At 70.5% G+C, this 179,522-nt stretch carries 162 protein-coding genes and 2 tRNA genes (1 of these 164 cut by a window edge); 68 read left to right on the top strand and 96 right to left on the bottom strand.

Annotated features, from left to right (window positions below; translation table 11 throughout):
* Positions 1–113 precede the first annotated feature (113 nt).
* On the bottom strand, positions 114–770 hold the full coding sequence (locus ACOACQ_RS14265; RefSeq protein ID WP_378604566.1) for a TrmH family RNA methyltransferase: 657 nt from the start codon (positions 768–770) through the stop codon (positions 114–116).
* A gap of 103 nt (positions 771–873) precedes the next feature.
* On the opposite strand from ACOACQ_RS14265, the gene ACOACQ_RS14260 reads away from it, so the two are divergent.
* Together ACOACQ_RS14260 and ACOACQ_RS14255 are read left to right on the top strand one after the other, a co-directional pair.
* Positions 874–1,638: a DedA family protein gene (locus ACOACQ_RS14260; protein ID WP_420288573.1), complete on the top strand. Its 765-nt coding sequence runs from the start codon at positions 874–876 to the stop codon at positions 1,636–1,638.
* Between the two features lie 58 nt (positions 1,639–1,696).
* On the top strand, positions 1,697–2,137 hold the full coding sequence (locus tag ACOACQ_RS14255; RefSeq protein WP_420288572.1) for a VOC family protein: 441 nt from the start codon (positions 1,697–1,699) through the stop codon (positions 2,135–2,137).
* Between the two features lie 34 nt (positions 2,138–2,171).
* On the opposite strand, the gene pyrE is transcribed toward ACOACQ_RS14255, so the two are convergent.
* Positions 2,172–2,717 carry an orotate phosphoribosyltransferase gene (gene pyrE / locus ACOACQ_RS14250; protein ID WP_420288571.1) on the bottom strand — a complete coding sequence of 182 codons (546 nt, stop codon included), beginning with the start codon at positions 2,715–2,717 and terminating at the stop codon, positions 2,172–2,174.
* Between the two features lie 52 nt (positions 2,718–2,769).
* On the opposite strand from pyrE, the gene ACOACQ_RS14245 reads away from it, so the two are divergent.
* Both ACOACQ_RS14245 and ACOACQ_RS14240 read left to right on the top strand, forming a co-directional pair.
* Complete coding sequence (locus ACOACQ_RS14245) at positions 2,770–3,954, top strand: pyridoxal phosphate-dependent aminotransferase (RefSeq protein ID WP_420288570.1); 1,185 nt, start codon at positions 2,770–2,772, stop codon at positions 3,952–3,954.
* A gap of 23 nt (positions 3,955–3,977) precedes the next feature.
* Positions 3,978–6,326, top strand: coding sequence for a serine/threonine-protein kinase (locus tag ACOACQ_RS14240; protein WP_420288569.1), 2,349 nt, complete (start codon positions 3,978–3,980; stop codon positions 6,324–6,326).
* Positions 6,327–6,330: 4 nt separating this feature from the next.
* On the opposite strand, the gene ACOACQ_RS14235 is transcribed toward ACOACQ_RS14240, so the two are convergent.
* Entirely contained in the window at positions 6,331–7,404 is a 1,074-nt protein-coding gene (locus tag ACOACQ_RS14235) for a hypothetical protein (protein WP_420288568.1), read from the bottom strand.
* 25 nt (positions 7,405–7,429) lie between these two features.
* The gene (gene clpB / locus ACOACQ_RS14230) at positions 7,430–10,033 is read right to left on the bottom strand and encodes an ATP-dependent chaperone ClpB (protein ID WP_378604439.1); all 2,604 of its coding nucleotides are present in this window, start codon (positions 10,031–10,033) and stop codon (positions 7,430–7,432) included.
* Between the two features lie 319 nt (positions 10,034–10,352).
* Here clpB and ACOACQ_RS14225 point away from each other — a divergent pair, with 319 nt between their 5' ends.
* Entirely contained in the window at positions 10,353–11,840 is a 1,488-nt protein-coding gene (locus ACOACQ_RS14225) for a helix-turn-helix domain-containing protein (protein WP_378604436.1), read from the top strand.
* Here the strand turns inward: ACOACQ_RS14225 and ACOACQ_RS14220 are convergent.
* From ACOACQ_RS14220 to lepB, 3 genes are all read right to left on the bottom strand, one after another.
* A complete protein-coding gene (locus ACOACQ_RS14220; RefSeq protein ID WP_420288567.1) occupies positions 11,830–12,813 on the bottom strand; it encodes an Abi-alpha family protein in 984 nt (327 codons plus the stop codon). The genes ACOACQ_RS14225 and ACOACQ_RS14220 overlap by 11 nt on opposite strands.
* Before the next feature lie 73 nt (positions 12,814–12,886).
* Positions 12,887–14,245: a hypothetical protein gene (locus tag ACOACQ_RS14215; protein ID WP_378604430.1), complete on the bottom strand. Its 1,359-nt coding sequence runs from the start codon at positions 14,243–14,245 to the stop codon at positions 12,887–12,889.
* Between the two features lie 98 nt (positions 14,246–14,343).
* The gene (lepB, locus tag ACOACQ_RS14210) at positions 14,344–14,991 is read right to left on the bottom strand and encodes a signal peptidase I (RefSeq protein ID WP_378604427.1); all 648 of its coding nucleotides are present in this window, start codon (positions 14,989–14,991) and stop codon (positions 14,344–14,346) included.
* 195 nt (positions 14,992–15,186) lie between these two features.
* Here lepB and ACOACQ_RS14205 point away from each other — a divergent pair, with 195 nt between their 5' ends.
* From ACOACQ_RS14205 to ACOACQ_RS14180, 6 genes are all read left to right on the top strand, one after another.
* Positions 15,187–15,777: a DUF6230 family protein gene (locus tag ACOACQ_RS14205; RefSeq protein ID WP_420288566.1), complete on the top strand. Its 591-nt coding sequence runs from the start codon at positions 15,187–15,189 to the stop codon at positions 15,775–15,777.
* A 146-nt stretch (positions 15,778–15,923) separates the two neighbouring features.
* Complete coding sequence (locus ACOACQ_RS14200; protein ID WP_378604421.1) at positions 15,924–16,415, top strand: DUF6114 domain-containing protein; 492 nt, start codon at positions 15,924–15,926, stop codon at positions 16,413–16,415.
* A complete protein-coding gene (locus ACOACQ_RS14195) occupies positions 16,412–17,239 on the top strand; it encodes a DUF6230 family protein (RefSeq protein WP_378604418.1) in 828 nt (275 codons plus the stop codon). The genes ACOACQ_RS14200 and ACOACQ_RS14195 overlap by 4 nt, the downstream gene beginning before the upstream one ends.
* Entirely contained in the window at positions 17,239–17,664 is a 426-nt protein-coding gene (locus ACOACQ_RS14190; protein WP_420288565.1) for a DUF6114 domain-containing protein, read from the top strand. Before ACOACQ_RS14195 ends, ACOACQ_RS14190 begins: the two co-directional genes overlap by 1 nt.
* Positions 17,651–18,598 carry a hypothetical protein gene (locus ACOACQ_RS14185; RefSeq protein ID WP_420288564.1) on the top strand — a complete coding sequence of 316 codons (948 nt, stop codon included), beginning with the start codon at positions 17,651–17,653 and terminating at the stop codon, positions 18,596–18,598. The genes ACOACQ_RS14190 and ACOACQ_RS14185 overlap by 14 nt, the downstream gene beginning before the upstream one ends.
* Entirely contained in the window at positions 18,598–19,440 is an 843-nt protein-coding gene (locus ACOACQ_RS14180; RefSeq protein ID WP_420288563.1) for a DUF6230 family protein, read from the top strand. The genes ACOACQ_RS14185 and ACOACQ_RS14180 overlap by 1 nt, the downstream gene beginning before the upstream one ends.
* Positions 19,441–19,447: 7 nt before the next feature.
* On the opposite strand, the gene ACOACQ_RS14175 is transcribed toward ACOACQ_RS14180, so the two are convergent.
* Genes ACOACQ_RS14175 through dnaK form a run of 4 tightly spaced genes read right to left on the bottom strand, consistent with a single transcriptional unit; the run spans position 19,448 to position 23,527 of the window.
* Positions 19,448–19,879 carry a heat shock protein transcriptional repressor HspR gene (locus tag ACOACQ_RS14175; RefSeq protein WP_420288577.1) on the bottom strand — a complete coding sequence of 144 codons (432 nt, stop codon included), beginning with the start codon at positions 19,877–19,879 and terminating at the stop codon, positions 19,448–19,450.
* The gene (gene dnaJ / locus ACOACQ_RS14170) at positions 19,879–21,042 is read right to left on the bottom strand and encodes a molecular chaperone DnaJ (protein ID WP_378604406.1); all 1,164 of its coding nucleotides are present in this window, start codon (positions 21,040–21,042) and stop codon (positions 19,879–19,881) included. Before dnaJ ends, ACOACQ_RS14175 begins: the two co-directional genes overlap by 1 nt.
* Positions 21,043–21,092: 50 nt before the next feature.
* Positions 21,093–21,665, bottom strand: a complete 573-nt coding sequence (grpE, locus tag ACOACQ_RS14165) for a nucleotide exchange factor GrpE (protein WP_378604403.1) — start codon at positions 21,663–21,665, stop codon at positions 21,093–21,095.
* Positions 21,662–23,527 (bottom strand): molecular chaperone DnaK, encoded by a 1,866-nt coding sequence (gene dnaK / locus ACOACQ_RS14160; RefSeq protein ID WP_420288562.1) that lies wholly within the window; start codon positions 23,525–23,527, stop codon positions 21,662–21,664. The genes grpE and dnaK overlap by 4 nt, the downstream gene beginning before the upstream one ends.
* Positions 23,528–23,732: 205 nt before the next feature.
* Here dnaK and ACOACQ_RS14155 point away from each other — a divergent pair, with 205 nt between their 5' ends.
* A complete protein-coding gene (locus tag ACOACQ_RS14155) occupies positions 23,733–25,286 on the top strand; it encodes a LuxR C-terminal-related transcriptional regulator (RefSeq protein WP_420288561.1) in 1,554 nt (517 codons plus the stop codon).
* A 106-nt stretch (positions 25,287–25,392) separates the two neighbouring features.
* Positions 25,393–25,944 (top strand): hypothetical protein, encoded by a 552-nt coding sequence (locus tag ACOACQ_RS14150; RefSeq protein WP_420288560.1) that lies wholly within the window; start codon positions 25,393–25,395, stop codon positions 25,942–25,944.
* Positions 25,945–25,961: 17 nt separating this feature from the next.
* Here the strand turns inward: ACOACQ_RS14150 and ACOACQ_RS14145 are convergent, their stop codons facing one another.
* The 4 genes from ACOACQ_RS14145 to ACOACQ_RS14130 all read right to left on the bottom strand — a co-directional run bounded on the left by ACOACQ_RS14145 (position 25,962) and on the right by ACOACQ_RS14130 (position 29,335).
* Positions 25,962–27,494 carry a helix-turn-helix transcriptional regulator gene (locus ACOACQ_RS14145; protein WP_420288559.1) on the bottom strand — a complete coding sequence of 511 codons (1,533 nt, stop codon included), beginning with the start codon at positions 27,492–27,494 and terminating at the stop codon, positions 25,962–25,964.
* A 65-nt stretch (positions 27,495–27,559) separates the two neighbouring features.
* A complete protein-coding gene (locus ACOACQ_RS14140) occupies positions 27,560–28,171 on the bottom strand; it encodes a hypothetical protein (RefSeq protein WP_378604388.1) in 612 nt (203 codons plus the stop codon).
* 214 nt (positions 28,172–28,385) lie between these two features.
* Positions 28,386–28,820: a nuclear transport factor 2 family protein gene (locus ACOACQ_RS14135; RefSeq protein ID WP_420288558.1), complete on the bottom strand. Its 435-nt coding sequence runs from the start codon at positions 28,818–28,820 to the stop codon at positions 28,386–28,388.
* Positions 28,817–29,335, bottom strand: coding sequence for a nitroreductase/quinone reductase family protein (locus ACOACQ_RS14130; protein WP_420288557.1), 519 nt, complete (start codon positions 29,333–29,335; stop codon positions 28,817–28,819). Before ACOACQ_RS14130 ends, ACOACQ_RS14135 begins: the two co-directional genes overlap by 4 nt.
* Before the next feature lie 47 nt (positions 29,336–29,382).
* Between ACOACQ_RS14130 and ACOACQ_RS14125 the strand changes: the two genes are divergently transcribed.
* The 4 genes from ACOACQ_RS14125 (at position 29,383) to ACOACQ_RS14110 (ending at position 33,539) form a co-directional block, all read left to right on the top strand.
* Positions 29,383–30,270 (top strand): TIGR03619 family F420-dependent LLM class oxidoreductase, encoded by an 888-nt coding sequence (locus ACOACQ_RS14125; protein WP_420288556.1) that lies wholly within the window; start codon positions 29,383–29,385, stop codon positions 30,268–30,270.
* Positions 30,271–31,431 carry a hypothetical protein gene (locus tag ACOACQ_RS14120; protein WP_420288555.1) on the top strand — a complete coding sequence of 387 codons (1,161 nt, stop codon included), beginning with the start codon at positions 30,271–30,273 and terminating at the stop codon, positions 31,429–31,431.
* A 151-nt stretch (positions 31,432–31,582) separates the two neighbouring features.
* Positions 31,583–32,380, top strand: a complete 798-nt coding sequence (locus tag ACOACQ_RS14115; RefSeq protein ID WP_420288554.1) for an SDR family oxidoreductase — start codon at positions 31,583–31,585, stop codon at positions 32,378–32,380.
* Positions 32,370–33,539, top strand: coding sequence for a sulfotransferase family protein (locus ACOACQ_RS14110; protein ID WP_420288553.1), 1,170 nt, complete (start codon positions 32,370–32,372; stop codon positions 33,537–33,539). Before ACOACQ_RS14115 ends, ACOACQ_RS14110 begins: the two co-directional genes overlap by 11 nt.
* A 4-nt stretch (positions 33,540–33,543) precedes the next feature.
* On the opposite strand, the gene yidC is transcribed toward ACOACQ_RS14110, so the two are convergent.
* Genes yidC through ACOACQ_RS14095 form a run of 3 tightly spaced genes read right to left on the bottom strand, consistent with a single transcriptional unit; the run spans position 33,544 to position 35,043 of the window.
* Complete coding sequence (yidC, locus tag ACOACQ_RS14105) at positions 33,544–34,338, bottom strand: membrane protein insertase YidC (RefSeq protein ID WP_420288552.1); 795 nt, start codon at positions 34,336–34,338, stop codon at positions 33,544–33,546.
* Positions 34,339–34,395: 57 nt separating this feature from the next.
* Positions 34,396–34,662 (bottom strand): hypothetical protein, encoded by a 267-nt coding sequence (locus ACOACQ_RS14100; RefSeq protein ID WP_378604364.1) that lies wholly within the window; start codon positions 34,660–34,662, stop codon positions 34,396–34,398.
* 21 nt (positions 34,663–34,683) lie between these two features.
* Positions 34,684–35,043: a VOC family protein gene (locus ACOACQ_RS14095; RefSeq protein ID WP_378604361.1), complete on the bottom strand. Its 360-nt coding sequence runs from the start codon at positions 35,041–35,043 to the stop codon at positions 34,684–34,686.
* A 114-nt stretch (positions 35,044–35,157) separates the two neighbouring features.
* Here ACOACQ_RS14095 and ACOACQ_RS14090 point away from each other — a divergent pair, with 114 nt between their 5' ends.
* Positions 35,158–35,628 carry a hypothetical protein gene (locus tag ACOACQ_RS14090; RefSeq protein WP_420288551.1) on the top strand — a complete coding sequence of 157 codons (471 nt, stop codon included), beginning with the start codon at positions 35,158–35,160 and terminating at the stop codon, positions 35,626–35,628.
* On the opposite strand, the gene ACOACQ_RS14085 is transcribed toward ACOACQ_RS14090, so the two are convergent.
* The 3 genes from ACOACQ_RS14085 to ACOACQ_RS14075 form a co-directional block, all read right to left on the bottom strand.
* Positions 35,579–36,979: a cytochrome P450 gene (locus ACOACQ_RS14085; RefSeq protein ID WP_420288550.1), complete on the bottom strand. Its 1,401-nt coding sequence runs from the start codon at positions 36,977–36,979 to the stop codon at positions 35,579–35,581. The two genes, ACOACQ_RS14090 and ACOACQ_RS14085, sit on opposite strands and share 50 nt — an antisense overlap.
* Positions 36,980–37,002: 23 nt before the next feature.
* Positions 37,003–40,053 carry a helix-turn-helix transcriptional regulator gene (locus ACOACQ_RS14080; protein ID WP_420288549.1) on the bottom strand — a complete coding sequence of 1,017 codons (3,051 nt, stop codon included), beginning with the start codon at positions 40,051–40,053 and terminating at the stop codon, positions 37,003–37,005.
* A gap of 144 nt (positions 40,054–40,197) precedes the next feature.
* Entirely contained in the window at positions 40,198–40,350 is a 153-nt protein-coding gene (locus ACOACQ_RS14075) for a hypothetical protein (protein WP_378604346.1), read from the bottom strand.
* 119 nt (positions 40,351–40,469) lie between these two features.
* Here ACOACQ_RS14075 and ACOACQ_RS14070 point away from each other — a divergent pair, with 119 nt between their 5' ends.
* Positions 40,470–41,117, top strand: a complete 648-nt coding sequence (locus ACOACQ_RS14070) for a nitroreductase family protein (protein WP_420288548.1) — start codon at positions 40,470–40,472, stop codon at positions 41,115–41,117.
* Positions 41,114–43,081, top strand: coding sequence for an ABC transporter ATP-binding protein (locus ACOACQ_RS14065; RefSeq protein WP_420288547.1), 1,968 nt, complete (start codon positions 41,114–41,116; stop codon positions 43,079–43,081). The genes ACOACQ_RS14070 and ACOACQ_RS14065 overlap by 4 nt, the downstream gene beginning before the upstream one ends.
* Positions 43,082–43,121: 40 nt before the next feature.
* Here the strand turns inward: ACOACQ_RS14065 and ACOACQ_RS14060 are convergent, their stop codons facing one another.
* Complete coding sequence (locus ACOACQ_RS14060; protein ID WP_378604337.1) at positions 43,122–44,303, bottom strand: PucR family transcriptional regulator; 1,182 nt, start codon at positions 44,301–44,303, stop codon at positions 43,122–43,124.
* 131 nt (positions 44,304–44,434) lie between these two features.
* Here ACOACQ_RS14060 and ACOACQ_RS14055 point away from each other — a divergent pair, with 131 nt between their 5' ends.
* The 5 genes from ACOACQ_RS14055 to ACOACQ_RS14035 all read left to right on the top strand — a co-directional run bounded on the left by ACOACQ_RS14055 (position 44,435) and on the right by ACOACQ_RS14035 (position 49,560).
* Positions 44,435–46,126 (top strand): PHA/PHB synthase family protein, encoded by a 1,692-nt coding sequence (locus ACOACQ_RS14055; RefSeq protein WP_420288546.1) that lies wholly within the window; start codon positions 44,435–44,437, stop codon positions 46,124–46,126.
* Between the two features lie 11 nt (positions 46,127–46,137).
* The gene (phaZ, locus tag ACOACQ_RS14050) at positions 46,138–46,944 is read left to right on the top strand and encodes a poly(3-hydroxyalkanoate) depolymerase (RefSeq protein WP_420288545.1); all 807 of its coding nucleotides are present in this window, start codon (positions 46,138–46,140) and stop codon (positions 46,942–46,944) included.
* Positions 46,945–46,993: 49 nt separating this feature from the next.
* Positions 46,994–47,524, top strand: coding sequence for a DUF1992 domain-containing protein (locus tag ACOACQ_RS14045; RefSeq protein WP_378599652.1), 531 nt, complete (start codon positions 46,994–46,996; stop codon positions 47,522–47,524).
* Positions 47,525–47,611: 87 nt separating this feature from the next.
* Positions 47,612–48,697, top strand: coding sequence for an HpcH/HpaI aldolase/citrate lyase family protein (locus tag ACOACQ_RS14040; RefSeq protein ID WP_378599649.1), 1,086 nt, complete (start codon positions 47,612–47,614; stop codon positions 48,695–48,697).
* Complete coding sequence (locus ACOACQ_RS14035) at positions 48,694–49,560, top strand: HpcH/HpaI aldolase/citrate lyase family protein (protein ID WP_420288544.1); 867 nt, start codon at positions 48,694–48,696, stop codon at positions 49,558–49,560. The genes ACOACQ_RS14040 and ACOACQ_RS14035 overlap by 4 nt, the downstream gene beginning before the upstream one ends.
* Before the next feature lie 22 nt (positions 49,561–49,582).
* Here the strand turns inward: ACOACQ_RS14035 and ACOACQ_RS14030 are convergent, their stop codons facing one another.
* The gene (locus tag ACOACQ_RS14030; protein ID WP_420288543.1) at positions 49,583–50,059 is read right to left on the bottom strand and encodes a cupin domain-containing protein; all 477 of its coding nucleotides are present in this window, start codon (positions 50,057–50,059) and stop codon (positions 49,583–49,585) included.
* A gap of 61 nt (positions 50,060–50,120) precedes the next feature.
* Between ACOACQ_RS14030 and ACOACQ_RS14025 the strand changes: the two genes are divergently transcribed.
* A complete protein-coding gene (locus ACOACQ_RS14025) occupies positions 50,121–50,723 on the top strand; it encodes a TetR/AcrR family transcriptional regulator (RefSeq protein ID WP_420288542.1) in 603 nt (200 codons plus the stop codon).
* A gap of 36 nt (positions 50,724–50,759) precedes the next feature.
* On the opposite strand, the gene ACOACQ_RS14020 is transcribed toward ACOACQ_RS14025, so the two are convergent.
* Together ACOACQ_RS14020 and ACOACQ_RS14015 are read right to left on the bottom strand one after the other, a co-directional pair.
* Positions 50,760–51,650 carry an SGNH/GDSL hydrolase family protein gene (locus ACOACQ_RS14020; protein WP_420288541.1) on the bottom strand — a complete coding sequence of 297 codons (891 nt, stop codon included), beginning with the start codon at positions 51,648–51,650 and terminating at the stop codon, positions 50,760–50,762.
* Positions 51,647–52,822 carry a PucR family transcriptional regulator gene (locus ACOACQ_RS14015; RefSeq protein WP_420288540.1) on the bottom strand — a complete coding sequence of 392 codons (1,176 nt, stop codon included), beginning with the start codon at positions 52,820–52,822 and terminating at the stop codon, positions 51,647–51,649. Before ACOACQ_RS14015 ends, ACOACQ_RS14020 begins: the two co-directional genes overlap by 4 nt.
* Positions 52,823–52,923: 101 nt before the next feature.
* Between ACOACQ_RS14015 and ACOACQ_RS14010 the strand changes: the two genes are divergently transcribed.
* The 4 genes from ACOACQ_RS14010 to ACOACQ_RS13995 all read left to right on the top strand — a co-directional run bounded on the left by ACOACQ_RS14010 (position 52,924) and on the right by ACOACQ_RS13995 (position 56,510).
* Positions 52,924–54,084, top strand: a complete 1,161-nt coding sequence (locus tag ACOACQ_RS14010) for a ferredoxin reductase (RefSeq protein WP_378599631.1) — start codon at positions 52,924–52,926, stop codon at positions 54,082–54,084.
* A complete protein-coding gene (locus ACOACQ_RS14005) occupies positions 54,081–55,331 on the top strand; it encodes a fatty acid desaturase family protein (protein ID WP_420288539.1) in 1,251 nt (416 codons plus the stop codon). The genes ACOACQ_RS14010 and ACOACQ_RS14005 overlap by 4 nt, the downstream gene beginning before the upstream one ends.
* Before the next feature lie 68 nt (positions 55,332–55,399).
* Complete coding sequence (locus ACOACQ_RS14000) at positions 55,400–56,206, top strand: crotonase/enoyl-CoA hydratase family protein (RefSeq protein ID WP_378599626.1); 807 nt, start codon at positions 55,400–55,402, stop codon at positions 56,204–56,206.
* A 151-nt stretch (positions 56,207–56,357) separates the two neighbouring features.
* Positions 56,358–56,510: a hypothetical protein gene (locus ACOACQ_RS13995; RefSeq protein ID WP_378599623.1), complete on the top strand. Its 153-nt coding sequence runs from the start codon at positions 56,358–56,360 to the stop codon at positions 56,508–56,510.
* A gap of 8 nt (positions 56,511–56,518) precedes the next feature.
* Here ACOACQ_RS13995 and ACOACQ_RS13990 read toward each other — a convergent pair whose 3' ends face one another.
* The 6 genes from ACOACQ_RS13990 to ACOACQ_RS13965 form a co-directional block, all read right to left on the bottom strand.
* Complete coding sequence (locus tag ACOACQ_RS13990) at positions 56,519–56,866, bottom strand: DivIVA domain-containing protein (protein ID WP_378599620.1); 348 nt, start codon at positions 56,864–56,866, stop codon at positions 56,519–56,521.
* Positions 56,863–58,593 (bottom strand): hypothetical protein, encoded by a 1,731-nt coding sequence (locus ACOACQ_RS13985; RefSeq protein WP_420288538.1) that lies wholly within the window; start codon positions 58,591–58,593, stop codon positions 56,863–56,865. The genes ACOACQ_RS13990 and ACOACQ_RS13985 overlap by 4 nt, the downstream gene beginning before the upstream one ends.
* Before the next feature lie 96 nt (positions 58,594–58,689).
* Entirely contained in the window at positions 58,690–59,613 is a 924-nt protein-coding gene (locus ACOACQ_RS13980) for an oxidoreductase (protein ID WP_378599614.1), read from the bottom strand.
* Between the two features lie 8 nt (positions 59,614–59,621).
* Positions 59,622–60,437: a maleylpyruvate isomerase family mycothiol-dependent enzyme gene (locus tag ACOACQ_RS13975; protein WP_378599612.1), complete on the bottom strand. Its 816-nt coding sequence runs from the start codon at positions 60,435–60,437 to the stop codon at positions 59,622–59,624.
* 18 nt (positions 60,438–60,455) lie between these two features.
* Positions 60,456–61,190, bottom strand: coding sequence for a hypothetical protein (locus ACOACQ_RS13970; RefSeq protein WP_420288537.1), 735 nt, complete (start codon positions 61,188–61,190; stop codon positions 60,456–60,458).
* A gap of 119 nt (positions 61,191–61,309) precedes the next feature.
* Complete coding sequence (locus ACOACQ_RS13965) at positions 61,310–63,184, bottom strand: acyl-CoA dehydrogenase (RefSeq protein WP_378599608.1); 1,875 nt, start codon at positions 63,182–63,184, stop codon at positions 61,310–61,312.
* Between the two features lie 184 nt (positions 63,185–63,368).
* Here ACOACQ_RS13965 and ACOACQ_RS13960 point away from each other — a divergent pair, with 184 nt between their 5' ends.
* Positions 63,369–63,827 (top strand): RrF2 family transcriptional regulator, encoded by a 459-nt coding sequence (locus ACOACQ_RS13960; protein WP_182378027.1) that lies wholly within the window; start codon positions 63,369–63,371, stop codon positions 63,825–63,827.
* A 203-nt stretch (positions 63,828–64,030) separates the two neighbouring features.
* Positions 64,031–66,637 carry a hypothetical protein gene (locus ACOACQ_RS13955; protein ID WP_420288536.1) on the top strand — a complete coding sequence of 869 codons (2,607 nt, stop codon included), beginning with the start codon at positions 64,031–64,033 and terminating at the stop codon, positions 66,635–66,637.
* Between the two features lie 18 nt (positions 66,638–66,655).
* Here ACOACQ_RS13955 and ACOACQ_RS13950 read toward each other — a convergent pair whose 3' ends face one another.
* Positions 66,656–67,333 carry a hypothetical protein gene (locus tag ACOACQ_RS13950; RefSeq protein ID WP_420288535.1) on the bottom strand — a complete coding sequence of 226 codons (678 nt, stop codon included), beginning with the start codon at positions 67,331–67,333 and terminating at the stop codon, positions 66,656–66,658.
* A 117-nt stretch (positions 67,334–67,450) separates the two neighbouring features.
* Between ACOACQ_RS13950 and ACOACQ_RS13945 the strand changes: the two genes are divergently transcribed.
* Positions 67,451–67,903 (top strand): nuclear transport factor 2 family protein, encoded by a 453-nt coding sequence (locus tag ACOACQ_RS13945; protein WP_420288534.1) that lies wholly within the window; start codon positions 67,451–67,453, stop codon positions 67,901–67,903.
* Positions 67,904–67,974: 71 nt separating this feature from the next.
* Here ACOACQ_RS13945 and ACOACQ_RS13940 read toward each other — a convergent pair whose 3' ends face one another.
* The 6 genes from ACOACQ_RS13940 to ACOACQ_RS13915 form a co-directional block, all read right to left on the bottom strand.
* Positions 67,975–68,610: a DUF2461 domain-containing protein gene (locus ACOACQ_RS13940; protein WP_378598096.1), complete on the bottom strand. Its 636-nt coding sequence runs from the start codon at positions 68,608–68,610 to the stop codon at positions 67,975–67,977.
* A 14-nt stretch (positions 68,611–68,624) separates the two neighbouring features.
* Positions 68,625–69,014, bottom strand: a complete 390-nt coding sequence (locus tag ACOACQ_RS13935; RefSeq protein WP_420288533.1) for a VOC family protein — start codon at positions 69,012–69,014, stop codon at positions 68,625–68,627.
* A 2-nt stretch (positions 69,015–69,016) separates the two neighbouring features.
* Complete coding sequence (locus ACOACQ_RS13930) at positions 69,017–69,793, bottom strand: hypothetical protein (protein ID WP_420288532.1); 777 nt, start codon at positions 69,791–69,793, stop codon at positions 69,017–69,019.
* A gap of 22 nt (positions 69,794–69,815) precedes the next feature.
* A tRNA-Gly gene (locus tag ACOACQ_RS13925) sits at positions 69,816–69,891 on the bottom strand.
* Positions 69,892–69,921: 30 nt separating this feature from the next.
* Entirely contained in the window at positions 69,922–70,695 is a 774-nt protein-coding gene (locus ACOACQ_RS13920) for an SGNH/GDSL hydrolase family protein (protein ID WP_420288531.1), read from the bottom strand.
* Positions 70,696–70,722: 27 nt separating this feature from the next.
* Positions 70,723–71,202 carry a hypothetical protein gene (locus ACOACQ_RS13915; RefSeq protein ID WP_420288530.1) on the bottom strand — a complete coding sequence of 160 codons (480 nt, stop codon included), beginning with the start codon at positions 71,200–71,202 and terminating at the stop codon, positions 70,723–70,725.
* 27 nt (positions 71,203–71,229) lie between these two features.
* Between ACOACQ_RS13915 and dcd the strand changes: the two genes are divergently transcribed.
* On the top strand, positions 71,230–71,805 hold the full coding sequence (gene dcd / locus ACOACQ_RS13910) for a dCTP deaminase (protein ID WP_378604021.1): 576 nt from the start codon (positions 71,230–71,232) through the stop codon (positions 71,803–71,805).
* 42 nt (positions 71,806–71,847) lie between these two features.
* Complete coding sequence (locus ACOACQ_RS13905) at positions 71,848–72,837, top strand: siderophore-interacting protein (protein WP_420288529.1); 990 nt, start codon at positions 71,848–71,850, stop codon at positions 72,835–72,837.
* A gap of 26 nt (positions 72,838–72,863) precedes the next feature.
* Here the strand turns inward: ACOACQ_RS13905 and ACOACQ_RS13900 are convergent, their stop codons facing one another.
* Genes ACOACQ_RS13900 through ACOACQ_RS13875 form a run of 6 tightly spaced genes read right to left on the bottom strand, consistent with a single transcriptional unit; the run spans position 72,864 to position 78,314 of the window.
* Complete coding sequence (locus tag ACOACQ_RS13900) at positions 72,864–74,777, bottom strand: CocE/NonD family hydrolase (RefSeq protein ID WP_420288528.1); 1,914 nt, start codon at positions 74,775–74,777, stop codon at positions 72,864–72,866.
* A gap of 54 nt (positions 74,778–74,831) precedes the next feature.
* Complete coding sequence (locus tag ACOACQ_RS13895) at positions 74,832–74,957, bottom strand: hypothetical protein (RefSeq protein ID WP_378604038.1); 126 nt, start codon at positions 74,955–74,957, stop codon at positions 74,832–74,834.
* A gap of 40 nt (positions 74,958–74,997) precedes the next feature.
* The gene (locus ACOACQ_RS13890) at positions 74,998–75,831 is read right to left on the bottom strand and encodes a DUF4097 family beta strand repeat-containing protein (RefSeq protein ID WP_420288527.1); all 834 of its coding nucleotides are present in this window, start codon (positions 75,829–75,831) and stop codon (positions 74,998–75,000) included.
* 38 nt (positions 75,832–75,869) lie between these two features.
* A complete protein-coding gene (locus tag ACOACQ_RS13885; protein WP_420288526.1) occupies positions 75,870–76,406 on the bottom strand; it encodes a toxin-antitoxin system HicB family antitoxin in 537 nt (178 codons plus the stop codon).
* Between the two features lie 49 nt (positions 76,407–76,455).
* The gene (locus tag ACOACQ_RS13880) at positions 76,456–77,844 is read right to left on the bottom strand and encodes a hypothetical protein (RefSeq protein ID WP_378605704.1); all 1,389 of its coding nucleotides are present in this window, start codon (positions 77,842–77,844) and stop codon (positions 76,456–76,458) included.
* Positions 77,841–78,314 (bottom strand): SigE family RNA polymerase sigma factor, encoded by a 474-nt coding sequence (locus tag ACOACQ_RS13875; protein ID WP_378605707.1) that lies wholly within the window; start codon positions 78,312–78,314, stop codon positions 77,841–77,843. The genes ACOACQ_RS13880 and ACOACQ_RS13875 overlap by 4 nt, the downstream gene beginning before the upstream one ends.
* 29 nt (positions 78,315–78,343) lie before the next feature.
* On the opposite strand from ACOACQ_RS13875, the gene ACOACQ_RS13870 reads away from it, so the two are divergent.
* Positions 78,344–79,507: a type IV toxin-antitoxin system AbiEi family antitoxin domain-containing protein gene (locus tag ACOACQ_RS13870; protein ID WP_420288525.1), complete on the top strand. Its 1,164-nt coding sequence runs from the start codon at positions 78,344–78,346 to the stop codon at positions 79,505–79,507.
* A gap of 31 nt (positions 79,508–79,538) precedes the next feature.
* Here ACOACQ_RS13870 and ACOACQ_RS13865 read toward each other — a convergent pair whose 3' ends face one another.
* The gene (locus ACOACQ_RS13865; protein WP_378605713.1) at positions 79,539–82,811 is read right to left on the bottom strand and encodes a (Fe-S)-binding protein; all 3,273 of its coding nucleotides are present in this window, start codon (positions 82,809–82,811) and stop codon (positions 79,539–79,541) included.
* A 175-nt stretch (positions 82,812–82,986) separates the two neighbouring features.
* Positions 82,987–85,572 carry a hypothetical protein gene (locus ACOACQ_RS13860; RefSeq protein WP_420288524.1) on the bottom strand — a complete coding sequence of 862 codons (2,586 nt, stop codon included), beginning with the start codon at positions 85,570–85,572 and terminating at the stop codon, positions 82,987–82,989.
* A gap of 169 nt (positions 85,573–85,741) precedes the next feature.
* On the opposite strand from ACOACQ_RS13860, the gene ACOACQ_RS13855 reads away from it, so the two are divergent.
* Positions 85,742–87,229 (top strand): M1 family metallopeptidase, encoded by a 1,488-nt coding sequence (locus ACOACQ_RS13855; RefSeq protein WP_420288523.1) that lies wholly within the window; start codon positions 85,742–85,744, stop codon positions 87,227–87,229.
* Between the two features lie 52 nt (positions 87,230–87,281).
* Entirely contained in the window at positions 87,282–88,835 is a 1,554-nt protein-coding gene (locus ACOACQ_RS13850) for a hypothetical protein (protein ID WP_378605722.1), read from the top strand.
* Between the two features lie 84 nt (positions 88,836–88,919).
* On the opposite strand, the gene ACOACQ_RS13845 is transcribed toward ACOACQ_RS13850, so the two are convergent.
* The 16 genes from ACOACQ_RS13845 to ACOACQ_RS13770 form a co-directional block, all read right to left on the bottom strand.
* A complete protein-coding gene (locus tag ACOACQ_RS13845; RefSeq protein WP_378605725.1) occupies positions 88,920–90,203 on the bottom strand; it encodes a serine/threonine-protein kinase in 1,284 nt (427 codons plus the stop codon).
* 62 nt (positions 90,204–90,265) lie between these two features.
* The gene (locus tag ACOACQ_RS13840) at positions 90,266–91,624 is read right to left on the bottom strand and encodes a dihydrolipoamide acetyltransferase family protein (RefSeq protein ID WP_420288522.1); all 1,359 of its coding nucleotides are present in this window, start codon (positions 91,622–91,624) and stop codon (positions 90,266–90,268) included.
* Positions 91,625–91,637: 13 nt separating this feature from the next.
* The gene (locus tag ACOACQ_RS13835) at positions 91,638–92,615 is read right to left on the bottom strand and encodes an alpha-ketoacid dehydrogenase subunit beta (protein ID WP_378605731.1); all 978 of its coding nucleotides are present in this window, start codon (positions 92,613–92,615) and stop codon (positions 91,638–91,640) included.
* Entirely contained in the window at positions 92,612–93,742 is a 1,131-nt protein-coding gene (gene pdhA / locus ACOACQ_RS13830; protein WP_378605734.1) for a pyruvate dehydrogenase (acetyl-transferring) E1 component subunit alpha, read from the bottom strand. Before pdhA ends, ACOACQ_RS13835 begins: the two co-directional genes overlap by 4 nt.
* A gap of 165 nt (positions 93,743–93,907) precedes the next feature.
* Positions 93,908–94,705: a hypothetical protein gene (locus ACOACQ_RS13825; protein ID WP_420288521.1), complete on the bottom strand. Its 798-nt coding sequence runs from the start codon at positions 94,703–94,705 to the stop codon at positions 93,908–93,910.
* Between the two features lie 10 nt (positions 94,706–94,715).
* Entirely contained in the window at positions 94,716–95,606 is an 891-nt protein-coding gene (locus ACOACQ_RS13820) for a hypothetical protein (RefSeq protein WP_420288520.1), read from the bottom strand.
* Between the two features lie 10 nt (positions 95,607–95,616).
* Positions 95,617–96,600 carry a DUF2510 domain-containing protein gene (locus tag ACOACQ_RS13815; RefSeq protein WP_420288519.1) on the bottom strand — a complete coding sequence of 328 codons (984 nt, stop codon included), beginning with the start codon at positions 96,598–96,600 and terminating at the stop codon, positions 95,617–95,619.
* Between the two features lie 115 nt (positions 96,601–96,715).
* Positions 96,716–97,204, bottom strand: a complete 489-nt coding sequence (locus ACOACQ_RS13810; protein ID WP_378605749.1) for a hypothetical protein — start codon at positions 97,202–97,204, stop codon at positions 96,716–96,718.
* Entirely contained in the window at positions 97,201–98,166 is a 966-nt protein-coding gene (locus ACOACQ_RS13805) for a zinc-binding metallopeptidase family protein (RefSeq protein ID WP_420288518.1), read from the bottom strand. The genes ACOACQ_RS13810 and ACOACQ_RS13805 overlap by 4 nt, the downstream gene beginning before the upstream one ends.
* The gene (locus tag ACOACQ_RS13800) at positions 98,167–98,469 is read right to left on the bottom strand and encodes a hypothetical protein (protein WP_378605755.1); all 303 of its coding nucleotides are present in this window, start codon (positions 98,467–98,469) and stop codon (positions 98,167–98,169) included.
* A 67-nt stretch (positions 98,470–98,536) separates the two neighbouring features.
* Positions 98,537–99,412 carry a transglutaminase family protein gene (locus ACOACQ_RS13795; protein WP_420288517.1) on the bottom strand — a complete coding sequence of 292 codons (876 nt, stop codon included), beginning with the start codon at positions 99,410–99,412 and terminating at the stop codon, positions 98,537–98,539.
* On the bottom strand, positions 99,409–101,904 hold the full coding sequence (locus tag ACOACQ_RS13790; protein ID WP_378605767.1) for a circularly permuted type 2 ATP-grasp protein: 2,496 nt from the start codon (positions 101,902–101,904) through the stop codon (positions 99,409–99,411). The genes ACOACQ_RS13795 and ACOACQ_RS13790 overlap by 4 nt, the downstream gene beginning before the upstream one ends.
* Positions 101,901–105,269, bottom strand: coding sequence for a DUF2126 domain-containing protein (locus tag ACOACQ_RS13785; protein WP_420288516.1), 3,369 nt, complete (start codon positions 105,267–105,269; stop codon positions 101,901–101,903). Before ACOACQ_RS13785 ends, ACOACQ_RS13790 begins: the two co-directional genes overlap by 4 nt.
* 75 nt (positions 105,270–105,344) lie before the next feature.
* Positions 105,345–106,373: a hypothetical protein gene (locus tag ACOACQ_RS13780; protein ID WP_378605776.1), complete on the bottom strand. Its 1,029-nt coding sequence runs from the start codon at positions 106,371–106,373 to the stop codon at positions 105,345–105,347.
* A complete protein-coding gene (locus tag ACOACQ_RS13775) occupies positions 106,370–106,894 on the bottom strand; it encodes a hypothetical protein (protein WP_420288515.1) in 525 nt (174 codons plus the stop codon). The genes ACOACQ_RS13780 and ACOACQ_RS13775 overlap by 4 nt, the downstream gene beginning before the upstream one ends.
* Positions 106,895–106,958: 64 nt before the next feature.
* Entirely contained in the window at positions 106,959–107,876 is a 918-nt protein-coding gene (locus ACOACQ_RS13770) for a dimethylarginine dimethylaminohydrolase family protein (protein ID WP_378605782.1), read from the bottom strand.
* Positions 107,877–108,016: 140 nt separating this feature from the next.
* On the opposite strand from ACOACQ_RS13770, the gene ACOACQ_RS13765 reads away from it, so the two are divergent.
* From ACOACQ_RS13765 to ACOACQ_RS13750, 4 genes are all read left to right on the top strand, one after another.
* On the top strand, positions 108,017–108,724 hold the full coding sequence (locus ACOACQ_RS13765) for a GntR family transcriptional regulator (RefSeq protein ID WP_378605785.1): 708 nt from the start codon (positions 108,017–108,019) through the stop codon (positions 108,722–108,724).
* Positions 108,725–108,754: 30 nt separating this feature from the next.
* Complete coding sequence (locus ACOACQ_RS13760; protein WP_378605788.1) at positions 108,755–109,150, top strand: phage holin family protein; 396 nt, start codon at positions 108,755–108,757, stop codon at positions 109,148–109,150.
* A gap of 2 nt (positions 109,151–109,152) precedes the next feature.
* Positions 109,153–109,665, top strand: coding sequence for a low molecular weight protein-tyrosine-phosphatase (locus tag ACOACQ_RS13755; RefSeq protein ID WP_378605791.1), 513 nt, complete (start codon positions 109,153–109,155; stop codon positions 109,663–109,665).
* 96 nt (positions 109,666–109,761) lie between these two features.
* Entirely contained in the window at positions 109,762–110,613 is an 852-nt protein-coding gene (locus ACOACQ_RS13750; RefSeq protein ID WP_378605794.1) for a 3-hydroxybutyryl-CoA dehydrogenase, read from the top strand.
* A 10-nt stretch (positions 110,614–110,623) separates the two neighbouring features.
* On the opposite strand, the gene ACOACQ_RS13745 is transcribed toward ACOACQ_RS13750, so the two are convergent.
* Positions 110,624–111,127 (bottom strand): MarR family winged helix-turn-helix transcriptional regulator, encoded by a 504-nt coding sequence (locus ACOACQ_RS13745; RefSeq protein WP_378605797.1) that lies wholly within the window; start codon positions 111,125–111,127, stop codon positions 110,624–110,626.
* A 103-nt stretch (positions 111,128–111,230) separates the two neighbouring features.
* Here ACOACQ_RS13745 and icmF point away from each other — a divergent pair, with 103 nt between their 5' ends.
* The 4 genes from icmF (at position 111,231) to ACOACQ_RS13725 (ending at position 116,835) form a co-directional block, all read left to right on the top strand.
* On the top strand, positions 111,231–114,473 hold the full coding sequence (gene icmF, locus ACOACQ_RS13740; RefSeq protein ID WP_378605800.1) for a fused isobutyryl-CoA mutase/GTPase IcmF: 3,243 nt from the start codon (positions 111,231–111,233) through the stop codon (positions 114,471–114,473).
* A 98-nt stretch (positions 114,474–114,571) separates the two neighbouring features.
* Complete coding sequence (locus tag ACOACQ_RS13735; RefSeq protein WP_378605803.1) at positions 114,572–114,946, top strand: YciI family protein; 375 nt, start codon at positions 114,572–114,574, stop codon at positions 114,944–114,946.
* A gap of 115 nt (positions 114,947–115,061) precedes the next feature.
* A complete protein-coding gene (locus ACOACQ_RS13730; protein WP_420288514.1) occupies positions 115,062–116,327 on the top strand; it encodes an RNA polymerase sigma factor in 1,266 nt (421 codons plus the stop codon).
* Positions 116,328–116,337: 10 nt separating this feature from the next.
* Positions 116,338–116,835: a thioesterase family protein gene (locus ACOACQ_RS13725; RefSeq protein WP_378605812.1), complete on the top strand. Its 498-nt coding sequence runs from the start codon at positions 116,338–116,340 to the stop codon at positions 116,833–116,835.
* A gap of 3 nt (positions 116,836–116,838) precedes the next feature.
* Here the strand turns inward: ACOACQ_RS13725 and ACOACQ_RS13720 are convergent, their stop codons facing one another.
* The 3 genes from ACOACQ_RS13720 to ACOACQ_RS13710 form a co-directional block, all read right to left on the bottom strand.
* The gene (locus ACOACQ_RS13720; RefSeq protein WP_378605815.1) at positions 116,839–117,186 is read right to left on the bottom strand and encodes a YrdB family protein; all 348 of its coding nucleotides are present in this window, start codon (positions 117,184–117,186) and stop codon (positions 116,839–116,841) included.
* Between the two features lie 65 nt (positions 117,187–117,251).
* Positions 117,252–118,142 (bottom strand): glycoside hydrolase family 16 protein, encoded by an 891-nt coding sequence (locus ACOACQ_RS13715; protein ID WP_420288513.1) that lies wholly within the window; start codon positions 118,140–118,142, stop codon positions 117,252–117,254.
* A gap of 146 nt (positions 118,143–118,288) precedes the next feature.
* Positions 118,289–119,200: a glycoside hydrolase family 16 protein gene (locus ACOACQ_RS13710; RefSeq protein WP_420288512.1), complete on the bottom strand. Its 912-nt coding sequence runs from the start codon at positions 119,198–119,200 to the stop codon at positions 118,289–118,291.
* 105 nt (positions 119,201–119,305) lie between these two features.
* Here ACOACQ_RS13710 and ACOACQ_RS13705 point away from each other — a divergent pair, with 105 nt between their 5' ends.
* The 3 genes from ACOACQ_RS13705 to ACOACQ_RS13695 all read left to right on the top strand — a co-directional run bounded on the left by ACOACQ_RS13705 (position 119,306) and on the right by ACOACQ_RS13695 (position 120,689).
* Positions 119,306–120,052, top strand: coding sequence for a helical backbone metal receptor (locus tag ACOACQ_RS13705; protein ID WP_420288511.1), 747 nt, complete (start codon positions 119,306–119,308; stop codon positions 120,050–120,052).
* 5 nt (positions 120,053–120,057) lie between these two features.
* Complete coding sequence (locus ACOACQ_RS13700) at positions 120,058–120,336, top strand: hypothetical protein (protein ID WP_378605827.1); 279 nt, start codon at positions 120,058–120,060, stop codon at positions 120,334–120,336.
* 110 nt (positions 120,337–120,446) lie between these two features.
* On the top strand, positions 120,447–120,689 hold the full coding sequence (locus ACOACQ_RS13695; protein WP_378605830.1) for a hypothetical protein: 243 nt from the start codon (positions 120,447–120,449) through the stop codon (positions 120,687–120,689).
* Positions 120,690–120,696: 7 nt separating this feature from the next.
* Here ACOACQ_RS13695 and ACOACQ_RS13690 read toward each other — a convergent pair whose 3' ends face one another.
* A complete protein-coding gene (locus tag ACOACQ_RS13690; RefSeq protein WP_378605833.1) occupies positions 120,697–122,358 on the bottom strand; it encodes a helicase HerA-like domain-containing protein in 1,662 nt (553 codons plus the stop codon).
* 69 nt (positions 122,359–122,427) lie between these two features.
* Here ACOACQ_RS13690 and ACOACQ_RS13685 point away from each other — a divergent pair, with 69 nt between their 5' ends.
* Positions 122,428–122,724, top strand: coding sequence for a type II toxin-antitoxin system VapB family antitoxin (locus ACOACQ_RS13685; protein WP_182378076.1), 297 nt, complete (start codon positions 122,428–122,430; stop codon positions 122,722–122,724).
* 3 nt (positions 122,725–122,727) lie between these two features.
* A complete protein-coding gene (locus tag ACOACQ_RS13680; protein ID WP_378605836.1) occupies positions 122,728–123,264 on the top strand; it encodes a LytR C-terminal domain-containing protein in 537 nt (178 codons plus the stop codon).
* Between the two features lie 4 nt (positions 123,265–123,268).
* Here the strand turns inward: ACOACQ_RS13680 and ACOACQ_RS13675 are convergent, their stop codons facing one another.
* A complete protein-coding gene (locus ACOACQ_RS13675) occupies positions 123,269–124,798 on the bottom strand; it encodes a potassium/proton antiporter (RefSeq protein WP_378605839.1) in 1,530 nt (509 codons plus the stop codon).
* 80 nt (positions 124,799–124,878) lie between these two features.
* On the opposite strand from ACOACQ_RS13675, the gene ACOACQ_RS13670 reads away from it, so the two are divergent.
* The 9 genes from ACOACQ_RS13670 (at position 124,879) to ACOACQ_RS13630 (ending at position 135,524) form a co-directional block, all read left to right on the top strand.
* Positions 124,879–126,351 (top strand): FAD-binding protein, encoded by a 1,473-nt coding sequence (locus ACOACQ_RS13670; RefSeq protein ID WP_420288510.1) that lies wholly within the window; start codon positions 124,879–124,881, stop codon positions 126,349–126,351.
* A 76-nt stretch (positions 126,352–126,427) separates the two neighbouring features.
* Positions 126,428–127,612 (top strand): pyridoxal phosphate-dependent aminotransferase, encoded by a 1,185-nt coding sequence (locus tag ACOACQ_RS13665; RefSeq protein WP_420288509.1) that lies wholly within the window; start codon positions 126,428–126,430, stop codon positions 127,610–127,612.
* Positions 127,613–127,656: 44 nt separating this feature from the next.
* Positions 127,657–128,106: a hypothetical protein gene (locus ACOACQ_RS13660; RefSeq protein WP_378605848.1), complete on the top strand. Its 450-nt coding sequence runs from the start codon at positions 127,657–127,659 to the stop codon at positions 128,104–128,106.
* A gap of 1 nt (position 128,107) precedes the next feature.
* Complete coding sequence (locus ACOACQ_RS13655; RefSeq protein WP_378605851.1) at positions 128,108–129,079, top strand: hypothetical protein; 972 nt, start codon at positions 128,108–128,110, stop codon at positions 129,077–129,079.
* Complete coding sequence (locus ACOACQ_RS13650; RefSeq protein WP_420288508.1) at positions 129,076–130,470, top strand: hypothetical protein; 1,395 nt, start codon at positions 129,076–129,078, stop codon at positions 130,468–130,470. The genes ACOACQ_RS13655 and ACOACQ_RS13650 overlap by 4 nt, the downstream gene beginning before the upstream one ends.
* Before the next feature lie 175 nt (positions 130,471–130,645).
* A complete protein-coding gene (locus ACOACQ_RS13645; RefSeq protein ID WP_378605856.1) occupies positions 130,646–131,644 on the top strand; it encodes an AurF N-oxygenase family protein in 999 nt (332 codons plus the stop codon).
* A 10-nt stretch (positions 131,645–131,654) separates the two neighbouring features.
* A complete protein-coding gene (locus ACOACQ_RS13640) occupies positions 131,655–133,337 on the top strand; it encodes an FAD-dependent oxidoreductase (RefSeq protein WP_378605859.1) in 1,683 nt (560 codons plus the stop codon).
* Between the two features lie 28 nt (positions 133,338–133,365).
* Entirely contained in the window at positions 133,366–134,079 is a 714-nt protein-coding gene (locus tag ACOACQ_RS13635; RefSeq protein WP_378605862.1) for a TetR/AcrR family transcriptional regulator, read from the top strand.
* Positions 134,076–135,524 (top strand): flavin-containing monooxygenase, encoded by a 1,449-nt coding sequence (locus ACOACQ_RS13630; protein ID WP_378605865.1) that lies wholly within the window; start codon positions 134,076–134,078, stop codon positions 135,522–135,524. Before ACOACQ_RS13635 ends, ACOACQ_RS13630 begins: the two co-directional genes overlap by 4 nt.
* 113 nt (positions 135,525–135,637) lie before the next feature.
* On the opposite strand, the gene ACOACQ_RS13625 is transcribed toward ACOACQ_RS13630, so the two are convergent.
* The 7 genes from ACOACQ_RS13625 to ACOACQ_RS13595 form a co-directional block, all read right to left on the bottom strand.
* On the bottom strand, positions 135,638–136,795 hold the full coding sequence (locus ACOACQ_RS13625; RefSeq protein ID WP_378605868.1) for an acyl-CoA dehydrogenase family protein: 1,158 nt from the start codon (positions 136,793–136,795) through the stop codon (positions 135,638–135,640).
* A 46-nt stretch (positions 136,796–136,841) separates the two neighbouring features.
* The gene (locus tag ACOACQ_RS13620) at positions 136,842–137,978 is read right to left on the bottom strand and encodes a CaiB/BaiF CoA transferase family protein (RefSeq protein WP_420288507.1); all 1,137 of its coding nucleotides are present in this window, start codon (positions 137,976–137,978) and stop codon (positions 136,842–136,844) included.
* Positions 137,975–140,203 (bottom strand): acyl-CoA dehydrogenase, encoded by a 2,229-nt coding sequence (locus ACOACQ_RS13615; RefSeq protein WP_420288506.1) that lies wholly within the window; start codon positions 140,201–140,203, stop codon positions 137,975–137,977. Before ACOACQ_RS13615 ends, ACOACQ_RS13620 begins: the two co-directional genes overlap by 4 nt.
* An 11-nt stretch (positions 140,204–140,214) precedes the next feature.
* Positions 140,215–141,081: an SDR family oxidoreductase gene (locus tag ACOACQ_RS13610; protein ID WP_378605877.1), complete on the bottom strand. Its 867-nt coding sequence runs from the start codon at positions 141,079–141,081 to the stop codon at positions 140,215–140,217.
* A gap of 61 nt (positions 141,082–141,142) precedes the next feature.
* A complete protein-coding gene (locus ACOACQ_RS13605) occupies positions 141,143–142,015 on the bottom strand; it encodes a MaoC/PaaZ C-terminal domain-containing protein (protein WP_420288505.1) in 873 nt (290 codons plus the stop codon).
* 15 nt (positions 142,016–142,030) lie between these two features.
* Complete coding sequence (locus tag ACOACQ_RS13600) at positions 142,031–142,465, bottom strand: SRPBCC family protein (protein ID WP_378605885.1); 435 nt, start codon at positions 142,463–142,465, stop codon at positions 142,031–142,033.
* Positions 142,466–142,509: 44 nt separating this feature from the next.
* The gene (locus tag ACOACQ_RS13595; RefSeq protein WP_378605888.1) at positions 142,510–143,709 is read right to left on the bottom strand and encodes a lipid-transfer protein; all 1,200 of its coding nucleotides are present in this window, start codon (positions 143,707–143,709) and stop codon (positions 142,510–142,512) included.
* Positions 143,710–143,803: 94 nt separating this feature from the next.
* Between ACOACQ_RS13595 and ACOACQ_RS13590 the strand changes: the two genes are divergently transcribed.
* A complete protein-coding gene (locus ACOACQ_RS13590; protein WP_420288504.1) occupies positions 143,804–144,508 on the top strand; it encodes a TetR/AcrR family transcriptional regulator in 705 nt (234 codons plus the stop codon).
* On the opposite strand, the gene ACOACQ_RS13585 is transcribed toward ACOACQ_RS13590, so the two are convergent.
* A complete protein-coding gene (locus ACOACQ_RS13585; protein WP_420288503.1) occupies positions 144,509–145,951 on the bottom strand; it encodes a VWA domain-containing protein in 1,443 nt (480 codons plus the stop codon). It abuts the gene before it with no gap.
* 4 nt (positions 145,952–145,955) lie between these two features.
* The gene (locus ACOACQ_RS13580) at positions 145,956–146,846 is read right to left on the bottom strand and encodes an AAA family ATPase (protein ID WP_378605900.1); all 891 of its coding nucleotides are present in this window, start codon (positions 146,844–146,846) and stop codon (positions 145,956–145,958) included.
* Between the two features lie 146 nt (positions 146,847–146,992).
* On the opposite strand from ACOACQ_RS13580, the gene ACOACQ_RS13575 reads away from it, so the two are divergent.
* Positions 146,993–147,367: a hypothetical protein gene (locus tag ACOACQ_RS13575; protein ID WP_420288502.1), complete on the top strand. Its 375-nt coding sequence runs from the start codon at positions 146,993–146,995 to the stop codon at positions 147,365–147,367.
* On the opposite strand, the gene ACOACQ_RS13570 is transcribed toward ACOACQ_RS13575, so the two are convergent.
* Together ACOACQ_RS13570 and ACOACQ_RS13565 are read right to left on the bottom strand one after the other, a co-directional pair.
* Positions 147,364–148,236, bottom strand: coding sequence for an alpha/beta hydrolase (locus tag ACOACQ_RS13570; RefSeq protein ID WP_420288501.1), 873 nt, complete (start codon positions 148,234–148,236; stop codon positions 147,364–147,366). The two genes, ACOACQ_RS13575 and ACOACQ_RS13570, sit on opposite strands and share 4 nt — an antisense overlap.
* An 80-nt stretch (positions 148,237–148,316) precedes the next feature.
* Entirely contained in the window at positions 148,317–149,618 is a 1,302-nt protein-coding gene (locus ACOACQ_RS13565) for an ABC transporter substrate-binding protein (protein ID WP_378605909.1), read from the bottom strand.
* An 85-nt stretch (positions 149,619–149,703) separates the two neighbouring features.
* Between ACOACQ_RS13565 and ACOACQ_RS13560 the strand changes: the two genes are divergently transcribed.
* Complete coding sequence (locus ACOACQ_RS13560) at positions 149,704–150,783, top strand: diguanylate cyclase domain-containing protein (protein WP_420288500.1); 1,080 nt, start codon at positions 149,704–149,706, stop codon at positions 150,781–150,783.
* 29 nt (positions 150,784–150,812) lie between these two features.
* Here ACOACQ_RS13560 and ACOACQ_RS13555 read toward each other — a convergent pair whose 3' ends face one another.
* From ACOACQ_RS13555 to ACOACQ_RS13545, 3 genes are all read right to left on the bottom strand, one after another.
* Positions 150,813–151,535, bottom strand: coding sequence for a DUF922 domain-containing protein (locus ACOACQ_RS13555; RefSeq protein ID WP_420288499.1), 723 nt, complete (start codon positions 151,533–151,535; stop codon positions 150,813–150,815).
* A 353-nt stretch (positions 151,536–151,888) separates the two neighbouring features.
* Positions 151,889–151,978 (bottom strand) — tRNA-Ser (locus ACOACQ_RS13550).
* A 63-nt stretch (positions 151,979–152,041) separates the two neighbouring features.
* Positions 152,042–152,743 (bottom strand): hypothetical protein, encoded by a 702-nt coding sequence (locus tag ACOACQ_RS13545; RefSeq protein ID WP_378605920.1) that lies wholly within the window; start codon positions 152,741–152,743, stop codon positions 152,042–152,044.
* A 233-nt stretch (positions 152,744–152,976) separates the two neighbouring features.
* Here ACOACQ_RS13545 and ACOACQ_RS13540 point away from each other — a divergent pair, with 233 nt between their 5' ends.
* The 3 genes from ACOACQ_RS13540 to ACOACQ_RS13530 all read left to right on the top strand — a co-directional run bounded on the left by ACOACQ_RS13540 (position 152,977) and on the right by ACOACQ_RS13530 (position 156,185).
* Positions 152,977–154,179 carry a GAF domain-containing protein gene (locus tag ACOACQ_RS13540; RefSeq protein ID WP_420288498.1) on the top strand — a complete coding sequence of 401 codons (1,203 nt, stop codon included), beginning with the start codon at positions 152,977–152,979 and terminating at the stop codon, positions 154,177–154,179.
* 114 nt (positions 154,180–154,293) lie between these two features.
* Entirely contained in the window at positions 154,294–155,817 is a 1,524-nt protein-coding gene (locus ACOACQ_RS13535; protein ID WP_378605926.1) for an aldehyde dehydrogenase family protein, read from the top strand.
* Positions 155,817–156,185, top strand: a complete 369-nt coding sequence (locus ACOACQ_RS13530; protein WP_420288497.1) for a DUF779 domain-containing protein — start codon at positions 155,817–155,819, stop codon at positions 156,183–156,185. Before ACOACQ_RS13535 ends, ACOACQ_RS13530 begins: the two co-directional genes overlap by 1 nt.
* Positions 156,186–156,218: 33 nt before the next feature.
* On the opposite strand, the gene ACOACQ_RS13525 is transcribed toward ACOACQ_RS13530, so the two are convergent.
* Entirely contained in the window at positions 156,219–160,613 is a 4,395-nt protein-coding gene (locus tag ACOACQ_RS13525) for a beta-L-arabinofuranosidase domain-containing protein (protein ID WP_420288496.1), read from the bottom strand.
* Between the two features lie 117 nt (positions 160,614–160,730).
* On the opposite strand from ACOACQ_RS13525, the gene ACOACQ_RS13520 reads away from it, so the two are divergent.
* Complete coding sequence (locus tag ACOACQ_RS13520) at positions 160,731–160,877, top strand: hypothetical protein (protein ID WP_420288495.1); 147 nt, start codon at positions 160,731–160,733, stop codon at positions 160,875–160,877.
* A 27-nt stretch (positions 160,878–160,904) separates the two neighbouring features.
* On the opposite strand, the gene pyk is transcribed toward ACOACQ_RS13520, so the two are convergent.
* The 9 genes from pyk to ACOACQ_RS13475 form a co-directional block, all read right to left on the bottom strand.
* Complete coding sequence (gene pyk / locus ACOACQ_RS13515) at positions 160,905–162,341, bottom strand: pyruvate kinase (RefSeq protein WP_420288494.1); 1,437 nt, start codon at positions 162,339–162,341, stop codon at positions 160,905–160,907.
* 8 nt (positions 162,342–162,349) lie between these two features.
* The gene (araA, locus tag ACOACQ_RS13510) at positions 162,350–163,873 is read right to left on the bottom strand and encodes an L-arabinose isomerase (RefSeq protein ID WP_420288493.1); all 1,524 of its coding nucleotides are present in this window, start codon (positions 163,871–163,873) and stop codon (positions 162,350–162,352) included.
* A gap of 60 nt (positions 163,874–163,933) precedes the next feature.
* Entirely contained in the window at positions 163,934–164,611 is a 678-nt protein-coding gene (locus ACOACQ_RS13505) for an L-ribulose-5-phosphate 4-epimerase (RefSeq protein ID WP_378605941.1), read from the bottom strand.
* Positions 164,608–166,290 carry a ribulokinase gene (gene araB / locus ACOACQ_RS13500; RefSeq protein WP_378606020.1) on the bottom strand — a complete coding sequence of 561 codons (1,683 nt, stop codon included), beginning with the start codon at positions 166,288–166,290 and terminating at the stop codon, positions 164,608–164,610. Before araB ends, ACOACQ_RS13505 begins: the two co-directional genes overlap by 4 nt.
* A gap of 11 nt (positions 166,291–166,301) precedes the next feature.
* Complete coding sequence (locus tag ACOACQ_RS13495; RefSeq protein WP_378605944.1) at positions 166,302–167,351, bottom strand: LacI family DNA-binding transcriptional regulator; 1,050 nt, start codon at positions 167,349–167,351, stop codon at positions 166,302–166,304.
* Positions 167,348–168,355, bottom strand: coding sequence for a galactofuranose ABC transporter, permease protein YjfF (gene yjfF, locus ACOACQ_RS13490; RefSeq protein WP_420288492.1), 1,008 nt, complete (start codon positions 168,353–168,355; stop codon positions 167,348–167,350). The genes ACOACQ_RS13495 and yjfF overlap by 4 nt, the downstream gene beginning before the upstream one ends.
* Positions 168,352–169,446 (bottom strand): ABC transporter permease, encoded by a 1,095-nt coding sequence (locus tag ACOACQ_RS13485; protein ID WP_378605950.1) that lies wholly within the window; start codon positions 169,444–169,446, stop codon positions 168,352–168,354. Before ACOACQ_RS13485 ends, yjfF begins: the two co-directional genes overlap by 4 nt.
* Positions 169,439–170,998, bottom strand: coding sequence for a sugar ABC transporter ATP-binding protein (locus ACOACQ_RS13480; RefSeq protein WP_420288491.1), 1,560 nt, complete (start codon positions 170,996–170,998; stop codon positions 169,439–169,441). Before ACOACQ_RS13480 ends, ACOACQ_RS13485 begins: the two co-directional genes overlap by 8 nt.
* 103 nt (positions 170,999–171,101) lie before the next feature.
* Complete coding sequence (locus tag ACOACQ_RS13475; RefSeq protein ID WP_378605956.1) at positions 171,102–172,091, bottom strand: ABC transporter substrate-binding protein; 990 nt, start codon at positions 172,089–172,091, stop codon at positions 171,102–171,104.
* A 189-nt stretch (positions 172,092–172,280) separates the two neighbouring features.
* Here ACOACQ_RS13475 and ACOACQ_RS13470 point away from each other — a divergent pair, with 189 nt between their 5' ends.
* Positions 172,281–173,174 carry a helix-turn-helix domain-containing protein gene (locus tag ACOACQ_RS13470; protein WP_420288490.1) on the top strand — a complete coding sequence of 298 codons (894 nt, stop codon included), beginning with the start codon at positions 172,281–172,283 and terminating at the stop codon, positions 173,172–173,174.
* Between the two features lie 17 nt (positions 173,175–173,191).
* On the opposite strand, the gene ACOACQ_RS13465 is transcribed toward ACOACQ_RS13470, so the two are convergent.
* From ACOACQ_RS13465 to ACOACQ_RS13450, 4 genes are all read right to left on the bottom strand, one after another.
* Positions 173,192–174,202, bottom strand: a complete 1,011-nt coding sequence (locus ACOACQ_RS13465; protein ID WP_420288489.1) for an aldose epimerase family protein — start codon at positions 174,200–174,202, stop codon at positions 173,192–173,194.
* 28 nt (positions 174,203–174,230) lie between these two features.
* Positions 174,231–175,268, bottom strand: a complete 1,038-nt coding sequence (locus tag ACOACQ_RS13460) for a LacI family DNA-binding transcriptional regulator (protein ID WP_420288488.1) — start codon at positions 175,266–175,268, stop codon at positions 174,231–174,233.
* 74 nt (positions 175,269–175,342) lie between these two features.
* Complete coding sequence (locus tag ACOACQ_RS13455; protein WP_420288487.1) at positions 175,343–179,038, bottom strand: immunoglobulin-like domain-containing protein; 3,696 nt, start codon at positions 179,036–179,038, stop codon at positions 175,343–175,345.
* Between the two features lie 17 nt (positions 179,039–179,055).
* Positions 179,056–179,522: the 3' portion of an alpha-L-arabinofuranosidase C-terminal domain-containing protein gene (locus tag ACOACQ_RS13450; RefSeq protein ID WP_420288486.1), read on the bottom strand. Its footprint extends 4,186 nt past the window's final position; the window shows 467 of its 4,653 coding nt (coding positions 4,187–4,653); the start codon falls outside the window, past its right edge; the stop codon is at positions 179,056–179,058.

Below are 179,522 nucleotides of genomic sequence, written 5' to 3'. Positions count from 1 at the left end.
AAGCGGTGAACTAGACAGCTCCACTTCACAACCGGGGGCCCTCACCTGTCAGCCCGACTCACCGCCGGAGGGCGGGACAACCTCCCTGGGCATCACATCTAGCCGCGCCAGGTCTAGCCGCGCCAGGCCTCGCCGCTGCCCAGGTCGGCGTGCTGAAGCACCCAGGCGTGCATCGCGATCGCGGCGGCAGCCGACGCGTTGATCGACCGGGTCGAACCGAACTGCGCGATCGAGAACGTCGCGTCGCACGCCTCGCGCGCCGCCTCCGACAGCCCCGGCCCCTCCTGCCCGAACAGGAAGCAGACCCGCTCGGGGATCTCCATCGTCTCGAGGTGGTCGGAGCCGGGCAGGTTGTCGACGCCGAACAACGGCACCCGCCCGCCGTCGTACGACGACAGGTGGGCCGCGAGGTCCTCGACCGTCGCATGGTGGTGCACGTGCTGGTAGCGGTCGGTGACCATCGCGCCGCGCCTGTTCCACCGCCGGTTGCCGACGATGTGGACCTCGGCCGCGAGGAACGCGTTCGCCGTCCGGACGATGGTGCCGATGTTGAAGTCGTGCTGCCAGTTCTCGATGGCGACGTGGAAACCGTGGCGGCGCAGGTCGAGGTCGGCACGGATCGCCTCAAGGCTCCAGTACCGGTAGCGGTCGACGACATTGCGTCGATCTCCGTCGCGCAGCAGCGCTTCGTCGTACACCTCGGAACCGGGTCCCTGGGGCCACGGACCCGCCCAGGGACCGACGCCGACCTCGGGCTGGCCGTTCGGCATCGGGTCGTACGGCGCCCGCCGCTCGTCTGCGCTGTCCGGATCCGCTGCCACGAACCGCACCCTAACGGCCACGCCGTTGGGACCCGGCCGGTACCGTGGCGCCGTGAACTCGCTGGTCGCGACCCCTTTCGTCGTGCCGATGCTGCTGGGCATCAAGTGGCTGGACCCCGAATGGCTCCAGCACCAGTACGGTGCCGCCTTCATCTGGATCGCGATCGGGATCGTGTTCGTCGAGTGCGGGTTGTTCTTCCCGTTCCTCCCCGGTGACACCCTGCTGTTCGCGCTCGGCCTCTTCATCGCCGGCAGCAACACGACCGGCTACTCCGTCGTGGGCATCGAGCACGAGCCGACCGAGCTCGTCATCGCGATGGTGCTGCTGGTCGTCGCGGCCTTCGCGGGCAATGTCGCGGGCTACGAGATCGGGCGCAAGCTCGGGCCGCCGCTCTACCACCGCGACGGCAGGATCCTGAAGAAGCAGTACTTCGACAACACCAGCGCCTTCTTCGAGAAGCACGGCAACAAGGCGCTGGTCATCGGGCGGTTCGTGCCGTTCGTCCGGACCTACATCACCGTCGTCGCCGGCGTGACGCAGATGGAGCGCCGCCGCTTCTTCGTGTGGAGCGCCATCGGTGCCGTGCTGTGGGTCGTGTCGATCACCCTGCTCGGCTACTTCCTCGGAGCGGCCATCCCGGCGCTCGGCGAGAACATCGACTACGTCACCTTCGCGATCCTGGCCTTCTCGGCGATCCCGCTGGCCTGGGAGTGGTGGCGCCACAAGCGTCCCGGGGCGAAGAGCAACAAGGCCCTCAGCACCGAGGCCGTCAGCACCGACGCCGTCACCGAGGCAGCCGTCACCGACGAGCGATGAGTATTCGCTGAGGCGACGGTCTCCCCTGCATCACCCACCTCAACACACGGGAGCAGCGATGGCCATCAACCTCAACCCCTACATCAACTGGCGCGGACAGGCCCGCGAGGCGATGGAGTTCTACCAGTCCGTCCTCGGCGGCAAGCTCGAAGTGATGACGTTCGCCGACATGGGCGGCACCGCCATGGGCGTCGCCGAGGCCGACGGCGAGCTCGACTGGGTGATGCACGCCGCCCTCTCCGTCTCCGACGCGGTGCTCCTCATGGGCGCCGACCACCCCAAGCACGTGCCCGGCGAGCCGCAGACCCAGCAGGTCAGCATCAGCGGACCGGCCGAGGACGGCGCCACCCTGCGCGCCTGGTGGGAGGGCCTCTCCGACGGTGCGACCATCTTCCAGCCGCTCGAGCAGGCGCCGTGGGGCGACAGCTTCGGCATGCTGAAGGACAAGTACGGCGTCGACTGGCTGGTCAACATCGCGGGCGAGAAGCCCGCCGAGTAACCACCCCGCTCGATGGTCCCGGGTCTATCGCAATTCAGGCCTGGGCGGCGGCCCGGGCAGCGTCGAGCTCGGCCTTGGTGAGGACCGCGCGGATCTCAAGCGCGACGTCCGCCAGCGGGTTGTCCTCGCCCGGGCTGCGGTCGATCGCACACACGACGGTCTCGACGACCGCGCCGCGCTCGCGCAGGGCGTTCGTCGCGTCGCGCACCGCGCCGCCGGTCGTGATGACGTCCTCGATCAGCACGATCCGCTTGCCCTCGACGTCAGGGCCCTCGGCGAGCTTGGCGGTGCCGTACTTCTTCGCCTCCTTGCGCACGAAGACGACCGGGATGCCGACCAGCTGGCTGACGGCGGTGGCGATCGGGATGCCGCCCATCTCCAGGCCGCCGAGCAGGTCGGCGTCACCGGGGAGCAGCTGGGCGACCTCGCGGGCCACGCGGGCGAGCAGCCCGGGGTCGGCCTCGAAGAGGTACTTGTCGAAGTACTCGTTGCTGACCTGGCCCGAGCGGAGGGTGAACTCACCCGTGAGGCGGCAGGTGGCGTCGATGTCGGCGGCGAGGGCCGTGTCCGTGGTCGTCACGGTCCAGAGCCTAGTGCCGCCATCCGGCACCCTGACGACCTAGGCTCAGGGGGTGCCCGGTCCCCCGCACTCCGCCGCCCGCCGCATCGCCGGCATGGGCGAGACGATCTTCGCCGAGATGTCCGCCCTCGCAGTCCGCACCGGGGCCGTCAACCTCGGCCAGGGCTTCCCGGACACCGACGGCCCGCCGGAGCTGATCGGGGCGGCCGTCGACGCGCTCCGCGGTGGCGCGAACCAGTACGCACCGGGCATCGGCATCCCGACCCTGCGGCAGGCGATCGCGCGCCACCAGCAGCGGCACTACGGCATCGAGCTCGACCCGAACACCCAGGTCGTCGTCACGACCGGCTGCACCGAGGCGATCGCCGGAGCCCTGCTCGGCCTGGTCGACCCCGGCGACGAGGTGATCGTCCTGGAGCCCTACTACGACTCCTACACGGCGATGATCGCCTTCGCCGGAGGGGTACGACGACCCGTCACCCTCCGCGCACCCGACTTCCGGCTGGACCCGGCCGAGCTGGAGGCCGCGGTCTCCGCGCGCACGAAGCTGATCCTGCTCAACACCCCGCACAACCCGACCGGCCGCGTCCTGGACGCCGACGAGCTGGCGGCCGTGGCCCGGGTCGCCCAGGCGCACGACCTGACCGTCGTGACCGACGAGGTCTACGAACACCTGACCTTCGACGGCCGGGTCCACGTGCCCCTCGCGACCCTGCCCGGCATGGCCGAGCTGACCCTGACCCTGTCCAGCGCCGGCAAGTCCTGGTCGGTCACCGGGTGGAAGGTCGGCTGGGCGACCGGACCTGCCCCCCTGGTCGCGGCGGTCACCGCCGCCAAGCAGTGGCTGACCTACACCTCGGGCGCACCCCTGCAGCCCGCCGTCGCCAGCGCGCTCGACAGCCCGTCGGACTTCCCGGCGCGGCTCCGGGCCGACCTGCAGGCGCGCCGCGACGAGCTCGTTGCCGGTCTGACGGCGGCCGGCCTGACGTCGTACACACCGGAGGGGACGTACTTCGCCACCACCGACGTCAGCGCCCTCGGCTGGGCCAGCGGCGGTGACTTCTGCCGCGCGCTGCCCGAGCGGGCCGGCGTGGTCGCGATCCCGTCGGAGGTCTTCTACGACGACCCCGACGCGCCCGGTGCCGGACGGCAGCTGGTCCGCTGGGCGTTCTGCAAGCGGCCCGACGTCATCGCCGAGGCCGTGGCCCGCCTGTCGGCCGCCGACCTGGCCCGCTGAGCGCTGGTCGAGGACTGACGTCGATGCAGCAGATCGGCCGCTACCCCGTCTCCCGGGTCATCGGGTCGGGGGGCTTCGGGACCGTCCACCTCGGCGTCGACCCCGGCTCCGGCGAACCCGTCGCGATCAAGGTGCTCGACTGGCCCGAACAGGGTTGGCGTCGCCGGATGTTCCGCGACGAGGCAGCCGCACTGCGCTCGGTCAACCACCCCAACGTGGTGCGGATCCGCGACGTCATCGACACCCCGGACCTGGCCGCCCTCGTCACCGACTACGTCGAAGGTGCGTCGCTGCGACGCGTCCTCGAGGAGGCCGGCCCGCTCAACGGGCCGCAGGCCCTGTCGGTGCTCACGGGCGCGTTGCAGGGCCTTGCCGCCGTCCACGCGACCGGCCTGGTCCATGCCGACCTGAAGCCCGAGAACATCCTGCTCGACACCACCGGGACATCGCGCCTGATCGACTTCGGCCTGACCGGGCCACCCCGCGCACTGGGCGGCCCCGACGCCTGGATCGGCACGCCCGCCTACCTCGCCCCCGAGGTCGTGCTCGGCCAGCACATCGACCAGCGCAGCGACCTCTACGCCACCGCGGTGATGCTCTTCGAGCTGCTCTGCGGACGACCGCCGTACGTCGGCCCGAACCCGGTGATGACCGCGCTGCTGCACGTGCAGTCGCCGATCCCCGACCTCCAGCGCCTGTACCCGGGGATCAGCGACGCCCTCGCCGGACTCTGCACGCAGGACCTCGCCAAGGACCCGACCCGACGCCACCAGAACAGCCGGGCGTTCCTGACCAGCCTCAACATCGCCGCGACCCAGGCGTACGGCGCCGAATGGGCCGCCGCGGGCGCCGCGCTCGGCACGCTCGTTGCCTCCACACTCGCCGCCCTGTCGGGCCTTTCCGCCGCACCCGCCGCACTCGGCCTGCTCGGCGCAGCGCCCGCAGCGGCGCCGCTGGCAGCCGGGCTGGCTGCCGCGGGGGCGATCGGCTCGGGCGGGGTCGCCGCAGGCCTCGGCGGTGCCGGGGCAGGCGGCGGAGTCGCGGGCGGCGCGGCCGTCGGCGCCGGGGGTGCGGGCGTCGGTGGAGTCGGCTTCGGATCCGGCCTCGGCGCAGGAGGCGCAGGAGGCGCAGGCGTCGGCGTCGGAGGAGCCGCCGCATCGGGCGCGGGCGGGGCGAGTGCGGCAGGCTCCGGAGGCGGCGTACTGGCCGCAATCGGTGGCGCCAAGGGGGCCGTCGCGGCCGCGAGCATCTTCGCTGTCGTCAGTGCCGGAGCCGGCACCGCCGTACTCCTCAACGACGACGACCCCGCCGCATCGAAACCACCGGCAGAGGTGCTGCGGGACGTCTACGCCTACACGCTCGCCGGAGCGGACCCCGACGGGGACGGGATCCCGGACACCACCGTCGTCGTCATGGACGGGGCCGACGAGGTCACCCGGCTTCCCGATGCGGGCGAACCGTCGTGGAGCGCCGACGGCCGCTACGTCGCCGTCGTCTCCGCGGGCGCGCTGACGGTGGTCGACACCGACAACGGCTCCACCACGACCACGGAGTGTCGTGACCCCGACGGATGCGGGCCGAGCGCCGTCCGCGACGACCGCGTCGTCACCCTCGACGGTTCCGGGGTCGTCAGCTACTCCCTGCCTTCCCTCGACGATCGACGGGACGAGGCGACGCAACCGGCCGGCATCACGTGGGACGCACTACTGGCGACGGGCGACAGCATCCTCGCCTTCGGGTACGACGGCTCCACCGACGGTTACCGCGGCGGGCCGGTCGCCGTGTCCCATCGCATCGATGCCGACGGAACGGTCACCCGCTTCGACGACCAGCTGCCTTCCGGCGCCTCCTTGTGGGAGGACCAGGCCTACTCGGCACAGTCGGCCTACGGCGGCCCCCGGGCTGCCGTGCTCGAAGGCGGCAGCGGCGGGGCCTGTGTCTACGGCTACACGCTGTTCATCGTGGATCCGGCCCAGCCGGGCACCTCCGTCGCCACGGACATGTCCGCGATGGTGGAGGGCGAGGCCGCCGATCAGGAGTACCAGACCATCAACGACCTCTGGTTCGACAGCGAAGGAACGCTCCGCGCCAGCAGTTCCACCAACGTCTGCGAGTTCGGAGACGACTTCACCTCGACCTCGCGCCCCGGAGTCCCACAGAGCGTCTGGCGCCTGGACGGAACGACGTGGGTGCTCGACGACAACCGGCCGCTGTTGTCCACGAACCTGCTGCCGACCGGCGCCCGGATCGACCTGACCGCGGACCCCGACGCGGGATCAGGTGGCGGTCAGGGAGCGCTGGCCCTGACGACCCCCCAGGGCATCGAACAGATCGACGACCACGTGCTGAGGGTGTTCACACCAGCGATCTGACCCGTCAGCGCTGGTACCAGCGACCCACTTCGGGTCGCAGCAGCATCCACGCTGCCGAGCCGAACACGCCGACGAGCGCGAGCAACGGCCAGGCACCGACCGACATCACGACGAGCAGCAGGGCGCCCGTCACCGCGGAGACGACGAGGGTGATCCGGGCCCAGTTCTGGCCGATGAAGGCGAGCCCGGCGAGCACGATCGCGACGACCGCCCACAGGGCGAAGCCGACGAGGACGACGTACATCCCCGCGAGGAGGGTGTTCTCGGTGAGGTCGTAGGTCTCGACCGCCTTGGGCTGGTCGCGCGAGACCTCGGCGAACAGGTCCTCGGCCTGCGACGGCAGGACGGCCATCATCACGACGATGCCGAGCAGCACGAGCGTGGAGGTGATCCAGGTCAGGGCGCAGGCTGCGGTCAGCGCCTGCGGCCGCGTCCGTCGTACGACGGCAGGCCGGCGGCCGAACGCACGCGGGTCCCCGAACGGGTGCTCGCCCGCGGCGTCACCCTTGGTCGTGCCCGGATCAGCAGGAGCAGCAGGACCCGCCGGCGAAGCAGCATCGGGCGACGCCGCCGCGGACCGCCCGGCAGGCGTTCCCGGCGGCCGCATCAGCCCGACCCGCTCGGCCCGGCGTTCCTCGTAGGCCTGCACCCACGGGCGTCCGGCGTACCAGTCACGCGTCGGCTGGAGCCACAGCAGCAGGATCGCGAAGACCAGCATCGCGGCGAAGAAGTCCGCCGCGGCCATGCCACCCACGAGGATCAGCGGCGCCAGCAGGGTCAGCGCGATCCGGGCGCTGGTCGAGCGCTTGAAGACCTGGACCCCGAGGATCGCGGCTGCCGTCGCGGCGCCGGCGCCGATCACGCAGAGCACCTGCAACATGCTGGTGTAGCCGTCGAGCGTGAGCCCGAGCCCACTCATCGGCGGCTTCCCCAGCGCCGTCTGCAGCTTCTCCTGCACCTCGAGCGTGCGCAGCGTCGAGATCCGCTCCCATGCGGACAGCACGACGATGATCGAGCCGCCGATGATCAGCGAACCCGCGATCGTCGCGTGCCCCGGTCGTGGCTGCTCCTGGCTCATGCCACCCATTCCACCAGACGGCCCCTCAGGCGTTGACGACCAGCCCGTCCTCGCCGCGGTCCACCGTCACCGCGCCGCCGTCGACGACCTGGCCGCCGATCAGCAACCGGGCGAGCGGGTCGCCGAGCGCGGACTGGATGAGCCGGCGCAGCGGGCGGGCGCCGTACGCCGGGTCGTAGCCGACATCGGCCAGCCACTCGCGCGCAGCCGGAGTGACCTCCAGCGAGATGCGCCGTCCGGCCAGCCGGTTCTCCAGCAGGCGGAGCTGCAGCTCGACGATCGTGGCCAGGTCGTCCCTGGTCAGTGCGTCGAAGGTGACGATCTCGTCGAGGCGGTTCAGGAACTCGGGCTTGAACGCCTTGCGCACCGTTGCCATCACGCCTTCGCGCTGCGCCTCGGGCTCGAGCGTCGGGTCCACGAGGTACTGCGAGCCGAGGTTGGACGTGAGGATCAGGATCGTGTTGCGGAAGTCCACGGTCCGGCCCTGGCCGTCGGTGAGCCGGCCGTCGTCGAGCACCTGCAGCAGGATGTTGAAGACCTCCGGGTGGCCCTTCTCGACCTCGTCGAGCAGCACGACCGAGTACGGCCGGCGGCGGACGGCTTCGGTGAGCTGGCCGCCTTCGTCGTACCCGACGTAGCCCGGAGGGGCACCGACGAGGCGCGACACCGAGTGCTTCTCGGAGTACTCGCTCATGTCGATCCGGACGATCGCCCGCTCGTCGTCGAACAGGAAGTCGGCCAGGGACTTGGCGAGCTCGGTCTTGCCGACGCCGGTCGGGCCCAGGAACAGGAACGAGCCGGTCGGGCGGTTGGGGTCCGAGATGCCGGCGCGCGATCGTCGTACGGCGTCGCTGACGGCACGCACGGCCTCGCGCTGGCCGATCAGCCGGGCGCCGATGACCTGCTCCATGTCGAGCAGCTTGGCGGTCTCGCCCTGCAGCAGCCGGCCGGTCGGGATGCCGGTCCACGCCTCGACCACCTCGGCGATCTGCGGGGCGCCGACCTCGTCGCCGACGAGCTTCTCCTCCTTCTCGGCGCTCGCTTCGCTCGAGCCCTCCGTGGCCTCGGCCGCGGTGATCTGGGCCTCCAGCGCGGGGATCTTGCCGTACTGGATCTCGCTGGCACCGGCCAGGTCGCCCTCGCGCAGCTTGCGCTCGGCCTCGCTCCGCAGCTGGTCGAGCTGGCGCCGCAGCTCGCCCTCACCCTCCAGGGACGCCTTCTCGCGCTCCCAGCGGGCGTCGAGGCCGCGCAGTGCTTCCTCCTTGTCGGCGAGGTCGGCGCGCAGGACCTCGAGCCGGTCGCGCGAGGCGTCGTCGGACTCCTTGGCGAGCGCGAACTCCTCCATCCGCAGCCGGTCCACCTGGCGCCGGAGCTGGTCGATCTCCTCCGGGGAGGACTCGATCTCCATGCGCAGGCGGGAAGCGGCCTCATCGATGAGGTCGATGGCCTTGTCGGGCAGCTGGCGTCCGGTGATGTAGCGGTCGGACAGCGTCGCGGCCGCCACCAGCGCGGCGTCGGTGATCCGGACGCCGTGGTGCGCCTCGTACTTCTCCTGGATGCCGCGCAGGATCTGGATGGTGTCCTCGACCGAGGGCTCGCCCACGAACACCTGCTGGAAGCGCCGCTCCAGCGCGGGGTCCTTCTCGACCCGCTCGCGGTACTCGTCGAGCGTGGTCGCGCCGATCATGTGCAGCTCGCCGCGCGCCAGCATCGGCTTGAGCATGTTGCCCGCGTCCATCGCGGAGTCGCCGCCGGCGCCCGCGCCGACGACCGTGTGGAGCTCGTCGATGAACGTGATGATCTGGCCGCCGGCGTCCTTGATCTCCTCGAGGACCGCCTTGAGCCGCTCCTCGAACTCGCCGCGGTACTTCGCGCCGGCCACCATCGCGGCGAGGTCGAGCGACAGGACGCGACGGCCCTTGAGGGAGTCGGGGACGTCGCCGTCGACCACCCGCTGGGCGAGCCCCTCGACCACGGCGGTCTTGCCGACGCCGGGCTCACCGATGAGCACCGGGTTGTTCTTGGTACGACGGGACAGCACCTGGATGACGCGACGGATCTCGGCGTCCCGGCCGATGACGGGGTCCAGCTTGCCGTCCTCGGCCGCCGCGGTGAGGTCGACGGAGTACTTCTCGAGTGCTTCGTACGTCGACTCGGCATCCTGCGACGTGACCCGACGGTTGCCCCGGACGGCCGTCAGCGAGTCCTGCAGCCCGGCGGCCGTCAGGCCGGCGTCGGTCAGCACGGTCTTCGCGGCCGACTCGACGGTCGCGAGGGCGATCAGCAGGTGCTCGGAGGCGACGTAGTCGTCCTTCATCGAGCCGGCGAGGTCGATGGCGGAGGCCAGGACCCGGGTCAGTCCTGCCGATGCCGCGGGCTGCTGGACGGTGGCGCCGCTCGCGCGGGGCAGTCCGTCCCGGACGGCCGACGCGGCGTGCACCAGGGCGGGCGCGTCGACGCCGGACTTCGCGACCAGGCTGGACGCGATGCCGTCGGCCTGCAGCAGCAGGGCGACGAGGAGATGGATCGGCTCGACACTCGTGTTGCCGGCCGTGGTGGCGGCGAGCTGGGCGGCCTCGATCGCCTCGCGACTGCGCGTCGTGAACTTGTCGGACCCGAAAGCGCTCATGAAAGGGAGTCTCCTGGAAGGTGCGTGGGAATGGATGGTGACACTCATTCCAACGCGCGCAAAGTTGAGTCTATTGCACTCAACTTTGCGGTGTGCGTCTCATTCGACGCCTCATGGTGGGTGGGCAACCCCTCGCCCACCCACCACGGATGCAGGAACCGCCCGGACCCCACGTCCCGCCAGCAACCCCACATCACTGGCAGGCAGCAGTCCCTGCGGCAAAAACGGTCCCACAGTCCGGCCCGCCACAGCCCGTTGTTTCAGGTGCGACCTCCCGCGAAACGGCCCGTACGACGGCGCTCCCTGCCAGCATGGGCCCGTGGCTCGACGGGCGGACGAGATCGACGACCGGACCCCGCTCGCGGGCGCCCGGATCGATGTCGCGGCGCGCATCGGCTGGCTGCTCCGCACCAGCCGCATGGCGGCCGGTGTCCGGATGCGCGAGTTCGGGGAGCTGGCCGGGACCGGCTCCCACCTCTCGCCCGCGACCCTGTCGCGCGTGGAGACGGCCGGCCGGCGCAGCGGCACCGTGATCGATGCCTACGAGCGGGCGCTCGACCTTCCGTACGGGCACCTCCGCGCACCCATCGACGTACTGTCGCGCACGTTCTCCTACGCCCCCGAGGACGTCGAGCCGTACACACCCGAGGCGACCCTTGCGGGCTTCTCGAGCAGCTGCGCAGCGGTACTGGACCAACCGTCCGGCGGCGACTGGTTGCGCTTCGCCGAGTACCACGCGCACACGCCCTTCGGACTTCCCGAACCCGACGTACGACCGTTGATCGAACGCCTCGCCAACGAGGTGGGACGCTCGGCCGGGACGGGCTACCAGCTGCGCTACGAGGCGCTGGCCAAGCTGCGGTGCAGCGCCTACGGCGACATCGTGGCCGAGGTCATCCGCGAAGCCGTCCTCGCTCCGGGCATGCAACGCGCGTACGACCTGATGAGCGCGGTCACCGAGCTGCCGACCCCTGCGTTGGTGCAGTGGTGCGGGGAGCTCCTCTCCCACGACTCTTGGCAGATCGCCCGGGCCAGCTGCCTCGGCATCCAGAACATGCGCAGTGTCGGCGGCCTGCGGACGCGCGACTGGTTGCCGCTGGTCGCCCCGTTCGCGGCGGCCTGCATCGCGGCGGTGGACGACTCCCGTCGCGGACCGATCCTCAGCGCGACCCTGGCCTCGTGCCCGCCCGACTTCCGGCGCGAGGTCCGTGCCGCCGTCGGCTTCGACCTCCCGCCGCCCCGCAAGGCAGCTGCCTGGACGCAGAGCCGTCGCAACCGCCACTTCGCCCACGCGGCCCGGATGGCCGCCGACATCGCAGGCAACAGTGCGGGCGAGGGGGTGCTGACCCGCCTCGTGTTCGAGGTGCTCTACGACTTCCGGGCGACCCACGTCGTCACGTCGGGCTTCCTGCTCGTCGCATCGCCCTTCTCCGACGGCGTCCGCGAGCAGCTCTGCAGTGCGGCACTCGAGGGTCCCGACGAGACCACCCGGCACGGCGCTGCCTACGCGTTCGCGAACCTGATGGTGCCCTTCGAGGTCGCCGACCCTGCCCCGTGGCTGGCCTCGCCCGACCCCGCGATCCGGGCAGCCGGGCTCTCGATCTGCGGGTTCGCGGGAGTCCCGTTGCCCGAGGCGACGCTTCGGGAGCTCGTGGGCGCCGACGACGAGCTGTGTCGCGACGCCCTCTTCGCGGCGGGCATGGCCAGCCAGCCCGAGCTCGCGCAGATCGCCACGAACCACGCGGACCCGGCGGTCCGGGACGCCGCGCGATGGTGGACCGACCACGGCGGCCGGGTCAGTCGCTGACGATCTCCGGCGGCGCCTCGTGGGCGGGCAGGGCGACGTTCGTCGCCGTCTTCTCGTCGACCAGCGCGAGCTTGCAGAACTCCTCGCCGAACGGCGTCAGGTGCACGCTGCGGCGCACGACCTTGGCGAACTTCACCGAGTGCATCGCGGCCAGCACGTCGGGCTGCGCCTCGAGCACCTGGTACTCCAGGTGGTCGTGCACGGCCTCGCGCGAGAACCAGATCAGGCCCAGGCGGAACAGGTTGTTGAGGTACGACGGCACCTGCTCGACGTAGCGCAGGCCGGCGCGCGGACCCACCATGTTCAGGCCCGGTGCGATCAGTTGGCTGCTCATCATGCCGATCGGTCCGCCGGTGCGGATGTCGACGCTGGGCTGCGGCCCGTTGCGCAGCAGCATCACCAGGATCCGTGCCTCGTCGGGCGCGAGCTCGTCGAGGATCCGGTCGAACGCCGGGTGGCGGTCGTTCTGGCCCCAGACGTCGCGGGACTTCTCCAGCAGCTCGTTGCCACGGTCGCGCAGGGACAGGGCGCGGCTCGCGACGACCTGGCCGTCGACGACCGCAGCAGGCGCGGCCTTCTCGCGCGGCCGCTCGACTCCGTTGCCCGAGCCGTTGCCCGAGCCGATGCCGTTGCCGTTGCCGCCGAGCGACTCGCCGACCCGCAGGAAGGCCGTCCCCATGGGGGTGCCGTCCGCGAGGGTGCGGGCCAGGTCACCCACCGCGCCGACGACGGAGCCGACCTCGCGAATGAGGGAGGCCGCCTCGTCCCGGTTCGTCACGGCCTTGCCGACGCGCATCCAGTTGCGGGCCGTCGTACGCATGCCCCAACCGGCGGTGTGCAGGGCGGCCGAGCCGGCCACCCGGGCCAGGCCCGGAAGGGATTCGACGACGGTGGGACTCGCGAGCGCAGGCAGCCGCGGCAGGTCCTCGCCGCCGACACCCCGGTTCTCCGAAGAACTTGATTCTCTTGCCACGGTCCCATCCTCCATCAACAACACCTCGGGCGTTCCGCGCTGCCCCCTGCTGGTCACACCCACGAGAAACGACTCACGGCGGGAAACCGGGAATCAGGCCCCAGTTGAAGATCGCCAGGTGGAGGAACCCGCCCGCAGCGCCCATCACCGCACCGTGGAGGTAGAGCATCCACTCGTCCTCCTTGATGGCCGAGCGCATCATCTCGACGAAGTCCTTCGGCGGCAGTTCCTTGGTACGACGCGCGATCAGCACGCGGATCTTCTCCGACTGCTTGCGGCTGAACTCCGCGTCACGGAACGGGGTGATCGTCCGGCCGACGGCCTCCATCGCGAAGGAGTCCTTGATCCGGTCGTACCGCTTGCCGCCCATGGCCACGTTGACGGCACCGCGCAACGGGCCGGCGGCCTTGTCGATGGCGGGCCGCATCGCGGTCGCGATCATCTGGCGGGTCCGGTCGCCGCGGGGTCCGTCCATCAGGAAGTCACCGATGCGCTCGAGCGTGACCACGTCATCGGCGATGATCCGGGCATAGACCTCGGCGCACTCGTCCTGGCGCCGCAGGAACAGCCCCTGGACCTTGATGCCGAGGACCTTCCGGGGCTCCGGCGGGTCGAAGATCAGCCACATGCCGAGCAGGTTGGTCGTCCATCCGACGAAGACGCCGAGCAGGGGCAGCAGCCACCAGATGTGCCACGTCTGGTCGACGATCGCGACCGGGATGCCCAGCAGGAAGCCGAAGATGAACCCGAAGGCCACCATCAGGTTCAGCTCCTTCTGACCCACGTCCTTGAACACCCGCACCACGAGGTCGGGGTTCTTGCGGAAGTGGTCGATGACCATGATCTTCGGGTCGAGCAGCTGGTCGATGTGCACACCGATCTCGTCGGTGATCGTCTTGACGACGGCAGGCAGCTGGGCCTGGACCCGGTCGACGACGGCGGTGCGGACCGGGCGGGGCAGGTCGCGCCACAGCTTCGGGTGCTCGCGCAGCATGACCTCTTCGACGAGCTCGGGAAGGTCGGGCCGGAACACGTTGACGATGTGCTCGGCGATCTGGTCGGGCTCGAGCTGGGCGTAGAACTCCGCGGGGGTGCCGAGCTTCGCGATCACCTTGTCGACAGCGATGCTGCCCATCTTGGCGGCGCGCGCGGGGACGATGCCCTGCCAGCCGAGGCCGCCCTCCATCCAGCCCGGGATCTCCTGCAGCTTGCGCGGCATGAGCCCGGTGACTTCCTTGAGCCCGGGGACCTTGAAGCCGTGGAACTTGATGGGAGAGAACAGCATCCACAGGCCGGACCAGTTGATCAGCCAGCCGATGATGCCGGTGAAGAACGGGATCGAGATGAACGCGAACCAGTCGACGCCGTGGCTACCCGTGAGGTCGCCGCTCGCCCAGTCCCTGAAGAAGTCCCCTATCGCGTCCACACGCACCTCTCGTCCTGTTGGGGCCCGCCGCGCCCCAGTGCCACTGACGGTCCCGACGGGCTGAGGCTAGTGCTTCTTGTGACGATTGGCACGGGGATCTCAGGTCACGGTGTCGCAGGAACCTCGTCGCGCCGTTGGAGGCGCACGTCGTTCTCCAGTTTCCCGAACTTGCTCAGCGGCTGGATCCGGAACGCGATCCTCGCCTGGACGTCGGCGGCGGCGACGAAGCCGAACGTCCGGGAGTCGTCGGAACCGCCCCAGTTGTCACCGATCACCCAGTAGTGGTCGTCGGGAACGGTCACCCAGGCGGGCTCCTGCCCCCGAGGCGACGACGTGCCGTCGTCGACGCAGCACGGCTCGGTCTTGTCACCGACCCGGCCGGACCAGGCGGGGTTGTCGACCACATAGGTGACGTCCTCGCCCTCCGGACGCACGAGCACGACGGGTGGGTCGGCGTCGGCAGTGACCTGGACCTGGTCGCCCGGCAGGCCGATGACCCGCTTCACGACGGAGATCTCGCGCCCGCCGAGGGGGCTCTCGACGATGTCGAAGCGCTGGACGTCGTCCTTGCCGAAGACGTCGACCAGGAGCCGGTCGCCGCTGGACACGGTCGGCTCCATGCTGCTTCCGGACACCTTGACCGAGAAGGCCAGGGCAGCGATGACCACGAGCATTCCCGCGAAGAACACGGCCAGCGCGCCCACTCCGAGAGCAGTCCGCAGCCAGCTGCGGTCGCGGGCTCCGTTCGTCACGGCACGAACCGTACGCGATCGGTCGCCCCGAACCGCACCTGAGAAATAACCGTGACAAATTGTCGCGTACACCACTTTTCCGTGGCAGACTCCGGGGCGCTTGGCCTTAGGCATGGGGATGCGGCCAGCGTCCACCGTCGGTTCGGGAGGGATCGGCGGATTGCCAGGAGGATTCAATTGAACAAGATTGATGGAATGGGCCGTACCCGTCTGGGACGGTTCGCAGCAGTCACCGTCCCCGCCACTCTGCTCACCGCAGGACTCGGGGTCGCCATGCTGCAGGGAATGGTCGGCGCCGTGCTTGCGTCGGCCGAGGGATTCACGCTCAACAGTGATCGCATCGAGAGCAACGGACTGAAGGCGCGCGTGGGCGCAGCCGACGTTGCTGGCGGTGATCAGGCCACGGTGTACGCCGAGACCGGCGCCATCACCACGGCCAGCGGAATCGAGGTCATCACCCCCGACGTGACGATCCCGCTGATCAACCTTCCGGCACACCTCGAGGTGTCTTCGACCGACACCACGATCTCGCTCGGTGCCGTCGGGCTCAACGCGAAGACGTTGAACACCCCCAACGGCGCCGCGCTCGGCACCACCACCATCGGTGTCGCGCAGTCCGAGGCCGGCTTCACCAACACCACCACCGACAGCGGCTACGTCGCTGACGCGTTCGCGCTGACGAGCAGCTCGGCTGACCTGCCGAACGTCAACGCGACGGCCTACGCGATCACGTTGCAGAGCCTCGAGCTCGACAACCTGTCGCTCGCGGTCGCGCTCGGTAACTGATCGACCTCCGGTCGATCACCGCGATCAGCCTCTCGGCTGACGGCTCGTCCGTCTGCCCCTGAGCGGTCGCAACTCCGCCCGTGGGGACGCGTGCGCTTCCGCGCGTCCTCACGGGCACCACCACTGTTTTCGTAGGGACACATCGCATGACTGAGATCTCCGACAACCCTGTCGTCGCACCACTCACCGCGGCCCCGCGAGCGGGCCTCGTCGCCCGCATCCGGAACCGCTTCACCCTGTACCGCCGGACCCGCCCGTTCTGGGGTGCCCTGGTCCTCGCGCTCGGGGCGTACTTCATCGCCCAGCCGCTGCTCGGCGGCAGCTTCGCCTTCTACACGACCGTCGGCGCCCGCAGCATCACCCCGCTGCTGCTCGCCGCCGGCATGCTGGCCGCGGCCGCCATCGCGCTCGTCCTGCCCGCCCAGCGCCACTTCCCCGCCATCATCGCGACCCTGCTGTCCGTCGCGTCACTGCCCCTGGCCAACCTGGGTGGCTGGCTGATCGGGATGGTGTGCGGCATCACCGGCGCCGGCCTGGTGTTCGCGTGGACGCCGTACACCGCGAAGCAGCTGGAGCGCTTCGCAGCGAAGGACAAGGCCAGGGCCGAGCGACGAGCCCTCCGCAAGGAACGTCGATGAGCCGGGTACGACGACGCGGCCCGTCGGTCGTCGCCGACCACTTCCGCGCCGCCCTGCGCGAGCGGACCGCGCAGATGACCGATGCCGCCGCCGTACGACGGGGCACCCGGGTGCGGGCCGTCGTACCGCTCGCCGGCGGCCTGTGCGCCCTGGTCTCGATGTTCCAGCTGGTGAGCAACGACGTGATGGCGGTGAACTTCACGACCGCCAACCAGGAGTTCCAGCTGTACTCCAACTACCTCCAGGGCGAGCAGGCCGCGGGCTTCCTCTCGACGAACAACACCTCGACGGGCGAGGACAACGGAGTGACCGAGCTCGGCATCCGCTCGGCGAAGCTGGCCGGGCTGTGCGCGATCGCCCACGAGGACGTGCCGGTGCTCGGCGAGGTGACCCTGATGATCATCGCCGGCGTGCCGGTGAAGAGCTCGTTCGTCAACGGCGCCAACACCACGACCGACGGCGCGGGCGCTCCGCTGGCCTTCGATGCCAACGGTCAGCTGGTCGGCGGGAACCACATCACGGCGAGCAACCTGTTCGTGAACTCCCGATCCCTGAGCGGCTTCGGGAACAAGATCAGCGGCATGAACCTCGGCCAGAGCGCCGACACCGTCGACACGACGGCCGCCATCGAATGGCCCAACGGCCAGGGCCAGCCGGACCCCGGTGACTTCGGCCTGACCGTCGACAAGCTCAACGTCGGCGGACTCGGCGGCGACACCTACGGCATCAACCTGCAGGGAGCGATCACCTTGCCGAACCTCAAGATCAAGGTCATCAAGGGCCACAAGACGCAGGCCGACTGCCCGACCCAGGCCGCCGGCTGATGCGCGCGGCATGGGCGTGGTTCCGGTCCTTCCGGCGGACGCGGCCGTTCTGGGGCGGCCTGTGGTGCATCCTCGGCGGCGCCTGGATCATCCGCTCGATGTTCTTCTCGTTCGTGCTGGCCGTGACCGGGGGCTGGAGCTTCTCGGCCGGCTACATCCTGGGTGGATCGCTGATCCTGTTCGGCGTGGTCACCTGGTGTGCCCCCCACTACCGGGGCCTGCTCGGACTGATGGCGATCCTGCTGTCCCTCGCGGCCTTCGTCGCAGCCAACCTCGGCGGCTACCTCCTCGGTTCGGTCCTGGGCATCCTCGGCGGATCGATGATGTGGGCGTGGGGCGAGAAGGCGCCGAAGAAGGAGAAGGAAGGCCGCACGTCGCGCAGTCATCGTCGAAGGGAACTCGAGGCTGCTGATGCAGCGGCCTGACGGTGTCCTTCCGGGCCAGCTGACGATCGGGCGCCAACGCCTGGTCGTGGTGCTCGCGATCCTGGCGGTTGCCGCGACGACGATCCTGGTGCCCCGCCCCGGCGACGGTGCACGCGGCCAGGCGCAGAGCAATGCCTACCAGCCCTTCGCCTGTGATCAGCCGGGTAGCAGCAACCCGCAGCAGCGGCGCCAGGAGATCCAGCTCGACAACGGCGCCGGCGACTTCAACGCCGCCGGGCGGATGTATCCGTGCCTGGCCGGGGTGCGCTGGCACCTGCAGTCGGGCAACGTCACCACGTCGAGCACGACGCCGGCCATCGGCCAGATCCGTACGGCGTACGGCCGCGAGTTCCCCGACACCGTCTACTACGCCGCTGCCGGCTCGCGCACCGACCTCTACCAGATGGCGTTCAGCGGACTGCAGTTCTGCACCGGCGACACCACGCCCATCAGTGCGTGTGCCCCGACCGGCACCAAGGACATCCAGCTGTACGCCGACACCGCCGACGCGCCCGGCCCGAAGGCAGCCACCAACTACCGGCTGACGATCACCCCCGACCAGGCGATCACCATCGGGGGCTCGGGCGTCTGGACCGAGGTCCTGGCCACGGCCAACAGCTCGTTCACCGTGCCCGTCGCCGAGCTCCCCACGGCGACGCACCTCGCGTGCGGGCTGGTGGGAGGCATCGCCCGCGGGGGCTTCCTGGGCATCGGCGGCACCTGCGAGCTCAGCGCCTCCGACTTCTCCGGCAGTCTCGCCCAGTGGCTCGGTGGCGGCGAGAACTACACGCTGCTCGGGATCAACCTCGACCTCTACTACCTGGTCACCCACCGCCAGAACCCGACGGATCCCTACACGCAGATCCCCGTCGACGGCTCGGGCAACCCACTGAACTCCATCCAGCTCCCCAACACGACGATCTCGGTGAGCTGATGGCAACCGAGACGACGGCCGACGCCGTGCGGCACGGCACCCGCTGGAAGCGCCTGGCCGGGGCGCTGACCGCGTCCCTCGGGACGCTGGCCGCCCTCGCGTCGATCACCTGGCAGAACGCCTTCGGCATCGACGCCACGATCATCATCCAGGACGGCAACGCCACCTTCTCGGCCAGCCAGATCAATGCCAACGACGCGGCCTTCGGGATGGCGCCCGTCCGGCTGGGCAACGGCAACTGGAAGAACGTGCTGCGGGCGGGCTTTGCGACCGCCACGCTCGACGGCCTGTGCATCTCGAAGACGGAGACCCTCGCCGGCCTGGTGAAGTACACGATCAAGCTGACGGCGGGGGACGGCACGGCCGCCCTCGAGAGCCGGGCCAACAACGCGACGCTCGACGTGACGACCTTGAGGGGCGCGGCGATCAGCCTGCAGGGCAGCACCCAGCTCGGGCAGGCCACGACCGACCTCACCACCATCCCGGGCACGGCGCCGTACGAAGCCAATCCCTTCGGGGTCCCGCAGACCTGGGGCGGCGGCTTCTTCGGGCCCGGTGCGGCCGGTCCCAACGCCTACTCCGAGTCGGGCAACGGCGGTCACGTCAACGGCCAGGGCTTCACCGGGATCGACGCGACCCGCGGCACCCTGACCTCGGTCTACGGCCAGCTGTGGCAGGCGCAGGTCTCGGGTGACGTCACCTTGCCGAACCTGTCGATCAAGGTGTTGCCGTTCACCGACAGCATCGGCTTCAACGCCAACGGCACGCAGAACACGACCCCCGACGGCATCGACGACCGCTCGTGCTGGACCGAGGCCCGCAAGGGCACCTACCCGAAGTGACGGCCGCTCAGGGCTTGCGGCGCCAGACCACGACGGACTGACCGATCGTGGCCTGCGGGACCGCGGGCAGGTTGCTCCGCGGGACGGCCGGACGCGTGGCCAGCGCCTGGTTGAGCGCCTCGCGGGCGGCCTCGAGCTCAGCGGCGAGCTCCGCGTTGCGCGCCCGGAGGGCGGCCGCGGCGTTCTCCAGCTCGAGAATCCGGCGCACGCCTTCGATGCCGATGCCGGCGGCTGTCAGGTGCGCGATCTCGCGGAGCCGCTCGATGTCGAGGTAGGAGTAGCGACGCCCGCCCCCGCCGGTGCGTCCGGGCGTGATCAGGCCGACGCGCTCGTAGGTGCGCAGCGTCTGCGGGTGCAGGCCGCTGAGCTGGGCGGCGACGCTGATCACGAAGACCGCATCGCCCTCGCCCGGCGGCCCCTGCGTCGACCCGGTGACCATCACGAGCCCTCCGCGAAGAGGCCTGCCCGCAGCGTCGTACCGGACGTCGCGGCAGCGAACGCCTCCAGCGCCTCCCGGGCCGCAGCGTCGAGGGTGCCCGGGACCTGGACCTCCACCGTGGCGAGCAGGTCGCCCCGGCTTCCGTCGGCCTTCAGCGCGCCCTTGTTGCGGACCCGGAAGGTCCGGCCGCTGGGCGTGCCGGCAGGGATCCGGAGCGTGACCGGGGCACCACCGAGCGTCGGGACCTTGATCTCGGCACCGAGCGCGAGCTCGGCGAACGAGACGGGGACGTCGACCGTGAGGTTCTCGCCCTTGCGGCCGAACACCCGGTGCGGGGAGACCTTGACGACGACGTAGAGGTCGCCGGCGGGACCGCCGCCCTCACCGGGCGCACCCTTGCCCCGCAGCCGGATCCGCTGGCCGTCCTTGACCCCGGCCGGGATCTTCGCCTGGATCGTCCGCGCCGACTGGCCGCGACCGGAGCCATGACAGGTCGGGCACGGGTCGTCGTAGACGAGCTGGCGACCACCGCAGGCGGGGCAGGTCTCGTTCATCGTGAACGCCCCGCCCACCGACGCGGTGATCGAGCCGCTGCCGTCGCAGGTGCTGCAGACGTGGGGACGCGTGCCGGGCTTGCCGCCCGTGCCGTTGCAGGTGCCGCAGGCGCTGTCGGAGCTGATCCGCAGCGAGACGGTGACGCCGTCGAGCGCGTCGGAGAACCCGATCGTCGCGCTGGTCTCGAGGTCGCCTCCCCGAGTCGGACGCGGCGCGCGCCGACCCTGGCCGAAGCCGCCGCCGAACAGGTCGCCGAAGAGGTCACCGAAGCCACCCCCGCCGCCGGCCCGGTCGCGGAGCAGGTCCTCGACGTTGACGCCGCCACCACCGAACCCGCCGCCCGCAGGGAAGCCTCCGCGCCGGAACATCTCCCGCGCCTCGTCGTACTTCTTGCGCTTGGCGGGCTCGCCGATGACGTCGTAGGCCTCGGCAACGGACTTGAACTTCTCGTGCTTGACCTTGTCGTCCGGGTTCGAGTCGGGGTGGTTGGCGCGCGCCAGCTTCCGATAGGCCTTCTTGATCTCGTCGGTCGACGCCGACTTCGTGACACCGAGCTCGGCGTAGAAGTCCTTCGTGGCCCAGTCGGACCGGATTCCGTCGTCACTCATCGCACACCCCTCCCTTCCTGTTCGTCATCTCACCGAGCTGGGGTTCTCGGCTATTCGACCGGGTCGACCACCAGGACCTGCGCAGCGCGCACGACCCGGTCGCCGAACTTGTAGCCGGCCTTGGCAATCAACTTGCAGGTCGTGACCGTGACCTCCGGGTCGGTCCCGATGTGCGACAGCGCCTCGTGGACCGTGGGGTCGAAGGCCTCGCCCACGGCACCGAACTTGACCAGGCCCAGCCCGGCGACGGTGCGCTCGAGCTGCTCGGCGACGGCCTTGAAGCCACCCTCGAGCGGCTCGTGCTCCCGCGCCCGGTCGATGTTGTCGAGGACCTCGACGATCGGCGCGAGCGCGGAGTACGTCGCGTTCTCGCGCAACAGCTCGCGGTCCCGGTCGACCCGGCGCTTGTAGTTGAGGTACTCGGCCTGGAGGCGCTGGAGGTCGAGCGTGCGCTCCTCCAGGGCCATCTTCGTCACCGTGAGCTCGTCGGCCTCGGGGGTCTCGACGACCTCTTCGGACCCGAGCTCCGCAGCGTCGGGGGCGACGTCACCCTCCGGGGAGGGAGCAGCCGTCTCGGGCTGCTCCCCCTCCGGCGTGGCGGGACCGGTCGGGTCCTCGGTCACTTGTTGTCGCCTTCGGCCTCGGGCTCGTCGTCGACGATCTCGGCCTCGACGACGTCGTCGTCGGCCTCGCCCGTGGCGCCCGTGCTGCCACCGGCAGCGGCGGACTCGGCCTCGGCGGCGGCGTACATCGCGGCACCCATCTTCTGGCTGGACTCGCCCAGCTTGCTGATGGCGGCGGTGAGCGTCTCGGCGTCGGCCTCGGCGTTCTCGAGGACCGCCTTCAGGGCGTCGACGTCGGCGCTGACCTCGGTCTTGACCTCGTCCGGGATCTTGTCGCCGTTGTCGGCCAGGAACTTCTCGGTCGTGTAGACGAGCTGGTCACCCTGGTTGCGGACCTCGACGGCCTCGCGACGCTTGGCGTCCTCCTCGGCGAACTGCTCGGCTTCCTTGACCATGCGGTCGATGTCGTCCTTCGACAGCGCGCTGCCGCCGGAGATGGTCATCGACTGCTCGCGACCCGACGCCTGGTCCTTCGCGGACACGTGGACGATGCCGTCGGCGTCGATGTCGAAGGTGACCTCGATCTTCGGGACGCCACGCGGGGCCGGCGGCAGGCCGGTCAGCTCGAAGTTGCCGAGCTGCTGGTTCTGCGACCAGATCGCCCGCTCACCCTGGGCGACCTTGATCTCGACCGACGGCTGGTTGTCGTCAGCGGTCGTGAAGATCTCCGAGCGCTTGGTCGGGATCGTGGTGTTGCGCTCGATGAGCGTGGTGAACACGCCGCCCTTGGTCTCGATGCCGAGGCTCAGCGGGGTCACGTCGAGCAGCAGCACGTCCTTGACCTCACCGGCGAGGACGCCGGCCTGGAGGGCGGCGCCGACGGCGACGACCTCGTCGGGGTTGACGCCCTTGTTGGGCTCCTTGCCGCCGAGCATCTCCTTGACCAGCTCGGTGACGGCCGGCATCCGGGTCGAGCCGCCGACGAGGACCACGTGGTCGATCGCGGAGATCGCGAGGCCACCGTCCTTGAGGACGTTCTCGAACGGCGCCTTGGTGCGCTCGAGCAGGCTGGCGGTCAGGCGCTGGAACTCGGAGCGGGAGAGCCGCTCCTCGAAGTGCAGCGGGCCGTTCTCGCCGTGGGTGATGTAGGGCAGGTGGATCGTGGTGTCGGCCGAGGACGACAGCTCGATCTTCGCCTTCTCCGCGGCCTCCTGGAGGCGCTGAGCGGCGATCTTGTCCTTGGACAGGTCGACGCCGTTGGCGTCCTTGAACTTCTTGACCATCCACTCGACGACCGCGTTGTCCCAGTCGTCACCACCGAGGTGGTTGTCACCGCTGGTGGCCTTCACCTCGACGACGCCTTCACCGATCTCGAGCAGGGACACGTCGAACGTGCCGCCGCCGAGGTCGTAGACGAGGATCGTCTGGTCGTCGCCCTTGTCGAGGCCGTAGGCCAGAGCGGCGGCGGTGGGCTCGTTGACGATGCGGTCGACCTTGAGGCCCGCGATCTCGCCGGCTTCCTTGGTCGCCTGGCGCTGCGCGTCGGAGAAGTACGCCGGAACGGTGATGACCGCGTTGGTGACGGTCTCGCCGAGGTAGGCCTCCGCGTCGCGCTTCAGCTTCTGCAGGATGAACGCCGAGATCTGCTGCGGCGTGAAGTCCTTGTCGACCGGGTCGCCGACGTGCTGGGTCCAGTCGGTACCCATGTGGCGCTTGACCGACCGGATGGTGCGGTCGACGTTGGTGACGGCCTGGCGCTTCGCGACCTCGCCGACGAGCACCTCGCCGCTCTTCGCGAAGGCGACGACGGACGGCGTCGTACGGGCGCCCTCTGCGTTCGCGATGACCGTGGGCTCGCCGCCCTCGAGGACTGCGACGACGCTGTTCGTCGTTCCGAGGTCGATGCCGACAGCTCGTGCCATGGTGTGGTTCCTCCGTAGTGATTCAGGGTTCAGGCGTCAGGTTAGTTGAGCCGAATGGACTCAAGTCTGACACAGGGCACAACGACCGGGGAACCGGGGTTGTTCCCGGCCGCCCAGTCCTCCTTTCCGAGCCTTTCCCGGAGGCACGTGCGCGCCTAGCCTGAGAGGACGAGGGACCTCCGCGGCCCCTCGGCTGGGGGCGGCCATGGAGCCGGAAGCAACCTCTCGGAGCGCCACGATGTGGGACCGGATCAGCCGCGGCGAGCTCAACGCCGCGGCTGCCGACGCGCAGCTGATGCTCGAGCACTGCAGCGAACCGGCAGCCCAGGCAGAGGCACACGCTGCCCTCGGCCTCCTGCTGCAGCGCGTCGGGCGCATCGCCGAGTCCCGCGACCGGTTCACCCGGGCTGCCGATCTCACGCGCTCCACTCCCCGCATCCACGCCTCGTACGTCGCCGACGAGGCCGCGTCGCGGTTCCTGCTCGGCGACCTGACCGGCGCCGCCGGCGCGGCCGAGCGCGCCCGGAGGCTCGGCGACCTGCACGCCAACCCGTTCGCATCCTGCGAGGCGCTCAACACCCTCGCGGCGGTGGCGCTCGGCGAGGGCCGGACCTCTGACGCGCTGCGCCTGACCAGGGAGGCGATCTCCTTCACCGCCGCCGGTGACGGCCGCAACGGCGGCGCTCCCATGGCCCACCTCCACCACGGGATCGTCCTGATCGAGCTGGACCGGTTCGCCGAGGCGGAGTCGGCGTTCAGCGAAGGGCTGCGGCGCTCGGCCGGGGCCGGTGCGGTCGGCCAGCTGACCTGGTACCACTGCATGCGCGGGCTGTGCCGCTTCCTCTCCGGCCACTGGGACGCCGCGATCGAGGATGCGCGGACCGCGCTCGACGCCGCCGAGAGCACGGGCACCCTGATCGCCCGCCCGCTGGCCCGCGGCGTTATCGGCCTGGTGCAGGCGATCCGGGGAAACGTCGCCGCCGCGACCGAGAGCGTCGCTTCGCACGAAGGCACGTTGACCGCCGTCGGCCTCCCCGGCGAGGACTGGCTCGCCATGGCCCGCGCGGCCATGGCTCCCCATCCCGCGGCGGCCCACGCAGCGCTGCTCGAGGGCTGGCTGCACACCCGGCGGACGCCGTACCTCCTGAGCTGGCGCGCCCTGGCGCCGGCCGTGGTCCACCAGTCGATGCGGCAGGGCGAGCACGAGCTGGCCGTCGAGGTCGCCGAGCAGGCCCGCATCGGGGCGGGACGTGCTGGCCACGTCGCGTCCGCAACCGGAGCAGCCCTGCGCTGCCAGGCGATCGCGGAGGCCGATCCAGAGGTCGCACTCGCTGCGGTGGCGGTGCTCGAGGGCTCCGGACGACCCTTCGCCTTTGCTTCCGCCTGCCTGGACGCAGCCCTGCTGCTCCATGCGGCCGGCCACGACGACCGCTCCCGCAAGGTCCTGCGCACCGCGGTGGACGCCTTCCACGGCCTTCGCGCCAATCCCTGGCTGGCCTACAGCGGTCAGCGGTTGATGCATCTGGCCGCCCCAGCGGACGTGGTCGAGCGCTGCCAGCCGGACTGGAGCCTGCTGACCCCGACCGAGGACAGGATCGCCCGCCTGGTGGCCAGCGGGCTGTCCAACCCGCAGGTGGGTGCCGAGCTCTTCATCTCGCCCCGGACGGTGCAGACCCACACGTCGCACATCTACGCCAAGTTGCAGATCACCTCACGCGTCCAGCTCTCGGCGCTGCTGCGCCAGCGCGGCCCCCACTGACCCGCACGAACGTGTCCGCGATATCCGCCAGTCGGCGGATGCCGAGCCCCACCGGGGGCGGCAGTCTCCGGTTCATTGGCAAACCACCATTCACCAGGAGCTCCAGATGAAGCACACGTTCACCATTGCCGGACAGTCCGAGACCCAGCAGCGCTGGCAGCAGGTCCACCGCCGCCACGCCGTCCTGCGCAGGGTCATCACCTCGGGCCGCGTCGACGAGTCGGACGCCGAGCTCCAGGCGGTGTTCCCGAACCGGGACGACCTCGTCCGGGAACTCGTCCAGCACTGGACGACCTTGATGGGGGCCTGTGTCGACTTCGCCCTCGAGGTGGGCGAACAGAACGACAGCGCCGAGACCCTGCGGGAGGCACACCGCGCCACCATGCGGCGTGAACCCCGCCTCTACCCGCTGATCCTGCACACCACCCGGGGGGCACTGGGCGCCGCGCTCGTCGAGCGCGAGTACCTCCGGCTGGCCTGCGCCGTCGGCCTCGCCACCCCGGGGACCTCGGCGGCGGTCGCGTCGCACCAGGTCGCCCTCGTCCTGGACGGTGTCCCGACGCCCTCCACCGAGCCGCGGCCGTCCCGGTTCCGCGCCACGCTGGACCTGCTCGTCGGCGCGGGCCCGTCCCACCCGGTCCAGGAGCTGCTGCACTGACAGGACCGGTCGGATCCTCAGCCGGCGAAGAGCCCCGCGAGCAGGACGCGGCCGGGGACGCCGCACTTGCGACAGGCCGAGGCCAGCTGGGCCTGGACCGTCCGGGACGAGACGCCCAGCTGTTCGGCGATCGCCGGGTTGGAGAGGCCCTGCACCGCAAGGCGAACGACCCGCTGCTCACCGGGCGTGAGGAGGTGCCAGGGGCCCGTCGGCACGTCCGGCGGTTCCGCCGCGACCCGGACCAGCTGACGGGTCACCAACGCACTCCACGTCGTCGCTCCGAGGGCGTGGAAGACGGCCGCCGCTTCATGGAGGGCGGCCGAGCGTCGCGCTGGGTCCGCCGTGGTGCGGGCGGCGGCCACGCACCCGAAGGCGAGCGGGAGGGGCCGTCCGCTCGCGCGCAGGAGCTCCAGGCCGGCGTCGAGTGACTCCGGCGACCCCGATGTCGCGGCCGAGCAGCACAGCGCGGTGGCGCGGGCGCTGATCGTCCCCGCCACCTCCGCCAGCTCCCCCACCCGCTCACTGACCGCGGTGGCGAGCACGTGGTCGCCGCGCTGGACGGCGAGCACCACGAGCGGGTAGGCGAAGACCTTCCAGGCCAGGAAGCTGGGCATGCCGCGCAACCGGAACCACGCCTCGCACAGGGCGTCGTAGCGTTCATCGGCGTCCTCGGTGCTCGCCGCGGCGGCCAGAGCGACCCATTCCTCCCCGAGCCCGCCGCCGGGGCCGAGTCGGTGGGCACGGGATCGCGCAATGAGCACCCGGGCATCGGCCACATTCCCGCGCAGGCCCTCGATGCAGGCCGCGATCCCCCAGGCCAGGGGGCGCGCGGCGAGGGCGCCGGTCCGCTCCGCACGGTCGAGCGAGCGCCGCGTCTCCTCGCGCGCGGCTTCCCAGCTGCCGTCGATGAAGTGCAGCATCGCCTGGGAGGCGAGGTACCAGGCCAGCTGTCCGGTGTCACCCTCGTCCTGCGCGATCCGGATGCCCTCGGCGATGGTTGCATGGGCCTCCGGCATCCGGTCGAGCTCGGCGAGAACCATCGCGAGCACCACGTACGCGGTGGAGCGGTACTCGGCCTGGCCGATCCCCTTGTCGTCGTACGACGCCGCGGCCTCGGCGCACGCCAGCGCCTCGCCCAGGCGACCCCGCCCCAGGTTCACCACGGCGAGCGTCGTGCGCGCCTGTCGCACCGGGAAGTCGAAGTCGTGCTGGGCGGCGAGGACGAGCGCTTCGTTCGCGTCGGCCTCGGCCTGGTCCAGCGCTCCGGCGAGCACGCTCGAGAGCGATCCGACGGCGAGGACCAGTGCGCGGTCCGGACCGGAGTCACCCACCAGGGCCAGGGCCCTGGCGAACTGGTCGCGGGAGTCGGCCGTGAGCCCGGCGCGCTGCATCATCAGGCCGATCGCCGTCTCGACCCGCCCACGCTGCACCGAGTCGTCGCTGACGATGAGCAGTCGGGCGGCCATCGCGAACGCGTGGTCGAAGTCGCCGGCCTGGATCTTCATCCACAGGTCGAGCTCGAGATCGGACGGGGTCGACGGATCGCCCATCCCTCATGGTCACCCCGCTCCCGCCGCCCGCCAAGTGGCGAAAACAGGGGTCAGGGACGGACGGGTCAGCCGACCTGGACGCGGATCTCGTTGCTCACGGTGCCGTCGTCGCGGTCGATCACGCGGAACCGGTTGAGCCCGCCCTGGCCCGTGAAGATGTAGCTCGAGAAGGTGCCGTTGGTGACGCCGACGCTGGCGGGGAAGTCGGCCCAGCCGCCGTTCTCGAAGCGCTGGAGCCACAGGATCGCGCCTTCGCCACCGGGGTAGACCCCACTGAAGTAGATCCGCTCGTCGGCCGCGACGCTGTTGTCGACCGCCTGGAGCGAGATCTCACCGGCCGAGGGCGACTCGGACTCGGTCGACTCGGTCTCCGCGGTCTCCGTCTCCTCGACGTCGGTCTCCTCGGTGGACTGGGTCTCCTCGGGCGTCGCGGTGTTCAGCGTGATCCGCGGCCCCTGTGAGCCGGCGGTCTCCACCGGCGTGGGCAGGTACATCGACTCGCGGACGGTCGATCCGGCGGCCGACGAGCCGCCGCCGTCGCCGATGCCGAGGAACCGCGACCCCATCAGCGCCACCAGGGCGAGGATCAGCCCGACGCCGAGGGCGACGGCGACCAGTGCCACCAGCCCGTTGAGCACGGGGCGGTCGGCGCTGGGCTCCTGCTGGGGGTCGCTCACCTCGCCATTGTCTGTGACGCGGGCGGCGCAACCAAACCGCGTGGGACCGCGCGGGTCGCCACGAGCGTCACCGGACGTACGGCGGCCGCTGCTGATCGGCGACCTCGATGGGCCCCGCCATCGCGTTCCTCGTCCGTCGGTGAACTGCCTTCATCCACCTTGAGCGATCGCGTGCCGCTTTGGTTGCGTGCTGGACGGAAATCGGGTCGGGAGATCAGAACCCGCGGGTCCAGACCACCTGTTCGTGCAGCCGGTTCGAACGCCAGCCGGCGGGCGTGCGGACGAAGTGGTGGCGGTACATCCCGCCGACCTCGACGACCCGCTCGCCGCCCTGGCCGTCCGAGATCCGCATCGGGTTGTGGAAGTACGCCGTCACGTCGGCCTCGTCGCGCGAGCCAGCGAACACGAAGTCGATCTGGGCCACGGCGTGCACGCGGTGGGCGGAGAACGCAGGCAGGTTCTCGGCGAGCCACGCCTTGACGACCGGGAAGGCGTCAGCGATCCCGCCGCTCTCGGTGTAGTCGACGTGCGCGTCGGGCGTGAAGACCGTGTCGAGGCGGTCGAAGTCACCCTCGTCGACGGACAGCGTGTAGCGGGTGATCGCGTCGGTGATCTCGGCGCGGTCGATCAGCTCCTGCAGGTCGGTCACGGGGTGCCTCCGGTGGTCGGGCCTGCCGAGACCCGCGGTTCGAGGACGACGACCGGGATCTCCCGGTCGGTCCAGGCCTGGTAGTTGTCGAAGTCGGCGTAGAGGTCGACGAGGCGCGGCCAGAGGCTCGCCCGCTCGGCGGAGTCCGCCACCCGGGCCCGCACCGCACGACGGCGCTCGCGCGGCAGGTCGACGGTCGTGTCCGGCGTGGCGACGAGGTTGTGGAACCACTGCGGGTTCTTCGGCAGTCCGCCCTGCGAGGCCACGATCACAAGGTCAGGTCCGTCCGTCAGGAAGAGCAGCGGGGTCGTGAACGTCGTGCCGCTCTTGCGCCCGACGTGGTCCAGCAGCAGCACCGGCACCGGCTTCTTCCAGCCCGCGCCGACGCGCCACTTCGCGCCGATCCGTCCGTTGGTGAGCCGGTAGACCTTCACGTTCGCCTTGGCGCCGTACTTGATGATCTTGGCGACGATCGGCTTGTCGAGACCCTCAGGCTTTGTCTTGGGCTGTCCCATGGCGCTCACTCTGGCAGAAATGTAGAACACGTTCTAGTGTGGAGCCCATGAGATTCACCTACGCCGAAGGCATGACCCAGGCGAAGTACTACGCGCCGCTCGCCCAGGCCGTCGAGGCCACCGGCTACACGTCGATGTCGGTCGCGGACAGCCTGATCTACCCGCAGGAGTCCGACTCGAAGTACCCCTACACCGACACCGGGGACCGTGAGTTCCTGCTCGGCAAGGAGTTCATCGAGACGTTCATCCTGTGCGCACAGCTCTTCGCGGTGACCTCGACCCTGCGGCTGACGCCCTTCGTCCTGAAGCTCCCGGTGCGTCCGCCGGTCCTCGTCGCCAAGCAGGCGTCGTCCCTCGCCTTCCTCTCCGACAACCGCCTCGGCCTCGGCGTCGGCCTGTCCCCGTGGCCCGAGGACTTCGCGGCCCTCGGCGTGCCGTGGGAGAAGCGCGGGAAGCGGATGGACGAGTGCATGGACATCCTCACCGGCCTCATGCAGCCCGGCGACGAGCCGACCTTCTTCGGCTACGACGGGGAGTTCTTCCAGTTCGAGCCGCTGCAGCAGTGCCCCGCCCCCACGCAGAAGATCCCGCTGCTCGTCGGCGGCCACTCCGACGCCGCGCTGCGGCGCGCCGTACGCAAGGGCGACGGATGGATGCACGCCGGCGGCGACGGCGAGGAGCTCGACCGCCTCCTCGCCCGCCTGGCGGAGATCCGCAAGGAGGAGGGCGACACCCGCGACGACTTCGAGGTGCACGTGATCTCGTACGACGCCTACACGCTCGACGGCGTGAAGCGCCTCGAGGACAGGGGCGTCACGGACTGCATCGTCGGCTTCCGGGTGCCCTACATCAAGGGCCCGGACACCGAGCCGCTCGAGACGAAGATCAAGCACCTCGAGGGCTACGCCGAGAACATCATCGCCAAGGTCAGCTGAATGTCGGCGTCGCTCGACCTCACCAGGCCGCTCCAGGAGGCGATCGCCGAGGCTGAGGAGCTGATCGCCAACGCGCCATTCATCCGGACGGAGGCGGACCGGCTCGAGGGCTATGACTACCTCGCGGGCCGGATCCGGATGGCCATGCAGACGGCGTTCGACTACGACCTCGAGCAGCCCCTCTTCATCAACCCGACCCACCAGTTCTCCCGGCAGGGCCTGGACAACCCCGACGCCATCTACTTCCACGCCTACCTGCGCGAGGGCGTCGAGTACGTCGTCCGCGGCCGCCGCGGCACCTCGGCGGACCTGTCGTTCCAGGTGATGGGCGGGACCTACAGCGCCGATTCGGCCGCGACGTCGCTGATGGCGTTCGACGAGCGCGAGCTCGAGGTGGACGGTGAGGGGAACTTCTCGTTCACCTATGTCGCGGAGCCGGGCGCGAAGACGCTGATCGTGCGCGAGGTCTTCAACGACTGGGACACCGAGGGGCGCGGGACGATCACCATCGAGCGCACCGACACCCTCGGTCGCGCCCGTCGCGAGCTGTCGGCGGAGACGCTGAAGAAGAAGTACGAGGTGGCGGCGCGGTCGCTGGTCGGCTCGATCCAGACCTGGTTCGCCTTCCCGCACTTCTTCCAGTTCAAGGAGCCGGTCAACACCCTGACCGTTCCGGCATCCACCCCTGGCGGCCTGTCGTCGCAGTTCTCCTCGATCGGGCACTACGAGCTCGCCGAGGACGAGGCGATGATCGTGACGGTCCCCCGGTGCGACGACTGCACCTATCAGGCGATCCAGATCGGGTCGGACTGGTACGCGTCGACGGACTACGAGACGCACCAGACGTCGCTGACCAAGGCCCAGGCGGTGGCTGATGCGGACGGGCTGCTGCGCTTCGTGATCTCGGAGCGCCCTCCCGGCCCCGGCGGAACACCGGTCGCGAACTGGCTGGAGACCACCGGCCACCGCACCGGCCCGATCATGCTGCGCTGGCAGCAGCTCACTCGCGACCTCACGGCTGCGGACGGACCGGCGGTCGAGATCGTGAAGGTCGGCCAGGTGCCCTCCCATCTGCCGACGCTCGCAGGGTTGTCCGAAGCGGAGTACGCCGACCGGATCACCGCGCGGCAGCGGGCGGTCGCGCGCCGCATGCTGTCCTGACCCGAGCCACTGCGGATTCATCAAGGGATGTCGCCGAACCCGCGCTTCCCACGGCGTACACACGCTGGGAAGTGCCCACTCGGCCACATACCTTGATGAATCCGCACCCAACCGGTAGACCAAAACTGAAACACGTTCTAGTCTGTCCGGCATGGTGGATCTGCTGACCGACAAGGTCATCGTGTTGTCAGGTGTCGGCCCGGGCCTCGGCCGGGCACTGGGCGAAGAGGCCGCGAAGATGGGCGCCGACCTGGTGCTCGCCAGTCGCACACCCAAGCGGCTGGAGAAGGCCGCCGAGGTGGTCCGGTCGTTCGGGCGCCGGGCCCTCGTCGTACCGACGGACATCACGGACGAGGCCGCGCGGCAGAATCTCGTCGACGCCGCGCTCACGGAGTTCGGCAAGGTCGACTGCCTGATCAACAACGCCTTCGGCATCCCGCCGATGGACCCGCTGAGCACGCTCTCGCTTGAGAGCCTCCGCGCCGCGAACGAGACCAACGTGTTCGCGCCGCTGCGCCTGTCGGCCCTCTTCGCCGATGCCCTGGCTGCGACGCCCGAGAAGGTCGGTGGCTCGGTCATCATGGTCAACTCGTGCGTCGTCTACAGCAGCCAGCCCGAGTACGCCGGCTACAAGCTGTCCAAGGGCACGCTCAAGCACATGGCGTCCTCGCTGGCGACCGAGCTCGGGCCGCGCGGGATCCGCGTCAACAGCGTCGCGCCGTCGTACATCTATGAAGACGTGAACAAGGCGTACTTCGACTGGATCGCGTCGGAGTCCGGCCGCACCCACGAGGAGGTGTACGCCGAGAAGGCCGCGCCCACCGACCTGAAGCGGCTCGCCACTCCGGACGAGGTCGCCCGCGCCACCCTGTTCCTGGCCTCGGACCTGGCGTCCGCGGTGACCGGTGTGATGCTCAACGTGGACTGCGGAGAGTTCCATGTCGACTGACGCGACCACGGAAGAGGGCCCGCGGCAGCGCGCCGATGTCGGCTCCTACGAGGACATCGCCGCAGCGGCCACCCGCACGACCGGACTGAGCGACTTCGGCGGCACGGCCCACGAGGAGGGCCTGCGCCTGCTCGTCGAGGACCTGGCCTCCCCGGAGGCCGGCCTGACGCCGGTCGGCAACTACTTCCACCGCGCCGAGGTGAAGAGCGCGCTGGTCGGCCGGTTGCTGACCGAGGCCCGCTTCACCCAGTTCCCCGAGCACGCCGACGTGACGATCGAGCGGCCGATCTTCGTGGTCGGCCTCCCCCGCACCGGCACCACCGCCCTGCACCGCCTGCTGTGCGCCGACCCCGGCCACCAGGGACTCGAGGCCTGGCTGACGGAGTTCCCGCAGCCGCGGCCGCCGCGCGAGACGTGGGAGCAGGACCCGGTCTTCAACGCGATGCAGGCGGCCTTCCAGCGCCACCAGATCGCGAGCCCCGAGTTCATGGGCATCCACTACATGGATGCGACGTCGGTCGAGGAGTGCTGGCGGTTGCTGCGCCAGACCGGCAAGTCGATCTCGTACGAGTCGCTCGCCAACGTGCCGCGCTATTCGGAATGGCTGGCCGGGCAGGACTGGACCGACGCGTACGCCCGCCACAAGCAGAACCTCCAGCTGATCGGCCTCAACGACACCGACAAGCGGTGGGTGCTCAAGAACCCGTCACACCTGGTCGGCCTCGACGCCCTGATGACGGTCTACCCGGACGCCCTGATCGTCATGACGCATCGCGAGCCGGTCACCTCGATCGCCTCCGCGTGCTCGCTGTCGGCCGAGGCCACTGCCGACACCTCGACGACCTTCGTCGGCGAGACCATCGGGAACACGCAGCTCTCCATGCTGGCCCGGTCCTGGCAGACCTTCTGGACCTCCCGCCAGAAGTACGACGACCGCCAGTTCTTCGACGTCGACTACCGCGAGTTCGTGCAGGATCCCGTCGGCACCGTCGGCTCGATCTACGAGGCGTTCGACATCGACTGGACCGACGCGGCGCGCAGCGAGGTCGTGCGGATCGACTCGGAGTCACGCACCGGCAAGGCGCGTCCCTCCCACCGCTACGACCTGTCGGACTACGGCCTCACCGAGGAGCGGGTGCGCGAGGCGTTCGTCCTCTGAGTACTCACGTCGCCCTGCGCCGGGCGGCCGGCGTCCCGGGTGTCGGGAACCAGCGCCAGACGACGACCGACTGGCCGAGCGTCCACGCCGAGTTGCAGATCCAGTAGACGAGCAGTGCCGTCGGCACGAACCCGCCGGCGACGAGCAGGCCGATCGCGGAGAGTGCCGGCATCATCTGCTGCGCCGTCGCCATCGCCTCGGGCAGCCCGTCGGTCACGGTGTTGCTGGCGACGAAGTAGCGCTGCGTGACGAAGGCCAGTCCGGCTGCCACCAGGGCCAGGCCGGCCACGACGGCGAAGTGACCCGGCCCGCCACCGAGATAGCCACGCGCCGCGAGGGGCACCGCCAGCAGGGTGGCGCTCCCCAGCGCTCCGACGAGATCGGCGTCCATCGCGCCCACGGGCGCACCACCGGCGACCTCGGCGAGCAGGTGGTAGAGCGCCAGCCAGAGCGGAACCTGGATCAGCACGGGCAGGCAGCCGAGCCGGGAGACGCCGTGCTCGGCGGAGATCCTCCGGCGCTCCTCGAGGTGTTCACGCACGCTGGCGGCGTCCTTGCGATCGCGATACCGCGCGGCGACGTCCTGCAGGTGCGGCCGGGCCCGGGCCGAGGAGTGGGCGTGCCGCACGCCGTGGACGACGAGGGGCAGCAGCGCCACCCGCACAGCCACCACGACGGTGGCGATGCAGAGCAGCCAGGTGGAACCGGAAGCGGCGTCGGCGCCGAGGTGGGTGAGGCCGGCATGGGTGGCTGCGACGAGGGCGGCCAGGGAATGCGTCAACGGGTCGAGAAGGGACATGCGTGTGCTCCTGGGGACGAGAGGGTTGGTCGGACGTGCTCGCCACAGGGGCGAGGGTCAGACCAGTCCGGGAGCGCGCGGGCGGAGCGGGTGACGCAGCGGGTCGGTGACCCGACCGGCCAGCAGGGACGGCGTCCGGTCGGAGGTGGACGCACGCGGTGGGGCCAGACAGGCAGCCGCCGTGACGGCGTACGACTGGACGACGAGGGCAGCGACCACGGCGACGGCAACGGCCGCCAGGACGACGCTCGACGGCGCATCCAGGGTCGAGGCGAGCAGCGCAGGGATGAACAGCGCGATCAGCGCACCTGCCATCCGGGTCATGCGGAGATGCTACGCCGTGCCTCAGACCACGCAGAGGCAGAACGGATGCCCGGCCGGGTCGAGGTAGACCCGGAAGGTCGTGCCCGGCTGGTGCTCGTGCTTGCGGGCACCGAGCGCGAGGACGGCACCCTCCGACTCGTCGAGGTCGTCGACATCGACGTCGAGGTGGACCTGCTGGGGCTTGTCCTGCCCGGGCCAGTCCGGAGCCTGGAAACCGTCGACCCGCTGGAAGTGGATCGCCTGGTCACCCGAGGTGATCGACGCCCAGCTGCCGTCGACATCGGGCTCCGGCGCCCAGCCGAGGATCGCGCCGTAGAACTCCGCCAGCACGACGGGGTCCGGGCAATCGATGACGAACTGGGGGTTGCGTGCGATGGCCATGCCCCGACCCTAGGCCGAATCCCCGACAACTCGCTGCACGGAATTCACGCTGTCCTCCACAGGGCCGACGGAGCGCGGTTTCACCGCGCCGCCATCTGGCCGACGCTCTCGCCCATGAACCCGACGAACCACGACATCAGCGTCGCCCTCCCGCGTCGGTGGGCGACCCGCACCGACCCCGAACGCGACGTCGTCGTCGCCGCCCGGCCACCAGTGCTGCCGCCGAGCGGCTTCCCTCCCGAGATCGTCCTGCGGTCGGTCCCCGTGGAGGCCGGTCTCGGCGCGTGGCGCGAGGACGCCATGGCTGCCCTGGACATCCAGCTCGACCGGTTCGAGGTCGAGGACTCCGACGAGTTCGACCTCGATGGGCAACCGGTCGTCTACCGCCGTTTCGCCCACCGCGTCGGGGGCATCGACGTGATCTGCGACCAGTGGGCCTGGCTGGTCGACGGCGTCGGCGTCACCCTCACGGGTTCCGTCGCGCGCGAGGATTACGCCGCCTACTGCGACGTCTTCGAGGACGTCGCAACGACGGTCAGCGTCGCCGTACCCGGATCCGCGCCCCACGCCGCGGCACGCTGGTGATGTTGCGGACCTTGGGTACGTCGGTGCCGACAGTCGTGACGTCGTACTCACGGAAGACGGCGCGGAGCACCTCGACGCCCTCCATCACGGAGAAGCCGGCACCGATGCAGCGGCGTACTCCCCCGCCGAACGGGATCCACACGTTCAGTGCCGGCACGGCAGTGTCGCCGTCGGCGAGGAAGCGCTCGGGACGGAACGCCTCCGGATCGGGGAAGTTCGACTCCTGCTGGTGGCTCATGATGATCGAGGGCCCCACGGTGGTGCCGGCGGGAAGGTCCCAACCGCCGACGGTCGTCGGCTCCATCAGCGTGCGCACCACCATCGGGATCACGGGATGCAGGCGCATCGACTCCTTGAAGACAGCTTCGAGCCAGGCGTCGTCGCCTTCGTCGACCGCGCGTTCGGTGCGGGCCCGCAGGTCGGGGCTGCGGCCGATCTCGACGAGTGCCCACGACAGCGCCGACGCCGTCGTCTCGTGGCCGGCCAGCAGCAGCGTCACCAGCTGGTCGCGCAGCTCGGTGTCGGAGAGCCCGCCGTGCTCGTCGTCGGGATCCGTCGCTGCCAGCAGGCGGGAGAGGACATCCGGTCGCTCGGCCAGGTCCGTGGCGGTACGACGTTCGCGGATCTCGGCGTACATCAGCCGGTCGAGCTCGACGGCGTTCTCGATCGTGCGGCGCCACGGGCCGAGGCGCTGGAGGCGCGGGTAGGCCCACCCGAGCAGGATCACGGGGTTGATGTCGATGATCCGCCGGACGGCGGGCCGCAGCTTCGCGAGCCGTTCCTCGTCGGTGACCCCGAAGACCACCCGCAGGATGACGTCGAGGGTCAACGCGTTCATCCGCTCGAGTGACCGGAAGGTCTGCCCCTCGGTCCAGCCGGCGACCTCGGCCGTCGCGACGTCGGACACCAGGGACCGGTAGCCGCGCAGGGCCTTGCCGAGGAACGCCGGCATCAGGAGCTTGCGGGCGCGGTGGTGCTCGGCCGAGTCCTGCAGGAGCAGCGAGTGCTCGCCCATGATCGGCCCGAGGATCGCGTTGCCCTTGCCGGCGTGGAACACCTCGGGGTCACCCGCGAAGATCTCCTTGGTCACGGCAGGCGAGGTGAACAGCACCAGCGGACGGTTCCCGGGCACGAGGTTCACGGTGTACGCGTCGCCGTACTTGCGGTGCAGCCAGGGGTGGAACTGGTGGCGGAACCGCATCAGCGCGGCGGTCTGCACCAGCGAGGGCCAGCGGGGGCCGGGCGGCAGCTGGTCCAGGCGGACCGGCGGCAACGTGGTGCCTCCCGTCCCGCTGGAGCGGCCGAAGCGGCGCATCGTCAGTGCGCGGGTGTCCTCGAGCTCAGTGGTCACGGGACGACGCTACGCCCCGGGATCTAGAGCAAGCCGTCCCGCCGCGCGATGGCGGCCGCCTCCGTGCGTCCGGCGGCACCGAGCTTGCCGAGGATGTTGGAGACGTGGACGCTCACCGTCTTCGTGCTGATGAAGAGCTGCTTCCCGATCTCGCCGTTGGACCGGCCCTCTGCGACGAGGGCAAGGATCTCCACCTCGCGGGCGGTCAGTGCCGGAGCACCGGCCACCGGTGGCGCGGCGGCACCACGCCCGCCGCCACTCTCGTGCAGGTCCCTCAGCAGCACGGTGGCACCGAGTCGCTCGGCGAGGGCCCGCGCTTCGTCGGCCTCCGCGCGGGCTTCGCTGCTGTCTCCGACGAGACGCAGGATCTGGGCGTACGCCGCCCGCACCCGGGCCTGTTCGGGCACGTGGCCGTACTTCGTGGCGGCGTCGAGGGCAGCGGCCCAGGCGGCGAGCAGCTCCTCGCGCGGCCCGGGGTCGACCCCGGCCAGCCAGCGCACGCGCTGGTGCTCGGCGACCAGGCGCGTGGACCACATCCGGCCCTCGGGGCCCCAGGTCGCACCGGTCTCGCGCAGCCACGACAGCAGGTCCTCGCCGTCGGCGCGGAGCAGGTCGGCGCGGGCCGCCAGGGTGCGGCGCTCGGCGGCGCTGGCGACGGGGATGGCGCGGGCGATGGCGCGCAGGGTCTGCGCCGCGAGTCGGACGCGGGCACCGAAGCGCTCGTGCCAGATCCGGGTCAGCACCTCGACGACGTCGTCGTAGACCGCGATGGCGGCTGCGGCATCACCGCGTCCACCGTGGACCTCGATCTCGACGCCGGCGCTGAAGACCGCGACGCCGCCTTCGTCCTCCCACAGGTCGCGCAACGCCGAGGCCCGGTCGAGCACGTCGACGCCGCGCGCCGCGAGCACGGACAGACGGGCCGGTTCGACGACGCCACGCGGGATGGCAGGGCCGGCCACGGCGTCGAGCGGTGCCACGAGGGCGAGCACCTCGTCCCACTCGCCGAGGATGTAGCGGATCCAGGTGAGCTGCCACCGGGAGTCGATGCTGAACGGCGCCCAGACGAGCCCCGCCCGGACCCCCAGGTCCAGCGCGGAGCTGAACCAGCGGACCGCCTGCTCCCACTCGCCGTCGTCCTGGTGGGAGCGCCCGAGCAACCACCGGCCGCGGATCTCGGCCTGGAAGGCGCCCGCAGTGGCAGCGTGCTCGACGGCCCGTTCGAGCGCGGCGCGCAAGGCGTCCTGGTCGGTGCCCGCAGCGGTCTTCACCCGCATCCCCGTGAGGGTGGTCCGGATGTCCGAGGCCAGCACCGGCATCGCGAGCCGCTCGGCGAGCGCGAGGGCCTCGGTGGCGTAGGCCTCGGCCTCGTCCACGGTGCCGTGGCGGTATCCGATGATCCGCGCGTGCGTCGCGAGGATCTTGGCGCGCAGCATGCTGTCGCCCTCGGGCGCCAGCGAGACGGCCTCGGCCGACAGCTCCCGCGGGTCGAGCTCGGTCTCGGTGATGGAGAGGACCTCGGCGTACTCGCTGAGCAGGCGGGCGCGCGCCGCGTTCGGGGCATCGGCGGGCAGCCGGTCGAGCTGCTGGGCGAGCAGCTGGCAGGCCCGCTGGGCGTCGCCGCCGGCGGTGAGCGCGCCGGCCGCCTTGACGACCAGCTTGGCGTGGTCGATGCCGAGGCGGGCGACCCGGTCGGGGTCCTCGAGCAGCTCGAGGGCCTGCTGGAAGTGGTCGGCCGCCTCGTCCGGACCGCCGACGGCCAGCGCTTCGTCGCCGGCCTCGATGCTTGCCGTGACGGCGCGGTCGAGGTCGGTGGCGCGGCGTGCGTGCAGGGCCAGCTCGGCGGAGCTGCCGCGGGCCGCTCCGTCGACGAGCGCCCAGACGTAGCGGGCGTGGAGCCGGACCCGTTCGCCGGGAAGCAGGTCGTCGTACACGGCCTCGCCGAGGAGGGCGTGCCGGAAGGTGTAGAAGACGCCGCCGGCTTCGAGGACGTTCATCTCGACGGCCTGGCGCATGCCGGCCTCGAACTCGTCGACCGGGAGCGCGGCGGCCGCGGCGAGCAGGTCATGGCCGACGCGGCGGCCCGCGACGCTGGCGACGCGCACGACCTGACGGGCGGCGTCGGAGAGCCGGTCGAGGCGGACCAGCAGCAGGTCGGCGAGGTCGCCCGGGACGTCGCCGTCGGCGCAGGAGCCGGACGCCACGAGCTCCTCGACGAAGAACGCGTTGCCCTCGGCCCGCTCGACGATGCGGTCGATGGAGCGGTCGTCGACCAGCGTCGGCTCGAGCTCGCGCACGAGTGCCCGGACGGCCGCCTCGTTCAGCGGACCGAGCGCGAGGCGGGCTACCTGGGGCAGCCGTGACCACTCGGCCACCTGGCGGCGCAGCGGGTGGCGGCGGTGCAGGTCGTCCGAGCGGTACGACGCCACGATCGCCACCGGCTGGGTGAACGCGCGGGTGAACAGGAAGCCGAGCATGTCGCGGGTGGACTGGTCGGCCCAGTGCAGGTCCTCGACGACCAGCAGGACGGGCGACTCGGTGGCCGCCGCTTCGAGCAGCGCGTGCACGGCCTCGAAGATGTCGCCGCGGTCGGTCGCGTGGGTGAAGTCGCCGTCGGCGTCGTCGTCAGCGACGGTGCGGGCCCGGCGGCCGGGCTGCAGTCGCGCGATGGCGGGGTGGCGCGCGGCCACCGCGTCGACCAGCTCGGGGTGGGCCGCACCGATCCGGCCGAGCACCTCGCTGAAGGGCAGGTAGGGCAGGGCGCTGTCGCCGAAGTCGAGACAGTGGCCGGCGAGCACCTGCCAGTCACGCTCGAGCGCGTGGTCGCGCAGCGCGCGCAGCAGCCGCGTCTTGCCGACGCCCGCGTCGCCGGACAGCAGCACGACCCGGCGGGACGTGCCCTCGCCGGCGGCGCGTACGGCGTCGTCGAGGACCTCGCTCGCTTCCGCGAGCTCGTCGTCACGCCCGACCATGGTCAGGCTGCTGTGTGCGGCCACGGGCACCATCATGGCGTCCCGCGCCGACAGGCGCGTGCTGAGCCTCGATCCGCCGGTGGCCGTCGTTGCGAGCGGCATCAGGCGGGTGCGATGGCAAGGCCGAGGAGCGAAGGCGCGGCAGCGCCGCGTTGAGCGACGAGAACGCCGCCAGCGTGCCTGCCTGGTGTCGCGCAGTAGGCGGACATCGGTGGATCGAGGCTCATCCCGGGGGTCAGCGCGGGCTCAGCGGGTGTGGCGCTCGACAGCGGGATCTGTCGCGGCCACGCGCCGCAGCCAGGAGGTCCGGGTCCGGCCGGACCGGCTGGCGGCGACACCGCGGACGACGCGCTCACGGCGGTATTCGTTCTCTGCGTTGAGGAAGTAGTTGTTGCTCATGTCCTAGAGGTTCGTCCCCTGAGGTAGGCCGGCACATCGGGCAAGTGCCTTAGTTCCTCGGCGCGGTGATCGGGCATGGTCCGCAGCTACCTCAGACGAGGCAGCAATAGGCTGGGCCGGTGGAGTTCTCCGAGGTCGTACGACGACGCCGGATGACGCGCGCCTACACCCCTGACCCGGTGGATCCCGGGGTGGTCGAGCGGGCGCTGGAAGCCGCCACCCGCGCACCGAGCGCCGGGTTCTCGCAGGGCTGGGCGTTCATCGTGCTGGACACCCCGGCCGCCGTGCAGGGCTTCTGGGCCGCGCAGGCCCCTGCCGCCGTCGACGGCACCCCCGATCGCTGGCTCGCCGGGATGATGAGCGCACCCGTCGTGATCGTCCCGTGCAGTCGCCGCTCTGCGTACCTGGCCCGCTACTCGGAGGCCGACAAGGCGCGGGCCGGCCTCGTCGGCGACGAGTCCCGCTGGGCGATGCCCTACTGGCACCTCGACACCGCGATGGCGTCGCTGCTGATCCTGCAGTCCGTGGCCGACGCCGGGCTGGGCAGCTGCTTCTTCGGGCTGGTCCCGGACCGTGTCGACGCCGTCCGGGAGGTGCTCGGCCTCGTCGACACGGCCGAGGAGGAAGCGCCACACCCCATCGGCGCCATCACGATCGGCCACCCGGCCCCCCGCACCACGGGTGCTGCAGGATCGGCGAGCCGGCGGCGTCGTACTCCGTGGGAAGAGGTGGCGCACCGCGGTCGCTGGGGTGCCGGGTTCGCATGAGGCCCAGCCCGAACATCACGCACCTGTCGCCCGACGAGCTGCGCGGCAACCAGAAGGTCCTCCCCCGGGTCGCCCGGCTGCTGCGGCCCTACCGCGGCAAGATCGTGCTCGTCCTCGTCGCCGTGGTGGTCGCGGCGGCCCTGCAGTCGGTGGTGCCGTTCCTGACCCGGGCGGTGTTCGACGACGCCCTGTTCCCGCTCGACGGCGGCCCGCCACGCCTGCAGCTGCTGGCGTGGCTGGTCGCCGGCATGTGCATCCTGCCCGTCGTCACGTCACTGATCGGCATCGGGCAGAACTGGCTGACCTCGACCATCGGGAACTCCGCGATGGCCGACCTGCGCGGTGACCTGTTCGAGCACCTGCAGCGGATGGAGCTGGCGTTCTTCACCGCCACCAAGACCGGCGCGATCCAGTCCCGGCTGTCCAACGACGTCGCGGGCGTCCGGACCGTCCTGACCGACACCGCGACCACGATCGTGCAGAACTCCGTGACCGTCGCCGCGGCGTTCGCCGCGATGGTCGTGCTGTCGTGGCAGCTCACGATCCTGACGCTGGTCCTGATGCCGTTGTTCGTGTTCCTGCAGCTGCGCGTCGGCCGCCGCCGGCAGCGGCTGGCGCGGCGCACCCAGGAGTCGCTGTCGGAGATGACCGCGATCACCGAGGAAGCCCTGTCGGTGAGCGGCATCCTGCTCGCCAAGGTCTTCAACCGCTCCGAGTCGGAGGTCGACCGCTACCGCGAGGCCAACCACCGCCAGACCCGCCTGCAGGTGGAGCAGGCGATGACCGGCCGCTCGTTCTTCGCGGTCGTGCAGACGTTCTTCGCGATCACGCCGGCGCTGATCTACCTCGCCGCGGGGTGGATCATCACCGGATCGGTGCCGGCCGGCGAGGACACGCTGACCGCGGGCACGCTGGTCGCGTTCACCACCCTGCAGGGCCGTCTGCAGATGCCGTTGCTGCAGCTGATGCGGGTGTCGCTGGACGTGCAGACCTCGCTGGCGCTGTTCCGCCGGATCTTCGAGTACCTCGACCTCGAGCCCGCGATCACCGAGCGCCCCGGTGCCATCACGCTCGAACCGGACCGGCTCCGCGGACGGGTCGAGTTCCGTGACGTGCGCTTCCGGTACCCCGAGCCGCGCTCCCTGTCCGGCACCGTCAACCGCGACCGGTTCGGCGACACGGGCGTCCGGATCGGCGGGGACCCACGTGCGGAGGGCCCGGACGCGGGGCCGACCTGGGCGCTCGACCACGTCTCGCTGGTGGTCGAACCGGGCGAGCTGGCCGCCATCGTGGGTCCCTCGGGGAGCGGCAAGACCACGGCGACGTACCTCGTCCCGAGGTTCTACGACGTCACCGAGGGTGCCGTCCTCATCGACGGGCACGACGTCCGCGACCTCACCCTGTCCTCGCTCGCCGACGCGGTCGGGATGGTGACGCAGGAGCCCTACCTCTTCCACGGCACCATCCGCGACAACATCGCCTACGCTCGGCCCTCCGCGACCGCCGAGGAGATCGAGCAGGCCGCCCGCGACGCCAACATCCACGACCGGATCCTCAGCTTCGCGGAGGGCTACGAGACGATCACCGGCGAGCGCGGCTACCGGCTCTCCGGCGGCGAGAAGCAGCGCCTCGCCATCGCCCGGGTGCTGTTGAAGGACCCGGCCATCCTGATCCTCGACGAGGCCACGTCGGCCCTGGACAACGAGACCGAGCGACTCGTCCAGGAGGCTCTGGAACGCGCCACCCGCTCGCGAACCACCATCGCCATCGCCCACCGCCTGTCGACGATCCGCTCGGCCGACGTGATCTTCGGCCTCGAGGACGGCCGCCTGGTCGAGCGCGGCACCCACGACGACCTCATGGCCGCCGGCGGCCTCTACAAGAGGTTGTACGACGAGCAGTTCTCCCGCGTCCCGCTCCCCACCGGTGCCGGCGATCCCCGACGGGCCGACGTCCCGCTCTAACGCGGTTCGTCCGACTCCGCTGGGATAGACCCCCAGCGGGTCAGCCCAGTCCGAGGATCCGGGCCGCCTCCAGCGCGACGTACAGCTCGGCAGCGTCCACGGGCCGAGCGAGGTCACGCCCGGTGACCTCCTCGAGCCGTCGTACCCGGTAGCGGACGGTGTTGCGGTGCACGTGCAGCGCCTTCGCCGCGGTGGACGTGGAGCCGCCGCCCTCCAGCCACGCACGGGCGGTGTCGACCATCACCGCGCGGTCGTCGGGTGCGAGCGCGAGCACGGGGGCGAGCACGGCCTCGGCGAGCGCCCGGGCCTGGTCCGGGCTGCTGGCCAGGAGTACGGCGATGGGCTGGTCACCGAACCGGACGACCGCGGTCGAGCCCGGCGTCCCCGCCGCGCAGGCCACGCGCGCCTGGCGCCGCCCCTCCCGGGCGTCCTCCCATCGCACCAACGGTCGGCTGATGCCGACCCGGCCCGCGGCGATGGGTGACAGCGCCTCGACGACCCGCTCGACGCCGAACCCCTGGCGCAACCCGATGACGCCCTCGTGGTGGTCGTGGTCGAGGCGCCACGCGGACACGGCGTTGCTGCGGCGCAGCAAGCGCTCCACGTCCGGAAGGCCCTCGGCGCCAGGCGTCGGCGACTCGGCCGACACGACGACGTACTCACCGCCGCGACCGAGGTCGAGCAGGCCGGCCGTCTCGCCGATCGGGGCGTCCTCCCCCTCGCCGTCGAGCAGGGACCCGACGAGCACGGCCCGCATCTGGCCGTCGCGCCGCGCGCGGTCGGACAGCGCACCGCGATAGGCGTCGGTGACCGAGGCGGCCAGGTCGTCGGTGACCGCCCAGATGTCGGCGGCGGCGAGCAGCAGCACGTCGCGTGCCTCCGGTTCGGCACGCTCGACGAGGGTCTCCCAGATGAACCGGCCACCGAGCCGGAAGGCCTGGAGCACCGCTGCGTAGGGCGCGCCCTGCTCGGCGCGAGCCGTCCCCGTCAGTCGCGGGCTGTCGAGATTCACTCCTGCGTCGCCGGCGAGGTTCCCGAGGATGTACCGGACGTTGTCGGTGCAGGACGCGACGACCTCGTCGAAGCCGAGCACCGGGTTGCCCGCATAGAACGGGATCTCCTCCCGCAGCCGCTCCGCGATGCGGCGGCCGAGCTGGTCGGCCTCCGGGAGCAGGCGGCGGCTCAGCGCACGCACCTCGGGGTCGACATCGGCTCTTTGCACGTCCGAAAGGTAACGCTCCGCTTGTGCCGGTGCACAGGCCACCGCACCCATGCCGGTGCAGACAGCCGATGCGCTCGACGTCCCGGCCGGGAGACGCTGGAGCGGCCAGCCCGAGGACCCCAGGAGCCGCGATGAGCACGATCCCCGCCAGCCGTCTCGCCGAGAACGCCGCACCGCTCGACGCCCTGCTCGTCGACGCTGCCCTCGGCACGATCCGCCGCTTCGTGCCCGACGCATCGACGGCCCGGTGGGCGATCTCGCTGGCCCGCCGGCCGCGGACGACGGTACGACGCCTGGGCGGCCTCGCCGGCGAGGCCGCGAAGATCGTCGCCGGGACGTCGGAGGTGGCGCCCCGTCGTGGCGATCGGCGCTTCGCGGACGTCGGCTGGACCGACAATCCCCTGTTGCGCCGTCTCGTCCAGATCTACCTCGCCGCCGGCAAGACCGTCGAGCAGTTGGTCGTCGACGCCGACCTCGACCCCCGGGACCGCGAGCGGGTCCGGTTCCTGCTGGAGAACATCGTCGAGGCGGTGGCGCCGAGCAACGTCCCCCTGGTCAACCCCGCGTCGGCCAAGGCGGTCATCGACACGGCCGGCCTCAGCCTGGTCCGCGGGGGCACGACACTGGTCAAGGACCTCGCGTCCTCGCCGAGGATCCCGGAGATGGTCGACACGTCCGGCTTCACCCTCGGCGAGAACGTCGCGGCCACGCCGGGCGCCGTCGTGTTCCGCAACGACGTCCTCGAGCTGATCCAGTACCTGCCGCAGTGCGACGAGGTCTACGAGGTACCGCTGATGGTCGTCCCGCCGACGATCAACAAGTACTACGCGATCGACCTCGCCCCGGGCCGGAGCCTCGTGGAGTTCAGCGTCCAGAGCAACCGGCAGATGTTCGTGATCTCCTGGCGCAACCCCGACGCCCGGCACGCGGACTGGAACCTCGACACCTACGCCCGCGCGATCCTCGATGCGCTCGACGCCGTCGAGGAGATCACCGGGAGCTCCCGCACGGTTCTGGCCGGCATCTGCTCCGGCGGCATCCTCGCCAGCATCGTGGCGGCGTACCTCGCCGGCATCGGGCGCCAGGACCGTCTCGCCGGCGTGGTCCTCGCCGTGACCGTGATCGACAACGCCGGATCGGGCACCGTCGCTGCACTCACCGACCCGCGCCTTGCCGCCCGGGCCAAGGCCCGGTCGGCGAAGAAGGGCTACCTCGACGGACGAGCCCTCGCCGAGGTCTTCGCCTGGCTGCGCCCCAGCGACCTGATCTGGAACTACTGGGTCAACAACTACCTGCTCGGCAAGAAGCCGCCGGCCTTCGACATCCTGTTCTGGAATGCCGACACCACCCGGATGACGGCCGGGCTGCACGCCGACTTCGTCGACCTCGCGATGGAGAACCAGCTCATCCGCCCGGGTGCGCTGTCGGTACTCGGCGTGCCGATCGACCTCGGGTCGGTCACGGTCGACAACTACATCGTGGCCGGCATCGCCGACCACATCACGCCGTGGGAGAACTGCTACCGGACCACCCAGCTCTTCGGTGGGAAGAGCCGGTTCGTGCTCTCGACCAGCGGCCACATCGCGGCCCTGGTGAACCCGCCGGGCAACCCGAAGGCGACCTTCCACACCAACGACGACCACGGCGCCGACGCGAAGGCCTGGCTCAAGGGAGCAGAGACCCGGCAGGGCAGCTGGTGGAACGACGGGACGGCGTGGCTCAACCAGCGCTGCGGCGACCTCAAGCCGGCACCCAAGGACCTCGGTTCGACCCGGTTGCAGCCCCTGGCCGACGCCCCGGGCACCTACGTCTACGACAAGTGAGGCATCACCCCGTGAACCAGCTCCGCCAGGTCACCGTGCTCGGACACCCGATCCGGGTCTCGGTCCGACCGGGGAGTGAGCCCGGGCCGCCGCTCCTGCTGTGCAACGGGATCGGCGCGAGCCTGGACCTGTTGCAACCCTTCGTCGACGCGCTGGACCACCGGATCGAGGTGGTCCGCTTCGACGTGCCCGGCGTCGGTGGATCGCCCGACCCGCGGACGCCGTACAACTTCGCGCTCCTCGCGCACGGCGTCGGCAAGCTGATGACCCGGCTCGGCCATCACGAGTACGACGTCCTGGGGATCTCGTGGGGCGGCGGACTCGCGCAGCAGATCGGCTTCCAGCAGCCGCGTCGCTGCCGGCGCCTGGTGCTGGCCAGCACCGCCACCGGCGCCCTGATGGTCCCCGCCGGGCCACAGGTCTTGCGCAAGATGATCACCCCGCGGCGCTACCGGGACGCGGGCTACGCCGTCCAGGTCGCCGCCGAGCTGTACGGCGGGCAGATGCGCGACCGGCCCGACGACGTACGCCGGTTCATGCACGACCAGTCCCGCGTCGGGTCCCGCCGCGGCTACCTGCTCCAGCTGCTCGCCGGAGCGGGCTGGTCGAGCCTCCCGGCACTGCCGCTGATCCGGCAGCCCACCTTGATCCTGGCGGGCGACGACGACCCGATCATCCCGCTGGTGAACGCCCGGATCATGGGACGCCTGCTCCCCCACGCCCGTCTCCACGTCTACTCCGACGGGCACCTGGGCCTGGTCACCAGTGCCGAAGAGCTGGCGCCGCTGGTCGCCGGCTTCCTGCGCGACGAGGCCTGACGGGACTGGGGTCCCGTGGCACCCTTGATGGCGAAACGGGGTGATCGCGATGACCGAGGACCAGCAGGAAGCCGGGCCCGCCGACGCCCTCGATGCCCGCGAGGCCGAGAAGAAGGCCGCCCGCGCCCGCATCGAGCACCAGCAGACCTGGGTCGACCTGCAGATCCGGCAGGCGATGGAACGCGGCGACTTCGACAACCTGCCCGGCGCCGGCAAGCCGATCGAGGGCCTCGGCGACACCTACGACCCGGAGTGGTGGCTCAAGAAGCTGGTCGAACGCGAGCACATCGCGGTCCTCCCACCGGCCCTCCAGCTGCGCAAGGACGACGCCGGGCTCGACGACCACCTCGACACCCTGACCTCCGAGAAGGAGGCCCGCAGGTTCGTCGAGGAATTCAACGCGCGCGTCATCCGGGCCCGCTACACACCCGTCGACGGCCCGCCGCTGATCACCCTGCCGCGCGACGTCGACGAGACCCTCGCTGCCTGGCACGAACGTCGCGCCGCCCGCCGTCGTACGACGCCCGCGGTGGCGGCACCCGAGCCCGCACGCCGCACACGCTGGTGGCGTCGTCGATGACGCGATGGTCCCGATAGGACATCGCCACGTCTCGCCGAGACATCCGTCATACCCAACGAAGGCAACCCGCCGGTAAGTTGTCCAAACGTGAGCCACAAGAGCCCCAAGGACTTTTTCCGACCGCTGGCCGTGGGCGCGCCCATGCCGCCCCGCGAGATCCCCGCCCGGCCCAGCCGCGCGATCCACTTCTTCGATCCCAGCAACGAGAAGATGGCCGCGAAGATCCCCGGGATGGTCGGCACCGTCGACGTACTGCTCGGCAACCTCGAGGACGCCGTCAAGGCCGACAACAAGGTCGCCGCGCGTGAGGGCCTGATCCGGATCGGTCAGTCGACCGACTTCGGCCCGACCCAGTTCTGGACCCGGATCAACTCGCTCGACAGCCCGTGGGTGCTCGACGACCTCACCGCGCTCGTCCCGGCGATCGGCGACAAGCTCGACGTGATCATGGTCCCGAAGGTGCAGGGCGCCGAGGACATCCACTACATCGACCGGCTGCTCGCCCAGCTCGAGGCCAAGGCCGGCATCACCAGGCCGATCCTCGTGCACGCCATCCTCGAGACCGCCCGCGGCGTGGCCAACATCGAGGAGATCTGCGGCGCCAGCCCGCGCATGCAGGGCCTCTCGCTCGGCCCCGCCGACCTGGCGGCCGACCGCAAGATGAAGACCACCCGCGTCGGTGGCGGCCACCCGGGCTACCTCGTCCGCGAGGACCCGCCGAAGGGCGACGACGGCACCAGCCAGATCGACGCACCGCGGGCGATCTTCCAGCAGGACCTGTGGCACTACACGATCGCCAAGATGGTCGACGCCTGCGCGACGCACGGCATCTACCCGTACTACGGCCCGTTCGGCGACATCGCCGACGTCGTGGCGTGCGAGGACCAGTTCCGCAACGCGTTCCTGCTCGGCTGCGTCGGCACCTGGAGCCTGCACCCCAAGCAGATCGCCATCGCCAACCGCGTCTTCGCGCCCAGCGTCGAGGACATCGCCCACGCTCGCCGGGTCGCGGCCGCCATGGGCGACGGCACCGGTGCCGTGATGATCGACGGCAAGATGGAGGACGACGCCTCCCTCAAGCAGTGCCTGGTCCTGGTCGCGCTGGCCGAACAGCTGGCCGAGATCGATCCCGAGCTGAAGGCCGCCTACGACGCGATCGAGGTCCCGGCATGAGCGAGTTCAAGCCCCTCCGGTCCGTCCTCTACATGCCCAGCGCCAACGAGCGGGCACTGGAGAAGGCCAAGACCCTTCCTGCCGACGCGATCATCTTCGACCTCGAGGACTCCGTCGCGCCCGACGCCAAGGTCGGCGCCCGCCAGTCCGCGGCCGCTGCCGTGCAGTCCGGTGAGTACGGCCGCCGCCAGCTGATCATCCGCGTCAACGGCATCGGCACCGAGTGGCACGACGACGACATCGTCGCAGCGGCCGCGGCCGGCCCCGACGTCGTACTCGTCCCCAAGGTGAACTCCGCCGAAGAGGTCCGCGCGCTCGTCGACGCCCTCGGCGCTGCCGGAGCGCCGGAGAAGACCAAGCTCTGGGCCATGGTCGAGACCCCGATCGGCATGCTCAACGCGCTGTGGATCGCCACCGCCTCCGAGCGCCTCACCGGCTTCGTGATGGGCACCAACGACCTCGTCAAGGAGCTGTACGCCGAGCACGTCCCCGGCCGCCAGCCCGTGATCACCGGCCTGGGCCTCGCCCTGCTCGCGGCCCGCGCCGCCGGCATCGTGATCATCGACGGCGTCTACAACGACGTGAAGAACATCGACGGCTTCCTCGCCGAGTGCGAGCAGGGCCGCCAGATGGGCTTCGACGGCAAGACCCTCATCCACCCCGGCCAGGTCGAGGGCGCGAACACCGCCTTCGCCCCGAGCGAGCAGGCCGTCGAGGACGCCCGCGGGCTGATCCAGGCCTGGGAGGACGGCAAGGGTGCCGGCGTCGTGACCTACAACGGCAAGATGGTGGAGAGCCTCCACGTCGAGTCCGCCGAGCGCGCGCTGTCGATTCACGAGGCGATCCAGGCCCTCGGGGCCTGAGACATCGACGGCGGGCCCGCGCCTAGCCGACCGGGGGTCGGAAGGGCGGCGGGCCCAGGATCTCGATGGCGCCGGTGGCCTCGGCGGCCGCACGGATGCGGTCGAAGTCGACCGGTGTCGGCCGGGCTTCGCTCGCGTGCCGGTAGAACGCCTCGCCGGCCGCGGGGTTCTGGAACTCCAGCATCCTGGCCGTCGGCGAGGTGACCATGAAGGCGTGCGGGACGTTGCGCGGGAACACCGCGACGCCGCCCGCACCCAGGACGGTCTCCTCGCCATCGATGTGCAGCAGGAGCTCGCCCTCGACCAGGTAGAACGTCTCGTCGGCGTTCGGATGGATGTGCAGCGGGGTGACCTTCCCCCGCTCGAGCTGGTCCTCGAACATGAAGAACGCGCCACCGGTCTCGGCACCGGTGACCTTCCAGGTGAGCCTGCCCCCGCCGCAGAACCAGGCCTGCTCGCCCTCACCCTGCTGCCGGACCGTGGCTGTCAATGTGTCCATGACGCCTTCTCTCCTATATGGGACTCGTGTCCCATAACGACACTAAGGTACCGTAAGAGGCATGTCAACGGCGTACGAGGAGTCCGGCCGGACCCGGCAGAAGGCACGCACCCGCGGCGAGCTGATCGCCGCGACGCGGGCCTTGATCGAGGAGGGCACTCCGTCCCCCACGGTGGAGCAGGCGGCCGAGCGGGCATCGGTGTCGCGGACCACCGCCTACCGCTACTTCCCCAGCCAGACCGCGCTCCTGATCGCGGCGCACCCGGAGATCACGACCACGTCGTTGCTGTCGGACGACGCCGGCGATGACCCGGCCGCGAGGCTCGACCAGGCGGTCGAGCGGTTCGTCACGATGGTGCTCGAGACCGAGGGGCAGCAGCGGACGATGCTTCGGCTCTCGCTGGAGGCCTCCGACAAGCGCGAGCTCCCCCTGCGCCAGGGCCGGGCGATCGGGTGGTTCACCGATGCCCTCGCTCCGCTGGAGCCGCAGCTCGGGAAGGCGGAGATCCGGCGACTGGCCGTGGGGATCCGCAGCGCGACCGGGATCGAGGCCCTCGTCTGGTTGACCGACGTCGCCGGGCTCTCGCGACCCGCGGCAGCCCGGCAGCTGCGCTGGACGGCACAGGCGCTCCTCGCACACACCCTGGCCGCGGGTCCTCCCTAGAGGCAGCGAGAGGCAGCCAGAGGTGGGCAGAGGTGGTCAGTCCGGCGCGGTGTCGCCGAGCTGCTTCACGAGGAGGTCGGTGACGGCCTGCTGTTCCTCGATGTAGGGGTGGAACGCGAACCCGCCCCGCTTCGGGTCCGGCGACGCGCCGGCGACCCACGGGTCCTTGGCGCAGATGTCGTGGCCCTCGGTGGCCGACCACACGTCGATGTACTCGGCGCCGGCCTTCTCGGCTCCCGCCTCCAGCGCGCGGGTGACCTCGCTGAACAGCTCACGCCCAACGGGATAGTCGGCCGGGGCCAGCGGCATCGCCGGGCACCAACCGGTGGCGGGGATGACCTGCGGGTAGCCGACGATGACCACGCGCGCCTCGGGCGCACGATCGAGGATGTCCCCGACGGCGTCCTCGATGTCGCTGGCGACCTTGTCGATCAGCTGGGACAGCTTGGCCGACCGCTGCGCGGCCAGGTCGGTGCACGGGCTGCCCGTGGGGTCCTCCCCGCCGAGGTTCACGCACTTGACGACGATGCTGGCGAAGAGCCCGGACTCGTTGCCGCCGATGCTGAGGGTCACCAGCCGGGTGTCCTTGGTGACGGCATCGAGCTGGGGCGGGACGCGACCGCCGGTCGGGAACTGCGGCTTCTCCAGGTTGATCGCGCGAGCGCCGCCGCAGCTCACGTCGTCGAGGTCGAGGTCCAGCTCCTTGGCGAGCAGGTGGGGGTAGTTGCCGTCCGACTGCAGGCACCCCTCGGCGCCGGTCTGGTCGCCCAGGTACCCGCCGGCGGTGTAGGAGTCGCCGAGCGCGACGTACTTGTCGCCCGCCTCGATGGGCGCTCCCCTGTTCTTGCTCGCGTTGACGTCGTCGGAGCAGGCCGTGAGGCCGGCGAGCACGAGCAGCAGGGTGGCGAGCAGCGGCCACCGGTTCACCGCGACACCTCCTCCACTCCGAGCGCAAGGGTCAGGGCGAGGACAGTATCCGGGTCCTCCAAGCGGTCGCCGAACAGGTCGCGCAACTGGTTCATGCGGTAGCGGATCGTCTGTGGGTGCAGGAAGAGCGCCTCCGCGATGTCGTCGCGGCGCCCCTGGTGCAGCAGCCAGGCCCGCAGCGTCTCGCGCAGCTTGGCCGCGGCCGTGGGGCGCAGCTCGTCCAGCGGCGCGAGCACCTGGGCCCGGAGGTCGGCGAGCGCGTCGAGGTCGGCGGTGAGCACCAGCCGCGGCAGGTGGGTCTGGGTGTCCCCGGTGAGGCCGAGCGCCCGCGCCCGCATCACCCGGTCGTACGACGCCCGCACGTCGAGCCAGTCCCGGGCCGGCCCGACGAGGCAGTCGCGGTCGCGCACCATCCGCAGCAGCGTCGCGCGACGCCGGCCGTGCGCGTCCGGGACCATCAGCAGCACCGAGCCGTCGAGGTCCGGGAGATCGGCGACCTGGAGCGTGCCGCGCCGGAACAGCTCCTGCAGCGCACCCGCCTGCGACTCCGGCACGATGACGGCCGTCAGGGTCGACGGTGGCGTCCACTCAGCGCGCTCGGCAGCCGCCAGCACGGTCGCCTCGGCGGCACCGGCCAGTAGGTTGCGGCCCAGGCGCTCCATCATCCGTTGCCGGATCCGGCCCTCGGTCGCTGACTCGTCACGGTGCCCGGCGACGCTCGCCGCCGACAGCTCGTCGATGTAGGCGAAGACCATCTCGGCGAAGGACGCCATGGTGGCGGGGTCGATGCCTTGTTCCACGGCGCGTGCGGAGAGGTGCCGCCAGGAGACCCGCGCACCGATCCGGTAGGCCGACAGCAACGCGTCGGCGGTGCGGCCGCTGCGGACCTCGCCGCGCCCCAGCTGGTAGGCGCCGTCCACGGCCGAGGAACGGGGCGCCGGTGCGTCCCGGTCACTGATCATCGACAGGAACCCGCCGAGGGCGACCTGCACGGCGCCGCGGATGGTCTCGCCCATCGGCCCACCGAAGGCGTCCTCGTAGGCCGGTACCTCACGGATGATCTGCACGACCACGTCGTCGGCGACGGCCGCCAGGTCCGATCGCAGTGCGGTGACCGTGGCAGGAGGGAGCAACGCGGCGCCGTCGGGTCGTCGTACCGAACGTCGAGGCATGCGCGGTCCTCCTGCATCTTTGTCTTTTGCGAACAAAACCGGGTAGTAGATTCACCAACTGGTGTCATGAGTTTAGCGCGCCCGACTGCGACGCTTGATGCATGAGCACCACGACCGCGGCCCCCACAGCGGCCGCCCGCGCCGGAAGGCTCACGTCCCGGCTTCGCACCGTCCTCGACGCAGCGGTCACCCCGCTGACCGTCGACGACATCCTCGACCACTTCGCTCCCCTGCGCCCCGGCGCTGCAGTCGGCCTGCAGGGACGCATCGAGTCCGTCCAGGCCGAGACCGCCGACGCCGCCACGATCGTCATCAAGCCCGGCAAGGACTGGGCCGGCCACATCCCCGGCCAGTACGTCCGGGTCGGGGTCGACGTCAACGGTGTCCGCCTCTGGCGCACCTACTCCCTGACCCACGGCCCGCGCCGCGACGGCCGGATCTCGATCACGGTGAAGGCGATCCCCGGCGGTGCCGTCTCCCAGCACCTGGTGCACGGCGCCCGGGCCGGCCAGATGGTCCACCTCGCCCAGGCCGAGGGCGACTTCGTCCTCGACACCTCCGGCGTCGGCCCGACCAAGCTGCTCCTGGTCACCGCCGGCTCCGGCATCACGCCGGTCATCGGGATGCTGCGCAACCTCTACAACCGCTCGAACGCGCACAGCGTCGCCGCCGACTTCGACATCGTCCTCGTGCACTCCGCGATGAGCCGCGACGAGGTCATCTTCGGCGCCGAGCTCCGCGACCACGCCGAGGCCGGCCGGATCCGCCTCATCGAGCGCCACACCGACACCGACGGCCTGCTCACCACGGCCGACCTCGAGACCGAGGTCCCCGACCTCGCCGAGCGCGCGGCCTACGCGTGCGGCCCGGCCGGCCTCCTCGACACCCTCGAGGCGTTCTACGCCGAGCGCCGGCTCACGCTCAACACCGAGCGGTTCCGCGCGGCGATCGTCGACACCGAGGGCGAGGGCGGCACGGTCACCTTCACCGGCGGCAGCGACCAGGTCGTCGAGGCGGACGGCGCCACCCCGATCCTCGACGCCGCCGAGTCGGCCGGCGTCCTCATGCCCAGCGGTTGCCGGATCGGCATCTGCATGGGCTGCGTCCTGCCCATGAAGTCCGGCGTCGTGCGCGACCTGCGCACCGGAGAAGTCACCGTCGCCGTCCCGGGCGAGACCAACCCGGGTGGCGTTCCCATCCAGACCTGCATCAGCGCCGCCGCCGGCGACTGCCACATCGAACTCGAAGGAGCCTCCGCATGACCACCATCACGCAGAAGAGCACCAACCCGATCGCGCACCTGTCCCCCGAGCAGATCGAGGCGCTCGGCGCCGAGCTCGACGCCATCCGCCAGGAGGTCATCGACACCCGTGGCGAGCGCGATGCGGCGTACATCCGCAAGGTCGTCGACGTGCAGCGCAAGCTGGAGCTCGGCAGCCGCGCCGTCCTGCTCGCGAGCATCTTCCCGCCCGCCTGGGTCGCCGGGACCGTCGGCCTGAGCATCGCCAAGATCCTCGAGAACATGGAGATCGGCCACAACGTCATGCACGGCCAGTGGGACTGGATGCGTGACCCGAAGATCCACTCGACGACGTGGGAGTGGGACAACGCGACTCCCTCGGACGCCTGGAAGCACTCGCACAACCAGGTGCACCACGCCCACACGAACATCGTCGGCAAGGACAACGACCTCGGCTACGGCATCATGCGCGTCGACGAGGAGCAGCGCTGGCACCCGTTCTTCCTCGCGCAGCCGATGTGGAACTTCATCAACGCCTGCTTCTTCGAGTACGGCATCGCGGCGTACGACCTCGAGCTCGGCCGCAACCTGCGCATCCCGAAGGACAAGCGGAGCGAGGCGTTCAAGAAGAACCTCAAGGGCACGCTGACCAAGATCCGCAAGCAGGCCACCAAGGACTACGTCGTCAACCCGGCGCTCGCGATCCCGACCGGGTCCTTCCTGCCGGCCCTGGCGGCCAACTTCACCGCCAACCTCGTCCGCAACGTGTGGTCGCACTCGGTCATCATGTGCGGTCACTTCCCCGAGGGCGTCGAGACCTTCGAGCTCAAGTCGATTCCGAAGAACGAGACCCGCGGCGAGTGGTACCTGCGCCAGATGCTCGGATCGGCCAACTTCTCCGGCTCGACCGCGCTGCACATCATGAGCGGCAACCTGTCGCACCAGATCGAGCACCACCTCTTCCCCGACCTGCCGAGCAACCGGTACGCCGAGGTCGCGCCCAAGGTGAAGGCCGTGTTCGACAAGTACGAGCTGACCTACCTCACCCGCCCGTTCATCCCGCAGGTCGCCAGCGCCTGGCACAAGGTCGTCCGGCTGTCGTTCCCGAACGGCTGGCTCGAGACCACGAACGCCAGGAACCTGCCGACCCAGCTGGTGGCGCTCTACAAGATCTCCACCGCCGACAAGCGCAAGCGCCGCGTCATGCTGAAGCTGCTCGAGCGCAAGGCCAAGCAGGACTTCGCCGCGGCGGACACCAAGGCCGCCTGACCATCCGGTGCCGTACGACGTGACCCACGTCGTACGGCATGGTGGTTACTGAGCAGTAGTATCGGTCCATGAGCAACCACCCCAGCCAGGTGACCTGCACGATCACCGACGGCATCGCGCACGTCCGGCTGGACCGGCCGGACAAGCTGAACTCGCTGACCCTGGACATCCTCGATGACCTCGTCGCGACCGCGACGATGCTGCGCAAGGACAAGTCCCTGCGCGCGGTGGTCATCAGCGGCGAGGGTGACGCGTTCTGCGCAGGACTCGACTTCGCGTCGGTGCTCCGCAACCCGGTGGGCGTCGCGAAGGCGTTCGTCCCGCGGCCGCTCCGGGGCACGAACACCTTCCAGGAAGCCCCCTGGGCCTTCCGCCGGATCCCGGTCCCCGTGATCGCGGCCGTGCACGGCCACTGCCTCGGCGGTGGGCTGCAGATCGCGCTCGCCGCGGACTTCCGGATCGCCACCCCCGACTCCCGCTGGTCGGTCCTCGAGGGCAAGTGGGGCCTGATCCCCGACATGTCCGGCATCCAGGCGCTCAAGGAACTGGTCGGCATCGACCAGGCCAAGCTGCTCACGATGACCGCGGAGATCTTCGACGGCTCCCGCGCCCTCGAGCTCGGCCTGGTCACGAAGCTCGACAACGACCCCGTCGCGGCCGCGTTCCGGCTCGCCGAGCAGCTCACCCAGAAGTCCCCTGACGCCCTGGCCGCGGCCAAGCGGCTGTTCAACGACAGCTGGAACTCCTCGCCGCGCAGGACGTTCGCCCGGGAGCGCATCGAACAGGCCTTCCTGCTAGCCGCCCGCAACACCAAGGCGGCCCGCGAGGCCGCCTTCAAGAAGGCCGACGCGTCCTACGGGCCGCGGGTGCGCTGAGCCCGCATCGTCGAGTTTCGGCCGGGATCGGATCAACCTGGTTGATCCGGTCCCGGCCGATCATTTTGCTGCCCCGAAGCTGTCGTATCAGCGTGGGTCCCTTCGTCGTCCTAGTGAAGGAACCTCACGACTCGGCCAAGGAGACAGGACCATGTGGGACACGACCCCGAACACCCAGCAGCACCTCAGTCACGACCTGCCCTGCCCGGCCTGTGGGCACGCGGTGCACACCTACCTCGCCTGCAGCGACACGTGCGCGTGCCAGCCGACGATCATGCCCGGTTCCGTCCCGCTTGCCGCCTGATCCGCGCTTCAGCGGCCCTTGGGCCCGAACAGTCGAGACCGCCAGCTACGCGTCTCGGTGATGCCACCGTCGTGCGGCGGACGTGCCGGCGCCGGAGCGGGAGCAGGGATCCTCGGCTCACCACCGACCAGGCCGCGGACGAACGCGTCGACCTGCCCCATGTGGTAGCCCTCCCGCAGCCGCACCGGCGTGAAGCGGGCGCCGCTCACGAGCGCAGCAATGGCCGCCGGATCGTTCGCGACCGCGACGATCCGGTCGAGGAAGGCGTCGACCTCACCCATGTCGTAGCCCTCCCGCAACCGGACGGGGGTGAATCGAACCTCGGCCACCCGCAGGGCGATGTCGTTGCTGGTCACGGCTTCAGGCTAGGCCAGTCCCGGTGGAGCGACGGCTGCAGCAGTACGGCGACCAAGGCCGACCACACGGCAAGGGCCTGCAGGAACCAGAGGACGGGCACGGCCAGTGCGGCGAACCCGACCCGCCACCCCCGGCGCCGCGCCAGCACGAGCCAGGCCGCACCGATCGCGACGACCAGCACGGACAGGGCGGCCCCCAGGCCCACCCAGGCGATCGCCTGCGCGCGGCTGCCGTCGGTGTCCTGGGTCCGCACCGCCGCGATGAGCGCTCCCACCAGCACCACGGGATAGGCGAGGAACATCACCGCCGTACCGAGCCCGACGGCGAGCGCCCGGAACCGAGCGACGTCGCGGTGCTGGCGCAGGTCCGCCATGCTCCGTACCTGCACCACCGCGTCCAGCGCGATCAGGGCGAACGCCTCGGACCGGTTGCGGGTCCACCGCAACGGACCGGGGGCGCCGGCCCGCGTCGAGGTCGAGTCCAGCTCCTCGATCCGGGGCGGCACGTCGGACCCGGCGCCCTCCATGGTCGGACGCCACGCGAGGCTGGCGAACCCTCCGAACCGGCGCAGCAACCGCATGTTGCAGTGCGTCGAGGTGACGTCGGGGTCACCGGCAGACCCGGAAGCTGCTCCGGTGCCGCGGTCCAGGCGCAACGCCTCGTCGGCTGCGGACAGCCGGCCGAACGCCGTGGAGGCCGAGCTGAACCGGTGGGCGACCCGCAGCGCGAGCAGGGGCGGTACGGCGTCGCCGCTCTTCATCCGCTCGTTCAGGTCCTTCTCGAACGCCGCCACCGCCCGTCGTACCTGATCCCTTGCGGGCGTCTCGTCCTGCTCCCAGGCGACGACGTAACGACCGCGCGCCAACGCCAGGCCATGGTCGTAGGCCCGCACCGGATCCGCGAAGTCGTCGTCGGGGACCCGGGTCACCCGGGTCCAGGCGCGCGGCGTCGTACGGCGCAGGGCCTCGAGGGTTTCGACGTCGCTGTCGGCGACGAGCAGGATCGCATCGGTGCGAGCCCACGGGTAGTCGATGATGCTGAAGTTCTCCCGCAGCGCATCCAGCGCGCGATCGCCGCCGGTGAGCCGCATGATCACGGTGTAGACGGGCAGTCCCTGGTCCGCGGAGATCGGGTCGTTGACGATGTCGAACGGCAGGGATGCGACCACGCGCAGCTCCGGTCGCTGCGGGCCACGGAGGTCGTTCACCAGCGCCGGGTACCCGGCGCTGGTGGAGACCAGGGCACCGGTCACGAAGACGACGACCGCGCCGAGCAGCAGCGAACCCGCCAGCCCGATCGGCAACACGGACGCAGCAGCGCTCGTCAGCGCGGCGCTCGTCAGCGCGAGCAGATGGTGCCGTGGCCGGACGATCGGCAGCACCGTCGGCCGCCTGACCCCGGCCCGTTGGCGCCGTACCCGCATCGCAACGGCATCGAGGTCTTGCTGCGCGCAGCGGACGAACTCGATCGTGCGGCCGGGAAAGTGCTCCTGCACCTCGACCACGAGTTCCTCGGCCGGGCGGACGCAGGCGGCGATGACGACGGCCTCGTCGGTGAGGTCGCACGCGACCCAGCCGAGCTCGACCATCTCCTCGACATCGAGCTCGTTGAGGAGCTCGTCGGCGGGCGGTTGCTGCACCAGGTCGCGGTCCTCGGCCTCCCACTGCCTGACCAGGGCCGCGTAGAAGTCAGCGTTCGAGCTTTGCCCGTCGTCGATTCCTGCCACGCCGATCCCCCCACCGCAAAGAGCCTGTCCAGGGCCCTCCCCCTTCGAGGGTAGGTGGTCCGCAACGGCCCGTCGGCGGTACGAGAAACCTTTACCTCAGGGGTACTGAAGGTCGACCGTCGCTTCGCTGATCTCCCACAGCTTCTTCGCCGCGCCCTCGTCCCGCGCCAGCTTGCTGCGCCCGACGATCCGGGGCGTCCCGACCATCTGGTTCAGCCCGCTCGGACCGACGAAGGTGTTGCCCGGCAGGTCGTCGGTGGCCGCCATCAGGGACGGCCAGGCACCCGCGGCAGCCGACTGCGAGATCACCTTGACGGTGGCGTCGAGGATCGACGCGATGCCGCCTCCGGAACGGCCGTACTGGCCATTGGCAGCGAGGTGGGTCCCGGCGAAACCGGGATGGGCTGCGACCGCCCGGACCGGCAGGTCTGCCGCGCGCAGGCGTCGGTCGAGCTCGGCGGTGAACAGGAGGTTGGCCAGCTTGGACTGCCCGTAGACCCGCCACTTGCTGTAACGCCCGGTCTGCTCCCGCGGATCCCCGAGCGGCGCCTTGCCGGCCCAGTGGTGGAACATCGACGCCACCGAGACCACGCGCCCGTCCGCACTCTGCACGAGCTGGGGCAGCAGCAACCCGGTCAGAAGGAACGGCCCGAAGTGGTTGGTCGCCATCTGGAGCTCGAGGCCGTCCGCCGTCCGGGAGTACGACGTCCCCATCACCCCGGCGTTGTTGATCAGTACGTCGACCGGGCCGAGCTGTTGCGCCGCGGCCGCCGCGGCGCGCACCGAAGCGAGGCTGGCCAGGTCCAGGTGCAGCGCCTCGAGCTTCGCCTCCGGCACCTCCGACCGGATCGCCGCCACCGTCTCCTCGACCCGGGCCGGGTTCCGTCCGGCGAGCACCACCCGCGCACCGCGCCGGGACAGCTCGAGGGCCGTGTAGTGGCCCAGGCCCCCCTGCGTCGGGCCGGTCACCACGATCGTCCGGCCGGTCTGGTCGGGCAGGTCGGCGACGTTCCAGTTCATGACGGTCCTCAAGGTGTGGTCGCGAGCCGCTCGACGACACGTCGACCGAGCTCCTGGTCTCCTGTGACAACGACGGACCCGGGCTCCGCGGCACGGCGTCCGCCTGCAAGCACGATGAAGCTCTCCCGATCGGTGTCGATCCGCACCGTCGGGGCGTCCGGTACGACGTCCAGCCGGCGACCCCGGCCGTCGTCACCGATCTCCACCGCAACGGTGGGACTGCCCGCGACGGCCAGCACGGCCGTCGTACCCGCGGGCGGCTTCACGCGCTTGCCGACCACGAACCCGAAGGCCTCGGACAGGTAGTCGGCCGTGTGCTGCGCGCCGGCGCTGTCCATCCCGCCCGGGCGGCCGACCGCGCGGCGGATGTCCTGCTCGTGCATCCAGATGTCGAGGGGGCGATTGCGCAGCAGGGTGCGCTGGTTCCAGCCGATCAGCCCGAAGATGCCGTCGGCGGGCGCCGCCCCGTCGCTCGGCAGGTCCGCGACGAGGCGGTCGTGGCGGGCGCTCGTGGTGGAGCGGAGCTCCTCGATGATCGACGCCGGCTCACGGTCGCGGCGAGTGACCACACCGATCTCGGTGAACTGGCTCATCGGGCCGGTGATGTGGGGTGCGTCCGCGATCTCCGCGGTCTCGTCCGGCCCACCCGCCAGGATCGATTCGAGGTGCGCGGTGTGGGAGGCGACGGCCTTCACGTCCCACCCGGCCAGGTCCGTGGGCGTCGCCCAGGCGTCGGGGCCGAGCTCCTCGAGCAACGCCACGAGGTCTCCGACCGAGGTCCACCAGGTGTCGACGTACCCGGCCAGCAGCTCCTGATCGCTCATGGCGCCGATGCTAGGGGGTCAGTACGACGCCGCGACCTCGACGTGGTCGTAGGAGCCCGTGAACCTGGAGTAGTTGGTGCAGCTCAGTTCCTCGGTGTTGCCGTGGGAGATGTCACCGCTCGACGTGCAGTTGACCTCACCGACCTCCGTGTCGTCGCCGTCGAGGAACGTGAAGTTGAGGTAGACCGACTCCCCCGACTCGTCGGCGCGGTCATTGGTGCCCTTGAGCCCGCTGATCGTCTCACCGGTGTACTCGTCCTTCGGCGACGCGACGGACCACCCGTCGGCGTACTCGACGCCGTCGATCTCGAACTCCTCGCCGACCTCGAGCGTGATCGGGTTGTTGCTGCCCCCGACCCGGTCGGGATCGAACTCGTCCAGCGCGTCATCGACGGTGTTCGCGCCCCAGATGAGCAGCCCCACGGCGCCACCGCAGACCACCAGGACGAGCAGCACGATCACACCGACGACGATCGCGATGACCTTGCCGCTGCCACCCGAGGGCTTCTGCCCGTACGGCGACGGGGCGCCGTAGCCGCCCGGAGGCGGGGCGTAGCCGCCGGGAGGCGGGGTGTAACCACCACCGGGAGGCGGGTTGTAGCCACCGGCAGGCGGTGGCGTGTAGCCACCACCGGGAGGCGGGTTGTAGCCACCGGCAGGCGGTGGCGCGACCGGCCACTGCTGCGGCTGGCCGGGCTGGCCGGGCTGGCCGTAGGGCGGGTTCTCGTTGGGCTGCTCCGGCGGTTGCGTCACGGGACCCTTCCTACCCCGCACAGGGGTCGGGCAACCAGTCCCATCCGGCCCGAAAAAAGGGCAACGGCCGCCCCGGGAGGTCCCGGAACGGCCGTCGTACCCGTTGATTCAGGGGTGAATCAGAACGCAGCCTCGTCGAGGTCCATGATCGCGAGGTCCGTGGCCTCGGCGATGCGGAGCTCGGCCGTGATGCGCGGCAGGTTGAGCTGCGCGAACCACTGGGCGGCAGCAACCTTGCCCTCGTAGTAGGCCTTGTCGCCACCGGCAGCGTCCAGCTTCTCCAGGGCCACCTCGGCGCCGCGGAGCAGCAGCCAGGCGCAGACCACGTCACCGAGCGCCATCAGGATGCGCGTGGTGTTGAGGCCGACCTTGTAGATGTTGCGGAGGTCGCCGCCGGAGTTGACGTCGGACGACATCAGGTCGTTGATCGCCAGGCCCACGAGGCCCTGGGCGTCGTCGAGCGCGGTCGCGAGGAGCGCACGCTCGTTCTTGAGACGACCGTTGCCGGCCTCGGCCTCCACGAACGCCTTGATCTCGTTGGCCAGGTGGCCGAGCGCCGTGCCCTGGTCCTTGACGATCTTGCGGAAGAAGAAGTCCTGGCCCTGGATGGCGGTCGTGCCTTCGTAGAGCGTGTCGATCTTCGCGTCGCGGACGTACTGCTCGATCGGGTACTCCTGCAGGAAGCCCGAACCACCGAAGGTCTGCAGCGACTCGGTGCCGAGCAGCACCCACGAACGCTCCGAGCCGTAGCCCTTGACGATCGGGAGCAGCAGGTCGTTGACCGCCTCGGCCAGCTTGTCGTGCTCGCCGGACGCCTTCGCGATGGCGACCTTGTCCTGCCAGGTCGACGTGTAGATGACCAGCGACCGCATCGCCTCGGCGAACGACTTCTGGGTCATCAGCGAACGACGGACGTCCGGGTGGTTGGTGATCGTGACCCGCGGCGCGGCCTTGTCGGCGGCCTGGGTCAGGTCGGCACCCTGGACCCGCGTCTTGGCGTAGTCGAGCGCGTTGAGGTAACCGGTCGAGAGGGTCGCGATGGCCTTGGTGCCGACCATCATGCGGGCGTTCTCGATGACGTCGAACATCTGGCGGATGCCGTCGTGGACCTCGCCGAGCAGCCAGCCCTGGGCAGCTTCGCCGCCGCCGACCTGCGGGTCGCCGAAGGTGAGCTCGCAGGTGTTGGACACCTTGATGCCCATCTTGTGCTCGACGTTGGTGACGTAGACGCCGTTGCGCTCGCCGGTCAGCTCACCGCTCTGGTGGTCGAAGTGGTACTTCGGGACCAGGAAGAGCGAGAGGCCCTTGGTGCCCGGACCGCCGATGCCCTCGACGCCCTTCGGGCGGGCGAGGACCAGGTGCATGATGTTCTCCTGCAGGTCCGACTCGGCGCTGGTGATGAAGCGCTTGACGCCGGAGATGTTCCAGGAGCCGTCCTCGTTCGGCGTGGCGAACGTCTTGCCCGCACCCACGTCGGAGCCCGCGTCGGGCTCGGTGAGGACCATCGTGGCGCCCCAAAGGCGCTCGACCATGATCTCGGCGATGCGGATGTCGCGGGCAACGCCGTTGGCGTTCTTGAAGACGACCGAACCCATCGACGGGCCGGTGCAGTACATCCAGATCGGGGCCTGCGCACCGAGGACCATCTCGCCGGTCGCCCACACGAGCGACGGCGGCGCGGTGGTGCCGCCGATCTCCTCCGGGAGGCCGAGTCCCCAGAAGCCGGACTCCATCCAGGTGTCGTAGGACTTCTTGAACGACGCCGGCAGCGGCGCGGTGTTGGTCTTGGGGTCGAAGACAGGCGGGTTCCGGTCCGAGTCGACGTACGACGCGGCGAGGTCCTCGCGGGCGATGCGCTCGACCTCGCTGAGGATCTCGCGTGCGGTGTCCGCGTCCATCTCTTCGTAGATGCCGGTCCCGAGGTACTCCTGGACCTTGAAGAGCTCAAACAGGTTGAACTCGATGTCGCGGAGGTTGCTCTTGTAGTGGCTCACTGTCCCACCGTTTCTAACTCGAATTGAAGAGTGCTACTCGTCAGTAACTTAATGATACGGGGGGTGCTTGCTGCGGGCAAGCACGGGGCGGGTGGTTCTGCCTCACACCAACGAACTACGCCTGCACCCCTCACGGACCCCTAGGTCGAGTGAATCGATCGAGCAATCTGACACACTTGGGTCCATGCGCGTCTCCGCGAAGTCCGACTACGCCCTGCGCGCCCTGATCGCGATGGCCTCGCGCTCCGATGGGCGGGCAGTCAGCGCCGAAGAGCTCGGCCGCCTCCAGGACATCCCTCACGGGTTCCTCCAGGCGATCCTCGCCGACCTCCGCCGCGCCAGCATCGTGATGTCGCAGCGCGGCCAGTCCGGTGGCTGGCGGATGGCCCGCGAGGCCGACACCGTCTCGGTCGCGGACGTCATCCGCGCCGTCGACGGCCCGCTCGTCTCCGTCTACGGCCTGCGTCCCGAAGCCGTGAACTACAACGAGTCGGCCGAGGTCCTCCAGCACGTCTGGATCGCCGCCCGCCGCGCGCTGCGCGAGGTCTTCGAGGACGTGTCGATCCAGCAGCTCGCCGACGGCGTACTCCCCGAAGCCGTCACGTCCCGCACCGCCGACGAAGACGCCTGGCAGCCCCATTAGCGCGAGCGCGTCTTCGCCGAAGCTGAGGGCGAGCAAGCTCGCCGGAGGACGGCTCTCGACGCGCTGCCGCGCGCGCGGTTGGCTTTCGTAGGTCCTTCGTTCTCGTGGCGGCAAGCCTGCCTCGATTCGCTCGGCTTGGGACCCCCCGCCTGACTTCGTGACCGACTGCTCAGGGCGCCCCCTGACGGGCCAATCGGACGGACATGGTCCGCCGTGTGCTCGTCGCCCTCGCACTTGCCGTCGCCGTGGTCACGCCGGCGGTCATCGGGTTGCCGGACGGCGGCTCCGTGGCGGCGCGCTGCGGCACGGGCAGCGAGCTGAGCTGGTCACTGCCGGGTGCCTGCCAGCACGCCGACGAGGCACCTCCGGGCGTCGACCCGACCGAGCCGGTCACCACCGCCGAACTGCGCGCCCGCGAGGGCGGGAGCGAGGGCGCGTACGCCGCGGCCGAGGAGCTCGGCGTCCCCGCACCCACCGCGGCGGCGGCCTCCAGTCCCGCCGTGACGTGCGAGGGCGACGGCGTCGCCGGCTACCGCGTCCAGGCCATGTACGTCGTCGAGTCCGGCCGCACCAACCGCTTCGCCGCCCTCCAGTCGAGCTTCCAGCTGTGGGCTGCGGGCGTCGACGACGTCGTCAACCGGTCCGCGGCCCTGACCGGCGGCGTACGACGGGTCCGCTTCGTCACCGATCCGGCCGGCGGCACCTGCGTCGCCCGGGTCCTGAACGTCACCGTCCCTGCCGGAGCCCTGTCGTCGTTCAACGCGAGCATCGCGGCCGTCCAGGCGCTCGGCTACACCGACCCGACCCGCAAGTACCTCATGTGGACCGACGCCACGGTGCTGTGCGGCGTGGCGTCGATGTACCCCAACGACAGCGACGGCCAGGCGAACCCGAACAACGGCAGCTACGCCCAGTACGCCCGGACTGACTCCGGCTGCTGGGGCTTCGGGGACGGCGCCGCCCAGCACTCGGTCGAGGCCCACGAGCTCCTGCACACGCTGGGCGGGGTCCAGAGCACGGCGCCGCACGGCACCCGCGCCGGTCACTGCTGGGACGAGTCGGACACGATGTGCTACGCCGACGGCGGCGGCTTCTCGATGCAGCAGGTCTGCCCGGCCGAGCGCGAATACCTCTTCGACTGCAACAACGACGACTACTTCTCGACGTACCCCGACCCGGGCAGCTATCTCGACAGTCACTGGAACGCCGCCGACTCGCGGTTCCTGATCGGTGGCGGCAACGGCGCCGGCGGCGGCACGCCGGGCGCCCCCACGGTCCTGGGCGCGACGATCGCCGTGAACAATCCGGCCGTCCCCGGCCTGGCGACGCAGGCGTCGGTCGCGCCGTCGTTGCCCGCGGGGCGAACGGTGACCTCGGTGCAGTGGAAGTCCGCGCGGACCGACTGCTCGTTCACGACGCCGACCGCACTGCAGACCGAGGTCGCCTGTGGCGCGGCCGCGTCCGCTGCCACGACCGTCACCGTCACCCTCACCGACTCCTCCGGCGCGACCAAGGTGATCACCAGCCCCCTGACCTTCGCCACCGGAACTGCCCGCCCCGTCACGGTGAGCCTCGGCGCGGCGGGCCAGTGGCCGGCCGGCGGCACGGCCTCGGTCTGCACCGGCGCCGCCTTCCCCCTCGCCGCCCGCGTCATCGACGTCGCGAGCGGGCAGCCCGTGAAGGGCCTCGCCACCCCGCTGACGAAGCAGACCGCGACGATGACGGCCCCCGCCAGCGCGGGCTCCCCGATCACCACCGCGTCAGGCGTGGCGACGCAGGGCCAGACCGCGACCGTGTCGACGACGTACCGCGGCCGGACCGTTGCCGGCACCGTCTACGCCGCCGGAGCGCCGGTTGCCCTGGTCGCCACCCCTGCCCGGTGTACGACGGCGCTCTCGGCCGGCCTGGGCGACGACGACGTCCACTACGCCGACCCCGTGACGGTGTCCGGCGCGCTGACCGCGTCGGTCGGGGCGACGCCCGTCGCGGCGTCCGGGGTCGCGCTCGCCGTACGCCTGACGACGGCGACCGGGACGGTCCTCACTCTCGGGACGGCGAAGACCACCGCCGACGGCACGTACTCCCTGACGGTGAAGCCGACCGCGACCGGAACCGTCTCGGTGACGCTGGCCGCCAGCACGGCGTACACGGCGTCCACCGCGTCGGCAGGCCCGATCACCGTCCGCATCCCCGCCACCGTGCTCGCGGGCGCGGTCGACAAGACGGACGTCGGGCACGGACAGGCGGTGGTCGTCACCGGCACGCTGCGGCGCGATGCGGGCGGGGTCCTGACGGCGCTGGCCGGCAAGGCCGTGGCCGTGTACGTCGCTCCCTCGACCGGCGCACCGGTGAAGGTCGGGTCGGCGACCACGGCCACCAACGGCACGTTCACCGCGTCCGTTCCGCTGAAGGTGAGCGGGCTGCTGTACGTCTCCTACGCCGGCGCCGCCGGTCAACCGGCGACGCGCACCGACATCGGCGCGGTCGTGGCCGGGACCTGGACCTCGGCCGTCACCGCGACCCGCTCGGCCGGCTCCGTCGCCCTCGGCGGTTCGGTGACGATCAGCGGTTCCGTGACCCGGACGTACGCGGGCACCACGCTCCCGGCGCCCGGGGTCCGGGTGAAGGTGGCCTTCCAGCCGACCGGCGGGTCGACCTCCGCCCTCGTCGCGACCGTGACGACGACCGCCACGGGCACCTTCACGGCACGGGTCTACCCGAAGGCGAGCGGCGCGTGGACGGCGACGCTGTCGGGGCTGGCCGGCTACACCGACGACGCGGCCGACCCGCTGACGATCAGCGTCAACTGACCGGCAGCGGTCACGTGGTCAGGCGACGTCGTCCAGCTTGCCGAGCTTGCGCTTGAGCTTGCGGCGCCGGCGGTCCAGCTCCTCGAGGCGGACCTCGAGCGAGGCGTTGCGCCGGGAGAGCCGCTCCAGCTCGCGCATGGCCTCGGGCAACGACTGCACCGCGGCCGTCGCCTGCGGGACCGCGTCGAGCCGCAGGGACGTCGTACCGAAGCCGACGACCTTGCCGAAGGCCTTCCAGACGTCCGCGGGGTCCATGCCGTCGGTCTCGATGACGTGCAACCGCTCCGGCTTGCGTACGGCGGCCGCCCAGCGGGTGATCGCGTCGGACTCGTCGTCCAGGCCGGTCGTGACGACGACGTGCACCTGGTGGCCCGCGAGGGCGTCGATCAGCAGGGCGATCTGGTCCGCCGTGGCGGTGGCGAGCAGGGGCTGGCTGAACGCCAGGTCGGCGCGGGACTTCTGCGCGCGACGGACCATCCGGGTCCACTGACCCTCGACGTCGCCGCGCTTGAGGCCCCAGGCCTTGTGGGAGCGGGTGAGCTCAACGGCCGCGCGGAAGCTCTCCGCGGGCGTCTGTGCGATCGAGGCGACGCCGAGCTCGACGAGTGCCTCGTGGTGGTGGGCGAGGGCGGGCTCGATCGCGTCGGCCGTGCCTGCCATCCCGACGTGGATCCACGCCTTGTGCTTCTTGGGCATGTCCCGACGGTCGCAGGGGCCGGTGAGCGCGACGTGAACCAACGATGGCCGAAGGGCGTGCAGTGCATGTGGCGTCCGCCACTAGAACACGTTCTAGATTCTGTCTACGATGGCGCCATGATCACCTCCGACGCCATCGTCTGGAACGCGCCGAACGATCCGCACCCGGCCCGCGCCGCCTCCCAGCGTTCGTACTCCGCCGTCGCCAAGGGCGACCTCGCCGAGTGGCTGACCGTCTACGCCGAGGACGCCGTCCTCGAGGACCCGGTCGGCCCCTCGATGTTCGACCCGGAGGGCAAGGGCCACCACGGGCACGCCGGCATCTCGGCGTTCTGGGACAAGGCGATCGCTCCGATCGACAAGTTCGAGTTCACGATCAGCGACTCGTTCGCGAACCCGGGCAGCAACACCTGCGCCAACATCGGCCAGATCCGCACGACGTTCCCCGACGGCTCGTCCGCGGTGACCGACCTGATCATGGTCTACGTCATCCACGACGACGGCCGAGTGAAGTCGATGAAGGCGTTCTGGGAGCCGGACCGGACGATGGCCAGCTTCACCTCTGCCTGAGTGGCGGTAGTCCCGGGTCAAAAGCACCGAAAACCCGCGAGTCGCGGTGCTTTTGACCCGGGACTACCCCATCAAACGGCGGTGGCTTCGGTGATCCAGTTGACCAGCGGGCGCAGACGCCGCCAGTCCTCGCGCACCCGGTCGAGCAGGTCGGCGGTGTGGATGAACGGTTCGAAGCCGTACTCCTGCATCCCGAGGACCGTCTTCATGCGCAGCAGCTCGATCCGCGGGTGGTCCTTGTCGTAGCCGCGGGGCACGGTCTTCAACCGGTCGCCGGCGATCCCGAAGCCGCCCCGCTCGAGGTCGCCGAGGATCCGTTCGAGGGCCGGGCCGGTCTTGTCGTCGGCCATCGCCTCGCGCATCGCAGCCAGGCGCTCCCCCGACATCTCGTAGACGCCGCCACCGACCCGCACACCGGGCGCGGCCACCTCGACGTACCAACCCGTCGCGGGACCGACGCCGACGAACGCACCCTGGTGGTTCTTGTACGGCGTCTTGTCCTTGGCGAAGCGGACGTCGCGGTAGGGCCGGAACACCTTGGCCGCGCCGAACTCCTGCGCCAGCGCATCGGTCAGCGCCACCATCGGCGCCTTCACACTCTCGTCGTAGATGGCCTTGTGGGCGTCCCAGAACGACTTGGTGTTGTCGACCTCCAGGTCGTCGTAGAAGTCGAGGGCAGCTTCAGGGAAGCCGGTGAACTCAGCCATGCCGCGCAGCCTAGTCACGCAGGATCGGCCGGTGGCTCCCACAGTTCGATCGCGTTGCCCTCGGGGTCGTGGATCCGCGCGAAGCGGCCGACCTCCGGCGAATCCCACTCAGGCTTGACGACCACCACGATGCCGCGGCTCGCCAGTTGCTCGAGCAGGCTGTCGAGGTCGCTCACCCGCAGGTTGAGCATGACCTGCTTGTCCGCGGCCCAGTAGTCCGTGTCGGCGGCGAAGGGCGCGAAGACGAGCGGGCCGCCCTGCACCTTCCACGACCACTCGTCCGGCGGGCCTGTGTCCTCCGCGGCACACCCGGCACCGATGCCGAGGACCTCGCGGTACCAGGCGTTGAGGGTGTCGGGGTCCTGCGCGCGGAAGAAGATCCCGCCCACTCCAAGTACCGGCATGATCAGGACCCTACGGGCGGCGCTGCCGTCGCGGGGACGGGCACCGGGACGTTCCAGCGCAACGCGTGCTGGATGCCGACGACGATCGCCTTGTCGTCCAGCGGGTTCTCTGGGTCGTACCAGACCGTCGTGTGCTGGTCCTTCTCGATCGGCGCACGCGACGGGATCGTCACCCGTCGACGGACGAGGTACGACGTCCCGTCCGGACCCACGAAGCGGAACGTCGTCGTGGTGATCACGTTGCTCGCCTCACCGAAGTCGTCGGGCTCCCAGCCCGGTTCCACGACGATCGCGTCGACAGGCACGCCTCCCGCGATCATCGCCACCTCGTGCGCGAACCGCCTGCGGCGCCTGACGACCAGGGCCCCACCCAGGAGCAACGCGGCGACACCGACGGCAGCCGAGAGGCCGGCCGCGACGACGTACCACCCCTCCACGTCGAGCTCGGCGGCTGCGAGCAACTGGCCGAGCGCGGAGGACAGGCCGAGCGTCCCCAACGCGTGCCACATGCCGAACTGGAGGGGGTACTGGTCCACGATCAGCGACCAGGCCACCAGTCCGAGGACGGCCCCGACGCAGCCACCGATGGTGGCCAGGCCCGCCTCGTCACCCGCGATGTACGACGCCGGGCCGTCGCCGTACCCGTCGATGATCGTGCACCCGATGCCGTAGCCGGCAGCCACGCCACCGACGAGCATCAGCAGCTGGGCGGTGATGACCCAGAACGGTCGCAACGGTCGCGGCTCGAACGTGAAGGGGGGAGGCTCCGAGGTGGCCATGGAGACATTCAACCCCAGCCTGTGGAGCGGACGACGAGATTCGAACTCGCGACATCGACCTTGGGAAGGTCGCGCTCTACCAACTGAGCTACGTCCGCATGCGTCGGTCTCCCGAAGCGTGGCCGATGTTAGCGGATGGGCTCGAGGGCCGGGCGCTTCGGCTCGACGGTGTCGCCGGAGGAGCGGCCCGTGACGCGCCGGTGCACCCACGGCGCGACGTGCGTGCGGGCCCACGCCAGGTTGGCCTGACGCTGCTCCCGAGCGGAGAGCACGGGCAGCTCGATCGGCGGGAGCGGTTCGAGGGCGTGCGGGACGTGCAGTGCGTCGAGCACCGCCATCGCGATCCGCTGGTGGCCCACGGGGTTGAGGTGCAGGCGGTCCTCGTCGAAGACCTCGGCGTGCGCCCAGCCCCGCATCCGCCACATGTCGACGACCGTGGCGTCGTGGCTCTCGGCGATCTCGCGCACCCACTCGTTGAAGATCGCGAACCGGCCGCGCATCAACCGGAAGACGCCGCTGTCGCGCGGGTCGGCGATGGTGAACATGACGACATGGGCGCCCGACGCCTTCAACCGCCCGACGGCCGCGTCGTAGTCGGCCGCGAGGGCGTCGAGGTCGACCTTCGGCCGGAGCACGTCGTTGCCGCCACCATGGATCGTGACGAGGTCGGGCTGCAGCGCGAGCGCCTCGTCGACCTGCTCGGCCACGATCGCGGGCAGCTTGCGGCCGCGGATGGCGAGGTTGGCGTAGCCGAAGCCGGTGCCGGCCGCGGCGGCCTCGGCCGCGAGCACCTCGGCGGTCCGGTCCGCCCAGCCGCGCAGGCCGTTGGGACGCGTCGCGTCGGGGTCACCGACGCCTTCGGTGAACGAGTCGCCGAGGGCGACGTACTTCTGGAAAGTCACCCGAGCATTGTGCGTCGGAGGACCCGTTCAGCCCAAAGGCGGGAAGACGAGCGACTGCAGGTCGGCCGCGACGATCTCGCGGTCCTCCTGGTCGTGCTCGGCATCGAGCAGCGCCCAGGCGCGCACCCGCGCCTCCTCGGCGGCGGCCACGTCACCCGCGACCAGGTGGGCGCGGGCGAGAGCCTCCTGCGCGCTGGCCCGCATCCAGGTCGCGACACCCTCGCGGTCGGCGTACGCAACGCTGCGGAGCGCGTGGTGCAGGGCCGGCTCGGCGCGCCCGAGGACGGCGTACACGCGGGAGCACTGCCACTCGCCACCGGCGCGGTTCTCGTCCGTGCCGATGTTGTCCCAGTGCAGGCGCGACGCGTGCGCCAGGTGCACCATCCGGTCGGTCTCCTCGTCGGTGCGGTCGGCCTTGTCGAGCAGGCCCCACGTCTCGTTGAAGAGGGCGGCGGCGAGCGCACGCTCCTCGGCGGGAAGTCCCTGCTGTGGTTGCTCCTCGGGCATCGGTCCTCCTGCGGGTAGGGTGCCGTCGTGCTGCTCAGCGACCGCGACATCTCGGCAGAACTCGACGCCGGCCGAATCGCCCTTGAACCCTATGACCCCTCGATGCTGCAACCGTCGTCCATCGACGTGCGCCTCGACCGGTTCTTCCGGGTCTTCGAGAACCACCGCTACCCGCACATCGACCCCGCCGAGGACCAGTCGGACCTGACGCGCGAGATCGAGCCGATCGGCGACGAGCCGTTCATCCTGCACCCGGGCGAGTTCGTGCTCGGCTCGACGTACGAGGTCGTCACGCTCCCCGATGACGTCGCGGCACGCCTCGAGGGCAAGTCCTCGCTCGGCCGCCTCGGCCTGCTGACGCACTCCACCGCAGGCTTCATCGACCCCGGCTTCTCGGGCCACGTGACCCTCGAGCTCGCGAACGTCGCCAACCTGCCGATCAAGCTGTGGCCCGGCATGAAGATCGGGCAGGTCTGCTTCTTCCGGCTCTCCTCGGCCGCCGAGCACCCGTACGGCTCGGAGAAGTACGGCTCGCGCTACCAGGGCCAGCGCGGCCCGACGCCGTCGCGCTCCTTCCAGAGCTTCCACCGCACGAAGATCTGAGCCGCCTGGGTGGCCCTTGCCGAGTCAGGTTAGGCTGCCCTTATGTCCACCGATCAGAACGAGTACGTCGCCACCCTCCCGCTGTTGCTCACGGAGGTCGAGGTGCTGCGGGCCGAGCGGGTGTCCCCGTCGTTCGTCCGGGTCGAGCTGGGCGGAGCCGCGCTCACCGATTTCGGCGTCGACGGCCCGGTCCTCGACCAGCGGATCAAGGTCATCTTCCCCAACGCCGCCGGGAACCTGCCGGACTTCACGGCGGCTGACGAGTCGTGGTGGACCAGCTGGATGGAGATCCCCGAGGACGAGCGCGGTTCGATGCGGACCTACACGATCCGCGACGTGGCCGGCGAGGGTGACGACACCCGCTTCATCGTCGACATCGTGACCCACGAGCACGACGGTGCGCACGGCGACGCCCTCGACGGCGTCGGCAACGCCTGGGCCCAGCAGGCAGCGGCCGGCCAGCGGCTCATCGTGATGGCGCCGCGCCGCGGCCACGACTTCGGCGGCATCGAGTGGTCGCCCGGCCAGGCGAGCCGCCTGCTCCTCGTCGGCGACGAGACCGCCCTGCCCGCCATCCGCGGCGTCCTGCGCGACCTCCCGGCCGACGCCACCGGTGCGGCGTTCGTGGAGGTGCCGGTCGACGGCGACGTACCGACCGACGTGACCGCCCCGAACGACGTGGCGGTGTCGTGGCTCCCCCGCAACGGGGCCGCCCGCGGCGAGGCACTGCACGCCGCCGTACTCGCCCACCTGACGGGTGAGGCACCGACCGAGGCGCTCGCCGTCGCCGAGGACGAGATCGACCCCGACCTGTGGGAGACCCCCGTCTACTCGTCGTCGGGCGAGGAGGTCGCCGAGGCGACCGCCGTACCGACGGGCGAGGCGCCGTACGCCGGCCTCTACGCGTGGATCGCCGGCGAGTCCAAGGTCGTCACCGGCCTGCGTCGCAAGCTGGTCAACGACCTCGGCCTCGACCGCAAGCAGGTCGCCTTCATGGGGTACTGGCGCGAAGGCGTCTCCATGCGCTCCTGAGCCTCGAGACGGTTGCTGCAGTGCGCTCAGCGCACCGCCATCGTGATCGCCGAGGGGTACGACGGACCGGTGTGGACCGTCACCGGCACCAGCTGACCCAGCAGGGCGGTCAACGGTGACAACAGGTGCGGGATGTCGAACGCCTGCACCGCGATCCGGAGCTTGTGACCCGGCAGGATCACCGCACCGGTCGGGAACACCTCGACGTCGATGGGCGCGATCTCGTTGGGAGCGAGGTTCTTCTGCGCCGCCTTCGTGAACGGGTGGTGCGGCTGCAGCAGCTGGCCACCGAGGTAGCGCGACTTGCTCGCATCCAGGGCGCGGTGCGAGATCACCTGCCAGCCACCGGTGAGCCGACTGACCTTCCCGTCCGGGGCGACGTCCTCGATCGCGACCGAGAACATCCCGTCGCCCGTGATCGACGAGGCGTAGAGCCGAGCATTGATCGGACCCTGGATCCGCACGGCCCTGGTCACGGGCGCGGTGTCGAACGTCAGGCCGCCGAGGTCGTTCAGCTTGTTGTCGTGGAAGCAGGGCAGGTCGGCGAGCAACAGCTGGGGCACCCCGGCGGTCCACTGGTTCGCCGACCGGGTGCAGAGCCCGGTCACCGGAAGAGGCGCCACGATCGACTTGCCGGCGACCGGCGTCCCCGTGGTGAGCGCGCCGGCCTTGCCGCCCGCCATGGAGGTGCCGGACAGGGCGAACTTCTTCGCCGTGAGGTCCGCGTCGATCCACTTGCTCTTCTTCACCCAGGCGCCCGAGCCCTGCTCGAAGTAGGTGAGCGGGGCGATCGCGTCGAGCTTGCCGTCGATCCCCTTGATGTAGTGGTCGAACCACCGCAGCTGGAGCTCGGCCAGGGTGCCGTAGCCGGCCTTGGCGACCTCAGCACCCGAAGAACCCTGCAGGTGGTCCCACGGGCCGAAGATGAACTTGGTGGGCACGCCGTTCTTCTGGAGCCGCTCGAAGTCGAGCGGCGTCCCGCGCTGGAACAGGTCGGACTCGCCACCGATCAGGAACGTCGGCACCTTCACCTTGTCGATGATCGAGATCGGCGAGCGCTCCCGGTAGAACGGGCCGTCGTACGCCGGCTCGCCGCCGAGGAGCGCCTTCAAGGCCAGCGGGAGGGTGAAGTTGAGGCCACCCATCAGGTGATCGGTCGCCATCTTGAAGCCCGCTGCGGGCTCCTGCAGGCCGTACGCCGGCGGGATCACGCCGGTCGCGGTCACCAGTCCGAGCCACAACGGGATGAAGCCGGCATCGATCTGGCCGCCCGAGGCGACGACGTCGCGGTAGACGTCGGCGGCGGGCACCTGCGGGAAGATCGCCTTGAGGCCGGTGGGCTGGTGGGCGGCCGCGAACAGCTGCGAGATCCCCATGTACGACGGCCCGGTCATGCCGGTCTTGCCGTTGCTCCAGGGCTGGCGGGCCGCCCAGTTCATGATCGCGCCGGCGTCCTTGCCCTCGCGGGCACTGAACGCGCCCCACTGCCCCTGCGAGGAGCCGGTGCCGCGCGCGTCGACCGTCAGCTGCGCGTAGCCGCGCTTGACGAGGTAGTCAGGCCCGGCGCCGGCGAGGCCGCCGCCACCCGAGGCCATCACGGTCTTGTTGTACGCCGTGATCGTGACGATCACCGGCAGCTTCGTGAGGACCGGCTGGCCGAGCACTGCCGGTCGGACCAGGTCTCCCCGCAGGACGACCCCGTCGTCCATGACGATCGGGATGTCCCGGGTGGTGACCGTGGCCTTGTACTGCTCGGGCCGCGGCTTCCAGGGCGTCGGCGCGACCTGGGGCAGCTGGGGCAGCTGGGGCAGCGGTGCGGCCGCGACACGGTCCGCCGGCTGGGCGGGAGCGGCCTTCGCCGTACCCGCTGGCAGCAGGGTGGCTGCGGCGAGTACCGCGGTGAGTGCGGCCGCGGCGACGCGGGGCAGCGCTGAAGTCATGGGGGGGTCCCTCTCCTGGATCTCCAGGACACAACGACGGACCCGTGACTGTCGTCACGCCAGGCGGTCGGGCCTCCGGCGAGCGGTCTTCACGCGGGCCACGAGGCGGCGTTGACGGGCCTTGCGCATGCGGTCGTCAAGGTCCTGGCGGACCCGGGCCTCATTGAGCATCTCGAACATGGCGTTCCTCCTCTCGTGTGTTGGGCGGGTGGGGTGCAGGTCAGGCAGGGACGAGCGCGATGTCGCCGGACACCGTCGTGGCGCGCAGCTCGAGGTGGTCGGCACCCGGCTCCGGTTCGCCGACGGCCTGCAGCGTCGAGGAGATCCGGCCGCTGAGGGTGCTGACGTCGGTCCACACCGGCGTGCCGGCGGGTACGCCGACGCGGATGTCACCGGACGCACCCTTGGCGCTGATCTTGCCGCGATGGGCAGCCCGGACCAGGACGTCACCCGAGGCCGTCGTGCTCGCGACGTCGGACTCGGCCTCACCGATCTCGAGGTCACCGGACCCGGTCTTCACGACGACCGGGCCACGGGCGTGGGCGATCCGGATGTCGCCGGAGCCGGTGGAGATCGAGGCCGATCCCCCGGTCCGGTCCAGGGCGACATCTCCGGAACCGCTGCGGATCTTGAGGTCCCCCGCGGCACCGGCGACCCGGACATCGCCCGAGCCGGTGTCGATGACGAGGACGCCGTCGACCTGGTCGAGCACGGACTCGCCGGACCCGCTCTTGAGGCGGACGTCGCCCAGCGGACCCGAGGCAGTCAGGTCAGCGCTGCCGGTCTTGGCGACCAGGTGGCTGCCCTGCCCGGCGTGGATCTCGATGTCGAGGTGCTGGTCGCCGCCGAAGAAGCCGGTGCGGTTCTTGGGAGCGATGACGCTGATCCGGTCACCTTCCTCCTGGACCGTCACCTCGGTGGCGCGGGCGCCACGCACCCGCACCTCGGTGGTGGTGCGGTCGGACGTGGTGACGACGACGCGGCCGGAGCCGTTCTCGACGTACAGGTGAACGGGGGTGGGGGTGTCGAAGACGCGGGTGACGGGTTCGGACATGGCGTGCTCCTCTTGTTCGTGGGGGTGCTCGGGGTGGGTCAGAGCCAGCCGGTCATCCGGCGGTTGCCGCGCTTGCCCCCGAAGGGGAAGTCGCCGCCGAAGGGCAGGCTCGAGAGGTCGACGTCGACGTGGATCGCGTGGTCACTGGTGGCGCCACGGATCAGGTTGACCAGCCAGGTGTTCAGCGACTGGCCGGCCTGCGCCGCGGCGTCGTCCGCGCGGGCCTTGAGCGACTCCGGGAGCCGGAGGCTGACCCGGGCCAGGCCCTCGTCCTCCGCGCCCGGGGGCAGCGGCGGCGCGGGCGGGGGCGGCGGTGCCGGCGCTTCGGGGCGCACCCCGGCGTCGACCACGAAGTCCAGGTCGCGCCCGTCGAGCCGTACGTCGACGCTGCCGCTCGACATCGCCGCCGTGATCTCGGACGCCGCCTGGCTGATCGCCTCCATCACCGCGAGGCGCACGGCCGGGTCGAGCGCGTAGCCGAGGCGTTCGGCGATCTCACGCGCCTCGGGACCGGCGCTGTCCGCAGCGGCCAGGAGGTCGCGGCGAAGGCTCTCGACGAAGGGGGTGATGTCCATGTGCATCACTATGACGTCATTGTGACGTCAAAGTCAAGGCATGGTGGCGTCAACCAACAGGAAGGGCCGGCACGACCAACCGGACGCCGTAGATCTCACCGTCCGCGCGGATCCACAACTCGACGACAGCGCCGTCGTCGCAACCGACCATGTCCTTGACCTGGAGCCGAACGATGTCGTCGCCTGCCTGCGCAAAAGGTGCCGGCAGCGGCGTCTCGGCGGCGTCGGTCCGCCACGAACAGGTGGCCGGCCCAGCAGCCGCCACCATGGCGCGCTTCTCCTGGAACAGCGTGCCGAGCGGGTCGATCCCGCAGTCCGGGTACCCGAGTCCCGAGCACCCCGCCCAGCCCCACCGCACTTCGGGTGAGTTGTTCCACGGCTGGGCGAACCCGCCGAGGAAGTTGCGCACCCGGTCGGCGAACCGGGGCACGTCGTCCTTGCCCCGCGCCCACGCGAGGAACCGTTGGGCCGACTTCTCCCGGGCAGCGGTCGGTGCCTCGATCGGCGCGGGCGACGCGGTGGAGGCGCCTTCCAGCACCATCGAGATCAGGTCGATGCGGCGTTCACTGTCATAGGCCCAGAAGACCGACAGACCAGGGCACGCTGGTCGCCCGGCGGCGACGGTCAGGATGAAGTACGAGTGCGTTCCCGGGCAGTCGCCATTCACGGTCAGCAGGCCGGGTGAGACCGCCTGCCCGCCCCGCATCCACGTCCGGGTTGCGAGGTCCCGGAGCAGTGCAGGCACCGCATGGCAGGTGGCGCCGTCACACACGGTCCAGGCAGCGGACTTCGGGTCCGCCAACTCCGTCGAGTCGACAGTGACGCTGGGGTTGCTCTGCCCAGGCGCCGAGAAAGCAAGCCTGACGCGGTCAGCGAGGTCGGGCAGCGGGCCGAGCCCGCGCGCGAATCGCAGCAGCCTCCACGCGTCGGGCCAGGAGTCGAAGCACCCCTCCGTCTGTGCGGGTGCTGTCACGAACACGGTGGCCGAGTCCCACTTCTCCGTCGGCAGCGGCGCCCCGGGGCCCGGGCTGGTGCCGGTCACCACGTCGCGCAACGAGCAGTCCGTCGGCCGCTCGATCACCTCCACCTTGATGCCGCGTGCCTTGATGTCGGCGACCGCATCGGCCCGGTCGAAGCCGAGGTACGACGGCATCTGGCCGGCCTCGAAGGCGTGCTCGGTCTCGACGGGATCACCCGTCGGGCGTGGTGCCGGCTCGGGCGACTGACCAGCCTGCCTACCCAGCGCCCACGCGGTCAGGCCGATCACCAGCACCAGTACCGCCGCGGCCACCATCGCACCCAGCCAGCGGTGCCGGTGGACGGCGTCCGGGTCGGGCATCCCGGTGAGCGTCAGGGGCGCGTGCTCCGACACCTCGACCGTCGCCGCGGCACCGGCAAGGAGCCGGCGCACCTCGCCCTCGTCCATCCGGTCGGTCATGACGTCTCCTCCGTGGCGACGAGCGGTGCGAGCGCTGCGAGCGCCCGGGACGTGCGGGACTTGACCGTGCCCGGCGCGACGCCCAGCGCCAGCGCGGTGTCCCGCTCGGTCAGGTCGGCGAAGTAGCGGAGCACGAGCACCTCGCGGTGGTCGGCGCTCATGACTGCGAGCGCCCGCCGGACGGCAATCCCCTCGGCCCATTCCGGATCGGCGCCTGCCGACTCGGGAAGTTCCTCCGTCGGGAGCTCACCGTTCCAGCGGCGCTTGCGGGCGTCGTACAAGGTCGTCACGAGGACGCGGTGGACGTAGGCGTCGGGGTGATCGGCGCGGACCACCTTGCGCCAGGAGCGGTAGCACTTCAGCAACGCGCTCTGCACGACGTCCTCGGCATCGGCGGACGGGCAGCCCAGGAGGACCGCCGTCCGCACCAGCCGCGGGCGCCGCTGGGCGACGTACGTGCTGAAGTCCATCGGGCTCCTCGGAGTCGGGGTCACCCAGTGTGACCGGCGAGGGCTCCCGTTCGGTTCCGAACCAGCCGCGGATCGGCGCGGTTTGCGTCATCCTGGTTGACGCGAATCGCGCCAGTCTCGGAAGCGGCACCGTTTTCACGCTCCCATCCACAGGCGCCGGGAGGCGTGGTGTGGGCGCCCGGCAAGCGGGAGACCTGATCTGGATGAACGAGATCGAGGACCTCCTGGATCACCAGGACGGAGTGATCAGCCGGCGGCAAGTGCTGGCGGCGGGGCACAACCAGACACACATCGCCCGATTGGTGCGGCGGCGGGAGTGGACCCAGGTGCATCCCGGCGTCTACGTGAACCACACCGGACCGCTGACGTGGAGACAACGGGCGTGGGCAGCGGTTCTGGCGTGCGCGCCGGCAGCCCTCGACGGCTGGAGCGCGATCCGGGCGCACGAAGGACCGGGCCGCCGACACCACGACGACTCGAGACCGATCGAGGTCATCGTCCGGCACGGACGCCAGCAAGTTGCACTCGAAGGGGTTCGGGTGCGCGGTTCGCGTCGCTTTGACGAGTCGGTGCAGTTGCACTTGAACCCACCCCGACAGCGGTACGACGACGCAGTCGTCGGGCTCGCCGACCGAGCCGCCGACGAATTGAGCGCCATCGCGATCGTGGCCGACGCCTGCGGAGGTCGCCGCACGACAGCCGTTCGACTCCTCGCGCGCATCGACGAGATGTCCCGGCTGCGCCGACGCTCCTGGCTGCGATCGGTGATCAATGACGTGGCGGACGGGACCTGCTCGGTCCTGGAGCACGCCTACCTGACCCGGGTCGAGCGACCGCACGGACTTCCGCGCGGCCTGCGACAGGTCGTCGCACTCGATGCCGGCGGGCGGCGGATGTTCCGCGATGTCGTCTACGGCGGCAACCGGCCCCGGTGGCGCCAGATCGTCGAGCTCGACGGCCGGTTCGGGCACGACTCGACGGCCGCGCGCGATCGGGACATGGAGCGCGATCTCGATGCAGCGCTGGACCTGGAGGACACGGTGCGGCTCGGGTACGGGCAGGTGCTCGGCCGGCCGTGCTCGACAGCGGCGAAGCTCGGCCGGCTGCTTCAGCTCCGGGGCTGGAACGGCGCACCGACCCGCTGCCCGTCCTGCGAAATGCAGGAACGGCGCGGTTTGCGTCAACCAGGTTGATGCAAACCGCGCCGATCAGGCAATCAGCTCATCAGAGGTCGAAGAGCGAACCGGTCTCGTTGATGTCCACGTCGGTGCGGGGCTGGTTGGCCTCGCCGGACGACGCGACGGGAGGTGCCGCCGGGGCGGGCTTCTCCTCCGCGGCTGGCTCCTCAGCGGCCGGCTCCTCTGCGGCCGGCTCCTCGACAGCCGGGCCTTCCTCCGGCTCGGCCGGGGCCTCCTCGGCAGCGGGTGCTGCAGCAGCGGGCTCGGCCTCGACCGGAGCAGCCGCAGCCGGGGCAGCGGGCTCGGGCGCCACGATGTCGAACAACGACCCACCCGACGGGATCTCCGCCGACGGCGTCGGCGCAGCTGCGGCGGGAGCGGGAGCAGCCGACTTCGGGGCCTCAGCGGCCTTCGGGGACTCCTCGGCCACCGGCGTGGCCGGGGCTTCGGCAACCGGCGCTTCCGCGGCCGGAGCCGCGGCCGGGGCGGCCGGCTCGGGAGCGGCGATGTCGAACAACGACCCACCCGAGGGGATCTCCGCCGACGGCGTCGCAGCAGGCGTTGCCGGAGCGGCAGGCTCGGCGGCCTTGACGGGCTCGGCGGCCTTCGGGGCTTCCGCGGCCTTCGGGGCTTCCGCGGCGGCCGGAGCAGCCGTCTCGGTGGGAGCGACGTCGAACAGCGACCCACCCGCACCCAGGTCCGCGGCCGGCTTGGCCTCGGGGTCTCGAGACGGTTCCTCGACCGCCGGCTTGGCGGCTGCCGGAGCGGCAGCAGGTGCCGGAGTGTCGAAGAGCGAGCTCGAGTCGTCGAACAGCGACCCACCGGAAGCCGGCTTGGCCTCGGGGTCTCGAGACGGTTGCTGCGCAACCTCCTCGACCACCGGCTTGGCGGCAGCCGGCGCGGGGGTGTCGAACATCGAGCTGGCGTCGTCGAACAGCGACCCGCCCGAAGCAGGCTTGGCCTCGGCCGGAGCAGCCGGAGCCGGTGCGGCAGCAGCCGGTGCGGCCTTCGCCTCGGGAGCCGCCTCCGCAGCAGGAGCAGTCTCTGCCGGTGCGGCGGCGGGAGCAGCAGCCTCAGCGGCCGGAGCGGCCTTCGCGACAGGTGCGCCCACCGGCGTACCCTCGCCCGGCTTGAGCTTGGTGGCCTGCTCGCCCTTGACGGACGCGAGCAGCATCTGTGCGACGTCGAGGACCTCGACCTCTTCGCGCGCCTCGCCGTCGGCCTGCATCTTGGTGAGGCCGTCGGAGATCATCACGCGGCAGAACGGGCAGCCGACAGCCACCTGGTCAGCGCCGGTACCGACCGCTTCGGCCGTCCGGTTGAGGTTGATCCGCTCGCCGATGGTCTCTTCCATCCACATGCGGGCACCACCGGCGCCGCAGCAGAAGGACTTCTCCTTGTTGCGCTCCATCTCGGCGAACTCGGCGCCGGGCAGGATCTCCAGGAGGTCGCGCGGCGGCGTGTAGACCTGGTTGTGACGACCGAGGAAGCAGGGGTCGTGGTAGGTCACCTTGCGCGCGTGGGCACCGGCACCGTCAGCAACGGGCGTCAGCTTCCCCTCGCGCACGAGGCGGTTGAGCAGCTGCGTGTGGTGGATGACCTCGAGCTCGATGCCGAGCTCGCGGTACTCGTTCTTGAGGGTGTTCATGCAGTGCGGGCAGGTCGAGACGACCTTCTTCGCACGGGCCTCGGTGAGCGTCTCGATGTTCTGCTGGGCCAGGCCCTGGAACACGAACTCGTTGCCCGCGCGGCGCGCCGAGTCACCGGTGCACGTCTCGCCGTTGCCGAGTACGCCGAAGGAGACGCCGGCGAGGTCGAGGAGCTCGGCCACGGCGCGGGTCGTCTTCTTGGCACGGTCTTCATAGGCACCGGCGCAACCGACCCAGAACAGCCAGTCGACCTCGTCGAGCGTCTCGATCGAGTCACCGACGACCTTGACGTCGAACGGCAGGCCCTTGGCCCAGTCGAGGCGGACCGTGGGCGACATGTTCCACGGGTTGCCCTTGTTCTCCAGGCCCTTGAAGAGACCGTTGAGCTCGGAGGGGAAGTTCGACTCGACGAGCACCTGGTAGCGGCGCATGTCGACGATGTGGTCGACGTGCTCGATGTCGACGGGGCACTGCTGGACGCAGGCACCACAGTTGGTGCAGCCCCACAGGGCGTCCTCGTCGATGACGAAGTCGCCACCCTCGGGGTTGTAGAACCACTCGTCCTTGTCGGTGTCGGCCTTGCCGATGAGCACCTTGTCGGCCGCACCGTCGACGCCACCGGCTGCGGCGTACGCCTGCTCGCGCAGCGCCATCATCATCAGCTTCGGGGACAGCGGCTTCTCGGTGTTCCACGCAGGGCACTGCGACTGGCAGCGGCCACACTCGGTACAGGTGGTGAAGTCGAGGAGGTCCTTCCAGGAGAAGTCCCAGATGGAGCCGGCGCCGAGCACGGCGTCCTCGTCGAGATCGTCGACGTCGTCGAGGGTGATCGGCTGGCCGCCGACGGTGAGCGGCTTGACCGCGCCGAGCGCCGTGCCGCCGTTGTCCTCACGCTTGAACCAGATGTTGAACCACGCGGTGAAGCGGTGCCAGGCCACGCCCATGGTCAGGTTGGTCGAGATGACGATCAGCCAGATCATCGCGGAGGTGATCTTGAACATCGCGATGGCGAAGATGATGTTCTCGAGCGACCCGACGGAGTCGTGGCCGGTCGGGTAGAGGTTGCCGACGTACTGCGCGATCGGGAAGTGGGCACCGGTCGCGTGCTCGGCGTGCTCGCCGCCGTGGGCCTGGGCGAGGTTGTACTCGGCACCGCGGATGAACAGGATGGCCGCGCTCTCGAGGAGCACCATCGCCTCGACGAAGAAGGCCTGCCACATGGTGGAGCCGAAGAACCGGCTCTTGCGGCCGAGCTTCGAGGGCAGGTGCGTGAGGCGGTAGTAGATCAGCGGGATGATCGCGAGCGAGCCGAGGAGGCCGAGGATCTCGGCGGTCCATTCGTAGACGACCCACTTGCCGATGATCGGGATCGTCCACTCGGGATCCCACAGCTGCGGGAAGGCCGCGGCGACCGCGGTCGAGAGGAAGAGGAACGCGGCGAACGCGAACCAGTGCAGGATGCCGACCCAGGTCCACTGGAGCATCCGCGTGTGGAGGAACGTCTCCTTGACCATGGTCACCGTGCGGCCGACCGGGTTGCCGGCGCGGCCGGGCGCGGGCTGGCCGCGGCGGATCACGCCCAGCATCGAGCGGACGGCACGGGCGGTCAGCGCGATCGCGACGACGGAGACCGCCAGTGACACCACGATCGCAATGGTCTGGAAGGACATCTCGAACAGCTCCTCGTCCACAGGGGGCTCAGCGTGCGCACACGAGTGCGCGCGTCGAGCCTATTGCCACGGACCGGTTTCGCGGATGAAAGGCAACCCTTACCCGCGCTGCCCGGAGCAGGCTCGCGCCCAGCATCCTACCGGGCGGTAACTTCCCTGGGACGTGACGATCGCCTCAGGGGAAGGTCAGCCCGGTGACCTTGCCGGCCGCCGAGAAGGTCACCGTCACGGGCACCCGCGCACTGCTTGAGGTCTTCGCACAGAAGACGTACGACGTCCCGCGGCGCTGGTAGGGCTGACCGACGGCCTGCAGCACCGACCGGGTCGTCATCCCGACCTTGACCACCTGCTTCACCGTGCTGGTGCTCTTGCGCAGCGCGGCGTTGCGGCACGAGTCCGGCTTGATGCCGGAGGTCCGCTCCCACATCTGCAGGTACGCCTCGGATCCGCGCGCCATGTCGTCGACGATCTTGCTGCCGTCACCGGCCTGCTGCTTCTCCGCGACCTGGCGCAGGTCCTCGACCCAGTCCGGATAGAGGCCGTACTGCGCGACACCGTCGACGTTGATGTCCCAGGTCCGCTGGCCGGCCTGCTGCTTGCCGATCGTCACGCCGCCGAGCCCGGTGAAGGGATAGCGGACCGGGTTGCTCACGCCGGCACCGCGGGGACTCCCCTGCGCGCCGAGGCCGTTGATGTCCGCGCCGAAGCCGAACCCGAAGTAGTAGCGCGGGTCGGCCCAGCCGAGGTGGCGCCGCCACTTCTCGACGAACCCGGTGGAGTCGCCGGCGTACGGAGTGATGAAGCCGCCGGCCTTGTAGATCCGCGGATAGGTGTCCGGGGTGGACCACGAGTGGCTCGAGATCACGCCCGGGTAGCGCAGTTCCTCGATGACGTCCATCGACGCGGCCCGCGCCTTCACCGACAGGTGATCGGGATCGAACACCATCTGCCGCTGGGCCAGGCCCTTGATCGTGTGCACACCAAGGTCCGTCAGGCCGCGCTTGTTGCAGTGCGCCGGCTGCGGATACAGCGGGATCGCCGGAAGGACACCGAGGAGCTGGCCGATCGCGCCGAACAACGCGTCCTGCTGCCCGGCAGTGATGTCGGGGAGGGTGATCTGCGGGTTGTCGGCGGACTCCCCGTCCGCAGGTTCGCAGTGCTCCATCGCCCAGAAGGAGCCGGTCTCCAGGAAGTTGGCGGCGTTGACGACGACGCCGACCTCACCCGCGTCACCGGCAACTCCGGCGAGCGCGTTGTCGAACTTGTTGACCAGCTCCATCTGGCGAACGCCCAGGGCGTGCATCTCGTCGAGGTTCGCGTCGATCTCCGCCGTCGTACACGCGGGGAGGTCCTTGCCGAGCAGCTTCTTGTAGGTGCAGCCGAACGGGATGGAGGTCTCGATCCCCATCACCACGGCCATCTTCCCGGCGTTGATGACCGCGCGGGCAGCGAACGGGTCCTTCACGATCCGGTAGAAGCCCTTGCCCGGGCCACCGAACTGCGCGTCGATGTAGGACTGCATCTTGAGCATGTCGGCGGCCTGCAGCCGGATCGAGTCCATGTCGTCGCAGGAGTTCCGCTTCAGCGGGTAGAGCTGGCACAGCTTGTTGTTCTCGACGAGCAGGTTGACGAACAACCGCTGCCCGCCGCGCCAGGCCCGCTCGAGCCAGCGGTAGTACGTGCCCTCGTGGGTCAGCGACTCCGGCGCCGGCCAGTCCTTGAAGGTCGGCCAGCCGACGGGGTCGTGGGACGCCTGCCCGGACAGCACCGCCTCGAGCAGGGCGCCGTTGCCCCCGGTGGCCGTGTGGTCGGGGCAGTCGACGAGGGCGTACGGCGCGCCGTACGCATGCCAGGGGCGACCGCAGTGCACCTTGCCGCCGAGGAACTCGAAGGCCATGCCGTGGGTGTGGGCGTCCACGAACCCGCGCACTTCCTGGTACGACGACGCGCCGGCGAACGGGTCACCGGAGATGTTGATCTCCGCCTCCGGGTACGCCGGGCAGCCGGTCGCGAGGGCCAGCTTGAAGGGCGTGCCGGCGCTGCTCCGGGCGAGCTTGCCGCCGGACACCACCGTGAGCTGCTTGTCCGCCGCGACCTGGAACAGGAAGCCACCCGTCACCTTCGTGACCGTCCAGTCGGCCGCCGGACCCGGAGTGGGCGCGACCGCGACCGACCCGTTCGACGCGAGCGTCACCTCGCCGGCCGGGGTGTGCAGCAGGTAGCCGCCCAGTCGGGTCGCCTTGAAGTAGAAGGTCGCGGCGGACGAACGCGGCACCGCCACGGCGCCGAGCGTCGTACCGGACCGGGTGACGTAGCGCCCGGACGCGGTCTGCAGCGTGTAGCAACCACCGGCCATGGCGTAGCGGTCCCCCGGCACGCCCAGCCGCGGCGGGTAAGCCCGCACCTTCACCAGCGGCGGGTCGGGGAGCGCACGCTCGCGCTCGACGTAGGCCTCGGACGCGGTCCGCTCGAGGGAGGTCGTGGGATCGACGACCTTGTCGCCGACCGCGAGGCCGCGGGACACGTCGTTCTTCGTGGCGGGATCGTTGTGGTCGTGCGGCGGCAGGACCGTGTCGTCGTGGGGCAGGCCCCGGTCGGACCGGTCCTGTTGCGCAGCCACGGCCAGGGTCGTCGTACCGCCTCCGGAGGCGACGGGGATGGCCAGGGCAGTTCCGATCACGGCGAGTGCGGCGACCACGGCGAGGCCGACGCGCTGCCCTGAGCTGCCTGCCTCAGGCTCCCGACGTCGTTCCATCGTCACGACAGACCTCCTTCTCCGGGCACCGCGAAGTGACCCCGGTCACTCCCCCAACGAGCGAACGGTGGCGACGGTACGCGCAAACGTGAACAACTGTCACCTTTCTTGTCCACCGACGAACGGCGTGGGCCCGGCAGGCATGATGGCGGCACGGATCGGGGAAGGGACCTCCATGACCAGCACCACGCGCGCCATCGGCGCGCTCTCCGCACTCGTGCTCACCGCAGCGCTCGCCGGCTGCAACGGTGACGGCGGCATGCGGCCCGCCCCCGATGCGTCGACCACGCCGAGCAAGAGCCCCGCGTCGCCCCGGCCGAGCAGCACGACCCCGGCGGGCGCCCCGGACCTGGCACTGGCCGTGAGCGAGACCCGCGAGGACTCGGTCTACCCCGAGGTGGGCGACCCCCTCGTCGACGCGCTGAGCTACGACCTCGATCTCGACTGGGACCCGGCCAAGGACACGCTGACCGGGCAGGAGACGCTGGTCTTCAGGGCCACCGCGGACGCCGACAGGATCCCGCTGGACTTCAACGAGGACCTCGCCATCTCGGCACTGACCGTCGACGGCAAGTCCGTCACGCACGAGGTCGACGGCTACCACCTGAGCATCGACGCCCCGATCAGGGCCGACCAGCGCTACGAGGTCACGATCGCGTACGCCGGCGTCCCACAGCCCGCGCCGGCACCCAGCGAGCGCTCCGACTTCGCGGCCGGCGTCGGCTGGAACGTCACCGATGAGCACGAGACGTCGACCCTGCAGGAGCCGTACGGCGCCTTCACCTGGTACGCCGCGAACGACCAGCCGGCCGACAAGGCGTTCTACGACTTCAGCCTCACCGCGCCCGACGGGATGCAGGGCGTCGCGAACGGCGAGCTCACGTCGTCGACCAGGGCCGACGGCAGGACGACCAACACCTGGCACCTTGCGGAGCCCGCGTCGTCGTACCTCGTCACGGTGGCGTTCGGGGACTTCCAGCGCACCGACCTGAAGTCCAGGAGCGGCGTCCCGATCCAGATCTGGACCGACCCGGACGGCGACGCGCTGCCCGGCGGGCTGGCCACCGCGCCCGCCGCGATCGACTGGCTCGAGAAGATCCTCGGCCCCTACCCGTTCGACACGTTCGGCATCGTCGTCGTCGACAACGACAGCGGCATGGAGACCCAGACCATGGTCACCCTGGGCAACTCGGAGTACAGCCTCTCGCCGGCGGTCGTGGTGCACGAGGCCGCGCACCACTGGTACGGCGACACCGTCTCCCCCGCCGACTGGTCGGAGGTGTGGATGAACGAGGGCATGGCGATGTACCTGCAGGGCATGTGGGAGGCCGAGCAGGAGGGCCGCACCGTCGCGTCGAAGATGGACGAGTGGGCCACCTTCGAGACGGCGCTGCGCGACACCGCGGGACCGCCGGCGGACTACGACCCGAAGAAGTTCGGCGACGGCAACATCTACTACGGCCCGGCGCTGATGTGGCAGGAGCTGCGGGAGAAGATCGGCGACACGAAGTTCTTCGCGCTCCTGAAGGAGTGGCCGGCGTCGCAGGAGAACGGCAACGCCGACCGCGAGGAGTACTGGGCCTGGATCGAGGAGAAGACGGGCGAGGAGCTCACGTCGTTCTTCGAGGACTGGCTGCTCGGCGAGCAGACGCCGTCGCGCTGAGCCGTCCGGCAAACCCTTCCCGCAAAGGTGGAACACGTTCTACTCTCTCGGGATGCGCATGCTCCGCTCCGTGCTGGCCTCGGGGGCAGCCACCGTCCTCGCCCTGACCCTTGCCGGCGCCCCGGCGACCGCTGACGACACCACTCCGGCACTGCCCGGGCTGGCGGGACTCCTCCCCGGCCTGCCGGCACTGCCCACGATCCCGGGTTTGCCGATCCCGTCGCTGCCGACCGACCTGCTGGTGCCACGGTTCACCGGCGCCGCGGTCACGCCGCAACCGCTCGACGCACCGCGGGTGCCGCAGAACCCCTTCCTCGCACCCAACGGCCGCAGCAGCATGCACAACGACGCGTACAGCACCGACGCGTACGCGGTCTCCGGCCCCACCGGCCGTTCGCTCACCGTGAGGTCGGCGTCGTACGGCGTCCGCGAATGCGCCACGATGGCCTTCGACTCGCACGACCGGATCGTCGGGCTGTGCGGCGGGCTCGAGGGCTTCACGATGATGGTCATCGACCCGGTGACCCTGCGCGCGATCTCCCAGCTGCAGGTCTCACAGCGCGACTTCACCAGCGGCGCCAACCCGCTGACCGACATCTGCGGCGGCACCTACTTCTTCCTGGACGGCCAGGACCGGGCGTACGCGACCACCACGCGCTCCTCCATCGCCGAGGTCAGCGTCACCGCCGCGGGCGGCCTGGTGAAGGGCCGCGAGTGGCCGCTGGCCGGACACCTTCCGGACGGCGACTGCCTCGTCGCCACGGGCGTCGACTGGTCCGGACGGGTCTGGTGGTTCAGCCAGCAGGGCGTGGTCGGCACCCTCGACCGCGAGACCGGCGCGGTCCACGCCCTGACCCTCGGCGGCGGTGAGGGCATCTTCAACTCGGTGTCGACCGACGAGACCGGTGGCGTCTACTTCGTCACGACACACCAGACCTACCGGGCCGACGCCGACAGCAACGGCGTCCCGCACGTCACCTGGGCGATCCCGTACGACCGCGGAAGCGTGAAGAAGCCCGGCATGTTGTCGCAGGGGTCGGGCACCTCCCCCACCCTCATCGGCGAACGCTGGATCGCCGTGGCCGACAACGCCGACCCCCAGAGCCACGTCCTGGTCTACGACCGCCGCATCGGCGTGACCGACCGACTGCACTGCTCCGTGCCCGTGCTCGCGGACGGCGCCAGCACGACGGAGAACAGCCTCGTCGCAGCAGGGAACTCGCTGATCATCGAGAACAACTACGGGTACGCCGGCGTGCATTCCACGCTGCTCGGCAGGACCACGACCCCCGGGGTCTCGCGGGTGATGATCGAGGACGACGGCTGCCACGTCGCCTGGACCAACCCGACCTCCGCACCGACCTCGGTGCCGAAGGCGTCCCTCGGCAACGGCCTCGTCTACGTCTACTCCAAGCCGAAGCGCGCCGACCTGCTCGACGCCTGGTACGTCACCGCGATCGACATCCGCACCGGCAAGACCGCCTGGAGTCGCCTCACCGGCACCGGCATCCAGTGGAACAACCACTACGCGTCGATCTACCTCGGCCCCGATGGTGCGCTGTACGTCGCCACGCTGATCGGACTGGTCCGTCTGGCTGATGGGTGAGGTGCACGAAGTGTGGCAAATGGGGGTCCGAAGTGTGCACCATCTGCCACACCTCGAGGCCCCATTTGCCACACTTCGTGCCCCCTAACCGGCCGACGCGGTCCAGAGGCACGAGAACGTCGAGGTGAAGATGTCGGCCAGGATGGCGGGCTTGACCTTGCCGCTTCCGTCCTCGACGAGCATCAGGTCCTCGTCGATCAGGCCCTGCTCCTGGAGGCCGTCGACCCCGTGCTTGCTGACCAACTGCCGGGCGGTGCACTCGGCGTCGGCGGTGTCGAGGTCGCCCTCGTCCACGAGGGTCCGGGAGATGTTGGCGATCGCGGTGTCCTCGCGAGAACCGGTCAGCCCGTCTGGCGCGGTCGGGCTCGTGGGCTCCCTGCTGCGGTCGGGGCCGGCGGTGCGGTCGCCGTCGTCGCCGCGGCCGATCAGCACAGCCACCAGCGCGATGAGTACGACGAGCGCGGCGATGCCCGCGACAGTCGCAGCGATCACGGCCACTGACCTGCGGGGCCGGACGGACGTCGTACGACGCAGCGACCGGAGGTCGTCGCGGAAGGCGGCGGCCGACGGGTAGCGCTCGTGCGGGTTCTTGGCGAGGGCGGTGCGGAGCACCCGGTTGAGCTCGCGGTCGAAGGCCGTGCGACCCGTCAGCTGCGGGATCGGCGCCCCGATGTGGGCCTCGACGACCTGGTAGTCGGTCGTGCCGGCGTACGGCGCCCGGCCGGTCAACGTCGCCCAGAGCAGGCAGCCGAGCGAGTAGACGTCGCTCACCGGGCCTGCCGGTCGGCCCTGGTGCAGCTCGGGGGCCATGTAGCTCGGGGTGCCGGCGACCACCCCACCGGTCGCGCTCTGGTCGGCGCCGATCTGGCGCGCGATGCCGAAGTCGGCGAGATAGGCGACCGTGTCGGTGCCGCGGTTGCGGAGCAGGACGTTGGCCGGCTTGATGTCGCGGTGCACCAACCCGACCCGGTGCGCCTCGGCGAGGCCGTCGGCGACCTGGGCGATCAGGTCGACGGCGACCGTGGGCGGCGGCGGGCCCTGGCGCCGCAACGTCGCGCCGAGGTCACCGTCGGGGATCAGCTGGCTCGCGATGTAGAGCTGGCCACCGACCTGTCCGTGCGCGAAGACCTGCACGACGTGCGGCGAGTCCAGCGACGCCTGGGCCTGCGCCTCCCGGACGAACCGCGCGCGGAACCCGGGGTCGCCCGCCAGGACACTGGTGATCACCTTCAGGGCGACACTGCGGTGCAACGTCGTGTCCACCGCTTCGTAGACGGTTCCCATGCCACCGGCACCGAGCTCGCGCACGATCCGGTACGGGCCGAGCAGCTCGCCCGGGGGCAGCGCAGGGTGGGGTGGCAGGGACACGCAGTCGTTCTACCCCGGCGTCACGCGCCCAAGCGAACCGTCCTCCACAGGCACCCCGGACCTCAGAACAGGAGGGCGGTGGCGGGATCGCTGATGATGCCGGCGACGTCGGCCAGGAACTGCGAACCCGTCGCACCGTCGACGTGCCGGTGGTCGAACGACAGCGAGAGCGTCATCACCTGACGCGGCACCACCTGGTCGCGCACCACCCACGGCTGCGGCTTGATCGCGCCCAGGCACAGGATCGCGGACTCGCCCGGGTTGATGATCGGCGTTCCCCCGTCGACACCGAACACGCCGACGTTGGTGATCGTGAACGACCCGCCCGCGAGCTGCGGCGGCTGGGTGCGGCCCACGCGAGCGGTCGCGGTCAGTGCCTCGAGCTCCTGCGCCAGCTCGACCAGCGAGAGCGCGTGGGCGTCCTTGATGTTCGGGACGACCAGGCCCCGCGGCGTCGCGGCCGCGATGCCGAGGTTGACGTAGTGCTTGACCACGACCTCCTGCGCGGCGTCGTCCCACGTCGAGTTCACCAACGGCGTACGACGAAGGGCGAGCACGCACGCGCGAGCAGCCACGAGCAGCGGGCTGACCTTGAGGCCCTGGAACTCGCGGCGCTCCTTCAGCCGGGCGACGAGCTCCACCGTCGCGGTCGCGTCGATCGTGATCCACTCGGTGACGTGGGGCGCCGTGTACGCCGACGCGACCATCGCGTTCGCCATCTGCTTGCGGACGCCCTTGATCGGCTCGCGGGTCTCGCGCGCCCCGGAGGTCTCGAGGCTCGTCGCTCGCGCTCCTCGCACCTCGACCACCGGAGTGCCCGCGGCCGCCAGCACGTCGTCCTTCGAGACGGTGCCCTTGGGGCCGGTCGGGACCAGCGCGGCCAGGTCGATGCCGAGGTCACGCGCGAGGCGCCGGACGAGGGGCTTGGCGAGGGTCCGGACGCTGCCCGGGTCTCGAGACGGCTGCGGCGCAACCTCCTCGACCACCGGGGCGGCATCGCCCTTGCGGGGCCGCCGCTTGAGCGCGCGCTGCTTGGGGCCGTACCCGACCAGCGTCGCGTTGCCCGTGGGCGGGATGTTGGTGTCGATGACCTCGGGCCCGCGGGTCGCCGGCGGCGTGGTCGCCGCGGACGCCTCCGGGGTGGCCGGCTGCACCGGCGCCGGGGGCGTCACCGCGCCCTTCTCGCCGATCTGGATGATGGCCGTACCGACCTCGACGGTCTGGCCTTCGGCCGCCAGCAGCGCCAGCACCTCGCCGGCGTAGGGCGAGGGCAGCTCGACGATCGACTTGGCCGTCTCGATCTCGACGATCACGTCGTTGATGGCGACCACGTCGCCCTCCTTGACCCGCCAGGCCACGATCTCGGCCTCGGTGAGGCCTTCGCCGACGTCGGGGAGCTTGAACTCGTTCACACCAGTCATCGCGGAAATCTCCTCAGAACCCGAAGGTCCGGTCGACGGCATCGAGCACACGGTCGAGGTCGGGGAGGTAGGACTCCTCGATGCGGGCCGACGGGTAGGGCGTGTCGTAGCCCGTCACCCGCAGCACGGGCGCCTCCAGCGAGTGGAAGCACTCCTCGGTCACCCGTGCCGAGATCTCGGCGCCCACACCCAGGGTCATGTGGGCCTCGTGGACGACGACGAGCCGGCCGGTCCGCCGTACGGACTCGAACACGGGCACCAGGTCGAGCGGGGAGAGCGTGCGCAGGTCGATGACCTCGATCGACCGGCCTTCCTCGGCGGCGACGGTGGCCGCGTCGAGACAGGTCGACACGGTCGGGCCGTAGGCCACCAGGGTGGCGTCGGTGCCGGACTTCACCACGCGTGACTGCCACAGCGGCGCGGGCGGCGCCAGTTCGTCGACCTCGCCCTTCGTGGAGTGGTAGAGCCGCTTGGGCTCCAGGAAGATGACGGGGTCGTCGGACCGGATGGCCTGCTGGATCATGCTGTAGGCGTCGGCCGGGTTGGAGCACGCGACGACCTTCAGGCCGGGCGTGTGCACGAACTGCGCCTCGGGGGACTCGCTGTGGTGCTCGACGGCACCGATGCCACCACCGAACGGGATCCGGATCACCATCGGCATCCGGACCTTGCCCTGGGTGCGGAAGTGGAACTTCGCGACCTGGCAGACGATCTGGTCGTAGGCGGGGTAGACGAAGCCGTCGAACTGGATCTCGACGACAGGTCGGTAACCGCGCATCGCGAGCCCGACCGCCGTACCGACGATGCCGGACTCGGCCAGCGGGGTGTCGATGACGCGGTCGTCGCCGAAGTCCTTCTTCAGGCCGTCGGTGATCCGGAAGACGCCGCCGAGCGTGCCGACGTCCTCACCCATGACGAGGACCTTCTCGTCGTCCTCCAGCGCCCGTCGCAGGCCGGAGTTCAGCGCCTTGGCGAGGGTCATGGTCGTCATGCGGACACCTCCTCGTACGACGCGACGTGGGCATCGAAGATGGCCTGCTGGGCCGCGAGCTCGGCGGTCTGTTCGGCGTGCACCATCGTGAAGATGTCGCGGGCGACCGGGTCGGGCAACGCATGGCACTCGCGCCGCATCCGCTCACCGAGCGCGTCGGCCTCGGCCGCCACCTCCGCAACGAAGTCGTCATCGGCCATGCCGTTGCGGCGGAGGTAGGCCTCCACCCGGGCGATCGGGTCCTTCAGCTTCCAGTGCTCGACGTCGTCGCTGAGCCGGTAGCGGGTCGGGTCGTCCGTCGTGGTGTGCGCACCCATCCGGTACGTGTAGGCCTCGATGAACGTCGGGCCCTGTCCGTCGCGAGCACGCTGGAGTGCCGCCTGCGTGACGGCGTACGTCGCCAGGACGTCGTTGCCGTCGACCCGGATGCCGGGGAAGCCGAAGCCCTGCGCGCGCCGGTAGAGCGGGATCCGCGACTGGCGCTCGAACGGCTCGGAGATCGCCCACTGGTTGTTCTGGCAGAAGAACACCACCGGCGCGTTGTACGACGCCGCGAACACGAACGCTTCGTTGACGTCACCCTGCGACGAGGCTCCGTCCCCGAAGTGTGCGACGACGGCGGTGTCGCGCTCGGGGTCGCCCGTCCCGACGGCGCCGTCGCGCTGCACGCCCATGGCGTAGCCGGTCGCGTGCAGCGTCTGGGAGCCGATGACGATGGAGTAGATGCCGAAGTTGTGCTCGTAGGGGTCCCAGCCGCCCTGGTCGACCCCGCGGAACATGGCGAGCAGCCGCACCGGGTCGACACCGCGGCACCACGCGACACCGTGCTCGCGGTAGGTCGGGAAGGCGAAGTCCTGCGGCGACAGCGCGCGACCGGCGCCGATCTGGGCGCCTTCCTGGCCGAGCAGCTGGGCCCAGAGGCCGAGCTCGCCGTGGCGCTGCAGGGCAGTGGCCTCGATGTCGACGCGGCGCACCAGCGTCATGTCGCGGTAGAACCCGCGGATCTGCTCGGCCGTGAATTCACGGTCGAAGGTCGGGTGGTGGACCCGCTCCCCCTCGGGGGTGAGGAGCTGGACGAGCTCGGGGTCGGCCTGATCAGGGGCCGGTCCGAAGACAGGGTCGGTCATCACGCCACTCCTAGTTTCAGTCCGTCGGGGTCTCCGCGGCACTGGTCCAGTCATTTGATCTGGCCGAATCTGTCACATGGATGGCGTGACTGTGATCCGAACCACTCTGTTCGTCACGATACTCGCCCCGAACAGCACCTGACTGGACGTGCCGGCCGTCGCCGGCTACTTCTCGACGTAGGTGTAACCGCTGACCAGCCAGGAACCCGACGTGCCGTCGAGGATCCAGGTCGAGTCGAGGGTCTTCCCTGTGTTCGGGGCGTAGACGTCGCCGGTCACGGTGGAGATCGGACCGAAGGTCGTGGGCTCGTCGAAGGTGTACTCCGCGTTCGACATCTCGAGGTTGCCCGCCGCCGACTCGCATCCGGCCTGATCGGTGAACTCGCTGGAGAAGTACGTCGGCGTGGTCAGGCCCTCGACGGCGAGGCAGTCGCCCTCGAGCAGTGAGTCGAGGAAGGCCCGTGCGGTGATCGTGGGGTCGTCGTCCGGCGACTCACCGAAACCGGCGGTCTCGCTCGTCGCCTCGGTCGGCGTGGACTCCGACTCCGACTCCGACTCGGACGGCTCGTCCGACGGGGAGCTGGACTCCGAGGAGTCGTTGTCCCGGGCCGAGTCGTCGCCGTCGTCATCGTTGCCGAGCACCAGGAAGAGCACCACGGCACCGGCGATCACGAGCGCCAGGACGCCGGCGATGATCCCGATGATCAGGCCCTTCTTGCCGCCGCCACTCGGCGGCGGGGCGCCGTACCCACCCGGCGCGCCGGGATAGCCGGGGCCACCGGGGTAGCCGCCGCCCGGAGGTCCGGGCTGCTGGTAGCCGCCCTGCGGGTACCCGCCCTGGGGCGGGTAGCCACCCGGAGGGCCGTACGGCGCCGGGGGCGGCTGAGGGCCTCCACCCTGCGGTGCGATCTGCGTCGGTGGCTGCTCGCCGGGCTGTCCCGGGCCGGGGAACTGGTTGCTCACACCCCAGAGCCTAGGGAGCCTGAGCGTCCCACGCATCACTATTGGGCATGTCGTCGTGCCGACGTCGCGGCCACAGGGACAGGCCGATCAGCACCAGACCCACCGGAAGGGCCAGCAGGAAGCCCTTCGCGTACGGCGACAGCGACCCCGTCATGGTGTCGACCATGATCCGGGCCATGTCCTGCTGCTCGGACCCGATGCGGTCGGCGACGAACTCGCCCACCGGATCGGTGGCCAGGCGCACCACGAACGCAGCAGCGGCCACCCCGAGCAGCGCCAGGCCCGCGATGCGCACGCGTCCCCGCCACCCTGCGGCGACCAGGATCGCGAGGCCCACGAGGCCGGCCCAGACGAACGGCAGCCAGCCGGCCACCCGGTCGGCGCTGCGATAGGTGGGACCGGCATCGACCACGCGGGACCGCGGCGCCACCGCCACCTCGAGCGGGATCCTCGGCAGTGCCGCAACCGGGATGCCACGCTCCTCGAGCATCAACAGCACCTGCGCGAGCAAGGGCGCGGCGTCGACCGTGAGGTTGCCGTCCGGCGAGGCATCGGGGTCCTCGAGCAACGTCATCACGTCGCGGTGCAGGTCGTCGTTGGCCTTGCGCCAGAACTCCGGGAAGTCCGGGCTCTCGACGACCTCGGTCGCTGCCGTACGGGCCCAGGCGGTCACCGAGTCGGGGAGCCCGACCGGCACGTGCTCCTGGAGGGCACCGACGGCGGCCCTGGCCGCGGCGTCGGACAGCACCCGCCGGACATCAGGGTCGTTCGCGAGCGGCGCCACCGTGGCGACGTACTCCTGCTGGTCCTCGACCTTCGCGTTCAGCCAGGCGGTGGCGATCACGAACGGCGCCACGATCGTGGCAACGAGGACCAGCAGTACGGCAGATGCGAACCTCACGCGTGCGAGATCACTCGTCGTCAGTGGAGAAGCTCGGGTCGACCTTCCAGTCGCCGTCCTCCTTGACGAGCTTCAGCTCACCGTCGGTGGTGTTCTCCTCGTCCTCGTCGTCGCCGCCGCAGTCCTCGACGATGTCCTTGTCGCCGGTGAACCGGGACGTGATCTCGTACTCGACGGTGGCCTCGTCGCCGTCCTCGTTGGTGTCCTTGATCTCGACCTCGTAGTCGAAGTCGCCCCGGATGTCATCGAAGGTCTTGTCGCAGGAGTCGTCCTCGGACAGCGGCTCGTCGACCTCGTCGTCGAAGTCCTTCTGGGAGTTCTCGGCGTACTCGTCGCAGTCGTCGGCGTCAGCGCCGTCGAGCAGGCTGTCCTGGGCGTCCTCGGTGAGCAGCTCGCACTGCGCGTTGAAGTCCGGGTCGACGAAGTTCTGCGCCTCGAGGTACTCCTTCGCCACACCGTCGGGGCCGCCGCCACCCAGGACCTTGAGCAGTACGACGACCAGGATGATCGCGAACAGCAGCGCAGCGAGGGCGCCGCCGATGATCGCGAACAGCTTGCCCTTGCCCTTGCCGCCCGAGCCGCCACCGAAGTTGGGCTGGCCGAACTGCTGGCCGTAGGCAGGCTGTCCGAACTGCTGGCCGGCGGGCTGGCCGTACGCCTGCTGGCCGGCCGGGGCGCCGTACGGCTGCTGGCCGAACTGCTGGCCGGCGGGCTGGCCGTACTGCTGCGGCTGCTGCGGCTGCTGCGGCTGCGCGGGCTGGCCGTAGCCCTGCTGCGCGCCACCCTGGTTGAAGTCGGCGGCGCGGTTCGGCGCAACGACGGTGGCCTGGTCACCCGGGAGCTGCGGCGCCTGCGGGGTCTGCGGCGCCTCGGGGGCGGCACCCTGCGCAGGCTGCGTGTGCTCGGTCCACTGCGTTCCGTCCCACCAGCGCTGGCCGCCCTGGCCGTCGGGGTACCAACCGGGAGGGGTCGTGGGCTGGTTGGGGTCAGACATCGGCTTCTCCTTGCACACAAGCGGTTCGTCCGCTCGAACTCGCCCGCATCATGCCACGGTGCGGCCGGTCTCAATCCCGTGCATGACGACTACTTCATCGACAACAGCATCGCTGCTACCCGGCGTCGACGCCGCCGATCCGCCATTCGCCGTCGACGCGGGCCAGTTCGACGGTGCCGCGGTCGACGGGACCACCGCCCTGCCACAGCTCGTCGAACCCGGCCTGGTCGTCGCCGTCGTACGAGAACTCGATGACGTAGCCGACGCGGGCCTTGTCGCCCTCGCTGCTGAACTCCTCGACGGTGATCGTGACCTCGGTGTCCTCCCGGAACGTCGCGAAGCCACCGTCCCGGTTGGCCTTGTCAGCTGCCTTCGCATAGTCGGCACAGTTCGCGAAGGGGTGGCCGTCGAACAGGACGTGGCGCCACTGGTCGGTGGCGAGCTCGCACTCCGTGGTCCAGTCGCCCTCCCAGATCGCCGCGAGGTACTCCTCGCTCACGTCCTCGGCGCTCTCGCCCCGGAGCAGGGCGAACCAGGCCGCGACGGCGACCAGGACCACGACCGTCCCCGCGACCAGGGCGGTACGACGGTTCGGGCGCTTCATGGGGTGCCTGCCAGCCCCGCGACGAAGTCGAGCTTGTCCAGCACGGGAGCGGGGATCACGAAGGGATAGAGATCGCCCTTGCCCATGGAGCGGTTGATCTGGTTGAGCGCGACCGAGAGCGGGATCCACACCGTACGGACGAGCTCGCGGAAGCTGGCGGAACCGGTCCCCTGCCACAGGTCGTAGGCAGCGGCCGTCTCGCAGGTGTCGCTGATGTGCAGGTAGTGCGCGAACGTCTCGGCGAAGTCCTCGAACGGATGCATCGTCGCGTAGGTCGTGATGTACGAGTCCTCCCACCCCTGGGGCGGGCCCTGCGAATAGTGGCGATCGATGGCGGCCTGGTAGTCGAGGGTGTCGTCACCGAAGAGCTCGCGGCACCGGGCCAGTCGCTCGTCGGTGGTCACCAGTTGCGACTCGATGTAGTGCCCGACCTCGTGCCGCAGATGACCCAGCAGCGTGCGGTACGGCTCGTCGAGCTGTTGGCGGATCCGCTCGCGCCGGGCGTCGTCGGTCTCGGCGAGGTCGATCGTGATCACCCCGTTGTCGTGCCCGATCACGACGTCCTCGCCCGCTGCCTCGCTGCTCGAGAGCATGTCGAACACCAGTCCGCTGATGTCGAAGCCGAGGGTGTCGAGCTCGACGACGAGGTGCCGCTTGGCCGCTTCCGCTTCGGGGAACTGCGCCGTCCCCTCGGGATCGGCCTCCGCGGGCCGAGTGCGGGTGAGGTCGCAGGCCGAGCACTGGCCACCCTCCAGCGGCGCGAGCCACGTGCAACCGGACAGGTTCAGGTTGCGGCAGACGTGCCACACGAGGCCCGCCTCGTCGACGTACGTCCCGGCGTCATCGACGGGGACGATGTCGCGTTCGGCACGGGAGAACCCCAACGCCGTACCGCACGAGACGCACACGGAGTTCTCGAAGAACAACGGGCTCTGGCAGAGCCGGCAGGCGAACGAGCGCACTCAGTTGTTGAGCGTGATGAGCGCGACCAGCACGACGAACCCGATCAGGCCGAGCGCCGTGAGCAGGCCCATGACCAGGCCGATGCTGCGCGGCTTGCTCGCCGGCGCGAGACCGCGAAGCCCCCCGCCGTACTGTCCCGGCGGCGGACCGCCCTGGAACTGCGGCGGGCCGGCGGGTGCGCCACCACCGAGGTACGCCGGCGGCGGGGCCGCCTGGCCCGGCTGCCCGTAGGCGGGTGGCTGGCCGGGGTGGCCCTGCGGGGCTCCGTGCTGGGGCGGGACTCCGTACGGCGGCTGGCTCATGCCCCCAGCCTAGGAGGGTGCGGCCCCGCACTCCACCCGTTCCTCCCGAAATCTCCCACCCGCCAGGTCAGAGCGGGGCGACGTCGACCGAGACGGCGAGCTGGGACTTCTTGGCCTCGGTGAAGATGACGCCCTTCAGGGGCGGGACGTCGCCGTAGTCGCGGCCCCAGGCGAGGGTCACGTAGCGGTCGTTCTGCCACTGGTCGTTGGTCGGGTCGAGGGCCAGCCACTCCTCGCCGCCGAGCCAGACGGCGACCCAGGCATGGGACGCGTCGGCGCCGACGATGCGTTCCTTGCCGGGCGGGGGTTCGGTGGCGAGGTAGCCGCTGACGTAGCGGGCGGCGAGCCCGTGGGCGCGCAGGGCGGAGAGGGTCAGGTGGGCGAAGTCCTGGCAGACGCCGGCCCGTTTGGCGAGGATCTCCGAGACCGTCGAGGTCACCGTGGTGGCCGCCGAGTCGTACTCGAAGTCCGCATGGATGCGGTGCATCAGGTCGGTGACGGCCTCACCGATCGGACGACCGGTGGTCAGCGACACCGCGGCGTAGTCGCGGGCACCCGCGTGGACCGGCACGGCCGCACTGGCCAACGCGAAGTCGGTCGCCTGCCAGGCACCCGGCTGCGACGGGACGAGGAGGGGCCGCGATGCCTCCCACGGCTGCTCCAGCTTGCCGTCGTCGACGATCGGTACGGCGACGTCGACCTCGCCGCTGCCGACGACGACGAGTTCCTTGTGGGGCGTGGTGACCTGGAAGTAGAGAACGGTGTTGCCGTAGTAGTCGGCGTCACGGCTGATGTCGCCGGGCTCCGGCGTCACCGCGACGTCGTACTCCTCGACCTGCTGCCAGGGCAGGCTGCGAGGGACGAGGTGACCGATGCCGAAGCTGTCGGTGACGTCGTCGTCGTAGGTGTAGGTCGTGCGGTGCTCGATGCGGTAGCGGGTCATGGGGTGGCCTCGGCAAGGGTGGGCATGACGCCGAAGACGCGCGGCTTCGGGCCGGTCGCGAAGTGCAGGTCACGGATCGCGTCGCCCAGGCGCTCGAGCTGACCGGTGACGCTGTCGAGGAACATCACGAGGTGCGGGCGCGCGACGCCGCCGATCGCGCCCAGGGTCGAGACATCGGTCCGCTCGACCTCGGCGACCAGGTCGGCGAGCAGTCGCTCGGGGCGCGTCGAGCCGGTGGACGCGGGCTGCGCGGCCAGGTGCTCCTGCATCCGGTGCAGGCTGAACAGCAGCGACCGCGGGTTCTCCTCGTCCATCAGCAACAGGTCGAGGACCCCCGCCGGACGGACGTAGTCGCGGTAACGGCGGCGGTGGGTGACCGAGCTCTCCGCGGCCGTGAGTACGGCGGCCAGGACCTCCCGGTCGACATCGAGACCGCGGCGCTCGGTGATGAGGCGGAGCAGGTGGCACACCTGGATGCCTCGTTCGAGGTACCGCCCGACGCCCCCCATGTGCCAGCCGGCATCGCGGATCATGCTCGCCGTCACGCCCTGCAGCGCAAGGACGGCCGTGAGCATCCGGCCGGCGGACTCGGCGATCTGGTGGCTGTGCGGCGAGGCCTGGAGCACGGCGGTGGCCCGCTCCACCGAGCCGAGGGCGCGCCAGACGTCGAGCGACAGCTGGTCGCGCACCTCGGTGAGGACGTCGCGCAGGCCTTCGAGCGAGTGCGCGGCCGACCCGACCCGCGTCTCGTCGAGCAGGATCGACCGCAGGTCCTCCTCGTCGTCCTCGTGGACCGTGCCCGCGAGCCGGTGCACCCCGGACATCAGGACGTCGAGGCTGACGCCGCCAGAAGTGCTCCGCCTGCTGCGGTAGTCGGCGACGAGGACGTGCGTGGTGAGCACCAGGCGCAGCATGTCCTCGGCGCGTTCGGCGTAGCGCCCGAGCCAGAACATGTCGTCGAGGACGCGCGGTACCGTCGCGGGCAGCGACCGCACCGACGTCATCGGCATCACGTCCGTCAGGCCCTGGTCGGGTTGCGCCGTGTCGTCCTTGAGGATCCAGACGTCCTTGCTGCCGAGCGACTTGTCGCCGTCGCGGACGTTGGCGAGACCACCGAGCAGCGGCCGGTAGGCCGAGCCGTAGCGAAGGGTGAAGGTCCGCAGCGTCATCTCCGCGGGCCGCGCCGTGCGGCCGCGCCACGTGGGTGACTGCGACAGCGCGAACGGCTGCTGGCCGACGAACGCGTGCGGCCGGGCGAGGACCGTCAACCGGATCCGCTCGGGCGACGCGCCCGCAAGGGTGAGGTCGGAGCCGTCGATGGTGCGCACGACGAGGTCGTCGAGGTGGTCGAGCACGTGGTCCAGTCCGTCCGGGTCGCCGCACCACCACGTCGGAACGCCCTGCAGCCGCAGCGGCTCGCCGAGCAGGTGCTCGCAGGCGGCGGGCAGGAACGGCAGCAGGCCGGGGTTCTCGAGCACGCCGGCGCCGAGTCCGTTGACGACGCGCACCCGGCCTCGTCGTACGGCTTCGGCAAGGCCGGCCACACCGAGCTGCGAATCGCCCCGCAGCTCCAGCGGGTCGCTCCAGGCAGCGTCGACCCGACGCAGGATCACGTCGACCCGTTCGAGTCGCTGGGGCGTCTTCATCAACACCCAGCCGTCGCGCACCGTGAGGTCGCTCCCCTGCACGAGCGGGAAACCGAGGTTGGTGGCGATCGACGCCTGGTCGTAGTAGGTCTCGGAGTGCAGGCCCGGGCTCATCACCACGACCCGCGGATCGGGCAGGTCACCGCTGGCGGACTGCAGCAGCGCAGAGCGCAGGGCCCAGAAGTACGGCGCCATCCGGTGCAGGTCGGCCTCGCGATAGAGCTCGGGCATCACCCGGCTGAGGACGCGACGGTTCTCCAGCGCATACCCGAGGCCCGACGGCGCCTGGGTCCGGTCGCCGAGGACCTTCCAGGTGCCGTCCTGGTCGCGCCCGAGGTCCGTCGCCGACAGCACCAGCGGCCGCGGGTCGTTGGCCGACGCGCGCGCCATCACCCGCGAGAAGTCACGGTGTCCGAGCACGACCGCCGCCGGCACGATGCCCGACGACAGGAGGGTCTGGTCGCCGTACAGGTCGGCGAGGACCGCGTTGAGGAGCTCCGCACGCTGCGCCAGGCCGACCTCGAGGACCTGCCACGACGCAGCGTCCAGCACGAACGGGACGGGGTCGAGACGCCAGCGGGACGGGCGTTCGCCGGGCCGCGAGTAGGTGACGCCGTCGTCCTCGAGGAACCGCGCGATCTCCTCGGTGACCCGGTGCATGTCCTCCGGGCTGATCTGGGTCGCGATCTCCGCGAGGCGCTTCCAGGGCGCGCGCAGCGACCCGTCCGGGCCGACGACCTCGTCGTACCTCGGGCTGGCGTCGTTGCCACCGTCCGGATGATCGGCTGACCCCTGCGTGAGGGTCGGCTGGGTCAGTCCCGCGGCGTAGTCGCGGAGAACGGTCACGGGCCGCTCCGGGCCCTCACCCTGCGCAGGTCGAGGGTGTGGGGATATTCGGTCGAGGCGACCTCGCGGGCAGTACGACGAAGGGCGGCCACGTCGATGCGGCCGGCCGTGTTGCGGGCGGTCTCGAACCGGGCTGCGCGCCGCGCCCCGGCCTCCTGTGCGTTGACCGGCGGGTGGTCGTAGTTGCGGCCTCCCGGGTGGACCACGTGATAGGTCGCACCGCCCAGGCTGACACCGGCGTCGAGGTCGACCACGTCGAAGGTCAGCGGGGAGTCCACCTCGATCGAGGGGTGCAGCGCCGACCACGGCTGCCACGCCTTGTAGCGGACGCCGCCGTAGAAGGTGTCGCTCGCGTCGACGCGGGTCATGGGCACGGGAACACCCTGACACGTGACCAGGTGCCGATCGGGGTTGATTCCAGCAACCGTCACCTGGATCCGCTCGACCGACGAGTCGACGTACCGGGCCGTGCCGCCACCGGTCGCCTCCTCACCGAGGACGTGCCACGGCTCGACGCCCTGGCGCAGCTCGAGGTGGATCGCACCGCCTCCGGCGGCGGTGAAGTCGGCGAACCCGATCCGCGGGAAACGGAACTCCGTGAACGGCGCCAACCACGACGGATCGAAGTCGATGCCGAAGTCGGCGAGGTCGGCGACGACCTCCGCGATGTCGGCGATCGCGCCCTGCGGCAGCAGGAAGTCCTCGTGCAGACGGGTGCCCCAGCGAATCAGTGGCGTGGTCGACGGGTCGATCGGCTGCTCCCAGAACATCGCGACCAGGCTGCGCACGAGCAGCGCCTGCACCAGCGCCATCTGCGGGTGCGGCGGCATCTCGAAGCCGCGCAGCTCCAGCAGGCCGAGGCGGCCGCGCGAGGAGTCGGGGCTGTAGAGCTTGTCGATGCAGAACTCGGCGCGGTGCGTGTTGCCGGTCAGGTCGGTCAGCAGGTGGCGCAATGCGCGGTCGACCAGCCAGGGACGCGGCCCGCCGATCCATTCGTCGTCCTCCTCCGCGACGTCGTCGAGGCTCGCGAAGCTCGCCATCAGCCGCGCCACCTCGGCACAGGCGATCTCCATCTCGTAGACCGCCTCCGGCCGGCCCTCGTCGAAGCGCGGCGCCTGACTGGTCGGGCCGATGAAGCGCCCGGAGAAGAGGTACGACAGCGACGGGTGCCGCTGCCAGTAGGTGATCAGGCTGACCAACAGGTCGGGGCGCCGCAGCAACGGGCTGTCGATCGGCTGCGGTCCACCGAGCGTCAGGTGGTTGCCGCCACCGGTGCCGGTGTGGAGCCCGTCGTGGTCGAACTTCTCGGTCGTCAGCTGCGCCAGCCGGGCCTGCGAGTAGAGCGTCGTCGTCAGGTCGCGCATCTCGGGCCAGCTGCTGGTCGGCTGCACGTTGACCTCGATGACGCCGGGGTCGGGCGTGACGGACAGCTGGACCAGCCGCGGGTCGGGCGGCGGCTGGTAGCCCTCGAGCACCACCGGGCAGCTGATCGCCGCAGCCGCGGTCTCGACGAGATGCAGCAGGTGTACGTAGTTCTCGAGCTCGCTGGTCGGCGGCAGGAACACGTGGACGTGCCCGTCCCGCTCCTCGAACGCCAGCGCCGTGCGCTCCGCCCCGTCAGGGTCGGCGAGCTCGACGGCAGGGATGCGCGCGACGAGCGGCTCCGCCGCTTCGAGGTACGACGGTTCGGCAGGTGCAGCAGGATCGACCCAGGCGATCGCGTCGAGCGGCAGCCGCAGGCCGACCGCACTGGTACCCGGCGTGAGCACGAGCCGCCCGCGACGGAACGTCCAGACGGGGCTGGTCCACCCGGTCTCGCCGGTCGTGAGCGGCAGCACCCAGCCGGTCGGCGTGGTCACGTCCGCATCCAGGCGCGCCACCAGGTCCTCACTGGGGTCCGCACCGTCGGGTGCCTCGCCCGCGGGCTTGCGCACGTGGTCGGCGAGCGCGGAGAAGGGGTCCTCGTAGGCCGGGCGCAGCTGCGAGTCGGGAAGGGCGAGCAGGCGGACGACCTCGCGGCCGAGTGCCTCGTCGCGCCCGGGGGTTTCGAGGCTCGTCGCTTGCGCTCCTCGCACCTCAACCACCGGGTCCGGTGCACCCCACGGGTCGGCCAGCAGGGCCGGGTCCGACCACAGCGCCGTACCGTCCTTCAACCACTGCAGCCCGATGCTCCACCGCGGCAGCGGCTCGCCCGGGTACCACTTGCCCTGGCCGCGATGCATGACGCCGCCCCGGGCGTAGAGATCGCGCAGCCGCGCGGCGAGATCGCTGGCCAGCTCCCGCTTCACGTCGCCGTCGGCGTCGGTGTTCCACTCCGGCGTGGACGCGTCGGCGATCGACACGAAGGTCGGCTCACCGCCCATCGTGAGCCGCACGTCGCCGGCTTCGAGGCGCTTGTCGACGTCGCCGCCGAGGGCGTCGATCCGCTCCCACTGCGCGGGCGTGTACGGCGCCGTGACCCGAGGGTCCTCGTGGACGCGGGTCACGGTGTTGCTGAATCCGAAGGTCACCTCCGCCGGTTCGGTGGCACCCTCGATCGGGGCTGCCGAGCTCGGGTGCGGCGTTGCCGACAGGGGGATGTGGCCCTCGCCGGCGAACAGCGCACTGGTGGGGTCCATGCCGACCCAGCCGGCACCGGGCAGGAACACCTCGGTCCAGGCGTGCAGGTCGGTGAAGTCCTCCTTCGGGCCGGTCGGGCCGTCGAGTCCCTCGGTGGCGTAGGGATCCGACGCCAGCTGCACGAGGTAGCCCGACACGAACCGCGCGGCCAGCCCGTACTGCCGCAGCAGGCTCACCAGCAGCCACGCCGAGTCACGGCAGGACCCGATGCCGAGCGCCAGGGTCTGGTCGGGCGTCTGCACGCCCGGCTCCATCCGCACCGAGTACGCGACATCGCGATGCACCGCGTTGTTGAGGTCGGCGAGGAAGGTCACCGTCGGCACGCCATCGGCCGGCAGCTCCGGGAGTGCGGCTCTCCAGTCCGCCGCCGCGGTGGAGTCCTGGACGGGGCGCAGGTACGGCGCCAGGTCGGCCGCGACGTCGGCCTCGTAGGCGAAGGGGAAGTGTTCGGCGTACTCCTCGATGAAGAAGTCGAACGGGTTGATCACCATCAGGTCCGCGACCAGGCCGACCGTGATGTCGAGGGTCCTGACCTTCTCGGGGAACACCAGGCGCGCCAGCCAGTTGCCGAACGGGTCCTGCTGCCAGTTGATGAAGTGGCCCGCGGGTTCGACCTTCAGCGAGTACGCCTCGATCGGGGTCCGGCAGTGGGGCGCGGGCCGCAGGCGCACGACGTGCGGCGCCACGGCAACCGGACGGTCGAAGGCGTACGTCGTGCGGTGCTCGAGGGCGACCTTGATCGACATGGTCCTCAGCGTAGAGAGGTGGACGCGACCGCGGGTTTCGGTGAGGTCACGACCGGTCCGCCCCGAAGCCCCGACCTAGTCGAACGAGTTGACCCGCCAGAGCCCGCCGACCTTGACGAGCCTGACCGTCGAGGACTCCTTGGAGCCGTCGAACTCGGCCTCGACGGGCACGGTCGCCGTACCGGCTGCGTCGTTGACGGTCGCGTTGCCGACCTTGTACGTCACGTGGTCGGCGAAGTCCGAGGGGATCTGGCTGGGGTCACAGTCGCCCTCGTCCTCGATGTACGCCGCCGTCGCGAGCTCCTCGGCGGTCGCGCAGTCACCGCTGACGACGGAGTCGAGGAACGCCTCGACGACTGCCTTCGGCTGGTTGGGTACGGCGTCCGCGGTGCTGGTGCCGCCCGCGGCGCCACCCGGGCTCGTCGACGCGTCGGTCGGGGCGTCGGTGGACGCGTCGTCCGTGGAGGCGCTGTCGGTCGGCTCCGCGCTCGGGACCGAGTCGTCGCCGTCGTACGACGCGACCAGCCAGGCACCGTCGACCTGCTCGAGGGTGAACACGTAGTCCGAGGTACCGGCCGGGCTCGTGAACGCGACGGGCACGGTGGCGGTGTCGCCGTCGACCGTCGCCTCACCGACCTCGGCGTCGACGTCATCACTGGAGAGCAGCTGGAACTCGTCGGACTGGCAGGGATCCGCGGCCTTCGCGGCCTCGGTCAGGAACGCGGTCGCGCCGTCGCAGTCGCCCTCCTCGGCTGCGTCGATCAGGTCCTCGACGACGTCCTCGGGGTCGGCACCGGAGGCCTGGCTGGTCTCGTCGTCGCCCTTGTCCTCGTCCTTGTCGTCGTCATCGCCCGTGAGGAGCAGGACGAGACCCACGATCAGGCCCACCAGCGCGAGGACCCCGACGATCGCCAGGGTGATCCAGATGCCCTTGCCCGACGTGCCCGATCCGCCCGGCGTGCCCGGTCCGCCGAATCCCGGGGGCGGCGGAGGCGGGAACGGCGGCCCGCTCGGTGGCCCGCTCGGCGGCCCACCCGGTACCGCGCCCGGAGGCGGGAACGCCGGCGGGGGCACGGCGCCGTACGGCTGGTTCGGGTCACTCATGGATTCACCTGTTCGAGGTAGTCGGAGAACCAGTCTTCCCAACCCTCAGGATCGGTCGGGAAGCTGGAGGGCAGTTCCGGGAAGCCGGTCGGGAAGCCGCTGGGACGGTCGGGCGACCCGGGCAGGTCGGAGGGATCGATCGTCGGCGCGCCGGTCGGCGGGTCGGTGGGGAAGTCCGACGGATCGATCGTCGGCAGGTCGAGCGACGACGGCGCCTTGTCCGTCGGGTCGACGACCGACTGGCTCTCGTCGTCCTTCGACGTGTCCTTCGCCTCGTCGTCACCTCCGAGCAGCACGATGCCCGCGACGACAACGACAGCGATCAGCAGCAGCACCGCGCCGACGGCCATCGCGATCCGCCCACCCCGGCCGACGCCGAGCTGCGGAGCAGCCAGGCCATCCGGACCGACCTGCGGGAGCTCACTCGTCGGTGTCGTCGGCACGACGACGGTGTCCTCGGTCGGAGGCTCGTTCCCGTCGCCGTCGGGCCAACCGGGCTGGCTGGGCGTGGTTCCGGGCACCGGGGGCTCCTGGCGGGGGTCAACGGGAGAGAACGGGCCCCACCGTATCCCGCGGGCCTTGCGGTCAGGCGGCGATGTCGCCGGGTACGACGACCCGGCCGCCGCTGACGATTTCCAGGTCGCGCCCCACGGTGATGTCGAGCGGGTTCGTCAGGCAGCGGATCGAGCCGCCGCCGAGGTGGAACTCGCTGACGTCGACCAGGACGATCTCGAAGCCGAGGGTCTCCAGCCAGTTCCGCACGCGCGGCGGGCAGGCGGGCATCACGACGGTGCGTCCCACGACGACCGAGTTGGCGCACCATGTGCCGAGGGCTTCCTCCTCGCTGAGCACGATCGGCTGCGGGATGGACGCCATCAACGATGCGGCCGAGGCCTCGTCGAACGCCGAGGGGCAGATCATCGCGTGGTCGTCGTCGAGGGGGCAGAAGGCGAGGTCGAGGTGGTACATGCCCGGGTGCACGATGCGGGCGCCCCGGACCTGCACACCGAGGTCGTCGGCCAGTTGCTTGAGGGCGAGCTCGTCGGTCCGCGGGCCGTAGCCGACGACCAGCTCGCCGCGGAACGGGAAGGCGTCGCCCGACTCGAAGTGGGCGCCGATGCCGTCGCGGCCGAGGTAGGTCGCGGCGAAGGCGTGCGACTCGAACCAGGCACGGGCGGCCGGGGTCTCGATACGGCGCTGCGGGTAGCGCATGTGCGACATCACGACGGAGCGGCGGCCGGGCCCGGTCCAGTCGGGGCGCAGCGCCACGAGGCCGAGGTTCATCGCGTAGACCATGTCCGGCGCCTCGGGCAGTGCCGGGATCTCCTCGACGGTCGCGCCGAGCGCGCGGAGGGTGGCGGCGAGCTCGTCCCACTGGGCCTGCGCACGGCCGGCGTCGGGCTGCACGGCCGGGTTCATGTACGGATTGATCGCGTACTCCACGCGGAACGACGACGGCTCGACCATCGCGTAGTGCTGACCCCACTCCAGTGATGCCGTCATGGTGGCTCCCTCTTCGCGGTCCGCGTGACACGGACGTCCCTCGGGGTCGCCGACGACCCACGTAAGTTGTCAGACAATCTGACAAGTCCGAGGATAGCGTCCCGCCGCACGATCGGGTCAATGGGCGGCACAATGGCCCCATGTCCCCCTCCGCTCCGACATCAGCCAAGGCCCCGTTCGCCTCCCTGAGCGTCGAGCACGCCTCGACCGTCTCGCGGGTGGCGACCGAGCTCCGGCGCGCGGTGTTCGAGGGCGAGCTCGAGAGCGGCACCCCGCTGCGGGAGATCGCACTGGCCGAGTCCCTCGGGGTCTCCCGGCCGACGGTGCGCGAGGCACTGACCGTGCTCGTCGCCGAGGGCCTGGCGACCCGCGAACCCCACCGGGGAGTCACCGTCGCGACCCCGCGCGCCGAGTCGGTGCGCGACGTGTGCCGGGCGCGCTGGGTCCTCGAGGGGGCCGGCGTCCGCGCCTGGGCCACCGCGGGCGACGTACGACGTCAACGCGTGCGGGAGACCCTCGTCGCCTACACCAGTGCCGTGCGCGGCGGCGCCGCGTCGTACGAAGAGCTCAACGAGCGCCACCTCTCCTTCCACGTGTCGCTCGTCGAGCTCACCGGGAGCCCACGGCTGGTCCAGATGGCCGAGGCACTGATGGACGAGCTCAAGCTGGCGCTCGCGCAGGTCGACCGGTTGAACCGCAACGCCCACAACGAGGCCGAGTCCCACGAGGGCCTGGTCGAGCTGCTCGAAGCCGGCGACGTCGAAGGCCCCGGTGGCGCCTACGAGTTCCTGCGCCGCCACATCGACGACGCCGAGGTCGAGGTCATCGAGGCGCTCGGTCTCGAGTAGGCCTGCCACCCCACCTGACAGACTGGCCGCATGCTGGCCTTCCTCTCCCGCTGGGCGATCACCGCGGCGGCGGTCGCGCTCGCTGCCCAGCTCATCGACGGCATCTGGTTCACCGGCGCCGAGACGGGCCGGGCGGAGATCGAGGACAAGATCCTCCCGCTCCTCGCCGTCGCCCTCATCTCGTGCGCAGTCACCTCGCTGGTCAAGCCGGTCCTGGTGATCCTGTCGTTCCCGTTCATCCTCGTGACGCTCGGCCTGTTCCTGCTGGTCCTGAACGCACTGCTCCTGCGCCTGACCGCCTGGTTCGCCGACGTCGTCGACATCGGATTCCGCGTCGACGGGTTCTGGCCGGCCGTCGGCGGCGCGATCATCATCAGCATCACGACGTGGTTCCTCGACGCCATGGTCGGCGTCGAGGACGACTGACCGTGCCGAGCGCGCCGCCGCCCCGCACGCCCGGTCGCTACCGGATCGCCGTGGTCTGCCTCGGCAACATCTGCCGCTCCCCCATGGCCGACGTCGTACTCTCCGCCCGGATCGCCGAGGCCGGGCTGGACGACGCCGTCGAGGTCGTCAGCGCCGGCACCGGTGGCTGGCACGCGGGCGACCCGATGGACCGCCGCGCGGCCGCTCTCCTCACCAGCGAGGGGTACGACGCCAGCCGGCACCGCGCACAGCAGGTGCAACCGCCCTGGCTCGACGACTTCGACCTCGTCCTCACCATGGACCGGGACAACCTGCGCGACGTCCGCGGCCTCGCCGCCGGCGAGGTCGACGCCACCCGGGTCAGGCCGTTCCGTGACTTCGATCCGGACGAACCCGGCGGCGAGGTTCCCGACCCCTACTACGGCGGCGACTCCGGCTTCCGCGACGTGCTCACGATGGTCGAGCGCACCGCGGACCTGCTGGTGGCCGAGGTCACCACCGCACTCGGCCGCTGAGGGGTCGCCGCGGCTGGTGCTACTCACCAGTCACCCTTACTTTGCTAGGACGTCCTACTAAATGCGGGACGGCTGACCAAGGTTGAGGAGAAGCGGATGAGCATCGAGCGCGTGGGAGTGGTGGGCTGCGGCCTGATGGGGTCGGGCATCGCCGAGGTGTGCGCCCGCGCCGGCAAGGACGTCGTCGTCCTGGAGTCCTCCGCGGCCGCTGTCGACGCGGGCCGCCACCGCCTGGAGACCTCCCTCAAGCGGGCCGAGAGCCGCGGCAAGATCGAGTCCGCGGACGCCGTGCTCGCCCGGATCCGCGTGGTCGAGGACATCGAGGCCCTCGCCGACCGCGACTTCGTCGTGGAGGCCATCGTCGAGGACGAGGCCGCCAAGACGGACCTGTTCCGCCGCCTCGACGCCGTCGTCACCAGCCCGGACGCGATCCTGGCGTCCAACACGTCGTCGATCCCGATCATGAAGCTCGCAGTCGTCACGCAGCGCCCCAGCCACGTGCTCGGCGTGCACTTCTTCAACCCGGTCCCCGTGCTCAAGCTCGTCGAGCTGGTGCCCTCGTTGATGACCGCCGACGAGACCGTCGAGCGCGCCCGCACGTTCGTCGAGGGAGACCTCGGCAAGAACGCCATCGACTGCCAGGACCGCGCCGGCTTCGTCGTCAACGCCCTGCTCGTCCCGTTCATCCTCTCGGCCATCCGGATGCTCGAGTCCGGCTTCGCCACCGCCGAGGACATCGACCAGGGCTTCGTGCTCGGCGCCGCCCACCCGCAGGGCCCGCTGGCCCTGGCGGACCTGATCGGCCTCGACACCACGCGCGCGATCGCCGAGTCGCTCTACGAGGAGTTCAAGGAGCCGCTCTACACGGCGCCGCCGCTGCTCAACCGGATGGTCGAGGCCGGCCTGCTCGGCCGCAAGACCGGCCGGGGTTTCTACACCTACAACTGACTTTCGCAGCTCAGCTCGGGAAGTCACCCGATGCCCGCCGCAGGCGACGCAGCAGCTGGTAGGCGTCGTCCTGCTGGCGGTCGGTGAGCCCGGTGATCGCGAAGTCGATCTCGCTCACCGCTTCGGTCGCTGCGCGGACGGTGGAGCGCCCCTTGGCGGTGAGGCGGGCGAGGGTCCGGCGCCGGTCGTCCTGATCGGGGACCCGCTCGACGAAGCCCTGGGACTCGAGTCGGTCGATGGCGCTGGTCACTGAGGTCGGGTGCACCATCAGGCGCTCGCCGATCTTGCTGAGCGGCAGCGAACCGCTCTTGCTGAAGTGGAGCAGCACGAGCACCTCGTAGCGCGAGAAGGTGAGCGCATAGGGCTTGAGCGCCGCGTCCAGCGCGCTGATCATCAGTTGCTGGACCCGCATGACCGAGGTGGCGAGGCGCATGGCCGTCGCGTCACCGAAGTGCTCGGCCCAGAGGTCTCCTGCGCGATCGATGGGATCGAACGGGAGGCGTGGCTCAGGCATGCCCTGACCCTAGAGGATCCCGCGTCACCCGCAGCACTCCGACTTCACAAATTTAGTAGGACGTCCTACTATCGGAAGTCCAAAGACTTTGGAGGACCTCTGCATGTCTGACATCTCGTTGCACACGCCGCAGCACCCCGTTCGCTTCGTGACCTCGTCGGCCCTGTTCGACGGCCACGACGCCTCGATCAACATCATGCGCCGCATCCTGCAGAGCCAGGGTGCGGAGGTCATCCACCTCGGCCACAACCGGTCGGTCCAGGAGGTCGTCGACGCGGCGATCGAGGAGGACGTGCAGGGTGTCGCCGTGTCGTCGTACCAGGGCGGACACGTCGAGTACTTCGAGTACCTCGTCGAGTCGTTGCGCGAGCGCGGCGCCGGCCACATCAAGGTGTACGGCGGCGGTGGCGGCGTGATCGTCCACGAGGAGATCGAGCGCCTCGCCAAGTGCGGCGTCACCATCTTCTCCCCCGAGGACGGCGTCCGGCTCGGCCTGGTCGGGATGATCAACTCGATGATCAAGGCCTGCGACGTCGACCCGTGGACCCTGGGCGCGGTCGAGGCCGACGCCGTCGTCTCCGGTGACCGGTTCTCGCTGGCCCGCGCGCTCAGCGGCGCCGAGTCCGGCCAGCTCCCGGCAGAGATGCTCGCGAAGCTCAAGCAGGTCGCCGCCAGCCGCGATGTGCCGGTCCTCGGCATCACGGGCACCGGTGGCTCCGGCAAGTCCAGCCTCACCGACGAGCTGGTGCGCCGGTTCCGCGTCGACCAGCAGGACAAGCTCCGCGTCGCCGTGATCGCGGTCGACCCGACCCGTCGCCGCGGTGGCGGTGCGCTTCTCGGTGACCGGATCCGGATGAACTCGCTCGACGGCGACCGGGCGTTCTTCCGCAGCCTCGCCACGCGCGGCGCCCATGAGCTCCCCGAACACCTCGGCGACGTGATCGACGTCGTGAAGGCCGCCGGCTTCGACCTCGTCATCGTCGAGACCCCCGGCATCGGCCAGGGCGACGCCGCGATCGTGCCGTTCGTCGACGTGAGCATGTACGTCATGACGCCGGAGTTCGGCGCCGCCTCGCAGCTCGAGAAGATCGACATGCTCGACTTCGCCGACGTCGTCGCGATCAACAAGTTCGAGCGCCGCGGCGCGATGGATGCCCTGCGTGACGTCGGCCGCCAGATGGTCCGCAACCGCGAGGCGTTCGGCAAGAAGCCCGAGGACATGCCGGTCTTCGGAACCTCGGCCGCCCACTTCAACGACGACGGCGTGACCGCGCTCTACCAGGAGCTCAAGGACCAGCTGGCCGGCAAGGGCCTCGTCTTCCACGAGGGCGTGCTCCCCCGGGTCGACGTACGGCACTCGACCGAGGCCGGCCACATCGTTCCCCCGAACCGGGTGCGCTACCTCGCCGAGATCGCCGAGACGGTCCGTGGCTACCACCACGACACCGAGCGCCTCGCCGACGCGGCGGTCCGCCTGCAGCGTCTCGAGTACGTCCGGGGCGAGGTCGTCGCGGCCAGCACCGACGCCGACACCGACGTCCTCGAGGACCTCGTCGAAGGCGCCCGCAAGGACCTGCCGCACGAGATCACCGAGCAGATCGAGCGCTGGCCTTCCGTAGTCGCGTCGTACGAAGGCGACGAGCAGGTCGTCAAGGTCCGTGACCGCGACATCCACACCGCACTCACGCGTGAATCGCTGTCGGGCAACAAGATCCGCCGCGTCGCGCTCCCCCGCTACACCGACCACGGCGAGCTCGTGAAGTACTGGCGTCGCGAGAACCTCCCGGGCTACTTCCCGTTCACCGCGGGCGTGTTCCCGTTCAAGCGCGACGGTGAGGACCCGGCCCGGATGTTCGCCGGCGAGGGTGACCCGTTCCGCACCAACCGCCGCTTCAAGGTGCTCTCCGAGCACGCCGACGCGACCCGCCTGTCGACCGCGTTCGACTCGGTGACCCTCTACGGCCGCGACCCCGACCCGCGTCCCGACATCTACGGCAAGGTCGGCACCTCCGGCGTGTCCGTCGCGACCTTCGACGACATGAAGGCGCTGTTCGACGGGTTCGACCTGGTCGCCCCGTCGACCTCGGTCTCGCTGACCATCAACGGCCCGGCCCCGACGGTGCTGGCGTTCTTCCTCAACACCGCCATCGACCAGCAGGTCGAGGCGTTCGTCGAGCGCGAGAAGCGCCAGCCGTCGGTCTCCGAGCACAACGAGATCAAGGCGTTCGCCCTCGCGAACGTCCGCGGCACCGTGCAGGCCGACATCCTCAAGGAGGACCAGGGCCAGAACACCGCGCTGTTCTCGACCGAGTTCTCGCTGCGGATGATGGGCGACATCCAGCAGTACTTCATCGACAACGCGGTCCAGAACTTCTACTCGGTGTCGATCTCGGGTTACCACATCGCCGAGGCCGGGGCGAACCCGATCAGCCAGCTCGCCTTCACGCTGAGCAACGGCTTCACGTACGTCGAGTCGTACCTCGCCCGCGGCATGGACATCGACGCGTTCGCGCCGAACCTGTCCTTCTTCTTCTCCAACGGCATGGACCCGGAGTACTCCGTCCTCGGTCGCGTCGCCCGTCGTATCTGGGCCGTCGCGATGCGCGACAAGTACGGCGCCAACGAGCGCTCGCAGAAGCTGAAGTACCACGTCCAGACGTCGGGCCGGTCCCTGCACGCGCAGGAGATGGACTTCAACGACATCCGTACGACGCTGCAGGCGCTGATCGCGATCTACGACAACGCGAACTCGCTGCACACCAACGCGTACGACGAAGCGGTCACCACCCCGACCGAGGAGTCCGTGCGCCGCGCGCTGGCGATCCAGTTGATCATCAACCGTGAGTGGGGCCTCGCGATGAACGAGAACCCGCTCCAGGGCTCGTACATCATCGACGAGCTGACCGACATGGTCGAGGCGGCCGTGCTGATGGAGTTCGATCGCATCAACGAGCGCGGCGGCGTGCTCGGCGCGATGGAGACCGGCTACCAGCGTGGCCGGATCCAGGACGAGTCGATGCTCTACGAGCACCGCAAGCACGACGGCTCGCTCCCGATCATCGGCGTCAACACGTTCCGCAAGCCGGTCGTGGAGGACGAGGAGCCGCAGACGATCGAGCTCGCGCGAGCCACCGAGAGCGAGAAGGAGTCCCAGCTCACCCGGGTCCGTGCCTACCAGGTCGACCACAAGGACGACGGCGTACGCGCGCTCGAGGCCCTCAAGGCCGCGGCGATCAGCGGCGAGAACGTCTTCGCCGTACTGATGGACGCTGCCCGGGTCTGCTCGCTCGGCCAGATCACCGACGCGTTCTTCGAGGTCGGCGGCCAGTACCGACGGAACGTCTGACCACATCTTTTCCAGGTCCCGTGTCGAAGACCGGGTCCGCCGTTCGACGTAGGTTCGGAAGCACTCCACCGACACCTACGAACGAAGGACGGATCGACATGACGCGCTACATGGGCCTGGTGAGGATGGACGAGGCGAACGACACCCCGCCGACGCAGGCATTGATGGACGCGATGGACACGTTCATCGCGAAGTCGGCTGCCAACGGCTCGTTCGTCGACGGTGGCGGACTGTTCGGCACCGAGGACGCCATCAACTTCGTCGTCCGCAAGGGCGAGATGACCCGCGTCGACGGCCCGTACGCCGAGGCGAAGGAGGTCGTCGGCGGCTGGGCGCTCCTGCAGTTCGACGACAAGGAACAGGCCGTGGAGAACATGCGCGAGATGGCACAGCTCCACGTCGACCACTGGCCCGAGGGCGAGCTCGTGATCACCCTGCGCGAGATCTCCGAGGGCCCGCCGCCGACCGAGTGAGCCACGAAGTGTGGCAAATGGGGGTGCGAGGTGTCGCTTCTGGGCACACTTCGCACCCCCAGATGCCGCACTTCGTGCCCCCAATTGCCACACTTCGTGGACCTAGGCTGGGCGCATGCCCGATGCCGTCACGACCGAAGCAGTCACCGAGGTCTGGCGGAAGGAGTCAGCGGTGCTGATCGCGGCGCTGACGCGGATGACGCGTGACGTCGGGATGGCGGAGGACCTGGCCCAGGACGCTTTCGTCACCGCCCTCGAGCAGTGGCCCGCGTCGGGGATCCCGGACAACCCGGCGGCCTGGTTGATGACCACCGCGAAGCGGCGCGCCATCGATTCGTTCCGGCGCGCGGAGACATTGCGCCGCAAGACGGCCGAGCTCGAGCGCACCGCAGGGGAGGTGGATCCGATGCCCGACCTCACCTCCCAGGTCGATCACATCGAGGACGACGTCCTGCGGCTGATGTTCCTGTGCTGCCACCCGACGCTGACCGCCGACTCCCGGGCCGCCCTGACCCTGCGCATGGTCGGCGGACTGACGACGGTCGAGATCGCCCGCGGCTTCCTCGTTGCCGACGCCACCATGGGCCAGCGCATTGCGCGGGCCAAGAAGACGCTGGCCGACGCGAAGGCCGGGTTCGACCTGCCCACCGGCGCCGACCGGGTCCGACGGCTCGATGACGTGATGGCGGTGATCTACCTCGTCTTCAACGAGGGCTATGCGGCGACCGCCGGGGAGGACTGGACCCGACCGGACCTCGCCACCGAAGGCATCCGCCTGGCCCGGATGCTCGCCGGGCTCGCCCCCGACGAGCCCGAGGCGCACGGCCTGCAGGCGCTCCTCGAGCTCCAGGCGTCCCGGCTCCATGCCCGGACCGACGCCGCGGGCAATCCCCTGCTCCTCGACGACCAGGACCGCGACCGGTGGGACCGGCTGCTCATCCGCCGCGGCGTCGCCGCCCTGGGCCGGGCCGAGGCGCTGGCCGCTCGCGGCGTGCCGGTGGGGCGCTACTTCCTCCAGGCCCGGATCGCCCACGAGCATGCCCGTACGACGATGCCCGGGGAGACGAACTGGCCGCGCATCGCCGCCCTCTACGACCTGCTCCGCGAAGCCGCGCCCGGCCCGGTCGTGGAGGTGAACCGGGCCGTCGCGCACGGACGGGCGTTCGGCGCCGCGGCCGGGATCGCCGTGCTCGACGCCGTACCCGCGGACGCGCTCGGCTCGTCCCCGTTGATTCCGAGCGTGCGGGGCGACCTGCTCAGCCGGTCCGGGGAGCACAGCGGCGCGGCCGAACAGTTCGACGAAGCGGCCCGGCGGACCCGGAACGACGCGGAACGACTCCTGCTGCAGGGCCGGGCGTCACGGAGCAGGTCCGCGCAGTAGGGTCCCGCTCATGAGCAACCAGCCGAGCTTCGAACAACTCGTCACCCTCCCTGCCTACGCCGAGCAGCCGGTGCCGATGGCGTTCGAGGACAGCAACGGACACCTCAACGTGCGCCACTACCTGGGCATCGGCAGCGAAGGCCTCGACGAGTCGCTGCTCGAGGTGGGCATCCCGTTCAACTGGCCGGCCACGACCGGCCTCGTGGTGCTCTCGGCCGAGCACCACCTGACCTACCTGCACGAGCTGCGCACCGGCGACCTGATGTCGGTCCGGGTCCGCCTCCTGGGCCGTTCGGACCGCGCCGCCCACGCGCTCGTCTACGTCCTCGACGACGTGAACAAGCGCGTGGCGTGCGTGTTCGAGGAGATCCTGCTCTGCGTGAAGCTCGACCCCCGCGGTGCCGCTCCGTGGCCCGAGGAGATCGCCGCGAACCTCGACGCACGCGTCGCCGAGCACGCTGCCCTGCCGTGGGAGCCCGCGACGTCCGGCTGCCTCGGCCTGCGCTGAGCCCTACTCGTTCTCGACGAGCACCCGGATGCTCGGCAGCTGCGCGAGCGCGTTGATCACGACCGAGAAGACCAGCAGGGCGATCGCCCAGTCCTCGTGACCGGCGTCCCACAACGCCAGCGACGCCAGCCCGAACACGATGACCTTGGCCAGCGGCCGCACCCAGCTTCCGCCGTACGGCGCCCGGGGCGACGCGAAGGCGTACCAGACCGTCATCGCGGCGCCGGGGAGCAGCCACACGAGCAACGCCCGCGGATCATGCTGCCAACCCCACACGCCGAAGGCCGCCATGGCCAGCAGCTCGTCGACGAACACCAGTGCCAGCACCGACCACCCGAAAATCGCGTTCACCCCCCGAATCATGCCCGAGGGGTGAACGCGGCGACCTGTGCCCGACGTGGCCAGGCGTGCGGCGGTCAGCGCCAGACGCGGACCCAGTCGACCTGCATCGTTGCGGTGGTCGGCGTCGACGCGGTGGGGAGGTTCCACCCGGATCCGAAGACCTGCGTCATGACCAGGTAGAACGGCTTGTCGAACGGCTGGGACCCGGTCAGGGGCGCCTCCGGCGTCCAGGAGTGCGAGAAGCAGAGGTTGCCGTCGTAGAAGAACCGCATCACGGTGGGCGTCCACTCGACGCCGTAGCGGTGGAACCCGGAGTCGGCGCCCGGGACCGGGCAGTTGAAGCCGGTGCTCGAGAACGGGTCCTCGCCCTCGTAGTGGACCGACGGGTAGACCGTGGTCGGGTCGCCCGTGAACCACTCGGCCACGTCGATCTCGCCCGACTTCGGCCAGCCGCCGTAGGTCTGGTCCTGCGGGTAGAGCCAGAGCGCCGAGTGGACGCCCGGCGCGGTCGCCACAGGGAACTTCGCACGGAAGTCGAAGCGGCCGTAGGTCTGGGCGAACTTGCCCCAGCTCGCCACCGTCGACGTGGTCTTCGTCGCCTGGAAGTCACCGTACGGGCTCTTGCAGGTGAACGGCTCCGGCTGGATGCGCGAGGTCAGCGACAGGACGCCGTCGGCGACCTTCACGTGATCGGCGTTGTTGACGTAGCAGCCGTCCGTGCCCGCAGGCATCCCGCTGAGCGCCGTGTCTTGGACCATCCACTTCGTGGAGTCCAGCGAGGTGCCGTTGAAGTCCTCCTCGAACGAACAGGCGTACTTCCCACCCGTCACCTTCAGCGGCTTCTCGCCGCCGCACGACAGCCGGGTCGGCGGGCCCGCCGCAGTGGGCTCCGCGCCCACGATCGTCATCGTCGCCAGGGCGGCACTCGCCGCGACCAGTGTGCCAATGATGCGTGCGCGAATCATGGTGCTTCCTCGTTCCCCCAGAGCATCGCCGGTGTGCCGACGATCGCCTCGGACTGAATCTTGGCGGAGTCCGGAGGTGGCCCGACAGGGACTCCGGGTCTCGGACGCATGGCCCGTTCGGACTACGTCCGGGCGGCAAGCGGACCTCAGCGCCAGACGCGCACCCAGTCGACCTGCAGGGTCGACACAGCGGGCGTCGACGCGGACACGGCGTTCCACAGTTGTCCGACCACCTGGTTCATGACCAGGTAGAACGGCTTGTCGAACGGCCGCGACCCCGACAAGGGGGACGCAGCGATCCACGAGTGGATGTGGCAGACCTTGCCGTCGTACAGGAAGCGCATCGATGTCGGCGTCCACTCGACGGCATAGCGGTGGTACGCCGTCGAGGCCGTGGGCACCGTGCAGTCGTGCCCCGTGCCCTTCTTGTTCTCGCCGCCGTAGTGGACGGACGGGTAGACCTTGGTGGGACGCGCGCTGAACCACTCCGCGACATCGACCTCACCGGAGTGCGGCCAACTGCCGTAGGTGTTCTCCTGGGGATAGAGCCACAGTGCCGAGTGCGCTCCGGCGACCGTCGCGCTGGGGAACCGCGCCCGGAACTCGAACCGACCGTAGGTCTGGGCGAACCGCTTCGTGCTGGTCACCGCTCCTGCCGTCGACTTCGCGCTGTAGATGCCGAACGGCTGCTTGCAGGCGAAGCGCTCCAGGCGCGAGGCCAGGTTGAGCGTCCCGTTCGCCACGAGCACGTTCTGGGGCCGGTTCACGTAGCACCCCGTGAGGCTCGCGTGCAGTCCGCTCGTGGCCGTCTCGGTGACGACCCACTTGGTCGGGTCGAGCCTGCTGCCGGTGAAGTTCTCCTCGAACGAGCAGGCGTACCTCCCGCCGCCGGCCTTGAGGGGCCTTTCACCACCGCAGGTCGGGGCGACCGCCACGGCCAGCCTGTCGGCCGGGACACCGGCCGGCGAGGCAGAGGTCGGCACCGCGCCCGCAGAGGCGAGCACCATGATCGCTCCGGTCACGGCCGCACTGACACACCACACGCCAAACCGGGTCATGCCTGATTCCTCCCCATGAAACACACGGTCCGCCCGCGTCAATGGCGCATCCTGCACCATCCGGGTCGATCCGACCAGAGGGACGAACCCGGATACGGTGGCCGGGTGCTGATCCTCGACGACCTCGGCGACGCCGTCGACCTGCCCCGCCCCCCGGTGCGGATCGTGTCCCTGGTCCCCTCGATCACCGAGGCCCTGGCCACCGATCTGCGCCAGCGCCTGGTCGGCGCCACCGACTGGTGCACCCACCCGGCCGACCTCGACGTCACCCGCGTTCGCGGCACGAAGAATCCCGACCTCAAGGCCGTCCGCGCGCTCGAGCCCGACCTGGTCGTCGCCAACAAGGAGGAGAACCGCGCGCTCGACGTCCGACGCCTCCGCGACGCCGGCGTACCCGTGTGGGTCACCGACATCGAGACGGTGCCGCAGGCGCTCGACTCGCTCGACCGGCTGTACGAGAGCGCCCTGCAGGTCGCGCGACCGGAGTGGCTGGCCACGGCACGGGCACGCTGGGACCGTTCCCTTCCGCCGACGCGGGGGCGGGTCGTCGTACCGATCTGGCGGGATCCGTGGATGGTGGTCGGACCGCGCACCTACACCGGCGACCTGTTGCGGCGCCTCGGCTGGGTCCCTGTGTACGACGACGGCGAGGACCGCTACCCGGCCGTGGACCTGGCCGCGATCGACCGGGCCGACGTCGACCTCGTGCTGCTGCCCGACGAGCCCTACGTCTTCACCGAGGACGACGGGCCCGAGGCGTTCACGCAGGTGCCGACGCGACTCGTGTCCGGCCGCCTGCTGACCTGGTACGGCCCGGCGATGGTCGAGGCGTACGACCTGCTGTCATCCTGAGCCGCATGCGCAACGCTGCCGTACGGCTCGCCCTCGTCGCCGTCGGCTTCCTGTCGTTCCCCGGCAGCGCGTTCTTCCTCGACGGGTCCGACGAGTCAGGATCCTTCATCCTGCCGGTGGCCGCCGCTGCCAGCGTCGCGATCGGAGCCGTGGTGGGGCGGTGGGGCCTCGACCCGGCACTCACCGCCCGTGATCGATCGGTGGCCGGGGCGCTCTGGGCCCTCCTCGGCGTGGTTCTCAGCCTCGGCGCCTACTTCGTCCTGCTCAGCTCGATCGGATCCTGAGCAGGCTGCCCGGTCCCGCATTGCACCCTGTCGTGCGTGTCACACGGCCCGACACCGTCTCGTAACCACCGAGCAGGAATTCAGAAACCTCACTGGATCACAGTGAACTCATGAAGAAGACGACCTCCCCTGAGACCCAGACCGCGGTTCGTCACCTCGAGTCGGTTGACGCCCCCACCTCGGGCACCACCACCGACGCCGAGGCCGCTGCGGCCAACGCCATCGCTCGACGTGCGGCCCTCCGCGACCGTCACGCCCAGCGCCTCACCACCCTGATGGAACAGCGCCGCGACCTGCGCGGCGTCCACCAGCTCGCTGACTTCGTGGACGACGCGATCCGCTGGACCGCCTGACCCTGGGTCAGCGGCGTCGGCGCGCCGTGCCGAACAGGCCGCGCGCGATCTCGGCAGCAGCAGTTCGCATGAACTGCTTGAACGCCGAGGACTTCACGACGTCGCTGACCAGGCCACCGTCATCGGCCTTGCGGCGTACGCCCGAACCACTGGACCGGGGCGCGGACCTCTCCTTGTCGGCCTTCTCGACGACCTTCTCCTGCGCCTCGGCCTCGGCCCGGGCGCCCTCCTCCAGCCTCTTCGCGAGGAGCTCGCGGGCCGACTCGCGGTCGACCACGGTCGAGTACGTCGCGAAACGGGGGCTGGCCTTGACGGTCGCCTCCATGGACTCGGTGGTGCTCGGAGCCATCAACGACTCGGGCGCGCGCAGCCGGGTCCAGGCGACGGGCGTCGGCGCACCGCGTTCACCCATCACCGTCACGATCGCCTCGCCCGTGCCGAGTGTCGTCAGCACCTCGCCGAGGTCGTCGTACTCGCTGTTGGGGTAGGTGTTGACGGTCGCCTTGAGCGCCTTGGCGTCGTTCGGCGTGTGGGCACGCAGCGCGTGCTGGATCCGTGATCCGAGCTGCGCCAGCACTTCGTCGGGTACGTCGGTGGGGCTCTGTGTCACGAAGAAGACGCCCACGCCCTTGGAGCGGATCAATCGCACCGTCTGGGCGATCTGCTCGAGGAACGGCTTGGACGCGTCCCGGAACAGCAGGTGCGCCTCGTCGAAGAAGAACACCAGCTTCGGCTTGTCGACGTCGCCGACCTCGGGCAGGTCGTGGAACAGGTCGGCCAGCAGCCACATCAGGAACGTCGAGAAGACCGCCGGCCGCTCCTGGAGGTTCGGCAGCTCGACCAGGCTGATCAGGCCGCGCTCGTCGCCCGCCATCTGGAGCAGGTCGGCCGAGTTGAACTCCGGCTCGCCGAAGAACGCCTCGGCGCCCTGGTCCGCGAAGGTGATCAGCTCGCGCAGGATGACCCCGGCGGTGGCGGCGGACAGCCCGCCGAGCTCCTTGAGCTCCGGCTTTCCCTCGTCGCTGGTCAGGTGCTGCACGACCGCGCGCAGGTCGGCGAGGTCCAGCAACGGCAGGCCGGCCTTGTCGGCGTAGTGGAAGACCAGCCCGAGGCTGGACTCCTGGGTGTCGTTGAGGCCGAGGATCCGGCTGAGCAGGATCGGGCCGAACGAGGAGATCGTCACCCGGATCGGGATGCCGATGCCCTGGCCGCCGAGCGCGTAGTACTCCACCGGGAAGCCGGTCGCCGTCCACGTCTGGCCGACCGAGGTGGTCCGGGCGATCAGCTTCTCGTTCGACACGCCCGGCGTGGCGAGACCGGAGAGGTCACCCTTGATGTCGGCGGCGAAGACCGGGACGCCGGCGGCGCTGAGCTGCTCGGCCATCAGCTGGAGGGTCTTCGTCTTGCCCGTACCGGTCGCACCGGCGACCAGGCCGTGCCGGTTGAGCATCGAGAGCGGGATCCGGATGGTGCTGCCGGTCAGGCCGTCGGGGCCGGTCATCAGGCCACCGAGCTCCAGCGCAGGGCCTTCGAAGGCGTACCCGGGGGCGATCGCCGCCTCGAGGGCGCTGGTTGCTGCCGGGGCGGCGGGAGCTGCCGGAGCGGCGGGGGCCGCCGGGGTGGCGGCGGGGGCGGGCGTCTCGGCTGCGGGCGTCGGCTCCTGGGTCATGGCCCGAACTCTAGAGGGGAAGTGGGATCGACAGCGGCGACTGAGGCGCGGCACCTAGACTCGCCAGCAGTGATCTTCAAGCGCGTGGGCGTCGGGCGTCCCTATCCCGACCATGGGCTCACCTCCCGGGGATGGGCTGCCGTGCCCCCACGCCAGGTGCGCCTCGACGAGCTCGTCACCACCAAGGAGACGCTGCAGCTCTCCTCACTGCTCGACGACGACTCGACCTTCTACGGTGACTTGTTCGCCCACGTGGTGTTGTGGAGGGATGAGTTCTATCTGGAGGACGGGTTGCACCGTGCCCTGCGTGCCGCCCTGCAACAGCGCAACGTGCTCCACGCCCGCGTCGTCCGGATGGAGGGCTGACGCGTGACACTCGACGTCCGCGAGAGCAGCCGCTCCGCCATCACCCTGGCCGTGCTGGGCGTGGTCTTCCTGGCCGGCCTGACCTGGGCCTGGTCCCGCGTCACCGAGCCGTTCCCCGAGCGTGCCGAGGCGGCGCCCTGCACCAGCACACTGATCCGGGCGGGCGAGGACGTCGCCCCGCCCCAGGTCCTGGTGACCGTGCTCAACGCCGGTGGCGGCAACGGGCTCGCGAGCACCACCATGGCCAAGCTCGCGGGGTTCGGCTTCGTCGCGGGCAAGACCGGCAACGCCCCGAACGGCACCGCCCCGCTGGCCGCGCAGGTGTGGGCGAGCGACCCCGAGGACCCCGCGGCGATGCTCCTGGCGTCGTACCTCGGCAAGAACGTGGAGATCGTCGACCAGCCGTCGGGCTACCCCGGCATCACCATCGTGGTGGGCAAGAAGTTCAAGGGCGTCCGCAAGGGACACCCGACGGTCACCGCACAGGACGACAGCTACGTCTGCACGCCGCCGCTGAGCACCGTGCCCGACGCGGCCTGACGGGCTACCGCCGCGCTGGCGGGTTGTCGTCGCCCAGCCACTGCGCGAGCCGCCCGCCTGCACTGACCTGGCGGAGCCGTTGCTCGGTCGCTTCGCGCTGCTTGCGTGGCGTCACCACGATCATGTCGTCGCCGTGGCGCAGGACGGTACGACGCTCCGGCACCGTGGCCTCGCCGTCGCGCACGATCATCGACACACTGGCTCCCACGGGCAGGCGCAGCTCGCCGACCTCCACCCCGTGGAGCTGCGACTTGGGACTGATGGTGACCTGCAACAGGTCCGCCGCGACCCGGTCGAGCGGGGCCGCCTCCACCTCGATCCCCCGCGGCTCCGAGCGTCGGGCCACCTTCAGGATCCGCGCCGCCAGCGGCAGGGTCGGGCCCGTGAGCAACGTGTAGACGATGACCATCACGAAGACGATGTCGAACAGGCGGGTCGCGCCGTCGACCCCTTCGGCGAGCGGGATGGTCGTGAGCACGATCGGCACGGCGCCCCGCAGGCCTGCCCACGACATGAAGCCGAGCTCGTTCCAGGGCGTGTGTTCGCCGAACGGCCGGAGGACGCCGGCGCTGACCGCCACGGACACCGGGCGCGCCACGAACGTCAGGATCAGGCCGGCGACGACCGCGAGGCCGACCACGTTCCACGTCAGGCGGTCGGGCGACAGCAGCAGGCCGAGCATCACGAACAGCCCGATCTGGGCGATCCACGCCAGCCCTTCGACGAAGGACCGCGTGGTGCCCCGGTGGGGCAGGTCGGCGTTGCCGAGGGCCAGCGCGGCGACGTAGACCGCCGCGAACCCGCTGGCGTGCACGGCCGCCGCGGCGCCGTACGCGACGAGGGTGAGGCAGAGGATGGCGATGGGATAGAGGCCGGACGACGGCAGGGCCGCGCGGCGCATCACCCAGGCACCACCGAACCCGGCGGCCAGGCCGAAAGCGACGCCGGCGATCAGCTCGTAGATGACGATGCCGGTGCTGCCGAGCAGGCCGTGCTCGGCGAACGCCCCCGACGAGACGAGGGTGACGATGACGACCGTCGGCGCGTCGTTGAGGCCGGACTCGGCCTCGAGGGTGCCGGAGATGCGCTTGGGCAGCGGCACGACGCGGAGCACCGAGAACACGGCCGCGGCATCGGTGGGCGAACAGACCGCACCCAGCAGCACGGCCAGCTCCCACGGCAGGCCGAGCAGGTAGTGCCCGCCCACCGCCACGATCGCGACCGAGATGACGACGCCGAGGGTCGCCAGGGACAGCCCCATCCGCATGGCCGGGCGCGCGTCTGGCCAGTTCGTCGTGAGGCCACCCTCGGCGAGGATGATCGCCAGCGCGGCGAAGCCGAGGGCGTGCGCCAGCTGCGCGTCCTCGAAACCGATCCCGACCCCGCCCTCACCGAGCGCGACACCCATCAGCAGGTAGACCAGGAGGCTGGGCAGGCCCACGCCCGAGGACAAACGGACGGCGAGGACGGCCAGCAGCGTCACCCCGGCACCCACCAGGACGAACGTGTCGAGCTGATGGACATCGAACGTCAAGAGGGCACCTCAGGGTCACTCGGCTCTCGTCGGGTGGCGGGTACGTAGTCTATCGGTAGAACGTGTTCTAGATTAGGACCATGACGACTGCCACGCCCGCCGGTTTGACCCTCCCCGCGACGGTCCCCGCCGACCAGTTGACCGAGGATGCCGAGTCCTTCGACGTGGTCGTCGTGGGCTTCGGAATCGCGGGCGGGTGCGCGGCCCTCGAAGCAGCCCGCGACGGCGCCAGCGTCCTCCTGCTCGAGCGTGCGGCGGTTCACGGCGGCACGTCCTCGATGTCGGGCGGCCACTTCTACCTCGGCGGGGGTACGGCGGTGCAGCGGGCGACCGGGCACGACGACCCGGTCGAGGAGATGGTGCGCTACCTGATGGCCAGCACCAAGGACCCCGACGAGCAGAAGATCCGCGCGTACTGCGAGGGCTCGGTCGAGCACTTCGACTGGCTCGAGGCGCTCGGCTTCGAGTTCGAGCGCTCCTTCTTCCCCGGCAAGGCCGTCATCCAGCCCGGCACCCAGGGCCTGATGTACACCGGCAACGAGAAGGTCTGGCCGTTCCGCGAGGACATCGCGCCGGCTCCCCGCGGCCACAAGGTCCCGGTCCCCGGCGACACCGAGGGAACCCGGATCGTGATGGACCTGCTCCGCGACCAGGTCGAGAAGGCCGGTGTCGAGGTCCGCTACGAGACCGGCGCGACCAACCTGGTCGTCGACGGCGACCGCGTGGTCGGCCTGGCCTGGAAGTCCTTCGAGCAGACCGGCCTGGTCCGGGCCGGCGGAGTGGTGATCGCCGCTGGCGGCTTCGTGAACAACCAGGACATGGTCGACCACTACACGCCGGCGCTGAAGTCCGCGACGTTCACCCTCGGGTCGACGTACGACGACGGGCTGGCCATCCGGCTCGGCGAGTCCGTGGGTGCGGCCCTCGAGAACATGGACGAGCCGTTCATCACCGCGCCGTTCTACCCGCCGTCCGACCTGGTCAAGGGGCTGATCGTGAACCGTGACGGCCAGCGGTTCGTGGCCGAGGACAGCTACCACGCGCGGACGTCGTACGAGGTCCTGCGCCAGCCGGGCGGGGTCGCCTTCCTGATCGTCGACAGCGACCACTACGAGGAGCAGCGGATGTCGCTGGCCCCGCTCAAGGACGGCTTCGAGACCATCGAGGAGATGGAGTCCGGCCTCGGCCTGCCCGAGGGATCACTCGTCGCGACGATGGCCAGCTACAACAAGCACGCCGCCGCCGGCGAGGACCCGGACCTGCACAAGCACCCCGACTGGCTCGCCCCGCAGACCACCGCGCCGTGGGCGGTCCTGGAGCTGAGCCTCGGTGTCGCCTATTACGCCGGCTTCACCCTCGGCGGCATGGCCACGACCGTCGACGGCGAGGTACGACGCCCCGACGGCTCGGTCATCCCCGGCCTGTACGCCGCCGGTGCGTGCGCCTCCAACATCGCCCAGGACGGTGCAGGGTACTGCTCGGGCACCCAGCTCGGGGAGGGCTCGTTCTTCGGGCGCCGCGCCGGTGCTGCGGCGTCTCGATACGCTCGCTGACGCTCGCTACTCGACGAGCATGCTCGTCGAGTAGCCGCGAGCAACGAGCGGCGTATCGAGACGCAGGAGGCACGTGATGGACAGGTACGCCGCAGCGGCGCGGGCGAACGTCCCTCCGTTCCATGTCATGGACCTGCTCGCGGGGGCGGCGGAGCGGCAGCGCACCCACGGCGACCTGGTCAATCTCGTCGCCGGCCAGCCCAGCACCGGCGCACCGTCGCCGGTCAGCGCCGAGGCGATCCGGTTGCTCGGCACGGGTGACCCGCTCGGCTACACGACCTCGACGGGCATCCCCGAGCTCCGCGAGGCGATCGCCGGCCACTACCGCCGGTCCTACGCACTGGAGATCAGCGCCGACGACGTCATCGTGACGACCGGATCGAGCGGCGGCTTCCTGCTCGCGTTCCTCGCCGCGTTCGACGCGGGCGACCGCGTGGCGATCGCCCGGCCCGGCTACCCCTGCTACCGCAACGTCCTCAGCGCACTGGGGTGCGAGCTCGTCGAGATCCCGACCGGCCCGGCGACCCGCTTCCAGCCGACGGTGGAGCAGCTGGCCGAGGCGCATGCACACACGCCGTTCGCCGGCCTCGTCGTGGCGAGCCCGGCCAACCCGACCGGCACGATGCTGCTGCCCGAGGAGCTGGCCGCGATCACGCGCTGGTGCGACACCCACGGCGTCCAGCTGGTCTCCGACGAGATCTACCACGGCATCGAGTACCCCGACGGTCCCAGCGGCACGGGCAGCCTGGCGAGCTCGGCCTGGCAGACGTCACGCGAGGCTGTCGTGTTCGGGTCGTTCTCGAAGTACTTCTCCATGACCGGGTGGCGACTCGGCTGGATGCTGGCCCCCGAGCGACTGCGCCGACCGGTCGACGTACTGACGGGGAACTTCAGCATCTGTCCCCCGGTCCTGGCGCAGCACGCGGCACTGGCGGCGTTCGACGACGCGTCGTACGCCGAGCTCGACGCGCACGTCGGGCGCTACGCCCACAACCGCGGGCTGCTGCTCGACGGGCTGCGACGCCTGGGCATCACCGAGCTCGCCCCGGCCGACGGCGCGTTCTACGCGTACGCCGACGTCCGGCACCTGACGAACGACTCAATGGCCTACGCCCGCGACCTGCTCGCCCGCACCGGTGTCGCGGTCGCCACCGGCATCGACTTCGACACCGTCGACGGCGGCAGGTTCCTCCGCTTCAGCTTCGCGGGTACGACGGCCGACATCGTCACCGCGCTGGACCGCCTCGACGGACACCTCTGAATCAACAGGTTTGAGGATCCCGATCCGGGGAAGGGGCGCGTTTCATGTACGGCGACACGGAACTCATCCGGCGCCGCGTCTCGGCACTGCGCGACCAGGGCGCCGAGGTGCGGGCCCTGGCCGACGAGCTCGTCGCGCGGGTCGAGGGCCTCGGCTGGACCGGCCGCGCGGCTGACGCGATGACCGAACGCGTCTCCGATCGCGCCCGCCACCTCCGCACGGCCGCCAGCGGCCATGTGGCCGCTGCCGACGCGCTCGCCTCGCACGCCGAGGCGGTCGACCTGGCCACCGACGACATCGCGAACGTCGAGGCCCGGGTGACCGCGATGGTCGCCGACGCCCGGGCACGGATCGCGGCCATCGCTGCCGCCAACGAGGACGGCCGGCCCGCCGTCACCCCCGATCCCACCGACGAGACCCTGGCCGCGTTCGTGGCCCCGCCGCGCGGACACCGTGACTGGCTCGACGTCGACGTCCCCGGACTGGAGCGCTGACGTGCCCACCATCGACCTGACCCGGATCCCTTCGAGGGAGCCCGAGCCGCCCGCACCCGTGCCGCTGCGCAGTCCGATCGACGCCGCACCCCGCCGCGTGGGCCTGACGCTTCCCGAGCTCCAGCACGCCGCACGGCTGGCCGGCGACGCTCCGCTGCCGTTCGACGTGGCGCCGCCCGCGGCCACCGACGCGATGCAGTCGCGTCTGGGCCAGAGCCCGGCCACCACCGAGGACCAGTCGTACCGCTCCGTGGTCGACGCCCTGAACGAGCCCGTCGAGTCGCTGACCCGCCGAGGGCTGGTCGTCGACGGCGTCCTCGATCCCGGCGTCGCCGGCGCGATCGGCCTGCTCGCCGCTCCGCACATCGCGCTCGAAGCGGACCTGCGGATCGGGGAGGTCCAGGCCAAGGTCTGGCACCGCCAGGAAGGTGCGGCAGTCGCGTCGCTGTCCACGGTCGACGGCATCGTCTTCGAGCTCGGCTGGTTCGGCGTCGACGCCTGGGCGGCCGAGCTCGCCCGCGTGGCCGCCCCGTCCGAGGAGGCCGCGCTCAAGCCCTCCGTCCTGCCGTCGTACGTCGACCTCCCGCTCGAGCTCGCGGACGCGGCTGCCGAGGCCGTGCGCGTGGGCCGGGGGGATCTCATCCCGGTGCTGACCTCGCGTCACTCCGGGGCCACCCGCGGACCTGAAGGGGTGCTGTCCGACGACGTGGTCGCCCGCTTGCTGGTGGCGTTGTCCGGTGAGGCGCAGGGCCGCTTGCGCGCCCTGGTGGCCGACGTGTCCGGGGACGAGGTCGACACAGTCGGCGTCGTGTCGTGGACGCTGCTCGCCGACGGCTGGCGAGCACTGCGACCGCATCACGAGGACGGCGTCCTGCGCCTGGAGATCCGTGCCGTCGAGCCCGCCGACCTGGCCGGCGTGATCGCTCCCGTGATCGCGCCCCTCGTCGCCACCGCCGCTGGGGAGGACCGATGACCCCCGAGACCGAAGAAACCGTGGATCCGGTGCTGTCCGCTGCCGGTGTCGAGCGTCGCAGCACGCCGGAGACCGCTGTCGAGGCAGCCGACCTGGCCGACAAGTACGACCAGATGCTGCGCCTGGCCGACCTGTTCGACGACGCGGGCGCCCAGATGCGCGAATGGGCCAAGCTCGGCCGCGACGTGCTGACGGACCCGGAGATCGCCGCGTCGACGGCGCTGTCCCCCCGGACCTGGGCCACGGCGGAGGAGGAGCTGCGGGCCGCCACCACGGGCAAGGACGGCCTGTTGAGCCGTTCGATCGAGCTGGACGCCGACGCCCTCATCCTGCGGGCCACGGTGCTGACGTACCGCTGGATCGACGAGCTCCAGGCCGCGGCCTACGAGACCCTGGGCTCGATCGCCGGCCGGGCGATCGGCTACCTCGCACCCCAGGTCAGCCTCGGCGGCGCCATCGTGGCTGCGGGCCTGATCGAGACCGACGCCCTGGACCGCGACGGCGTCGCTTCCTACCTCAACGACCTGGCCGCGGCGAACCCGGAGCTGATGGACCACGTCACCACGGGTGGCGGGCTGCTCGACAGCCTCCAGATGCGCGGACTGCTGACGGCCGGTGTGCTGTCCGGCGAGAGCGGCCGCGCGGCGCGCGCCGGTGGCCTGCGCGCGGCCGGCGTCGCCCCGCTCACCTCCGACTGGGGCGCGGCGCTGCGCGACGTCGCGATGGGCGCCAGCGACCCGGTCGACACCACGGACGCCGCACCCACCGCACCCGAGGCCCGCCCGGATGCCCCGGAGGGCCTCGGCGACCTGATGGCCCTGCTCACCAGCAGCGACCGCGCGCACGACCCGGTCCGCATCCTGCAGGTCGGCCCCGGCCGACTCGTGGCCCTGCTCACCGGTGCCGCCGGATCCGGTCCGGCACCCGGGCGGCTGCGCCTGGTCTCCGGCGACCAGTCCGGCTACGCCGCCGACGTCATCCGGGCCCTCACCGCCGCCGCAGCCGCCACCGACGAGCCGACCCGCGTGATGCTGGTGGGCCGCGGCACCGGCGGCGCTGCCGCGCTCGAGATCGCCACCCGTGCGGACCTGCCGGGCTTCGTGGTCGACCAGGTGGTGACGGCGAACGCACCGTCGGCGCAGCTGCCGCACCTGTCGGGCGACGTACTCGTGCTGTCCCTGGAGGACCGCTCCGACCCCGTCGCCCTGCTCGGTTCACTGATCAACGCGACCTCGGCCAACCGCCTCACCGTCGTGTACGACGCCGCGTACGACCCGGACCTGCCGGCCCTCGTGGCCGGGGGCCGGGCGGCGGACCGTGCCGACCACCCGGACCTCGTGGCGGCGCTCGCCCGCTGGCGCGAGCAGGGCTACCTGCGCCCCTCCGCCTGACCGACCGCACGCTCCCGACGGAGCGATCTGCACCACACCCGCCGCCTGACGCGGTCCGCGGGGGCTGACGCGCGCCCTCGAGTTCCTTGACAAAACCGGGGTCAATGTATGCAACATAGTGTTGCGCTAACAGAGTGCATGCTCCCGATTTCGATGACGAGAACGGACCCGAACCATGACTGCCACCGCCGATCGCACCGCTGACATCGCTCCGGACACCACGGGGCTCAGCTACCAGGACACCCTCCGGGTGCTGTCCGAGGCGTCGGTGCACCAGCACTTCGACGCGTTCCTCGACATCGCCTGGGACAGCCCCGAGTTCGAGATGATCCCGGACGACCCGCGCTGGGTGCTCCCCGAGATCGACCCGCTCGGCCGGACCGAGTGGTACCAGTCGCTGCCGCTCGACCGACAGATCGAGATCGGCAAGTACCGCCTCTCCAACATCATGAAGGTCGGCCTGCAGTTCGAGCAGGTGCTGATCGGCGGCATCATGAGCCACCTGATCGGCATGGGCAACAACCGCGCCGAGTTCCGCTACTCCACGCACGAGGTCACCGAGGAGTGCCACCACACCCAGATGTTCCAGGAGGGTGTGAACCGGATCGGTGTCGACGTCCAGGGCGGTCCGAAGTGGTTCGTCAAGGTGGCGCCGTTCCTGTGCCTGGCCGGCGGGCCGCTCACCAACATCTTCTTCATCGGCATCCTCGCCGGCGAGGAGCCGATCGACTACCTGCAGAAGTCGGTGCTGCGCTCGGGCCACGACCTGCACCCGATCGTCGAGCGCGTGATGCAGATCCACGTCGCCGAGGAGGCGCGCCACATCGGCTTCGCCCACAGCTACCTCGTCGAGCGCTCCAAGGACTGGGGCCGCGTGCAGCGGTTCGGCCTGTCCCTGGCCTACCCGGTCATCATGCGGGTGCTGTGCGACGTGATCATGAAGCCGACCCGCCAGATGCAGAAGGACCTCGGCATCCCGAAGCAGGTCATGCGTGAGGTCTACTGGAAGAGCCCCGAGTCGCAGAAGCTGCTGCGCGACACCTTCGGCGACGTGCGCATGCTCGCCGAGGAGCTCGACCTCATGAACACGGTCTCGCGCCGGATCTGGCGTGCCCTGGGCATCAACGGCACCGCCTCGCGGTTCCGCAGCGAGCCCAAGTCCGCCGCCGTCTGAGCTGACCTCCATGGCCTACGTCGTCACGCAGTCCTGCTGCGCCGATGCTTCCTGCGTCGTCGCCTGTCCGGTCAACTGCATCCACCCCGCGCCGGGCGAGCCCGGTTTCGGCACCTCCGAGATGGTCTACATCGACGCCGACTCCTGTGTCGGCTGCGGAGCCTGCGCGACGGCCTGCCCGGTCGGCGCCATGGTCCCCGATGCTGCGCTGACCACCAAGCAGCTGCCGTTCATCGAGCTCAACGCGGCCTACTACGACGCGTTCCCGCACGCCGACCGGACGCCCCTGGCTCTGGTGCCGCAGCAGCGCCGGCTCACCCGGCGCGGCCCGTTCCGGGTCGCGGTCGTCGGCGCCGGACCGGCCGGCCTCTACACGGCGGACGAGCTGCTCAAGCACCCCGAGATCGAGGGCGTCGACGTCTATGACCGGCTCCGGACGCCGTACGGCCTGGTCCGGCACGGGGTCGCACCCGACCACGCCTCGACCAAGCAGGTCACCCGGCTGTTCGAGGCGATCGAGCGGCAGCCCCGCTTCCGCTACTTCCTCGGCGCCCCCGTTGGAGCTGTCGGCACCGAGGGCGTGACGCTCGCCGACCTGCGCGAGAGCTATCACGCCGTCGTCTACGCCGTCGGCGCGTCCGCTGACCGCAACCTCGACATCCCCGGCGAGGACCTCGCCGGATCGATCCCGGCGACGGCAGTGGTCGGTTGGTACAACGGCCACCCGGACCAGCGCGACCTCGACGTCCCGCTCGCCCACGAGCGGGCGGTCGTCGTCGGGAACGGCAACGTCGCGCTCGACGTGGCGCGCATCCTCAGCCGCCCGTTGACCGTCCTCGAAGGCACCGACCTGGCGCCCGAGCCGCTCGAACAGCTCCGCGCGAGCAGCGTGCGGGAGGTCGTGGTGCTCGGCCGCCGCGGCCCCGCCCAGGCTGCCTTCACCGTGCCCGAGCTGATCGGTCTTGCCGGGCTCGACGACGTCGACGTCATCGTCGAAGCCGACCCCGAGCTGCTCGCTGGCGACGACCAGCGCAGCCAGCTCCTTCGCGAGCTCGCCGACCGAACCCCCTCCGACGACCCCGAGCGCCGCCGGATCGTGCTGGCGTTCACGTCCTCCCCCGTCGAGATCCTCGGCGAGGACGGCCGGGTCACCGGCGTCCGGGTCGCCCGCAACGAGCTCGTCGCCACGGCGGACGGCGACGTCCGCGCCCGAGCGACCGACGACGTCCGCACCATCGAGACGGGACTCGTGGTCCGCTCCGTCGGCCACCGCGGCCTCCCCGTCGCCGACCTGCCCTTCGACGACACCACCGCGACCGTCCCCAACGACGGCGGTCGCGTCGAGCCCGGCGTGTACGTCGTCGGCTGGATCAAGCGCGGCCCGAACGGCTTCATCGGCACGAACAAGACCTGCGCCCAGGAGACCGTCGAGGCGATCCTCGACGACCTCGATGCCGGGATCCCCGAGCCGGTCGGATCGGCGCGCCGCGCTGCCGAGCTGGTGCGGGCGGTCCACCCCGAGGCCTCCGACCTCGCCGGCTGGCAGCGCCTCGACGCCGCTGAGCGGGAGCAGGGCGCCCGGATCGGGCGTCCGCGGGCCAAGATCGTCGACCCCGCGGCGCAGCAGATCTTCATGGCGACATCGGGCGATCCTGCGCGTCGGCGCGGGTTCCTACGGCGTACCGTGTCGTGACGCCGTGCTGATCCGAGGAGGTTCCGTCATGGGAGCGCCGAGGGGCGATGCCACTGACGGTCGCAAGCGACGCTGGCAGGAGCACAACGCCGCGCGTCGGCAGGCGATCATCGATGCCGCCATCACCGTCCTGGCCCGGGACATCGCACCGGGCGAAGAGCTCAGCGTCCAGCAGATCGCCGACGAGGCGTCCGTGCACCGGACCGTGCTCTACCGCTACTTCGAGGACCGCACCGACCTCGACCTCTCCATCCAGCAGGAGGTCTGCGCGCTGGCCACGGAGCCGCTGCTGGCGGCCGTGACCCTCGAGGGCACGCCGCGCGAGATCGTGCACCGCATCGTCGACGCCTACGTCGCGTGGGCAGTCGGCAACATGGCGTTGATGCGCTTCGCCGAGCGCGAGGTCGCCGGCGCACCGTCCAAGCCGCTCGACGACGCGATCACCCAGTTCGCCGCCATGATCGAGGAGGTCATCGGCGCCTTCATCGAGATCCTCGGCGTCGAGATGTCCGAGGACGACCGCGACTCCCTGACGCCCTGGGTGTTCCTGCTCGTCGGCGGCGCGATGGCTGCGGTCCGCAGCTGGACCGCCCGTGCCGAGCTGCGCCCCGCCGTACCCGAGTTCACCGCACTGCTCGCCGAGGTCACCTGGCTCCAGGTCGAGGGCCTCGCGAGGACACGCTCCATCGAGCTGCCCGACCTCCCGGTCGAGGAGCTCCTGAACCTGAAGGACACCCCATGACCGACCACGTCGACGTACTCATCATCGGAGCCGGCCTGTCCGGCATCGATGCGGCGTACCACGTGAACAAGGCCTTCCCGGACAAGTCGTACGCCGTCCTCGAGATGCGCCACGCGCTCGGCGGCACCTGGGACCTCTTCCGCTACCCCGGCATCCGGTCCGACTCCGACATGCACACCCTCGGCTTCGGGTGGAAGCCCTGGAAGGGCAGCAAGGCGATCGTCGACGGGCCGGACATCCTCTCCTACCTCCAGGAAGCGGCCGCCGAGAACGGCATCGACGAGCACATCCGCTACCACCACAAGGTCGTCCACGCGGAGTTCTCGAGCGCCGACGCGCTCTGGACGGTGCGCGTCGAGCGGACCGACACCGGCGAGACCACCGAGATCACCTCCAACTTCCTCTGGTCGACGACCGGCTACTACAACTACGACGCCGGCTTCACCCCGGAGTTCGCCGGCCGCGACGACTTCGAGGGCCAGGTGGTCCATCCCCAGCAGTGGCCCGAGGACCTCGACTACGAGGGCAAGCGCGTCGTGGTCATCGGCTCCGGCGCCACCGCCGTGACCCTGATCCCGGCACTCGCCAAGTCCGGCGCCGGACACGTCACGATGCTGCAGCGGACGCCGACGTACATCATCAGCCAGCCGACGCACGACCACCTGTCGGCGCAGATGTACAAGCGCCTGCCCGACACCATCGCGAAGAAGCTCATCCGCACCCGCTACCTCACCAGCCGGATCGCGTTCTACGAGTTCTGCCAGGCCCGGCCGACCGAGTCGCGGGCCCTCCTGCGCAAGCTCCTCGAGCGCCAGCTGCCGAAGGACGTCGACTTCGACCAGCACTTCAAGCCGCCGTACGACCCGTGGGACCAGCGCCTGTGCGCCGTCCCCGGCGGCGACCTGTTCAAGGCGCTGCGCCAGCACACCGTCGACATCGTGACCGACCACATCGACCGGTTCACCCCGAAGGGCATCCTGCTCAAGTCGGGCCAGGAGCTCGAGGCCGACATCATCATCACGGCCACCGGGCTCAACCTGAACCTGTTCGGTGGGGCCTCGCTCGCCGTCGACGGCGCGGCCGTCAAGCCCGCGGACACCATGGTCTACAAGGGCCTGATGCTGAGCGACGTCCCCAACTTCGCGTTCATCATGGGCTACACGAACGCATCCTGGACCCTCAAGGCCGACCTCGTGTGCGAGTACGTCGTCAAGCTGCTGCGCCGCATGGACGAGTCGGGCTCCCGCACCGTCGTCCCCAACCGCGACCCCTCGATCGCCGAGGAGCCCTTCCTGGACTTCCAGGCCGGCTACGTCATGCGGGTGATCGACGCGATGCCCAAGCAGGGCTCGACGTACCCGTGGCGGCTGAAGATGAACTACTTCCAGGACGTGCTGGCGTTTCGCAAGCCGGTGGACGACGCGGCGCTGGAGTTCTCGGCCTGACGGGGTGCAGGAATACCCGCTTCAGCGGGGAAACTGGCACTTCTTGGCCGTTGCAACAGTCAAGGAGTGCAGGAATACCCGCATAAGCGGGTATTCCTGCACCTCCGCAGCACTCAGCCCGGCGCCGGCATCGACCGCGCGATGATCTCCTTCATGATCTCGCTCGTGCCGGCGTAGATCTGGGAGACGCGGAGGTCGGCCCAGGCCCGCGCGATCGGGTACTCGGTCATGTAGCCGTAGCCACCGTGCAGCTGCAGGCACTTGTCGGCGACCTTCTGCGCACGCTCGGAGCACCAGAGCTTGGCCATCGCCACGGTCGGGATGTCGAGCTGCTTCTCGAGGTGCAGGGTGATGCACTCGTCGACGAACGACCGCGCGACCCGGGCCTCGGTGGCGACCTCGGCCATCTTGAACTTGGTGTTCTGGAAGCCCCAGATCGGGCGGTTGAAGGCGTGCCGGTCGTGGACGTAGCGCAGCGTCTCGTCGAAGCAGAACTCCATCGCGGCAACGTTGGAGACGGCGACGATGAGGCGCTCCTGGGGCAGCTGCTCCATCAGCTGGATGAAGCCCTGGCCCTCCTCGGTGCCGAGCAGGTTGGTGACCGGGATCCGTACGTCGACGAAGCTGAGCTCGGACGTGTCCTGGCCCTTCATCCCGATCTTGTCGAGCACCCGGCCGCGCGAGAAGCCGGGGGTGTCGGTCGGCACGATGACCAGCGAGATGCCGGCAGCGGACTCCTCCGGGTTGGTCTTCACGACCGTGATCACGACGTCGGCCTGGGCGCCGTTGGTGATGAAGGTCTTGGACCCGTTGACGACGTACTCGTCGCCCTCGCGGATCGCCTTGGCCTTGATGTTCTGCAGGTCCGAGCCGGTGCCGGGCTCGGTCATCGCGATCGCCGCGACGACCTCGCCGCTGGCCATCTTCGGCAGCCACTCGAGCTTCTGCTCCTCGGTGCCGTAGTTCAGGATGTAGTGCGCGACGATGCCGTTGTGGAGGGAGACGCCCCAGGAGCTGTCCCCGGCCCGGGCCTGCTCCTCGACGAGGATCGCCTCGTGCGCGAAGGTGCCGCCACCGCCGCCGTACTCCTCGGGCACCGAGAGGCACAGCAGGCCGACCTCGCCGGCCTTGTTCCACAGCTCGCGGTCGACCTGCTTGTTCTCGATGAACCGGTCGACGTTCGGCTTGACCTCCTTCTCGCAGAAGGTGCGCGCGAGGTCGCGGAAGTCGTCGAGGTCGGTGTCCATCCAGGGCGAACGACGCTGGGGCATGGTGATTCCTTCTTTGCAGGTGATGGTGGGACGGGCGACGGAACGGTCAGCCGACGACGCCGGCGGATCGAAGCTCGGCGATGGTGTCGGCGGTGTGGCCGAGCTCGGCGAGGAGGTCATCGGTGTGGGCGCCCAGCCGGGGCGCCGGCGCCGGGACAGGAGGGATGCTGCGCGAGAACCGGGGTGCCGGGGCCGGCTGGACCCGACCGTCGATGTCGACGAAGCTCTGGCGGGCGCGGTTGTGCGGGTGGTCGGGCGCCTCGCTCGGCGACAGCACCGGCGTGACGCAGGCGTCGACCCCGTCGAACACCTCGGTCCACTCGTCCCGGGTCCTCGTGAGGAACGCACCGGCGAAGACCGCCCGGAGCTTGTCCGCCTGGTCCAGGTCGAACGGCGAGGGGAGGTCCTCGTCGCTGAGTCCGAGCCGGCTCAGCAGCTCGGCGTAGAACTGCGGCTCGAGCGCCCCGACGGCGACGTACTTGCCGTCGCTGCAGACGTACGTGTCGTAGAACGCGGCGCCGGAGTCGAGGAAGTTGGTGCCGCGCTCGGGCATCCACAGGCCGGTCGAGGCCATCGCGTGCACGAAGGTGGTGAGCAGGGCGGCGCCCTCCACCATGGAGGCGTCGACCACCTGGCCCTTGCCGGAGAACTCCCGCTCCCGCAGCGCGGCCAGGAGGCCGATCACGAGGAGGAAGCCGCCTCCGGCGAAGTCGGCGACCAGGTTCAGCGGCGGCAGCGGGCGCTCGCCCGCGCGGCCGATGGGCTCGAGCGCGCCGGCGAGCGCGACGTAGTTGATGTCGTGCCCGGCGGCCTGGGCCATCGGACCGTGCTGGCCGTAGCCGGTGAGGCGGCCGTAGACCAGCCGGGGGTTCCAGCCCTGGCAGGCCTCGGGCCCGACGCCCAGGCGCTCGGCAACTCCGGGGCGGAAGCCCTCGACCAGGATGTCCGCGTCGTCGACGAGGCCGCGCACGATGTCGACACCACGGGGGTCCTTGAGGTCGACGGCGATCGACCTCTGGCCGCGGTCGAAGTAGCCGGACGGTACGGCGAGCGCGTCGCCGCCGCCGGCGCGGTCGACCCGGATCACGTCGGCACCGAGATCGGCCAGCACCATGCAGGCGAACGGTGCCGGCGCGAGGCTGGTGAGCTCGATGACCTTGAGCCCGTCGAGGGGGCCGCTCACTGCGCGTCCCTCGGCAGGCCCAGCATCCGCTCTCCGATGACGTTGAGCTGCACCTCGGTCGTGCCGCCGTAGATGGTGGTGGCGCGGCCGGCGATGAGCTGCTCGATGGCGTGGTCGCTCGGCTGTCCCGGGACCGAGACCGTGCCGGCGACACCGAGCTCGGCGACGATGAACTCGGCGATCTTCTGGCTGATGCCCATCGCCAGCAGCTTCCCGGCGCTGGACGTCGTGCTGACGTCGGCTCCGGCGAGCTGCTTGAGGACGACGCGGGCGCTGATGACGTCGATGGCCTGGCTCTCGGCGAGCAGCTCGCCGAGGTGGTAGCGGGCGATGGTGCCGAGCTCGCTGCCACGGGCGACCCGTCCCCGGGCATACCGGAGCAGGTCGCTGTCGTTGGCGTAGGCCTCCATCTTCTGGCTCAGCGCCACCCGCTCGCCGGCGAGTGTCGTGCGCGCGACCTCCCAGCCGTGGTCGACCTCGCCGACGACGTTCTCGTCGGGGATGAAGACGTCGTCGAGGAACACCTCGTTGAACAGGGCCGAACCGGTCATCTCCCGCAACGGGCGTACGTCGACGCCCTCGCTGGCCATGTCGAGCACGAAGTACGTGATGCCCTGGTGCTTCGGCGCATCCGGGTTGGTGCGGGCGATCAGCATCGCCCAGTCGGAGAACTGCGCGACCGTCGTCCAGATCTTCTGGCCGGTCACCTTCCAGCCGCGGTCGACCTTGACCGCCTTCGTCGCGATCGAGGCGAGGTCGGAGCCGGCTCCGGGCTCGCTGAACAGCTGGCACCACACGACCTCGCCACGCAGCGTCGGGACCACCAGGTCCTGGCGCTGCTGCTCGGTGCCGTGCGGCACGATCGCGCCGACCGCCCAGGTGCCCATCAGCAGCTGCGGCAGGTTGATGCCGGCGTGCTTGATCTCCTGCATGATCACGATCTGCTCGAGCGGACCAGCGGCTCGACCGTAGGGCTTGCGCAGGTGCGGCTGGACCCAGCCACCGTCACCGAGCGCGACCAGCTGCTCGTCCTCGTCGGTGATGGCAGCGATCGTCGCCAGCTCGGTGCGGATGGTAGGACGGATCGTCTCCGCCTCCTCCGGCAGCTCGATCTCCAGCGCCCGGCCCACTCCGGCGAGCGCCAGGTCGGCGAGGCGCAGTGCGTGCTTCTCACGGCTGCCGAGCACGCCGCGGAGGGCGAGGGCGCGGCGGTAGTAGAGGTGCGCGTCGTGCTCCCACGTGAAGCCGATGCCGCCGTGCACCTGGATGCAGTCCTGGGTCACCCGCACCGCGAGGTCCGGTACGACGACCGCCGCGACCGTCCCGGCGTAGTCGGCGTTGTCGTCGCCCTTGTCGATGGCGACCGCGGCGTCCCAGACGGCAGCGCGTGCCTGCTCCAGCGCGATGCCCATCCGGGCGCACAGGTGCTTGACCCCCTGGAACTGGCCGATCGGGCGGCCGAACTGGACCCGGATCTTCGCGTACTCCGCAGCTGTGGCCACGGCCCAGGCCATCACGCCCGTGGCCTCCGCGCCGAGGACGACGGCCGCGATCGAGCGGGCCCGCTCGGCGGCCAGGGCGGAGAGGACGTGCTCGGCGTCGACCGCCAGGCCGTCCGCGGTGACCCGTGCGGAACCACGGACCACGTCGATGCTGTCCTGGCGAGCGACCTCGACCGCGGCGGCGTCGACCACGATCCACGTGGTGGAGCCGTCATGCGCCACCGGCAGCACCAGGTGGTCGGCATGCTCGCCGCCGAGCACGCCCTCCCACGTCCCCGACACCGTCCAGGCGCCGTCGACGCCCACGGCCGCCGGGACACCGGAGGCGTCGAGTGCCACGGCAGCGGTCGTCGTACCGTCGATCAGGGCGGGCAGGAGCTCGACGGCCTGCTTGCCGCCGTCGGCCTGGATGAATGCCGAGGCGAGCACCGTCGGCACGAACGGCCCGGGGGCAGCGTGCCGGCCCAGGGCCTCGAGGGCGACGGCGAGGGTCAGCAAGCCGCCGCCGGCACCGCCGGACTCCTCGGCGACGTGGAGGCCGAGCAGGTCGTAGTCGACCAGCGACGGCCAGAAGGCGGGGAACTTCTCCTCGCTCCCGGCGTCGATGTCCTTGCGGACCGCCGCGGCCGGGATGACCGACGCGGCGAGGTCGGCGACCGCGTTGGCGAGGGCGACGTGCTCGTCGATGAGACCGAGGCCGAGCTCGTAGGACTGGCGTGACATGGCCGTCTCCCTCAGAGTCGATCGGCGAGGTCGGCGATGGTCCAGGGACCGTCACTCTCGATGGTGTGGACGTCGTGCCAGCCCGCGAGCTCGGAGATGCCGCCGCCCTGGACGGCGTACACCTTGCCGGTGAGCTTGCAGTCGGGCGCCGAGAGCCAGGCGACCAGCGGCGAGATGTTCGAGGGCGCGAAGGCGTCGAACTCTCCCTCGGGCACCTCGGCCGCGAACAAGGCGCCCATGCCGGGCGTGGCGAGGGTCAGCCGGGTGCGGGCGATCGGTGCGATCGCGTTGACCCGGACGCCGTACCGCTCCAGCTCGTCGGCCGCCACCAGGGTCAGCGCGGCGATGCCGGCCTTGGCTGCGCCGTAGTTGCCCTGTCCGGCGTTCGGCATGAAGGTGCCCGACGCCGACGCGGTGTTGACGACCGCGGCGTTGACGTCGACGCCGGCCTTGCTCCGTGCCTTCCAGTACGCCGCCGCGTGGTGCAGCGGAGCGGCGTGGCCCTTGAGGTGCACGGTGATGACGGAGTCCCACTGCTCCTCGGTCATCGACGGGAGGAAGGCGTCGCGCAGGATGCCGGCGTTGTTGATCAGGATGTCCAGGCCACCGAACTCGTCGATCGCCTGCTGCACCAGGGCTTCCGCGCCGGACCAGGACGCGACGTTGTCGGTGTTGGCGACCGCGCGACCACCGGCCGCCCGGATCTCGTCGGCGACCTCCTGGGCAGGTCCGGCGTCGGCGCCGGTCCCCTCGTTGGAGCCGCCGAGGTCGTTGACCACGACGGCCGCGCCTTCGCGCGCGAGGAGGAGGGCGTGTTCGCGGCCGATGCCGCGGCCGGCGCCGGTGACGATGGCGACGCGTCCGTCAAGAGTTCCCATGAGTGCAGTCCTTTGTCGGTGGTTGAGGTGCGAGCGCAGCGAGCCTCGAAACCCGGTGGGGTCAGTGGTCGGTGAGGACGGCGAGGCCGTCCCGGATGACCAGGTCGCTGTCGACCGTGGTCTGGAAGCCGTACGCCGTGGTGCCGGCGTCGACCGTCGGGTCGTCGAGACGCCAGAAGCTGGTGGTGATGTCCTGGCCGGGCAGCACCGGCCTGGCGAACCGGACGGCGAGCCGCCGCAGGCGTCGTACGTCGCCGTCGGCGAGCTCGGTCAGCGCGGCCCAGGACGTGAACGCCATGGTGCAGAGGCCGTGGTTGATGATCCCGGGCAGGCCGGACATCTGCGCGATCTCCTCGTCGAGGTGGATCGGCATCGGGTCGCCGGACGCGGGCGAGTAGCGGAAGGTCTGGTCGTCATCGACGTGCTGGGTGACGACCACGTCCGGGTCGGCCGTGGTGACCGAGTCGGCCAGGCCGTGGCCGGGCGCCTGCTCCCCGACGGTGTCGCCCGCATCGACGCCGCGGAAGAACGCCGACAACCACTGCTCGTTGACGAGGCTGCCGTCGGCGTCGCGGGTCTCGGCGTACACCGTGACGGTGGAGCCGGTGCTGAGCGCGGCGTAGCCCGTGGCCCGGGCGCGACACGTGAGGACGTCGCCCGGCCGGATCGGCCGGTGGAAGTGGAAGTCCTGCTCTCCGTGGACCAGCTTCATCAGCAGCTCCACGGGCGCCACGCCGAGAGCCGCCGGCGCCAGCGAGAAGAACGTCGGCACCACCGCGAACACCGGCGGGGCCAGCTCACCGCGGAGATGCGCCTCGATCGGGTCGTTGGTGGCCGCTGCGTACTCGGCGATCCGTTCGGCAGTGACCTCGAAGACCTGGTCCTCGGTCCACTCGCCCAGCCCGGAGTCCTCGAAGGTCACTGCCGTCGTCATCGCTTCGTCGTCCGTTCAGGCCGCGACGAGGTCGGCGAACGTCGCCAGCGACTTCTCGAGGTCGCCCTGGGCGTTCTTGGCCACTGCCTTGCCGATCGGGCCGACGATCATCGCGCCGTTGAAGTCGGCGTCGATGGTCGCCGTCGAGCCGCCGTCGGCCGGGGCGACGGACAGGACGAACTTGATCTTCACGCCGGCCATGCCGAGACCCTCGATGGTCACGGTGTTCGGCGCCTCGAGCTCGGTGATCGTCCACTCGATCTTGTTCGCCATGCCCATCACCGAGACGACCTCGGTCACCTGGGTGCCGACGGTGATCTGGGCGGGCAGCTCGCTCTTCCAGTTCTGGTGGATGGAGAGCCACTTCTCCCACTCGGCGAGGTTGGACAGGTTGTCCCACGCGGTCTGGGGGTCGACGGGGAGGTTCTGGGTGACGGAAACGCTGGCCATGGTTGTTCTCCTGTTGGTGGTGGTGAAGGTGGACGTTCGAGGGGTCACTGCGCCTTGCGGTACGCCGTCACGACGACGGCACCGCCCAGGCCGATGTTGTGCTGGAGGGCGACGCCGTCCTTGCCGGCGGCGGACTCGACCTGCCGGGCGTCGGCGGTGCCGCGCAGCTGCCAGGTGAGCTCGCTGCACTGGGCGAGACCGGTCGCGCCGAGGGGGTGACCCTTGGAGATCAGGCCGCCGGACGGGTTGACGACCCAGCGGCCGCCGTACGTCGTGTCGTCGTTGTCGATGAGCTTGCCGGCGTCGCCGTCGGCACACAGTCCGAGCGACTCGTAGGTGAGCAGCTCGTTGGCCGAGAAGCAGTCGTGCAGCTCGATGACGTCGACGTCCTCGGCGCTGATCCCGGCCTGCTCGTAGACCTCGTCTGCCGCCCGTCGCGACATCTCCTTGCCGACCAGCGACTGGGCCGACTTGTCGGTGAAGGTGCCCTCCATGTCGGTGACCATCGACTGGCCGATGATCTCCACGGCCTGGTCGCCGAGGCCGTGCTTGTCGACGAATGCCTCGCTCGCGAGGATCACCGCGCCCGAACCGTCCGAGGTCGGGGAGCACTGCAGCTTGGTCAGCGGGCCGTAGACCTGGCGCGACGCGAGGATCTCCTCGAGCGTGTAGACATCCTGGAACTGGGCGTAGGGGTTGTTCGCCGAGTGCCGGTGGTTCTTCACCCCGACCTTCGCGAACTGCTCGGCGGTGGTGCCGTAGCGCTCCATGTGCTCGTTGCCGGCAGCCCCGAACATGTACGGCGCGGGCGGCATCGCGAACTCCTGCAGCTCGGCCAGCGCCAGCAGGTGCTTCATCAGCGGCTGCTCGCGGTCGTCGTACATCGAACCGAGCGAACCCGGCTGCATCTTCTCGAAGCCGAGCGCGAGCGTGCAGTCGGCGAGACCGCCGCGGACCGCCTGGGTCGCGAGGTAGAGCGCCGTCGACCCGGTCGAGCAGTTGTTGTTGACGTTGACGACCGGCAGCCCGGTCATGCCGAGCTCGTAGACGGCGCGCTGCCCTGCGGTCGACTCGCCGTAGACGTAGCCGACATACGCCTGCTGCACCTCGCGGTAGTCGATCCCCGCGTCCTCGAGTGCCTTGGTGCCCGACTCGCGGGCCATGTCGGGGTAGTCCCAGTCCCGTGATCCGGGCTTCTCGAACTTCGTCATCCCGACGCCGACGACATAGACCTTGTTCGCCATGAGGCGCTCCCTACGGTTCCTTGGACAAGATGTCCGGGCAAAAGTACGTTGGACAACCTGTCCAGTCAAGAGCCCGCGGCGGTAGTGTGCCCGCGTGGCGCGAACGACGGTCGACCCCGAGACAGCTCCGGACGGCCGCAACACCCGGTGGGACGACCACCGTGCCGAGCGGCACGAGCGGATCCTCACCGCAGCCATCGAGGCGATCGACGCCGAGGGCGGAGCGATCGGGGTGGCGGCCATCGCCGACCGGGCCTCGGTCCCCCGCTCGGTCGTCTACCGCCTGTTCGAGAACCGCGACGACCTCGACGAACAGATCCGGAGCCGGATCGTCGACAACCTGATGACCGATCTCGCCCCGGCGCTCGACGCGACCGGCTCCATCCGGGACGCGATCGAGGGTGCGAGCGCGACCTACGTGGGCTGGGTGGCCGGGCACCCGCGGCTGCAACAGTTCCTCGGCACCGGCTCGGCCACGCGCCGTCGTACCGGATCACGGGTCGTGACCGGCACCCGGACCGCCATCGCACGCGGCCTGGCCCAGCTCCTGGAGGCCGAGCTCTCGCACCTGTCCACCGATCCGCCGCCGACCGGCGCCGCCGAGAACCTCGCGTTCGGAATCGTCGGGCTCGTCGACGGTGCGGTCAACCGTTGGGTGGCGCACCCGGAGTCACGGAGCACCCCCGAGGAGCTCGTCGCGTTCCTCACCGGTTCGGTGTGGAGCGTCCTGTCGTCCCACGCCGAGCACCTCGGCGTGCCGCTGACGCCGGACCAGGCCCTGGTCTCCCGGCGGGACTGATCACCAGGCGAGCTCGTGCACGAACTCGCTGAGCTGGTTGAGGTTGCGGCACTCGATCATCCGCACGATCTCGCCGTACGTCGGCGCGGCCGAGTCACCCGTCCCCCAGTTGCGCTCGTGCTCGGGGTTGAGCCAGAACGACCGCTTCACCGAGCCGGCGAGCTGCTTGAGGGTGTCCTCGTGGAGGTCGCTGTAGTTGGAGCGGGCGTCGCCGAGGATCAGCAGGGTGGTCTTCGGGCCGAGCGCGTCGGCGTGCTGCTCGGCGAACTTCGTGAAGACGCGACCGTAGTTGGTGCGGCCCCACAGCGCTGCGTGGCTGGCACTGGCCGCGAGGTCGGCGAGGACGTCGACGGGGTCGGCGCCGGGGCGGAAGTGCCCGGTCACCTCGTGCACGTGGTCGATGAACGTGAAGGCCCGCATGCTCTGGAACACCTCGCGCAGGGCGAACACGAACAGCAGCGTGAACTGCGCGAAGTTGGCGGTCGAGCCGCTCACGTCGCAGAGGACGACGAGGTCGGTGCGGTGCGGTCGCTTGGGCCGGTGGTGGGTGGTCATGGGTACGCCGCCGGTGGCCATCGACGCACGCACGGTCCGCCGGAAGTCCAGCGGCGCCGAGCGGGAGTGCCGGGAGTGCTGTTCCTTCGCGAGCCGGGTGGCGAGGCGCCGGGCGAGCGGGAAGATCTCCTTGCGCATCTCGTCGAGGTCCGTGCGGCGCGCCGCCATGAACGCGAGGTTGTCGATGCTGGGGCGCACCGCCACCTCGGCGACGTGGTCGGGCCCCTTCTCCTCGGCGATCCGTCGGCGGGCATCGCTCTCGACCAGAGCCGTGAACTGACCGATCCGCCGGTTGGCGATCCGGCGGGCGTCCTCCTCGTCGGCACCGTCGGCCATCAGGCCCTGGACCAGCCGGTCGACGAGCTCCTGGGGAGCGACCCGCTGCAGCGCGGTGTACGCCGACCACGAGGAGAGTCCGGGACCGCGCCCGGGCATCGAGCCGAACGTGCCGACCATCTCGGCCGCCATCCGCTGCAGCTCGGCCGGATCCATGGCGCCGGACTCCAGCATCTCGGCCAGCCGGTCGCGGAAGCTCAGCAGGGCCTCGGCGTTGTCGCGGACCGGGCTGGCCTCGCCCTGCTCGCCCTCACCCTCGCCGGCGCCGGCAGCGGCCAGCGCGGCGGCCCCGTTGCCGACCATCCCGGGGAAGTAGACGTCGAAGAGCGCGTCGAACGTCGTACGTTGCGACTGCTTCTTGACCATCGTGGCGGCGAAGGCGTCGCGCACCGTGTCCCGACTCGTCCAGTGCAGCGCCGACAACGCCGCCACGGCGTCGAGGTCCTCGGCCAGCGACACGGACAGCCCGGCACCCCGCAGCGCCTCGACGAAAGCGAGGTGCCGGTCGAGGAGGCCGGAGTGGTCGGCGCGATCAGGGCGGTCGGAGGTCATGGCGTCAGGCCCGGTTGAGCTTGAGTTCCTTGATCGCCCGCTGGTGGTCGGACTGGTGCTTGAGCACGGCACCGAGGGTCTCGGCGATGGCCTTGTCGTCGAGGTCGCGGATCTCGAGGGCGATCAACGTGCGCGCCCAGTCGACGGACTCGGCGATGGACGGCGCCTTCTTGAGCTCGAGCTCGCGCATCCGGGCGACAGTGGCGACGAGCTGCTCGGCGATCCGGTCGTCCAGCCCGGGTACCTGCTGCTGGAGGATCTCCCGCTCCCGCGCGGCGTCGGGGTAGTCGAGGTGGAGGTACAGGCAGCGACGCTTGACCGCCTCGGACAGCTCCCGGCTCGCGTTCGAGGTGAGTACGACGAAGGGCCGGCGCGTGGCGGCAACGGTCCCGAGCTCGGGGATGGTCACCTGGAAGTCGCTGAGCACCTCGAGGAGCAGGCCCTCCACCTCGATGTCGGTCTTGTCGACCTCGTCGATCAGCAGCACCGTCGGCTCGTCGCGTCGGATCGCGGTGAGCAGCGGCCGCGTCAGCAGGAACTCCTCGGTGAAGATGTCGTCGTGCGTGGCGTTCCAGTCGCCGCCGTTCGCCGAGCCCGACGCGTTGGCGGCCTGGATCCGCAGCAGCTGCTTCTTGTAGTTCCACTCGTACAGCGCACGCGCCTCATCGAGTCCCTCGTAGCACTGCAGCCTCACCAGTTCCGCACCCGTGGCGCGGGACACCGCCTTGGCGAGCTCGGTCTTGCCGACACCGGCCGGTCCTTCGAGCAGGAGAGGCTTCTCGAGCGCGCCCGCGAGGTAGGTCGTGGTGGCAGTCGCAGCGTCGGCGAGGTAGCCGGCGGCACCGAGCCGGGCGGCCGCGTCGGCCGGTGATTCGAACCAGGTCATGCGGCCCATCCTGCCCGTCTGGTGGCTGGTCCGGACATCCACACCCCCGTTGTTGTCTGGTGGATCACGCGTGACGAGTCGTGACCCCGACCCCTCCGACTCGTTGAGATCGACAACAGACCGTCGATCAAACAGAACGCGCAGGGGGGCTCCGGATGACCGATCTCGTGCTGCCCGCCCAGCGGTTCAAGGTCGCCGTCCAGGCGATTCGTGCCGCCAGCACTGCGGGCGCGATGACCCTCCTGGTGGGCTTCGGCGCGGTCAACGTGATCACCACGCCCCAGCCGAGCGCACCCGCCGAACAGATCGGCATGCAGTCCGGTCCGCTCGACGACATGATGCAGCGCAACCGGTGCTCGTTCACCGGCTTCGACCGCGACGTGATCCCGAGCAAGGCGATCGTGCGCACCCCCGAGGGCGAGACCGAGCTGGTCTCCTTCGACCACGGCTGGGCCGTGTTCAGCGGCGACGTCGCCGGCGAGCTCGTGGCCGTGTGCCTGGGCGCCCCGGCGACCACCGCCACCGGCTAGGCCAGGGCCCCGCCCAGGAACGCCAGCACCGACGGGGCGATCCGTCGCCAGTAGCCACTGTCGTGGTCGCCGAGCTCGAAGGCGCCGGCCGGGCGACGGGCGAACCCTTCGACGTACTCCTTCGACGCTGCGTAGAACGGGTCCCCCTCCCCGCAGTCGATGCGGACCGCAATGCCGTCGAGGTCCTGCTGGCGCCCCATCACCGTCGTCGCCTCGAAGTCCGCCCGGTCGTCGTACGCGCCGGGTGCGGTGTCGTCGAAGTCGCGCCACAGCGCGGGCGACATCGCGGCAACCGCAGGCACCCGATCGGCGCCGAGGAGCGCGGCGAGCCGCAGGACTCCGAAGCCGCCCATCGACCAACCGATCAGGCCGATCCGGCTCGTGTCGAGGTCGTGCTCCTCGAGCAACGGCAGGAACTCGTCGGTCAGCATCGTGCCGGCGTGATCACCGTCGGCGCGGTCGTGCCAGTACGACTCCCCGCCGTCGACGCTCGCGATCGCGAAGGGCGCCACACCGTCCGCGACGGCGGCCGCGAGGAACCGGTCGAGGCCGAGCCGGTCGGGGCGGAACGCCGACGTGTGGTCCTGCCGGCGCCCGTGCAGGGCGATGACGACCGGCAGCGCGCCGGTCACCCCGGGCGGGCGGGAGATCGCCCAGCCGACGTCCTTGCCACGCGCCCGGGACGGGAAGGTGCCCTTCTCGAAGGCGCCCGCCTCGACATCCGGTACGACGCCTTCGGCTCCGTCACGCCCGAGGTGGTGGTAGAGCCAGGCCCGTCCGGGGAGCACCTCGATCTCGATGCCGACGAGCGCCGCGCCACCGCCGACCGCGATGCCGGTCCCGCCGAGCAGGAGCGCCCGTCGGCTCATTCGTGATCGCTGCGCGTGGCCCATGGTGCTGATGATGACGCGCGACCCGCGTGACGGGTTGTCCGACACGGACGCCGACGTCAGCGGAAGCCGTCGTTGTCCTCGAGGTCGCCCTGGACGAAGACGGCCGCTTCCTCCAGCGCCGGGCCGGCTGTCCTTCCGGAGAGCGCGACCGAGACGGCCTGCGCGAACTGGCTGCTCAGGACTGCGTAGCCCGGGGTGACAGGTCGGGGCACCGCCACGCAGTCCGCCGTGGGCTCGGCGTTGCCGCAGCTCCTGACCAGCTGGTCCGCAAAGAGCGCCAGCGGACCGTCCTCCGCGTAGAGGCTCGAGGCCTCCAGCGCTGACGAGTTGCCGGGGACCGCACCGTTCGCGTCCGCCATCCGGAGCACCTCCTCGTCCTCCAGGAGGTGGGCCAGGAACGTCGCTGCTGCCTGCTGCTGGGCGTCACCGCTGGCCGTCACGGTCCAGGCCCACGAGCCCTGGCCGGTCTTGCTGCCCTTGCCGAGGTCCGGCAGCGGCAGCACGAGCAGGTCGTCGCCGAGCGCCGCTGCGTAGTCGCGGTAGGTCCAGTGCCCCACCCAGGACAAGGGCGCGCGCCGGGAGACGAACGCGTCGTCCTCCTCGTTCGGGTCGACGTACGGCGCCCAGCCCTGGAGCGTGGCCAGCGCACGCCGGGAGGCGGCACCGTCCAGCCGGCCGGTCGGCGACAGTGATTCCTGGTCGATGAGGCCACCACCGGCGGAGGCGACGAGTGGTGCGAATCCGTAGGTCAGCCACTCCCCCACGCCGTAGTTGAGCTTCACGTCCAGGACCTTCCCGTCGGCGTCCTCCTTCGCGAGCGCTGCCAGGGCGGCACCGAACTCCTCGGCGCTCCAGGCGTCATCGACGGACGTCGGCCACTCCACCCCGGCTGCCTCCAGCGCCCGACGGTCGGCGTACAGACCGAGACCTGAATCGAAGGTGCCGACCGCATAGGTGCGGCCACCGTGCGAGCCCTGGGCCTTGAGGGACGGCAGCTGCCTGGCCAGCACCGCGTCGGGGAGGAGACCGTCGAGAGGCACGAGGGCGCCCTGGTGGACATAGCCGGCAAGCAGCGGTCCGTCGACCTCGGCGACGTCGGGTAGGTGACCGCTCGCCACCGCCGTCTGGAGGGCGTCGTTGTAGTCGCCCTCGGCGATCAACCGGAGCTTGACCTCGAGGTCGTCGTGGCGGTCGTTGAACGTCGTCACCTGCTGCTCGAGGACCGCGCGTTCAGCATCCGTGCCGTCGTGGGCCCACACCTCGATGGTGACGCGGTCGGGTCCGGGGTCGGCTGCGCAGCCGACGGCCACCAGCAGGGAGAGCAGGCCGGCGAGGAGCAACGCCCGCACGGGTTTCATGAAGACAGGCTTCGGCCGGGATCCGGCTCATCTGAGGACCCGTTCGGCCGATCAACAAGAGGAATCTGCAGGGAAGGGCGCGAGGATGCACAGGGTCACATCGCTGGTGACGTCGATGCTGGTGGCGGCCGCGCTCCTCGGACTCGCCGGCACGACGGCTGCGGCCCTGACCGCCATTTCTCGGGCCAATGATCGCGTGGTCTCCACCCGCGAACTGGTGTCGCAGTTCGCCTTGCTGCGCGAGGCGCTGTCCGAGGAGTCCTTCGCCGAGGCCGGCTACCGCCGCTCCGCCAGTGACGAAGCATGGCAACGCGTGGAGGAGGCGGTAGCGGCCATGCCACTGCTGATCCAGCAGGTGCGCGAGGAGGTTCCCAGCAGCAACGGGCTCGCGCTCTCCCAGCTCAGCGTCCTCAACGCCCGCTACGTCCGCCAGCTCCGCGCCACGCGCGACACCCCGGCCACCGACGGCGACGACCGCGTCGCGGGCCCGGCGCTGGACGCGATGCGTGCCCTGTTGGAGGCCACGATCAGTCGGCATCGCGATGCCGTCACCGAGGCAACCGAGCAACAGTCGGACCTGACCCGCCGCCTCAGCGTGCTGTTGTCGAGCGTGTTCGCCCTCGCGTTCGGCGTCCTGGTGTGGGTGTTCCGGCTCGACCGTCGCGAACAACGCAGGCTCCGTCGCGAATCGGCCGCCCACAGGACGCGGGCGCTCACGGACCCCCTCACCGGACTGCCGAATCGCGCCGCGTTGCTCGGCACCATGGAAGCCGAGCTGGCGCGCGCGGACACGCAGGCCGCCCTGCTGTTCCTCGATCTCGACAAGTTCAAGCCCGTGAACGACACCTGGGGACACCACGCGGGCGACGCCCTCCTCCAGCAGGTCGCGCTCCGGCTGCAGGACGCCGTGCGAGAGGACGACTTCGCTGCGCGACTCGGGGGCGACGAGTTCGCCGTGTTCTTGCCCCGGGGCAGTGGTGTCGAGGCGGTCGAGGCACGCATCCTCGCGGCATTCGCGCGCCCGTTCGAGGTGGCTGGCCAACCCTTCGACCTGCACACCTCGATCGGCATGGCCCGTTCCCGCGGCGCGAGCCAGGATCCCGACGAACTCCTCCGCCGCGCCGACGAAGCGCTGTATCGAGCCAAGCGAGCCCGCTGCCCCTGAGCCCTTCGGGCGGACGAGGCCGCGCAGGGTCACTCCTCGACGGGCGACGTCGTTTCGCCGGACTCCGGCGCTGCTTCTGCGTCCGGGGTCGGCGCCGGGGCCGGCGGGGCCGGGGCCGCCGCGCCGGCGATCACGACGGCGTACGGATCGAGCTTGTCCTGGTCCTTCTGGTGTTCCTCGATCCAGGTCACCCACTTCGCGTCCAGGTCCACGCCCGCCTCCGCCGTCGCGTCATCCCAGGACGTGGCCGTGCTGGTCGTGAACGTGTACGCCGACAGGCGCGCCTTGAGGGTGGCCTTCCACGTGTCGGCGACACCCTCGTGCAGGGCCTCGTGGGCGCGCAACGCCGTGTGGGCAGCGGTCCACTCCTTCTTGATCTTGGTCGGCGCCCAGGTCGGCATGTCGACCGACTTCTTCACATCGACGGTCGACGCCTTCACCTTGACCGTCCAGGTGCCGTCCTTCTCCTTGGCGTCGAAGGTCCGCGTCATCGAGAAGGCAGCCTGGGTGTGGGCGGCCTCAGGTGCGTACGGGCTGTTGGCCGCGAGCCAGGCCAGGACGGTGGTGGCGTCGGAGTCCGCCTTCGCGCCGACGGCGTACCGCTGTACGCCCAGGAGTCCGGCCACGGCGCCGTTGCCCGCCGCGCGTTGCAGGGCCAGCACACCTTGCGGCGTCCGGCCCGCGGTCGTCTCGCGGACGGCGGCGTCCTGTCGTTCAGGGTCGGCACCGTGTTGGTGCCCGGCGAGCGCCATGGATCCGACTGTCGCACCCCTCGCCGGGGACTTCAACGAAGCGCGGGCTACCCGTTCGGGCAGATCTCACGGCGGCGGACTACGGCGGTGCTGTAACACGCTGTCCACCCCACTGGCCGACCGAAAGCATCGCAAATGCAGTGCTGTACGGGGTGCCTGGTGCTGACACGGGGCGCCTTGCGGGGCGGACAGCGTGTTACAGCCGGAACGGGCGCCGACACCGGCGGGATCCGTCGCGAGTTCACCATCGACGTCAACCGCGACCACTCAACCGCGACCGCCCACCCAGAAACCAGAAAGATCCGAACCCCCAATGAGGGTTCGGATCTTTCCTGTCTCTTGCGAGATCACAATGGCGGTGGCGGTGGGATTTGAACCCACGGTGGGTTTGACCCCACACAACATTTCGAGTGTTGCACCTTCGGCCGCTCGGACACGCCACCGCCGGAGAGGCTACCGGAGCAGGGTGGGGGTGCTGAAATCCGGCACCCCACTCGCGGCGAGTGTCAGCGGGCGATGCGCCCGTGCACCGGACGCGGCGCGAGGACGCTGGCGCTCGTAGTGCCGATAGCCGTGTACGCGACGGACAGCTCGGCGGCGGACATGTCGAAGGCGATCTCTCCGACGACCTCCGGGTCGGACTCCTGCGCCGTGAGTAGCTCGACTGTGTGCGAGCCGGCCGCAACGGGGACGATGACGGTGATGACGCCGTTGCCGGAGTCACCTTCGGACGCGAAGGTCAGGCCGTGCACGACGTCGATCTGCTTGCCGTCGATGAACAGCGTGAAGAGCAGCGTGTCGAAACCAGCGACGTTCTTGTCGTCAGCGGCGTCGATCGTGGCCGTGATCTGCACGAAGCCCTTCCTGGAGGAGAAGGTCGTCGCGACCGGGATGTCGAACGCCGAGAAGCCGTAGGCCTCGTTCATCACGGCACCCCACAGGCGGGGGTCGTCAACGATGTCGCTGGCGCTCACGCTGTCGTTCCTGATGTCGGCGCCAGTGAGGGTCTCGTTCCTGACGTCGGTGCCCGTCAGGCTCTCGTTCGTGACGTCGATGGTGGACACCGTGCCGTCCTTGATCTGCTTGCCCGTGATCAGGGCACCGGCAACGGCGCCCCCGGTGCTGCCCATCAGGAGTACGACGACGAGAAGGGCGAGGCTCAAAGGGGTGATTCCGCCGAAGAATCGGCGGCGTGTCGGGGTGGTCAACGGAACTCCTACAGTTGGTGACATGAACCCCGCACCGTAGTCGGGCGTGACATGCCTGTCAGGGGATTGGGACAGGTCTGTACGAACGGTTGGAAATCCCGGGAACGGCGCAATGCGTCCATCCCTTCGGGAGGTTCGCCACAGCCCCTCGCAACGTGGTTGCAACGTTGCCCGGGCATCGTCAGGAGCACGAGACGCTGGTCACACGGAGGGCGACGATGTCTACTGGAGCAATGACGGACGCCGAACCCACCCGGATGCGCGCAGAGGTGGCGGCGTCCTGGGAGCGCTCGGCCGCGGCGGGCGTCGACGTCACCCAGCTCGAGGCGCCGATCGCACTGGAGACCCCTGACCTGCGCGGCCTGCGCGAGGCCCATCCCCTCGCCCGCGTCTTCCCCCTCCTCGATGACGTCCTCGGCAACGAGGTCCGCGACTGTGGCGCCGTGATGGCGCTCGCCGACCACGAGGGCACCCTGCTCTGGGTGTGCGGTACGCCGGAGCGGCTCCGCCAGGCCGAACGGATCGGGTTCGTGGAGGGCAGCAACTGGGACGAGCGGCTGGCCGGCACCAACGCGCCCGGGCTCGCGCTGGCCACCGGCCGCGACGCGTTCATCACCCGCGACGAGCACTTCCGCTCCTCGGTGCGCTCGTGGAGCTGTGCGGCGACGCCGATCCACGACCCCGCCACCAGCCAGGTGCTGGGCGTCCTCGACGTGACCGGGGGCGACGCGATCGTCGTACCGCAGACCATGGCGATGGTGCGGGCCGCCGCCCGCCTGGCCGAGGCCGAGCTCGCCCGCCTCCTGCCGCCGCCTCCCACCCCGGAGCGCGCCACCGGCCTGCGCCTGGTGCTCGAGCTGCTCGGCCACAACGAAGCGCTGATCACCATCGACAACGGCCAGGGCAAGCTCAGCCGGCTCCGGCTGTCGCGCCGGCACAGCGAGATCGTCGCGTTGCTCGCGGCGTACCCGGGCGGTCTCACCGGCGACGAGCTCGCCGTCATGCTCTACGAGGAGGACGGCGGTACGTCGACGCTGCGCGCCGAGCTCAACCGGCTCCGTGGCCTGCTGGGCGAGGACCTCCTCGCCTCCCGCCCCTACCGGCTGACGGCCCCCGTGTCCGGCGACTGGCTGGCGGTCGAGGCGCAGCTCGCGGCCGGCGACCTCCGCTCCGCGATGCGCGGGTACGGCGGCCCGGTCCTGCCGCGCTCGACGGCACCGGGCGTCGTACGACTACGCGACGGCCTCGCCGCGTCGCTCCGCCAGGGGCTGCTCCGCTCGCAGGCGCCGGAGCTGATGTCGGCCTGGACCCGCTCGGGCTGGGGCCGCGACGACTACGACATGTGGCTCGCGCAGCGTGCCGTCGTGGCGCCGACGTCGCCGATGCGCGCCCTGGTCGAGGGGCAGCTCGCCCGCCTCGACCGCGACCTCGCCTGATTGAACTGGCCAAGCGGCTGACCGCCGTCAGACGCAACCAGTCCGCAACGTTGCCCTTCGTAACGTCGTGATCACCGTCACACAACGGCCCACCGACGACACCTGGAGGACGCCATGACCGTCTATGCAGCACCCGGACAACCCGACTCGCTCGTCACCGTCGAGTCCCGCTACGGCCACTACATCGGTGGCGAGTGGGTGGACCCGATCAAGGGTGACTACTTCGAGAACATCTCGCCGGTCAACGGCAAGCCGTTCACCGAGATCGCCCGCGGCACGGCCGAGGACATCGACGCCGCGCTCGACGCCGCGCACGCCGCGGCCCCGGCCTGGGGTGCCACCTCCCCGGCCGAGCGGGCCAACGTCCTCAACAAGATCGCCGACCGGATCGAGGAGAACCTCCTCCAGCTCGCCGTCGCGGAGACGTGGGACAACGGCAAGGCGGTCCGCGAGACCATCAACGCCGACCTGCCGCTGGCCGTCGACCACTTCCGCTACTTCGCCGGTTGCATCCGGGCGCAGGAGGGCGGGATCTCCGAGATCGACGCGAACACCTACGCGTACCACTTCCACGAGCCGCTGGGCGTGGTCGGCCAGATCATCCCGTGGAACTTCCCGATCCTGATGGCCGTGTGGAAGCTCGCACCCGCTCTGGCCGCCGGCAACGCCGTCGTGCTCAAGCCTGCCGAGCAGACCCCGTGGTCGATCCTCAAGCTGATGGAGATCATCGGCGACCTGCTGCCGGCCGGCGTCCTCAACGTCGTCAACGGCTTCGGCGTCGAGGCCGGGAAGCCGCTGGCGTCCAGCCCGCGCATCGCGAAGATCGCCTTCACCGGCGAGACCACCACGGGGCGGCTGATCATGCAGTACGCCAGCCAGAACATCATCCCGGTCACCCTCGAGCTCGGCGGCAAGAGCCCGAACGTGTTCTTCGACTCGGTCAACACCGAGAAGGACGCCTTCTACGACAAGGCGCTGGAGGGCTTCACGATGTTCGCCCTCAACCAGGGCGAGGTCTGCACCTGCCCGTCGCGCGCGCTCGTGCAGCGCAGCATGTACGACACGTTCGTGCCGGACGCGATCGAACGGGTCCGCGCGATCAAGCAGGGCAACCCGCTCGACGACACCACGATGATGGGCGCCCAGGCCTCCAACGACCAGCTCGAGAAGATCCTGTCGTACATCGACATCGGCAAGCAGGAGGGCGCGAAGGTCCTCATCGGTGGCGAGCGCGCGATCCTCGAGGGCGACCTCGCGGAGGGCTACTACGTGCAGCCGACCGTGTTCGAGGGCGACAACTCGATGCGGATCTTCCAGGAGGAGATCTTCGGTCCGGTCGTCTCGCTCACCAGCTTCGACGACGAGGCCGATGCCCTGAAGATCGCCAACGACACGCTCTACGGCCTCGGCGCCGGTGTCTGGTCGCGCGACGGGTCCCAGGCCTTCCGTGCCGGCAAGGAGATCCAGGCCGGCCGGGTGTGGACGAACAACTACCACGCCTACCCGGCCCACGCGGCCTTCGGCGGCTACAAGCAGTCCGGCATCGGCCGCGAGAACCACAAGATGATGCTCGACCACTACCAGCAGACCAAGAACCTGCTCGTGTCCTACAGCCCGGACGCGCTCGGCTTCTTCTGATGGATCGCGTGGCTGTGACCGGTGAGGCGGCGGAGTTGCTCCGCCGCCTCACCGAGGCCAACGGGCCGGTGATGTTCCACCAGTCCGGTGGCTGCTGCGACGGGTCGTCGCCGATGTGCTTCCCCGACGGCGACTTCCTGCTGGGCGACGCCGACGTCCACCTCGGCGACCTCGACATCGACCTGGACCGTCAGGTGCCGGTGTGGATGTCGAAGGCGCAGTTCGAGTACTGGTCGCACACGCACCTGACCATCGACGTCGTCCCCGGCCGGGGTGCGGGCTTCTCCCTCGAGGCGCCGTACGGCGTCCGGTTCCTGATCCGCTCGCGGCTGTTCACCGATGAGGAGTCCGCGGAGGCGGTCTCGTGATGGTCCGGGAGGTCGCGCTCCTGGTGCGCGACCTCACCCGCTGGTTGCTCTCCGCACCCGGATCGTCGTCCAGTCCCGACTCGGCGCGATCCATGACGCTCCCGCGTACCTGACCACGATCAGGTGCCGCCCGGACCGCCGGGGCCGCAGAGCGACCCGGGCGACGCCGTTGACCAGCGCCGGCCGGGCCACCAGCCGTCCGTTGTCGTACACGCTCACCCGGCCCGTCGCCACCAGTCCGGTCGCGGCGATCCGCGTCGTCACGATGACAGCCCGACCTCGCGGAACGACCGACCGTGAGGTCGTGACCGCCATCCGGGAGGCGCCGCGTCGCACGACGGCGGTTGCGGCGCTGTCCGCAGTCCCCGGTGCACGTCCGTCGACGGTGGCCGTCACCCGGACGGACAGCCTCTTGCCGACGTCGCCCCTGCGGACCTGGTACGACGAACCGGTGGCTCCCACGACGGGCGACCCGTTCGCGAGCCACTGGATCGTCCCGGACACACCCGGGACGTCCCAGGTGCCGATGGTCGCCTTCAGCTTGTGCCCCACCTGGGCCGTCCCCGCGATCGAGGGCCTCACCGTCGCGACCGGGGCAGGTCCGTCGCCCTGGACCACCGTGACCGTGTACGTCGTGGACGTCACGTGGTCCTGTGCGAAGGCCTGGACCTGCACGGTGGTCGGACCATCGAGCTGGAGCTCCACCGTCCGCGGCCGGGTGTCGTCGACCAGCACTCCGTCGACCTTCACCAGCCCGCTCGGGGTCCGCGGGTCCAGGTCGAGGTCGACCTCGTCGGTGCCTGCCGGCACCGTCAGCGTGTACGCCGCCACGTCGGGCGAGAACGCCGGCGCGAGGTCGCCCGGCTCGGCCGCCAGCGCGACCAGGCGGGCGTCGTCGTCGTACTCCTGCGGACCGGTGGTGGCCACGCCGAACACGCCGCCGGCCCAGCCGCCCGTCGACTGGAAGCGCACGGTGACGACCGGGATCTTCTGTCCGTCGCCGTCGAGCACCGGATCACCGTTGGCATCGACCTTCCACCGCGGGTTGTCCAGATGGGTCCGCGGGATCTCGTCGGTCACGAAGTGGAAGACGTTCGTCCCCGCGGCAGTCGTGATCGTCTGGGTCTTCAGCTTCACGTCGTTGAGGTAGACGTCGAAGGAGCGGCCCTGGTCCCCGGAGTAGTACCGGGTGCGCAGGAAGTTCTGCGCCTGGGCAGGGTCGACCTCCAGGTCGTAGCTGAACCAGCCGTCCGGTCCCGGAGCGTGCCGGAACTGGCGGCCGTTGAAGGTGCCGACCGACGAGGTCGACGACGCCTTGAGGTTCTTGGCGTTCTCGAAGTTGTTGTTGTCGAAGCTGTCGAGGGAGTCGATGACGATCTCGTCCTCGCGCAGCCGCTCCTTCGCGTCGAGGATCCGTTGCTGGGCGGCCGCGGAGTCCTTGACCTCGTAGCTGAAGTAGAGGCCGTAGCGCTCGTCGTGGCGCCGGTAGTGCGGCGTGAAGACGAGACCCTCCCCGTCGACGGTGTTGCGCAGCTCGAACTGGACCTGGCCGTCGGCGGAGTCGGCGACCCTGACCAGGTTGTCGGCGATGTCGTCCTTCCACGCCTGCACGGACTCCGCATCGAGGACGATCGTCTGCTGTGCCTCCGGATCCAGCGCCGGCACGCGAACCAGGATCCCCACCGGGTTGTACTTGTCCAGATCCCTGGTGCCGAGTCCGGCGCTGAGCACCGCCGGCCCGTACCTGAACGCGAAGAAGTCCGCGTTGTCGGGCGTCGCAATGACCTCGACCTTCATCGGCAGGCGGTAGGTGACCACGTCGCCAGCGACGAGACCGGTCAGGACGACGTACCCGTCGTCGATCGTCGGAGCGACCTCGGATCCGTTGACGGCCAGGGCCGGTCCACCGACCACCCAGTCCGGGACCCGCAGCCGCAGCTGGGCGTCGGCGGCGACCTGGCCGCCGGCGGCCGCCCCGATCCGGAAGGTGACCGTGTCGCTCGTGGGCAGGTCCGCCTCCTGGGTGACGGCGAGGTTGGTCTCCGCGTCCTCGAAGCGGGAGCTGAAGAACAGGTTGACCCAGACGCTGCGGGTGCCGGTGAAGTACATCGAGTCACCGAGCTTGGAGAAGTTCTCCATGCCGGTCCCCGTGCAGCACCAGAACAGCGTGTAGGGCAGTGAGTAGAGCTTGTAGTAGCCCGGCGCCATGGCCTGGAAGTACGTCGTCATGCCGGTCTCGGGGTTCTGCGACGACACGATGTGGTTGAGGAACGTGTTCTCGTAGTAGTCGGCGTACTTCACGTCCTGGGTGAGCTTGAACAGCTCGCGCGACAGCTTCAGCATGTTGTACTCGTTGCACGTCTCGCTGGTCTCCGCGTTGCCGGTCGCCCCCTTCTGCGCAGCGAACTCGTGAAGCGACTCCGGGTCGTGGAAGTGCTCGGCCTGGCTGTTGGACCCGGTCGCGTAGGTGTGGTCGTCGATGACGATCTGCCAGAAGTTCTGGGCAGCCTGGAGGTACATCGGCAGATCTGCCTTCTCCTGCTCGCTCAGCGTGGCGTACAGCTCCGGGTCCTGGGTGAAGACGGTGTAGCGCTTCAGCGCACCGATCAGCTTGGGGATCGTGGTGTTGGCGTGCTTGCCCGAGAGCACGTCCTGCCCGTTCGCGAGCTGCCGGAAGAGGCTGACCTCGTCGAAGGCCTCGGCTGCCTCCTTGAAGTGGGGGTTGCCGCCACTGCGGACGTACAGCTCGTAGAGCGCGTCGTTCATGCCGCCGTACTCCGTGCGGAGCATGACGCTGGTGTCGCTCAGCGTCGACACCCGGCCGTGGAGGTACTCGCCGAAGCCCTCCGCGATGGAGAGTGCCTGATCGCCGGTCGCTCCCCCGACGTACTTGTCGATGTCGAGCAGGCCGGCCAGCACCTTGTGCAGGTTGTAGTACGGCACGATGACCGGATCGTTCGACGCCCCACGCCCCTCGACGGCGTCCAGGGCGGTGTCGCGGAACGGGCCGACGTAGCCCTCGCGAACGGTTCCTGCGTAGGTCGCCTGGACCTCGGCGAGGCCGGCGACCGCCTGGTCGATCTCTGCACGGAGCGCCGTGCGGACGTCGGTGTCGGGGGTGCCTGCCCAGGACAGGGCCAGCGCCGACATGTAGTGCCCGAAGGCGTGGCCGCGGAAGTTGCCGCCCGTGCTGCCGTCCTCCCAGCCGCTGTAGCCGGACGCGGTGGGCGGGGTGAGCCCAGCGGTCTTGTGGAACCAGAAGAGGAACTTCCCGGAGTCCAGGCTGGTGAGGTACTCCTGCTCCTTCGCCGCCGCGTTGTTGAGGTAGTCGTCGTCGACCCGGACGCCGAGGCCGCTGTCCTCGAGGACCTCGCGAGGCGCCGGGACCACGACCACGAAGGTGCGCGTCACGGGATCGCCGTCGGCGTACCGGACCGTGGCGGTCAGCGTGACCTCGGCGTCGGCCTCGCCGTCGCCGGGCGGGTGCACCGAGCCGTCGGTGCCGATCACGTCCGGGTCGCTGGAGGCCCAGGTGATCTCCGCGCCGTTGGCGGCCTCGGAGGGCAGGGCGAGTCCGACCGTCGCCGTGTCCGGAACGTTGATGTCGTCGGCAGCGGCCTGCGCGAGGGCCTCCTTGTCGAGGCTCCCGCCGCCCTGCTCGTAGAGGGTGGCGACATCGGCGGTGCTCGCGACACCGGTGTAGAGACCGTACTGGTCGAGGGCGCTGGCCAGGAACGCGCCGTTGTACTGCGGGCCGTTGAAGCCGATCGTCTTCGGCAGGGCAGCCGTGCCGGTGATGACACCGGTCGAGGCTCCTGCGACGGGCTGGGCGACCTGGGAGGGAACCCTGATGCCGTTGCGGTAGAAGCTCGCCTGCTTGGTGGCACTGTCGTAGGACACCGCGACGTGCGTCCACTGGCCGGCGGGGAAGAACGTCGCCCGGTCGCTCGAGGTGACCCGCAGCTTGTACGGCTGCGCACCGCCGGGACCGACCGAGAGCGCCAGGGGCGAGCTGTTGCCCTCCGACGAGAGGTACCAGCCGTCGGAGTTGTAGGCCTGCTTGCTCCACGTGATCACCTGCTCGCCGGCCATCGCGGTGGCTGGCTTGAGCCAGAAGGACACCGTCAGCGCGGCCGGCTGGAGCGCGACACTGGTGCCGAGGTCCAGGTAGGTGCCACTGGTCAGCTGGAGGGCCCTGGAGCCGCTCGTGACGCCCTCGACGAAGGAGTACGACGGTGCGCCGCCACCCACCTTGCGCGCCTCGACCGGAACGGCCGCGCCACTGGCATCGACGAGGTCGTCCTCGAAGGAGAGCAGGAGGGCCGGGTGGTCGAGGACCGACGCAGCGGCGGCCGGTGCGGGCGGCAGCGCGAAGACCCCGACCAGGGTCAGCAGGATGGCCGCGACAGTGGCGACCCTGTGGGACATGTTCGACGGCATGGTTGCTCCACGGTCCAGGAAGTGATGGCCATCACAGTACTGTTAGCGCTAACATGATCGTCAAGGCCAGAATCGGATCAGTCCGAGAAATCGGGCTCCACACAGATGGGGGCTGAATGTGAACGCTCACGCAATGCACCGAGCCACGAGCGATCGGCGGGACTCGTGATCGCCCGCGAGGTGGTCCTGCTCGTGCGCGACCTCGCGCTGTGGGTGGTCCGGCACCCGAGCCGCGACTCGATGGTGCGGTAACACGCTGTCCACCGGGGAGCGTGAGCGTCAGCGCTGGCCGATCCGGTGGATCCAGAGCGCGTTGGTGGAGCCGGGGACGCCGGGCGGGCTGCCGGCAACGATCACGACCAGGTCGCCCTCCACGACGCGGCCGCTGCGCAGCAGCTCGTGGTCGACCTGCCGGACCATGTCGTCGGTGTCGACCGGCGGCGCGGTCGTGTAGGCCTCGACACCCCAGCTGAGGGCGAGCTGCGCACGCACCTGCGGGTCCGGGGTGAACGCCAGCACGGGGATGCGGCTGCGCAGCCGGGCGACCCGACGGGCCGAGTCCCCGGACTGGGTGAAGGCCACGACGTACGACGCCCCGACCCGCTCGGCGACCTCCTCGGCCGCCTTGGTGATCACTCCCCCGCGGGTGTGCGGGTCGAAGTCGATCCGGTCGAACCTGCCGAACTGCTGGCTCTCGAGCGCGTGGCGCTCGGTCGACGCGATGATGCGGGCCATCGTCTCGACCGTCGTGATCGGGTGGGCGCCCACACTGGTCTCGCCGGAGAGCATCACCGCGTCGGCACCGTCGAGCACCGCGTTGGCGACGTCGCTGGTCTCGGCACGGGTCGGCGCCGGGCTGGAGACCATCGACTCGAGCATCTGTGTCGCCACGATGACCGGCTTGGCGTTGCGGCGGGCCGCCACGATGACCTGCTTCTGGAGGAACGGGACCTCCTCGAGCGGACACTCCACGCCGAGGTCGCCGCGCGCGACCATCACGCCGTCGAAGGCGGCGACGATGGCGTCGAGGTTGGCGATCGCCTGCGGCTTCTCGATCTTCGCGATCACCGGGACGTGCACGTCCTCCTCGGTCATGATCGCCCGTACGTCGTCCGCGTCGGCGGCATCGCGCACGAAGCTCAGCGCGACGAGGTCGACGCCGAGGCGCAACGCGAAGCGCAGGTCGTCGGCGTCCTTGGCCGACAGCGCCGGGACGGAGACCGCGACACCCGGGAGGTTGATGCCCTTGTGGTCGCTGACCTGCCCTCCGACGAGGACCTCGGTCACGACGTCCTTGCCCGTCACCTCGACCACGCGAAGGCGGATCTTGCCGTCATCGATGAGGACGGGATCACCGGCGCGAACGTCACCCGGCAGGCCGTCGTACGACGTCGCGCAGGCCTCGCTGTCCCCGAGCACGTCGCGGGTGGTGATGGTCCACCGCTGGCCGCGGCGCAGCACGACCGGTCCGTCGCCGAACCGGCGCAGCCGGATCTTCGGGCCCTGCAGGTCCGCCAGCACCGCCACCGCGCGGCCACTGGCCTGCGCGGCAGCGCGGACCCGACCGTGGACCTCGGCATGGTCCGCCTGGGTCCCGTGGCTCATGTTGAGCCGGGCGACATCCATGCCCGCGTCGACCAGCGCCCGGACCTGCTGCCCGGACGCCGTCGCCGGCCCGAGCGTGCAGACGACCTTCGCGCGGCGGGATCGCTCCAACGTCGTCCTCAGATCCCCGACGCGAGGCGGTGGTAGGCCGCACTCCAGCGCAGCTCGCGCTGGAAGCTCCGCGGCGTCGTGTCGGCATCGATGACGGCGATCTCGACGCCCGTCATCTCCGCGAAGTCGGCGAGCACGTCGACCCCGATCGCCTTCGACAGGACCGTGTGGTGCGGCGCCCCCGCCGTCAGCCATGCCTCGGCCGAGGTGGCCAGCGACGGGCGGGGCTTCCAGACCGCGCAGGCCACCGGGAGGTGCGGCAGGTCCTCGTCGGGATCGACCACGTCGACCTCGTTCACGGTGAGACGGAACCGGTCGCCGAGGTCGGAGAGGCCCGCGACGACCGCCGGACCGGGGTCGGCGGTGAACCGGAGCCGGACCGGGTCCTCGCGGCCACCGATCGAGAGCGGGTGGATCTCCAGGGATGCCCGGTCCGCAGTGATGGTCGGGCAGACCTCGAGCATGTGCGCGCCGAGGATCTTCTCCTCGCCGGGGACCAGGTGGTACGTGTAGTCCTCCATGAACGACGTGCCGCCCGGGAGGCCGGCGGCCATCACCTTGGTCGCCCGCAGCAGGACCGACGTCTTCCAGTCGCCCTCGCCACCGAAGCCGTAGCCGTCGGCCATCAGTCGCTGCACGGCCAGGCCCGGCAGCTGCCGGAGTCCCCCGAGGTCCTCGAAGTTCGTGGTGAAGGCCCCGAAGCCGCCGCCCTCGAGGAAGGTGCGCAGACCAGCCTCGATCCGGGCGCCGTACCGCAGCGACTCGTGGCGGTCGCCGCCCGGGAGCAGCTCGGGTGCGATGGAGTACAGGTCGGCGTACTCGACGATCAGCTTGTCGATGTCGGCATCGGCCACTGCATCGACGACCGCGACGAGGTCGTTGACGCCGTAGGTGTTGACCGAGACCCCGAACCGCAGCTGGGCCTCGACCTTGTCGCCCTCGGTCACCGCGACATCGCGCATGTTGTCACCGAACCGGGCCAGCTTGAGCTCCCGCAGCTCGGCACGGCCGAGCGCGGCACGCACCCAGTCCTCGATCCGGCGCCGGACCACCGGGTTCTCGACGTGACCGGCGACCGTCTTGCGCGACACACCGATGCGGGACTGGATGTACCCGAACTCCCGGTCGCCGTGGGCGGCCTGGTTGAGGTTCATGAAGTCCATGTCGATGGTCGACCACGGCAGCGCGACGCCGGCCTGCGTGTGCAGGTGGAGCAGCGGCTTCTGGAGCGCATCGAGGCCGGCGATCCACATCTTGGCCGGGGAGAACGTGTGCATCCAGGTGATCAGCCCGACGCAGGCCGGATCGCTGTTGGCCGCCAGCATCTGACGGTGGATCGCGGCGGCGTCGAGCAGCACCGGCTTCCACACGATCCGCACCGGCAGCGGGGAGAGCTCCGCGAGCCGGTCGGCGATCGCGCGCGACTGGGCGGCGACCTGGTCCAGGGTCTCCGGCCCGTACAGCGACTGGCTCCCGGTCAGGAACCACACCTCCTGCACGGCGGCTGCATTGCTGGCGGGGTCGGTGCTCACGTGGTGCTCCTTGCAGTTCAGGCGCCCCGAGGGCGTCGTGGTGGTGGCGGTGGCCGCGCGTCAGCGCTGGCCGTAGACGTTCTGGTAGCGGTGGTAGAGGGCGTCGACGCTGGGCTGCTCGATCGGGATCGGCTGGCCGAGCTGCCGGGAGAGATGGACGGAACGGGCGACGTCCTCGCACATCACGGCGGCCTTCACCGCGGACCTCGCGTTGGGGCCGACCGTGAAGACGCCGTGGTTCTGCATCAGGACGGCAGGGGAACGGCTCTCCTGCAAGGTCTCGACGATCCCGCGGCCGATGGAGTCGTCGCCGATGATCGCGAACGGACCGACCGGGATCTCTCCTCCGAACTCGTCGGCACACATCGTGGTGACGCAGGGGATGGCCTCGCCGCGCGCGGCCCAGGCGACGGCGTACGGCGAATGGGTGTGCACGACCCCGCCCACGTCGGGCAGGTGTCGGTACACGTAGGCCTGCGCCTCGGTGTCGGATGACGGCGCGTGCTCACCCTCGACGACCCGCCCGTGCAGGTCACAGACGACCATGTTCTCGGGCGTGAGGTCGTCGTAGGACACCCCGCTCGGCTTGATCACCATCAGGTCGTGGCCGGGCACGCGGGCCGAGACGTTGCCCGCCGTCCACACCACGAGTCCGTAGCGCGGGAGCTCGGCGTGCAACGTCGCGACCTCGCGGCGCAGGGCGACGATCGACTGGGCGACATCGGTGACGACGCTCATCGGCCCACCTCCTGGTGAGTACGACGACCGGCAACGGCCTCGCGACGGATGGCCTTGAGCCGCCGCATGGCAGCGACACCCCGGCCGAAGTGGTCGTGCAGCTCGCGGTACTCCGCGAACAGCCGGTCGTACGCCTGGGCCCGCGACTCGTCGGGGACGAAGACCGCCTTGCGGACCCGGCCCATCGCCTTCGCAGCGGTCGGCACGTCGGCGTACGCCCCTGCCGCGACGGCGGCATGGATCGCCGAGCCGAGCGCCGGGCCCTGCTCCGAGTCGATGATCGACAGCGGCAGCCGGGTCACGTCTGAGTAGATCTGCATGAGCAGGGCGTTCTTCTGCAGGCCACCCGCGACGACGAACTCCTCGACGGGAACGCCGCTGTCACGGAAGGTCTCGACGATCACGCGCGTGCCGAAGGCGGTGGCCTCGAGCAGCGCGCGGTAGACGTCCTCGGGCCGGGTCGCGAGCGTGAGCCCGACGACCAGGCCGGACAGCTCGTGGTCGACCAGCACCGAGCGGTTGCCGCTGTGCCAGTCCAGGGCGACCAGGCCGTGTTCGCCGATCTCCTGGGCGGCAGCGAGGCGGGTGAGGTGCTCGTGGACCGACTCCCCCGCGGCCTGCGCCGCCTGTGCGTACGACGCCGGGACGGCGTTGTCGACGAACCAGCCGAAGATGTCACCGACCCCGCTCTGGCCGGCTTCGTATCCCCAGCGCCCGGCGACGATCCCGCCCTCGACCACACCGCACATGCCCGGCACCTCGCGGAGCACGTCGGCACTCATCACGTGACAGGTGGAGGTGCCCATGATGGCGACCATCTGGCCGGGATCGACCGCCTGCGCGGCGGGCGCGGTGACGTGGGCGTCGACGTTGCCGACGGCGACCGCGATGCCTTCGGGAAGCCCGGTCCAGGCAGCTGCCTCGGCCGTGAGCCGGCCCGCAGCCGAGCCCAGCTCGCCGATCGGGTGGGCCAGCTTGTCGTCGACGAAGCCGCCGAATCCGGGCGAAAGGGCCTCCAGGAAGTCGGTGCCCGGGTAGGCGCCGTCCTGGAGGATCCCCTTGTAGCCCGCCGAGCAGGCGTTGCGGACGTAGGTGCCGCACAGCTGCCAGACGATCCAGTCGGCGGCCTCGACCCAGCGCTCCATCCGGTCGTAGACCTCGCGGTCCTCCTCGAACAGCTGGAGGCCCTTGGCGAACTCCCACTCGGAGGAGATCAGGCCGCCGTAGCGTGGCAACCAGGCCTCGCCGCGGTCGGCAGCGAGCTGGTTGATCCGGTCGGCCTGCGGCTGCGCGGCGTGGTGCTTCCACAGCTTCACGTAGGCGTGCGGACGATCGCGCAGGTCGTCGAGCTCGGACAGCGGCGTGCCGTCGGCCAGGGTCGGGACCATGGTGCAGGCGGTGAAGTCGGTGGCGATCCCGATCACGGCGGCGGGGTCGATGCCCGCAGCCGAGATCGCTGCGGGGACGGCCGTTCGCAGCACCTCGCGATAGTCCTCGGGCACCTGCAGCGCCCACTCCGGCGGCAGCTCCAGCTCCGATCCCGGCAGGCGTCGCTCGACGACGGCGTGCGGGTAGGCGTGGACGGCGGAGCCCACCTCCGTCCCGTCCGACACCCGTACGACGACCGCACGACCCGAGAGGGTCCCGTAGTCCACGCCGATGGCGTACTGCTCGTCCAGCTGGCCCGGCCTCATGAGAGTGCCATCCCTTCTCGTGGTGCTGATGTTCGTTTCGTGCGGGGAGCAGCGGTGCTGGCCCGGACCACGAGCTCGGGGCCGATCAGCCGCTCCGGCACCGGTTCGTCCCCGATGGCCGATCGCAGGATCCGGATCGCCCGGCGCCCGACCTCGTCGAAGTCCTGGCGCACGGTCGTCAGCGGCGGGATCAGGTAGGCGGCCTCCGGGATGTCGTCGAAGCCGACGACACTGATGTCGCCCGGCACCGAACGTCCCGCCTCGGACAGCGACCGGAGCAGGCCGAGCGCCATCTGGTCGTTGGCGCAGAAGACCGCCGTCACGTCGTCGCGCGCCGCGATCCGCTGGCCCGCTTCGTAACCACTGCGGGCCGACCAGTCGCCCTCCACCTGCAGCTGCGGCGGCAACCCGGCGTCGTACATCGCCGTGCGGTAGCCCGCGAGGCGGCCGCGGGCCTCGGTCCAGGAGGACGGCCCGGCCAGGTGAAGGATCTTCTCGTGACCGAGGTCGATGAGGTGCCGGGTGCCGAGCACCGCTCCGGCGACCTGGTCGACTCCGACCGTCAGGTGCGCCTTGGACTCGTCGCCCTCGACCACGACGACCGGCACGCCCCGGCCCGCGTGGGCACGCACCGCGTCGATCGCGTCGTCGTTGGCGGCGATCAGCACGATGCCCTCGACGTCCTGGTCGCGCAGGTGGTCCATCGCGTCGGTGAACTCCTCGCGGCTCAGCACCTGAACGTTGACCGAGCTGACGAAGTAGCCCGCCTCGCGGCCGGCGGCCTGGATGGCTCGGTGCACGGTGCTCGGTCCCCAGAACCCGCTGCGGGAACCGATCACGCCGATGGTCCCGGAACGACGGGTGACCAGGCTCCGCGCGGCCGTGTTCGGCCGGTACCCGAGCTGTTCGATGGCGCGCTGCACCCGGTCGCGCGTCTCCGGGCGGAGGTTGGTCTGCCCGTTCACCACACGGGACACGGTCTGGTGGGAGACGCCGGCGAGACGCGCGACGTCCGCCATCACCGGTGTACGACGGACCTCGCTCATTTCTGACGCCGCGTCATGAGGCGCTGGACGACGACGAACACCAGGAGCAGCACGCCGATCGCGATCCGGGTCCACCAGGAGCTGAGGGTTCCGTCGAAGGAGATGAAGGTCTGGATCGTGCCGAGCACGAGGACCCCGATCAAGGAACCGACCACGTAGCCACGCCCACCGGTGAGCAGGGTGCCGCCGATGACGACGGCCGCGATCGCGTCGAGCTCCATGCCGACCGCGTGGAGGCTGTAGCCCGACAGCGTGTAGAGCGCGAAGAGCAGTCCGCCGAGGCCGGCGCAGAAGCCGCTGATGGCGTAGACCCCGACCTTGACGCCGGCAACGCGGAGTCCCATCAGGAGCGCCGAGGCCTCGTTGCCGCCCACCGCGTAGACGGTGCGACCGAAGCGGGTGCGGGCCAGGACGTACGCCGCCACCACGACGACCGCGAGAGCGATCACGACCGCCCAGGTCGTGTAGTAGCCGCCCGGCAGCTCGATCGTCTTGAACGCCAGGTCGCTGAACGTCGGGTCGGTGATCGGGATCGACTCGACGCTGATCAGGTACGTCAGCCCGCGCGCCAGGAACAGCCCCGCGAGCGTCGCGATGAACGGCTGGATCTCGAAGTAGTGGATCAGCAACCCCATCAGGGTTCCGAGCAACGTCGCGACCGCCAGCACCGCGAAGATCGAGAGGTACGGCGACCAGCCCATCTGGAGGGTCTTGGCCGCGATCATCGTGGAGAGCGCGACGACCGAGCCGACGGACAGGTCGATTCCGCCGGCCAGGATCACGAACGTCATCCCGACCGCGAGCACGATGAGGAACGAGTTGTCGAGCAGCAGGCTCAGGAACACCTGCGGGTCGGCGAACCCGTCGTAGCGGATGCCTCCGGCGCCGAACATCCCGACGAACAGGGCGAAGGTGACGATCACCGGGAGGAAGCGGGAGGGCGGCGAGTAGCCGCGCACCCGGTCCCAGAGCGAGGCCTGGGCGGGGACGGTGACGGCGCTCATGAATGCGCTCCCTTCGAGACGGCACGCGCCGGGCGTCGTACCCGGAAGGCGGAACGGGCCCGCGGCGACTGGATCAGGCACACCGCCACGACCACGACCGCCTTGAACAGGTAGTTGGCCTCGGACGGGATCCCGATGTTGGGGATGGTGCGGGCCAGGGTGGTGATGAACAGCGCGCCGACCACGGTGCCCAGGAGCGAGAAGCGTCCGCCGGTGAGTGCGGTGCCGCCGATCACGACCGCGAGGATCGCGTCGAGCTCGATCCACAGGCCCAGGCTGTTGGCGTTCACCGAGTTGGTGTTCGCGGCGATGATCAGTCCCGCGAGACCAGCGCACACGGCACCGAAGACGTAGACCGTCCAGATGATCGTGCGGGACCGGACCCCGGCGAGGCGGCTCGCCTCCGGGTTGATCCCGACCGCTTCGATCAGCATGCCCAGCGCGGTGCGCCGCGTGAGCACGGCCGTCAGTCCGACCATGGCCAGCGCGATGAGGAACGCCACCGGGAGCCCGAGGACGTAGCCGGAGGCCAGGTCGCTGAAGGTCTCGTTGTGGACGGTGGTGATCTGGCCGTCGGTCACCAGCATCGCGAGGCCGCGGCCGGCCACCATCAGCACGAGCGTCGCGATGATCGGCTGGATGCCGATGACCGAGACCAGGAAGCCGTTCCAGAGGCCGAGCAGGACGCACATCGCGAGGGCGATCGTGCACGCCATGATCGCCGTGGTGGCGGCACCCTCGTCACCTGCTCCGACGATCCGGGTGCACGCGACGGCACCGGCGATGGCGGCGATGGCACCGACGGAGAGGTCGATGCCGCGGGTGGCGATGACCAGCGTCATGCCCAGCGCGACCAGGAGGACCGGCGCGCTGTTGCGGGCGATGTCGATGACGTTGCCGTAGAGGTGGCCGTCCTGGATCCGCACGTCGAGGAACGACGGCGTCGCGGCGACGTTCACGACGAGAAGCGCGACGAGCGCCAGGACCGGCCAGAGCAACGGGTTCGCGAGCGCGCGGGCAACGAGCCCCGGTCGCGACGACGGTACGGCGGCCGGTCGGCCCGCCTCCGGCGGAGTCAGCGTGTCAGTCATCGGAGCCCTCCTCGGCACGGTGCCCGCCGGCGATGATCTCGAGGACGTCACTGATGCTGACGTCGTCGTTGCGGCGCTCGGCGATCTTGCGGCGGTCGCGCATCACCACGACGCGGTCACTGAGCCGGAGCACCTCTTCCAGCTCGGCGGAGATGAACACGACGGACATGCCCCGCTCGGCGAGCTCGGCGACCTTCGCCTGGATCTGCGCCTTCGCGCCGATGTCGATGCCGCGCGTCGGCTCGTCGAGGATCAGGACGTCCGGCTCGGTGATCAGCCAGCGGGCAAGCAGCACCTTCTGCTGGTTGCCGCCGGACAGGTTGCGCATCAGGGCCTGCGGATCGGCGGGTCGGATGTCCAGGGCCTCGATGTACTCGTCCACGAGGCGGGTGCGGGTGGCCTGGGGGATGGGGCGCAGCCAGCCGCGCGAGGCCTGGAGCGCGAGCAGCATGTTGTCGGCGACGCTCAGGTCGCCGATGACGCCTTCGGCCTTCCGGTCCTCGCTGGAGAAGGCGATCTTGCGGTCGATGGCGTGGCGCGGGCTGCGCAGGCGGCGCCGGTTCGACCGGATCTCCAGCGAGCCGTGGTCGGCGGTGTCGGCACCGAACAGCAGCCGGGCGAGCTCGGTCCGTCCGGACCCGAGCAGGCCGGCGACGCCGACCACCTCGCCGTCGTACAGGCTCAGGTCGGTGGCCTCGAGGGAACCCTTGCGGCTGAGGCCGATCGCCTGCAGGACCGGGGTCGCATCGGCGTGGGTGCGGGTGCGTGCGCTGTCGAGCCGGTCCAGCACCTCGAGGTCGCGGCCGATCATCAGCTTCACCAGCTCGAGCTGGGTGGTGTCGGCGACCATCCGCTCCTCGACGAGGCGACCGTTGCGCAGGATCGTCATCCGGTCGCTGATCTCGTAGATCTGGTCGAGGAAGTGCGAGACGAACACGACGGCCACGCCGTTGTCGCGCAGGCGCCGCATCACCTCGAACAGCTTCGCCACCTCGTCGGTGTCGAGGCTCGAGGTCGGCTCGTCCAGGATGACCACCCGCGCGTCGACGTCCACGGCTCGCGCGATGGCGACCAGCTGCTGGACCGCAATCGGATGATCGCCGAGCGTCGAGCGCGGGTCGATGTCGAGGCCCAGGCGCTGCAGGGTCTCCTCGGCGCGACGGTTCATCGCCCGGACGTTGATGCCACCGAGGCGCCGCGGCTCGCGTCCCAGCAGCATGTTCTCCGCGACCGTGAGGTTCGGGACCAGGTTCACTTCCTGGTAGACGGTGCTGATGCCGGCGGCCTGCGCAGCGGCGGGCGTGGCGAAGGAGTGCTCCTCGCCGCCGACCAGGATCGTGCCGGAGTCGATCGAGTAGACACCGGTCAATGCCTTGATGAGGGTGGACTTGCCGGCGCCGTTCTCGCCCATGAGGGCGTGGATCTCGCCGGGCAGGAGCCGTAGCGAGACGTCGTCGAGGGCACACACGTTGCCGAACGTGATCGAGATGTCGCGCATCTCGATCACCGGCGCGGCGCCCGGCTCACCCGCTGCGGGAGGCGTCGTGCTCACCGGGGGCTCCTCGTACATCGTCTTCATCGTTGCTCTCCGAGTTGGGACCGGCGGGTCGCGCCACTGGGGGGATTGGCGCGACCCGCCGGGCAGATGGGCTACCTCAGTACTTACGGTCCGCGAGTACTGCGGTGGCCTGCTCCTGGGTGAAGGTGCCTTCCTCCGTCACGACGCGCTCGGGCACCTCCTCGCCGGCGAGAACCTTCTCGGCGAGATCCATGAGCTGGTCACCGAGGAGCGGGTTGCACTCCACGATGAAGTTGATCTTGCCCTCGGACAGGGCGGTCATCCCGTCCTTGACGGCGTCGACCGTGATGATCTTGATGTCCTTGCCCGGGATCAGGCCGGCTGCCTCGATCGCCTCGATCGCGCCGAGGCCCATGTCGTCGTTGTGGGCGAAGACGACGTCGATGCCCTTCTCGGAGTTGAGGAAGGACTCCATGACCTGCTTGCCGCCGTCGCGGGTGAAGTCGCCGGTCTGCGACTTGGTCACCTCGATCTTCGAGTCGGTCTTGATGGCCGTGGCGAAGCCCTCCGCGCGGTCGATCGCCGGCGCGGCGCCGGTCGTTCCCTCGAGCTGGACGACGTTGATGTCGCCGTCACCGTCGACATCGGCGTCCGCGGCGTTCTCGACCAGCCACTCGCCGGCCTTCTCGCCCTCGAGCACGAAGTCGGAGCCGAGGAAGGTCTTGTAGAGCGAGGTGTCCTCGGTGTCGACCGCCCGGTCGGTGAGGATGACGGGGATGTTGGCCCGCTTGGCCTCCTGCAGGACGGTGTCCCAGCCGGTCTCCACCACGGGGCTGAAGGCGATCACGTCGACCTTCTGCTGGATGTAGGACCGGATCGCCTTGATCTGGTTCTCCTGCTTCTGCTGGGCGTCGGAGAACTTGAGCTCGATGCCGGCGGCCTTGGCCGATGCCTTGATCGAGTCGGTGTTCGCCGAACGCCAGCCGCTCTCGGCACCGACCTGGGCGAAGCCCATGACGATCGTGTCGTCGCTGTCGCTGCCCGAGCCGGAGTCGCTGCCACAGGCGGACAACGCGGTGGCACAAATGAGGACCGCGCTCGCGGCGGTCACGGTCTTCTTCAGCACTGGTTTCCTCCAACATCCCGGGGCCGTATCGCCCTGTGACCGGTGTCACTGGCATTGAGTGTGAGCGCTAACATTCTGCTTCGTCAAGGGGTTCGGGACCACCAATCCCAAGAAATGTGAACGCTCACCCTGCGGCCGCCGAAAACCCGGCCGCCGCCAGCGGTGGGCCCGGCACGAAAGGCACCAGCCGTGACCACGCTGCTGCGCACCGAGCGCGATCGCCGAGGCCTGCGGGCCGCCGACCTGGCCCGCGAGATCGGGGTCCATCCGATGTCGATCCTGCGTTGGGAGCGGCGGGAACGCCTTCCCGGGCCGGTGCACATCCATGCGCTGGCACGGGTCCTCGAGATCGAACCGGCCCGGATCGCCGGCTTCTTCGACGACCACCGGGCGGCCGAGCCAGCTGCGCACGTCCCGCCCTCCCACCGTGGCGCCGGGCTGCGCGCCCTGCGCCTGCGGGCGGGCGTGTCCGTCACCACCATCGCCGGTGCCGTCGGCATCCCCGCGTCGACGGTCTACAACTGGGAGGCCGGACGGGTCCGGATCCCGGAGCGCCACCTCCCCCCGCTCGCTGCCGCGCTCGACCTCACCCCCACCGGCCTGGCTGCTCGCCTGGCGGCGCCCGCGAGACCCGTGCCCACGCTCGGCGCCCCCGTGAGTCCGCTGCGCCGCCTGCGTCACCGTTGTCGCCTCAGCCAGTCCCGCACCGCCGCAGCAGCGGGAATCGACCGGCATGCACTGGGCGCCTGGGAACGCGGCGAGAGCACGCCACCACTGGCAGCGCTGCGCCTCCTCGGTCGCGTGTACGGCGTCCCGGTGGACACCGTCGCCCGGGCAGCCGGCGTGCAGCCGCCCCACCTGCTCGACCGGCGCCAGTGGCAGCCGGGGGACCTGCCGGCCATCCTGCGCACCCTGCGGCAGTGGACGGGCCTCACCCAGGGCCAGCTCGCCGCACGCTGCGGCTGCAGCTCGGCAGCGGTGCGCACGTGGGAGACCGGCCGCACCTCACCCAGCGCCCGGCTGCTCGCCCGCCTCGAGCACGCCTTCGGCCTGCCGGCCGGGGCGCTCGCCGTCACCCGCTGACCCCGCGAACAGTCGCGTCAGCAGGCGGAGAAGACCCACGCCATCCGGGACCGATAGGTCTCACCGGGCCGCAGGACGGCTGATGGCCAGTCCGGGCCTGCCTGTCGGTTCGGGCTGTCCGGATGCCGTTGCGGCTCGAGCGCGATCCCGTCGCCCTGACGAAGCATCCGGCCCTCCCGGTCCAGCGCCGAACCGTCGAGGAAGTTGCCGGTGTAGACCTGCAGCCCGGGCTGGTCGGACCACAGCTCCATCCGGGTCCGGGTCGCCGGTCCTTCGAGCACCGCCACCGGACGCCAGCCCCCTCCGTCGACCACGAAGTTGTGGTCGATCCCGCGCGCCGAGCGCACCTGCGGGTGGTCGGACCGTACGACGGCGCCGAGCGCCGTGGGACGGCGCAGGTCGAACGGCGTGCCGTCCACCGGCTCGTGCGCACCGATGGGGATCGAGGTGTCGTCGACCGGCGTGTACGCGCGAGCGGGGACCGTGAGTCGGTGCTCGTCGATGGTGCCGGCGCCGTGCAGGTTGAGGTAGGCGTGGCTGGTCAGGTTGACGATGGTGCTCGCGGTCGTCGTTGCCGTGAGCTCGAGCTCGACGGCGTCACCGGACACCGAGTAGCGCGCCCTGGCCGTGAGCTCGCCGGGGTAGCCCGCGTCGCCGTCCGGGCTGACCAGCTCGAGCACGACGGCGTCCTCCGACTGCTCGACCACGCGCCAGGTGCGCGTGTGGAACCCGTCGGGCCCGCCGTGCAAGTGGTGGCCGCGGTCGTTGGTCGGGACGCTGAAGCCGGTCCCGTCGAGGATCCAGCGGCCGCCGGCGATCCGGTTGGCGTAGCGCCCCACGATGCTGCCGACGTAGTCCGGTGAGGAACGGACGGCGGCGCCGTCGGCGAGGCCGAGCGCGACGTCGCGGCGCACACCGTCGCCACCGGTCACGACGAGCCGCTGGACCGTGGCGCCGACATCCAGGAGATGGAGCTCGGGGCCGGGTGCGCGGCCGATGACGACGGGGGGACGGGGCACGGCGGTCACGATGTGAACGCTAACATCCGCCGCATCGTCAACGGGCCCGGGCAGGTCCCGACGAGGCGCGGACGACGAGCTCCGGTGCCGCGAGATCGACCATCGGGCGGTCCTCGCCGCCGAGCGCCCGCACGGTCAGCTCGACCGCCCGGCGACCCAGCTCGGGAAAGGCCTGCACCACGGTCGTGAGCGCGGGCCAGTAGAAGGCCGATTCAGGGACGTCGTCGAAGCCGACCACGCTCACGTCGTCGGGCACGGACCTGCCTGCCTCGTGCAGCGCCTTGAGCACGCCGAGCGCCATGGCGTCGTTCCCCACGAAGATCGCCGAGACGTCGGGGCTCCGCGCGATCCGCAGCCCGGCGTCGTACCCGCTTCCTGCGGTCCAGTCGCCCGCGAGCTCGGGCCCGGGCAGGAGGCCCCGGGCCTCGTGGGCCTGCCGCCAGCCCTCCCGTCGCTGGGCCGCCTCGGTCCAGTCCGTCGGCCCGCTCACGTGGGCCACGCTGCGGTGGCCGAGGTCCAGCAGGTGCTCGGTGGCGAGCCGGGCGCCGGCGACCTGGTCGATGCCGGCAGCCATGACGTCGCCGCGGCAGACGCCCTGCACCAGGACGATCGGGATCGGCAGCGACAGGCTCCGCACCAGGTTCAGGGCGTCGCGATGGGCGACGGCGACGACGATCGCCTCGACGGCCTGGTCCAGGAGTCGGTCGACGGCGTCGCGCAGCGCGTCCTCGGACAGCTCGAGGACACCGACCACCGCCACGTCGTAGCCCGCTTCGCGTCCGGCTTCCTGCACCGCCGCGGCGATCATGCTGGGGCCGTAGAGCGCCAGGTGCGCCGACACCATCCCGATCCGGCCGGACTGGTTGGTCGCAAGGAGACGGGCGGCCGCGTTGCGGCGGTACCCCAGCTCCACGATCGCGGCATGCACGCGCTCGCGGGTGTCCTCGCGGACCAGCGGCGAGTCGTTGAGGACCCTCGACACGGTCTGGTGCGAGACACCGGCGAGCGCGGCCACGTCCGCCATGCTCGGCGAGCGCCGGCGACCGGCCTCGCGTTGACTGCTCTCCGCCACCATGGCGGCCACCCTAGAACAATCGGCGGCCGCCGCAGGGCATGTTGGCGAGCGCTCACAATCCGCGCGCTCCGCGATCAACGCACGCGCAGCCCCTGCACGGCCGTCGATCCGCCGAGCAGGGCGGTGCCGACCACGGTCGCCTGCACCGTCCAGCGCCCCGGGCGCAGTCGCGGCAACCGCCAGGCGCCACGCCCCGAGCTGTCCAGGGCCAGCGTGACCCGCCGGACGACCCTGCCGTCGCGGCGCAGCACCAACCGGATCCCCGGGACGTCGACTCCGGCCGGGTCGGTGACGACCCGAACCCGGGCCACGGCGTGTCGACCGGCGCGATCAGGTGCGATCACCCGCAGGGACGTGGCCGACCGGGCTGCTGACAACCGGAGCGTCACGACGTCCTCGGCAGCACGATGGGTCGCGTCGCCGTCGTACCGGATGACGACGTCCTTCAGCCCGACCCCCGCGATCCGTTCGGTGTCGATGACGATCCGCGCCCGGCCGTTGGCCAGGTTGGCCGATGCCAGCACCTTGCCGCCGGCGATGGCACGGACCGATCCCGTCGGCACGCCGTCCGGTGCGGTGACCCGGACCGAGATCGGGACATGGGTCCCGCGTCGGACCGTCGTGTCACCCGCAACGGCGGTGACCGCCGTCGGGACCAGGGCATCGCCCACCGCAGGCACGACGAGGGTGTTCGTGTCCTCGACCGTGCCGGCCCGGTCGACCGCGCGGTACTCCACGTCGACTGCGGCGTCGCCCACCCCCACCGGTCCGTCGTACGACGTCCAGTCGGCGCCGTCCAGGCGGTACTCCACCCGCTCCACACCGGAGCCGGCGTCGGCCGCCCTGACGCCCACCGTGCGGTCCGCGCCCACCGTGGCCCGGCTGACCGGGGCCTCGGTGTCGATCCGCACCCGCCCGGTCACCACCGTCGACACGTTCCCGGTGACGTCGTGGGCCCGGGCCCGCACCTCGTGCGCGCCTTCACCCTCGACGACGAGCGTGGCGGTGTCGCCGGCGGCCGGCACCCAGGCGCCGCCGTCGACGGACGTCTCGACCCGTTCCACCCCGGTGTCGTCGGTGGCCGAGACCGTGGCGCTCGCCGGTGACGTCACCCACCAGTCCTGCGCGCCGTCGGCAGCGGAGGCGATGGTGACGACGGGATCCTCGGCGTCGGTCACCGTGACGGTGGCCACCGGCCGGTCGGACGAGCCGCGGCTGACCGTGCCCGTGACGGTGAACGTCCCTGCCCCGTCGTACGACGTCGGGTCGATGTCGTCCCAGGTGACGGCGACCTGCCCGCTCGACCCGTCACCGAGGCTCGCGGCGACCGTGCCCGGCAGGTTCGGCGCCGTTCCGGCGCGGGTGGTCACTGCGACGTCGGAGACGTCCTCGATCAGGAGCTCGGGCTGGAAGCCGCCGCGGAGGGCGTCGAGCTCGGCCTGGGTCACCGGGATCACCGTGCCGTGGCGCGGGCTGCTCGGCAGGTCGGCCGTCGGCACCGACGTCCAGCTGCCCGAGGCGATGTCCTCGGTGGTGAAGGCGAGGTAGCCCTGGCCGCCGTGGTAGCTCGGCTGGTCGATGAAGAGGTACCACCGGTCGGGGTCCTCGTTGTCGCGGAAGACCGTCGGGCCCTCGCCGTTGGTGAACGTGCCTCCCCACGGGTTCGGCTGTCCGACGCCGACGCGTTCCTTCACCAGCTGCCAGCCGGGGGCGGAGGTCGTGGTCGGGAGGGATCCGCTGACCGTGGCCCGCAGATCGGTCGACCGCTCCTGGCGCGGCGTCATCGACGCCTCGTCCTTCACCACGCGGTAGAACGTGTCGCCGTCCTTGACCACGGTCGCGTCGATCATGCCGCGGCCGGTGCCGCGCTTGACGTCGATCCACGGCTGCGGGTCGGAGAAGGTGACGAAGTCGCGCGTGGTGGCGTACAACATCTGCTGGTACTGGGTGTTGATGTCGCGGCCGGCCACGTCGGTGGTGGGGTAGAGCGCGGACGCCCAGTAGACGACGTACTCCCCCGCCTCCTCGTCGTAGAACGACTCCGGCGCCCAGGTGTTGCCGGCGAAGTCGGAGGACACCTTGATGTGCCGCTGGTCGGACCAGTGCACGAGGTCGGTGGACTCCCAGACCTCGATGTACTTGCTGCCGCTCTCCTGCGCCTGGCCGAAGTCGACGGCCGGATAGGCCTTGAGGTCGGTGGCGAGCAGGAAGAACCGGTCGCCCTCGTGGCTGCGGATGATGAACGGGTCGCGCAGGCCCTGCTCGCCGAACGCCGACGACAGGACGGGGGCACCGTCGTTGAGTGCGTCGTAGGCCAGCGGGTCGTTGCCCTGGCTGGCGCCGAGGTGGATCTTCTCGCCGTCATCGGTGCTCTCGCCGGCGAAGTAGGCGAACGCGTAGCCCTCGTAGTCCGGCGCCGCGGGCGCGGGTTGCACGCGCACGACGATGTCGCGGGACGCCGTCGCCGTCCCCTTGGTGCCGGTGACGGTCAGGGTGACGTCGACGGCGGCAGCGCCGTGGGCCGGCCGGGTGACCTCACCCGTCGCGGAGACGACCTCAGGCGTGCTCGACGACCAGGTGAGGGCGGTGTCGTCCGGGCCGGACGACGGCAGGGCGAGATTGCCGCGCACGTCGTCGGGGTGCACGAGCTGCACGGCAGCAACGGCCGCCTGGGCCTTGCCCTCGTCGTCGAGCTCCTCCGGCGACACGGTCACGTCGAAGGTCCGGACCCGGGTCCCGGTCCCACGGGTGAGGGTGGCGGTCAGCGTCGCCGTCGCCGGGGCGGATCCGTGCGCCGGTCGCACCACCACTCCGGTGTTGCCCACCGTCGCCGGGTCGCTGCTGCTCCAGGCGATCGACGTGGTGCTCGAGGCACCGGTCGCCGGCAGCGCCAGGTTGGTGACGACGGCACTCGTGTCACCGAGCGTGAGCGCAGCGGCGTCGGCGTCGAGGGCGGGGGCCACGGCGTCGGCGGCCAGCTCGGCCGACTCGTCCGCCGTCAGGACCCTTGAGTAGAGGCGGAAGTCGCGCAGCTTCCCCTTGAAGGACAGGTCGCCGGAGTACGCCGACCGTCCGAGCTGGTTCAGCGTCGTCGTCCCGTCCGGGGTACCGAGCAGGCCGGGGCTGGTCGTGACGTTGGCGTTGGTGGCCACCAGGACGCCGTCCTCGTAGAGACGGGCAGTCCCGGGCGCGCCGACGGCGCCGCCGTCGATCGTGTACGTGACGTGCTTCCACGCGCCTGCCTGCAGCTTCGTGGACCTCGACGTGCTCTGTTCCGACGCGAAGCCGGCCTCGGCGATGGTGGAGCGGTAGCGGCCGCTCGAGTCGTTCGTGGTGAACAGGTAACCGGTGCCGTTCGGGTAGGTCGCGCTGTTCCCGAGGTTGTACATGAACCAGTTGCCGGACAGGGTCGGGTCGACCCAGACGTCGAAGTCGACGGTGAGGTCGTCGGCGCCGGCCAGCAGGTTGTCGGGCAGCTTGATCGCGTTGCCCGAGCTGTTCGAGCCGCCGGTGAAGGTGAATCCGTCACCGGAGTTCCAGCTCGCCGTCCCGGTGACGGTGCCGTTCCGTCCATTGCCCGAGGAGTCGGCAGCGACGGTGCCGCTGGTCTCGTCCAGCTTCCAGCGCCCGATGAGTCCGGTGTCCGTGTCGACGGGCTCTCCGGCCCGGGCGGGCAACGGGCCGGCCAGGGTGGAGGAGGCCGCCACCGCTGCGACGAGGGCCACGAGGGCACCGCGCCAGTGGCGCCGGGGCGTGGTTCGAGAGGTCACTGTCATTCTCCTGGTCTTCATCGGATCCGCACGGCGGTGCGGGTCGAGGACGTGTCGACGGTGGCCGAGCCGAGGTAGCTGGCAATGACCACGTGGCGGCCGCGGGCCAGGCGTGGCAGCCGGACGACGCCGCGCCCACCCGACAGGACGACGGTGCGGGTGGCGACGGTGCGCCCGTTGCGCTGGACGACGATCCGGACCGCGCCGGACACCGGCATCGCCGCACTGACCCGGACCGCGACCTGCGGCTTGCGGGTGGCGACCCTGGTGATGCTCAGCGCCGTGCTGGCCGGCGACTTGACCACCGTGACCCGTACGGCGTCGCTCGAACCGGAGTAGGTCGCACCACCGGTGTACTCCGCCGTGAGCAAGTGGGATCCCAGCCGGAGCCGCAGCGCGGCCACGCGAAGCGTCACCCTCCCGTTGACGAGGTCCCCGGAAGCCAGCACCGTGGCGCCCTCGCGGAGCGTGACGGCGCCGGTCG

This window comes from Nocardioides sp. CPCC 206347, from assembly GCF_048654605.1.
Taxonomy (GTDB): domain Bacteria; phylum Actinomycetota; class Actinomycetes; order Propionibacteriales; family Nocardioidaceae; genus Nocardioides.
Note: the sequence above shows the minus strand (reverse complement) of the source record. Positions and strands in the feature narration are given on the sequence as shown.

Excerpts from the sequence above, each read along its gene's own strand:
- ACOACQ_RS14265 (WP_378604566.1), bottom strand. The coding sequence starts at position 770 with ATGCCGAACGGCCAGCCCGAGGTCGGCGTCGGTCCCTGGGCGGGTCCG.
- ACOACQ_RS14255 (WP_420288572.1), top strand. The coding sequence starts at position 1,697 with ATGGCCATCAACCTCAACCCCTACATCAACTGGCGCGGACAGGCCCGC.
- ACOACQ_RS14240 (WP_420288569.1), top strand. The coding sequence starts at position 3,978 with ATGCAGCAGATCGGCCGCTACCCCGTCTCCCGGGTCATCGGGTCGGGG.
- ACOACQ_RS14235 (WP_420288568.1), bottom strand. The coding sequence starts at position 7,404 with ATGAGCCAGGAGCAGCCACGACCGGGGCACGCGACGATCGCGGGTTCG.
- clpB (WP_378604439.1), bottom strand. The coding sequence starts at position 10,033 with ATGAGCGCTTTCGGGTCCGACAAGTTCACGACGCGCAGTCGCGAGGCG.
- ACOACQ_RS14205 (WP_420288566.1), top strand. The coding sequence starts at position 15,187 with ATGGGCCGTACCCGTCTGGGACGGTTCGCAGCAGTCACCGTCCCCGCC.
- ACOACQ_RS14200 (WP_378604421.1), top strand. The coding sequence starts at position 15,924 with ATGACTGAGATCTCCGACAACCCTGTCGTCGCACCACTCACCGCGGCC.
- ACOACQ_RS14195 (WP_378604418.1), top strand. The coding sequence starts at position 16,412 with ATGAGCCGGGTACGACGACGCGGCCCGTCGGTCGTCGCCGACCACTTC.
- ACOACQ_RS14190 (WP_420288565.1), top strand. The coding sequence starts at position 17,239 with ATGCGCGCGGCATGGGCGTGGTTCCGGTCCTTCCGGCGGACGCGGCCG.
- ACOACQ_RS14185 (WP_420288564.1), top strand. The coding sequence starts at position 17,651 with ATGCAGCGGCCTGACGGTGTCCTTCCGGGCCAGCTGACGATCGGGCGC.
- ACOACQ_RS14180 (WP_420288563.1), top strand. The coding sequence starts at position 18,598 with ATGGCAACCGAGACGACGGCCGACGCCGTGCGGCACGGCACCCGCTGG.
- ACOACQ_RS14175 (WP_420288577.1), bottom strand. The coding sequence starts at position 19,879 with ATGGTCACCGGGTCGACGCAGGGGCCGCCGGGCGAGGGCGATGCGGTC.
- dnaJ (WP_378604406.1), bottom strand. The coding sequence starts at position 21,042 with ATGAGTGACGACGGAATCCGGTCCGACTGGGCCACGAAGGACTTCTAC.
- dnaK (WP_420288562.1), bottom strand. The coding sequence starts at position 23,527 with ATGGCACGAGCTGTCGGCATCGACCTCGGAACGACGAACAGCGTCGTC.
- ACOACQ_RS14155 (WP_420288561.1), top strand. The coding sequence starts at position 23,733 with ATGGAGCCGGAAGCAACCTCTCGGAGCGCCACGATGTGGGACCGGATC.
- ACOACQ_RS14150 (WP_420288560.1), top strand. The coding sequence starts at position 25,393 with ATGAAGCACACGTTCACCATTGCCGGACAGTCCGAGACCCAGCAGCGC.
- ACOACQ_RS14145 (WP_420288559.1), bottom strand. The coding sequence starts at position 27,494 with ATGGGCGATCCGTCGACCCCGTCCGATCTCGAGCTCGACCTGTGGATG.
- ACOACQ_RS14130 (WP_420288557.1), bottom strand. The coding sequence starts at position 29,335 with ATGGGACAGCCCAAGACAAAGCCTGAGGGTCTCGACAAGCCGATCGTC.
- ACOACQ_RS14125 (WP_420288556.1), top strand. The coding sequence starts at position 29,383 with ATGAGATTCACCTACGCCGAAGGCATGACCCAGGCGAAGTACTACGCG.
- ACOACQ_RS14120 (WP_420288555.1), top strand. The coding sequence starts at position 30,271 with ATGTCGGCGTCGCTCGACCTCACCAGGCCGCTCCAGGAGGCGATCGCC.
- ACOACQ_RS14115 (WP_420288554.1), top strand. The coding sequence starts at position 31,583 with ATGGTGGATCTGCTGACCGACAAGGTCATCGTGTTGTCAGGTGTCGGC.
- ACOACQ_RS14110 (WP_420288553.1), top strand. The coding sequence starts at position 32,370 with ATGTCGACTGACGCGACCACGGAAGAGGGCCCGCGGCAGCGCGCCGAT.
- yidC (WP_420288552.1), bottom strand. The coding sequence starts at position 34,338 with ATGTCCCTTCTCGACCCGTTGACGCATTCCCTGGCCGCCCTCGTCGCA.
- ACOACQ_RS14100 (WP_378604364.1), bottom strand. The coding sequence starts at position 34,662 with ATGACCCGGATGGCAGGTGCGCTGATCGCGCTGTTCATCCCTGCGCTG.
- ACOACQ_RS14095 (WP_378604361.1), bottom strand. The coding sequence starts at position 35,043 with ATGGCCATCGCACGCAACCCCCAGTTCGTCATCGATTGCCCGGACCCC.
- ACOACQ_RS14090 (WP_420288551.1), top strand. The coding sequence starts at position 35,158 with ATGAACCCGACGAACCACGACATCAGCGTCGCCCTCCCGCGTCGGTGG.
- ACOACQ_RS14080 (WP_420288549.1), bottom strand. The coding sequence starts at position 40,053 with ATGCCGCTCGCAACGACGGCCACCGGCGGATCGAGGCTCAGCACGCGC.
- ACOACQ_RS14075 (WP_378604346.1), bottom strand. The coding sequence starts at position 40,350 with ATGAGCAACAACTACTTCCTCAACGCAGAGAACGAATACCGCCGTGAG.
- ACOACQ_RS14065 (WP_420288547.1), top strand. The coding sequence starts at position 41,114 with ATGAGGCCCAGCCCGAACATCACGCACCTGTCGCCCGACGAGCTGCGC.
- ACOACQ_RS14055 (WP_420288546.1), top strand. The coding sequence starts at position 44,435 with ATGAGCACGATCCCCGCCAGCCGTCTCGCCGAGAACGCCGCACCGCTC.
- ACOACQ_RS14045 (WP_378599652.1), top strand. The coding sequence starts at position 46,994 with ATGACCGAGGACCAGCAGGAAGCCGGGCCCGCCGACGCCCTCGATGCC.
- ACOACQ_RS14035 (WP_420288544.1), top strand. The coding sequence starts at position 48,694 with ATGAGCGAGTTCAAGCCCCTCCGGTCCGTCCTCTACATGCCCAGCGCC.
- ACOACQ_RS14030 (WP_420288543.1), bottom strand. The coding sequence starts at position 50,059 with ATGGACACATTGACAGCCACGGTCCGGCAGCAGGGTGAGGGCGAGCAG.
- ACOACQ_RS14025 (WP_420288542.1), top strand. The coding sequence starts at position 50,121 with ATGTCAACGGCGTACGAGGAGTCCGGCCGGACCCGGCAGAAGGCACGC.
- ACOACQ_RS14015 (WP_420288540.1), bottom strand. The coding sequence starts at position 52,822 with ATGCCTCGACGTTCGGTACGACGACCCGACGGCGCCGCGTTGCTCCCT.
- ACOACQ_RS14010 (WP_378599631.1), top strand. The coding sequence starts at position 52,924 with ATGAGCACCACGACCGCGGCCCCCACAGCGGCCGCCCGCGCCGGAAGG.
- ACOACQ_RS14005 (WP_420288539.1), top strand. The coding sequence starts at position 54,081 with ATGACCACCATCACGCAGAAGAGCACCAACCCGATCGCGCACCTGTCC.
- ACOACQ_RS14000 (WP_378599626.1), top strand. The coding sequence starts at position 55,400 with ATGAGCAACCACCCCAGCCAGGTGACCTGCACGATCACCGACGGCATC.
- ACOACQ_RS13995 (WP_378599623.1), top strand. The coding sequence starts at position 56,358 with ATGTGGGACACGACCCCGAACACCCAGCAGCACCTCAGTCACGACCTG.
- ACOACQ_RS13980 (WP_378599614.1), bottom strand. The coding sequence starts at position 59,613 with ATGAACTGGAACGTCGCCGACCTGCCCGACCAGACCGGCCGGACGATC.
- ACOACQ_RS13975 (WP_378599612.1), bottom strand. The coding sequence starts at position 60,437 with ATGAGCGATCAGGAGCTGCTGGCCGGGTACGTCGACACCTGGTGGACC.
- ACOACQ_RS13960 (WP_182378027.1), top strand. The coding sequence starts at position 63,369 with ATGCGCGTCTCCGCGAAGTCCGACTACGCCCTGCGCGCCCTGATCGCG.
- ACOACQ_RS13955 (WP_420288536.1), top strand. The coding sequence starts at position 64,031 with ATGGTCCGCCGTGTGCTCGTCGCCCTCGCACTTGCCGTCGCCGTGGTC.
- ACOACQ_RS13950 (WP_420288535.1), bottom strand. The coding sequence starts at position 67,333 with ATGCCCAAGAAGCACAAGGCGTGGATCCACGTCGGGATGGCAGGCACG.
- ACOACQ_RS13945 (WP_420288534.1), top strand. The coding sequence starts at position 67,451 with ATGATCACCTCCGACGCCATCGTCTGGAACGCGCCGAACGATCCGCAC.
- ACOACQ_RS13940 (WP_378598096.1), bottom strand. The coding sequence starts at position 68,610 with ATGGCTGAGTTCACCGGCTTCCCTGAAGCTGCCCTCGACTTCTACGAC.
- ACOACQ_RS13935 (WP_420288533.1), bottom strand. The coding sequence starts at position 69,014 with ATGCCGGTACTTGGAGTGGGCGGGATCTTCTTCCGCGCGCAGGACCCC.
- ACOACQ_RS13930 (WP_420288532.1), bottom strand. The coding sequence starts at position 69,793 with ATGGCCACCTCGGAGCCTCCCCCCTTCACGTTCGAGCCGCGACCGTTG.
- ACOACQ_RS13915 (WP_420288530.1), bottom strand. The coding sequence starts at position 71,202 with ATGCCCGAGGAGCAACCACAGCAGGGACTTCCCGCCGAGGAGCGTGCG.
- ACOACQ_RS13905 (WP_420288529.1), top strand. The coding sequence starts at position 71,848 with ATGTCCACCGATCAGAACGAGTACGTCGCCACCCTCCCGCTGTTGCTC.
- ACOACQ_RS13900 (WP_420288528.1), bottom strand. The coding sequence starts at position 74,777 with ATGACTTCAGCGCTGCCCCGCGTCGCCGCGGCCGCACTCACCGCGGTA.
- ACOACQ_RS13895 (WP_378604038.1), bottom strand. The coding sequence starts at position 74,957 with ATGTTCGAGATGCTCAATGAGGCCCGGGTCCGCCAGGACCTTGACGAC.
- ACOACQ_RS13890 (WP_420288527.1), bottom strand. The coding sequence starts at position 75,831 with ATGTCCGAACCCGTCACCCGCGTCTTCGACACCCCCACCCCCGTTCAC.
- ACOACQ_RS13885 (WP_420288526.1), bottom strand. The coding sequence starts at position 76,406 with ATGGACATCACCCCCTTCGTCGAGAGCCTTCGCCGCGACCTCCTGGCC.
- ACOACQ_RS13880 (WP_378605704.1), bottom strand. The coding sequence starts at position 77,844 with ATGACCGACCGGATGGACGAGGGCGAGGTGCGCCGGCTCCTTGCCGGT.
- ACOACQ_RS13875 (WP_378605707.1), bottom strand. The coding sequence starts at position 78,314 with ATGGACTTCAGCACGTACGTCGCCCAGCGGCGCCCGCGGCTGGTGCGG.
- ACOACQ_RS13865 (WP_378605713.1), bottom strand. The coding sequence starts at position 82,811 with ATGTCCTTCCAGACCATTGCGATCGTGGTGTCACTGGCGGTCTCCGTC.
- ACOACQ_RS13855 (WP_420288523.1), top strand. The coding sequence starts at position 85,742 with ATGACCAGCACCACGCGCGCCATCGGCGCGCTCTCCGCACTCGTGCTC.
- ACOACQ_RS13850 (WP_378605722.1), top strand. The coding sequence starts at position 87,282 with ATGCGCATGCTCCGCTCCGTGCTGGCCTCGGGGGCAGCCACCGTCCTC.
- ACOACQ_RS13840 (WP_420288522.1), bottom strand. The coding sequence starts at position 91,624 with ATGACTGGTGTGAACGAGTTCAAGCTCCCCGACGTCGGCGAAGGCCTC.
- ACOACQ_RS13835 (WP_378605731.1), bottom strand. The coding sequence starts at position 92,615 with ATGACGACCATGACCCTCGCCAAGGCGCTGAACTCCGGCCTGCGACGG.
- pdhA (WP_378605734.1), bottom strand. The coding sequence starts at position 93,742 with ATGACCGACCCTGTCTTCGGACCGGCCCCTGATCAGGCCGACCCCGAG.
- ACOACQ_RS13815 (WP_420288519.1), bottom strand. The coding sequence starts at position 96,600 with ATGTCTGACCCCAACCAGCCCACGACCCCTCCCGGTTGGTACCCCGAC.
- ACOACQ_RS13810 (WP_378605749.1), bottom strand. The coding sequence starts at position 97,204 with ATGAAGCGCCCGAACCGTCGTACCGCCCTGGTCGCGGGGACGGTCGTG.
- ACOACQ_RS13800 (WP_378605755.1), bottom strand. The coding sequence starts at position 98,469 with ATGAGCCAGCCGCCGTACGGAGTCCCGCCCCAGCACGGAGCCCCGCAG.
- ACOACQ_RS13795 (WP_420288517.1), bottom strand. The coding sequence starts at position 99,412 with ATGACCCGCTACCGCATCGAGCACCGCACGACCTACACCTACGACGAC.
- ACOACQ_RS13785 (WP_420288516.1), bottom strand. The coding sequence starts at position 105,269 with ATGTCGATCAAGGTCGCCCTCGAGCACCGCACGACGTACGCCTTCGAC.
- ACOACQ_RS13780 (WP_378605776.1), bottom strand. The coding sequence starts at position 106,373 with ATGAGTGACCCGAACCAGCCGTACGGCGCCGTGCCCCCGCCGGCGTTC.
- ACOACQ_RS13770 (WP_378605782.1), bottom strand. The coding sequence starts at position 107,876 with ATGACGGCATCACTGGAGTGGGGTCAGCACTACGCGATGGTCGAGCCG.
- ACOACQ_RS13765 (WP_378605785.1), top strand. The coding sequence starts at position 108,017 with ATGTCCCCCTCCGCTCCGACATCAGCCAAGGCCCCGTTCGCCTCCCTG.
- ACOACQ_RS13760 (WP_378605788.1), top strand. The coding sequence starts at position 108,755 with ATGCTGGCCTTCCTCTCCCGCTGGGCGATCACCGCGGCGGCGGTCGCG.
- ACOACQ_RS13750 (WP_378605794.1), top strand. The coding sequence starts at position 109,762 with ATGAGCATCGAGCGCGTGGGAGTGGTGGGCTGCGGCCTGATGGGGTCG.
- ACOACQ_RS13745 (WP_378605797.1), bottom strand. The coding sequence starts at position 111,127 with ATGCCTGAGCCACGCCTCCCGTTCGATCCCATCGATCGCGCAGGAGAC.
- icmF (WP_378605800.1), top strand. The coding sequence starts at position 111,231 with ATGTCTGACATCTCGTTGCACACGCCGCAGCACCCCGTTCGCTTCGTG.
- ACOACQ_RS13735 (WP_378605803.1), top strand. The coding sequence starts at position 114,572 with ATGACGCGCTACATGGGCCTGGTGAGGATGGACGAGGCGAACGACACC.
- ACOACQ_RS13730 (WP_420288514.1), top strand. The coding sequence starts at position 115,062 with ATGCCCGATGCCGTCACGACCGAAGCAGTCACCGAGGTCTGGCGGAAG.
- ACOACQ_RS13725 (WP_378605812.1), top strand. The coding sequence starts at position 116,338 with ATGAGCAACCAGCCGAGCTTCGAACAACTCGTCACCCTCCCTGCCTAC.
- ACOACQ_RS13715 (WP_420288513.1), bottom strand. The coding sequence starts at position 118,142 with ATGATTCGCGCACGCATCATTGGCACACTGGTCGCGGCGAGTGCCGCC.
- ACOACQ_RS13710 (WP_420288512.1), bottom strand. The coding sequence starts at position 119,200 with ATGACCCGGTTTGGCGTGTGGTGTGTCAGTGCGGCCGTGACCGGAGCG.
- ACOACQ_RS13700 (WP_378605827.1), top strand. The coding sequence starts at position 120,058 with ATGCGCAACGCTGCCGTACGGCTCGCCCTCGTCGCCGTCGGCTTCCTG.
- ACOACQ_RS13695 (WP_378605830.1), top strand. The coding sequence starts at position 120,447 with ATGAAGAAGACGACCTCCCCTGAGACCCAGACCGCGGTTCGTCACCTC.
- ACOACQ_RS13690 (WP_378605833.1), bottom strand. The coding sequence starts at position 122,358 with ATGACCCAGGAGCCGACGCCCGCAGCCGAGACGCCCGCCCCCGCCGCC.
- ACOACQ_RS13670 (WP_420288510.1), top strand. The coding sequence starts at position 124,879 with ATGACGACTGCCACGCCCGCCGGTTTGACCCTCCCCGCGACGGTCCCC.
- ACOACQ_RS13665 (WP_420288509.1), top strand. The coding sequence starts at position 126,428 with ATGGACAGGTACGCCGCAGCGGCGCGGGCGAACGTCCCTCCGTTCCAT.
- ACOACQ_RS13660 (WP_378605848.1), top strand. The coding sequence starts at position 127,657 with ATGTACGGCGACACGGAACTCATCCGGCGCCGCGTCTCGGCACTGCGC.
- ACOACQ_RS13650 (WP_420288508.1), top strand. The coding sequence starts at position 129,076 with ATGACCCCCGAGACCGAAGAAACCGTGGATCCGGTGCTGTCCGCTGCC.
- ACOACQ_RS13645 (WP_378605856.1), top strand. The coding sequence starts at position 130,646 with ATGACTGCCACCGCCGATCGCACCGCTGACATCGCTCCGGACACCACG.
- ACOACQ_RS13640 (WP_378605859.1), top strand. The coding sequence starts at position 131,655 with ATGGCCTACGTCGTCACGCAGTCCTGCTGCGCCGATGCTTCCTGCGTC.
- ACOACQ_RS13635 (WP_378605862.1), top strand. The coding sequence starts at position 133,366 with ATGGGAGCGCCGAGGGGCGATGCCACTGACGGTCGCAAGCGACGCTGG.
- ACOACQ_RS13630 (WP_378605865.1), top strand. The coding sequence starts at position 134,076 with ATGACCGACCACGTCGACGTACTCATCATCGGAGCCGGCCTGTCCGGC.
- ACOACQ_RS13625 (WP_378605868.1), bottom strand. The coding sequence starts at position 136,795 with ATGCCCCAGCGTCGTTCGCCCTGGATGGACACCGACCTCGACGACTTC.
- ACOACQ_RS13615 (WP_420288506.1), bottom strand. The coding sequence starts at position 140,203 with ATGTCACGCCAGTCCTACGAGCTCGGCCTCGGTCTCATCGACGAGCAC.
- ACOACQ_RS13610 (WP_378605877.1), bottom strand. The coding sequence starts at position 141,081 with ATGGGAACTCTTGACGGACGCGTCGCCATCGTCACCGGCGCCGGCCGC.
- ACOACQ_RS13605 (WP_420288505.1), bottom strand. The coding sequence starts at position 142,015 with ATGACGACGGCAGTGACCTTCGAGGACTCCGGGCTGGGCGAGTGGACC.
- ACOACQ_RS13600 (WP_378605885.1), bottom strand. The coding sequence starts at position 142,465 with ATGGCCAGCGTTTCCGTCACCCAGAACCTCCCCGTCGACCCCCAGACC.
- ACOACQ_RS13595 (WP_378605888.1), bottom strand. The coding sequence starts at position 143,709 with ATGGCGAACAAGGTCTATGTCGTCGGCGTCGGGATGACGAAGTTCGAG.
- ACOACQ_RS13585 (WP_420288503.1), bottom strand. The coding sequence starts at position 145,951 with ATGACCTCCGACCGCCCTGATCGCGCCGACCACTCCGGCCTCCTCGAC.
- ACOACQ_RS13580 (WP_378605900.1), bottom strand. The coding sequence starts at position 146,846 with ATGGGCCGCATGACCTGGTTCGAATCACCGGCCGACGCGGCCGCCCGG.
- ACOACQ_RS13575 (WP_420288502.1), top strand. The coding sequence starts at position 146,993 with ATGACCGATCTCGTGCTGCCCGCCCAGCGGTTCAAGGTCGCCGTCCAG.
- ACOACQ_RS13570 (WP_420288501.1), bottom strand. The coding sequence starts at position 148,236 with ATGAGCCGACGGGCGCTCCTGCTCGGCGGGACCGGCATCGCGGTCGGC.
- ACOACQ_RS13565 (WP_378605909.1), bottom strand. The coding sequence starts at position 149,618 with ATGAAACCCGTGCGGGCGTTGCTCCTCGCCGGCCTGCTCTCCCTGCTG.
- ACOACQ_RS13560 (WP_420288500.1), top strand. The coding sequence starts at position 149,704 with ATGCACAGGGTCACATCGCTGGTGACGTCGATGCTGGTGGCGGCCGCG.
- ACOACQ_RS13555 (WP_420288499.1), bottom strand. The coding sequence starts at position 151,535 with ATGGCGCTCGCCGGGCACCAACACGGTGCCGACCCTGAACGACAGGAC.
- ACOACQ_RS13540 (WP_420288498.1), top strand. The coding sequence starts at position 152,977 with ATGACGGACGCCGAACCCACCCGGATGCGCGCAGAGGTGGCGGCGTCC.
- ACOACQ_RS13535 (WP_378605926.1), top strand. The coding sequence starts at position 154,294 with ATGACCGTCTATGCAGCACCCGGACAACCCGACTCGCTCGTCACCGTC.
- ACOACQ_RS13530 (WP_420288497.1), top strand. The coding sequence starts at position 155,817 with ATGGATCGCGTGGCTGTGACCGGTGAGGCGGCGGAGTTGCTCCGCCGC.
- ACOACQ_RS13525 (WP_420288496.1), bottom strand. The coding sequence starts at position 160,613 with ATGTCCCACAGGGTCGCCACTGTCGCGGCCATCCTGCTGACCCTGGTC.
- ACOACQ_RS13520 (WP_420288495.1), top strand. The coding sequence starts at position 160,731 with ATGGGGGCTGAATGTGAACGCTCACGCAATGCACCGAGCCACGAGCGA.
- ACOACQ_RS13505 (WP_378605941.1), bottom strand. The coding sequence starts at position 164,611 with ATGAGCGTCGTCACCGATGTCGCCCAGTCGATCGTCGCCCTGCGCCGC.
- ACOACQ_RS13495 (WP_378605944.1), bottom strand. The coding sequence starts at position 167,351 with ATGAGCGAGGTCCGTCGTACACCGGTGATGGCGGACGTCGCGCGTCTC.
- yjfF (WP_420288492.1), bottom strand. The coding sequence starts at position 168,355 with ATGAGCGCCGTCACCGTCCCCGCCCAGGCCTCGCTCTGGGACCGGGTG.
- ACOACQ_RS13485 (WP_378605950.1), bottom strand. The coding sequence starts at position 169,446 with ATGACTGACACGCTGACTCCGCCGGAGGCGGGCCGACCGGCCGCCGTA.
- ACOACQ_RS13460 (WP_420288488.1), bottom strand. The coding sequence starts at position 175,268 with ATGGTGGCGGAGAGCAGTCAACGCGAGGCCGGTCGCCGGCGCTCGCCG.